209 protein-coding genes, 5 tRNA genes, 3 pseudogenes and 2 riboswitches (1 of these 219 running past the window's edge) are annotated in these 225,830 nt (G+C 69.0%); of the genes and pseudogenes, 81 read left to right on the top strand and 136 right to left on the bottom strand.

Features of this window, described 5'->3' with window-relative positions; translation table 11 throughout:
- The 3 genes in view from EDC36_RS01095 to ppsA are tightly spaced (at most 36 nt apart) and all read right to left on the bottom strand, a layout consistent with a single transcriptional unit that may run on beyond the window.
- A protein-coding gene (locus tag EDC36_RS01095; protein ID WP_132961401.1) for an ATP-binding protein crosses the window boundary here: on the bottom strand, nt 1-514 show its 5' end (the start). 2,216 nt of this gene lie to the left of the window's left edge; the window shows 514 of its 2,730 coding nt (coding positions 1-514); the start codon lies at nt 512-514; its stop codon lies beyond the left edge, outside the window.
- A gap of 36 nt (nt 515-550) precedes the next feature.
- Nucleotides 551-772, bottom strand: coding sequence for a hypothetical protein (locus EDC36_RS01090; RefSeq protein ID WP_132961400.1), 222 nt, complete (start codon nt 770-772; stop codon nt 551-553).
- Nucleotides 773-791: 19 nt separating this feature from the next.
- Nucleotides 792-3,182, bottom strand: a complete 2,391-nt coding sequence (gene ppsA, locus EDC36_RS01085) for a phosphoenolpyruvate synthase (RefSeq protein WP_132961399.1) — start codon at nt 3,180-3,182, stop codon at nt 792-794.
- Between the two features lie 197 nt (nt 3,183-3,379).
- On the opposite strand from ppsA, the gene ppsR reads away from it, so the two are divergent.
- Entirely contained in the window at nt 3,380-4,210 is an 831-nt protein-coding gene (ppsR, locus tag EDC36_RS01080; protein ID WP_132961398.1) for a posphoenolpyruvate synthetase regulatory kinase/phosphorylase PpsR, read from the top strand.
- 7 nt (nt 4,211-4,217) lie between these two features.
- Here ppsR and EDC36_RS01075 read toward each other — a convergent pair whose 3' ends face one another.
- The 19 genes from EDC36_RS01075 to EDC36_RS00985 all read right to left on the bottom strand — a co-directional run bounded on the left by EDC36_RS01075 (nt 4,218) and on the right by EDC36_RS00985 (nt 22,953).
- Nucleotides 4,218-5,093: a lytic transglycosylase domain-containing protein gene (locus tag EDC36_RS01075; protein WP_165902778.1), complete on the bottom strand. Its 876-nt coding sequence runs from the start codon at nt 5,091-5,093 to the stop codon at nt 4,218-4,220.
- 8 nt (nt 5,094-5,101) lie between these two features.
- Nucleotides 5,102-5,470 (bottom strand): hypothetical protein, encoded by a 369-nt coding sequence (locus EDC36_RS01070; RefSeq protein ID WP_132961396.1) that lies wholly within the window; start codon nt 5,468-5,470, stop codon nt 5,102-5,104.
- 135 nt (nt 5,471-5,605) lie between these two features.
- The gene (locus EDC36_RS01065) at nt 5,606-7,459 is read right to left on the bottom strand and encodes a sodium:solute symporter family protein (protein WP_132961395.1); all 1,854 of its coding nucleotides are present in this window, start codon (nt 7,457-7,459) and stop codon (nt 5,606-5,608) included.
- Nucleotides 7,460-7,475: 16 nt separating this feature from the next.
- Entirely contained in the window at nt 7,476-7,736 is a 261-nt protein-coding gene (locus EDC36_RS01060) for a DUF4212 domain-containing protein (protein ID WP_185969571.1), read from the bottom strand.
- Between the two features lie 135 nt (nt 7,737-7,871).
- Nucleotides 7,872-8,444 (bottom strand): histidine phosphatase family protein, encoded by a 573-nt coding sequence (locus tag EDC36_RS01055; protein ID WP_132961394.1) that lies wholly within the window; start codon nt 8,442-8,444, stop codon nt 7,872-7,874.
- A gap of 3 nt (nt 8,445-8,447) precedes the next feature.
- Nucleotides 8,448-9,278, bottom strand: a complete 831-nt coding sequence (gene cobS, locus EDC36_RS01050) for an adenosylcobinamide-GDP ribazoletransferase (protein WP_243646409.1) — start codon at nt 9,276-9,278, stop codon at nt 8,448-8,450.
- A gap of 12 nt (nt 9,279-9,290) precedes the next feature.
- Complete coding sequence (cobT, locus tag EDC36_RS01045; RefSeq protein WP_132961393.1) at nt 9,291-10,364, bottom strand: nicotinate-nucleotide--dimethylbenzimidazole phosphoribosyltransferase; 1,074 nt, start codon at nt 10,362-10,364, stop codon at nt 9,291-9,293.
- 27 nt (nt 10,365-10,391) lie between these two features.
- Nucleotides 10,392-11,855 carry a cobyric acid synthase gene (locus tag EDC36_RS01040; RefSeq protein WP_132961392.1) on the bottom strand — a complete coding sequence of 488 codons (1,464 nt, stop codon included), beginning with the start codon at nt 11,853-11,855 and terminating at the stop codon, nt 10,392-10,394.
- Nucleotides 11,852-12,916, bottom strand: coding sequence for an aminotransferase class I/II-fold pyridoxal phosphate-dependent enzyme (locus EDC36_RS01035; protein WP_132961391.1), 1,065 nt, complete (start codon nt 12,914-12,916; stop codon nt 11,852-11,854). Before EDC36_RS01035 ends, EDC36_RS01040 begins: the two co-directional genes overlap by 4 nt.
- Nucleotides 12,913-13,884, bottom strand: a complete 972-nt coding sequence (gene cbiB, locus EDC36_RS01030; protein WP_132961390.1) for an adenosylcobinamide-phosphate synthase CbiB — start codon at nt 13,882-13,884, stop codon at nt 12,913-12,915. Before cbiB ends, EDC36_RS01035 begins: the two co-directional genes overlap by 4 nt.
- A gap of 18 nt (nt 13,885-13,902) precedes the next feature.
- Nucleotides 13,903-14,916, bottom strand: coding sequence for a biotin synthase BioB (gene bioB / locus EDC36_RS01025; protein ID WP_132961389.1), 1,014 nt, complete (start codon nt 14,914-14,916; stop codon nt 13,903-13,905).
- A gap of 24 nt (nt 14,917-14,940) precedes the next feature.
- Nucleotides 14,941-15,510: a cob(I)yrinic acid a,c-diamide adenosyltransferase gene (cobO, locus tag EDC36_RS01020; RefSeq protein ID WP_132961388.1), complete on the bottom strand. Its 570-nt coding sequence runs from the start codon at nt 15,508-15,510 to the stop codon at nt 14,941-14,943.
- Between the two features lie 19 nt (nt 15,511-15,529).
- A complete protein-coding gene (locus tag EDC36_RS01015) occupies nt 15,530-16,360 on the bottom strand; it encodes an ABC transporter ATP-binding protein (protein WP_132961387.1) in 831 nt (276 codons plus the stop codon).
- The gene (locus tag EDC36_RS01010) at nt 16,357-17,424 is read right to left on the bottom strand and encodes a FecCD family ABC transporter permease (RefSeq protein WP_132961386.1); all 1,068 of its coding nucleotides are present in this window, start codon (nt 17,422-17,424) and stop codon (nt 16,357-16,359) included. Before EDC36_RS01010 ends, EDC36_RS01015 begins: the two co-directional genes overlap by 4 nt.
- Nucleotides 17,421-18,326 carry an ABC transporter substrate-binding protein gene (locus tag EDC36_RS01005; protein ID WP_132961385.1) on the bottom strand — a complete coding sequence of 302 codons (906 nt, stop codon included), beginning with the start codon at nt 18,324-18,326 and terminating at the stop codon, nt 17,421-17,423. Before EDC36_RS01005 ends, EDC36_RS01010 begins: the two co-directional genes overlap by 4 nt.
- Nucleotides 18,323-18,901: a bifunctional adenosylcobinamide kinase/adenosylcobinamide-phosphate guanylyltransferase gene (locus EDC36_RS01000; RefSeq protein WP_132961384.1), complete on the bottom strand. Its 579-nt coding sequence runs from the start codon at nt 18,899-18,901 to the stop codon at nt 18,323-18,325. Before EDC36_RS01000 ends, EDC36_RS01005 begins: the two co-directional genes overlap by 4 nt.
- Complete coding sequence (locus EDC36_RS00995) at nt 18,894-19,766, bottom strand: ABC transporter substrate-binding protein (protein WP_132961383.1); 873 nt, start codon at nt 19,764-19,766, stop codon at nt 18,894-18,896. Before EDC36_RS00995 ends, EDC36_RS01000 begins: the two co-directional genes overlap by 8 nt.
- Nucleotides 19,763-21,085, bottom strand: coding sequence for a cobyrinic acid a,c-diamide synthase CobB (locus EDC36_RS00990; RefSeq protein WP_132961382.1), 1,323 nt, complete (start codon nt 21,083-21,085; stop codon nt 19,763-19,765). Before EDC36_RS00990 ends, EDC36_RS00995 begins: the two co-directional genes overlap by 4 nt.
- Nucleotides 21,086-21,105: 20 nt before the next feature.
- Complete coding sequence (locus EDC36_RS00985; protein WP_132961381.1) at nt 21,106-22,953, bottom strand: TonB-dependent receptor domain-containing protein; 1,848 nt, start codon at nt 22,951-22,953, stop codon at nt 21,106-21,108.
- Nucleotides 22,954-23,027: 74 nt separating this feature from the next.
- Nucleotides 23,028-23,272, bottom strand: a riboswitch (cobalamin riboswitch).
- A 36-nt stretch (nt 23,273-23,308) separates the two neighbouring features.
- On the opposite strand from EDC36_RS00985, the gene EDC36_RS00980 reads away from it, so the two are divergent.
- The 4 genes from EDC36_RS00980 to EDC36_RS00965 all read left to right on the top strand — a co-directional run bounded on the left by EDC36_RS00980 (nt 23,309) and on the right by EDC36_RS00965 (nt 25,531).
- The gene (locus EDC36_RS00980; protein WP_390616660.1) at nt 23,309-23,518 is read left to right on the top strand and encodes a DUF904 domain-containing protein; all 210 of its coding nucleotides are present in this window, start codon (nt 23,309-23,311) and stop codon (nt 23,516-23,518) included.
- Nucleotides 23,519-23,532: 14 nt separating this feature from the next.
- Entirely contained in the window at nt 23,533-23,880 is a 348-nt protein-coding gene (locus EDC36_RS00975; protein WP_132961474.1) for a cell division protein ZapA, read from the top strand.
- A 266-nt stretch (nt 23,881-24,146) separates the two neighbouring features.
- Entirely contained in the window at nt 24,147-24,968 is an 822-nt protein-coding gene (locus tag EDC36_RS00970; protein ID WP_132961379.1) for a sulfite exporter TauE/SafE family protein, read from the top strand.
- A gap of 203 nt (nt 24,969-25,171) precedes the next feature.
- The gene (locus tag EDC36_RS00965) at nt 25,172-25,531 is read left to right on the top strand and encodes an SWIB/MDM2 domain-containing protein (RefSeq protein ID WP_132961378.1); all 360 of its coding nucleotides are present in this window, start codon (nt 25,172-25,174) and stop codon (nt 25,529-25,531) included.
- 189 nt (nt 25,532-25,720) lie between these two features.
- On the opposite strand, the gene EDC36_RS00960 is transcribed toward EDC36_RS00965, so the two are convergent.
- The 4 genes from EDC36_RS00960 to EDC36_RS00945 all read right to left on the bottom strand — a co-directional run bounded on the left by EDC36_RS00960 (nt 25,721) and on the right by EDC36_RS00945 (nt 29,344).
- Entirely contained in the window at nt 25,721-26,902 is a 1,182-nt protein-coding gene (locus EDC36_RS00960) for a branched-chain amino acid ABC transporter substrate-binding protein (RefSeq protein ID WP_132961377.1), read from the bottom strand.
- A 113-nt stretch (nt 26,903-27,015) separates the two neighbouring features.
- Nucleotides 27,016-27,381 carry a hypothetical protein gene (locus tag EDC36_RS00955; RefSeq protein ID WP_132961376.1) on the bottom strand — a complete coding sequence of 122 codons (366 nt, stop codon included), beginning with the start codon at nt 27,379-27,381 and terminating at the stop codon, nt 27,016-27,018.
- Nucleotides 27,381-27,851, bottom strand: coding sequence for a DNA polymerase III subunit chi (locus EDC36_RS00950; protein ID WP_132961375.1), 471 nt, complete (start codon nt 27,849-27,851; stop codon nt 27,381-27,383). Before EDC36_RS00950 ends, EDC36_RS00955 begins: the two co-directional genes overlap by 1 nt.
- A complete protein-coding gene (locus tag EDC36_RS00945; RefSeq protein ID WP_132961374.1) occupies nt 27,848-29,344 on the bottom strand; it encodes a leucyl aminopeptidase in 1,497 nt (498 codons plus the stop codon). The genes EDC36_RS00950 and EDC36_RS00945 overlap by 4 nt, the downstream gene beginning before the upstream one ends.
- Nucleotides 29,345-29,381: 37 nt before the next feature.
- On the opposite strand from EDC36_RS00945, the gene lptF reads away from it, so the two are divergent.
- Genes lptF through EDC36_RS00925 form a run of 4 tightly spaced genes read left to right on the top strand, consistent with a single transcriptional unit; the run spans nt 29,382 to nt 33,735 of the window.
- The gene (lptF, locus tag EDC36_RS00940; protein WP_132961373.1) at nt 29,382-30,479 is read left to right on the top strand and encodes an LPS export ABC transporter permease LptF; all 1,098 of its coding nucleotides are present in this window, start codon (nt 29,382-29,384) and stop codon (nt 30,477-30,479) included.
- Nucleotides 30,476-31,588, top strand: a complete 1,113-nt coding sequence (gene lptG, locus EDC36_RS00935; protein WP_132961372.1) for an LPS export ABC transporter permease LptG — start codon at nt 30,476-30,478, stop codon at nt 31,586-31,588. The genes lptF and lptG overlap by 4 nt, the downstream gene beginning before the upstream one ends.
- A 31-nt stretch (nt 31,589-31,619) precedes the next feature.
- Complete coding sequence (locus EDC36_RS00930) at nt 31,620-32,564, top strand: CysB family HTH-type transcriptional regulator (RefSeq protein ID WP_132961371.1); 945 nt, start codon at nt 31,620-31,622, stop codon at nt 32,562-32,564.
- Entirely contained in the window at nt 32,548-33,735 is a 1,188-nt protein-coding gene (locus EDC36_RS00925) for a pyridoxal phosphate-dependent aminotransferase (RefSeq protein WP_132961370.1), read from the top strand. Before EDC36_RS00930 ends, EDC36_RS00925 begins: the two co-directional genes overlap by 17 nt.
- Here the strand turns inward: EDC36_RS00925 and hrpA are convergent.
- Nucleotides 33,730-37,713, bottom strand: coding sequence for an ATP-dependent RNA helicase HrpA (gene hrpA / locus EDC36_RS00920; RefSeq protein WP_132961369.1), 3,984 nt, complete (start codon nt 37,711-37,713; stop codon nt 33,730-33,732). The genes EDC36_RS00925 and hrpA overlap by 6 nt on opposite strands.
- 28 nt (nt 37,714-37,741) lie before the next feature.
- On the opposite strand from hrpA, the gene argA reads away from it, so the two are divergent.
- Nucleotides 37,742-39,091 (top strand): amino-acid N-acetyltransferase, encoded by a 1,350-nt coding sequence (gene argA, locus EDC36_RS00915; RefSeq protein ID WP_132961368.1) that lies wholly within the window; start codon nt 37,742-37,744, stop codon nt 39,089-39,091.
- A 15-nt stretch (nt 39,092-39,106) separates the two neighbouring features.
- On the opposite strand, the gene EDC36_RS00910 is transcribed toward argA, so the two are convergent.
- A complete protein-coding gene (locus EDC36_RS00910) occupies nt 39,107-40,111 on the bottom strand; it encodes a TerC family protein (protein WP_132961367.1) in 1,005 nt (334 codons plus the stop codon).
- Between the two features lie 102 nt (nt 40,112-40,213).
- Between EDC36_RS00910 and EDC36_RS00905 the strand changes: the two are divergent.
- Nucleotides 40,214-41,086 (top strand): annotated as a pseudogene (locus EDC36_RS00905) (LysR family transcriptional regulator); the annotation flags it as partial.
- 545 nt (nt 41,087-41,631) lie between these two features.
- On the opposite strand, the gene EDC36_RS00895 reads toward EDC36_RS00905, so the two are convergent.
- Complete coding sequence (locus tag EDC36_RS00895; RefSeq protein ID WP_132961366.1) at nt 41,632-42,879, bottom strand: JmjC domain-containing protein; 1,248 nt, start codon at nt 42,877-42,879, stop codon at nt 41,632-41,634.
- A 14-nt stretch (nt 42,880-42,893) separates the two neighbouring features.
- Here EDC36_RS00895 and EDC36_RS00890 point away from each other — a divergent pair, with 14 nt between their 5' ends.
- Nucleotides 42,894-43,391, top strand: coding sequence for an FKBP-type peptidyl-prolyl cis-trans isomerase (locus tag EDC36_RS00890; protein WP_132961365.1), 498 nt, complete (start codon nt 42,894-42,896; stop codon nt 43,389-43,391).
- A 31-nt stretch (nt 43,392-43,422) separates the two neighbouring features.
- On the opposite strand, the gene dut is transcribed toward EDC36_RS00890, so the two are convergent.
- The 7 genes from dut to xseB form a co-directional block, all read right to left on the bottom strand.
- On the bottom strand, nt 43,423-43,872 hold the full coding sequence (dut, locus tag EDC36_RS00885; RefSeq protein ID WP_132961472.1) for a dUTP diphosphatase: 450 nt from the start codon (nt 43,870-43,872) through the stop codon (nt 43,423-43,425).
- Between the two features lie 29 nt (nt 43,873-43,901).
- Complete coding sequence (locus EDC36_RS00880) at nt 43,902-45,716, bottom strand: TRAP transporter large permease (protein WP_132961364.1); 1,815 nt, start codon at nt 45,714-45,716, stop codon at nt 43,902-43,904.
- Nucleotides 45,717-45,750: 34 nt separating this feature from the next.
- The gene (locus EDC36_RS00875; protein WP_132961363.1) at nt 45,751-46,362 is read right to left on the bottom strand and encodes a TRAP transporter small permease subunit; all 612 of its coding nucleotides are present in this window, start codon (nt 46,360-46,362) and stop codon (nt 45,751-45,753) included.
- Nucleotides 46,363-46,519: 157 nt separating this feature from the next.
- Nucleotides 46,520-47,599: a TRAP transporter substrate-binding protein gene (locus tag EDC36_RS00870; protein ID WP_132961362.1), complete on the bottom strand. Its 1,080-nt coding sequence runs from the start codon at nt 47,597-47,599 to the stop codon at nt 46,520-46,522.
- Nucleotides 47,600-47,805: 206 nt separating this feature from the next.
- Nucleotides 47,806-49,713, bottom strand: coding sequence for a 1-deoxy-D-xylulose-5-phosphate synthase (gene dxs, locus EDC36_RS00865; RefSeq protein WP_132961361.1), 1,908 nt, complete (start codon nt 49,711-49,713; stop codon nt 47,806-47,808).
- Nucleotides 49,714-49,752: 39 nt separating this feature from the next.
- Entirely contained in the window at nt 49,753-50,673 is a 921-nt protein-coding gene (locus EDC36_RS00860; protein WP_132961360.1) for a polyprenyl synthetase family protein, read from the bottom strand.
- Nucleotides 50,670-50,933, bottom strand: a complete 264-nt coding sequence (gene xseB / locus EDC36_RS00855) for an exodeoxyribonuclease VII small subunit (protein ID WP_132961359.1) — start codon at nt 50,931-50,933, stop codon at nt 50,670-50,672. The genes EDC36_RS00860 and xseB overlap by 4 nt, the downstream gene beginning before the upstream one ends.
- A 289-nt stretch (nt 50,934-51,222) precedes the next feature.
- Here xseB and EDC36_RS00850 point away from each other — a divergent pair, with 289 nt between their 5' ends.
- The 3 genes from EDC36_RS00850 (at nt 51,223) to EDC36_RS00840 (ending at nt 54,248) form a co-directional block, all read left to right on the top strand.
- A complete protein-coding gene (locus EDC36_RS00850) occupies nt 51,223-52,389 on the top strand; it encodes an aromatic ring-hydroxylating oxygenase subunit alpha (RefSeq protein WP_132961358.1) in 1,167 nt (388 codons plus the stop codon).
- Between the two features lie 102 nt (nt 52,390-52,491).
- Nucleotides 52,492-53,370, top strand: coding sequence for a DMT family transporter (locus EDC36_RS00845; RefSeq protein ID WP_132961357.1), 879 nt, complete (start codon nt 52,492-52,494; stop codon nt 53,368-53,370).
- On the top strand, nt 53,367-54,248 hold the full coding sequence (locus EDC36_RS00840; RefSeq protein ID WP_132961356.1) for a sulfurtransferase: 882 nt from the start codon (nt 53,367-53,369) through the stop codon (nt 54,246-54,248). The genes EDC36_RS00845 and EDC36_RS00840 overlap by 4 nt, the downstream gene beginning before the upstream one ends.
- Before the next feature lie 10 nt (nt 54,249-54,258).
- Here EDC36_RS00840 and EDC36_RS00835 read toward each other — a convergent pair whose 3' ends face one another.
- Nucleotides 54,259-55,056 (bottom strand): EAL domain-containing protein, encoded by a 798-nt coding sequence (locus EDC36_RS00835; RefSeq protein ID WP_207895017.1) that lies wholly within the window; start codon nt 55,054-55,056, stop codon nt 54,259-54,261.
- A gap of 61 nt (nt 55,057-55,117) precedes the next feature.
- Nucleotides 55,118-56,026, bottom strand: coding sequence for a dienelactone hydrolase family protein (locus tag EDC36_RS00830; RefSeq protein WP_132961355.1), 909 nt, complete (start codon nt 56,024-56,026; stop codon nt 55,118-55,120).
- Between the two features lie 225 nt (nt 56,027-56,251).
- Between EDC36_RS00830 and EDC36_RS13440 the strand changes: the two genes are divergently transcribed.
- Nucleotides 56,252-57,823, top strand: a complete 1,572-nt coding sequence (locus tag EDC36_RS13440) for a methyl-accepting chemotaxis protein (protein ID WP_132961354.1) — start codon at nt 56,252-56,254, stop codon at nt 57,821-57,823.
- A gap of 32 nt (nt 57,824-57,855) precedes the next feature.
- A complete protein-coding gene (locus tag EDC36_RS00820) occupies nt 57,856-58,542 on the top strand; it encodes a hypothetical protein (protein WP_132961353.1) in 687 nt (228 codons plus the stop codon).
- 30 nt (nt 58,543-58,572) lie between these two features.
- On the opposite strand, the gene polA is transcribed toward EDC36_RS00820, so the two are convergent.
- On the bottom strand, nt 58,573-61,347 hold the full coding sequence (gene polA, locus EDC36_RS00815) for a DNA polymerase I (RefSeq protein ID WP_132961352.1): 2,775 nt from the start codon (nt 61,345-61,347) through the stop codon (nt 58,573-58,575).
- Between the two features lie 51 nt (nt 61,348-61,398).
- On the opposite strand from polA, the gene EDC36_RS00810 reads away from it, so the two are divergent.
- From EDC36_RS00810 to EDC36_RS00800, 3 genes are read left to right on the top strand one after another with little or no spacing between them, the layout of a single operon-like run.
- Nucleotides 61,399-61,722, top strand: coding sequence for a hypothetical protein (locus EDC36_RS00810; RefSeq protein ID WP_132961351.1), 324 nt, complete (start codon nt 61,399-61,401; stop codon nt 61,720-61,722).
- A gap of 4 nt (nt 61,723-61,726) precedes the next feature.
- Nucleotides 61,727-62,686 carry a homoserine kinase gene (locus EDC36_RS00805; RefSeq protein ID WP_132961350.1) on the top strand — a complete coding sequence of 320 codons (960 nt, stop codon included), beginning with the start codon at nt 61,727-61,729 and terminating at the stop codon, nt 62,684-62,686.
- The gene (locus tag EDC36_RS00800; protein ID WP_132961349.1) at nt 62,683-63,453 is read left to right on the top strand and encodes a BPSS1780 family membrane protein; all 771 of its coding nucleotides are present in this window, start codon (nt 62,683-62,685) and stop codon (nt 63,451-63,453) included. Before EDC36_RS00805 ends, EDC36_RS00800 begins: the two co-directional genes overlap by 4 nt.
- Nucleotides 63,454-63,481: 28 nt before the next feature.
- Here EDC36_RS00800 and EDC36_RS00795 read toward each other — a convergent pair whose 3' ends face one another.
- Genes EDC36_RS00795 through EDC36_RS00785 form a run of 3 tightly spaced genes read right to left on the bottom strand, consistent with a single transcriptional unit; the run spans nt 63,482 to nt 67,689 of the window.
- Nucleotides 63,482-65,830, bottom strand: a complete 2,349-nt coding sequence (locus EDC36_RS00795; RefSeq protein ID WP_132961348.1) for a UvrD-helicase domain-containing protein — start codon at nt 65,828-65,830, stop codon at nt 63,482-63,484.
- Nucleotides 65,831-65,886: 56 nt separating this feature from the next.
- Nucleotides 65,887-66,768: an OmpA family protein gene (locus EDC36_RS00790; RefSeq protein WP_207895015.1), complete on the bottom strand. Its 882-nt coding sequence runs from the start codon at nt 66,766-66,768 to the stop codon at nt 65,887-65,889.
- Nucleotides 66,769-66,774: 6 nt separating this feature from the next.
- Entirely contained in the window at nt 66,775-67,689 is a 915-nt protein-coding gene (locus tag EDC36_RS00785; protein WP_132961347.1) for a motility protein A, read from the bottom strand.
- A gap of 106 nt (nt 67,690-67,795) precedes the next feature.
- Between EDC36_RS00785 and EDC36_RS00780 the strand changes: the two genes are divergently transcribed.
- On the top strand, nt 67,796-68,773 hold the full coding sequence (locus EDC36_RS00780) for a GMP reductase (RefSeq protein ID WP_132961346.1): 978 nt from the start codon (nt 67,796-67,798) through the stop codon (nt 68,771-68,773).
- Here EDC36_RS00780 and EDC36_RS00775 read toward each other — a convergent pair.
- From EDC36_RS00775 to orn, 4 genes are all read right to left on the bottom strand, one after another.
- A complete protein-coding gene (locus EDC36_RS00775) occupies nt 68,742-69,668 on the bottom strand; it encodes an alpha/beta hydrolase (RefSeq protein ID WP_132961345.1) in 927 nt (308 codons plus the stop codon). The two genes, EDC36_RS00780 and EDC36_RS00775, sit on opposite strands and share 32 nt — an antisense overlap.
- A 138-nt stretch (nt 69,669-69,806) precedes the next feature.
- On the bottom strand, nt 69,807-71,261 hold the full coding sequence (locus EDC36_RS00770; RefSeq protein ID WP_132961344.1) for a DEAD/DEAH box helicase: 1,455 nt from the start codon (nt 71,259-71,261) through the stop codon (nt 69,807-69,809).
- Between the two features lie 146 nt (nt 71,262-71,407).
- Nucleotides 71,408-73,015: an inorganic phosphate transporter gene (locus EDC36_RS00765; RefSeq protein ID WP_132961343.1), complete on the bottom strand. Its 1,608-nt coding sequence runs from the start codon at nt 73,013-73,015 to the stop codon at nt 71,408-71,410.
- A 65-nt stretch (nt 73,016-73,080) separates the two neighbouring features.
- Nucleotides 73,081-73,683 (bottom strand): oligoribonuclease, encoded by a 603-nt coding sequence (orn, locus tag EDC36_RS00760; RefSeq protein ID WP_132961342.1) that lies wholly within the window; start codon nt 73,681-73,683, stop codon nt 73,081-73,083.
- A 56-nt stretch (nt 73,684-73,739) separates the two neighbouring features.
- Here orn and EDC36_RS00755 point away from each other — a divergent pair, with 56 nt between their 5' ends.
- Nucleotides 73,740-75,017 carry a M48 family metallopeptidase gene (locus EDC36_RS00755; RefSeq protein WP_132961341.1) on the top strand — a complete coding sequence of 426 codons (1,278 nt, stop codon included), beginning with the start codon at nt 73,740-73,742 and terminating at the stop codon, nt 75,015-75,017.
- On the top strand, nt 75,014-75,955 hold the full coding sequence (gene rsgA, locus EDC36_RS00750; RefSeq protein WP_132961340.1) for a ribosome small subunit-dependent GTPase A: 942 nt from the start codon (nt 75,014-75,016) through the stop codon (nt 75,953-75,955). The genes EDC36_RS00755 and rsgA overlap by 4 nt, the downstream gene beginning before the upstream one ends.
- 18 nt (nt 75,956-75,973) lie before the next feature.
- On the opposite strand, the gene EDC36_RS00745 is transcribed toward rsgA, so the two are convergent.
- Together EDC36_RS00745 and EDC36_RS00740 are read right to left on the bottom strand one after the other, a co-directional pair.
- Nucleotides 75,974-76,903, bottom strand: coding sequence for a CobD/CbiB family protein (locus tag EDC36_RS00745; RefSeq protein ID WP_132961339.1), 930 nt, complete (start codon nt 76,901-76,903; stop codon nt 75,974-75,976).
- The gene (locus EDC36_RS00740; RefSeq protein ID WP_132961338.1) at nt 76,900-77,598 is read right to left on the bottom strand and encodes a CoA pyrophosphatase; all 699 of its coding nucleotides are present in this window, start codon (nt 77,596-77,598) and stop codon (nt 76,900-76,902) included. Before EDC36_RS00740 ends, EDC36_RS00745 begins: the two co-directional genes overlap by 4 nt.
- A gap of 147 nt (nt 77,599-77,745) precedes the next feature.
- Between EDC36_RS00740 and EDC36_RS00735 the strand changes: the two genes are divergently transcribed.
- On the top strand, nt 77,746-79,050 hold the full coding sequence (locus EDC36_RS00735) for a Glu/Leu/Phe/Val family dehydrogenase (protein WP_132961337.1): 1,305 nt from the start codon (nt 77,746-77,748) through the stop codon (nt 79,048-79,050).
- 3 nt (nt 79,051-79,053) lie between these two features.
- Here EDC36_RS00735 and EDC36_RS00730 read toward each other — a convergent pair whose 3' ends face one another.
- The 25 genes from EDC36_RS00730 to tsaD form a co-directional block, all read right to left on the bottom strand.
- The gene (locus tag EDC36_RS00730; RefSeq protein WP_132961336.1) at nt 79,054-79,515 is read right to left on the bottom strand and encodes a DUF1178 family protein; all 462 of its coding nucleotides are present in this window, start codon (nt 79,513-79,515) and stop codon (nt 79,054-79,056) included.
- The gene (locus EDC36_RS00725) at nt 79,512-80,117 is read right to left on the bottom strand and encodes an NUDIX domain-containing protein (RefSeq protein ID WP_132961335.1); all 606 of its coding nucleotides are present in this window, start codon (nt 80,115-80,117) and stop codon (nt 79,512-79,514) included. Before EDC36_RS00725 ends, EDC36_RS00730 begins: the two co-directional genes overlap by 4 nt.
- A gap of 20 nt (nt 80,118-80,137) precedes the next feature.
- Nucleotides 80,138-80,437 carry a DUF2818 family protein gene (locus EDC36_RS00720; protein ID WP_132961334.1) on the bottom strand — a complete coding sequence of 100 codons (300 nt, stop codon included), beginning with the start codon at nt 80,435-80,437 and terminating at the stop codon, nt 80,138-80,140.
- 19 nt (nt 80,438-80,456) lie between these two features.
- Nucleotides 80,457-81,938, bottom strand: coding sequence for an NADH-quinone oxidoreductase subunit NuoN (nuoN, locus tag EDC36_RS00715; protein WP_132961333.1), 1,482 nt, complete (start codon nt 81,936-81,938; stop codon nt 80,457-80,459).
- A 36-nt stretch (nt 81,939-81,974) separates the two neighbouring features.
- Nucleotides 81,975-83,450, bottom strand: coding sequence for an NADH-quinone oxidoreductase subunit M (locus EDC36_RS00710; protein WP_132961332.1), 1,476 nt, complete (start codon nt 83,448-83,450; stop codon nt 81,975-81,977).
- Between the two features lie 13 nt (nt 83,451-83,463).
- Nucleotides 83,464-85,494, bottom strand: coding sequence for an NADH-quinone oxidoreductase subunit L (gene nuoL, locus EDC36_RS00705; protein ID WP_132961331.1), 2,031 nt, complete (start codon nt 85,492-85,494; stop codon nt 83,464-83,466).
- 28 nt (nt 85,495-85,522) lie between these two features.
- Nucleotides 85,523-85,843 (bottom strand): NADH-quinone oxidoreductase subunit NuoK, encoded by a 321-nt coding sequence (nuoK, locus tag EDC36_RS00700; RefSeq protein ID WP_132961330.1) that lies wholly within the window; start codon nt 85,841-85,843, stop codon nt 85,523-85,525.
- Nucleotides 85,840-86,487 carry an NADH-quinone oxidoreductase subunit J gene (locus tag EDC36_RS00695; protein WP_132961329.1) on the bottom strand — a complete coding sequence of 216 codons (648 nt, stop codon included), beginning with the start codon at nt 86,485-86,487 and terminating at the stop codon, nt 85,840-85,842. The genes nuoK and EDC36_RS00695 overlap by 4 nt, the downstream gene beginning before the upstream one ends.
- A gap of 30 nt (nt 86,488-86,517) precedes the next feature.
- On the bottom strand, nt 86,518-87,027 hold the full coding sequence (gene nuoI, locus EDC36_RS00690; RefSeq protein ID WP_132961328.1) for an NADH-quinone oxidoreductase subunit NuoI: 510 nt from the start codon (nt 87,025-87,027) through the stop codon (nt 86,518-86,520).
- 14 nt (nt 87,028-87,041) lie between these two features.
- Nucleotides 87,042-88,124, bottom strand: coding sequence for an NADH-quinone oxidoreductase subunit NuoH (gene nuoH / locus EDC36_RS00685; RefSeq protein WP_132961327.1), 1,083 nt, complete (start codon nt 88,122-88,124; stop codon nt 87,042-87,044).
- Nucleotides 88,121-90,271 carry an NADH-quinone oxidoreductase subunit NuoG gene (gene nuoG / locus EDC36_RS00680; RefSeq protein WP_132961469.1) on the bottom strand — a complete coding sequence of 717 codons (2,151 nt, stop codon included), beginning with the start codon at nt 90,269-90,271 and terminating at the stop codon, nt 88,121-88,123. The genes nuoH and nuoG overlap by 4 nt, the downstream gene beginning before the upstream one ends.
- Nucleotides 90,272-90,284: 13 nt before the next feature.
- Entirely contained in the window at nt 90,285-91,637 is a 1,353-nt protein-coding gene (gene nuoF / locus EDC36_RS00675) for an NADH-quinone oxidoreductase subunit NuoF (protein ID WP_132961326.1), read from the bottom strand.
- Complete coding sequence (gene nuoE / locus EDC36_RS00670) at nt 91,634-92,164, bottom strand: NADH-quinone oxidoreductase subunit NuoE (RefSeq protein WP_185969535.1); 531 nt, start codon at nt 92,162-92,164, stop codon at nt 91,634-91,636. Before nuoE ends, nuoF begins: the two co-directional genes overlap by 4 nt.
- A complete protein-coding gene (locus EDC36_RS00665) occupies nt 92,161-93,414 on the bottom strand; it encodes an NADH-quinone oxidoreductase subunit D (RefSeq protein WP_132961325.1) in 1,254 nt (417 codons plus the stop codon). Before EDC36_RS00665 ends, nuoE begins: the two co-directional genes overlap by 4 nt.
- Nucleotides 93,415-93,444: 30 nt before the next feature.
- On the bottom strand, nt 93,445-94,095 hold the full coding sequence (locus EDC36_RS00660) for an NADH-quinone oxidoreductase subunit C (RefSeq protein WP_132961324.1): 651 nt from the start codon (nt 94,093-94,095) through the stop codon (nt 93,445-93,447).
- Between the two features lie 31 nt (nt 94,096-94,126).
- Nucleotides 94,127-94,606, bottom strand: coding sequence for a NuoB/complex I 20 kDa subunit family protein (locus EDC36_RS00655; RefSeq protein WP_132961323.1), 480 nt, complete (start codon nt 94,604-94,606; stop codon nt 94,127-94,129).
- Nucleotides 94,607-94,665: 59 nt separating this feature from the next.
- On the bottom strand, nt 94,666-95,025 hold the full coding sequence (locus tag EDC36_RS00650) for an NADH-quinone oxidoreductase subunit A (protein WP_132961322.1): 360 nt from the start codon (nt 95,023-95,025) through the stop codon (nt 94,666-94,668).
- Nucleotides 95,026-95,078: 53 nt separating this feature from the next.
- A tRNA-Leu gene (locus EDC36_RS00645) sits at nt 95,079-95,163 on the bottom strand.
- A gap of 151 nt (nt 95,164-95,314) precedes the next feature.
- On the bottom strand, nt 95,315-95,674 hold the full coding sequence (secG, locus tag EDC36_RS00640) for a preprotein translocase subunit SecG (protein WP_132961321.1): 360 nt from the start codon (nt 95,672-95,674) through the stop codon (nt 95,315-95,317).
- 71 nt (nt 95,675-95,745) lie between these two features.
- Nucleotides 95,746-96,492, bottom strand: a complete 747-nt coding sequence (gene tpiA, locus EDC36_RS00635; protein WP_132961320.1) for a triose-phosphate isomerase — start codon at nt 96,490-96,492, stop codon at nt 95,746-95,748.
- Between the two features lie 25 nt (nt 96,493-96,517).
- The gene (locus EDC36_RS00630; protein WP_132961319.1) at nt 96,518-97,516 is read right to left on the bottom strand and encodes an NAD(P)H-quinone oxidoreductase; all 999 of its coding nucleotides are present in this window, start codon (nt 97,514-97,516) and stop codon (nt 96,518-96,520) included.
- A 48-nt stretch (nt 97,517-97,564) separates the two neighbouring features.
- Nucleotides 97,565-99,688, bottom strand: a complete 2,124-nt coding sequence (gene pnp, locus EDC36_RS00625) for a polyribonucleotide nucleotidyltransferase (protein WP_132961318.1) — start codon at nt 99,686-99,688, stop codon at nt 97,565-97,567.
- A 225-nt stretch (nt 99,689-99,913) separates the two neighbouring features.
- Nucleotides 99,914-100,180 (bottom strand): 30S ribosomal protein S15, encoded by a 267-nt coding sequence (gene rpsO, locus EDC36_RS00620; protein ID WP_132961317.1) that lies wholly within the window; start codon nt 100,178-100,180, stop codon nt 99,914-99,916.
- 123 nt (nt 100,181-100,303) lie between these two features.
- A complete protein-coding gene (locus tag EDC36_RS00615) occupies nt 100,304-101,632 on the bottom strand; it encodes a branched-chain amino acid ABC transporter substrate-binding protein (RefSeq protein WP_132961316.1) in 1,329 nt (442 codons plus the stop codon).
- A 138-nt stretch (nt 101,633-101,770) separates the two neighbouring features.
- Nucleotides 101,771-102,817, bottom strand: a complete 1,047-nt coding sequence (tsaD, locus tag EDC36_RS00610) for a tRNA (adenosine(37)-N6)-threonylcarbamoyltransferase complex transferase subunit TsaD (RefSeq protein ID WP_132961315.1) — start codon at nt 102,815-102,817, stop codon at nt 101,771-101,773.
- A gap of 106 nt (nt 102,818-102,923) precedes the next feature.
- Here tsaD and EDC36_RS00605 point away from each other — a divergent pair, with 106 nt between their 5' ends.
- From EDC36_RS00605 to EDC36_RS00560, 10 genes are all read left to right on the top strand, one after another.
- Nucleotides 102,924-104,240 (top strand): nitrate regulatory protein, encoded by a 1,317-nt coding sequence (locus tag EDC36_RS00605; protein WP_132961314.1) that lies wholly within the window; start codon nt 102,924-102,926, stop codon nt 104,238-104,240.
- Nucleotides 104,241-104,470: 230 nt separating this feature from the next.
- Nucleotides 104,471-105,763 carry a CmpA/NrtA family ABC transporter substrate-binding protein gene (locus tag EDC36_RS00600; protein WP_132961313.1) on the top strand — a complete coding sequence of 431 codons (1,293 nt, stop codon included), beginning with the start codon at nt 104,471-104,473 and terminating at the stop codon, nt 105,761-105,763.
- Between the two features lie 18 nt (nt 105,764-105,781).
- Entirely contained in the window at nt 105,782-106,705 is a 924-nt protein-coding gene (gene ntrB / locus EDC36_RS00595) for a nitrate ABC transporter permease (protein WP_132961312.1), read from the top strand.
- On the top strand, nt 106,702-107,505 hold the full coding sequence (locus EDC36_RS00590) for an ABC transporter ATP-binding protein (protein ID WP_132961311.1): 804 nt from the start codon (nt 106,702-106,704) through the stop codon (nt 107,503-107,505). Before ntrB ends, EDC36_RS00590 begins: the two co-directional genes overlap by 4 nt.
- 14 nt (nt 107,506-107,519) lie before the next feature.
- Complete coding sequence (nirB, locus tag EDC36_RS00585; RefSeq protein ID WP_279388320.1) at nt 107,520-109,988, top strand: nitrite reductase large subunit NirB; 2,469 nt, start codon at nt 107,520-107,522, stop codon at nt 109,986-109,988.
- 14 nt (nt 109,989-110,002) lie between these two features.
- Entirely contained in the window at nt 110,003-110,359 is a 357-nt protein-coding gene (gene nirD, locus EDC36_RS00580; protein ID WP_132961310.1) for a nitrite reductase small subunit NirD, read from the top strand.
- Between the two features lie 11 nt (nt 110,360-110,370).
- Nucleotides 110,371-113,163, top strand: a complete 2,793-nt coding sequence (locus tag EDC36_RS00575; RefSeq protein ID WP_132961466.1) for a nitrate reductase — start codon at nt 110,371-110,373, stop codon at nt 113,161-113,163.
- 44 nt (nt 113,164-113,207) lie between these two features.
- The gene (gene ybiB, locus EDC36_RS00570) at nt 113,208-114,155 is read left to right on the top strand and encodes a DNA-binding protein YbiB (RefSeq protein ID WP_132961309.1); all 948 of its coding nucleotides are present in this window, start codon (nt 113,208-113,210) and stop codon (nt 114,153-114,155) included.
- A 2-nt stretch (nt 114,156-114,157) separates the two neighbouring features.
- A complete protein-coding gene (gene cobA, locus EDC36_RS00565) occupies nt 114,158-114,973 on the top strand; it encodes a uroporphyrinogen-III C-methyltransferase (RefSeq protein ID WP_132961308.1) in 816 nt (271 codons plus the stop codon).
- A gap of 72 nt (nt 114,974-115,045) precedes the next feature.
- A complete protein-coding gene (locus tag EDC36_RS00560) occupies nt 115,046-119,593 on the top strand; it encodes an EAL domain-containing protein (protein ID WP_132961307.1) in 4,548 nt (1,515 codons plus the stop codon).
- A gap of 84 nt (nt 119,594-119,677) precedes the next feature.
- Here EDC36_RS00560 and EDC36_RS00555 read toward each other — a convergent pair.
- The 9 genes from EDC36_RS00555 to folC form a co-directional block, all read right to left on the bottom strand.
- Nucleotides 119,678-119,754, bottom strand: a tRNA-Asp gene (locus tag EDC36_RS00555).
- Nucleotides 119,755-119,761: 7 nt separating this feature from the next.
- A tRNA-Glu gene (locus EDC36_RS00550) sits at nt 119,762-119,837 on the bottom strand.
- Nucleotides 119,838-119,847: 10 nt separating this feature from the next.
- Nucleotides 119,848-119,923, bottom strand: a tRNA-Ala gene (locus tag EDC36_RS00545).
- Nucleotides 119,924-120,052: 129 nt separating this feature from the next.
- Nucleotides 120,053-121,456, bottom strand: coding sequence for a glutamate--tRNA ligase (gltX, locus tag EDC36_RS00540; protein WP_132961306.1), 1,404 nt, complete (start codon nt 121,454-121,456; stop codon nt 120,053-120,055).
- Between the two features lie 31 nt (nt 121,457-121,487).
- Nucleotides 121,488-122,729 (bottom strand): O-succinylhomoserine sulfhydrylase, encoded by a 1,242-nt coding sequence (locus EDC36_RS00535; RefSeq protein WP_132961305.1) that lies wholly within the window; start codon nt 122,727-122,729, stop codon nt 121,488-121,490.
- The gene (purF, locus tag EDC36_RS00530; RefSeq protein WP_132961304.1) at nt 122,730-124,241 is read right to left on the bottom strand and encodes an amidophosphoribosyltransferase; all 1,512 of its coding nucleotides are present in this window, start codon (nt 124,239-124,241) and stop codon (nt 122,730-122,732) included.
- Between the two features lie 23 nt (nt 124,242-124,264).
- On the bottom strand, nt 124,265-124,750 hold the full coding sequence (locus tag EDC36_RS00525) for a CvpA family protein (RefSeq protein ID WP_132961303.1): 486 nt from the start codon (nt 124,748-124,750) through the stop codon (nt 124,265-124,267).
- 2 nt (nt 124,751-124,752) lie between these two features.
- Nucleotides 124,753-125,493, bottom strand: coding sequence for an SPOR domain-containing protein (locus EDC36_RS00520; RefSeq protein ID WP_132961302.1), 741 nt, complete (start codon nt 125,491-125,493; stop codon nt 124,753-124,755).
- Nucleotides 125,494-125,497: 4 nt separating this feature from the next.
- Nucleotides 125,498-126,832, bottom strand: a complete 1,335-nt coding sequence (gene folC / locus EDC36_RS00515) for a bifunctional tetrahydrofolate synthase/dihydrofolate synthase (RefSeq protein WP_132961465.1) — start codon at nt 126,830-126,832, stop codon at nt 125,498-125,500.
- A 96-nt stretch (nt 126,833-126,928) separates the two neighbouring features.
- Between folC and EDC36_RS00510 the strand changes: the two genes are divergently transcribed.
- From EDC36_RS00510 to argG, 3 genes are all read left to right on the top strand, one after another.
- Entirely contained in the window at nt 126,929-127,276 is a 348-nt protein-coding gene (locus EDC36_RS00510; RefSeq protein ID WP_132961301.1) for an ArsC family reductase, read from the top strand.
- 46 nt (nt 127,277-127,322) lie between these two features.
- On the top strand, nt 127,323-127,649 hold the full coding sequence (gene ppnP, locus EDC36_RS00505) for a pyrimidine/purine nucleoside phosphorylase (protein ID WP_132961300.1): 327 nt from the start codon (nt 127,323-127,325) through the stop codon (nt 127,647-127,649).
- A gap of 61 nt (nt 127,650-127,710) precedes the next feature.
- The gene (gene argG, locus EDC36_RS00500) at nt 127,711-129,036 is read left to right on the top strand and encodes an argininosuccinate synthase (RefSeq protein ID WP_132961299.1); all 1,326 of its coding nucleotides are present in this window, start codon (nt 127,711-127,713) and stop codon (nt 129,034-129,036) included.
- Between the two features lie 59 nt (nt 129,037-129,095).
- Here argG and EDC36_RS00495 read toward each other — a convergent pair whose 3' ends face one another.
- On the bottom strand, nt 129,096-130,127 hold the full coding sequence (locus tag EDC36_RS00495; RefSeq protein ID WP_165902784.1) for an alpha/beta hydrolase: 1,032 nt from the start codon (nt 130,125-130,127) through the stop codon (nt 129,096-129,098).
- Between the two features lie 85 nt (nt 130,128-130,212).
- Here EDC36_RS00495 and EDC36_RS00490 point away from each other — a divergent pair, with 85 nt between their 5' ends.
- Nucleotides 130,213-130,635: a hypothetical protein gene (locus tag EDC36_RS00490; protein ID WP_132961297.1), complete on the top strand. Its 423-nt coding sequence runs from the start codon at nt 130,213-130,215 to the stop codon at nt 130,633-130,635.
- A gap of 50 nt (nt 130,636-130,685) precedes the next feature.
- On the opposite strand, the gene murB is transcribed toward EDC36_RS00490, so the two are convergent.
- A complete protein-coding gene (gene murB, locus EDC36_RS00485; protein ID WP_132961296.1) occupies nt 130,686-131,741 on the bottom strand; it encodes a UDP-N-acetylmuramate dehydrogenase in 1,056 nt (351 codons plus the stop codon).
- Between the two features lie 32 nt (nt 131,742-131,773).
- Here murB and EDC36_RS00480 point away from each other — a divergent pair, with 32 nt between their 5' ends.
- The gene (locus EDC36_RS00480) at nt 131,774-132,685 is read left to right on the top strand and encodes an HD-GYP domain-containing protein (RefSeq protein WP_132961295.1); all 912 of its coding nucleotides are present in this window, start codon (nt 131,774-131,776) and stop codon (nt 132,683-132,685) included.
- Here EDC36_RS00480 and plsY read toward each other — a convergent pair.
- The 3 genes from plsY to EDC36_RS00465 form a co-directional block, all read right to left on the bottom strand.
- Nucleotides 132,662-133,318 (bottom strand): glycerol-3-phosphate 1-O-acyltransferase PlsY, encoded by a 657-nt coding sequence (plsY, locus tag EDC36_RS00475; protein WP_132961464.1) that lies wholly within the window; start codon nt 133,316-133,318, stop codon nt 132,662-132,664. The genes EDC36_RS00480 and plsY overlap by 24 nt on opposite strands.
- A gap of 62 nt (nt 133,319-133,380) precedes the next feature.
- The gene (locus EDC36_RS00470; protein ID WP_132961463.1) at nt 133,381-134,439 is read right to left on the bottom strand and encodes an aldo/keto reductase; all 1,059 of its coding nucleotides are present in this window, start codon (nt 134,437-134,439) and stop codon (nt 133,381-133,383) included.
- Between the two features lie 32 nt (nt 134,440-134,471).
- Entirely contained in the window at nt 134,472-136,262 is a 1,791-nt protein-coding gene (locus EDC36_RS00465) for an acetate--CoA ligase (protein ID WP_132961294.1), read from the bottom strand.
- Nucleotides 136,263-136,300: 38 nt separating this feature from the next.
- Between EDC36_RS00465 and EDC36_RS00460 the strand changes: the two genes are divergently transcribed.
- The 9 genes from EDC36_RS00460 (at nt 136,301) to EDC36_RS00420 (ending at nt 147,140) form a co-directional block, all read left to right on the top strand.
- Nucleotides 136,301-137,272: an alpha/beta fold hydrolase gene (locus EDC36_RS00460; RefSeq protein ID WP_132961293.1), complete on the top strand. Its 972-nt coding sequence runs from the start codon at nt 136,301-136,303 to the stop codon at nt 137,270-137,272.
- 76 nt (nt 137,273-137,348) lie between these two features.
- Nucleotides 137,349-138,230, top strand: coding sequence for a DMT family transporter (locus tag EDC36_RS00455; protein ID WP_243646408.1), 882 nt, complete (start codon nt 137,349-137,351; stop codon nt 138,228-138,230).
- A 129-nt stretch (nt 138,231-138,359) separates the two neighbouring features.
- Nucleotides 138,360-139,464, top strand: a protein-coding gene (gene prfB, locus EDC36_RS00450; RefSeq protein ID WP_132961292.1) for a peptide chain release factor 2 whose coding sequence is annotated in 2 segments (ribosomal slippage) — nt 138,360-138,440 and nt 138,442-139,464 — 1,104 coding nt in all. Because the reading frame shifts where the segments join, the coding sequence is not laid out codon by codon here.
- A 29-nt stretch (nt 139,465-139,493) separates the two neighbouring features.
- Nucleotides 139,494-142,157, top strand: coding sequence for an aminopeptidase N (gene pepN / locus EDC36_RS00445; RefSeq protein ID WP_390616628.1), 2,664 nt, complete (start codon nt 139,494-139,496; stop codon nt 142,155-142,157).
- A gap of 18 nt (nt 142,158-142,175) precedes the next feature.
- Entirely contained in the window at nt 142,176-143,225 is a 1,050-nt protein-coding gene (locus EDC36_RS00440) for a class 1 fructose-bisphosphatase (RefSeq protein WP_132961291.1), read from the top strand.
- Between the two features lie 48 nt (nt 143,226-143,273).
- Nucleotides 143,274-143,349, top strand: a tRNA-Thr gene (locus EDC36_RS00435).
- A 155-nt stretch (nt 143,350-143,504) separates the two neighbouring features.
- On the top strand, nt 143,505-146,393 hold the full coding sequence (locus EDC36_RS00430; RefSeq protein WP_132961290.1) for a class I SAM-dependent DNA methyltransferase: 2,889 nt from the start codon (nt 143,505-143,507) through the stop codon (nt 146,391-146,393).
- 53 nt (nt 146,394-146,446) lie between these two features.
- Complete coding sequence (locus EDC36_RS00425; protein WP_132961289.1) at nt 146,447-146,749, top strand: type II toxin-antitoxin system HigB family toxin; 303 nt, start codon at nt 146,447-146,449, stop codon at nt 146,747-146,749.
- Nucleotides 146,750-146,768: 19 nt separating this feature from the next.
- A complete protein-coding gene (locus EDC36_RS00420) occupies nt 146,769-147,140 on the top strand; it encodes a helix-turn-helix domain-containing protein (protein ID WP_165902783.1) in 372 nt (123 codons plus the stop codon).
- A 193-nt stretch (nt 147,141-147,333) separates the two neighbouring features.
- Here EDC36_RS00420 and EDC36_RS00415 read toward each other — a convergent pair whose 3' ends face one another.
- The 18 genes from EDC36_RS00415 to EDC36_RS00330 all read right to left on the bottom strand — a co-directional run bounded on the left by EDC36_RS00415 (nt 147,334) and on the right by EDC36_RS00330 (nt 161,802).
- Nucleotides 147,334-147,618 carry a P-II family nitrogen regulator gene (locus EDC36_RS00415; RefSeq protein WP_132961287.1) on the bottom strand — a complete coding sequence of 95 codons (285 nt, stop codon included), beginning with the start codon at nt 147,616-147,618 and terminating at the stop codon, nt 147,334-147,336.
- A 6-nt stretch (nt 147,619-147,624) separates the two neighbouring features.
- Complete coding sequence (locus tag EDC36_RS00410) at nt 147,625-148,599, bottom strand: sodium-dependent bicarbonate transport family permease (protein WP_132961286.1); 975 nt, start codon at nt 148,597-148,599, stop codon at nt 147,625-147,627.
- Between the two features lie 54 nt (nt 148,600-148,653).
- Entirely contained in the window at nt 148,654-149,484 is an 831-nt protein-coding gene (locus EDC36_RS00405; protein WP_132961285.1) for a S1 family peptidase, read from the bottom strand.
- A 3-nt stretch (nt 149,485-149,487) separates the two neighbouring features.
- Nucleotides 149,488-150,147 (bottom strand): BMC domain-containing protein, encoded by a 660-nt coding sequence (locus tag EDC36_RS00400; RefSeq protein ID WP_132961284.1) that lies wholly within the window; start codon nt 150,145-150,147, stop codon nt 149,488-149,490.
- Nucleotides 150,144-152,507, bottom strand: a complete 2,364-nt coding sequence (locus EDC36_RS13435) for a nitric oxide reductase activation protein NorD (RefSeq protein WP_132961283.1) — start codon at nt 152,505-152,507, stop codon at nt 150,144-150,146. The genes EDC36_RS00400 and EDC36_RS13435 overlap by 4 nt, the downstream gene beginning before the upstream one ends.
- Nucleotides 152,508-152,523: 16 nt before the next feature.
- Nucleotides 152,524-153,465, bottom strand: a complete 942-nt coding sequence (locus tag EDC36_RS00390; protein ID WP_132961282.1) for a CbbQ/NirQ/NorQ/GpvN family protein — start codon at nt 153,463-153,465, stop codon at nt 152,524-152,526.
- A 25-nt stretch (nt 153,466-153,490) separates the two neighbouring features.
- Complete coding sequence (locus EDC36_RS00385; protein ID WP_132961281.1) at nt 153,491-153,742, bottom strand: hypothetical protein; 252 nt, start codon at nt 153,740-153,742, stop codon at nt 153,491-153,493.
- Nucleotides 153,739-154,350 (bottom strand): ParA family protein, encoded by a 612-nt coding sequence (locus EDC36_RS00380; protein ID WP_132961280.1) that lies wholly within the window; start codon nt 154,348-154,350, stop codon nt 153,739-153,741. The genes EDC36_RS00385 and EDC36_RS00380 overlap by 4 nt, the downstream gene beginning before the upstream one ends.
- The gene (locus EDC36_RS00375; protein WP_185971199.1) at nt 154,347-154,616 is read right to left on the bottom strand and encodes a 4a-hydroxytetrahydrobiopterin dehydratase; all 270 of its coding nucleotides are present in this window, start codon (nt 154,614-154,616) and stop codon (nt 154,347-154,349) included. Before EDC36_RS00375 ends, EDC36_RS00380 begins: the two co-directional genes overlap by 4 nt.
- A gap of 21 nt (nt 154,617-154,637) precedes the next feature.
- Nucleotides 154,638-155,069, bottom strand: coding sequence for a ferritin-like domain-containing protein (locus tag EDC36_RS00370; protein WP_132961278.1), 432 nt, complete (start codon nt 155,067-155,069; stop codon nt 154,638-154,640).
- A 26-nt stretch (nt 155,070-155,095) separates the two neighbouring features.
- Nucleotides 155,096-155,434 (bottom strand): alpha-carboxysome major shell protein CsoS1, encoded by a 339-nt coding sequence (gene csoS1, locus EDC36_RS00365; RefSeq protein ID WP_132961277.1) that lies wholly within the window; start codon nt 155,432-155,434, stop codon nt 155,096-155,098.
- Between the two features lie 69 nt (nt 155,435-155,503).
- Nucleotides 155,504-155,800 (bottom strand): alpha-carboxysome major shell protein CsoS1, encoded by a 297-nt coding sequence (gene csoS1, locus EDC36_RS00360; protein WP_132961276.1) that lies wholly within the window; start codon nt 155,798-155,800, stop codon nt 155,504-155,506.
- Nucleotides 155,801-155,851: 51 nt separating this feature from the next.
- The gene (locus tag EDC36_RS00355; RefSeq protein ID WP_132961275.1) at nt 155,852-156,169 is read right to left on the bottom strand and encodes a carboxysome peptide B; all 318 of its coding nucleotides are present in this window, start codon (nt 156,167-156,169) and stop codon (nt 155,852-155,854) included.
- Nucleotides 156,170-156,173: 4 nt separating this feature from the next.
- Nucleotides 156,174-156,428 carry an alpha-carboxysome shell vertex protein CsoS4 gene (csoS4, locus tag EDC36_RS00350; RefSeq protein ID WP_132961274.1) on the bottom strand — a complete coding sequence of 85 codons (255 nt, stop codon included), beginning with the start codon at nt 156,426-156,428 and terminating at the stop codon, nt 156,174-156,176.
- Nucleotides 156,429-156,451: 23 nt separating this feature from the next.
- The gene (locus tag EDC36_RS00345) at nt 156,452-158,005 is read right to left on the bottom strand and encodes a carboxysome shell carbonic anhydrase (RefSeq protein WP_132961273.1); all 1,554 of its coding nucleotides are present in this window, start codon (nt 158,003-158,005) and stop codon (nt 156,452-156,454) included.
- 33 nt (nt 158,006-158,038) lie between these two features.
- Nucleotides 158,039-159,946, bottom strand: coding sequence for an alpha-carboxysome scaffolding protein CsoS2 (locus EDC36_RS00340; RefSeq protein WP_165902782.1), 1,908 nt, complete (start codon nt 159,944-159,946; stop codon nt 158,039-158,041).
- Nucleotides 159,947-160,017: 71 nt separating this feature from the next.
- A complete protein-coding gene (locus EDC36_RS00335; RefSeq protein WP_043701481.1) occupies nt 160,018-160,338 on the bottom strand; it encodes a ribulose bisphosphate carboxylase small subunit in 321 nt (106 codons plus the stop codon).
- A gap of 42 nt (nt 160,339-160,380) precedes the next feature.
- Entirely contained in the window at nt 160,381-161,802 is a 1,422-nt protein-coding gene (locus EDC36_RS00330; protein ID WP_132961271.1) for a form I ribulose bisphosphate carboxylase large subunit, read from the bottom strand.
- A 130-nt stretch (nt 161,803-161,932) separates the two neighbouring features.
- On the opposite strand from EDC36_RS00330, the gene EDC36_RS00325 reads away from it, so the two are divergent.
- Nucleotides 161,933-162,913 carry a LysR family transcriptional regulator gene (locus EDC36_RS00325; protein WP_132961270.1) on the top strand — a complete coding sequence of 327 codons (981 nt, stop codon included), beginning with the start codon at nt 161,933-161,935 and terminating at the stop codon, nt 162,911-162,913.
- Here the strand turns inward: EDC36_RS00325 and EDC36_RS00320 are convergent.
- Nucleotides 162,798-164,135: a hemolysin family protein gene (locus tag EDC36_RS00320; RefSeq protein WP_132961269.1), complete on the bottom strand. Its 1,338-nt coding sequence runs from the start codon at nt 164,133-164,135 to the stop codon at nt 162,798-162,800. The two genes, EDC36_RS00325 and EDC36_RS00320, sit on opposite strands and share 116 nt — an antisense overlap.
- Before the next feature lie 11 nt (nt 164,136-164,146).
- Here EDC36_RS00320 and EDC36_RS00315 point away from each other — a divergent pair, with 11 nt between their 5' ends.
- Entirely contained in the window at nt 164,147-164,995 is an 849-nt protein-coding gene (locus tag EDC36_RS00315) for a symmetrical bis(5'-nucleosyl)-tetraphosphatase (protein ID WP_132961268.1), read from the top strand.
- A 16-nt stretch (nt 164,996-165,011) separates the two neighbouring features.
- Here EDC36_RS00315 and EDC36_RS00310 read toward each other — a convergent pair whose 3' ends face one another.
- The 3 genes from EDC36_RS00310 to EDC36_RS00295 form a co-directional block, all read right to left on the bottom strand.
- A complete protein-coding gene (locus tag EDC36_RS00310) occupies nt 165,012-165,230 on the bottom strand; it encodes a DUF2283 domain-containing protein (RefSeq protein WP_132961267.1) in 219 nt (72 codons plus the stop codon).
- A 262-nt stretch (nt 165,231-165,492) separates the two neighbouring features.
- The gene (locus tag EDC36_RS00300) at nt 165,493-166,974 is read right to left on the bottom strand and encodes a DEAD/DEAH box helicase (RefSeq protein ID WP_132961266.1); all 1,482 of its coding nucleotides are present in this window, start codon (nt 166,972-166,974) and stop codon (nt 165,493-165,495) included.
- Between the two features lie 97 nt (nt 166,975-167,071).
- A complete protein-coding gene (locus tag EDC36_RS00295; RefSeq protein ID WP_132961265.1) occupies nt 167,072-168,178 on the bottom strand; it encodes a fatty acid desaturase in 1,107 nt (368 codons plus the stop codon).
- Nucleotides 168,179-168,423: 245 nt separating this feature from the next.
- On the opposite strand from EDC36_RS00295, the gene rpsT reads away from it, so the two are divergent.
- Nucleotides 168,424-168,726, top strand: coding sequence for a 30S ribosomal protein S20 (rpsT, locus tag EDC36_RS00290; RefSeq protein ID WP_132961264.1), 303 nt, complete (start codon nt 168,424-168,426; stop codon nt 168,724-168,726).
- 169 nt (nt 168,727-168,895) lie between these two features.
- Here the strand turns inward: rpsT and EDC36_RS00285 are convergent, their stop codons facing one another.
- A complete protein-coding gene (locus EDC36_RS00285; RefSeq protein ID WP_132961263.1) occupies nt 168,896-169,225 on the bottom strand; it encodes a DUF3579 domain-containing protein in 330 nt (109 codons plus the stop codon).
- Nucleotides 169,226-169,383: 158 nt separating this feature from the next.
- On the opposite strand from EDC36_RS00285, the gene EDC36_RS00280 reads away from it, so the two are divergent.
- From EDC36_RS00280 to EDC36_RS00270, 3 genes are all read left to right on the top strand, one after another.
- The gene (locus tag EDC36_RS00280; protein ID WP_132961262.1) at nt 169,384-170,589 is read left to right on the top strand and encodes an aspartate aminotransferase family protein; all 1,206 of its coding nucleotides are present in this window, start codon (nt 169,384-169,386) and stop codon (nt 170,587-170,589) included.
- Nucleotides 170,586-171,536, top strand: coding sequence for an ornithine carbamoyltransferase (gene argF / locus EDC36_RS00275; RefSeq protein ID WP_132961261.1), 951 nt, complete (start codon nt 170,586-170,588; stop codon nt 171,534-171,536). The genes EDC36_RS00280 and argF overlap by 4 nt, the downstream gene beginning before the upstream one ends.
- A 117-nt stretch (nt 171,537-171,653) precedes the next feature.
- Nucleotides 171,654-171,962, top strand: a complete 309-nt coding sequence (locus EDC36_RS00270; protein ID WP_132961260.1) for a YkgJ family cysteine cluster protein — start codon at nt 171,654-171,656, stop codon at nt 171,960-171,962.
- 14 nt (nt 171,963-171,976) lie between these two features.
- Here the strand turns inward: EDC36_RS00270 and pap are convergent, their stop codons facing one another.
- Nucleotides 171,977-173,464, bottom strand: coding sequence for a polyphosphate:AMP phosphotransferase (gene pap / locus EDC36_RS00265; RefSeq protein ID WP_132961259.1), 1,488 nt, complete (start codon nt 173,462-173,464; stop codon nt 171,977-171,979).
- A gap of 811 nt (nt 173,465-174,275) precedes the next feature.
- A complete protein-coding gene (locus tag EDC36_RS00260) occupies nt 174,276-175,349 on the bottom strand; it encodes an AraC-like ligand-binding domain-containing protein (RefSeq protein ID WP_132961258.1) in 1,074 nt (357 codons plus the stop codon).
- Nucleotides 175,350-175,546: 197 nt separating this feature from the next.
- Here EDC36_RS00260 and EDC36_RS00255 point away from each other — a divergent pair, with 197 nt between their 5' ends.
- The 9 genes from EDC36_RS00255 to murI all read left to right on the top strand — a co-directional run bounded on the left by EDC36_RS00255 (nt 175,547) and on the right by murI (nt 184,467).
- Nucleotides 175,547-176,737 (top strand): amino acid ABC transporter substrate-binding protein, encoded by a 1,191-nt coding sequence (locus EDC36_RS00255; RefSeq protein ID WP_132961257.1) that lies wholly within the window; start codon nt 175,547-175,549, stop codon nt 176,735-176,737.
- Between the two features lie 93 nt (nt 176,738-176,830).
- Entirely contained in the window at nt 176,831-177,721 is an 891-nt protein-coding gene (locus tag EDC36_RS00250) for a branched-chain amino acid ABC transporter permease (protein ID WP_132961460.1), read from the top strand.
- Nucleotides 177,718-178,746: a branched-chain amino acid ABC transporter permease gene (locus EDC36_RS00245; RefSeq protein WP_132961256.1), complete on the top strand. Its 1,029-nt coding sequence runs from the start codon at nt 177,718-177,720 to the stop codon at nt 178,744-178,746. Before EDC36_RS00250 ends, EDC36_RS00245 begins: the two co-directional genes overlap by 4 nt.
- Complete coding sequence (locus EDC36_RS00240; RefSeq protein ID WP_243646407.1) at nt 178,739-179,560, top strand: ABC transporter ATP-binding protein; 822 nt, start codon at nt 178,739-178,741, stop codon at nt 179,558-179,560. Before EDC36_RS00245 ends, EDC36_RS00240 begins: the two co-directional genes overlap by 8 nt.
- Nucleotides 179,557-180,363, top strand: a complete 807-nt coding sequence (locus EDC36_RS00235) for an ABC transporter ATP-binding protein (RefSeq protein ID WP_132961255.1) — start codon at nt 179,557-179,559, stop codon at nt 180,361-180,363. The genes EDC36_RS00240 and EDC36_RS00235 overlap by 4 nt, the downstream gene beginning before the upstream one ends.
- Nucleotides 180,364-180,416: 53 nt before the next feature.
- The gene (locus EDC36_RS00230) at nt 180,417-181,871 is read left to right on the top strand and encodes an aldehyde dehydrogenase (protein WP_132961254.1); all 1,455 of its coding nucleotides are present in this window, start codon (nt 180,417-180,419) and stop codon (nt 181,869-181,871) included.
- Between the two features lie 930 nt (nt 181,872-182,801).
- Nucleotides 182,802-183,014, top strand: a complete 213-nt coding sequence (gene rpsU, locus EDC36_RS00225; RefSeq protein ID WP_132961253.1) for a 30S ribosomal protein S21 — start codon at nt 182,802-182,804, stop codon at nt 183,012-183,014.
- Between the two features lie 153 nt (nt 183,015-183,167).
- Nucleotides 183,168-183,632 (top strand): GatB/YqeY domain-containing protein, encoded by a 465-nt coding sequence (locus EDC36_RS00220; protein ID WP_132961458.1) that lies wholly within the window; start codon nt 183,168-183,170, stop codon nt 183,630-183,632.
- A gap of 16 nt (nt 183,633-183,648) precedes the next feature.
- A complete protein-coding gene (gene murI / locus EDC36_RS00215; protein WP_243646406.1) occupies nt 183,649-184,467 on the top strand; it encodes a glutamate racemase in 819 nt (272 codons plus the stop codon).
- Between the two features lie 13 nt (nt 184,468-184,480).
- Here murI and pmbA read toward each other — a convergent pair whose 3' ends face one another.
- Nucleotides 184,481-185,890 (bottom strand): metalloprotease PmbA, encoded by a 1,410-nt coding sequence (gene pmbA, locus EDC36_RS00210; protein ID WP_132961252.1) that lies wholly within the window; start codon nt 185,888-185,890, stop codon nt 184,481-184,483.
- A 22-nt stretch (nt 185,891-185,912) separates the two neighbouring features.
- On the opposite strand from pmbA, the gene yjgA reads away from it, so the two are divergent.
- The gene (yjgA, locus tag EDC36_RS00205; protein ID WP_132961251.1) at nt 185,913-186,545 is read left to right on the top strand and encodes a ribosome biogenesis factor YjgA; all 633 of its coding nucleotides are present in this window, start codon (nt 185,913-185,915) and stop codon (nt 186,543-186,545) included.
- Between the two features lie 22 nt (nt 186,546-186,567).
- The gene (gene mog / locus EDC36_RS00200; RefSeq protein ID WP_132961250.1) at nt 186,568-187,161 is read left to right on the top strand and encodes a molybdopterin adenylyltransferase; all 594 of its coding nucleotides are present in this window, start codon (nt 186,568-186,570) and stop codon (nt 187,159-187,161) included.
- A gap of 27 nt (nt 187,162-187,188) precedes the next feature.
- Here the strand turns inward: mog and cysE are convergent, their stop codons facing one another.
- Together cysE and EDC36_RS00190 are read right to left on the bottom strand one after the other, a co-directional pair.
- Nucleotides 187,189-187,971 carry a serine O-acetyltransferase gene (gene cysE / locus EDC36_RS00195; protein WP_390616613.1) on the bottom strand — a complete coding sequence of 261 codons (783 nt, stop codon included), beginning with the start codon at nt 187,969-187,971 and terminating at the stop codon, nt 187,189-187,191.
- Nucleotides 187,972-187,981: 10 nt separating this feature from the next.
- Nucleotides 187,982-188,758 carry an RNA methyltransferase gene (locus EDC36_RS00190; RefSeq protein ID WP_132961249.1) on the bottom strand — a complete coding sequence of 259 codons (777 nt, stop codon included), beginning with the start codon at nt 188,756-188,758 and terminating at the stop codon, nt 187,982-187,984.
- A gap of 76 nt (nt 188,759-188,834) precedes the next feature.
- On the opposite strand from EDC36_RS00190, the gene EDC36_RS00185 reads away from it, so the two are divergent.
- The 5 genes from EDC36_RS00185 (at nt 188,835) to EDC36_RS00165 (ending at nt 194,987) form a co-directional block, all read left to right on the top strand.
- Nucleotides 188,835-189,728, top strand: coding sequence for an inositol monophosphatase family protein (locus EDC36_RS00185; RefSeq protein WP_132961248.1), 894 nt, complete (start codon nt 188,835-188,837; stop codon nt 189,726-189,728).
- Nucleotides 189,729-189,747: 19 nt separating this feature from the next.
- Complete coding sequence (gene mutS / locus EDC36_RS00180; RefSeq protein ID WP_165902781.1) at nt 189,748-192,447, top strand: DNA mismatch repair protein MutS; 2,700 nt, start codon at nt 189,748-189,750, stop codon at nt 192,445-192,447.
- A gap of 43 nt (nt 192,448-192,490) precedes the next feature.
- On the top strand, nt 192,491-193,183 hold the full coding sequence (locus EDC36_RS00175) for a protein-L-isoaspartate O-methyltransferase family protein (RefSeq protein ID WP_132961247.1): 693 nt from the start codon (nt 192,491-192,493) through the stop codon (nt 193,181-193,183).
- A gap of 8 nt (nt 193,184-193,191) precedes the next feature.
- On the top strand, nt 193,192-193,542 hold the full coding sequence (locus EDC36_RS00170; RefSeq protein WP_132961246.1) for a rhodanese-like domain-containing protein: 351 nt from the start codon (nt 193,192-193,194) through the stop codon (nt 193,540-193,542).
- An 86-nt stretch (nt 193,543-193,628) separates the two neighbouring features.
- Complete coding sequence (locus EDC36_RS00165; RefSeq protein ID WP_132961245.1) at nt 193,629-194,987, top strand: TolC family outer membrane protein; 1,359 nt, start codon at nt 193,629-193,631, stop codon at nt 194,985-194,987.
- A 6-nt stretch (nt 194,988-194,993) separates the two neighbouring features.
- On the opposite strand, the gene EDC36_RS00160 is transcribed toward EDC36_RS00165, so the two are convergent.
- From EDC36_RS00160 to EDC36_RS00150, 3 genes are all read right to left on the bottom strand, one after another.
- The gene (locus tag EDC36_RS00160) at nt 194,994-196,343 is read right to left on the bottom strand and encodes a 3-deoxy-D-manno-octulosonic acid transferase (RefSeq protein WP_390616609.1); all 1,350 of its coding nucleotides are present in this window, start codon (nt 196,341-196,343) and stop codon (nt 194,994-194,996) included.
- Between the two features lie 13 nt (nt 196,344-196,356).
- Nucleotides 196,357-197,418, bottom strand: coding sequence for a glycosyltransferase family 4 protein (locus tag EDC36_RS00155; protein ID WP_132961243.1), 1,062 nt, complete (start codon nt 197,416-197,418; stop codon nt 196,357-196,359).
- A gap of 85 nt (nt 197,419-197,503) precedes the next feature.
- Complete coding sequence (locus EDC36_RS00150) at nt 197,504-198,895, bottom strand: phosphomannomutase/phosphoglucomutase (protein WP_132961242.1); 1,392 nt, start codon at nt 198,893-198,895, stop codon at nt 197,504-197,506.
- Between the two features lie 114 nt (nt 198,896-199,009).
- Between EDC36_RS00150 and EDC36_RS00145 the strand changes: the two genes are divergently transcribed.
- Nucleotides 199,010-199,918, top strand: coding sequence for a DMT family transporter (locus EDC36_RS00145; RefSeq protein ID WP_132961241.1), 909 nt, complete (start codon nt 199,010-199,012; stop codon nt 199,916-199,918).
- Here the strand turns inward: EDC36_RS00145 and EDC36_RS00140 are convergent.
- The 7 genes from EDC36_RS00140 to thrS form a co-directional block, all read right to left on the bottom strand.
- The gene (locus tag EDC36_RS00140; RefSeq protein ID WP_185971197.1) at nt 199,884-200,234 is read right to left on the bottom strand and encodes an integration host factor subunit alpha; all 351 of its coding nucleotides are present in this window, start codon (nt 200,232-200,234) and stop codon (nt 199,884-199,886) included. The two genes, EDC36_RS00145 and EDC36_RS00140, sit on opposite strands and share 35 nt — an antisense overlap.
- Before the next feature lie 32 nt (nt 200,235-200,266).
- The gene (gene pheT, locus EDC36_RS00135) at nt 200,267-202,687 is read right to left on the bottom strand and encodes a phenylalanine--tRNA ligase subunit beta (RefSeq protein ID WP_132961240.1); all 2,421 of its coding nucleotides are present in this window, start codon (nt 202,685-202,687) and stop codon (nt 200,267-200,269) included.
- 44 nt (nt 202,688-202,731) lie between these two features.
- Complete coding sequence (gene pheS / locus EDC36_RS00130; RefSeq protein WP_132961239.1) at nt 202,732-203,802, bottom strand: phenylalanine--tRNA ligase subunit alpha; 1,071 nt, start codon at nt 203,800-203,802, stop codon at nt 202,732-202,734.
- Between the two features lie 132 nt (nt 203,803-203,934).
- Nucleotides 203,935-204,306, bottom strand: coding sequence for a 50S ribosomal protein L20 (rplT, locus tag EDC36_RS00125; protein WP_132961238.1), 372 nt, complete (start codon nt 204,304-204,306; stop codon nt 203,935-203,937).
- 36 nt (nt 204,307-204,342) lie between these two features.
- On the bottom strand, nt 204,343-204,546 hold the full coding sequence (rpmI, locus tag EDC36_RS00120) for a 50S ribosomal protein L35 (RefSeq protein WP_132961237.1): 204 nt from the start codon (nt 204,544-204,546) through the stop codon (nt 204,343-204,345).
- Nucleotides 204,547-204,721: 175 nt separating this feature from the next.
- Complete coding sequence (gene infC / locus EDC36_RS00115; RefSeq protein ID WP_132961236.1) at nt 204,722-205,327, bottom strand: translation initiation factor IF-3; 606 nt, start codon at nt 205,325-205,327, stop codon at nt 204,722-204,724.
- Between the two features lie 27 nt (nt 205,328-205,354).
- Nucleotides 205,355-207,280, bottom strand: a complete 1,926-nt coding sequence (gene thrS / locus EDC36_RS00110) for a threonine--tRNA ligase (RefSeq protein ID WP_132961235.1) — start codon at nt 207,278-207,280, stop codon at nt 205,355-205,357.
- 116 nt (nt 207,281-207,396) lie between these two features.
- Between thrS and EDC36_RS00105 the strand changes: the two genes are divergently transcribed.
- Nucleotides 207,397-207,975, top strand: a complete 579-nt coding sequence (locus tag EDC36_RS00105) for a malonic semialdehyde reductase (protein ID WP_132961234.1) — start codon at nt 207,397-207,399, stop codon at nt 207,973-207,975.
- Nucleotides 207,976-208,078: 103 nt separating this feature from the next.
- Here the strand turns inward: EDC36_RS00105 and aceA are convergent, their stop codons facing one another.
- Nucleotides 208,079-209,398: an isocitrate lyase gene (aceA, locus tag EDC36_RS00100; protein ID WP_132961233.1), complete on the bottom strand. Its 1,320-nt coding sequence runs from the start codon at nt 209,396-209,398 to the stop codon at nt 208,079-208,081.
- A gap of 373 nt (nt 209,399-209,771) precedes the next feature.
- Nucleotides 209,772-209,883, top strand: a riboswitch (TPP riboswitch).
- 147 nt (nt 209,884-210,030) lie between these two features.
- On the opposite strand from aceA, the pseudogene thiC reads away from it, so the two are divergent.
- The 3 genes and pseudogenes from thiC to EDC36_RS00085 form a co-directional block, all read left to right on the top strand.
- Nucleotides 210,031-211,782 (top strand): annotated as a pseudogene (gene thiC / locus EDC36_RS00095) (phosphomethylpyrimidine synthase ThiC); the annotation flags it as partial.
- 86 nt (nt 211,783-211,868) lie between these two features.
- Nucleotides 211,869-212,122: pseudogene (locus tag EDC36_RS00090) on the top strand (DUF4160 domain-containing protein).
- A gap of 31 nt (nt 212,123-212,153) precedes the next feature.
- Nucleotides 212,154-212,435, top strand: a complete 282-nt coding sequence (locus EDC36_RS00085) for a DUF2442 domain-containing protein (RefSeq protein WP_132961231.1) — start codon at nt 212,154-212,156, stop codon at nt 212,433-212,435.
- 12 nt (nt 212,436-212,447) lie between these two features.
- On the opposite strand, the gene EDC36_RS00080 is transcribed toward EDC36_RS00085, so the two are convergent.
- From EDC36_RS00080 to nadC, 3 genes are all read right to left on the bottom strand, one after another.
- Nucleotides 212,448-213,029: a hypothetical protein gene (locus tag EDC36_RS00080; protein WP_132961230.1), complete on the bottom strand. Its 582-nt coding sequence runs from the start codon at nt 213,027-213,029 to the stop codon at nt 212,448-212,450.
- A gap of 160 nt (nt 213,030-213,189) precedes the next feature.
- Nucleotides 213,190-214,287 carry a quinolinate synthase NadA gene (gene nadA, locus EDC36_RS00075; RefSeq protein WP_132961229.1) on the bottom strand — a complete coding sequence of 366 codons (1,098 nt, stop codon included), beginning with the start codon at nt 214,285-214,287 and terminating at the stop codon, nt 213,190-213,192.
- Between the two features lie 27 nt (nt 214,288-214,314).
- Nucleotides 214,315-215,208 carry a carboxylating nicotinate-nucleotide diphosphorylase gene (gene nadC, locus EDC36_RS00070; protein WP_132961228.1) on the bottom strand — a complete coding sequence of 298 codons (894 nt, stop codon included), beginning with the start codon at nt 215,206-215,208 and terminating at the stop codon, nt 214,315-214,317.
- Nucleotides 215,209-215,374: 166 nt separating this feature from the next.
- Here nadC and panB point away from each other — a divergent pair, with 166 nt between their 5' ends.
- The gene (panB, locus tag EDC36_RS00065; RefSeq protein WP_132961227.1) at nt 215,375-216,250 is read left to right on the top strand and encodes a 3-methyl-2-oxobutanoate hydroxymethyltransferase; all 876 of its coding nucleotides are present in this window, start codon (nt 215,375-215,377) and stop codon (nt 216,248-216,250) included.
- 19 nt (nt 216,251-216,269) lie between these two features.
- Nucleotides 216,270-217,121: a pantoate--beta-alanine ligase gene (gene panC / locus EDC36_RS00060; RefSeq protein WP_132961226.1), complete on the top strand. Its 852-nt coding sequence runs from the start codon at nt 216,270-216,272 to the stop codon at nt 217,119-217,121.
- 34 nt (nt 217,122-217,155) lie between these two features.
- On the opposite strand, the gene EDC36_RS00055 is transcribed toward panC, so the two are convergent.
- From EDC36_RS00055 to EDC36_RS00040, 4 genes are all read right to left on the bottom strand, one after another.
- A complete protein-coding gene (locus tag EDC36_RS00055; protein WP_132961225.1) occupies nt 217,156-218,181 on the bottom strand; it encodes an NAD(P)H-dependent glycerol-3-phosphate dehydrogenase in 1,026 nt (341 codons plus the stop codon).
- Nucleotides 218,182-218,196: 15 nt separating this feature from the next.
- Nucleotides 218,197-218,667, bottom strand: coding sequence for a protein-export chaperone SecB (secB, locus tag EDC36_RS00050; protein WP_132961224.1), 471 nt, complete (start codon nt 218,665-218,667; stop codon nt 218,197-218,199).
- A 145-nt stretch (nt 218,668-218,812) separates the two neighbouring features.
- Entirely contained in the window at nt 218,813-219,076 is a 264-nt protein-coding gene (gene grxC, locus EDC36_RS00045; protein WP_132961223.1) for a glutaredoxin 3, read from the bottom strand.
- Nucleotides 219,077-219,104: 28 nt separating this feature from the next.
- Nucleotides 219,105-219,512, bottom strand: a complete 408-nt coding sequence (locus tag EDC36_RS00040; protein WP_132961453.1) for a rhodanese-like domain-containing protein — start codon at nt 219,510-219,512, stop codon at nt 219,105-219,107.
- 130 nt (nt 219,513-219,642) lie between these two features.
- Between EDC36_RS00040 and gpmA the strand changes: the two genes are divergently transcribed.
- The 3 genes from gpmA (at nt 219,643) to EDC36_RS00025 (ending at nt 222,733) form a co-directional block, all read left to right on the top strand.
- A complete protein-coding gene (gpmA, locus tag EDC36_RS00035) occupies nt 219,643-220,386 on the top strand; it encodes a 2,3-diphosphoglycerate-dependent phosphoglycerate mutase (RefSeq protein ID WP_132961222.1) in 744 nt (247 codons plus the stop codon).
- A 110-nt stretch (nt 220,387-220,496) separates the two neighbouring features.
- Entirely contained in the window at nt 220,497-221,960 is a 1,464-nt protein-coding gene (locus EDC36_RS00030; RefSeq protein WP_132961221.1) for a S41 family peptidase, read from the top strand.
- Nucleotides 221,961-221,971: 11 nt separating this feature from the next.
- Nucleotides 221,972-222,733 carry a HesA/MoeB/ThiF family protein gene (locus tag EDC36_RS00025; RefSeq protein WP_132961220.1) on the top strand — a complete coding sequence of 254 codons (762 nt, stop codon included), beginning with the start codon at nt 221,972-221,974 and terminating at the stop codon, nt 222,731-222,733.
- On the opposite strand, the gene EDC36_RS00020 is transcribed toward EDC36_RS00025, so the two are convergent.
- From EDC36_RS00020 to clsB, 3 genes are all read right to left on the bottom strand, one after another.
- The gene (locus tag EDC36_RS00020) at nt 222,717-223,142 is read right to left on the bottom strand and encodes a BLUF domain-containing protein (protein ID WP_132961219.1); all 426 of its coding nucleotides are present in this window, start codon (nt 223,140-223,142) and stop codon (nt 222,717-222,719) included. The two genes, EDC36_RS00025 and EDC36_RS00020, sit on opposite strands and share 17 nt — an antisense overlap.
- Nucleotides 223,143-223,154: 12 nt before the next feature.
- Entirely contained in the window at nt 223,155-223,883 is a 729-nt protein-coding gene (gene folE, locus EDC36_RS00015; protein WP_132961452.1) for a GTP cyclohydrolase I, read from the bottom strand.
- Between the two features lie 65 nt (nt 223,884-223,948).
- Nucleotides 223,949-225,187: a cardiolipin synthase ClsB gene (clsB, locus tag EDC36_RS00010; RefSeq protein ID WP_132961218.1), complete on the bottom strand. Its 1,239-nt coding sequence runs from the start codon at nt 225,185-225,187 to the stop codon at nt 223,949-223,951.
- Nucleotides 225,188-225,366: 179 nt separating this feature from the next.
- Here clsB and EDC36_RS00005 point away from each other — a divergent pair.
- Nucleotides 225,367-225,830, top strand: a 464-nt coding sequence (locus EDC36_RS00005) for an AAA family ATPase (protein ID WP_165902779.1), incomplete at its 3' end; no start/stop codon positions are given.

The raw sequence follows: 225,830 nt of genomic DNA, 5'->3' as shown, positions 1-225,830 counted from the left end.
CCGCCAGCCCCAGCGCCAGGTACAGCGTGCTGTCGCGCCACCACGCCTGCGCCTGCGCCACGTGCAGGGGCTGCCCGGTGACCACCGCGGTGGCCACCGCGATACCTTTGATCTGCAGCGCGATGTAGGGCACGATGCCCACCACGGTGATCAGGGTGACGGCGCCGGCCAGCAGCGGGCTTTTGCCGTAGCGGTTGGCGATGAAATCGGCGATGGTGGTGATGCGCTGCTGGCGCGCGATGCGCACGATGCGGCGCAGCACCACCCAGCCCAGCACCATGGCCAGCGTGGGGCCGAGGTAAATCGGCAAAAACCACAGCCCACCGCTGGCGGCCCGCCCGACGCTGCCGAAATAGGTCCACGCGGTGCAGTACACCGCCAACGACAGCGCGTACACCCACGCGCTGCGCGTGGGCGAGCGCCCGCTGCGTGCGCGCGCGTCGGCCCAGTGCGCCACCGCAAACAACAACCCCAGGTACGCGAAGGCGGCGCTGGCGACGATGGCGGTGGACATGGCCGACAAGCCCTTGCGTCGTGCGCGCCGGCCGCATCAGTCGGGCGCGCGCTCCATCCACCACCCCAGCACGGCGATCAGCACCGCCCAGACGCCAAACGTCGCCACCGCCCACGGGGCGGGCAGCCCGGCTTCGTCGGCCAGCGTTGCCCACACCCCGAGCAGCGGAAAATTGAACGCCATCACCCCAGCCGCCCACAGCGCCCACAAGCGCGCCGTCACAGGGGCGCGGGAGGTGGCGTCGCGGGGGCGGTCCATGGGCCAGGCGCCTTGGCGATCAACCCTTGGCCAAGCGGTGCCAGGTGTCCACCACGGTGTCAGGGTTGAGCGAGATCGAGCTGATGCCCTTGTCCATCAGCCAGCGGGCGAAGTCGGGGTGGTCGCTGGGGCCTTGCCCGCAGATGCCGATGTACTTGCCCTGCGCCCGGCAGGCCTCGATGGCGCGCTCGATCAAGGCCAACACGGCCGGATCACGCTCGTCGAAGTCGTGCGCCAGCAGCTCCAGGCCCGAGTCGCGATCCAGACCCAGCGTGAGCTGCGTGAGGTCGTTGGAGCCGATCGAGAAGCCGTCGAAATGCTGCAAAAACTGCTCGGCCAGGATGGCGTTGCTCGGGATTTCGCACATCATGATGAGCTTGAGATCGTGCTCGCCGCGCTTGAGCCCCATCGAGGCCAGCAGCTCGGTGACGCGCTGGGCCTGCGCCAGCGTGCGCACGAACGGCACCATCACCTGCACGTTGGTCAGCCCCATGTCCAACCGCACGCGCTTGAGGGCCTCGACCTCCATCGCAAACGCCTCGGCGAAGTCGTCGCTGATGTAGCGCGCCGCACCGCGGAAACCCAGCATCGGGTTTTCTTCGTCGGGCTCGTAGCGGCTGCCGCCGATCAGTTTGCGGTACTCGTTGCTCTTGAAGTCGCTCAGCCGCACGATGACGGGCTTGGGCCAGAACGCGGCGGCGATGGTGGCCACGCCTTCGGCCACCTTGTCGACGTAAAAGGCGCGCGGGCTGGCGTGGCCGCGCGCGGCCGACTCCACCGCGCGCTTGAGGTCGGCGTCGACGTTGGGGTAGTCCAGGATCGCCTTGGGGTGCACGCCGATGTTGTTGTTGATGATGAACTCCAGCCGCGCCAGCCCCACGCCGCCGTTGGGGATCTGGGCAAAGTCGAACGCCAGTTGCGGGTTGCCCACGTTCATCATGATCTTGACCGGCAGCTCGGGCATGGCGCCGCGCTGCACCTCGGTCACCTCGGTCTCGAGCAGCCCTTCGTAAATGTGGCCGGTGTCGCCCTCGGCGCAGCTGACGGTGACCAACTGCCCGTCCTTGAGCGTCTCGGTGGCGTTGCCGCAGCCCACCACGGCCGGGATGCCCAGCTCGCGCGCGATGATGGCCGCGTGGCACGTGCGCCCGCCACGGTTGGTGACGATGGCGCTGGCGCGCTTCATGATCGGCTCCCAGTTGGGGTCGGTCATGTCGGTGACCAGCACGTCGCCCGGCTGCACCTTGTCCATCTCGGCGATCGAGTGCACGATGCGCACCTTGCCGGTGCCGATTTTTTGGCCGATGGCGCGGCCCTGCGCCAGCAACGGCCCCTTGGCCTTGAGCTTGTAGCGCAGCTCCACCTGGCCGCTGGCCTGGCTTTTGACCGTCTCGGGGCGGGCCTGCAGGATGTAGATCTGGCCGTCCACGCCGTCCTTGCCCCACTCGATGTCCATCGGACGCCCGTAGTGTTGCTCGATGACCAGCGCGTAGCGGGCCAGCTCCAGCACCTCGGCGTCGGACAAGCAGTAGCGGTTGCGCTGCTCGGGCGGCACGTCCACCGTTTTGACCAGCTTGCCGCCGGCGGCCTTGTCCTCGTCGCTGGCAAACACCATCTGGATCAGCTTGCTGCCCAGCGTGCGCCGGATGATGGCCTGTTTGCCCGCCTTGAGCATGGGCTTGTGCACGTAGAACTCGTCGGGGTTGACGGCGCCTTGCACGACGGTTTCGCCCAAGCCGTAGCTGGCGGTGATGAACACCACGTCCTCAAAGCCGCTTTCGGTGTCGATCGTGAACATCACCCCCGAGGCGCCCAGGTCCGAGCGCACCATGCGCTGCACACCGGCCGACAACGCCACCTCGCTGTGCGCAAAGCCCTTGTGCACGCGGTAGCTGATCGCACGGTCGTTGTACAGGCTGGCGAACACCTCCTTGATCTTGTGCAGGATGTGCTCGATGCCCACGACGTTGAGGAAGGTCTCCTGCTGACCCGCGAACGACGCGTCGGGCAGGTCTTCGGCCGTCGCAGACGAGCGCACCGCGTAGCTGGCGTTGAGGCCGCCGTCGAGCTTGGCGTAGGCCTCGCGGATGGCGGCTTCGAGCGCGGGCGGGAACGGCTGCGCCTCGACCATGGCGCGGATCTCGGCGCCGGTGGCCGCCAGCGCCTTGACGTCGTCGGCATCCAGCGCCGCCAGCTTGGCGTGGATGCGCTCGTCCAAGCCGCCGTGCTTGAGGAACTCACGAAACGCGTGCGCCGTCGTGGCAAAGCCCGTGGGCACGCGCACCCCTTGCGGCAGCTGCGAAATCATTTCGCCCAGGCTGGCGTTTTTGCCACCGACGATTTCGACGTCGGCCATGCGCAGTTGCTCGAACGGCACCACCAGCGCGTCAGCGGGGAAACGGTTGGACATGATGAACACTCCTCGATGGTTGGAAAACCGGGGTCGCGGTGCGGCGTGGTCGGGGTTGTCGTTGTTGTCGTGTCGGCCGCCGCGGGGGCGCCGGGCACGCCATGGGCGTGCGCCAAGCTCGCGCCCGCTGCCGCGATAATGGCGTGATTGTAGTCGGCCACCCCGCCGCGCCCAGCCCTCGCAAGCCCTTTGCCACCATGACCAGCCACGCCAACCGCAGTGTTTTTTTCGTGTCCGACGGCACCGGCATCACCGCCGAGACGTTCGCCGACGCGCTGCTGCGGCAGTTCGAAATCCGCCCCAAGCGGGTGCGTCTGCCGTTCGTCGACAACGCCGACAAGGCCCACCAGGCGGTGCGCCAGATCAACCACGCCGCCGCCGTCGATGGCACGCGGCCGCTGGTGTTCACCACCGTGGTCAACATGGAGGTGCTGCAGGTGCTGCAACAGCACTGCCAGGGCATGCTGATCGACATGTTCGGCACCTTCATCGCGCCGCTGGAGCACGAGCTGGGCATGAAGTCCAACCACCGCGTCGGGCGCTTTTCCGACGTCACCAAAAGCCGTGAGTACCACGACCGCATCGAGGCGATCAATTTCACGCTGGAGCACGACGACGGCCAGACCAACGACAACCTGGAAAAGTCCGACGTCATCCTGATCGGCGTCAGCCGCAGCGGCAAAACGCCCACCTCGCTGTACCTGGCGCTGCAGTTTGGCCTCAAAGCGGCCAACTACCCGCTGATCCCGGAAGACTTCGAGCGCCGCCAACTGCCGCCGGCGCTGCTGCCGCACAAGAAAAAGCTGTTCGGGCTGACGATCGACCCGCAGCGGCTGAGCGAAATCCGCCACGAGCGCCGCCCTCACTCGCGCTACGCCAGCTTGGAAAACTGCCGCTACGAGGTGCGCGAGGCCGAAGCGCTGATGCGCCGCGCCGGCGTTCGTGTGCTGTCCACCACGCACAAATCGATCGAAGAAATCGCCACCATCATCCGGCAGGATCTGGAGCAGATCCACGGCGGGCGCTGAGACGCCGCTAAGGGGTGGCAGGCGCGACGTGGCGGGGCGCGCGGTAAAACTGCAACACCCGCTGCACATAGGTGCGGGTCTCGGCGTACGGGGGGACGTGGCCGTAGCGCTCCACCGCGCCTTCGCCAGCGTTGTAGGCGGCGCTGACCAGGGCGACGTCATCGTCGAAGCGCTGCAGCAACCAGCGCAGGTAGCTCAGGCCGCCGCGCACGTTTTGCTCCGGGTGCAAGGCATCGCGCACCCCGAAACGCTCGGCCGTGCCTGGCACCAGTTGCATCAGCCCGCGGGCGTTGCGCGGCGACACCGCGCTCGGGTCGAAATCGGACTCCGCGCGGGCGATCGCCAACGCCAGCCGCGGGTCCACCGCGTAACTCGGTGCCAAGCGTTGAATCAGGCGCGCGTGGCGCCGTTTGTGCATGGGCAGTTCGGCCACGTAGCGCTCGACCTCCTCATGGGGCACAGGTCTGGGGGTGGCGTCCGGCGCCGCGGTCACGTGCTCCAACACCGGCGCCGCCCCGCCGGTCAGGCACGCCGGCTGCTGCGCCTGCAGCACCTGGGTGCCCTGCAGGGCCAGCAGATCCTGCGCCGCCCGGTGGTGCCCCAGGGCAGCCGCTTGGGCCAGCAGCGCGATGCCCTCCTGCCGGTGCTGCGTTTGCCCATGCTCCAACAACAAGCGACCCAGGCGGTGTTGGGCTTCCAGGCTGCCGTGACGCGCGGCCAAGCAATACCACGCCGCCGCCTGGGTACGGTCATGCCGCTGCTCGGCCTGCCAGGCATCGTGCAGCCAGCGCGCCCTTTGCGGCGGCTCATCGTGCCAGACGGGCGCCGGCAACGGCGACTCCACGGTCTGCCCGGCCACGGTGGCGCTGACGCACAGCGCCACCCCGGCGATCAAACCGCGGGCTTGCCGCGCCCCACGCGCCGCCCCAGACCGATGCCGTGCGCGTGGCGGCCCAGCGCGAACGACAGAAAAATCTTCACCCACAGCGTGGACCCCGCGATGGCCACCCATTCCTCGTAGGCCAGCCACCCCATCAACACCGACACGATCACGCCCACCAGCACCCCGCCGGCGACGAGGTTGAGCGCGAGCTCGTACGGTGCCCAGCGCGCTGCATTCGCCGGCGGTTCACCCTTGCGCAGCGCAACCTCGGAAAAATCACGCCGCACGGCGATGCGCCAGGCGCGGCGCAGCCAAAAAAAGGCCACCGGAAACAACACCAGAAAAAACAGAATCTTGATCGGGTAAACGCTGATCATCACGGTCCATCCTACAAGCGAAAGGCCCCGCCGGCAAGGGACGGGGCCGTTGAAAGCTGCGGCGGCGCTCGTGGCACCGCGCCGCGCGGTCACGCAAGGAGCGGGGCCAGCCATGCCCCGCCCCTTGCCCAGGGGTCAGTGGCCGACCGCCGCGCCCGCGCCCTTGGGCACGCGCACCGATTCGACCAGGTCCTGGATGTGGGCCGGCACCGGCTTGGACACCGCGCTGACCGCGAACGCCACGATGAAGTTGACGATCGCGCCCACGGTGCCAAAGGCTTCAGGCGTGATGCCAAAGAAGCTGTTGGCGCCACCGATCAGGTCCAGGTACTCCGTACCCTTGACGAAGAAGATGCCCTTGTGCGCGAACACGTAGAACAGCGTCACGAACAGGCCGGCCAGCATACCCGCCACCGCACCGGAGCCGGTCACCTTCTTGCTGAAGATGCCCATCATCAGCGCCGGGAAGATCGTCGAGGCGGCGATCCCGAAGGCCAGCGCCACCGTACCGGCGGCGAAGCCCGGCGGGTTCAGACCCAGGTAGCCCGACACGATGATGGCGAACACCATCGCGATCTTGCCGGCCAGCAGTTCGTTTTTCTCACTGATGTTCGGGTTGATAGCCCCCTTGATGAGGTCGTGCGAGATGGCCGACGAGATGGCCATCAGCAAGCCCGCCGCGGTGGACAACGCCGCCGCCAGGCCGCCCGCCGCCACCAGCGCGATCACCCAGTTGGGCAGCAGCGCGATTTCAGGGTTGGCCAGCACGATGATGTCAGCGTTGACGGTGAGCTCGTTGCCCTTGAGGCCCGCGGCTTCCGCCTTGGCCTTGATCGCTTCGTTTTTGGTCTTGTCGTTGTAGAACTGAATGCGGCCGTCGCCGTTCTTGTCTTCGAACTTGAGCAGGCCGGTCTTTTCCCAACGCTTGAACCACTCGGGGCGCTGTTCGTACGGCAAGGCCGCCTCGGGCGCCAGCAGATCGGCGTTGGCCTTGACTTTATCGGCGTTGACGCGCACGCCGCCGGCCGGGTCAGGCTCCACGCCCACCGCGGTGTTAACGGTGCCGATCAGGTTCAGGCGCGCCATCGCCCCCACCGCCGGCGCGGTGGTGTACAGCAGCGCGATGAACACCAGCGCCCAGCCAGCCGACGCGCGTGCATCAGCCACCTTGGGCACGGTGAAGAAGCGCACGATCACGTGCGGCAAGCCCGCGGTGCCGATCATCAGCGACACGGTGTAGAAGAACATGTTGAGCTTGCTGCCCGCCACCGACGTGGTGTAGGCACCAAAGCCCAGGTCGTTGAGCACCTGGTCGAGCTTGGCCAGCAACGCCACGTCGGTGCCCGCCAAATTCGAGCCCAGACCCAGCTGCGGCAGCACGTTGCCGGTGAGCGCCAGCGAGATGAACAGCGCCGGCACCAGGTAGGCCAGGATCAGCACGATGTACTGCGCCACCTGGGTGTAGGTGATGCCCTTCATGCCGCCGAACACCGCGTAAGCAAACACGATCGCTTGGCCGATGTAAATGCCGGTCTCGCTGGACACGCCCAAGAAGCGCGAGAACGTCACGCCCACCCCGGTCATCTGCCCGATGATGTAGGTGATCGAGGCCACCAGCAGGCAGATCACACCGACGTTGCGCGCGGTCTGGGAGTAATAACGGTCACCGATGAACTCGGGCACCGTGAACTTGCCAAACTTGCGCAGGTACGGCGCCAGCAAGCACGCCAGCAGCACGTAGCCGCCGGTCCAGCCCATCAGGAACACGGCGCCGCCGTAGCCCATGTTGGAGATGAGGCCGGCCATCGAGATGAACGACGCCGCGCTCATCCAGTCGGCGGCGGTGGCCATGCCGTTGGTCACGGGGTGCACGCCCCCGCCAGCGACGTAAAAGTCGGAGGTGCTGCCCGCGCGCGCCCACACGGCGATGCCGATGTACAGCGCGAACGTGGCCCCGACGACGAGGTAGGTCCAAAGTTGCAGGCTCATGTCGTGGTGCTCCGCGTCAGTCTTCGGCCATGCCGAACTTGGCGTCGATCTTGCGCATCTGCGCCGCGTACCAGAAGATCAACGCGATGAACACGTAAATGGAACCCTGCTGGGCAAACCAAAAGCCCAGCGGGTAGCCCCCCAGTTTGATGCTGTTGAGCGCGTCGGCAAAGATGATGCCGGCGCCATACGACACCAGGAACCAGATGACCAGCACTTTGGTCAGCAGCCCCAGCGTCGCGGACCAATAGGCCCGGGCGTTGTCGTTCAGGGACATGGATGCTCCTCGGATGGTTGTTGCGAACCGGCGGCCGCGGCCGCCCCGATCGCATCACCGGTGGCGATGCGTCAGGTCGCACTGTTGCGGTGCAAACTTACAGCCTGCTGAACGAAACTGGGTTTCACCCCTTTTCTAAGGGAAAACACCGAGAGCCGGCAGCGCCACGACACGCCACTGCCCCCACCCCGGCGCATGCGCCGGCCATTGGTCGGCGCGCGCCAGCGCGGCGGGCCCATGCTCCAGCAGCCACTGCACGGCCCGTATCACGCCCGCGTGGGTGATCCAGACGACGTCGCCGCCGAGATGCCGGGTGTGCAGCTCGCCCAGCGCGGCGTGCACACGCCGCAGCAGGTCGGTCACCGACTCCCCGGCGCCGGGGCGATGGTGGGCAAAGTTCGCCACCCAGGCGTCCAACGCGGCCGCACCGATGTCGTCCCAGCGCTGGCCTTCCCACGCGCCAAAGTCGAGCTCATCCAGCCGTTCATCGCAACGCCACGCCCCGTGTGGCGGCGCACCCAGCGCCTGGGCCAGCGCACGCGCACGTTGCAGGCGCGAGTGCCAACCCGTCCACCGGGGCGGCAAAGCGCGGCGCAGCGCCTCGGCCGCTGCCGCGGTGGCTCCCCGCTCGGCGGGCACATCCCAGCGGCCGTAGCACACCCCTGGGGCCACCTCGGGCGCTGCGTGGCGCACCAACCACAGGCGCATGCCTCACCCCACCTGGGTCGCCAACCCCATGCACGCGCCAAGCAAAAACGCCGCTTCCACCACCTGCTGCGTGGCCCCTAGGGTGTCGCCGGTGAAGCCCTGCAAGCGCCGCGCCAGCCACGCCCGCAGGCGCCAGCCCGCCAGCAGCGCCAACAACAGCGCCCCGCACCACGCCGCCGGCGCCAGCGGCCGCCATGCCAGCAACGCCAGCACCAACGCCGCCGTCCAGGCGCTGGCCAGCGCCAGCGAGCGCCCATCGATGGCGTCGGCCAGCGGTTTGGCCTTGCAGCCGTCGGTGTCGCCGACGTAGGGCAGCGTGCGCATCACCCACAGCGGGGCGTAGCGCGACACCCCATGCGCCGCCCACGCCAGCGCCGGGGCCAGCGTCGCGTGGGTTTGCAGCAACAGCGCCAGCAGCCCGACCTTGAGCATCAGCAGCAACGCCACCCCGACGGCGGCGTAGCTGCCGATGCGCGAATCCTTCATGATGGCCAGCGCCCGCTCGCGCGGCACCACGCCACCCAGCGCGTCGCAGGTGTCGGCCCAGCCGTCTTCGTGAAACGCGCCGGTCAGCCACACGGTGGCGGCGCAGGCCAACACGGCCACCACCCAGGCCCGCGCGGGCTGGTCCGGCAGCCACGCCGGCGCCCAGGCCAGCACCGCCGCGGCCAGCGCCCCCACCACCGCCCCCACCAGCGGAAAGTAGGCCGCGCTGGCGCGCAGCATCGCTGGCGAGTACCCCACCCAGGCCGCCAGGCGCCCCGTCACCGGCACGCGGGTGAAAAATTGCAGCGCCAGCAACGCGTGGCGTACACCGCGCAGCAAGGTCTCCATGCCGTGGCGCTCTCAGCCTGTGACTGGGGCCGTGGCGCTGCGCCGGGCCACGCCAGCGTCGTCGAAGCTGGCCATCTCGCGCACGATGGCGCAGGCCGACACGAGCAACGGCCACGCCAGCGCCGCCCCCGAGCCTTCGCCCAGCCGCAGCCCCAGGGCCAGCAAGGGTTCGGCCTGCAGGTGGGCCAGCAGCAACGCATGCCCACGCTCCGCGCCCCGGTGGGCAAAAACGCAGCGCTGCAGCACGTGCGGGCGCAGCTTGGCCGCCACCAACACCGCCGCGGTGGTGATGAAGCCGTCGACGACGATGACCCGCCGCTCGGCGCCGGCTTGCAGCACCGCCCCGACCATCGTGGCGATCTCCAACCCGCCCAGCGCGGCCAGCGCCTGCAGCGGCGTCTGGGCGCCGCTGTGGCGCTGCAGCACCGCGCGCAGCACCTCGATCTTGCGCTGCACGCCGGCGGCATCCAGCCCGGTGCCCGCTCCCACGCAGTCGGCGATGTCCAGGCCCGTGAGCCGGCTCATCAGCAGCGAGGCAGCCGATGTGTTGCCGATGCCCATCTCGCCCAGCAGCAGCGCGTTGCCCGGCAAGCGCTGCACCAGGGCGGCGCCGTTGGCCAACGCCTGGGCGCATTGGGCTTCGGTCATCGCGGGTCCCTGCAGCGCGTCGGCGCTGCCCCAGGCGACCTTGGCGTCGATCAGGCCAGTGCGGTGACCAAAGCTGTGGCGCACGCCGCAGTCCACCACCGTCAAGGCCAGGCCGTGCTGGCGCGCCAGCACGCTGACCGCGGCGCCGCCGGCGAGGAAGTTTTCCACCATCTGCCACGTCACGTCGCTGGGGTAGGCCGAGACGCCGTGCGCCGCCAGCCCGTGGTCGGCGGCAAACACCACGAGTTGTGGCTCGCGCAGCAGTGGCGCCTCGGTGCCCAGGATCAGCCCCAAGCGCAGTGCCAACGTCTCCAGGGCGCCAAGCGAACCCTGCGGCTTGGTTTTGTTGTCCAGCAACGCTTGCAGCCGTGCGGCCAAGGCGGCGTCGTGCAGGTCGGGCATCGCCGGCAGCGTGTCGGGGTTGAGGGTGGTGCTCATCGGGGTTGGCCTCCTTCGGTGTTGGGTTCAGGGGTTCAGCAGCGCGTCCAGCGCCCCGGGGGTTAGATGGGCTTGCACGTGGTTGGCCAGGGTGTCGAACACCTCGTCCCAGGGGCGCGCACGGGCGCCAAACAGCGCTCGCAATGCCCCGGGGTCTTCCAGCAGGCCGTGCAGGTACACGCCTAGCACGTTGCCGGCGGGGTTGGCCCACGCCACGCCGGGGCTGAGCTCACGCGCGAGTTCGCCGCGCGCCGCCAACGCCGGGTGTTGCACGGTGTGGCCGTGGTGGATTTCGTAGCCCTGCACGGTGAGCCCCCCCAGCGCCGCCCAGGGGCCGGGGCACGGCGCCAGCGTGACGCGGCGGCGGCGCACGGTTTTGCGCGGCTCGAAGCAGGTGACCAACGGCAACAGGCCCAGCCCCGCCGCGTTGCCATCGACGCCGTGCGGATCGACGAGCGCCTCGCCCAGCATTTGCAGGCCGCCGCAGATGCCCAGCACGCGGCCGCCGTGCGCCGCGTGCGCGGCAATGGCCGCATCCAACCCCTGGGCGCGCAGCCAGGCCAGGTCAGCCGCGGTGGCTTTGGAGCCGGGCAGGATGATCCAGTCGGCCCCCACGCACTGCGCCGGGGTGCGCGCCCACACCAGCCGCAGGCCCGCCACGTTGCACAGCGGTTGAAACTCGTCCAGGTTGCTGATGCGTGGGTAGGCCACCACCGCCACCGTGGTGTGCACGGCACCGGCGGCGTGGGTGCGGTCGTCGAACACACCGTCCTCTTCGGGCAAACCGTGGCCCCGCAGCAGGGGCAGCGTGCCCACCGTTGGCACGCCGGTGAGCGCGTGCAGCCGCTCGGGGCCTGGGCTCAGCAGCGCGGCGTCGCCGCGGAACTTGTTCAGCACAAACCCGCGCAGTTGGCCGCGCACGTCTTCGGGCAGCAGCGCCCAGGTGCCGTACAGGTGCGCCAGCGCGCCGCCGCGGTCGATGTCCGCCACCAGCCAGCAGCGCGCCGCGCTGTGCCGTGCGGTGCCCAGGTTGACGTAGTCGCTGTCGTGTAGGTTGATTTCCGCTGGCGAGCCAGCGCCTTCGATGACGATGACGTCGTGCTCGGCGCGCAGCGCATCCAGCGCTTGCGCGGCCAGCGGCCACAGCCGTGCGCTGCGCTGGCGCCACGGCTGGGCGGACAACGCGGCATCGACACGCCCCAGACACACCACCTGGCTGCGGGTGTCGGCTTCGGGCTTGAGCAGCACCGGGTTCATGCGCACGTCGGGCTCCACCCCTGCGGCCAGCGCCTGAAAATACTGCGCGCTGCCGATTTCGCCTTCGCCACCGTCGGGGTGGGCCACCACGCGGGCGTTGTTGCTCATGTTTTGCGCCTTGAACGGCGCCACGCGCAGGCCGCGGCGGGCGTACAAACGGCACAAGGCCGTGACCAGCCAGCTCTTGCCAGCGCCACTGCTGGTGCCCAGCACCATCACGCAGCGCGCCTTCATCGGCTGACCTCCGCAGCGGGCACGTCACCCACTCGGCGGGGGCGATGCAGCGCCACGTGTGGCCGGCCGTCTTCGTCCAGCGCCTGCCACAACGCCTCCAGCGCCTGCGGCGGTTGCGCGCTCAACCGCCACCAGCCGGGCAGCCCAAACGACGTGGCGTCACGCAGCTTGATACCGGCCGCGCGCAGCCGGCCGACCTCAGGTGGGCGAGACGGCCGCGCGCACACGAACGGCGCGACACTGTCCAGCACCTGCCAGCCGCGGTGACGCAAGCCATCCACCAGCGCTTGGCGCCACTGCGCCAGCGTCGGCAGCGTGGCCTGCAGCCAGCGCTGCACGTCAGGTTGCACCCAGGCGTGCAGCAGCGCCACCCCATCGGCGCCCAACGGCCACGACGGCGCCAGCGCCTGCAGCGCCGCCAGCGCGTCTTGCGCCACATGCGCCGGGGCGACCAGGTACGCGGCTCGCACGCCGGTCAGACCCAACGCTTTGTTGGGCGACCACAACTGCCAGAGATGCCGGCGCACCCCGTCGTCCAGCACGGCGCGTCCTTGCAGCCGCAGCGGGGCGTACGCCAGGTCTGCCACCACCACCGGGCACGGCCGCGCCAGCACACGCATCACCGTCTCTGGGGACTCGTCCTGCCCCAGCGGGCTGTTGGGCTCGCATAACCATGCCAGGTGCGCCTGCACCGGATCGTCCACCGTGCACAAGCCCCAGACATGGGCCGCGTGCCGGTACTCGCCATAACCGTGGCGGGGCAGCCAAACCCGCCGCCAGCCCTGCCGCGCGCACCACGCGCTCAGCCGCATGATGGCCTCGCTGGCGCTGGCGGCCACCACGATGCGTTCGGGCTCGACCCCGTGCCAGCGGGCCAGGGCCGCGCGCAGCTCGGTGTAGACGGGATCAGGGTAGCGGCCGTGCGCCGCAGCGCGCACACGCGCAAGCGCCTGGGGGGCCGGCCCGCACGCGTTGGCGTTGGTGGAAAAATCCCACACCACGGGCGGCCCGGCGTCGGTGCCGCCGTGTTCGCGCTCGTTCCCCCCGGGGGCCGTGCTCATCGTACCTCCCTCATCAGCGCCAAGGCCAGCAGCGCCGCAGCGGCCACACCCCACCACGCCACGGCCCGCTCGGCCCAGCGCAACGCTTGCGGCACGTCCTCCGCCGCAGGCGCGCGCGCAGCCGGGTTCAGCGCGTACACGCCTGGCTTGTCCAGCCGCACGCCCAACAGCAGCGCCAACGCGCCCATGGGCCAGCCGCCGTTGGGCGACGGGGTGCGGGCTGCTTCGCGCCGCAACGCCGACCACCCCGGCCAGCGCCGGGCCGACAGCGCCAGCAACACCGCGCTCAGGCGCGCCGGCCACCACGACAACACGTCGTCGGCACGCGCCGCCCAGCGACCGGCGTAGGTCCAGTCCCGACCGCCGTGCGCGCCGCGGTAGCCCCACATCGCGTCGGCGGTGTTGGCCCAGCGGTACAACGCCGCGCCGGGCAGCCCCGCCACCCACCACCACAGCAGCGGCGCCACCACCGAATCGTTGACATTTTCCGCCAGCGTCGACAGCGCCGCTTGGCGCACCTGGGCCGCGTCGAGCGCGCGCGTCTCTCGGCTGACCAGCCGCGACAAGCGATCCCGCGCCGCCTCGAGGCCCCGCGCCAGGGCCGCCTCCACCGCAGCCACTTCGTCGCGCAGCATGCGCCACGCCAACATCGGCTTGAGCGCCACACCCAGCACGATGGCTTGCACCCAGGCGGGCGCTTGCTGCGCCCAGCGCTGCCCCCACCACGCCAGCGCCACGACGACGGCCGCCCCCGCCAGCCACGCCAACGCCCCGGCCGCCACGGTCAGCGCCGGGCGCCGCGCCGCTTGGCCGGCCGGGGGCGCGATGCGTCGACCCAGCGCCTCCAGCAGCCGGCCCATCCAGACCACCGGGTGCACGCGCGCCGGGGGCTCACCCAGCCCGCGGTCCAGCGCCAACGCCACCAGCGTCGCTGCGGCCAGCACCGTGGTGTCAAGCTCCAACCACACCCGTGAGCTCCCGTGGCGTCAGGCGTGCGCCGCGTGGGTGCGCATGCCCAGGCGCTGCAGCAGCGCGCGGTCCGCTTCCACGTCGGCGTTGCCCGTCACCAGCAGCTTGTCGCCGTAGAAGATGGAATTGGCGCCGGCCACAAAGCACAGCACCTGGGTGGACTCGTCCATGGAGCGGCGCCCCGCCGACAGGCGCACCTTGGCCTTGGGCATCGTGATGCGGGCCACCGCCACCGTGCGCACAAACTCCAGCGGGTCCAAATCAGGCTGGTCCGCCAAGGGGGTGCCTGCCACTTTGACCAGTTGGTTGATCGGCACCGACTCCGGGTAGGGCTCCAGGTTGGCCAGTTGCGCGATCAAGGCCGCGCGCCCGGCACGCGATTCACCCATGCCGACGATGCCGCCGCAGCACACCCGGATGCCCGCCTCGCGCACATGGCGCAGTGTTTGCAGCCGGTCTTCGTAGTCGCGCGTGGTGATGATGTGCCCGTACAGTTCCGGCGCCGTGTCCAGGTTGTGGTTGTAGTAGTCCAGCCCCACCTGCGCCAGCCGCTGCGCCTGCTGCGCCGTCAGCATGCCCAACGTGCAGCACGCTTGCAGCCCCTCCTCTTTGACGACCCGCACCAGCTCGACCACCTTGTCCAGATCGCGGTCGTTCGGCGCACGCCACGCGGCCCCCATGCAAAAGCGGTGCGCGCCGGCCTCCCGCGCCTGACGCACGGCGGCACGCACATCCTCGGGCGTCATCAACTTGGTCGCCTTGACCCCCGTGTCGTGGTGCACCGACTGTGGGCAGTAGGCGCAGTCTTCCGGGCACCCGCCGGTCTTGATCGACAGCAGGGTCGCCAACTCCATCGCGGTGGGGTCGTGGTGTTGGCGGTGCACGGTTTGGGCCTGGTACAACAACTCGGGCAAGGGCAAGTCCAGCAAAGCCTGCACCTCGCGAACGCTCCACCGGGCGGGTTGGGCGGAGGCTGGCCCGCGGTCGTGCGAGGGTGGAAGGGGCTTGGACACGGTCGCTTCACTGATCATGGTGGTGGTTGGCTACAGCAGGGGTCAATCTTCGATGCCGCGCTGCGCGGGCACGCCGGCATCGTAATGGTGTTTGCGTTTGACCATCTCGGTGACCGTGTCGGCCACGGCGATCAACGCGTCCGGCGCGTCGCGTCCCGTCAGCACCACGGTGACATGGCTGGGTCGCTGGCGCAGGCACGCCAGCACGTGCTCCAGTTCAATCCAACCGTAGCGCAGGGGGTACATGATCTCGTCCAGCACCACCATGAAGTGGTGACCGGCCCGGATCATCGCCTCGGCGCGCGCCCAACCTTGCCGGGCCAGCGCCGCCGAGCGCTCCAGGTCGCGGCTTTTCCAACTGAAGCCGTCCCCCAGGCCCTCGATCGGGATGCCCAGGCGCTCGAACACCCGGTGCTCGCCGAAGCGGGCGCTGGGCACTTTCATGAACTGGAAAATGTGTACCGCTTTGCCGCGGCCGTGGGCACGCAGGGCGAGACCAAAGGCGGCGGTGCTTTTGCCCTTGCCGTGGCCGGTGTGCACGATGATGAGGCCACGCCGGGGCCCGCTGGGCTTGGCGGCCCGACGCTGGCGGGGTGGTTGCACGATGTCCATGCCGCTGCCAGCCTCCGATTCAGGTACAAGCCAAGGGCCCCTCGGGTTGCCCGGCGACACGCGGCACCACCACCCAACCGGCGCCGTCGCCGGGCAGCGCGCGGACCGCGATGCGGTGTTCGAACACCGCCTCCAGCGCACGGTGGGTGGCCGGTTCGCCACTGGGGCCTTGGTGCACGACACGCCCCGCGTCCAGCATCAGCAGCGCGTCGGCGCGCAGCGCGAGGTTGAGCTCGTGCAGCACGCTGACCACCGTGTGGCCTTGCGCGGTCAGGCGACGCACCAAGGCCAGCCAATCCGCCTGGTGCGGCGGGTCCAGGTGCGCGAGCGGCTCGTCCATCAGCAGCACAGGCGCCTGCACCGCCAGCAAGCGCGCCAGCAGCGCACGCTGGCGCTGCCCCCCCGACAGCTCGCCCAGGGGGCGGTGGCGCCACGCCCAGGCCTGGGTGGCCTGCAGGGCTTGCCGCACGGCAGCCCGATCCGCCGCACTGGGGGTCCCCAGCCAAGGTTGATGGGGCACACGGCCCAACATCGCCACGTCCCACACCGTCAGGTCGTCGGCCCCCGGCTCGGCTTGGCCCAACCAGGCCAGGGTGCGCGCACGCTCCCGCCGCGACCAGGCCTGCAGCGGGCGATCCAGCAGCAGCACCTGGCCGCGGTACGCCAGCAGGCCCGCCAGCGCCTTGAGCAGCGTGGACTTGCCTGCACCGTTGGGGCCCACGATGCAGGTCCACCGCCCAGCGGGCAGGCTCAGCGACACGTGGTCCAGCACCACCGTGCCGCCCAGGCGCACGCTGAGATCCTGCGCCTGCAGCGCCGCAGCCACGTGGGTGTCGGTGCGCACCGTCATACCCCCTGCCCCCGCAGGCGGCCACGGTGCATCAACCACAGTAGGTAGCCACCGCCCAGCACGGCCGTCAGCACGCCCACCGGCAGCTCTTGCGGCGCCAGCCAGCCGCGCGCCAGGGTATCGGCCGCCAGCAGCAGCGCCCCGCCCATCGCCGCGGCCAACACCATCAGCCAGCCGTGGGTGGCGTGCACCCGGGTGCGCACCAGGTGCGGCGCGGCAAGCCCCACAAAGGCGATCAGGCCCGTCTGCGCCACGGCGCTGGCGGTGGCCAGCGCCAGCACCGCCACCAGCGCCGCGCGCATCGCAGCCAAGGGCAGACCCAGGCTGGCCGCCGTGGCTTCGCCCAGGGCCAGCGCGTCCAGCGCCCGCGCCAGCCCCACCGCGGCCAGCGTGCACAGCCCCACGGCCGCCAGCATCAAACCAGCCGCGGACCAGCCCACGAACGCGGTCGAGCCCAACAAAAACGCCTGCATGGCCTGCAAGGCATCGGGTGCCAGCAGCAGCACGAACTGGGTCGCGGCGCCCAGCACCACGCCCACCACCACCCCGGCCAACAGCAAGCGCAAGGTGTGCTGCACGCCGCGCGCCAGCGTCAGCGTCAGCAGCACCGCCGCCAACGCCCCCACGAAGGCCGCCCCGGTGAGCCCCAAGCGCACGCCCAGGTGGGGCGACAGCACGCTCCAGGTTGGCCCGACAGCCCCGCCCAGCATGCCGGCCCCTCCCCCCAGCGCCACCAGGGTGAGCGCCACCGCAAGCGACGCGCCCGCCGCGCTGCCGAGCAAAAACGGATCGGCCAGCGGGTTGCGAAACAGACCCTGCGCCACCGCACCCGCCAAACCCAGCAAGGCGCCTGCGGCCCACGCCCCCAGCGCGCGAGGCAAGCGAATATCCCACACGATTTGCGCCAGCAACGGATCGCGCTGGCCGTCTTGGCCGCCGACCCACGGCCACAGCGCCGCCAACGGTTCCCAGCCGACGCTGCCCACCCCCATGGCCAGCACCACCAGCAACGCCGCCGCCACCCCCAACGCCGCCAGCAGGCCCCACGCACGCGCGGCGTTCATCGCCCAGCCTCCGTGGCGGCCACGGTGGGCACCGCCGCGCGCGCCAAGCACGCCGCCATGAGGCGCGCTGCCTCCGCCATGCGTGGACCGGGCCGCACGAGGACGTCGGACTCGCGGGCGTCGAACGCGCACACCCGCCCTTGCTGCACCGCGCGCAGGCGATGCCAACCCGGACGCTGCGCCAGCCCTTCGGCCGCGCGGCTGCTCACCATGATCACATCCGGGTCGGCGCGCACGATGAACTCCGGGTTCAGCTTGGGAAACGGCCCCAGCGCCGCGGGGACGATGTTGCGCGCCCCCAAGCGCTGCAGCGTCTGGCCGATGAACGAGGCCTCACCCGCCGCGTAGGGCCCGGGGCTGACCTCGATGTACACGCGCACCCCCCGCGCCGTGGCGGGCAGCGACTGCGCGGCGGCCGACACGCCGGCGTCGATGGCACGCCAGACCCGCAGCGCGTCGGGCACCTGCAGCAACTGGCCCAGGCGCAGCAGCACGCGCTGCACGTCGGCGTGCGTCTTGGGCTCCAGCGCCACCACCGGCAGCCCCAGCGCCCGCAACCGTTCGATGGCGCGCGACGACGTGGCCAGCAACACCACATCAGGCCGCAATGCGACGATGGCTTCGATGTTCGGGTCCAGCCCCCCGCCGACACGCGGCACATGGGCCAGCGCCTCGGGCCAGTTGGTGTAGCGGTCCACGCCCACCAGGCGCGCGCACTGGCCCAGCTCGCACACGGCTTCCGACAGCGACGGCAGCAGGCTGACGATGCGCTGCGGCGGCTGCGGCAGGCGCACCTCGACACCCTGGTCGTCGACGATGCGCACCTCGGCGCGGGCCGCCACGCCGAACAGGCACGCCAGCACCAGCCACAGCGCCCACCACGCACCCCGCCCCAGCGTCATACGTCCCCCTTGACCACGCATGGGCACCCCGCCACCATCAGCGTGACGCGCTCGCACACCGCCGCCACGCGCTGGTTCAACGCCCCAAGTGCGTCGACGAACGCGCGCACCTGCACCCCCATCGGGATGACGCCCAGCCCGATTTCGTTGCTGACCAGCACCACCGGGCCACCGACCTGCTGCAGCGCGTGCAGCAGCGCATCCACCCGGGCCTGCACGTCGGTCAAGCTGGGGGTGGGCTGGGCCGTCGCGTGACGTGCCTCGGCCGGCCACCACAGCTGCGTCAACCACAGCGTCAGGCAATCGACCACCACCAGCGCCTGCGGGGAGCTTTGGCGCAGCAGCATCGAGGGCACATCGTCCTCGCCCAGCTCCAACGTCTCCAGGCCGGGCACGCGTTCGGCCCGCTCGCGCCGGTGGCGCTCGATGCGGGCGCGCATTTCGGCGTCGCGCGCCTGCGCCGTGGCCAGCAACACCGCACGGTGCCGCGGCTCCGCCTGCAACCAGCGCGCCGCGCGGGCCTCGGCCCAGCGCGACTTGCCGCTTTTTTGTCCGCCCAGCACCAGCTCACGCATGACACCCACCCGCTTGCGCAACGCCCCCCTGCCCCAGCACGGCCGCTACTTGGCCGTCCATCCACGCCAGCACGATGCGGTGCAGTTGCGCCACCCCGTCGGTCAGGGCCGCCGGCCCGGGCTGCAGGATGTCAGCCGACTTGACCTCGAACAAGTGCCCCTGGCGCACCGCCGGGATGTCCTGCCAGCCCGGCCGTGCCGCGACGCGCTCGGGCCGGAACTTTTTGCCGCACCACGACCCGACGATGATGTCCGGCGCGCGCCGCACCACCTCCAGGGGATCGGCCAGCACGCGGTCCTTGGCCAAGGGCTGGCATGCGCGCTCAGGGAAGATATCCTCACCACCGGCGATGTCGATCAACTCCGACACCCAACGGATGGCGGTGATGGGCGGGTCGTCCCACTCCTCGAAGTACACGCGGGGCCGACGCGCGCCGCGCTGCACGCGCTGCTGCACCGCTTGGCGCATCGCCGCGTGCTGGGCATGCACGGCTTCGATCCAGCGCTGGGCCGCCTGCGTGCAGCCCACCAGCGCCGCCACCTGCCACAGCACCGCCACGATGTCGTCGACGCTGCGCTGGTTGAACACCGTCACCGCCACCCCGGCGCGCACCAGCGCGGCGGCGATGTCGGCCTGCAGGTCCGAAAAGCCAAACACATGGTCGGGCTGCAACGCCAGGATCTTGTCGATCTTGGCCGACAAAAACGCGCTGACCTTGGGCTTTTCGTGGCGCGCCTGCGGCGGACGCACCGTGTAGCCGCTGATGCCCACGATGCGGTGTTGCTGACCCAACAGGTACAACCACTCGGTGGTCTCCTCGGTCAAGCAGACGATGCGCTGGGGGCCAAGGTCGGTGCGGTTCATGCCAGCGCCCCCCGAAACAGCTGCGCAACTGCCGCCGGGGCAGAAGCAAACCACGCGTGAAAATAACTGGCCACCATGGGGCCATGCCGCCAGACCGCCTCGGGGCGCCCGTGCGGGCGCGCGGGCGCGGTGCGCGCCACCGGGGTCAACGGCGTGTCCACGGTGGAATAGTGGAACGTGTGCCCACGCAGCTCGCCCCAGGGCGTGCGCCAGGCCTGCGGCCCCAACGCCGCCAGGCGCGGCTGCATGCGCACCTCGCCGGGCAGCAGCCCCCACATCGGCACGCGCTGCCCATCGGCCAGCGTGAGCCCGTCGAACAACACCATCATCCCGCCGCATTCGGCCCACACCGGCCGCCCGAGCTGCACATGGCGCGCCAGGCTGGCCCGGGTGCGCTGCGCCGCGGCCAGCCGCGCGGCATGCAGTTCGGGGTAGCCGCCGGGCAGCCACACGGCGTCGGCCTCGGGCACCGGCTCGTCGGCCAGCGGCGAAAACACCACCACGTCGGCCCCCAGTTCGCGCAGTGTCTCGAGGTTGGCGGGGTACACAAAGCCCAGCGCCGCGTCTTGCGCCAGCGCGACGCGCCGCCCCGCCAGCCCACGCGCCAAGGCGGGCGCCGGCGCCGGGGGCTCGAATGTCACCGCCCAGCGCTGCCATTCGGGCCACGCCAGTTGCCCCAGCGGGGTGGCCGCCAGCGCATCGGCCAGCGTGTCCAGCCGCGCCCTCGCGTCGGGCAGTTCCCCCGCCTGGGTCAAGCCCAGGTGACGCTCCGGCAAGGCCATGCGTTCGTCGCGCACCAGCGCCCCCCACCACGGACCGTCGCCCGCGCGCAGCGCGTCGCGCAGCATTTGGGCGTGGCCGTCACCGGCCACGCGGTTGGCCAGCACCCCGGCCCACGGCAAGCCGGGCTGGTAGTGGCGCAACCCATGCACCAGCGCCCCGAAGGTGCCCACCATCGCGCCGGCGTCCACCACGGCCAGCACCGGCACCCCCAGGCGCCGCGCCAGCTCGGCGGCGCTGGGCTCGCCGTCGAACAGCCCCATCACACCTTCGATCAGGATGAGGTCGTTGTGCTCGGCCGCGCGCGCCAGCCGCAGCCGCACGTCGGCCTCGCCGTTCATCCACAGGTCCAGGTTGTCCACCGGCTGGCCGCTGGCCAGCGCCAGCCACTGCGGGTCCAGAAAGTCTGGCCCACACTTGAACACCCGCACGCGCCGCCCCCGCCGCGCGTGCAGCCGCGCCAGCGCCGCGGTGACGCTGGTCTTGCCCTGGCCCGAGGCCGGGGCGGCGATCAGCAGGGCGACACAAGCCTTGGACATGGGACACCCGGCACGGCCGGTCAGTTCGACGGTGCGGGCGTCCACTGCACACCGACAAACACGCTGCGCCCGCCGGTCGCGTAGCCGCGTGCCGTCTCGTACGCTTGGCCGCCGAGGTTGTCCACACGCGCCAGCCACTGCCAATCGCGCGCCAACGCACCACGCAGCGAGACGTTGACGAGCCCGTAGCCACCCAAACGCTTGGTGTTGGCCGCGTCGTCCCAGCGCTGCCCCACCAGCCGCCACTCCACGCCCCAACGCACCGGCGCCGCGGTCGTCTCGGCCCGCAGCGTGGCGTGCCGCGCGGCACGCCGGGCCAACCGCTTGCCGGTCAGGTCGTTGCGCGGATCGGCCAGGTCCAGCGAGCCCGTCAGGCGCACACCCGCCATTTGGGTGCCGCCCTCCAGCGTCCAGCCCCGCAGCGTGGCCCAGCCCACGTTGTCGTAGCAACCAGCCCACGTTCCGCTGCCGTTGACGCACGGGCCCGGCCCGGGCACGTATTGGATCAGGTCGCGCACGCGGTTACGGTACCACGTCGCACCCACGTGGTGCACGCCGGTGCGCCACTGCGCCCCCAACTCGATGTTGCGCGACGTCTCCGGCTGCAGGGAGGGTACACCGTAAATGCTGAAACGCTGAAACAACGTGGGGGCACGAAACGCGGTGCCTGCGTTGGCACGCAACCGCCAGCCGGGTCCCGGGCTCCAGGCTGCGCCAACCGACGCCGTGGTTTGCCCGCCGAACTCGCTGTCGTCATCGTGGCGCACGTTGACTTGCAACGCATGCCCGCGCTCGGCCCAGCCGTACCCGAGTGCCACCGCGTCTTGCGAGCGCTGGGTGCGGTTGGGCGTCGTCGAAGCGTTGAGCAAACGGTCTTCGCGGCGCTCCAAGCCGAGCTGGACACGGTGCGGCCCTTGCAACCATTGGTGCTGCCAAAGGTAAGTGCTGACCTCGGTGTTGGTCTGGTAAGGGCTGGGCCGTGTCGAGTAGCGGTCGGTGCCCCGACCCAGCGCGACGCGCGAGGTGTACACGTCGGACCAACGCGCATCCCACGTCACGCCGACGGTGCGCACGTCCTGCGTGGCCCAGTCGTCGGCGGTGGACATATAGCCGTCGTACTGGGCCTCCATGCGGCTGTCGAGGGCCGACAAGCTCAGCGTGTGGCCCGCCGCGGGCGTCCAGCCCAGCCGCATGTGGGCCGAGCGCGCCCGGTGGCCATCGCGGTCGGGGTTGGCGGCTGGCTGCACATTGAAGCCGTCGCTCAGCTCCCGCTGCACCCCCAGGGCCAGCGACCACGGCCCCTGCGCCCCGCGCACGCTGGCGCCGAGACGCCGCGTGCCGTGGCTGCCCGCGCCGACGTCGATGCTGGGCTGCCAACCTTGTTCACCCGCGCGGGTGAAGATCTGCACCACACCACCCAGAGCATCCGAGCCATAGACCGATGCCAACGGCCCGCGCACGACTTCGATGCGATCGATGTGCGCCAGTGGAAGCGCGTTCCAGGCGGCGCCACCGGTGGACTGCGAGTCCACCCGCACGCCATCGATGAACACGGCGACGAACCGTGTCTCCGCCCCGCGGATGAACACGCTGGTCGTGCCCCCCACGCCACCGTTGCGCGCGATTTCGATGCCCGGCAATTGGGCCAGCACGTCGGCCAAGCCGGCGGCGCCGCTGGCCTCGATGCGCTCACGGTCGATGATGCTGACGTCGGCCACCACATCGGTCAGCGGCTGCTCGGTGCGGGTGGCCACCACCACGGTTTCGGCCAAGGACTGCGTTTGGGCTGCGGCGGGCAGGCACGCGGCCGCGGCGGCCAACGCCACAGGAAGCACGCCCCAGCGGGCGCGTTGAATCGTGCTTTTCATGACATGAACGTCGAACAATACCCTCACCGCCATCCCCGACGGTGTTTGGGCGACACGGCGCGCCGCCTGCAAAGCGACACGCCACCGCGTTGGCCGGTATCCGGGCTGGTGGATGCGACCTGCAGCGCCTTCCCGGGCGCAGGCGCGCCCAGTGGCGGTTGGCTGCAAGCGGCCGGCCCGCTGCGCGGGCCGACGTCCACTTACCGTTGCGGGGGCAGCGCTGGTTAGGCGGGGCGCGGCAGCGCCCCGCCCCCCAGCTTCCCGTTTAACTGCGCCACCACGAGCGGGCGGCGCGAGCACCAACGTGCCGGCATTGTAGCGTCGGGGCCAGCGTGGGGTCTACAATGGTGCGCTGATGGACGCCACCGTGATCGACCAACTCGCCCAGCGGGTGGACCGCCTGCTGCTGCGCCACGAGGAGCTGCTGCGCACCCAGAGTCTGCTGCAGGCGGAGGTGCAGCGCCTGACGCAGGAGCGCGACCGGCTGCGCATGCAGTGTCGCCAGGCGCAAGCCCGGCTGGAGGCGTTGCTGCAGCGTCTCGACCCGCAGGAGGCCGCGCCATGACGCAACGCCCGCCGATCAAGCAGGTCGAGGTGCAGATCATGGGCCAGCTGTACACGCTGGCCTGCCCCGCCGGCGGCGAAGACGCCTTGCGCGAGGCGGTGACCCAGGTCGACGCCGCGATGTGCCGCATCCGCGACGCCGGCAAGGTCAAGGCGCGCGACCGCATCGCCGTGTTGGCCGCGCTCAACATCGCGTACGACGCCGCGCACCGCGACCCGGCGCTGGCGTTTCGCAATTCGTCGTTCGGTGCCGCCGAGGGCGAGCACGCCCACGCTGAAAGCCTGGCGCCGGACACCGAACGGCGCTTGCGTGAGCTGGTCAACCGTATCGACGCCGCGCTGGCCGACGACCGGCTGCTGTGACGCCGCGCAGGTGCGCTGCAAGCGCCTGGGTGGCGGTACAATGGGGCTGTCTGCCATCCGCCGGGCTTTATATTCCTTGAACCAATGCTCATTGAGCGCGGGCTTGGTACATCGCGCAGTGGGCGTGAGCGTCTCGCGTCAGACGAACCCGAAGCTGCGCTGCCCTCGCCCACCTGAACCCAGTGTTCAGGATGCCGGCCTGGCGGTTTGGCAGACACCCTCCCCCCTACCGACGACCAGCCCGTCCCGCGCGGCGGCGGCAGCGCATGCTCGAACCCCTGTTGATCGTGGAATTGGCCGCCTTGGGCCTGGGCACCGGCTTTCTGGCCGGCTTGCTCGGCATCGGGGGCGGCATGTTGATGGTCCCCTTCATCACGCTGATCTTGTCGCACCGCGGGGTTGGCGCCGACCTGGCGGTCAAGATGGCCATCGCCACCTCGATGGCCACGATCGTCTTCACCTCGCTGTCCAGCGTGCGGGCGCACCACCGCCGCGGCGCGGTGCGCTGGGACCTCGTGCGCAACCTCGCACCGGGCATCGTGCTGGGGGCGCTGGGCGCCGGCGCGGGCGTCTTTCGCGTGCTGTCGGGGCGGTGGCTGGCGCTGCTGTTTGCCGTGTTCGTGGCGTTTTCGGCCACCCAGATGCTGCGCTCGGCCAAGCGCCCCGCCCCAGCCCAGCCGCGTGGCCTGCCGACGGCGGCCGGCCAATGGGGCGCCGGGGGGTTGATCGGTTTTGTCTCGGGCCTTGTCGGCGCGGGCGGGGGCTTCATCAGTGTGCCGATCATGACCTGGTGGGGGGTGGCCATGCACCAGGCGGTGGCCACCAGCGCGGCGTTGGGCTTTCCGATCGCGCTGGCCAACGTGCTGGGCTACCTGTGGTCCGGCGCGGGTGTGCCCGGCCGGCCTGCGGCGGCGGTGGGCTACGTGTTCGTGCCGGCGCTGGCCGTCATCGCCAGCGCCAGCGTGCTGATGGCGCCGGTCGGCGTGCGCGTGGCGCATGCGTTGCCGGTGGCCACGCTCAAGCGTGTGTTTGCCGTGCTGCTGTACGGGCTGGCCGTCACGATGGCCTACAAAGCCTGGCACGGATAACCCGCGTCGGCGCGGCAGCGTCGGTTGCGCGCAACGCTGCACGCCCTCACCCCCCGGGAAAACCCCCGTCTGCGCGCAAATCCCTGCCGCTGCTCTGGAAAATCGGCTGCAATCGGATTACGATGCGCTTATCCATGCACGCGCCTCAGCAGCGCTGCGGGCGCGGCGTGGCGAGCTTGCAACCAACCCAAGGAAACACACCCATGGCCACTGCGAAGAAAGCTGCCTCGCCCAAGTCCTCTGCCGCCAAGGCTACCGCCAAGCCGGCCGCTGCGCCCAAGGCCAGCGCCAAAGCCGCGCCCGCTGCGGCTAAGCGCACGCCCAACGCGGCTTTCATGAAGCCGATGACGCCCAGCGCCGAGCTGGCCGCCATCGTCGGTGCCAAGCCGCTGCCGCGCACCGAAGTGACCAAGAAGGTGTGGGACTACATCAAGAAAAACAAACTGCAGGACGCCACCAACAAGCGCATGATCAACGCCGACGCCAAGCTCAAGGCGGTGCTCAAAAAGCCGCAGGTGTCGATGTTCGAGATGACCAAGATCATCAGCACCCACCTGTCCTGATCCAGCCGCACGGCGGCTTGAGGCGCAGGCCCGTCGCGGACCGGCCGTGCCGCCGGGCTGCTCCACAAAAAACCCCGCCCCGTCGAGGCGGGGTTTTTGTTGGCGCCCCAGCCACCAACGCCGCGCCCCCACCGCACAACAAAAAACCCCGCCGTGGCGGGGTTGGGGTTGCTGCGTCGGGATGCTGAATCAGCGCACGACCGCAATTTCGGAGCGCTGGCCGCCCTTGTAGGTGTACAGGGTCAGCGCACCGTTCTTGATGTCGCCCTTCTCGTCGAACTCGATCGGGCCGGTCACGCCCTTGTAGCTGATTTGCTTGAGGGCCGGCAGGTACTTGGCGGGGTCGGCCGAGTTGGCGTTTTGCATCGCCTTGACCATCACGTGCACCGCGTCGTACACGTACGGCGCGTACACCTGCACGTCCGCACCGAATTTGGCCTTGTAGTCGGCGCGGAACTTCTCCATCGCCGCCTTGCCTTCACCCTCGACACCGCCGGCTTCGGCGCAGTAGACCTGCTCGTCGGCCATGCCGTCGCCGGCCAGCTTGGGCAGTTCGCTGGTGCAGATGCCGTCGCCGCCCATGAACTTGGCGTTGATGCCCAATTGCTTCATTTGCTTGAGCATCGGGCCGGCCACGGCGTCCATGCCACCGAAGAAGATCACATCCGGCTTCTTGGCCTTGATCTTGGTCAGGATGGCGTTGAAGTCGGTGGCCTTGTCGTTGGTGAACTCACGGTCCACCACTTCGCCACCCGCGGCCTTGACGCCTTTTTCGAACTCATCAGCCACGCCCTGACCGTAGGCGGTGCGGTCGTCGATCACCGCCACTTTCTTGGCGCCGAGTTTTTCGATCGCGTATTTGCCCAGCGTGCCGCCCAGGTGGGTGTCATCCGCCACCACGCGGAACACGTTGTTGAAGCCCTGACGGGTGTATTTCGGGTTGGTCGCCGACGGCGAAATTTGCGGAATGCCCGCCGCGTTGTAAATTTGCGACGCGGGGATGGTGGTGCCCGAGTTCAGGTGGCCAATAACGCCGTTGACCTTGGCGTCCACCAGCTTTTGCGCCGCGGCGGTGCCTTGCTTGGGATCGGCTGCGTCGTCTTCGGCCAGCAGCTCGAACTTGACCGGCTTGCCTTCGAGCTGGATGCCGGCGGCGTTGAGCTCGTCGATGGCCATGCGGGCGCCGTTTTCGTTGTCCTTGCCCAGGTGCGCGATCGGGCCGCTGGTGGGGCCGACGTGGCCAATCTTGACCACCATCGCTTCCACGGCCGGGCCTTGCGCCGCGGCGGGTTTGGATTCTTCTTTCTTGCCACAAGCGGCCAGGGCCAGCGCGGCCACGGCGGCAATCGTCAGTTTGCTGTACAGATGCATGGTTACCCTTGTCGAACGAAACGAGGTTGAAACGGTTTGCGCAACCACTTGTTTTTGTGCGCGCAAGCCCAAAAGATACACCAAAAACCACACACCCACGCCAAAGCCCGCCGTCATCTACGGGTTGTCCCTAGGTGGCGCTGCACCTCATCGCGCACGATGTCGGCCAAGTCGTTCGTCAACGACGGCGGCACGGGCGGGGGCTGGTGCTGCAGTTGCTGCAACCACTGCACCCACGCGGTGTGCAGGCGTTGCTGCAACACGGGCATCAGGCGCGCCACCGTGCGGTCCACCAGCGCATCGATCAGCGCTTCGTCCGCGGCCGGCAGCGACGCTGCCGCTGTGGGGGTCACGGGCAACGGTGGGTCGGACGGCGCTGGGGGGCTGGGCGCCGGCGCTGCGCGCTCTGGCAACACCCCGGGCGCCACCACGTCGGTCAACGTGGGCACCAGCGCGGGTGGGGTGCGCCGGCCGTCCATCACGCCCCTGCGGGCGCGCCCGCCCGGGCGGCCCGGTCGTACGCCTGGGGATCCCAGCCCAACTGCTGGTAACGGCGCCAGCGCTGCCGCGCGGCAGCCTTGGCCTCATCGTCGGTGCTGACGATTTCGATGACACGCGTGGGCGGTGCGCCCTGATCCAGCCAGTCCAACCACTGCGGCTGGACGTTCACCACCACCCCCCGCGGCCCTGGCGGCGACACCGTGGGCGGCGCCAGCACGATGGGCGAGCGCTGCACCAACAGCGCCGCGGCATCCCAGCGCACGTGCGGCACGAAGTCATCGGCCGGCAACGTCCACAGCGCCTCATCCAGCGCCGCCAGATCGGCGTCGGCCACGGCCACCCACACCCGCGCGCGCGCGGCGTGCGCTTTGGCCAGCAGCCGGCACACGTAGGCCCGCCAACCCTGCGGCGTGGCGGGCACGTTCAGGTGGAACGCCACCTGGGTCACGCCGCCGCCCCCTTGCGGCGCCCGCCTCGAGGCTTGGCGCTGCCTTGGCGGCCAAGCTCGGCCAGGTAGCGCAGCAACAGCGGCACCGGGCGGCCGGTGGCGCCTTTGTCCTTGCCGCCCTTCCAGGCGGTGCCAGCGATGTCCAGGTGCGCCCACGGCGTGCCGTCACCCACGAAGCGTTGCAAAAACTTAGCTGCCGTCACCGAGCCGGCCGGGCGCCCGCCGACGTTGGCCACGTCGGCGAAGTTGCTCTTGAGCGCCTCGGCGTAATCGTCATCAAGCGGCATGCGCCAGCACGGGTCCAGCGCCGCTTCGCCCGCCTGCAACAGCGCTTGCGCCAGCGCGTCGTCGTTGGCGTACAGGCCGCTGCGCACCGCCCCGAGCGCGATGACGCACGCGCCGGTCAACGTGGCCACGTCCACAATGGCGCGCGGCTTGAAGCGCTGCGCGTAGGTCAGCGCGTCGCACAAAATCAGCCGCCCTTCGGCGTCGGTGTTGAGGATTTCGATGGTCTGTCCGCTCATGCTGCGCACGACGTCACCGGGTTTGGTGGCGCCGCCCCCGGGCATGTTCTCGCAGGCCGGAATCAAGCCCACCACGTTGAGCGCAGGCCGCAGCCGCGGCAGGGCCGCAAACACCCCCAACACGCTGGCCGCACCGCTCATATCGAATTTCATTTCGTCCATGTCGGCCGCGGGCTTGAGGGAGATGCCCCCGGTGTCGAACGTGATGCCTTTGCCCACCAGCACCACCGGCGCTTCGCGCTTGGCCGCGCCCTGGTAGCGCAACACGATAAAACGCAGCGGCTCGTGGCTGCCGCGCGCCACCGCCAACAGGGCCCCCATGCCAAGCTTTTCGACCTCCTTCGGCCCCAGGACCTCGACCTCCACATCGGGCCCCGCCAGCGCCTGCGCCGCGCGCGCCAGGTCCACCGGGCGGGCGTGGTTGGCCGGGCGGTTGGCCCACTCTTTGGCCAGCTCCTGCCCGTGCACGGTGGCCACGGCCCACTCGAACGCCCCGTGCAGGGCCGGCGCATCGGCCACGCCCACCACCACCCGCTGCAGCGCGCGCGGCTGGGGTTTGGACAGCGTGGTCGTGTAGCGGTAGCTGGCCTCGGCGATGCCCAGCACCGCGGCGGCCAGCGCTGCTTCGTCCGTGGCGCCCATCTGGATGAGCAAGGTGCGCGGCGGCGCCGCTTTGAGCGCGCCCCACGCGGACGCCACGGCCTGGCGTACCTTGCGCGCCGAACCGTCCCCACAGCGCACCGCCACCACGCGCCGCGCGCGCACCCCCGCAACGCGGTGCCCGGCCAGCCACTGACCCGCGTCGCGCCCCAGGTCGCCATCGCGCACGGCGTGCTGCACCCAGCGCCCCAACGCATCCTCGGCGGATGGGGTGTCGTGGTCGTCGGCGTCACGCCACAGCACGATCAGCGCTTCGGCGTCGGCCGCCGCGGCCTCGGCTCGGCTCAAGGGTCGCAGTTCAAAGTCCATAATTCCAACCTGTCGTACCTCGAATCAAGAGTTGGTGATGTTATTCGAATCGTCGCTGCGCCGCGAGTTGGCACGCTCCTTTGGCGCGGCGCTGGTGGTGATGCTGACCGTGGTGCTGACCATGCTGTTGGTGCGCACCCTGGGTCAAGCCAGCCGCGGCGAGGTCGACCCCCAAGCGCTGCTGTTGTTTTTGACACTGGCCGTGACGGGTCAGTTGCCCATCGTGCTGACGGTGGCGCTGATGGCCGCGGTGGTGGGCACGTTGTCGCGCCTGTACCGTGACAGCGAGATGGTGATTTGGCACACCGCGGGGCTGGGGCTGACGCGTTTTGTGGCGCCGGTGCTGCGTTTGGCCTGGCCGGTCTGGCTGGCCGTGGCGGTGCTGGCGTTGCTGGTGGGTCCGTGGGCGCGGCAACAAAGCGACGAGCTGCGCCAGCGTTACGAGCAGCGCAACGACCTGCAGCGCATCGCGCCGGGACAGTTCCAGGAATCGGCCAACGGCCGCCGGGTGCTGTTTGTCGACCGCGACACCCAGGCCGGCCACAGCGGGCGACAGATTTTTATCGCCGACCACGAGCCCGACGGGGCCTACAGCATCGTGACGGCGCGTGCGGGCGAGCTGCATGCCGACGACCGTGGCACCCACTTGACGCTGCACGATGGCCAGCGTTGGCGGCGCAGCGCCGACGCCCAGGTGTGGGAGGGCGCTGCGTTCGAGCGCTACACCGTACGCGTGGCCGACGCACCTGCGGCCACGGTGGAACTGCGTCGCCGCAGCGCGATGCCGACGTGGATGCTGTGGTCGAGCCGCGACGCGGCCCTGCAGTCCGAGCTGGCCTGGCGCATGGGGTTGGTGGTGTGCGCGGTCAACCTGGTGTTGCTGGCGCTGGCCGCCACCAGCGCGCAGCCGCGCCTGGGCCGCAGCGGCAACCTGCTGTTCATGCTGCTGGCGTTTGTCGTGTACTACAACCTGCTTGGTGCCGGGCAAGACTGGGCCACGCGCGGGCGCGTCTCGGTCTGGGGTTATTTTGCGGCGCTGCACGGGGGGGTGGCCCTGCTGACGCTGGCGTGGCTGGCGTGGCGCGAGCTGCCGCATCCGCGCTGGCGCCGCGCCGCGGTGGAGGCGCAGGCATGAACACCGTGCGCCGGCTCATCCACGGTGAAGCCTTGGGCGCCATCACCTGGGTGCTGGTGGGTTTTTTGGCGCTGTTTGCGTTTTTCGACTTCGTCGATGAGCTGGGGGCGCTTGGGGCGCCGTCGCTGACGCAGCCTGGGGCGGTGTACGGCGTGCCGCAGGCGCTGCTCGTGGTGCTGCTGTGGTTGCCTGCGCGGCTGTACGAACTGATGCCCATCGGTGTGCTGATCGGCACCGTGTACGCGCTGACGCGGCTGGCGCGCGACTCCGAGTTCACCATCCTGCGCACCAGCGGCCTGGGGCCGGGGTTGGCGCTGCGGCAGGTGCTGGTGCTGGGGCTGGGCTGCGCCGCGGTGACCTTTGCCATCGGTGACTACGTGGCGCCGAGCGCGGCGCGCCAGGCGCAACTGCTCAAGGCGCAGTACCGCGGCAACCTCAGCGTCGGCAGCACCGGGGCGTGGCTGCGCGAGCGCACCGACGGCGCCGAGGTGCACGTGGTCAACGTGCGCGCCCTCACGCCCGAGGGCGAACTGCGCGGCGTGCGTGTGCTGACGCTGGACGCCAACGGCGGTGTGCGGACCCTGATCGAAGCGGCCCGCGGCACGGTGGACAGCGCGGCCGGCGTGTGGCGGCTGGCCGAGGTGCGGCGCGACCACTGGGACGCCGACGGCACGCTGCGCACCGCGACACTGCCAACGTTCGACTGGCGCACGGGCCTGAGCGCCGACATGCTCAACGTCGCGCTGCTCAAGCCCGAGCGCATGCGCACGCTGGACCTCTGGCAGTACATGCGGCATCTGGAGCGCAACGACCAAAACGCGCAGCGCTACGCGATCGAGTTCTGGCGCAAACTGCTGTACCCGCTGGGGTGCGTGGTGATGGTGGTGCTGGCGCTGCCCTTCGCTTACCTGCACTTTCGCCAGCAGGGGCTGGCCGGCTACGTGTTTGCCGGCATCATGATCGGCATCAGCTTCGTGCTGGTCAACGGTATCTTCAGCCACATGGGCAACCTGCTGGGCTGGGCGCCGTGGCTGGCCGCCGGCGCCACACCGGTGCTGTACCTGGCCCTGTCGCTGGCCGCGCTGGGCTGGATGGTGCTGCGCCGATGAACCCAGACCCAACCCGACCCCCGAGTGCGCCATGAACCTGCACCAATTCCGTTTTGTGCTGGAGGCCGTGCGCCGCAACCTCAACCTGACCGAGGCGGCCAAGGCGCTGCACACTTCGCAGCCGGGCGTGTCCAAAGCCATCCTGGAGCTGGAAGACGAGCTCGGGGTTGACATCTTCGCGCGCCACGGCAAACGCATCAAGCGGCTCACCGAACCCGGGCAGCACGTGCTGCGCAGCATCGAAATCATCATGCGTGAGGTGGCCAACCTCAAGCGCATCGGCGAGCAGTACGCCGCGCAGGACAGCGGCACGCTCTCGATCGCCACCACCCACACGCAGGCACGCTACGTGCTGCCGGCGCCGGTGGCACGGCTGAGGCAGCTCTACCCCAAAGTGGGCATCAGCCTGCACCAGGGCGCGCCCGACCAGGTGGCGCGCTGGGTGCTGGAGGAGGTGGCCGACATCGGCATCGCCACCGAGTCGCTGACCCAATACCCGGAGCTCGTCACCCTGCCCTGCTACGAATGGCAGCATGCGCTGGTGCTGCCGCCCGGCCACCCGCTGCTGCAACGCGAGCGCATCGGGCTGGAGGATTTGGCGCAGGCGCCGCTGATCACCTACCACCCTACCTTCACTGGACGCACCCGCATCGACCAGGCCTTCGCCCAGCGGGGCCTGGCCCCGAACATCGTGCTGGAGGCGATCGACTCCGACGTCATCAAGACCTACGTCAAGCTCGGCATGGGGGTCGGCATCGTGGCGGAGATGGCCGTCAGCGGCGACGAGCGCACCCCCGAGCTGGCCGTGCGCCCGGCGGGTCACCTGTTCGGCACCAACGTGGCGCGCGTGGCGTTCAAGCGCGGGGTCTACCTGCGCCAATTTGTGCTGCGGTTTGCCGAGCTGCTCAGCGAGCGGCTGTCGCGCGACCTGATCTACAAAGCCCTGGAGGGCCAAGGCCATGACGACCAGCTCTGACCCCACCGTGCGCACCCCGGTGCCCCCCAGCCGCCTGCCCCAGGTCGGCACGACCATCTTCACCGTGATGTCCGCGTTGGCGCAGCAGGTGGGTGCGGTCAACCTGGGGCAAGGGTTTCCGGACTTCGACCCGGACCCGGCGCTGGCGCAGGCGGTGTGCGCGGCGATGGCCGCAGGCCACCACCAGTACCCGCCGATGGCGGGCGTGCCGGCGCTGCGCGAGGCGATCGCGCGCAAGGTCGCCACGCTGTATGGGCGCGCGTACGACCCGGTCAACGAAATCACCGTCACCGCGGGCGCCACGCAAGCCATCCTGACAGCGCTGCTGGCGCTGGTGCAGCCGGGCGACGAGGTCATCGTGCTGGAGCCCTGCTACGACAGCTACGTGCCCGGCATCGAGCTGGCCGGTGGCACCGTCGTGCGGGTGCCGCTGACCGACGGCAGCTTGCGGCCGGACTTCGACCGGCTGGCCGCGGCGCTGACGGCGCGCACGCGCGCCATCATCGTCAACACCCCGCACAACCCCAGCGGCACCGTGTGGCGCGCCGGTGACCTGCAGCGCTTGTGGGACGTGGTGGCCGACACCGACGTGCTGCTGATCGGCGACGAGGTGTACGAGCACATGGTCTACGACGGCCAGCCGCACGCCAGCCTGGCCACCCACCCCGGGCTGGCGGCGCGCAGCCTCATCGTCAGCAGTTTTGGCAAAACCTACCACGTCACCGGCTGGAAAGTGGGCTACTGCCTGGCGCCAGCACCGCTGATGGCCGAGTTCCGCAAGGTGCACCAATTCAACGTGTTCACGGTCAACACGCCGATGCAGCACGCGTTGGCGGCGTACATGGCCGACCCGGCCCCGTACCTGGGGCTGGCGGCCTTTTATCAGGCCAAGCGCGACCGCTTCCGTGCGGGGCTGGCCGGCACGCGGCTGCGCCTGCTGCCGTGCGAGGGCACCTACTTCCAGTGCGTGGATTACGGGGCGCTGGCGGTGCCGGAACGCCACCTGCCCGAGGCTGAGTTCTGCCAGTGGCTCACGCGCGAGGTGGGCGTGGCGGCGATCCCCCTGTCGGCGTTTTATGGCGACGGGCGCAACCAACAGCTGGTGCGGCTGTGCTTTGCCAAGCGCGACGCCACGCTGGACGAGGCCCTGCAGCGGCTGGCACGCCTATGACCCCTGCAGCGCCGCCAGCGCCTTGTCCAGGCGCTTGACGCTGACCGGGTACGGGGTGCGCAGCTCCTGGGCGAACAGGCTCACGCGCAGCTCTTCCAGCATCCAGCGCAACGCCGTCAGGCGCTCGTCCGGCGCGCCGCGGCGCTCGGCCAGCAGGCGCCACACGCGCTGCTGCAGCGGCTGCAACTCGGCCAGCCGTTGCTGGTCGCGCGCCGGGTCTTGACGGCATTTGTCCAGGCGCATCTGCACGGCCTTGAGGTAGCGCGGCAGGTGCACGAGCTGCGCCCACGGCGTGTCCAGCACGAAGCGCGGCCCCACCAGGCGCTGCAGTTGCTGCTGCACGTCCGCCACGGTGGCGGCTGGCAGGCCGCGCGCTTCTTTCAGCTTGCGCTGCGCGGCGCTCCACTCGGTCAGAATCTGCAGCGTCAGGCGTGCCACCTCGTGCGCCACCAGCGCCAGGCGCGTGCGCCCTTGCTGCACGCAAGCCTCGAACGAAGCCTCGTCATGGGGGGGCGACTGCAAAAACGCGCGCTCAACAGCCAGCGCCAGGATCTGCTCGCGCAGCTCGTCGGCGGTGCCCAGCGGCATGTACAGCACGCCCAGCGTGGCCTGCTCGGGCAGCTGGCGCTGCAGCAGCTTGAGCGTGTCGCGCACCTGCAACGCGACCAGGCGACGCAGCCCGATGCGGTGCTCGCGCGCGGCCACCTCAGGCTCGTCGAACACCGCCACGCGCACGGCGTCCCCGGCGTCTTGCAGCGCAGGGTAGCCGATCAGGGTCTGGCGTCCGTGACGGATTTCCACCAGTTCGGGCCAAGTCCCAAACACCCAGCGGGTGTGGCGCGCTTCGGTGTCCCACACCCCGGCGGACGGCGCGCTGGCGGGCTGCCCCGCCGCAGCAGCCGGCGGCGTGGGCGACGGCCCCCCCGCCGCACCGCCCGGGGCGGTGGCCGGCGACGCGGACGGTGGCGGGGCGGCGGCGGCCAGTGCCCCGGGAGCTGCCTGCGCGGCACGCTTGAGCGTGGCCAACGCGGCAAACGCCCCGCGCGCCTGCTCGCCCCACTGGGCTTTGAGGGCGGCCACGTCACGCCCCATGGCCAGTTGGCGCCCGTGCTCGTCGAGCACACGCACGTTCATGCGCAGGTGCGCCGGCAGCGTCTCCAGCTTGAAGTCGCTGGCCTGCACGGGCAGCCCCGTGCGCGCGCGCACCTCGTCCAGCACCGCTTGCAGCAGGCTGCCCTGGCCAAAGCGCTCGGGCGCGCTTAGGCACTGCGCGATCGCTTCGGCGGTGGCTGGCAGCGGCACCAAGCGGGCGCGGGGCTTTTGCGGCAGGCTCTTGAGCAGCGCCGCCACCTTTTCCTTGAGCATGCCGGGCACCAGCCACTCCAGCCGCTGGGGATCGACCTGGTTGAGCGCGAACAGCGGCACGTCCACCGTGACGCCGTCGCGGGCGTGCCCCGGCTCGTGCAGGTAGTGCGCCCGGCAGTCCACCCCGCCCAGGCGCACCAGCGCGGGGTAGGCGTCGGTGGTGATGCCGGCGGCCTCGTGGCGCATCAACTCGTCGCGGCTGAGCTTGAGCAGCTCGGGCTGCTGGCGGCTGGCGCTGCGCCACCAACGCTCCAACGCCCGGCCGCTGCAGACGTCGGCCGGCAACTGGCGGTCGTAGAAGGCGTAAATCAGCGCCTCGTCCACCAGCACGTCCTGGCGGCGCGCCTTGTGCTCCAGTTGCTGCACCTCGCGCAGCACGCGGCGGTTGTGCTGCCAAAAGGGCAGCCGCGTCTCCCACGTGTCCTCGGTCAGTCCGGCCACCAGCGCTTCGCGGATGAACACCTCGCGCGCGCCGGCGGGGTCGATGCGCTCGTAGGCCACGCGCCGCCCGCTGTACACCGGCAGGCCCCACAGCGTGCCGCGCTCGTGCGCGATCACCTCGGCGCTGCGGGGGTCCCAGTGCGGTTCGCCCAGCTCGCGCCGGATCAGGTGCGGCGCCACCTGCTCGATCCACGACGGCTCGATGGCCGCAAGGCCCCGTCCGTACAGGCGCGTGGTCTCGACCAGTTCGGCGCACACGATCCAGCGCGCCGGCTTTTTGCGCAGGCGCACACCAGGGTGCGGCCAAAATTTGATGCCGCGCGCGCCCTGCCAGTGGTCCTCGGTGTCGTGCTTGAGGCCGACGTGCCCGATCAAGCCGGCCAACAGGCTGCAGTGCAGCTGTTCGTAGCTGGCGGGTGTGCCGTTGGGGCGCCATCCGTGCTCGGCGGCGATTTGGTGCAGCTGCTGGTGCACGTCACGCCATTCGCGCACACGCTTGACGTTGATGAAATGCTCGCGCAGCAGCGCCTCGTACTGGCGGTGCGACAACTTGTGCGTCGGCGTCCCATCCGGCCCCGGGTGACCACCGCGCGCCTGATCCAGCCACGTCCACAGCTTGAGCAGGCCGACAAACTCGCTGCGCTCGTCGTCGAAGCGTGCGTGCGCGGCGTCGGCCTTGGCGGCGTGTTCCAGCGGCCGCTCGCGCACGTCCTGCAGGGACAGCGCGCTGGCCACCACCAGCACCTCGGCCAGCGCGCCGCGGCGCTGCCCCTCCACCAGCATGCGGCCGATGCGCGGATCCAGCGGCAACCGTGCCAGCTCGCGCCCCAGCGCCGTCAGCATGCCCTGCTCGTCCAGCGCGCCGAGCTCGGTCAGCGTTTGCAGCCCGTCGGCCACCGCGCGCCGCGACGGCGCCTCCAAAAACGGAAACGCCTCGATGTCGCCCAGCCCCAGCGCCTTCATGCGCAGGATCACCCCCGCCAGCGACGAGCGCAGGATTTCCGGGTCGGTGTAGCGCGGGCGGCGCGCGAAGTCCTGTTCGTCGTACAGGCGGATGCAGATGCCCTCGGCCACGCGGCCGCAGCGCCCCGCGCGCTGGTTGGCCGCGGCCTGGCTGATGGGTTCGATCTGCAACTGCTCGACCTTGCTGCGCAGGCTGTAGCGCTTGACGCGCGCCAGGCCCGAATCGATGACGTAGCGGATGCCGGGCACGGTCAGCGACGTTTCGGCCACGTTGGTGGCCAGCACCACGCGGCGCGCGCCGCTGGGGTGAAAGATGCGGTTTTGCTCCGCGGCGCCCAGGCGCGCGTACAGGGGCAGCACCTCGGTGCCGCGCAGCGCCGGCTGGTGGCTGAGGTGGCGGCGCAGGTGGTCGGCGGCGTCGCGGATTTCCCGCTCGCCCGGCAAAAACACGAGGATGTCGCCATCGTGCGCGCCGCCGCGCCACAGCTCATCCACCGCCTCGGCGATGGCGTCGTTGAGCCCGTGGTCGCGCGACTCCTCGAACGGCCGCCAGCGGATTTCCACCGGGTAGGTGCGCCCGCTGACGTGGATGACCGGCGCCGGCCCGCGCGGCCCGGCAAAGTGCTGCGCAAAGCGCTCGGCGTCGATGGTGGCCGAGGTGACGATGACCTTCAGGTCTGGCCGCCGCGGCAGCAACTGCTTAAGGTAGCCCAGCAAAAAATCGATGTTGAGGCTGCGCTCGTGCGCTTCGTCGATGATCAGCGTGTCGTAAGCGCGCAGCAGCGGATCGCGCTGCGTTTCGGCCAGCACAATGCCGTCGGTCATCAGCTTGATCGCCGCGCCGGGCTGCAGCCGGTCGTGGAAGCGGATCTGGTAGCCGACCAGCCGTCCCAGCTCGGTTTGTGTCTCCTCGGCGATGCGCGCCGCCACCGACATGGCCGCGATGCGCCGCGGCTGCGTGTGGCCAATCAGCGGCCGGCGCCCCGCGCCTGGCTGCCACGCCAGGCCACCGCCACGCCCCAGCCCCAAGGCGATCTTGGGCAGTTGCGTCGTTTTGCCCGACCCCGTCTCGCCGCACACCACGATGACCTGGTGCTCGCGCAGCGCGGCCTCGATGTCGGCGCGCCGCGCCGACACCGGCAGGTGGTCGGGAAAGGTCAGCACCGGCGCGCCCGCCGGCTGATGGCACACTATCGCTTCGTCGCGCATGGGTGCGCGATTATCCCCAACCTGCGCCATGTCCACCGTTTTCAACTTCACCTTCGTGCCTTGGTTTCGTGCGGTGGCGCCGTACATCCACAAATTTCGCCACCAAACGTTTGTGGTGGGCGTGCCCGGGGAGGCCATCGCGGCGGGCAAGCTGCCCAATCTGGTGCAGGACTTGGCGCTGATCCAAAGCATGGGCGTGCGCGTGGTGCTGGTGCACGGCTTTCGCCCGCAGGTGGACGAGCAACTGCGCGCCAAAGGACACGCCGCGCGCTTTCATAGCGGTATCCGCATCACCGACCCGGTGGCGCTGGACTGCGCGCAGGAGGCCGCCGGCCAACTGCGCTTCGAAATCGAGGCGGCCTTCAGCATGGGGCTGCCCAACACCCCGATGGCCGGCGCAAAGGTGCGCGTGATTTCGGGCAACTTCATCACCGCCCGGCCTGTCGGCATTGTCGATGGCGTGGATTTTCAGCACTCGGGCCTGGTGCGCAAGGTGGACGTGGCCGGCATCAAGGGCGCGCTGGACATGGGCGCGCTGGTGCTGCTGTCGCCGTTTGGCTTTTCGCTGACCGGCGAAGCGTTCAACCTGACGATGGAAGAGGTGGCCACGAGCGTGGCCGTGGCGCTGCAGGCCGACAAGCTGATCTTCGTCACCGAGATCCCCGGCATCCGCGTGCGGCCGTTCGATCCGCCGGGCGAGGACAACCCCATCGACACCGAACTGTCGCTGGCCGACGCGCAGGCCATTTTGGCGCAGGCCCCCACACCGACCCAGCCCACCGAGCCGGCCTTTTACCTGCAGCACTGCGTGCGCGCCTGCCTGGGCGGGGTGGAACGCAGCCACATCATCCCGTTCGCAGTGGACGGGTCGTTGCTGCTGGAGGTGTACGTGCACGACGGCATCGGCACGATGGTGGTGGACGAAAAACTCGAAAACCTGCGCGAGGCCACGCCCGACGACGTCGGGGGCATCCTGCAGTTGATCGAGCCGTTCGAACGCGACGGCACGCTGGTCAAACGCAGCCGCACCGAAATCGAGCGCGACATCGCCAACTACACCATCATCGAGCACGACGGCGTCATCTTCGGCTGCGCGGCGCTGTACCCTTACCCCGAAGCCAAGACCGGCGAGATGGCGGCGTTGACCGTGGCGCCGCAGGCCCAGGGCCAGGGTGACGGCGAGCGTTTGCTCAAGCGCATCGAGCAGCGCGCGCGCTTGATGGGGTTGCAAAGCATCTTCGTGCTCACCACGCGCACGATGCACTGGTTCCTCAAGCGCGGCTTTCAACCGGTGTCGCCTGACTGGCTGCCCGAGGCGCGCAAGCGCAAATACAACTGGGACCGGCGCAGCCAGGTGCTGGTCAAGCGCCTGAGCTGAACTCAAGCCGGTCCATCACATGACACGGTGCGGGCCGCCGCGGGCAGCTTCGTCCTGGCGCGTCTTCCACAGGGAGTACAACACGCCCCCCGCGATCAAGCCCAAGGTCACCGACAGCGAAACCACCGCCGGGATCTTGCCCACGATGCCGACCAGGAAAATCTTCGCCCCGATGAACACCAGCACCAGCGCCAGCGCGTACTTGAGGTAGTAGAAGCGGTGGATCATGGCCGCCAGCGCAAAGTACAGCGCCCGCAGGCCCAGGATCGCAAAGATGTTGCTGGTGTAGACGATGAACGGGTCGGTGGTGATGGCAAAGATGGCCGGCACCGAGTCGACGGCGAAAATCAGGTCGGCCGTCTCCACCAGCACCAGCGCCAGCAACAGCGGCGTCGCCCACAGCACGGGCTGCCCCGTCGCGGGGTGCGGCTCGCGCACCACGAAGGCGTTGCCGCGCAGGCCATCCGTCACGCGCATGCGCCGGCGCAGAAACTTCAGCAACGGGTTGTTGGCGATGTCGGGCTCCTCATCCGCCGCAAACCACATCTTCACACCCGTGATGACCAAAAAGCCGCCGAACACGTACAGGATCCACGCGAACTCCTGGACCAGCGCCGCGCCCAGACCGATCATCAGCGCACGCAGAACGATCACGCCCAAAATACCCCAGAACAGCACCCGGTGCTGGTACGGGCGCGGAATGCCCAGAAAGCCAAAGATCAGCGCGATCACGAAGACGTTGTCCATGGACAGCGACTTCTCGATCAAAAAGCCGGTGTAGTACGCCATGCCGCTGTCGGCACCCAGGTACCACCACACCCAGGTGCCGAACAGCAGGCCCGCGGTGATGTAACCCGCCGACAGCAGCAGGCTTTCGCGCACGCCAATCTCGCGCTGCTCGCGATGCAGCACGCCCAGGTCAAAGACCAGCAAGGCGATGACGATGCCGATGAACACCGCCCAGATCCAGGCGGGTTTGCCCATGAAATCGGCGGCCCCCAAAGCAAGCAAAGCGTCCATGCGGTGCTCGGATAAGTGTCGGAAGCCGCGATGATACCAACGGCACGGTCCGAAAAAATACCGACGATACGGATAATCGGTTCGAAAAAACCGAAACGTCAGATGCTCAACTACCGCCACCTGTACTACTTTTGGATGGTCGCGCGCGAAGGCGGCTTTGCCCGTGCGGCCGAGCGCCTGGACATGGCGGTGCAGACGGTCAGCGTCCAGGTGCGCGAGTTGGAACGGGCGCTGGGCCACCAGCTCCTGCGCCCGGCCGGCCGCACCGTGGCCCTGACCAACGCCGGCCGGGCCGCCTTTGCGCGGGCGGACGAGATTTTTCGCATCGGCAGCAGCCTGCCCCAGGCCGTGCGCGAAGCAGCCAGCCGCCCGGCGCTGCGCCTGGCCGTGGGGCTGTCGGACGGCCTGTCCAAACTGGCGGCGCACGCGCTGTTGCAGCCGCTGCTGGATGCGCCCGATCTGCACCTCGTCTGCCACGAAGGCGAGCCTGCGGCCTTGCTCGCGGAACTGGCGCTGCACCGCCTGGACCTGGTGCTGACCGGCCAGCCAGCGACGCCGTTGCCCACCTTTGCCGTGGACAGCGAGCGCCTGGCCAGCTCACCCGTGGACTGGTACGGCCCGGCGACGCTGGTCACGCCCGACGCCCGGCGCGGCTTTCCCCACACGCTGCAGGGGCTGCCCGTGCTGCTGCCGACCGCGCATTCGCCGCTGCGCCCGCTGCTGGATCGCTGGCTGGACGAGCACGACCTCAGCCCCCGGGTGGCCGGGGAGTTCGAGGACAGCGCCCTGATGGCCGTGTTTGCCGCGCGCGGGCTGGGGGTCTTTCCCGCCAGCCGCCTGGGCCTGGACAGCGACGGGCCGCTGCCGGGACTGCTGCCGCTGGGGGCATGCGAGGGCGTGCGGGAAGACATCCACGCCATCCTGAGCCGGCGCATGCGCCAACACCCGCTGGTGCAACGGCTGCTGCAGCATGCCGCCAGCCCCCGTAACGGCATCCCGAAAAAACGAAACCGCCTCCGTGGGAGGCGGCTCGGTGGCAGCCGGGTTACGGCCCGGCGTGCCCGATCACTCAGGCGCCGGCATGCTTGCCGACGCGCGCCGACATCACTGCTTCTGCTCGGCCGGCTTTTCCTCGCCAGCGGGCTGCTGCGCGGGTTGCTGCGCTTGGTCGGCCGCAGGCGTGGCGGGCTGTTGGGCGGGTTGCACGGCCTGGTCAGCCGGCGCAGCGGCCGGAGCGGGGGCCGGCGCAGCGGCGGGCGCGGGCTCTTCCTTCTTGCCACAAGCGGTCAGAGCAGCGGCGGCCAGCAAAGCGGCCAGCAGGGTGGTCTTGTTCATCTTCGTATCGTTCGGGTTAGGGTTACCGGATGCATCGCGTTCCCAGGCACCGCCGGCTCGGCCCTGGGATGATCCCGTGCCCTTTCGCTCGTTCAGGAGCCAAAGGGCTGACAACCCAGATTATCGCCCAACCTAGGGTTTACCATTGTAAGCAATCGTAACGAATGCTACGTTGGTTAGCATTTTCAGTCAGCGTCGTCGGTGACGTGCAGCCAGCCCGCCTCGTGCCACTGTTGCAACGCGTGCTGCACCGACGCGCTGGCCCGGCGCACCGCCGCCGCCGGCAGCGCGCGCTCGTCGGCCAGACGCTGCAACAACGCAGCGTCGCGCCCCCGCGCACGGTAGGACTCGCCGTTGATGAACACGTGCTCGTCATCGTAGGCCATGCGCGTGCGCCGGTCCAGCACCACCGCGCTTGGGCGCCACGCCTGCGCCGGTGGGTCGAACCACACACGTGGCTTGGGCTCGGTCATCACCTCGCCCAGCGCGCACGCCAGCGCGCGCTGATCCGCCAGCAGGCGGTGCACGCCCTCCAGGGCAAAGGCCAACAACGCCGTTGGCACGCGCGCTGGCTGCGCGGTGGCGGGCTGGCCGGCATCGCGGTACAGCACGTCGTCGTCCCATTCATCGGCCAGGCGTTGCACCAGCTCGGCCGCCAGCCCCCCGCGTTGCGGCACGCGAAAGCCGATCGAGTACGTCATGCACTCGCCGCCTTCGGCCACGCCATCGTGCGCCCAGCGCGGCGGCAGGTACAGCATGTCGCCAGGCTCCAGCACCCACTCCTGCTGCGGCTCGAAGTGCTGCAGGATCTTGCACGGCAACTCCGGGCGCAGGCGCAGATCCTTCTGGCGTCCGATACGCCAACGCCGCCGCCCCTGCGCTTGCAGGAGAAAAACGTCGTAGCTGTCGTAGTGCGGACCGACGCCGCCGCCGTCGCTGGCCCACGAAATCATCACATCGTCCAGCCGCACGTCCGGCACGAAGCGAAAGCGCTGCATCAAGGCATGCACCCGGTCGTCATGCAGGTCCACCCCTTGCACCAGCAACGTCCAGCCCGGACGTGTGCGCGCAGGCAGCGCCCGCGCGCCACGCCGAGCTGCCGGGTCGAACGGACCATGCCGCAGCCGCCAAGCCTGTGCCGGGTCGGTGGCTGCCGGATCCTGCTCGACCACGCGCGACTCGACATCGTCCCGTGCCGCCAAGGCCACCAATGCGGCGCGATCCAGCGGTGCCACGAAACCCGGCAGTGCCTGCCGAATCAGCAGCGGACGGCGTTGCCAATGCCGCCGCATGAACTGGCGCGGGCTCAAGCCGCCCAGCAGCGGGGTGGGGACATCGGGCGCGATGGCTTGCGCCGACGCATCGGCGGTATGGGGTTGCCCAGCCGCACTGGTGGCTGCGGCTGGCGGTGTGACACGGGTTGCGTCGTTCATGGGACAATTGTCCAATGAAAGTGACCCCTTCCTGCGTCGTCAGCCTGAGCTGGACCCTGAAAGACACCACGGGCGAGGTACTCGACCAGTGTGACGAGCCGGTGGAGTGCTTGGTCGGCGGGCGTGACTTGCTCGCCAGCATCGAACAGGCGCTGCAAGGTCGCCAAGCGGGTGACCGCCTCGAGCTGCACCTGGAGCCGGAGCAGGCCTTCGGTGACTTCGACGATCAACTGATTTTTTTGGAGCCGCGCTCGGCGTTTCCGCCGAGCCTGGAAGTCGGCATGATCTTCGAAGGCCTGCCGTCGGGCTGCTCCTCGAATGCCCCACGCGATCGGCTCTACTTCGTCAGCGACATCTACCCGGAGCACGTGGTGCTGGATGGCAATCATCCGTTGGCGGGGATGGCGCTGCGGCTGTCGCTGCGCATTCACGACGTGCGCGAGGCCACGGCCGAAGAGGTCGGCCGGGGCAGCGCCGGCGCCGGTTTTTTTCAGCTGCGCACCGCACCCTGACGGCGCATTCCCCGGCGGTACCGGCGCGCGCTCAGCCCCGGCCGGTGGAGCCGTAGCCGCCCTCGCCGCGCAGCGTGGCCTGCGCAAAGCTGTCGACGATGCGAAATTGCGCCTGCACTACCGGGACGATGACCAGCTGGGCGATGCGCTCCAGTGGCTCGATCGTAAACGGCACCGGGCTGCGGTTCCAGGCACTGACCATCAATTGCCCCTGGTAGTCGCTGTCGATCAGACCCACCAGATTGCCCAGTACCAGCCCGTGCTTGTGTCCAAGCCCGGAGCGTGGCAGGATCAGCGCCGCGTAGCCGGGGTCGGCCAAATGGATGGCCAACCCCGTGGGCACCAACTCCCATGCGTTGGGCGCCAGCGTCAGCGGGCCGTCGAGGCAGGCGCGCAAATCGATGCCGGCACTGCCCGGAGTGGCGTAGCTGGGCAGCCGCTCGCGCAAGCGTTCGTCCAGGATGCGCACATCGACCTGCAGCCGCGCTGCCGTGCTTTCGGCGGCACCGTTCACGGCTTGCGCTCCTGCATCTCGCGCTTGAGCGCCTCCATCGGATCGTCTTCCTGCGGCGCAGCGTCTTCGGCCGCCGGGGCTGGGTCGGCGCCATCACCCTCGGCTTGCGGTTCGGTGGCTTCCTCTCCCCACGGGTTGGCCCCGTCCTCTTCGTTGCCGACCGGTATCTCCAACAGTTGCTGGCGCACCGCGTCCATGTCGCCTTCGACGGCCTTCTGGATATTGCCGGTGACGAGCTGTGGCTGCCACATCAACACCGCCACCATGATCAGCTGCAGCACGATGAAGGCGATCGAGCCCTGGTAGATCTGCGTGGTTTTGACGGCTGGGATGCGGCGGCCGGTCACGGCGTCGGTGTAGTCCTCGCGGGCGGCGACGCTGCGCAGATAAAACAGCGCAAAACCAAACGGCGGCGTCAGAAACGATGTCTGCAGGTTCATCGCCAGGATCGCGCCGAACCAGATCAGGTCGATACCCATCTTGTCGGCCACCGGCGCCAGCAGCGGCACCACGATGAACGCGATCTCAAAGAAGTCGATGAAGAACCCCAGCACGAACACCAGCAGGTTGACCACCACCAGGAAGCCGATCACACCGCCCGGAATGGCATCGAACAGATGCTCGACCCAAATGTGGCCGTCGGCCGCATTGAAAGTAAAGCTGAAGACGGTGGAGCCAATCAGGATGAACAGCACGAAAATCGAGAGCTTGGTGCTGTTCTCCAGCGCCTGACGCACGATCGTCCAGCTCAGCCGGCGCTTCAGCGCCGCCATGATGAGCGCGCCGACCGCCCCCATGGCGCCCCCTTCGGTGGGCGTGGCCACGCCCAAGAAAATCGTTCCCAGCACCAGGAAGATCAAGACCAATGGCGGAATCAACACGAAGGTAAATTGCTCCGCCAGCCGCGACAGCAAGCCCAGACGCAACAGGCGGTTCAGACCCGCCAACAGCAGCGCCAACAGGGCCGCCACGGTGGTGGACAACACCACCACCTCATCGGTGGGCGCGGCGACGTCGGCGGCCCGCCCCAGCAGCGGGTTGAGCACTTGGCCATGCACCTGTGCCCACCCCCAGCCGGCCAGTGTCACCAGCACCAACAGCACCAGCAGCGAACGGTGGCCGCTGGCACCGTTGTCTTCCCGGTAGATGCGCGCCTCGGGTGGTAAGGCGGGCACCCACGATGGCCGCAGCAGCGCCACCGCGGCGATGAAGATCAGATACAGCCCGATTAGCAGCAGCGACGGCACCAACGCGCCGGCGTACATATCGCCCACCGAACGGCCAAGCTGGTCGGCCAGCACGATCAACACCAGCGATGGCGGCACCACCTGCGCCAGTGTCCCCGAGGCGGTGATGACCCCGGTGGCGATGGCGCGGTTGTAGCCGTAGCGCAGCATGATGGGCAGTGAGATCAACCCCATCGAGATCACCGCTGCCGCCACCACCCCGGTGGTGGCCGCCAGCAGCGCGCCCACCAGCACCACGGCAAACGCGAGGCCGCCGCGCACAGGACCGAATACCTGCCCGACGGTGTCCAGCAGATCTTCGGCCATGCGGCTGCGCTCCAGCACGATGCCCATCAGGGTGAAAAACGGGATCGCCAGCAGCGTGTCGTTTTGCATGATGCCAAACACACGCAGCGGCAGGGCCTGGAACAGGTTGTCGGGGAACAACCCGATCTCCATGCCGATGAAACCGAAAAACAGCCCCGTGGCGGCCAAGGCAAAGGCCACGGGAAAGCCGGTGAGCAAAAAAAACAGCAGCCCGGCAAACATCACCGGGACGAAGTTGTCGTGCAGAAATGCGGTCATGACGAGCCGTCCTCAAACGGGTGCGGGTGCCCTCTCAGCGGGCGGCGGAGGTGGTGTGCTGCGCCCGCTGCGCTTCGGCCGCCGCGATTTCTTTGGCCAGCATCTCGGCCTCGCTCGGGCCGGTGTGGTCGAGCGGATCGCGCTCGCGACCGAGCAAAAACGCCACGCGCTTGATCAACTCCGAGAGGCTTTGCAAGGCCAGCAAGGCAAAACCGACCGGGATCAGCAGGTACACCGGCCAGCGAACCAGTCCCCCGGCGTTGGATGACATTTCTCCGCTGACCCAGGCGCGCTCGAACAGCGGCCAACCCAGCTTGATCATCATCGCGCACAGCGGCAGCACAAACACCACGATGCCGATGACGTCGATCCAGTTGCGCCCCCGCGCACTGAGCTTGGCCGAGACGAAATCGATACGCACGTGGGCATTGCGCAAAAAGGCGTAACCGCCACCGAGCATGAAAACGGCGGCGAACAGGTACCACTGCACCTCCAGCCAGGCGTTGGAACTGACGTTGAACACACGCCGCACCACCGCGTTGCCGGCACTGATCAGCGTCGCCGCCAAAATCAACCACATCACGCTCCAGCCGACGGCCCGGTTCAGGCCGTCGATGCCGCGCGCCACACGCAACAACAGGTTCATGTCGTCTTCTCCACGGTCGCCGCCCGGGTTGGGCGGGCCCGAAGTCTAGCCGAAGCGGCGCCGGTCGGCGCCGCTGGGCGACACAAAAAACCCCGCCGCGGCGGGGTCCAGCGCCGTGGGTATGCCGCAGCGTCGCCGCGGCACACGCCCGCAGGCGTCACAGTTTGACCGACTGCATGTAGCTGTCGAAACGCGCCTCGGTGAAGCGGAACCAGAGGTTGGCGTCGCGCTGGAAGTTGCGATAGTCGGTGTAGACCTTCTTCCAGTTCGGGTTGCTCGCGCTGAGCTCCTCGTACAGCCCCATGGCCTGCTTGAAAGCCTCGTCCATCACCGACTTCGGGAACGCCTGCACCTTGACGCCGTTGGCCACCAGACGCTTGAGAGCGGCCGGGTTGCGCGCGTCGTACATGGCCTGCATGGTCGTGTGGGCGTGCGATGCCGCCGCCTCCACCATCGCCTTGTAGTCGTTGGGCAGGTCGTTATAGGCCTTTTTGTTGATGTAGAAGTCGAGTTGGGCACCGCCTTCCCACCAGCCGGGGTAGTAGTAGTTCTTGGCCACTTTGTAGAAGCCGAGCTTCTCGTCATCGTACGGCCCCACCCATTCGGTGGCGTCGATGGTGCCCTTTTCCAGCGCTTGGTAGATTTCGCCACCCGGGATGTTTTGCGGTACCCCGCCCATGCGGCTGACCACCTTGCCGGCAAAGCCGCCGACGCGGAACTTCAGACCCTTGATGTCGGCCGGGCTCTTGATTTCCTTGCGGTACCAGCCGCCCATCTGGGCGCCGGTGTTGCCGCCGGGAAAGTTCACGATGTTGTACTGATCGTAGAACTCGCGCATCAGCTTCATGCCGTTGCCGTCGTAGAACCATGCCGTCAACTGCCGGCTGTTCATGCCGAACGGAATGGCGGTGCCGATGGCAAAGGTGTCGTCCTTGCCGAAGTAGTAGTACGGGGCCGTATGACCCGCTTCGACCGTGCCTTGCTGCACCGCGTCCACCACCCCGAACGCCGGCACCAGTTCACCGGGCACGTGCACCGACACCTGGAACTTGCCACCGGACATTTGGTTGATGGTCTTGGCAAACACTTCCGCCGCGCCGTGGATGGTGTCGAGCGACTTGGGGAAGCTGGAGGTCAGGCGCCAGCGCACTGTGGGCTGCGCATGCACGGCCGGGGCGGCACCGGCGGCCAAAACACCGGCGATACCGGCATGTTTGATGACGGAACGACGATCCATAAAGACAATCTCCTCAGGCTGACGGCCGGCGGGCATCAAAGCACCCTGCCAGCCATGACAAGAACGACGCCGCGCTAGTGTAGTGCAACGCGGTACCGCCCTTGGGGGCGTGTTTACCCTTAGGGCGACACGCTGGCGGAGGCGCGTTGAAATGTTTTCACGCCACCCGCAACCTCGTTCAACAGCGGCGCGGCGCGCGACCGGCATCAGGTCGCGACTGACCGCACCACTTGCAGCGCAGGGCGCTGGGCCACCCAGGCACCGAAGCGCTCGCGCACGCTGCGCTCGATGCCCGCGGCGTCCAGCCCCAGCCGCGCCAGCAGCACCGCCGGGTCACCGTGCTCGATGAAGCGGTCCGGCAGCCCCAGCTGCAGCACCGGTTTGACCAGCCCCTCGGCGGCCAGCAGCTCCAGCACCGCCGAGCCCGCGCCGCCGGCGATGCTGCCTTCTTCCAACGTCACCAGCGCGTCATGGTCGGCGGCCAGTTGCAGCACCAGCGCACGGTCCAACGGCTTGGCCCAGCGCATGTTGGCCACCGTCGCGCCCAGCGCCTCGGCTGCCTGCAGCGCCGGGTGCAACAGGGTTCCGAAGGCCAGGATCGCCACCCCCCGGCCCCGTCGGCGCACCTCGCCCCGGCCGTAGGGCAGAGCCTGCGGCTCGCGCGGCAGGGCCGCGCCCACGCCCGCGCCGCGCGGGTAGCGCACCGCCACCGGGTGGTTTTGCTGGTAAGCGGTGGTCAGCAGCTGGTAGCACTCGGCCTCGTCCGCCGGGCAGGCGATGGCGACGTTGGGCACGCAGCGCAGGTAGGCGATGTCGTACGCACCGCAGTGCGTGGGCCCGTCGGCACCGACGATGCCGGCTCGGTCCAGCGCGAACACGACCGGCAGGTTTTGCAACGCCACGTCGTGAATCGCCTGGTCGTAGGCGCGCTGCAAGAAGGTGGAGTAGATCGCCACCACCGGCTTGAGCCCTTCGCACGCCAGCCCCGCGGCAAACGTCACCGCGTGTTGCTCGGCGATGCCGACGTCATGGTAACGATCCGGGAAGCGCTGGTGGAACTCCACCATGCCAGAGCCTTCGCGCATCGCCGGGGTGATGCCCACCAGGCGTTTGTCGCGCTCGGCCATGTCGCACAACCAGCGCCCGAACACCTGCGAAAACGTCGGCTTGGGCGGCTGCGCCGGCGGCACGATCCCCACCTTGGGGTCGAACTTGCCGGGGCCGTGGTAGGTGATGGGGTCGGCCTCGGCAAGCTTGTAGCCCTGCCCTTTTTTGGTGACGACGTGCAAAAACTGCGGCCCAGCGCCGTCGTCCAGCAAGCGGCGAATGTTGTCCAGCGTGGGCACGAGCGCGTCGAGGTCGTGGCCGTCGATGGGGCCGATGTAGTTGAAGCCGAACGTTTCGAACAGCGTGGCCGGCACCACCATGCCTTTGGCGTGCTCTTCGAACCGGCGCGCCAGCTCCAGCAGCGGCGGCGCCACGCTGAGCACCTGCTTGCCCACCTGCTTGGCCGCGGCGTAAAAGCGCCCGCTCATCAGTTGCGCCAGGTAGCGGTTGAGCGCGCCCACCGGCGGGCTGATCGACATGTCGTTGTCGTTGAGGATGACCAACAGCGGCGCCTTGGTCACACCGGCGTTGTTGAGGGCCTCGAAGGCCATGCCCGCCGTCATCGCGCCGTCGCCGATGATGGCGATGGCGCGCCGGCGCTCACCTTTGGCCTGCGCCGCCAGCGCCATGCCCAGCGCCGCCGAAATGCTGGTGGAGGAATGCGCCGTGCCAAAGGCATCGTATTCGCTCTCCGAGCGCACCGGAAAGCCGCTCAGCCCCCCGAGCTGGCGCAGCGTGGCCATGCGCTCACGCCGGCCGGTCAGCACCTTGTGCGCGTAGGTTTGGTGCCCCACGTCCCATACCAAGCGGTCGTGCGGGGTGTCAAACACGTAGTGCACCGCGATCGTCAGCTCCACCGTGCCCAGGTTGGAGCTGAAGTGCCCCCCGGTGCGCGCCACGCTTTGCACGAGGAACTCGCGCAGCTCGTCGGCCAGCGGGCGCAGCTGCGCGCGCGGCAGGCGGCGCAGGTCGGCCGGGCTGTCGATGGAGGTCAGCAATCCCGTCATGGTGACCATCTCCTTGGGGTCATGGTGGGGCCACGCTGTTCAGTGGCGCCGCTGCACCACCCAGCGCGCCAGGTCGGCCAGACGCGTCGTGTCGATGGGCAAGGCTTGCAGCGCGTCCAGCGCCTGCGCCAGCAGGCCGTCGGCGTAGCCGCGCGCCCCCGACACCCCCAGCAGCGAGACGAAGGTCGGCTTGCCCGCCGCGGCGTCTTTGCCGGCGGTCTTGCCCAGCGTGGCGGTGTCGGCGGTGCTGTCCAGCACGTCGTCCATCACCTGAAACGCCAGGCCCAGCGCACGGCCGTACGCGTCCAGCGCCTGCAGCGTGCCCGCGTCGGCGCCGGCCGCCAGCGCGCCCATGCGCACGCTGGCCAGCAGCAGCGCGCCGGTTTTGCGCCGGTGCATCTCTTCCAACGCCGCCTGATCCAGCCGCCGCCCCACCGCCGCCAGGTCGATCGCCTGCCCCCCTGCCATGCCATGGCAGCCGGCGGCCAACGCCAGCTCGCGCGCCAGCGCCACCGCCTGCCGCGGGGCGCGTTGGGCCCAGGCCGGCGCCACCAACCATTCGAAGGCCAGGGCCTGCAGCGCGTCACCGGCCAGCAACGCCGGCGCCTGCCCGAAGCGCACATGCACGGTGGGCTTGCCGCGGCGCAGCACGTCGTTGTCCATGCACGGCAGGTCGTCGTGCACCAGCGAATACGCGTGAATCAACTCGACCGCACCGGCCACCCACCACAGCGGCGCGTCGTCGTCGGGCCAGGGCTGGCCACCAGCCGCCTCCCACGCCGCCAGCGCCAACAGCGGGCGCAGCCGTTTGCCACCGTCCAGCACCGCGTAACGCATCACCTCGCCCAGACCGGCCGGCGCGTCGGCATCGGGCAGGTGGACGTCCAAAAACGCCTCCAGACGCTGCTGCGCACGCCCCATCCAGGCCGACGTGTCCAGCGCAAGCTCCGCCTGCGTCATGCGCCGCCCCCGTTCCAGGGCTTTTCCTGGCCGTTGTCGATGACGCGGATCTGTTGCTCCACGGCCTCCAGCCGCTGGCGGCAAAAGTCCAGCAAGGCGCTGGCGCGCTGGTACGCGGTCAGCAGCTCGTCCAGCGGCAACTGGCCCGATTCCAGCCGCCCCAGCAGGGCTTCGAGCTCCTGCACGGCGGCTTCGTAGGTGGCGGGCATGGGCTCGCCCGCAGGGGGCGCCGCTGACATGGTCGGGGTGGGGCGCGGCATGGCGTGCAGTCTGGTCGTGTCCCTTGGGTGCGCCGCGCGCGCACCGCCGCACACGCGATCGATGTTTGACGCAGCGCAAAAATGGCATTGTAGTGAACCTTGCCCGCCCGCACCCCCGCGGGTACAATTCGAGCCGCCCCCGCGGCCTTGGTACCTCACCCCAGGGCCGGCGGGGGCAATGCTTTGCAACCCAGGAGGTGCTGCGTCACCGTTGTTTGATCGTCCCCGCGTGCCGCCACGGCGGCGCGCCCAGCCCCGCTGCGGCGGGATCGTCGAGGTCAGGTCCATCATGTCCGATTTGAGCCTTTCCATGCAGCAGGCCAAGAGCCAGTTGCCGGTGTCCGTGTACTTTGACGAGGCGCTGTTCAAGCGCGAGCTGGAGACCATCTTTCAGTCCGGCCCCCGCTACGTTGGGCACGCCAACGCCGTGCCCAACGTGGGCGACTACTTCGCCCTGCCGCAGGAGGGCGAGGGCCGCGCCCTGGTGCGCACCGAGCGCGGCGTGGAGCTGGTCAGCAACGTGTGCCGTCACCGGCAGGCCGTCATGCTCAAAGGGCGTGGCAACCTGATGAGCGACGGCAAGGCGCACGCCGGCGGTCACATCGTCTGTCCGCTGCACCGCTGGACGTACAGCGGCGGCCAGCGCGGCATGGCCGACATCGGCACGCTGGTGGGGGCGCCCCACTTTGCCCAGGACCCGTGCCTGAACCTGCAGCGCTGGAAGCTGCGCGAGTGGAACGGCCTGCTGTTCGAAGACAACGGGCGTGACATCGCCGCCGACCTGGCGGGGATGGCGGTGGGCGACGCGTTCAACTTCGACGGCATGGTGCTGGGCCATGTCGAGCTGCACGAGTGCAACTACAACTGGAAGACCTTCATCGAGGTCTACCTGGAGGACTACCACGTCGTGCCGTTCCACCCGGGCCTGGGCAACTTCGTCACCTGCGACGACCTGCGCTGGCAGTTCGCCAAGGAGTACTCGGTGCAGACGGTGGGGGTGCAAAACCTGGCCGCCAAAGCCGGCAGCCCCGTGTACCAACGCTGGCACGAGGTGCTGCTGCGCCACCGCGAAGGCAAACTGCCCGAGCACGGCGCGGTGTGGCTGACGTACTACCCGCACATCATGGTCGAGTGGTACCCGCACGTGCTGACCATTTCGACACTGCACCCGATCGCGGTGGACAAAACGCTCAACCTGGTCGAGTTCTACTACCCCGAAGAAATCGCCGCGTTCGAGCCGGATTTCATGGAAGCGCAGCGCGCCGCGTACATGGAAACGGCGGTCGAAGACGACGAGATCGCCGAGCGCATGGACGCCGGGCGCAAGGCGTTGCTGCAGCGCGGCACAAGCGAAGTGGGGCCGTACCAAAGCCCGATGGAAGACGGCATGCAGCACTTCCACGAGTGGTACCGCGCCAAGATGGGCTGGCCGCTGCAAGGCGCGATCGGGGGTTGACGCCTGGGCCGACCCTCGCGCATTCCGGCACGGCGCACGGCGCCGGCCCGTGCGCCGGCCCCTGACGGGCCGGCGCAACGCCACCCTGCCCAAGCCCTGTGGATGGTGCTGGGCGCAGCCTTGTTCGCCACGATGGGGGTGTGCATCAAGAAGGCCGCGCCGCACTTCCACAGCTTTGAAATTGTAGGCTACCGTGGCCTGATCGGGGCCGTGCTGTTGGCGCTGCTGGCGCGCCAGCAGGGTGTCGCGCTGGCCACCCGCGTGCCGGCGATGCACCTGTGGCGCAGCGCCGTGGGCACGGTGTCGCTGCTGGCGTGGTTTTACGCCATCGCCACGCTGCCACTGCCCACCGCGATGACGCTCAACTACATGAGCAGCGTGTGGGTGGCGGCGTTTTTGGTGGGCGGCAGCCTGCTGCTGCAACGCCCGGCGCAGCCGCTGCGGCAACAAGGCCCGTTGCTCGCGACGGTGTTGGTGGGCTTTGCGGGCGTGGCGTTGGTGCTGCGTCCCTCGTTCGAAGGCGCGGCGGCGCTGGGGGGCTTGAGTGGCCTGCTGTCCGGGTTGACCTCGGCGCTGGCGTACCTGCAGGTGGCGGCGCTGGCGCGCGCGGGCGAACCCGAAACCCGCACGGTGTTTTGGTTTTCGGTGGCAGCGGCCGTGGTGGGGTTCATGGGCACGGCGGTGCTGGGCGCCAGCGCCTGGGTGTGGCCACAGGTCGTGTGGCTGCTGCCCATCGGCGTGCTGGCCATGCTGGGGCAGTTGTGCATGACGCGCGCCTACGCCAGCGGCGCCACGCTGGTGGTGGCCAATCTGCAATACTTTGGCATCGCGTTTGCGGCGCTGTACGGCCTGCTGCTGTTCGACGATCGGCTGCCGTGGCAAGGTTGGCTGGGCATGCTGCTGATCGTGGCCAGCGGCGTGGCCGCCACGCTGCTGCGCGAACGCGCCGTGCCGCGCCTGCCTGCCGAGGAACACGCATGACCCCCGCCCTGCCCCACCCGTTGATCGACGCCCCCGCGCTGCGCCGTGCGCTGGGCGGGCCGCAGCCGCCGCTGGTCTTCGACGCCAGCTTCGAACTCAGCGACCCGGCGGCGGGCGCCCGCCAGTACGCGCAGGGACACATCCCCGGTGCGCGGTATGTGCACCTGGACCTCGACCTCAGCGCGCAGCCCAGCGAACCACACGCCAGCGGTGGGCGGCACCCCCTGCCCTCGCGCGAAGCGTTCGCCCAGCGGTTGCGCGCCTGGGGCGTGCGCGACGACGACACGGTGGTGGTGTACGATCGACAAGGCGGGATGGTGTGCGGCCGGCTGTGGTGGATGCTGCGCTGGTGCGGCCACGCGCGCGTGCACGTGCTCGATGGCGGCTGGGCCGCGTGGCGGGCCGCTGGCGGCGAGGTGGCCGTGGGCGAGCCGGACGCGGCGCGGACCGGCGCGGTGGGCGACTTCTCGCTGCGGCAGCCACTGGTGCACCTGTGCAGCGTGCAGGAGGTGGCCGCGCGCCTGGGCGACCCTACCCGGACCGTCGTGGACGCGCGTGCCGCCGCGCGCTACCGTGGCGAGCTGGAACCCCTGGATCCCGTGGCCGGCCACATCCCCGGCGCGCTCAACCGCCCCTACACCGACAACTTCGACGCCGATGGGCGCTACAAGGCCCCCGCGCAGCTGCGCACCGAATGGCACGCGCTGCTGGCCGGACGTGACCCGCACGGTGTCGTCGTGCACTGCGGCAGTGGCGTCAGCGCCGTGCCGCACGTCATCGCCATGACGTTGGCAGGGCTGCCGGCGCCGACGCTGATGGCCGGCAGTTGGAGCGAATGGTGCGCCACGCCCGGCCTGCCGTGCGCGCGGTCGGTCTGAGCGCCAACGCTCACGCCAAGGCGGCCCAGTCGGGCTCCGGCAACGCCTCCAGAGCCGGGCGGGCCACCAGGTAGCCCTGGAACAGCGTCAACCCCATCGTGCGCAGCTGCTCGTACTCCGCCCGGGTCTCCACCCCCTCGGCCACCACCTGCACGCCCAGCGCCGCGCAGGTGCCCATGACCCCCGCCACGATGGCTTGGCGCGCCGGGTGCCGGTCGATGTCGCGCACCAGCGCCATGTCCAGTTTGACCAACTGGGGCTGAAAATCGGCCAACAGGTTCAACCCCGAGTAACCCGCGCCAAAATCGTCGATCGCAGTCAAAAAACCTCGGCTTTGGTAGTCCCGCACGATCGACAGGGCATGGTTGGGGTCACGGATTTTTTCCGTCTCGGTCATTTCAAACACGAGCCGGTACGGATCGAAGCCGACCTTGTGTGCCGCTGCCAGCGTGAGGCGTATGCACGTCTGGGGCTCGTAGACCGCATTGGGCAAAAAGTTGATCGACAAGCGGCTGCGCAGCCCAAGCCGCTGCGCCGTGTCGATGGCCAGCACCCGGCAGGTTTGGTCGAACCCGTACAGTTGGTCGTCCGTCACCTTGGCCAACACGGCGCCGGCCGGCTCGCCGGCGGGGCCACGGACCAACGCCTCGAAGGCGAACACCTCCTGCTGCGCCATATCGACGATCGGCTGGAACGCCATGCGCAGCTCGCCGTGCCAAGCCTGGGCGTTGCGGCAACGCACACAACCCCCAACGTCAGCCAGCGTGCCTTCGAAAAAACGCTCGAGGTAGGTGCGTGGATCAGTCATGGATCCATCTTACCGTACCGTCCTGGGACGGGCAGCCGCCGCGCGGGGCAGGCGCCACGCGTCACGCCGCGCCAACCCCGTGGCGCGCGAACCACGCCAGGCAGCGCTGCCAGCCATCCTTGGCCGGCCCCTCGCGGTAGCTGGGACGGTAGTCGGCGTGGAACGCGTGCGGGGCGTCGGGGTACACGACGAATTCGCTGGCACGCGCCGCCGGGCTGCCACTGGCCAGCGCCGCCTTCATCCGCTCGACCGACGCCAGCGGGATACCGGTGTCGGCCCCACCGTACAACCCCAGCACGGGCGCCTTGAGCTCGCCAACGACGTCAAGCGGGTGGCGCGGCTGCAGCGGGTTGCGCTCACCCTCCAGGCGGCCGTACCAGGCCACCGCCGCCTTCACACGCGGGCTGTGGGCCGCGTACAGCCAGGTCTGCCGGCCGCCCCAGCAAAATCCCGTCACGGCCACCCGGGCCGTGTCGCCTCCGTGGGCTGCGGCCCAGTCCACGCACGCGTCCAGGTCGCGCATCACCTGCGCGTCGGGCACCTTGGCAATCAACTCGCTCAGCAGCCGGGCCAGCTCGCCGTAGCTTTGCGGATCGCCCTGGCGCACGAACAAGTCCGGCGCCAACGCCAGGTAACCGGCCCGCGCGAAGCGCCGCGCCGTGTCGGCGATGTAGTCGTGCACGCCGAAAATCTCGGAAATCACCAACACCACCGGCAGGCCTTGGCGCCCCGCCGGGGCCGCACGGTACACGGGGATCGTGTCGGCCCCGGCGTTGACCATCACCTCACCCACCACCAAACCGTCGCTGGGTGTCTTGATGGCGGTCTGCGCCACCACCGGCAGCGCCGCCAGCGCGTACCCGGCCCCGAGCGCGCCGCGCAGCAGGCTGCGCCTTGGCAGGCCCGCGGCCTCGGAACGTGCGTCCAACAGCGCACGGGCATCGTCCAGACAAGGGGCGATGGGGGTCATGGTGGTCTCCTAAGCCAAGATGGGTGGTGGACAATCGGTGCGCACCGCGCCGTCCGGGGCGCGGCTTACGTTTATGATGCCGTTGCGCGCGCGGACGCGCCAGCCCCGCTATGATGCTCATAGCGTGCGACTATGCGCTGCCGCTGCCTCACCGCCCCCACGGTACCCCAACGTGGGCCCGATGAGGTTTTTCGATCACGAAGTGCTTGTCTGGATGGGAGCCCCATGTTGCAGCGTTTGCGTTTGACCCAACGTGTGCTCACCGTCATCGTGGGCTACCTGGCGGTGCTGTTGGCGGTGGCCGGTGTCGGTCTGTGGGGGCTGCACCAGGCCCGGCAAGCGTTGGTCGATGTACACGGCCACCGCATGGCCGTGGCCGAGTCACTGGCCACGATGTTGCGCAATTACTACGACAACCGGCTGCACGTGCTGCTGGCGTTTCAACACGCCCCGGACAGCCCCACCCGCACGCTGCACGACCACCCCACGCAGATGCACCTGGACGCCATCGCCAAGCAGCGCGAAAGCAACGACCAGGCCCTCAAAGCCATTGAAGCGCAAAAGCCGCGCATGGACCCCGAAGAGTTGCGCATGTACGAGGCGGTGCTGGCGGGGCGGCAGGCGTGGCAGGCCAAGCGCGACACCGCGCTGCAGGCGATCCGCGCGGATGATTTTTCGGTTGAGGTGATGCAGGCCTTTTTGGTCGCCGGCCGCACCGAAGGGCTGGCGTTCGAAAACGCCATGCGCGAGCTGCGGCAGTACCAACTGCAACGGGCCGAGGACGAAGCGCACGCGGCCGAGCGGCGCTACCTGCTCGCCCTGGCGATCGTCGTGGCAGCGCTGGTGCTGGGCGCGCTGCCGCTGACGCTGCTGATGTGGTCCACGCAGCGGCGCGTGTCGCACGGCTTTGCGCGTGCCGACGCCAGCGCCACGGCCATCGCGGGCGGTGATCTGTCGCAGCCGCTGCGCGACGACGGTGGCGACGAAATCGCGCATCTGTTGCAACAGATGGAGCGCATGCGTGTCAACCTGCGTGACCTCATCGGCAGCGTGGTGCAAGCCTCGGACAGCATCGCCAGCGCGGCCAGCCAGGTGGCCAGTGGCGTGCTGGACCTGTCGCAGCGCACCGAACAGCAGGCCAGCTCCCTGCAAGAGACGGCCTCGGCCACCGAGGAGCTCAACAGCGCCGTGCGCCTCAACGCCGACCACGCGCGCGCCGCCGACGACATGGCCGAAAAGGCCTCGCAGGTGGCCGAGCGCGGCGGCAGCGTCGTGGCGCAGGTGGTGCAGACGATGAACGACATCAACGCGTCGTCGCAGCGCATCGCCAACATCATCCGCGTGATCGACGGCATTGCCTTTCAGACCAACATCCTGGCGCTCAACGCCGCGGTGGAGGCGGCGCGTGCCGGCGAGGCGGGGCGCGGCTTTGCCGTCGTCGCCGGTGAGGTGCGCCAGTTGGCCCAGCGCAGCGCCGAAGCGGCGCGCGAAATCAAAGCCTTGATCGAAGAATCGGTCAACAAAGTGGGCAGCGGCACGCAGCAGGTGGACGCCGCCGGCGCCACGATGGGCGAAATCGTGCAAAGCATCGAGCGCGTGACCGAGCTGATGCGGCAGATCGCCACCTCCACCGCCGAGCAGGCCGAGGGTCTGGCCCAAATCAACCAGGCCGTGGCGACGATGGACGGCGTCACGCAGCAAAACGCGGCGCTGGTGGAGCAGGCGTCGGCCGCGGCGGCCGCGCTGCGTGACCAAGCGCAGCAACTGCGGCAGCGCGTGGCGCGGTTCCGGCTGTGAGCGGTACAGCGGCCGTGGGACGGCGACGTGGCGTGGCGACCGCCGCCCCGTCGTCGGTGGTGAGGGACGCGCAACGGCGGGCGCTGGCCGTGGCCGCGCTGGCCGTTGGCCTGGCCGGTTGTGGGACACCCCCCAGGCCCGTGCCGTCGGCACCGGTGCCGCCCCCCACGGTGTTGGAGCTGCCCTACGACGGCGGGCGTGTGACGCTGACGCGCGACGGCGCGCTGTGCGCGCTGCGCTGGCAAGGCGCCCTGCACGCGGGTGCGCTGCAGCGTCTGCGGCAAGCGCTGGACAGCGATGCCGCCCGCGCTTGCCACCAACGGCGCGCCTGGCTGCACGGACTGGACGGCGCGCTCAACGACGCCGTCACCGCCGGGGCCATGCTGCGCAACCGCGGCTGGGGCACCGCCGTGCCCGCCGCCACCGTCTGCACGACGCCGTGCTGGCTGGTGCTGGCGGGTGGGCAGCCGCGGCGCGTGGAGGCCGGCGCGACGGTGGTGCTCACCCCCCTGCCGCCGGACCCGGATTTCGCCCGCGGTCCGTGTGGCGGGGAACCGAGCCGCGCCCAGCAACTGACCCTGGCCCGCTACCTCGGGGCGATGCTGCCCGACCCCACCGCGGTGGCGCTGCACCGGCGCGTCGTGGAGGCCGACTGCCGCGCGCCGCCGCGGCTGGACGCCACCCAGGCCCTCGCCCTGGGGTTGGCCACCGAACGTTGAGCGGCGGGTGACCCCTCGGCGGCGCCGCGCTCAGTGCGCCTGCTCCCAGTTGGGGCCGACCCCCACCTCGGCCACCAGTGGCACGCGCAGCGTGGCCACGGCGGCCATCAGGCGCGGCACCTCGGTGCGCACCCAATCCACCTCGTCGGCCGGGCATTCGAACACCAGCTCGTCGTGCACCTGCAGGATCATGCGCGTGCGCACGCCGGCCGCATCCAGCGCGCGCTGCACCGCCACCATGCTCATCTTGATGAGGTCGGCGGCCGTGCCCTGCATCGGCGCGTTGATGGCGGCGCGCTCCGCCGCGCTGCGTCGTGGGCCGTTGGGCGAGTTGATTTCGGGCAGGTACAGGCGCCGCCCGAACACCGTTTCCACGTACCCTTGCGCTTTGGCCTGCTGGCGCGTGCGCTCCATGTAGGCGCGCACGCCGGCAAAGCGTTCGAAGTAGCGCTCGATGTAGTTCTTGGCCGCCGTGGGGTCGATGCCCAGCGCTTTGGCCAGCCCGTAGGCGCTCATGCCGTAGATGAGGCCGAAGTTGATCGTCTTGGCGTAGCGGCGCTGCTCGGGCGTGACGAGCTCGGGCGCCACGCCGAACACTTCGGCCGCGGTGGCGCGGTGCACGTCGAGCCCCTGCGCGAACGCACGCAGCAGCGCCTCGTCCTCGCTCAGGTGCGCCATGATGCGCAGCTCGATCTGCGAGTAGTCGGCGCTGGCGATCCACCACCCCGGCGGCGCGACGAACGCGGCGCGGATGCGCCGTCCCTCGGGCGTGCGGATGGGGATGTTTTGCAGGTTGGGGTCGTTGCTGGCCAGCCGTCCGGTCACCGCCACCGCCTGCGCGTAGTGGGTGTGCACGCGCCCGGTGGCGGGGTTGACCATCGAGGGCAGCTTGTCGGTGTAGGTGCTTTTGAGCTTGGACAGGCTGCGGTGCTGCAACACGATGGCCGGCAAGGGGTAGTCTTCCGCCAGCTTTTCCAGCACCTCCTCGTCGGTGCTGGGCGCGCCGGTGGCGGTTTTTTTGACCACCGGCAGCCCCAGCTTGCCAAAAAAAATGTCGCCGATTTGCTTGGGCGAGCCGAGGTTGAACGGCTGCCCCGCCAGGCGGTGGGCCTCGGCTTCGAGCTGGGCGATGCGCTCGCCCAGCGCCTGGCTTTGGCGGCGCAGCTCGTCGGCGTCGATCAACACCCCGTGGCGCTCCATGCGTTGCAGCACGTGGGTGACGTCGATTTCCAGCTCGTAAATGCGCTGCAGGGCCGGCTGCGCCTGCAGCCGCGGCCACAGCACCTGGTGCACAGCCAGGCACATCTCGGCGTCTTCGCAGGCGTACTGCGCGGCGCGCGCCAGCGGCACCTGGGCAAACGGGATCTGGTGCGCGCCCTTGCCGCACACGTCCTCGTAGCTCAAGCCCTTGCGCCCCAGGTGGCGTTCGGCCAGGCTGTCGAGGTTGTGCGGCTTGTGCACCTCCAGCACGTAGCTTTGCAGCAGCGTGTCGTGCACGTAGCCGCGCACCTGCACGCCGTGGTTGGCCAGCACGTGCAAGTCGTACTTGACATGCTGGCCGAGCTTGGGCGCGGCCGCGTCCTCCAGCCAGGGGCGCAGCGTGTCCAGCACCTCGTCCAGCGGCAGTTGGACAGGCGCCTCGGGGCCTTCGTGCGCCAGTGGGATGTACGCCGCCTCGCCCGTCGCCACCGCGAGCGAGAGGCCCACCAGCCGCGCACGCTGTTCGTCCAACGACGTGGTCTCGGTGTCCAGCGCCACCAGCGGCGCGGCGCGCACGCGCTGCAGCCACGCCTGCAGCGTGGCGCGGTCGGTGATCGTCGTGCAGCGCAGCGGCGGGTTCGACGGCGCCGGCAGCAGCTCCCCTTGCGCCGCCCCGGCGTCACCGCGCGGCGGCACGTCCCCGCTGGCGGCGCCGGGCTGCAGCGCGCGCGCCAGGCTGCGAAAACCGTAGCGCTCGTAAAACGCACGCAGCGCCTCCAGGTCCACCGGGCGGCGGCGCAGCGCCTCCAGGCTGGGCAGCCCTGGCACGTGGCCGTTGAGGTCGCAGTCGGTGCGGATGCGCAGCAGCTCGCGTCCGGTGGGCAGCCACGCCAGCGCGCGGCGCAGGTTGGCGCCGGCCGCGCCGGTGATGTCGTCCGCGTGCTGCACGATGCCCTGCAGCGACCCGTAGGTTTGCAGCCACTTGGCCGCCGTCTTGGGGCCGACCTTGTCCACGCCGGGCACGTTGTCCACTGCGTCGCCCACCAGGGTCTGGTAGTCCAGCATCTGCTGCGGGCTGACGCCAAACTCGGCCTGCACGCCGGCCACGTCGCGCACCTTGCCGCTCATCGTATCGACGATCGTGATGCGCTCGTCCACCAACTGCGCCAGGTCCTTGTCGCCGCTGGAGATGATGACGCGCCAGCCCTGCTCGGCCGCCGTGCGCGCCAGCGTGCCGATGACGTCGTCGGCCTCGATGCCAGGTACGCGCAGCACCGGCCAGCCCTGCAGCGCCACCAGCTCCAGGATCGGTTCGATCTGCGCCCGCAGCGCGTCGGGCATCGGGGCTCGATGGGCCTTGTACTCGGGGTAAAGCTGCTCGCGAAACGTCGGCCCGGGGGCGTCGAACACCACCGCCAGGTGTTCGGTGGGGTAGCTTTTGTGCAACGCCTGCAGCATGTTGAGCATGCCGCGGATGGCGCCGGTGGGTGCGCTGTTGGGGTCGCCCGGCACCGCACGCAAATCGGGCATGGCGTGGAACGCGCGGTACAGGTAACTGGAGCCGTCCACCAGCACCAGCAGCGGGGCATTGTCGACGTGGGTCATCGCGCAATGGTAACCGGGCGCGCGCTTGGCTTTGCCTACAATCGGGGGGTCATGTCCAGCCCTGCCCGCCCCTTTTTGTTGGTGCGCCTCGCTGCCATCGGCGCAGCGGCGCTGGTGGCCCATGCGGCCCATGCCCAAAGCGCGCCCGAGGGCCACACGCCCCGCCCCGCCGCGCCCGAGCCCAAGGTCGAGCGCATCGTGCACCACGACGGTCTGAGCCACATCGAGGAGCTGCGCGTCGGTGGGCGCACGCGCAGCATCGAGGTCCAGACCCGCTCCGCGCTGCCGGGCTACGAGGTGCGCCCGATCGACCCCGCCCAGGACGACCGCCGCTCCGGCGCAGGGCAGCGGCAGTGGCGCGTGCTGGCCTTCTGACGCCATGGCGGTGTTCACCGAAGTCAGCCGCGACGAAGCAGCGGCGTTGATGCAGCGGCTGGGGCTGGGGCAACTGGTCGCCATGGCGGGCTGCGCCGGCGGCATCGAAAACACCAATTACTTCGTCAGCACGGTGCGCGATGGCGTCCGCCACGAGTGGGTGCTGACGCTGTTTGAGCGGCTGACGCACGCGCAACTGCCGTTTTACCTGTACCTGATGCAGCACCTGGCGGCCAAGGGCATCCCGGTGCCCGACCCGCAAGCCGACGGCGACGGCGCCATCCTGCACACGGTGCGCGGCAAACCGGCGGCGGTGGTCAACCGGCTGCGCGGCGCCAGCGTGCTGAACCCCGGCCCGCAGCATTGCGCGCAGGTGGGCGCGATGCTGGCGCGCATGCACCTGGCCGCGCGCGACTACCCGCGCCAGCAGCCCAACCTGCGTGGCTTGGCGTGGTGGAACGAAACCGTGCCGGTGGTGCTGCCTTATCTGCAACCCGAACAGGCCGAGCTGCTGCGCGACGAGCTGGCGTACCAAAACGCGCTGGCGGGCACCGACGCCTACCGCCGCCTGCCCGCCGGGCCGGTGCACGCTGACCTGTTTCGCGACAACGTGATGTTCGAAGACGGCCGCTTGAGCGGCGTGTTCGACTTTTATTTCGCCGGCTGCGACACCTGGCTGTTTGACCTGGGCGTGGCGCTCAACGACTGGTGCATCGACCTGGGCAACGGGCACGACGACCCCGAACGGGTGGCCGCCCTGCTGCAGGCGTACGAAGGGGTGCGGCCGCTGCAGCCTGACGAGACCGCGCTGCTGCCGGCGCTGCGGCGGGCGGCGGCGCTGCGGTTTTGGATTTCACGCCTGTGGGACTGGTACCTGCCGCGTCAGGCCAGCGTGCTCAAGCCGCACGACCCGACGCACTTCGAGCGCGTGCTGCGCGCGCGCCGGCAGGAGGTCGCGGCATGAGGCTGCAACGGGTGCCGGCGCGCGTCGGTTGGCAATGGGTGCGCCTGGGGCTGCGCACCTTCATGCGCCAGCCGCTGGCCATGGGCGGGCTGTTTTTCATGTTCATTTTGCTGGTCAGCGTGCTGGCGCTGGTGCCGCTGCTGGGCGCGCCGCTGGCGCTGGCGTTGCTGCCGGCGGCCACGCTGGGCATCATGGCCGCCACCCAACAGGCCGAGCACGGCCGCTTCCCCATGCCCACGGTGCTGGCCAGCGCGTTCGCCGCCGGGCGGGAACGCGCCCGCGCCATGCTGCTGCTGGGGGCGTTGTACGCGCTGGGCTCGCTGGCGGTCATCGCACTGTCTTCGGTGCTGGCCGGTGGCAGCGGCAGCGCGGCCGGCACGGACGGCGCCACGGCCTTGGACGACCCGGTGCTGCTGCGCAACCTGGCCTGGCAGGCGGTGCTGTACCTGCCGCTGGGCCTGCTGTTTTGGCATGCCCCGGCGCTGGTGCACTGGCATGGGGTGCACCCCATCAAGGCGCTGTTTTTCAGCCTGGTGGCGTGCTGGACCAACAAGGGGGCGCTGACCGTGTTCATGCTGGGCTGGACCGCAATCTTCTTTGCTGTGGCGCTGCTGCTGGTGCTGATGGGCAGCCTGCTGGGCGGCACGGCCGTGATCCAGGCCCTGCTGTTCCCGGTGGCGGCGCTGCTGAGCGCGGCGTTTTTCACCTCGCTGTACTACACGTTCCGCGACAGCTTCGTCAACGACGACGGCACACCGCCCGCATGAGGCGCGCCCGGGGTGGCCGTCGGGCGCGTCACTCCACCGGCGTGAGCTTGGCCACCGCCAGCGCCAGCCACTTGGGGCCGTGGCGGCGGAACTGGACGTGCGCCCGCGCGTCGCTGCCCTGGCCTTCGATGGCCAGCACTTCCCCCTCGCCGAACTTGGTGTGAAACACCGTCATGCCGACCCGGATCGGGGCGCCGCTGGCGCTGACCACGGACGCCTCGCGGCGTGGCGCGGCCGCGGGCAACCCGGCCATGCCAGCGGGGCGCGTCTCCTCCCCCAGGGCGCTGCGCCCCCACGCCGGCTGCGCTCCGCCCCACCCTGAGCCCGCGCCGCGGGCGCGCGGCGGGCTGAGCCAGTGCAGGCTCGCGGGCGGCAATTCGTCCAAAAAGCGGCTCGGGATGTGGTAGCGCGTGCTGCCGTGCAGCATGCGGGTTTGCGCCCACGTCAGGTACAGGCGCTGGCGCGCGCGCGTGATCGCCACGTACATCAGGCGGCGCTCTTCCTCCAGCCCATCGTGGGTGGCCAGGCTGTTCTCGTGCGGGAACAAGCCCTCTTCCAACCCGGTGATGAAGACGGCGTCGAACTCCAGGCCCTTGGCCGCGTGCACCGTCATCAGCTGCACCGCGTCCTGCCCGGCGTTGGCCTGGTGGTCGCCCGCCTCCAGCGCCGCATGGGTCAGAAACGCCGCCAGCGGGCTGAGGGTCTCGCCGTCCGCATCGGTGGCGGCGTCTTGCGTGGCATGTCCAAACCCCTCCTGCTGCACAAAGGTGTGCGCCGCAGCCACCAGCTCTTCCAGGTTTTCCACCCGCTCAGCGCCCTCGCGCTCGGCACGGTAGTGGTCCAGCAAGCCGCTGTCGTGCAGCACGGCGCGCACGATGTCGCCCAGCGGCAAGCCGGCGCAGCGCTCCCGCATCACCTCCAACCGCGCCACGAAGGCGCCCAGCGCCGCCCCGCCACGCCCCCCCACCAGCGTCACCGCGTCGCTGAGCGCACAGCCCGCCTCGCGCGCGGCCTGCTGCAACTGCTCCACCGTGCGCGCCCCGATGCCGCGCGGCGGCACGTTGACCACGCGCAAAAAACTGGTGTCGTCGCGCGGGTTGTCCAGCAGCCGCAGGTACGCCAGCGCGTGCTTGATTTCGGCGCGCTCGAAAAAGCGCAGCCCGCCCCAGACGCGGTACGGCACCCCGGCCTGGAACAAGGCACCCTCCAGCGCACGGCTTTGCGCGTTGCTGCGGTACAGCACGGCGATTTCGCGCGCCGGCACACCGTCGCGCCGCAACTGGCGGATTTCATCCACCACCCACTGCGCTTCGTCAAAGTCGCTGGGCAGCTCCACCACGCGCAACGGCTCGCCGTCGCCACGTTCGGTGCGCAGGTTTTTGCCCAGGCGCTGACGGTTGTGGTCGATCAGGTGGTTGGCCGCGTGCAGGATGTGGCCGACGCTGCGGTAGTTCAGCTCCAGGCGGATCGGGTCCTTGATGCCGAACTCGCGCACGAAGTCGGCCATGTTGCCCACGCGCGCGCCCCGAAAGGCGTAAATGCTCTGGTCGTCGTCGCCCACCGCCATCACGGCGTTGTCCCCGGGCACGAAGCGGCCGGCGTCGTCCTCCCGCCCCGCCAGCAGCTTGAGCCAGGCGTACTGCAGGCGGTTGGTGTCCTGGAACTCGTCCACCAGGATGTGCCGGAAACGGCGCTGGTAGTGCTGGCGCAGCTCGACGTGGTCGCGCAGCAGCTCGTGGCTGCGCAGCATCAGCTCGCCAAAGTCGACCACACCCTCGCGCTGGCACTGCTCCTCGTAGCGCTGGTACAGCTCGATCTTGAGCCGCGTGTCGGGATCGCGCGCCACCAGGTGCTGCGGGCGCTGGCCTTCCTCTTTGGCGTTGTTGATGAACCACTGCAAGGCCTTGGGCGCGACGCGCTCCTCGTCGATGCCCAGGCCTTTGAGCAGGCGTTTGATGGCGCTGAGCTGGTCTTGCACGTCCAGGATTTGGAACGTGGGCGGCAGGCCGGCGCGCTGGGCGTGCGCCCGCAGCAGCCGGTGGCACAGCCCGTGGAACGTGCCGATCCACAGGCCGCGCGGATTCAGCGGCAGCAGCGCGCCCAGGCGCGCCAGCATTTCCCGCGCCGCCTTGTTGGTGAATGTCACCGCCAGCACGCCGCCCGGGCTGACCTGGCCGGTGGCCAGCAACCAGGCGATGCGGTGGGTCAGCACGCGTGTTTTGCCCGACCCGGCGCCGGCCAGCACCAGGGCATGCACCGCAGGCAGCGTGACCGCGCGGCGCTGCTCGGGGTTGAGCCCGGCCAGCAAGGGGTGGGTGACGTCCAGTTCAGGGGTGGGTGGGCGGCCGTCGCCGGCCCCGACCAAAGCATCGTGCATGGGCGGCATTGTAGGCGTGGCCTCTCCGGCACCGAGCCCGGCGCCGGCGCGGCGGCTCACCGGGCCGGTGCGGCGGGGCGCAGCGGTGGCTCCAACGTGATTTCGACCCGTCGGTTCAACGCGCGGTTGGCCGGCGTGTCGTTGGGCGCGATCGGGCGCGTGTCGGCGTAGCCGGTGGCGCGCAGCCGCGTCGGGTTGATGCCGCGCGCCTCCAGGTGGCGCACGACGCTGCCGGCGCGCGCCGCCGACAGCTCCCAGTTGGAGGGGAAGCGAACCGTCTGGATCGGCACGTTGTCGGTGTGGCCCTCGACGACGATGGTGTAGTCGGGCAAGCGGTTGATCGTGGGCAGCAGGCGGTCGATGACGGCGCGCCCGGCGGGGGTCAGCTCGGCCTCACCGGCGGAGAACAGCACCTCCGAGGGGATGCGAAAGATCAGCCCGTCCTCGCGGCGCAGCAGCTGCACCTCCTCGTCCGCGGGCAGCGCCAGGGGCTCCGGCGGGGCCGAGGGCGCCGAAGCGGCCCCCGGCACGGGCGGCGCCTGCTCGGCGCGGCGCTCGACGGGGTGCTCGCCGGGCCCCGGCGAGGGCGACGGCAGGCCCACCGGCGGCACGATGCTGCCGCCGCCCCCCGGCAACGGCTGGCCCACGGCGGGCGCGGCCTGCCCCTGCGCCTGCGGGCGGCCCAGCGGGGGCTTGCGTGCGATGGGCTCGGAAAACGCCAGCATCACCACCAGCATCACCAGCAGCAGCGTCATTGTGTCCAGGTAGGTGATGAGCCAGGTTTCCTCCTCTTGCGGAGGGTCGGGCTCGGCGTGCCAGCGCTGGTAGCGCCCGCGCTGCATCGGGCTGGCGCGCACCGGCACGCCGCCCGCCGCACCCGCGGCCGTGCTGGTGCGACCGGGCTGCGCACCGTTGCTGGGGTTGGAGGCGAGCGCCATGGGTCATCACCCCTGCGGCGGTGGAGGGGGCGCGGCGCCCGCGGCCGCGCCCTTGGCGCTGGCGGCGGTGCCGCCCGGGACGGCGGCGCGCGCCCGCGGCGCCCCCGCGCGCTTGGCGCTCGCGGCCCCGCCGCCCCCCTGGCCACCGCCCGAATCGTAGATTTCGTCGTCCACGTGGGCGACGAACGAGTTGAGCGTTTCGCGCATCAGCGAGGGGCTGCGCTTGGCGCACATCATCGAGATGCCCTGCAGCACCATGTTCATCAGCACGATGCGCTGCTCGGTGCGCCGCTCCAGCTTGACCGCCACGGGCTTGAACACCAGGTTGGCGAGCAAAATGCCGTAAAACGTCGTCATCAGCGCCACGGCCAGGTGGCGCCCGATCACCACCAGGTCGCCGCTGGCCACCACGTCCATCAGGTTGATCAGCCCGACCAGGGTGCCGATCATGCCGAACGCGGGGGCGTAGCTGGCCATGACGCGAAACAACTGCGCTTCGGCCGCCTCCTTGGCCTTCATGCGCGAAATGCGCCACTGCAGCAGGTCCAGAATATCCTCCTCGGGGATGCGGTCGATGACCAACTGCACGCCGGTGCGCAAAAAGGGGTTGGTCACCCGCGGCAGCGCCCGCTCCACCGCCACCGGGTCGTCGCGCATCCACAAGCGCGAGATGTCCACCAGCTCCTCGATGTCCTTTTGCGTGTACAGCCGCTCGTTGCGCATGACGATGCGGATCAGCCCGAACACGCGCAACACCTCCTTCATCGGGTACGACAGGAACGTGGCCGCCATCGTGCCCACGAGCACGATGCCGATGCTGGGCAGGTCGATGAACAGCCACGGGTCGTCGGCGGCGAACAAAATCAGCACCGCCAGCAACACGACGCTGGCGATCATGCCGATGAGGGTGGACGGGTTCATGGGTAAGCGATCGACGGCAGCCACGGACAGCCCCCATCCTAGCACCGCTGGACTAGAATCAAGCACCGGGCCTGCGTTGGGCAGCGCCCGGTTTTTTGTGCCTGTCATGGAAATCTTCGACTACGACAACATCCTGTTGCTGCCGCGCAAGTGCCGCGTGGAAAGCCGCTCCCAGTGCGACACCAGCGTGCAGTTCGGGCCGCGCCGCTTCGTACTGCCGGTGGTGCCGGCCAACATGAAAACCGTCATCAACGAGCCGATCGCCGAGTGGCTGGCCGCCAACGGGTACTTTTACGTGATGCACCGCTTCGACGTCGACAACGTGGCGTTCGTGCGGCGCATGCACGCGCAGGGGCTGTACGCCTCGATCTCGCTGGGCGTCAAGGCGGGCGACTACGACACCGTGGCCCGGCTCGTGGCCGAAGGGCTGGTGCCGGAGTACATCACGATCGACATCGCCCACGGCCATGCCGACAGCGTGCAGCGCATGATCGCGCACCTGAAAGACAAGCTGCCGGGCAGCTTCGTCATCGCGGGCAACGTCGGCACGCCTGAAGCCGTCATCGACCTGGAACATTGGGGCGCCGACGCCACCAAGGTTGGCATTGGCCCCGGCAAGGTCTGCATCACGCGCCTGAAGACGGGTTTTGGCACCGGCGGCTGGCAGTTGAGCGCGCTCAAGTGGTGCGCGCGCGTGGCCACCAAGCCCATCATCGCCGACGGCGGCATCCGCGAGCACGGCGATATCGCCAAAAGCATCCGTTTCGGCGCCACGATGGTGATGATCGGCTCGCTGCTGGCCGGGCACGAAGAGTCCCCGGGGCAGACCGTCGAGGTGGACGGGCGGCTGTACAAAGAGTACTACGGCTCGGCCAGCGACTTCAACAAGGGCGAGTACCGTCACGTCGAAGGCAAGCGTATCCTGGAGCCGATCAAAGGCAAGCTGGCCGACACGCTGCGCGAAATGCGCGAAGACCTGCAAAGCTCGATCAGCTACGCCGGCGGCACGCAGCTGATGGACATCCGCCGCGTCAACTACGTGATCTTGGGCGTCAACAACGCCGGCGAGCACCTGTTGATGTGACCCGCGGGGCGCCGACGGCCGGCTGGCCGCGCGGCACCCGTGCCCCGAAGGTCAGCGCCAACGCCAGCTGGTGCAACCGCGTGCCGGGCAGGCTGAGCTGCTCCAGCACGCTGAAGTGGTTGCAGTCCGGCAAGGTCTCGCACACCGGCACGCGGCGCTCGCCCCACACCCGCCGCAGCGTGGTGGTCTGGCGCTGGAACTCCGCGCTTTCCTCCGCGCCCACCACCGCCAGCATGCGCCCGTGGCGTGGCGGCGGCAACCACGCCGGACTGGCGCGCGCCACGTCGTCGGGGGTCAGCCGCAGCGTGTCGCGGATAAACGGCGCGTGCATCAGCGGCTCCAAATCGTACAGCCCCGAAATGCCCAGCGCCCCCCGCACCAGTTGGGCCGGCAGCGTCGCGTCCCACGCCGTCCAGCGGCACGCCAGCATCATGGCCGCCAAGTGCGCTCCCGCCGAATGGCCGATGACGACCAACCGCTGGGCGTCCGCGCCCCAGCGCGCGCCATGGCGGTGCACCCAGGCCAACGCGCGCACCATTTGCAGCACGATGTCCGGGATCGTCACCGCGGGGCACAGCGCGTAGTTCGGTACGAACACACAGGCCCCCGCGTTGCGCAGCGGCACCGCGAGGAACGAGTGGTCGGCTTTGTCCAGGGCACGCCAGTAGCCACCGTGGATGAACACGACCGCTGGCCCACCCGGCCGGTCGGCCGGGAACACGTCCAGACGCTCGCTGGCGTCGTCGCCGTAGGCGACGTCGAGCTCGCACGGGTGGGCTTCACGCGCGTCCTGCGACGCCAACGCCCAACGCCCCAGATGCCATGGGTGCTGCGGCACCGCCGCACGGGCGTTGTACATGCGGTCGAGCCAGTCCCCGTTCCAACGCGGTTGCATGCTGTCTCCTCGGAAGCGCCCTTCGCGGGCGACAGGGAGGCATCATCGCACACCGGCGCGCGCCGGGTCTGTCACCCGGCCAACACCGGGCGGGCGCGGGCACCGCCGCAGGAGTGCTTGCCGGGCCGCAGGGTCCGGTCAGCGCACGCCGCCGCGCAGCGTGCCCACGCCGCGGCCACCCACGGTGGCGCCACGCGCCGCCGCAGGGCTGCGCCACCCTGCGCCGGGGCGACCGGCGCCACGGGCGCTGCCGCCACCTTCGGGGCGTCGGGCGCCCTCGCCGCGCCAACCGCCGGCGCCGCTGCGCCCGCGGCCCGGACCGGCGCCACGGTGCGCCTGCGGCCGCAGGCGCGGCTCCAGGCCTGCAATCGTGTGCTCAGGGATCGGCTCGCGGCGCAGCGCTTCGATCGCCGCGATGCGGCGCCGATCGCGCGGCTCGGCCATCGTCACGGCCAAGCCGCTGCGCCCGGCGCGACCGGTGCGGCCGATGCGGTGCACGTAGTCCTCGGCCTTCATCGGCAAGCCGTAGTTGAAGACGTGCGTGATGGTGGGCACGTCGATGCCGCGCGCGGCCACGTCGGTGGCCACCAGGATCTGCACACGCCCCTCACGCAGCGCTTGCAGGCGGCGTTGACGCACCCCCTGCGGCATCGCGCCATGCAGGGCCACGGCGGCAAAACCCGCTTGTTGCAGTTCTTCGGCCAGCGCGTCGCACTCCACCTGCGTGCTGGCAAACACGATGGCCTGCTGCAGCTCGCCGTCGCGCAACCAGTGCTCCAGCAAGCGGCGCTTGTGGCCGGCGTCGTCGCACCAGTGCAGGCGCTGCTCGATGTGCTGATGGCGCTGCTGCGGCGTGGCCAGTGTGAGCTGGCGCGGCTGGCGCATGATGCCCGCGGCCAGTTGCTGCACGCGCGGCGCGAAGGTGGCCGAAAACATCAGCGTCTGCGCGCGCGATTGGGTCAAGGCGTGGATCGCCGCCAGGTCGTCGGCAAAACCCAGGTCGAGCATGCGGTCGGCCTCGTCCAGCACCAGGTGCTGCACAGCGTCGAGCTCCACGTGCCCACCGCGTTGCAGGTCGAGCAAACGGCCCGGCGTGGCCACCAGCACGTCCGCGCCCTGCAGGCGCTGCAACTGCTGCTGGTACGGCAAGCCGCCCACCACCGTGGCCACGCGCAAGGCACGGGCGTGGCGCAGCAGGTCAATGGCGTCGGCGCTGACCTGTTGCGCCAGTTCACGCGTCGGGCACAGCACCAGCACCCGCGGGCGGGCCGGCTGCCAACGGCCACCGCGGCGGGGCACGCCGCGCGCGGGGGTCTCGGCGCTGGCCTGCAGCAACGTGTGCAGCAGCGGCAGCAGGTAGGCGGCGGTCTTGCCGCTGCCGGTCTGGCTCGACACCATCAGGTCGGCCGCGGCGCCGGTCGCGTCGGGCAGCGCCGCAGGGATGGCGGCCTGCTGCACGGCGGTCGGGGTGCTAAAGCCCAGGTCGGCCACCGCGCGCAGCAGCGCCGGGTGCAGCCCGAGTTGATCGAACGAGGAAGGGGAAACATCGGCAGGCGCGCGCACGGCGGCCGCCTGGAGGGCAAGGCTGGTCATCCTGAAGACTCCGTTGGGAGGGTGGGCAACATCACATCGACCACCCCACGCAAACCCAACTCAACCAGGCACGCCAGCAGCAGATGCAACGAAAAAGCCGACCACACCAACGTGGTCGGCTGCGCACATTATGCCACGAAACCGCTTCAGGCGGTCAGCAGCCACTCCACCACGCGGAAACACACCGCCGCCAGCACGGCCGTGGCCGGCACCGTGACGATCCAGGCCGCGATGATGCGCATCACCACCGAGCGCTTGACGATTTCCTTCTTGTACGCCTTTTTGAACGCCTTGCGCTCTTTCTTGCTGAACCAGCCCGGCGCCAGCTCGCCGCGGCGTTCCATCTCCTTGGCGCGCTTTTTCATCTCGGCCAGCATGCGCTTTTTCTCCTGCACCGGCGCCGCTTCAAAGCGCTGCAGGTAGGCCTCGACGATCTCGCGGTCTTCGCCCTGGTGGGCGGCGCGCACCACCGCTTCCATCTTGGCGTAGTTGACCTTGAGCAGCTCGCGCAAGAACCCGACGCCGAACACCGCACCGATCGACACGTGCGTCGTCGACACGGGCATGCCCAGCTGCGACGCGATGATGACCGTGACCGTGGCCGCCATCGCGATGGCGTAGGCGCGCATGCGGTCGAGCTCGGTGATTTCTTTGCCCACCGTGATGATCAGCTTGCCGCCGTACAGCGCCAACCCGATCGACAGGCCCAACGCCCCCAGCACCATGATCCAGGTCGGCGTGGCGGCCTTGGCCACCACCACCCCGTTGAGCACGGCCTCGTAAATGGCCGCCAGCGGGCCAATGGCGTTGGCCACGTCATTGGCGCCATGCGCAAAGCTCAGCAGCGCCGCGGCGAACACCAGCGGCCAGGTGAACAGTTGGTTGACCCCGTCTTTGCTGCTGGGCAGTTGCGCCGCCTGCCGCGCCACCGGGCCGCGCAGCGCGACAAACACCACCACCGCCACCGCCAGGCCCGCCAAGAGCGCCTGCCCAAACGAGATTTTCATCACGTTGTTGAGGCCCTTGAGCAGCAGGTACGTCGCGCTGGCCCACGCCATCGCGGCGATCAGCAGCGGCACACGCCGTGCGGCCGCCGCGCCCATGTCGGCCTGGTAGGTGATGAGCCGCTTGCTCAGGTACAGCACCGCGGCGGCCACCGCCCCGCCAAACAGCGGCGACACGACCCAGCTCAGCACGATGGAGCCGATCGTGGTCCAGTTGACCACGCCCCACCCACCGGCTGCGATCCCGGCGCCGGCCACCGCGCCGATGATCGAGTGCGTGGTGGACACCGGCGCGCCCAGCACCGTGGCCAGGTTCAACCACAGCGCGCCGGCCAGCAGCGCCGCCAGCATCAACCACGTGAAGCGCTCGGCCTGGGCAAAGGCCTTCATATCGATGATGCCGCCCTTGATGGTGCCCACCACCTCAGCGCCGGCGATGATGGCGCCCAGCGCCTCGAACAACGCCGCCAGCGCGATCGCACCGCCCAGGCTGATGGCGCCAGCCCCGACGGGCGCCCCCATGTTGTTGGCCACATCGTTGGCCCCTATGTTCATGGCCATGTAGCCGCCCACGGCGGCGGCAATGACCAAAAACCACAGCGCCTGGGGGCTGAGGCCAGGTGTGCCGCGCACCATCAGGGCGGCCGCGAGCCCGGCGGCCACCAGCGCCGCCACCGCCGCCGCCAAGCGCAGCGATTGTTCCAAATGCGCCCGCCCGGAGCGGGTCACGGGGGTCAAAATGGGTGTCATGACACGTCACGCGTTTGTCAAAAAACGCGCAAGCTTACCCTGAAACCCGGCCGTGGCGCAGCGCCTCACCCCGGCAAACGCAAAAAATGGTCGCGGTAGTGCTGCAGCTCGTCGATCGACTCGTGCACGTCGGCCAGCGCCGTGTGGCGCTGCTGCTTCTGAAACGCCTTGTACACCTCGGGCCGCCAACGCTTGGCCAGCTCTTTGAGCGTGCTGACGTCCAGGTTGCGGTAGTGGAAAAACGCCTCCAGCCGCGGCATGTACTTGACCAGAAAACGGCGGTCCTGGCCGATGCTGTTGCCGCACATCGGCGAGCCGCCCTTCGGGACGTAGCGGGCGATGAAGTCCAGCAGCACGGTCTCGGCCTCGGCTTCGGTCATCGTGCTGGCGCGCACCTTGTCGATCAGGCCGCTTTTGCCGTGCGTGCCTTTGTTCCAACTGTCCATGGCGTCCAACACGGCGTCGTCTTGGTGGATCACCAGCACCGGCCCCTCAATGCGGGGCGTGAGGTTGGGGCCGGTGACCACCACGGCCACCTCCAGCAGACGGTCGCGCTCCGGATCCAGCCCGGTCATCTCACAATCGATCCACACCAGGTTTTGGTCGCTGCGCGGCAACGCCAGCGCTTCGGTGTCCAGGGTTTCAGGCAGGTGTTGCGGGTTGTCCATGGGGCGATTGTCGCCGATGGCGCTCCCGCCCTGGGCTTGCACTAGACTTCTTGCCCATGGACATCGGTATGCCTGCAGCGTTGCTGTGGAGCGCGGTCTTTGCCGTGCTGTTGCTGGCGCAATGGCTGGCGCGCGCGTGGCTGTTGACACGCCAGATGCGCCACGTGGCCCGCCACCGCGAGCGTGTGCCAGCGGCGCTGGCGGATCACCTCGACCTCAGCACGCACCGCCGCGCGGCGGATTACACGGTGGCGCGCAGCCAGCTTGCGCTGTGGGAAGCGAGCGCGCAAACCGCCATCGTCACCGGCTGGACGCTGCTGGGCGGGCTGGAGGCGCTGGACAAGGCCTTGCTGAACTGGCTCGGGCCCGGGTTGACGCAACAGGTGGCGCTGGTGGCCGCGTTCGCGCTGATCGGGGCGCTGCTGGAGCTGCCACTGGCCTGGTGGCGCACGTTTCGGCTGGAAGCGCGCTTTGGCTTCAACCGCACGACGCTGGGGTTGTGGCTGGCCGACGGCCTCAAAGCCACCCTGGTGGCGGCGCTGCTGGGGTTGCCGCTGGTGCTGGCCCTGCTGGCGCTGATGGAGCATGCCGGCCCGTGGTGGTGGGTGTGGGCGTGGGGGCTTTGGATGGGCTTCAACCTGCTGCTGATGGTGGTGTGGCCGCTGTGGATCGCGCCGCTGTTCAACCGTTTCGACCCCCTGCCGCCCGAGGGCGAGCTGCACCAGCGCCTGAGCGCGCTGCTGCAGCGCTGCGGGCTGCGGGCGCAAGGGGTGTACGTGGTCGATGGCAGCCGCCGCAGCGCCCACGCCAACGCCTACTTCACCGGCCTGGGGCGCGCCAAACGCGTCGTGCTGTTCGACACGCTGCTGCAGCAGCTTGCCCCCGCGCAGATCGAGGCGGTGCTGGCGCACGAACTGGGCCACGCCCAATTGCGCCACATCCCACGTCGGTTGACGCTGCTCGGGGTTGGCAGTGCCGTGGCGTTGGCGCTGCTGGCGTGGCTTGGGCAGCAGCCGTGGTTCTACTTCGGGCTGGGTGTCACGCCCGACCTGGCTGGGGGCAATGCGGCACGCGCGCTGCTGCTGTTTTTGCTGGTGCTGCCGCAGGCGGGCTTTTGGGCCGCGCCGTTGATGGCCGCCTGGTCACGCCGCGACGAGTTCGCCGCCGACGCCTACGCCGCCCGCCACGCCGACGCTCGGGCGCTGCGCGACGCGCTGCTGCGGTTGCACCGCGACAACGCCGCCACCGCCACGCCCGACCCGTGGTACGTGCGCTTTTTCTACAGCCACCCCCCGTTGCTGCAGCGCCTGCAACGGCTGCCCGCCGCCGCATGAGCGCACACGCCCACACCACCACCCTCCCCGCCAGCGCCTGCGGGCGCGTGGTCGCCAGCTACGGGCGGCACCTGCTGGTCGAGGCCGACGACGGCCGGCGCGTGCGCTGCCACCCGCGCGGCAAACGCACCGAAGCCGTGGTGGGGGACTGGGTGGACTGGCAGCCCTCCGGGGATGAGGGCGTCATCACCGCCATCCACCCGCGCCGCAGCCTGCTGCGACGCCAGGACGAGCTGCGCACCAAAACCTTGGCCGCCAACGTCGACCAGGTGCTGATCATGCTGGCGGCCGAACCGGTGTTTTCCGACGAGCACCTGAGCCGGGCGCTGATCGCGGCGCGCGACGCCGACGTCGCGCCGCTGATCGTGCTCAACAAGCGCGACGTGCAGCCCGCGTTCGACGAGGCCTGGCAGCGTCTGGAGCCGTACCGCGCGATGGGCGAAACGGTGCTGCCGCTGTGCGTGGGCGGCGCGGTGCCCGACGACGGCATGGAGGCCCTGTGGCCCCATCTGCAGGGGCGTGCCACGCTGGTGATGGGCGCGTCCGGTGTGGGCAAGAGCACGCTCATCAACCGACTCGTGCCCGGCGCGCAGGCCCAGACCCAGGCCATTTCACGCGCCCTGGGCACGGGTCGGCACACCACGACGCACACCACCTGGTACTGGCTGGATGAGGCGCGCCGCAGCGCCATCGTCGACTCACCCGGGTTTCACGCCTTTGGGCTGCACCACATTGAGCCGCGCCGCCTGGCCAGCCTGATGCCGGACATCGCCGCGCACCTTGGTGGATGCCGCTTCGCCAACTGCACCCACCGCCAGGAGCCGGGCTGCGCCGTGCGCGCGGCGCTGGCGCCGCAGGGGCCGCTGTCGCCGCGCCGCTGGCAGCTGTACCAGGCGTTGTACGACGAACTGGCGCGCGCCCAGCAACCGTACGGCTGACGCGGTGGCGGGGCGCGGTCAAAACAGGCGCACCAGCACCGTAAGGGCCAGCAGCAGCATCCACAGCACCACGCTGCGCCACACCAGCCCCACCAACGCCGCCAGGTGCGTCAGTTGCGGTGCCGGCCAGGTCTGCGCGTCGGGTTCGGCCGGCGCGCGCGGCAGCAAGCGCACGTGGATTGCGCCTTCGGTGGCGGCCAGCAGCAGCTCATCGCTGGGCGTGTTCCAGGGGGTGGCGTGCGCGCGCCAGCGCTCCAGCACGTCCTCGAAATGCCCCACCACGGCAAACGCCAACGCCGTGGCCCGCGCCGGCAACGCATCCACCCAGCACCAGCCGCGCTGCGCCGCCGACGCCACCGCCGGGCTGACCGGTTCCACGGCCGACGAGGATGCCTCGTCGGCCCATGCGCGGGCCAGCCGCTCGGCCTGCCGGTACAGCACGGCCCCCGCCGGCCCCAGACCCAACGCCGCCAGCACCACGTACGCCACCGCCACCCCCAACACGTGCCGGTGCGCGTCCAGCACACCGTGCGCGATCACCCGGCGCAGCAACTCCTCGCGCGGCCAATCCACCGCGGGCGCGCCGCGCCATTGGGCGTACAGCGTGCGGGCACGCGCCTCGTCGCCGCTTTCCAGGGCGAAGCGAATCTCGGTGAACGGGTGGCTGAAATGCCGAAACCCCAGCGTGCTGACCAGCACCACCACGCTCCACGCCAGCGCCAGCAGGCCGTGCAACTGCCACAGCAGCGCATGCACCAGCGCCACCAGCAACGCCGGCGCCACCGCCGCCGCGGCCCACGCCATCCACCCTTGGGCGCTGTGCCCGGCGTCGAGCTGGCGGCGCACCGTCTCCGCCCAGCCCGCCAGCGGGGCCGAGGCCGACAGCGGCGCCGCGGGCCGCCAGGCCTGGTCGATCAGCAGCGCCAACAACAAAGCAAACAGGGTCATGGCGGCATCATAGCGGCGCTGGCCGCCAGCAAAAACCGGTACAGGTTGCGCAGCATGCCGGCGGTGGCGCCCCAGATGAAGCGCTCGGTACCGCCGTCGTCGTACGGCATCGACAGCCAGCGCCGCCGCACATCGCCCAGCATGAGCTCGTGGTGTCGGTGGTGGCGCGGATCCATCAGGTGCGCCAGCGGCACCTCGAACACTTCGTCCACCTCGCGCGGGTCGGGCCGCCAGGTCCCCTCGGGACGCACCAGCGCGACGACCGGCGTGATGTCAAAGCCCGAGCCGGTGCTGTACGTCGGCAGCGCCCCCAGCGGCTCAACCCACGCCGGCGGCATGCCCACCTCCTCGGCCGCTTCGCGCAGCGCGCAGCGCACCGGGTCGCCGCCGTCGGCCGGGTCGAGCTTGCCGCCCGGAAACGCCACCTGCCCGCCGTGGGTGGGCAGGTGCAGCGGGCGCTGGGTCAGCAGCACTTGCGGCCCTTCGCGCCACACCAGCGGCACCAGCACGGCCGCCGGGCGCGCCGGTCCGTCCACCCAGCGCGGCTCGGCACGCAGCTCCGGGGTCCACGGCGGGGGCGCCTGAAACACCTGCCGCAACCACGCGGGCGTGAGGCGCTCCACCGCCACACGCGGCAAATGCGTGTCCACCGCCACCACGGGCACTTGGCGCGGGTCGAAACTGGGCCTGCTCATCGCTTGCTCCTGGGGCCCCCATTGTGCCCTGCCCACCGCAGGGCACACCCATGCATGCCGTGCATAACGCCATCCCCCAACGGCGTTGGACAGCGCCCCACCGCGCGGCTATGCTGCGCGCCGTGTTCAACCCTGTGGACGTCTGCCATGAGCGACAACCCGATCCGCGTGGCCACCAGCCACGCCCTGCCCTCCTACCTCGACCCGCACCACCTGGGTCCGTGGGGGATTTTTCTGCAACAGGTCGACCGCGTCACCCCTTACCTGGGCAACCTGGCGCGCTGGGTCGAAACCCTCAAGCGCCCCAAACGCATCCTGGTCGTCGATGTCCCGATCCAGATGGACGACGGCACGGTGGCGCACTTCGAAGGCTACCGCGTGCAGCACAACACCTCGCGCGGCCCGGGCAAAGGCGGCGTGCGCTACCACCAGGATGTGACCCTGTCCGAAGTGATGGCGCTGGCGGCGTGGATGTCGATCAAAAACGCCGCTGTCAACGTGCCTTTCGGGGGTGCCAAAGGAGGCATCCGCGTTGACCCGCGCAAGCTGTCGCTGCCCGAACTGGAGCGGCTGACACGCCGCTACACGAGCGAAATCGGCATCATCATCGGCCCCACCAAAGACATCCCGGCCCCGGACGTCAACACCAACGAGCGCGTCATGGCCTGGATGATGGACACCTACTCGATGAACGTCGGCGAAACCGCCACCGGCGTGGTCACCGGCAAACCCATCAGCCTCGGCGGCTCGCTGGGCCGCCACGAAGCCACCGGGCGCGGCGTGTATACGGTGGGTGTGCAAGCGGCGCGGCGCATGGGGCTCGACATCGCCGGCGCGCGCGTGGCGGTGCAAGGTTTTGGCAACGTGGGCGGCATCGCCGCCAGGCTGTTTGCCGAGGCGGGCGCGCGCGTCGTCGCCGTGCAAGACCACGCCGGCTGCGTTTACGCCGAGGCGGGTCTGGACGTGCCCGCGCTGCTGCGCCATGCCAAAGCCACCGGGTCGGTGGCGGGCTTCGAGGGGGCGCAGGCGCTGCCACGCGAGCAGTTCTGGGACACCCCGTGCGACATCCTGATCCCCGCCGCGTTGGAGCAGCAAATCACCGAAGCCAACGCCCACCGCATCCAGGCGCGCCTGATCATCGAGGGCGCCAACGGCCCCACCACCCCCGCGGCAGACGACATCCTGACCGAGCGCGGCGTGCTGATCGTGCCCGACGTCATCGCCAACGCCGGTGGCGTCACGGTGAGCTACTTTGAGTGGGTGCAGGATTTTTCCAGCTTTTTCTGGACCGAGGAGGAGATCAACCAGCGCCTGGTGGCGGTGATGAACAACGCGCTGGACGCCGTATGGCACGTCGCCGACGACAAGGGCGTCACCTTGCGCACCGCCACCTTCATCGTGGCCTGCGAGCGCATCCTGCGCGCGCGCGACCTGCGCGGGTTGTACCCCTGAGCCTCAATGCAGCGCGCCGTCGTCCAGCAAGGGGGTGTCGGGCAGCGGCAGCGCCGCGATGCCCTCCTCCCACAGCTCGGCGGCCTGGGCCAGCGTGGCGCGGCCGCGGATGCGGCGCTCGGGCGCCTGGCCGGCGTGCATCGCCCGCGCTTCGTCGGCGAAGCGCTCGCCCACGTCCTCCGCGCTGCGCACCCAGGCCCGCAGGCGCCGCAGCAGCTCGGCCTGCGCCTGGCGGCTCATCGGTGCGGCAGGCTCGGCGGGCGCCTCGGCCGGCGGCGCAGGCGCGCGCTCAGCGCCCCGCCGGGTTTGGACGTACGGGGCGCTCACCCCCTTGTGCACGGCGCGGCTGCCGCACACCGGGCACGCCAACAGGCCGGTTTCGCGTTGGTGCGTGTAATCGTCTTCCGAGCCAAACCAGCCTTCGAAAATGTGCCCGTGCTCGCAGACCAAGTCCAGCACCTTCATGGACGCGTCTCCTGCATCCAGGCCGACGTCGGCCGCCAGGACAGCGCCCAGCGGCCCGCCACAACCTGTTGCCACCACAGCAGGCCGGCCAGTGTTTTGCCATCGGTCAGTTCGCCGCGCGCCACCGCGGCCAGCAGCTCGTCGCCCGACACCGTCAACACGTCCAAAAATTCGCCCTCATCAAGCGTGCGCGTTCCGGCCCGCAAACCACGGGCAAACCAGATTTCGATCACCTCGTTGGAGTAGCCGATGCACGGGTGCAGCACGCCGGCGCGCGCCCACTCGTCGGCCTCGTAACCGGTTTCCTCGCGCAGCTCGCGCGCGGCGCACGCCCAGCCCGTCTCACCGGGGTCCCGCTTGCCGGCGGGCAGCTCGATGAACACCTGCCCCACGGGGTAACGGAACTGCCGCTCCAGCACCAGCCGCGTCGCATCCAGCATGGGCACGACCATCACCGCGCCCGGGTGGCGCACATAGACGCGCCGGGCTTGCCCGCCGTTTGGCAGACGCACGTCATCCTGGTGCAACGACAGAAAACTGCCCTGCCACAACGTGCGTTGCAGCAGCGGCGCCTCGGTCAAGTCGTCGGGTTGCGGGTGCACGCGGGTGGCTCCACGGCACGTCAGTGGCGCACCAGGTAGCGCCACACGAAGCCGGGAAAGGCCAGCGTGGCAAACATGGCCGCGGTCACGGCGTAAAACTCCCAACGCTGCGGGTAGATCTGGCCCACCTGCGCCTCCAACGCCAGCGACACGCCCCCCACGGCGAAATACAGCAGCACCAGCTCCAGCAAGCGCCCCCACAACGGCTTGACGCCGCCGCGGGCCGGCAGCAGCGCCAACCAACGTTGGTTGATAAACGGCAGGTTGGCCCCCACGATGGCCAACCCAATCACGGTCCAGACGGCGGTTTGTAGCCCCATGCCCGTAGTCTAGCCGGGCTTACAAGACCGCGCGCAGCGCCTGGACACACAGGGTCATGAGGCCGCCCGGCAACACCCCCAGCACCAGCACCAGCGCGCCGTTGACGGTGAGCACCGCGCGGGTGGCCAGCGGCGCTTCGATGGGCGCGGTCTGCACCGGCGCATCAAAGTACATCACCTTGATCAGGCGCAGGTAGTAGAACGCCCCCACCAGCGAGGCCAGCACGGCAAACACCGCCAAGCCCACGGCCGCTTCGGCACCCGAAGCCAGCAGCGCCTGCAGCACGGCCAGCTTGGCGTAAAAGCCCACCAGCGGCGGCACACCGGCCAGCGAGAACAGGCACGCCGCCAACACGCCCGCGTACAGGGGGCTGCGCTGGTTGAGCCCGGCGAAGTCCTCGATGTCCTCGGACTCGAAGCCGGCGCGGGTGAGCAGCAACAGCACGCCGAAGGTCGCCAGCGTCGTCAGCACGTAGGTGACGACGTAAAACATCGCCGCCCCCCAGGCGTCGGCCATGCCGCCACGGCCGCCTTCGGCCACACCGCCCACCAGCGCCAACAGCATGAAGCCCATCTGCGCAATCGTCGAAAACGCCAGCATGCGCTTGACGTTGCGCTGCGCGATCGCGGCCAGGTTGCCCACCAGCAACGACGCCACCGCCAGCGTGGCCAACATCGGCTGCCACTGCGCCGCGGCCAGCGGCAGGCTCTCGGCCAGCAGCCGCACGACGATGGCGAACGCCGCCAGCTTGGGCGCGCCGGCGATCAGCAAGGTCACCGCCGTGGGCGCACCGTGGTAGATGTCCGGCACCCACATGTGGAACGGGACCACGCCCAGCTTGAACGCCAGCCCGGCGACGACAAACACGATGCCCAGCGTCAACACCAGCGGCTCGCGCACGCCGCCGGCCACCGCCTGCGCCACCGCGGCCACGTGCAGGCTGCCGGTGGCGCCGTACACGAGCGACAACCCGTACAGCAGGAAGCCGCTGGCCAGCGCCCCCAGCACAAAGTACTTCATCGCCGCCTCGGTGGCGCGCACCTCGTCGCGGCGCAACGCCACCAGCGCGTAGCTGGACAGCGTCAACAGCTCCAGCCCCAGGTACAGCACCAGGTAGTGGTGGCCGCTGATCATGATGAACATGCCCAGCAGCGCAAACATCGACAACGTGAACAGCTCGCCGCCACGCAGCATGTCGCGCGCGCCGGCGTACGGCCGCGCGTACACCAGCGTCACCATCAGCGCCACGGTGGCGAAGCATTTGAGCCACGCGGCCAGCGGGTCACTGACGATCATGCCGCCAAAGCCCACCAGCGTCTGGCCACTGCTGGCCAGGTAGCCTTCCAACACCGCCACCACCGCCAGCGTCAACTGGGTCAAGCGGTAGGTGGCATCGCGCAGCGGCGTGTCGACGAACAGGTCGTACAGGGCGATCACGCACGCCATGCCGAGCAACAGCAGCTCCGGCGTGGCGGTGGCCCAACTGACGGCATCGATCATCGTGAGGTCGCTTTCTTGCAAAAGGTTAGGCAACGGTCAGCCCAGCTTGGACACGGCCACATGCTTGAGCAGTTGCTGCACCGCCGGGTCCATTGCGTCGGTGAAAGGCTTGGGGTGGATGCCCAGGTACAGCACCATCACCGCCAGCAGCGCCAGGATCAGGTATTCGCGCGCGTTGATGTCCTTGAGCGCCTTGACGTGCTCATGCACCGGTGCGCCCAGGTACACGCGCTTGAACATCCACAGCGAGTACGCGGCGCCCAGGATCAGCGACGTTGCAGCCAGCATCGCGATCCAGAAGTTTTCACGCACGGCGGCCAGGATCACCATCCACTCACCGACAAAGCCGGCCGTGCCCGGCAGCCCCGCGTTGGCCATCACGAACAGCGCGGCAAAGGCGGCAAACGCCGGCATCGTGTTGACCACACCGCCGTAGTCCTTGATTTCGCGCGAATGCACACGGTCGTACAGCACGCCAATGCACAGGAACATCGCCGCCGACACAAACCCGTGCGCGATCATCTGCACCAGCGCACCACTGACGCCCAGGTCGTTGAACAGGAACAACCCCAGCGTGACGAAGCCCATGTGCGCCACCGACGAGTAGGCCACGAGCTTTTTCATATCCTGCTGCACCATCGCCACCAGGCCGACGTAAATCACCGCCACCAGCGACAGGCCGATGATCAGCGGCGCCCACTGATGCGCGGCGTCCGGCGTGATCGGCAGCGAAAAGCGCAAAAACCCGTACGCGCCCAGCTTGAGCATGATGGCCGCCAGCACCGCTGAGCCACCTGTGGGCGCCTCGACGTGCACGTCCGGCAACCAGGTGTGCACCGGCCACATCGGCACCTTGACGGCAAACGCCGCCAGGAAGGCGAAGAACAGCGCCGACTGCACGTCCGCGCCCAGCGGCAGCTTCCACCAGGTGGCCAGGTCAAAGCTGCCACCCGACACGTTGTACAGGTACAGCAGCGCCACCAGCATCAGCAGCGAGCCCAGCAGCGTGTACAGGAAGAACTTGAACGCCGCGTAAATCTTGTTCGGGCCACCCCAGATACCGATGATGATGTACATCGGGATCAGCGTGGCTTCGAAGAAGATGTAAAACAGCATCGCGTCCAGCGCCGCGAACACGCCGATCATCAACCCCGACAGGATCAAAAACGCCCCCATGTACTGGTTGACGCGCTCGGTGATGACCTCCCAGCCGGCGATGACAACGATCACCGTGATGAAGGCGGTCAGCGGGATCAGCCACAGCGAAATGCCGTCCACGCCCAGGTGGTAGTGCACGTTGAAGCGCTCGATCCACGGCGCCTTTTCGACGAATTGCATCGCCGCCGTGCTCGTGTCAAAGCCGGTGATCAGCGGCACCGTCACGGCCAGCCCGAGCAGCGCCCCGATGAGCGCGGTCCAGCGCACGGCGCCGGCATGCTCGTCACGCCCCAGCGCCAGCAGCACCGCGCCAAACAGGATCGGCGTCCAAATCGCCAGACTCAACAAACCCATGCTGTCGTTCTCCTTATCGGGCGAGCCAGACGAAGTACATCATGAACGCCAACACGCCCAGGATCATCACGAAGGCGTAGTGGTACAAAAAGCCCGTTTGCAGCCGCCGCACCACGCTGGCCAGCGCGCCCACGAGCTTCCAGCTGGCGTTGACGACGCCGGTCTCGATGACCCCGCGGTCGCCGCCCTTCCACAGTCCCACGCCCAGCGCGCGCGCCGCGCGGGCGATGATGTGCTCGTTGATCCAGTCCATGTAGTACTTGTTTTCCAGCACCACAACGATGGGACGCAGCGCCTGCGCGATGCGGCCTGGCAAGTCCGGGCGCACCAGGTACAGGTACCAGGCGCTGACGGCGCCGGCCAGCGCCAGGTACAGCGGCGGCGTGCTGAAGGCGTGCAGCGCCATCGCCAGCGGGCCGTGGAACGCTTCGGCAAACGCCGCCATCGCCGGGTGCCTGTCGGCATGGACCTCGATCGACGCGGCGAGGAACTCGCCGAACAGCATCGGCTCGATGGTCAAGTAGCCGATGACCACCGACGGCACCGCCAGCAACAGCAGCGGCGCGGTCACGACCCACGGCGACTCGTGCGGCTTGCCGTCGCCGTGGTCGTCGTGGTGGTCGTCATGGCCGTGGTGCGCGTCGGGGTTTTGGTCGTAGCGCTCAGGCCCGTGGAAGACCAGGAAGTACACCCGGAACGAGTAAAACGACGTCACGAACACACCCGCCAGCACCGCGGCGTAGGCCAGGCCCGAGGCCGGCAGGTTGCTGGCGTGCACCGCCTCGATGATCGCGTCCTTGGAATAAAAGCCCGAAAACAGCGGCGTGCCGATCAGCGCCAGCGTGCCCAGCAGGAAGGTGATCCACGTGATCGGCATGTACTTGCGCAGCCCACCCATGTAGCGGATGTCCTGGTTGTGGTGCATGCCGATGATGACCGAGCCGGCCGCCAGGAACAGCAGCGCCTTGAAAAACGCGTGCGTCATCAGGTGAAACACCGCCACCGAGTACGCCGACGCCCCCAGCGCCACCGTCATGTAGCCCAGCTGCGACAGCGTCGAGTAGGCCACCACGCGCTTGATGTCGTTTTGGATGATGCCCAGCAGCCCCATGAAAAACGCCGTGATCGCCCCGATGACCAGGATGAAGTTCAGCGCCGCATCGGACAGCTCGTAAATGGGCGACATGCGCGCGACCATAAAAATGCCCGCCGTCACCATCGTCGCCGCGTGGATCAGCGCCGAGATCGGCGTGGGGCCTTCCATCGAGTCGGGCAGCCACACGTGCAGCGGGAACTGGGCGCTTTTGCCCATCGCGCCGATGAACAGGCAGATGCCGATGACGGTCACCAGCATCACGTCCTGCCCCAGCACGTACCACGGAAACTCGATACCGGCCAGCTGCGGCGCCTTGTCGAAGATTTCGTTGTAGTTCAGCGTGCCGGTGTACGCCGCCAGCAGGCCAATGCCCAAGATGAAGCCGAAGTCACCCACGCGGTTGACCAAAAACGCCTTCATGTTGGCAAAGATGGCCGTGGGCTTGTTGAACCAGAACCCGATCAGCAGGTACGACACCAGGCCCACCGCCTCCCAGCCGAAAAAGAGCTGCAGCAGGTTGTTGCTCATGACCAGCATGAGCATCGAGAACGTGAACAGCGAGATGTAGGCAAAGAAGCGGTTGTAGCCCGGGTCGTCTTCCATGTAGCCGATGGTGTAGATGTGCACCATCAGCGACACGAAGGTCACCACGCACATCATCATCGCGGTCAGGCCATCGACCAGGAAGCCGATTTCCATCTTGAGGCCGCCGATGACCATCCATTCGTAGATCGTTTGGTCGAAATACGCGCCGTCCAGCGCCACGCGCTTGAGCGTGATGGCCGACAGGATGAACGCGACCAGCACCCCCAGGATGGTGAGGCTGTGCGCCCAGCGCCGCCCGATCCAGTTGCCCCCCAGGCGGGTCCCGAAGATGCCGGCCGCGGCCGCCCCGGCGAGCGGGGCCAGCGGCACGGCCAGCAGCATGCTTGCGGAAAGTGTCGTCATGGTCTGTACAGAGGCTCGGGTGGTGGGCTCAACCCTTGAGGGTGTTGAGCGTTTCGACGTCGATCGACGACTTGTTGCGGAACAACAGCACCAGGATCGCCAAGCCGATCGCCGACTCGGCCGCCGCCACGGTCAGGATGAAAAACACGAACACCTGCCCGTGCAAGTCACCCAGGTAGTGGGCAAACGCGACGAAATTGAGGTTGACCGCCAGCAGCATCAGCTCGATGGCCATCAACAGCACGATGAGGTTTTTGCGGTTGAGAAAAATCCCCACCACCGACAGCGCGAACAGGATCGCGCCCACCGACAGAAAGTGCCCGATACCCAGGCTGCCCAAAGTGTTCATGCCCCCTCCTCCTGGCCGGCGGCGGGTGCGCTCGCCACGCGCGCCGGCGGCACCGACAGCACGCGCAGCCGCTGCGTCGCTTTGACGCGCACCTGCAGCGACGGATCGACGGTCTTGGTGTCTTTGCGGCCGCGCAGCGTCAGCGCGATGGCCGCGATCATGGCCACCAACAGGATCACCGCGGCGACCTGGATCGGGTACAGGTAGTCACGGTACAACAGCCGACCCAGCTCCAGCGTGTTGTTGTGGTCCGGCGCGTGCATCGCGCGGCTGGCCACCGCGGGGTCGGCCGTGGCGGTGGGAAAGCCCGCCCACACCACCGCGATCAGCTCGGCGCTGACCACCGCGCCCAGCAGCAGCGCCAGGGGCAGGTGTTTCCAAAAGCCCGCGCGCATCGCGTCGACGTTGATGTCGAGCATCATCACGACGAACAGGAACAACACCATCACCGCGCCCAGGTACACCAGCACCAGCGCGATGCCGAGGAACTCCGCCTTCAGCAGCAGCCACAGCGCCGCGGCTTGCGAAAACGCCAGCATCAGGTACAGCACCGCGTGCACGGGGTTGCGCGCTGTGACGACGCGCAGCGCCGCCAGCAGCAGCACCGCTGAAAACAGGTAGAAAAATCCAGCGACGAAATCCATGGTCTGTTCGCCCGCAGGCCCCTTGTCGTATTAGCGGTACTTGGCGTCGGCCGCCTTGGCCGCCGCGATCTCTTTTTCGTAGCGGTCACCCACGGCCAGCAGCATCTCTTTGGTGAAGTACAGGTCGCCGCGCTTTTCGCCGTGGTACTCGAAGATGTGCGTCTCGACGATGGCGTCAACCGGGCACGCTTCTTCGCAAAAGCCGCAAAAGATGCACTTGGTCAGGTCGATGTCGTAGCGCGTCGTGCGGCGGGTGCCGTCGTCACGCTGCGCCGACTCGATCGTGATGGCCATCGCCGGGCACACCGCTTCGCACAGCTTGCACGCGATGCAGCGCTCCTCGCCGTTGGGGTAACGGCGCTGGGCATGCAACCCACGGAAGCGCGGCGACAGCGGCGTCTTTTCTTCCGGGTACTGCAGCGTCACCTTGGGCCGCAACGCATAGCGCCCGGTCAGGGCCATGCCCTTGAACAGCTCCAGCAGCAAAAAGCTCTTGAAAAAATCTTTCAGCGAAAACGGGGCAACGGCGGTGGGGGACATGCGACAGCCCTCCTTCACTTCCACGGGTTCCAGGCGGTCTGCATCACGGCGCCGACCACCAGCAGCCAAATCAGCGTCACCGGGATGAACACCTTCCAGCCCAGGCGCATGATCTGGTCGTAGCGGAACCGCGGGAACGTGGCGCGGATCCAGATGAACATCGAAACCACGATGGCGGTCTTGAGCCCGAGCCACACCCAGCCGGGGATGGCGTTGAACAGCTCGCTGTCGATGGGGGGCAGCCAGCCGCCCAGGAACATCAGCACCGCCAGGATCGACACCAGCCACATGCTGGCGTATTCGGCCAGGAAGAAGATTGCAAAGCCCATGCCGGAGTACTCGACCATATGACCGGCCACGATCTCGGCTTCACCTTCGACGACGTCGAACGGGTGGCGGTTGGTTTCGGCCACGGCCGAAATCAGGTACACCATAAAAATCGGCAACAGCGGCAGCCAGTTCCACGACAGGAAGTTGAGCCCCATGTCGGCCGCCACCCCGCGCGACTGCGACGCGACGATATCGGCCAGGTTCAGGCTGCCCGCGGTCATCACCACCACCAGGAAACAAAAACCGATGGCGATTTCGTAGCTGACCATTTGCGCCGACGCGCGCAACGCGCCGAGGAACGCGTATTTGGAGTTGGACGCCCAGCCGGCGATGATGACGCCGTACACCTCGATCGAGGTGATGGCCAAAATCACCAACAAGCCCGCGTTGATGTTGGCCAGCACGACGTCCGGACCGAACGGCACCGCCACCCAGGCCGCCAGCGCCGGCATGATGGCCAGCACCGGCCCCAACCGGAACAGCCCGCCGTTGGCGGCGGTGGGCCGGATCAGCTCTTTGGTCAGCAGCTTGAGCGCGTCGGCGATTGGCTGCAACAGGCCAAACGGCCCGACGCGGTTGGGCCCCAGCCGCACCTGCATCCAACCCAGCAGCCGCCGCTCCCACCACGTCAGGTAGGCCACCAGCAGCATCAGCGGCACCAGCAGCACCACGATTTTCAGCAGGATCCACACCACCGGCCAGCCCGCCTGCGTCCACCACGCGGCGTTGCTCAGGCCTAGGCCACCTTGGTAAATCGCGTCGATCATGCGCACACTCCTGTAGCGGCCGCCGCGCGCGCGGCGCGGGCGTCGGCGGTGGCTTGCAGCGCCGGAGCACGGCGCACCAGGGCGTCGAGCTGGTAGATCGACGCCACGCACGGCGCGCGACGCGCCGGCGCCAGGTTCAGCGCCGCGGTGGTGGTGTTGTCCAGCCGCTCGGCGGGCACAAACGCACCGTCGGCCACGCCGGGCAGCGCCGCAGCGAGCACCTCCTGCGACGACGTCTGCTCAAAGCCCGGCAGTTGCAGCATGTTGCCCAGCACGCGCAGCACCTTCCAGGCCGGCCGCGTTTCGCCCAGCGGCTTGACCACAGCGGCGAAGCTCTGCAACCGACCCTCGGCGTTGACGAACGACCCCGACGTTTCGGTGAACGGCGCCACCGGCAGCAGCACGTCACTGACGTCGAGGTTGGTCTTGAACGGGCTCAGCGTCACCACCAGATCGGCTTGCGCCAGCGCTTGGCCGGCGCTGGCGGTGTCGGCGCCCAGCTCCACCCCCAGCAGCAGCGCCGCCTTCAGCGTGCCACCGTCCAGCATGTGGGCGACATCCAAGCCGCCAGCGCCCGGCACGGCGCCGACGAGCTGTGCGCCCACGGTGTTGGCCGCTTCGGTCAGGTAGCCCCACGCCGCGCCGGTGTGCTGCGCGATCCACTGGGCCAACGCCAGCAGCGTGGCGGCCCGTTCGTGGTGCGCCGCCGCGTTGCCCAGCAGCACCGCCTTGCGCTGCCCGCCCATCAAGCTGGCGGCGATGCGCTGCGCCGCGTCGTCGGCTTGGACACCCTCGGTGCCCGCCGGCGCGGCGACCCCGCTCGCCTGGGCCACCGCCACCGCCACGCGCGCCAGCGCCGCCGCCCAGTCGGTGGCGGGCGCGGTCAACACCGCGTGCAGCGGCATGGCCCAGTCGGGTTGCGCCTCCACCAGCGCCGACACCTGCGCGCCATGGCGCACCGCCTGGCGGATGCGCTGCGCGAACAGCGGATGGTCTTTGCGCAGGTTGGAGCCGACGACCAGCGCGCGCTCCAGCGTCGACAGCTGCGCAATCGGCAGGCCCAGCCAGCGCGCCTTGCCGGCCGGGGCCGCGTTGTCGAACGCGTGCGCGCGCAACCGATGGTCGATGTTGGGGCTGCCCAACCCCCCCATCAACGCGCGCGCCAACGCCAGCTCCTCCACCGTGGCGTGGGGGCTGGCCAGCAGCCCGATGGCGGCGGCGCCGTGCTGCTCGCGCACACCCCGCAGGCCGTTGGCGACAAACTCCAGCGCCGTCTTCCAGTCCACCGTATGCCACTGGCCGCCTTGCTTGACCATGGGCTGCGTCAGGCGATCGGGGCTGTTGAGCGCTTCGTAGCTGAAGCGGTCACGGTCGGCGATCCAGCACTCGTTGACCTCTTCGTTTTCCAGCGGCACCACGCGCAGCACGCGGTCGCCCTTGACCTGCACCACCAGGTTGGCGCCAGTGCCGTCGTGCGGGCTGATGCTCTTGCGCCGCGCCAGCTCCCAGGTGCGCGCGGCGTAGCGAAACGGCTTGCTGGTCAGCGCGCCCACCGGGCACAGGTCGATCATGTTGCCCGAAAGCTCCGAATCGACCGTGGCGCCGACGAAGGTTTCGATCTCGGAGTGCTCGCCGCGGTGGCTCATGCCGAGCTCCATCACCCCCGCGATCTCCTGACCGAAGCGCACGCAGCGCGTGCAGTGGATGCAGCGGCTCATCTCCTCCATCGAGATGAGCGGGCCGACGTTTTTGTGGAAAACGACGCGCTTTTCTTCCTCGTAGCGCGACTGGGTGCCGCCGTAACCCACCGCCAGGTCCTGCAGTTGGCACTCGCCGCCCTGGTCGCAGATCGGGCAGTCCAGCGGGTGGTTGATGAGCAAAAACTCCATCACGGCCTTTTGCGCCTTGATGGCCTTGTCGCTCTTGGTGCGCACCACCATGCCCATCGTCACCGGGGTGGCGCACGCCGGCATGGGCTTGGGCGCCTTTTCGACGTCCACCAGGCACATGCGGCAGTTGGCCGCGATGGACAGCTTCTTGTGGTAGCAAAAGTGCGGGATGTACACGCCCGCCTTTTCGGCCGCATGCATGACCATGCTGCCGGGCGGCACCTCCACCTTTTTGCCGTCGAGTTCGATTTCCACCATGGTGGGGCTTCCCTCAGACATACGCCGGGACCATGCAGGTCTTGTGTTCGACGTGGTATTCGAATTCGTGGCGGAAGTGCTTGATCATGCCGCGCACCGGCATCGCCGCCGCGTCGCCCAGCGCGCAGATGGTGCGGCCCATGATGTTTTCGGCCACGTTGTCGAGCAGTTCCAAATCCTGCGGACGACCCAAACCGCGCTCGATGCGGTCCACCACCCGCCACAGCCAGCCGGTGCCCTCGCGGCACGGGGTGCACTGGCCGCAGGATTCGTGCATGTAAAAGTAGCTCAGCCGCTGCAGCGACTTGACCATGCAGCGCGTCTCGTCCATCACGATGACGGCCCCCGAGCCCAGCATCGAACCTGCCTTGGCGATGGCATCGTAGTCCATCGTCAAGTCCATCATGATGTCGGCCGGCAGCACCGGCGCCGACGACCCGCCCGGAATCACCGCCTTGAGCTTGCGCCCACCGCGCACGCCGCCGGCCAGCTCCAGCAGCTTGGCAAACGGGGTGCCCATCGGGATTTCGTAGTTGCCGGGGCGCTCGACGTCGCCGCTGACGGAAAAGATTTTCGTACCGCCGTTGTTGGGCTTGCCGACCTCCAGGTAGGCCTGCCCGCCGTGGCGGATGATCCACGGCACCGCGGCAAACGTCTCGGTGTTGTTGATCGTGGTGGGCTTGCCGTACAGGCCGTAGCTGGCCGGAAACGGCGGCTTGAAGCGGGGTTGGCCTTTTTTGCCCTCCAGCGACTCCAGCAACGCGGTTTCCTCGCCGCAGATGTAGGCGCCCCAACCGTGGTGGGCGTGCAGTTGGAAGCTGAACGTGCTGCCCAGGATGTTGTCGCCCAGGTAGCCGGCGGCGCGGGCTTCTTCCAGCGCCTCCTGGAAGCGCTCGTAGACCTGGAAGATTTCGCCGTGGATGTAGTTGTAGCCGACGCTGGCCCCGATGGCGTACGCCGCGATCGCCATGCCCTCGATGACGATGTGCGGGTTGTGCATCAGGATGTCACGGTCCTTGCAGGTGCCGGGCTCGCCCTCGTCGGAGTTGCACACCAGGTACTTTTGGCCCGGGAACTGGCGCGGCATGAAGCTCCATTTGAGGCCGGTGGGGAACCCGGCGCCGCCGCGACCGCGCAGCGCGCTGGTCTTGACCTCGGCAATCACTTCGTCCGGCGTCATGCCGGGCCCGCCGTCCTTGCCCAGGATTTTGCGCAGCGCCTGGTAGCCGCCGCGCGCCTCGTAATCCTTCAGGCGCCAGTTGGTGCCGTCCAGCCCGGCGTAAATTTGGGGCTGCATGTGGCGGCCGTGGAAGCACGTCTGCACCCCCGTGGCCTGAAACTGCTGCAGCAGTCGCTCGACGTTCATGCCTTGTCCTCCGCAGCGGCCGCGCGCAGGCCGTCGATGAGCTGATCGAGGCGCTCGGGCGTCATGAAGCTGCACATATGGCGGTCGTTGACGAGCATCACCGGCGCGTCGGCGCACGCCCCCAGGCACTCGGACTGCTGCAGCGTGAAGCAGCCATCGGCCGTGGTGCCGCCGGGCTCGACGCCCAGCTTGTCCGCCAGGTAGCGCAACGTCTTGGCGCCATCGCGCAGCGCGCACGGCAGGTTGGTGCAGACGTTGAGCTTGAAGCGGCCCACCGGCTGCTGGTTGTACATGTTGTAAAAGGTCGTGACCTCGTGCACGGCCATCGGCGCCATGCCCAGGTACTGCGCCACCGCCAGCTCCGCGGCGGGGCTGACCCAGCCCTGCTCTTGCTGGACGATGGCCAGGCACGCCATCACGGCCGACTGCTTTTGGTCAGGCGGGTATTTGGCCACCTCGCGCGCGAAGCGCGCCAGCGTGGCCTCGGACAGCACCATCGGCTCCACGGTGCGGGTGTCGGTGCTCATCGGTCGATCTCTCCAAACACGATGTCCAGCGTGCCGATGATGGCCACCGCATCGGCCAGCATGTGCCCGCGTGCCATTTCGTCCAGGCACGACAGGTGCACAAAGCCGGGCGCGCGAATCTTGAGGCGGTACGGCTTGTTGGCGCCGTCGCTGACGATGTAAATGCCGAACTCGCCCTTGGGGTGCTCCACCGCCGCATACGCCTCGCCCGGCGGCACGTGCATGCCTTCGGTGAACAGCTTGAAGTGGTGGATCAAGGCCTCCATGTCGGCCTTCATGCGCTCGCGCGGCGGCGGCGCCACCTTGGCGTTGTCGGTGATCACCGGACCGGGGTTGGCGCGCAACCAGTCCACGCACTGCTTGATGATGCGGTTGGACTGGCGCATTTCCTCCATGCGCACCAGGTAGCGGTCGTAGGTGTCGCCATTGGTGCCCACCGGAATGTCGAACTCGAGGCGGTCGTACACCTCGTAGGGCTGCTTTTTGCGCAGATCCCACGGGATGCCCGAGCCGCGCAGCATCGGCCCGGTCATGCCCATGGCCAGCGCCTTTTCCGGCGGCACGACGCCGATGCCCACCGTGCGCTGCTTCCAGATGCGGTTGTCGGTCAGCAGCGTGTGGTACTCGTCCAGGTACTTCGGAAAGCGTTGCGTGAAGTCGTCGATGAAGTCCAGCAGCGAACCCTGGCGGTTGCGGTTGAGCGCCTCGGTGGCGCGCGCGCTGCGCACGCGGCTGGGCTTGTGCTGCGGCATCGTGTCGGGCAAGTCGCGGTACACCCCGCCGGGGCGGAAGTACGCAGCGTGCATGCGCGCGCCCGACACCGCTTCGTACATGTCAAAGAGGTCTTCGCGCTCGCGGAAGCAGTACAGCAAAATCGTGGAGCTGCCGCAGTCGTTGCCGTGCGAGCCCAACCACATCAGGTGGTTGAGCAGCCGGGTGATTTCGGCAAACATCACGCGGATGTACTGGGCGCGGATCGGCACTTCGATGCCCAGCAGCTTTTCGATCGCCAGGCAGTACGCGTGCTCGTTGCACATCATCGACACGTAGTCCAGGCGGTCCATGTAGGGCAGCGCCTGGATGTAGGTCTTGTGCTCGGCGAGCTTTTCGGTGGCGCGGTGCAGCAGCCCGATGTGCGGGTCGGCGCGCTGCACCACCTCGCCGTCGAGCTCCAGCACCAGGCGCAACACACCGTGCGCGGCGGGGTGCTGCGGACCGAAGTTGAGGGTGTAGTTTTTGATCTCTGCCATGTGCGATCCGACTGCGGCGCGGCGAGCGCGTCAGTGCAGGCCTCCGTAGGCGTCTTCGCGGATGATGCGTGGGGTGATTTCGCGCGGCTCGATCGTCACCGGCTCGTACACCACGCGCCGGCGCTCGGGGTCGTAGCGCATTTCGACGTGCCCTGACAGCGGGAAGTCTTTGCGGAACGGGTGGCCGATGAAGCCGTAGTCCGTCAGGATGCGGCGCAGGTCGGGGTGGCCCTCGAACACGATGCCGAACAGGTCGAACGCCTCGCGCTCGAACCAGTTGGCCGACGGCCACACGTCGATGACCGAGGCCACCACGGGAAAGTCGTCATCCGGACAAAAGGTGCGCACGCGCACGCGCTGGTTCAGCGTCACCGACAGCAGGTGCACCACCACGGCAAAGCGCGGGCCTTCCCACGCCCCTTGCCCGTAGGCGGAGTAGTCCACACCGCACAGGTCGATGAGCTGCTCGAAGCGGCAGCCTGGCGCGTCGCGCAGCGTCTGCATCGCATCGTGGTAGCGCGCTGCGGGCACGACGACGGTGACCTCGCCGCGCTGCAGCTCGACGCGCTCGGCCACGCCCTGCAAGGCCGCCGCGACGGCGTCGCGCACAGCCTCGGGCGCCGGCCGCTCGGTTTGCTGCGCCAGCGCCGACCAGCGTGCGGCGTCGAAGCTCGTGGTCATCGGATTTCCCTCCTCAGTGGGTGCGCGGCGCTCACACCCGCGCGATGGTGTGGGTACGACGGATCTTGTGCTGCAGCTGGATGATGCCGTACAGCAGCGCTTCGGCCGTCGGCGGGCAACCCGGCACGTACACATCCACCGGCACGATGCGGTCACAGCCACGCACGACGCTGTAGCTGTAGTGGTAGTAGCCACCGCCGTTGGCGCACGAGCCCATGCTCAACACCCAGCGCGGCTCGGCCATCTGGTCGTACACCTTGCGCAGCGCCGGCGCCATCTTGTTGCACAGCGTGCCGGCCACGATCATCAGGTCGGACTGACGCGGGCTGGCGCGAAACACCTCGGCGCCAAAGCGCGCGATGTCGTAGCGCGCGGTGGCCGCGTGCATCATTTCCACGGCACAGCAAGCCAGCCCGAACGTCATGGGCCACAGCGAGCCGGTTTTGGCCCAGTTCATCACCGCGTCGTAGCTGGTGGTGACGAAGCCTTGCTTGAACACACCTTCGATCATGGGCTGCTCCTGGTCAGTGTGCGGGCGCCGAAAGGGGCCTCACGCGGCGGCGTGGGTGGTCACTCCCAGTCCAGCGCGCCCTTTTTCCATTCGTAAACGAAACCGACCACCAGAATCATCAGGAACATGACCCCGGCCCAGAACCCCGTGGCGCCGATGTCGCCGAACGCCACCGCCCACGGGATCAGGAAGGCGATTTCCAGGTCGAACAGAATGAACAGGATGGCCACGAGGTAGTAGCGCACGTCGAACTTCATGCGCGCGTCCTCGAAGGCCTCGAAGCCGCATTCGTAGGGGGAGTTTTTTTCCGGATCGGGGCGGTTGGGCCCCAGCAGGTAGCCAAATACCTGGGGGAGTACTCCGACCGCCAAGCCCACGAGGAGAAACAGGAGGACGGGCAGGTACTGGCCGAGGCTCACGGTCGCGTCTCCGGAAAAAGGCGCCCTGGAGGCGCCTGTGGTGATGATCGTTTTGGTGCCGACGGCGAGACTCGAACTCGCACAGCTTTCGCCACTACCCCCTCAAGATAGCGTGTCTACCAATTCCACCACGTCGGCTGGGGGAGCATCGCCGAGCGCCGGATCTGGCTGCACCTCACCGGCTTGGGTCACTGTGTTCTCGACGACGATGCGCGCATTGTACCCGCAAAACGCCCCGGCTTCGTGCACCGTGTGGCGTGGGCTGCACCACGCCGGGGCGTGCTGGACGTCATTTGCCGGGGATCTGACCGGCCGCGCCCGACGCCCCCTCGGCCGCCGGCGTGGCCGGGGCAGCAGGAACGGCGGGCACGCTTTCCAGCACGCTGCCCGACGACGCCGGCGCGCTGGGGCGCTGGTAACCGATGAACGCCAGCGCCAGCGTCGAGGCCAGAAAGACGGTGGCCAGCACCGCGGTGCTGCGCGACAGGAAGTTGGCGCCGCCGCTGGCGCCAAACAGGCTGGCCGACGCGCCGCCGCCGAACGCCGCGCCGGCGTCGGCGCCTTTGCCGTGCTGCATCAGCACCAAACCGATCATGGCCAGCGCCGCCAGCACCTGCACGATGACAAGCAAGGTATGCAAAACATTCATCTTCAAAACTCCTGGATGATCTCCCAACGGCGGGGCGGCAGCGCGCCCACCGCGCCAGCGCCGGCCACGTCTCAAGCGGCGGCGGCAACGATACGCAAAAAGTCCTCAGCCTTCAGCGACGCGCCCCCGATGAGCCCGCCGTCGATGTCGGGCTGCGCCAGCAGCGCCGCGGCGTTGGCCGCGTTCATGCTGCCGCCGTAGAGGATGCGCACACGGCGCTCGGATGGCGTGGCCGCGCGCAACTGCGCACGCAGCACCGCGTGCACGGCCTGGGCCTGTTCGGGCGTCGCGGTGCGGCCGGTGCCGATGGCCCACACCGGCTCGTAGGCCACGACGATTTCGCTGACGCAGTGCCCCACCGTGTGGATCACGGCGGCCAGTTGGCGCTTGACCACCGCTTCGGTCTGCCCGGCGTCGCGCTGGGCTTCGGTTTCGCCGACGCACACGATCGGCGTGATGCCTGCCGCCAGCGCGCGCTGCGCCTTGGCCGCCACCGCCTCGTCGCTCTCACCGTGGTACTGCCGCCGCTCCGAGTGGCCAACGATGACGTAACGGCAACCAAAGTCGCGCAACATCGCGGCACTGACTTCGCCGGTGTAGGCGCCGCGCTCGTGCGCCGAGACGTCCTGCGCGCCCCACGCCAGCGCCGTACCTTGGCACAACGCCTGCACCTGCGCCAGGTACGGCGCCGGCACGCACACGGCCACGTCGGCCGCCGGGGCTGCGGGCAGGCCGGCCAGCACCGCGCGCAGCAGGGCTTCGTTGTCGGCCAGCGAGCCGTTCATCTTCCAGTTGCCGGCGATCAGCTTGCGGGTCACGGATCGGTCTCCTTGGGTGTGGCGCTCAGCGCGCCTGGGTCCAGTCGAGAATGATTTTGCCCACGTGGGTGTCGGCCTCCATCAGCGCATGCGCTTGGGCCGCCTGCGCGGCGGGCAGCACCCGGTGCACCACCGGACGGATGGCGCCGCGCTCGATCAGCGGCCACACGTGGCGGCGCAGCTCGCGCGCGATGGCGGCCTTGAACGCCACCGGGCGCGGCCGCAGCGTCGAGCCGGTGATGGTCAGCCGCCGCCGCAGCACCTGCCCCGCATCGAAGCGCGCGTCGGTGCCGCCCTGCACGGCGATGATGACCAGCCGGCCGTCGTCGGCCAGGCATTCGATGTCGCGCGCCACGTACGGGCCGGCCACCATGTCCAGAATCACGTCGGCGCCACGCCCCTGGGTGTGGCGCTTGACCTCGGCGACAAAGTCCTGCTCGCGGTACAGGATGGCGTGCGCCGCCCCCAGTCGCAGGCAGGCCGAGGCCTTGTCCCGGCTGCCGACGGTGACGATGACCTGCGCGCCCATCGCGCGCGCCATTTGAATCGCCGTCACGCCGATGCCGCTGGCGCCGCCGTGCACGAGCAGCGTTTCGCCCGCCTGCAGCCGCCCGCGGTCGAACACGTTGCTCCAGACGGTGAAAAACGTCTCCGGCAAACCGGCGGCCTCGACGTCGCTCCAGCCGTGCGGCACGGGCAACACCTGGCCCACCGGGGCCACGCAGTATTCGGCGTAGCCGCCACCGGCCAGCAGCGCGCACACGCGCTGGCCGATGCGCAGCCCGGCGGCTTCCATCGCCTCCACGTCACCGCTTTCGATGACGCCGGCCACCTCCAGCCCGGGCAGGTCCGACGCCCCCGGCGGCGGCGCGTAGTGGCCGCGGCGCTGCAGCACATCGGGGCGGTTGATGCCACTGGCGCTGACGCGGATCAGCACCTCGCCCTCACCGGGCTGGGGGCGCGGCCGCTGCACCAGGCGCAACACCTCGGGGCCGCCGTAGGCGCTGATCTCGATTGCGTTCATCATGGCCATCGTGTGGGCCCCCTGTGTGGGCGGAGGCCGTTCGGGTGCTTACTGCCCGTTCGGTGCCGCGGGCTGCGCCCCCGGCTCCAGCAGCGCGCGCATCGACAGCTTGATGCGCCCTTTGTCGTCGGTCTCGATCACCTTGACCTTGACGATTTGCCCTTCCTTGAGGAAGTCGGTGACCTTTTCGACGCGCTGGTTGGCGATCTGGCTGATGTGCAGCAAGCCATCTTTGCCCGGCAGGATGTTGACCAGCGCCCCGAAGTCCAGGATCTTGGTCACCGGCCCCTCGTACACCTGCCCCACCTCGACTTCGGCGGTCAGCTCCTCGATGCGCTTGCGCGCCTGGGCGGCACGGTCGGCGTCGGTGGAGGCGATCGTGATGGTGCCGTCTTCGGCGATGTCGATCGTGGTGCCGGTCTCTTCGGTGATGGCGCGGATGGTGGCGCCGCCCTTGCCGATGACGTCGCGGATGCGCTCCGGGTTGATCTTCATCGTGTACAGGCGCGGCGCGTACACCGAGATGTCCTCGCGCGCACCAGCAATGGCCTGCTGCATCTTGTCCAGGATGTGCAGGCGCGCCTCCTTGGCCTGCGCCAGCGCCACCTGCATGATTTCTTTGGTGATCCCCTGGATCTTGATGTCCATTTGCAGCGCCGTGACGCCCTGCGTGGTACCGGCGACCTTGAAGTCCATGTCGCCCAGGTGGTCCTCGTCGCCGAGGATGTCGGTCAGCACGGCAAACTTGTTGCCTTCCTTGATCAAGCCCATCGCGATGCCGGCCACGTGCGCTTTCATCGGCACCCCGGCGTCCATCAGCGCCAGACAACCGCCGCAGACGGTGGCCATCGACGACGAGCCGTTGGATTCGGTGACTTCCGACACCACGCGGATGGTGTACGGGAACTCATCTTTGCTCGGCAGGCAGGCCACCAGCGCGCGCTTGGCCAGGCGGCCGTGGCCGATTTCGCGCCGCTTGGGCGCCCCGACGCGCCCCGTCTCGCCGGTGGCAAACGGCGGCATGTTGTAGTGCAGCATGAAGCGGTCTTGGTACTCGCCCGACAGCGCATCGATGATTTGCGCGTCGCGCTCGGTGCCCAGCGTCGCGATGACCAGCGCCTGCGTTTCGCCGCGCGTGAACAGCGCCGAGCCGTGCGTGCGCGGCAGCACGCCCGTGCGGATCTCGATCGGACGCACGGTGCGCGTGTCGCGCCCGTCGATGCGCGGCTCGCCATTGAGGATCTGCTGGCGCACGATGCGCGCCTCGATCTCGAACAGCAGCCCATCGACCTTGACCTCGTCGAACGCGATGCCCTGCTCGGTCAGGCCCGCCTTGACCGCCGCGTAGGCTTCGCGGCAGGCCTGCGTGCGCGCCTGTTTGTTGCGGATCTGGTAGGCGGCGCGCAGGCGCGCCTCGCCCAGCTCGGTGACCTTGGCGATCAGCGCGTCGTCGCGCGGCGGGGGCTGCCAATCCCAGGCGGGCTTGCCGGCCACACGCACCAGGTCGTGGATGGCGTCGATGACCACCTTGCCCTGCTCGTGGCCGAACACCACCGCGCCCAGCATCACCTCTTCGGTGAGCTGGTCGGCTTCGGACTCGACCATCAGCACCGCCGCTTCGGTGCCCGCCACCACCAGGTCCAGGCGCGAGTTGGTGCGCTCGCTAGGGCTGGGGTTGAGCACGTACTCGCCGTTGATGTAGCCCACGCGCGCCGCGCCAATCGGGCCGTTGAACGGGATGCCGCTGATGGCCAGCGCCGCGCTGGAGGCGATCATCGCCGGGATGTCGGCGTCCACGTCGGGGTTGAGCGACAGCGTATGGACGACGATTTGCACCTCGTTGAAAAAGCCGTCCGGAAACAGCGGGCGAATCGGGCGGTCGATCAGGCGGCTGGTCAGCGTCTCGTACTCGCTGGGGCGCCCCTCACGCTTGAAAAAGCTGCCCGGGATCTTGCCGGCGGCGTAGGCCTTCTCGACGTAATCGACGGTCAGCGGGAAAAAGTCCTGACCGGGCTTGGCCTCGGGCCGGGCCACGACGGTGGCCAGCACCACGGTGCCGTCCATGTCCAGCAGCACGGCGCCGGTGGCCTGGCGGGCGATTTCGCCGGTTTCCATCGTGACCGTGTGGCGGCCCCACTGGAAGGTCTTGGTGTGTTTTTGAAAGAGGCTCATGTTCAAACTCCGGTTGGTGGGTATGGCCGCCGGCTCAGAACACGATGCCATTCCAGCGCGCGCCCGGCGCGTGGCGGGCGTTGGAATGACACAGCTTCGCTCTGGGCGGCGACGACAAAAAACGATGACGCCGGCTGCACATGGCAAACGGCGCCCGGGGCCTGCTGCGACCCAGGGCGCCGGCGGTGGTGACGCGGGCACACACCCGTGCAGACCGGTCAGACGTTACTTGCGCAGGCCGAGCTTGTTGATCAGCGCGACGTAGCGGTCGGTGTCCTTGGCCTTGAGGTAGTCCAGCAGCTTGCGACGGCGGCTGACCAGCTTGAGCAGGCCACGGCGACCGTGATGGTCCTTGGCGTGGGTTTTGAAGTGGGGGGTGAGCTCGTTGATGCGGGCGGTCAACAGCGCCACCTGCACCTCGGGGCTGCCGGTGTCGCGCTCGCCACGCGCGTGTTCGGCGATCACCTTGGCTTTGGCTTCGGACGAAATCATCAAAAAACTCCTTATGGACTTGCGTCAGGCAGCAGCCCATCACGGGCCGCCACCAGCGTGAGCCCTGCTCGCAGGGCAGCCGCCGATTATAGCCGCTGAGCCGGCCCGAGCGCGGGCCGTGCTTCACGGCCGCGCCATGCGGCAGGTGTGCGGCTGCTCGGCCGCTGTAGCTTCCAGCCGCTGGATGACGCGAAAGCCGTAGCCCGAGCCCTCGACGTCGAACGGCACGCCGGGCGCGCCTTGGCGCTCCATCACCGCGACCATCAGGGGCTGCTGGGCCTGGTGGTCGTCGGCCCGCATGCGCAGCCGCTGCCCCGCCAGCGTCACGTCGGCCCGCTCCAGCGCCCGCGCCACGGCCAGCGCCGGCGGCACGCCATCGGGGCCGCCGGTGCCGCCGTTGCGCGCGGCCTGCTGCAGGGCTTGCGCCAGCGCCTCGATCATCAACTGCATGCGCAGGTGAATATAGTCGTCGGCCGGATTTGGGAAGCGGCGCCGAAACGCCTCCACCAACTGGCGCGACGCTTCGCCGGGGGCGTTGGGGAACCAGTCGGCCACAGCCAGCACCTTGCCCACGCCGGCCTCGCCAATGGCGGCGGGCGCGCCGAGCGCGTTGCCGTAAAAGGTGTAGAACTTGCCCTCGTACTGCAGCTCGCGCGCGGCGCGCACCAGCAGGGTCAGGTCGTTGCCCCAGTTGCCGGTGATGACGGCCTGCGCTCCGCTGGCTTTGATCTTGGTCACGTAGGGGATGAAATCCTTGATGCGCGCCATCGGGTGCAGCTCCTCGCCGACGATGCGCACGTCCGGCCGTTGCACGGCGAGTTGGCGCTTGGCCTCGCGCAGCACCGCCTGCCCAAAGCTGTAGTCCTGCCCGATCAGGTACACGCTTTTGACCTCGGCATCCCCTTTGAGCACGCTCATCAGCGCGGCCATGCGCATGTCCGCGTGCGCGTCGAAGCGGAAGTGCCAAAAGCTGCAGCGCTCGTTGGTCAGCACCGGATCGACGGCGGCGTAGTTGAGGAACACCACCTGGCGCTGCGGCTCGCGCTCGTTGTGGCGGTTGATCGCCTCGATCAGCGCGGCGGCCACCGCCGACGAGTTGCCCTGCGCCACCAGGCTGATGCCGTCGTCCAGCGCCGACTGCAACGCCGAGAGGGCCTCTTGCGGCTGGCTTTTGCTGTCGTAGCGCACGATCTGCAACGGCCGGCGCACACCGCCGCCCAGGTCGACGCCACCGCGGGCGTTGACGCGCTCGCACGCCCACACCAGGTTGCGAAACACCGCCTCACCGGTGTTGCCAAACGGCCCCGACAGACCCTCGATGAGGGCGACACGGATCGGCGCGCCACCGCGGCCCTGCGCCCCCAGCGGCGAGGTGGCGGCCGCAGCCGCTAGGCTCACAAGGGCCGCCATGGCACGGCGGCGATCCCACACGTCGCAAGTGAATGTCTTCATGATCGACACAGCCAGTGGAAAAACGTGGGGCCGCATTGTAGCGGGAAACCGGCCTTGATAATTCATAATTACCAAGTCCACGCCGGGCCGACCGTCGCCACCGGGCGCCCGCCCGCGCCGATGCGCCGCGGCGCGCTGTCAGGTCACCGCGTGACCCAGCTCCTGCAGCGGCCAGCGCGGTCGCACATCGAAGCGGTAGCTGCGCCCATCGTCCGGCCACAGCCCGGCTTGCCAGCGCAGCGCCGCGGCCAAGGCGATCATGGCCCCGTTGTCGGTGCACAGGTGTGGCTCCGGGTAGTGCACACGCGCCCCAATGCGCCGCACCGCCGCCCCCAGTTGCGCACGCAGCCGCTGGTTGGCGCCCACGCCGCCGGCCACCACCAGCCGCTGCAACCCGGTGCGGCGCAGCGCCGCCAACGCTTTGTGCACCAACACATCCACGATCGCCGCCTGGGTGGCCGCGGCCAGGTCGGCCCGCCGCTCGGGCAGCGCGTCACCCAGCTTGCGCACCTGGGTCAAGACCGCGGTTTTGAGGCCGGCGAACGAAAAATCCAGGTCCCCGCTGTGCAGCAGCGGCCTGGGCAGGGCAAACGCCTCGGGGTCGCCCTGCTCGGCCAGCCGCGCCAACGCGGGCCCCCCGGGGTAGCCCAGCCCCAGCAGCTTGGCCGACTTGTCAAACGCCTCGCCGGCGGCGTCGTCGATGGTTTCCCCCAGCAGCGTGTAGCGCCCCACGCCGTCCACCCGCATCAACTGCGTGTGCCCGCCGGACACCAGCAGCGCCACGAACGGAAAGTGCGGCGGGTCGGCACTCAGAAACGGCGACAGCAAGTGCCCTTCCAGGTGATGCACCCCCACCGCCGGCACCTCCAAGGCCGCCGCCAGCGCGCACGCCACGCCCGCGCCCACCAGCAGCGCGCCGGCAAGCCCGGGGCCGCGCGTGTAGGCCACCGCCTCCACATCGTGCAAGGCCACCCCGGCCTCGGTCAGCGCACGCTCGGCCAGCGGCAGGACGCGGCGGATGTGGTCACGGCTGGCCAGCTCGGGCACCACGCCACCGTACTGTTCGTGCATGGCCACTTGGCTGTGCAACGCCGCCCCACGCAGCCGCGGCACGCCTTGCGCCGCCGCGTCCACCACCGCCACGCCGGTTTCGTCACAGGAGGATTCGATGCCCAAGATCAACATGGGGCCCGAGTGTAGTCGCGTCCTCCGATGACGTGCCACAACCCTGCGATGCGGCTGGCATGGATTTTGCGCGCACCCGTGCCGGACCACCAGGAGACCGACCACCATGACCACCCCCGATGCGTTGCAGTTGTTGATCGCGGCGCGGCAGTGTGAAATGGCCGAACTGGAGCAGCTCGAACGCACCAGCCAATGGGTCGATGTCATCGCTCAGGTCATCCACGCCCTGCAACGCGAGCGGGGCCTCAGCAACCTGTACCTCGGCTCCGGCGGACGACGCGGCCAGACCGAATTGCAGCAGCAACGTCAGGTCAGCGACCGCGCCATCCAACACCTGTACACGCACGTCGAGGCGCTGCGTGGCCAGCGGCTGCGCGCCCTGCAAGGCGCGCGCCTGTACAGCCAGGCCGCGCGTGCGCTGCAAGGGCTGGGGGCGCTGGCGGCGTTGCGGCGGCGCATTGATCAGCGGCTGTGGGACAGCGCCCACAGCACCAGCGCCTACACCCAACTGGTGGCGGTGTTGTTGGATTGGGTGTTCGAGGCGGCCGACACCGCCACCGATCCCGACATCACCCGCTGGCTGGTTGCGCTGTTCAACCTAATGCAAGGCAAGGAATACCTGGGGCAAGAGCGCGCGATTGGCACGGCCATGCTGGCAGCCCAGCGCCTCGACGCCGCCTTGCAGCGGCGGTTGCTGCACCTGATGGACGCGCAGCAATGCTGTTTCGATTTGGTCGAAACGCACGCTGCGGACGACTTGCACCGCTGCGGCGCGTGGCCGCTGAACGCTCTGGACAGCGCTGAACACGAACGTCTGCGCCGCATCCTGTGCACGTCCACACCTGGCCAAACGACCCCCAGCGAACTCGGTCCCGTATGGTTCGACGTGTGCAGTCGGCGCATCGACCAACTGCGCAACGTCGAGCAAGCGCTGTGCGAAGCGCTGCAGCGCCTGTGCCGCGACAAGCGTGCCCTGGCCGAGGCGGCGCTGCGCCAGCTCGAGGCCCTGCCGCCATCAGGCCTGGACAACGACCCCGACGAGGACTTGGCCTGCCTGACCTCACAACCCCCGGATGCCGACTGGCCCGGCACCGACACCGTGGCGCGCTACCCGCGCCGCTCGCTGCCCGGCTTGCTGCACGAGCAACAACAACGCCTGCAGCGCCTCAGCACCGAGCTCGACGCCGTGCGCGCCAGCTTGCAAGACCGCAAAGTGATCGAGCGCGCCAAAGGGTTGCTGATGGCTCACCGACGCCTCAGCGAAGAGCAAGCGCACCGCACACTGCGTCAGCTGGCCATGAACCAAGGCAAGCGCATGGTCGACGTCGCCCAGTCCATCCTCGCCACCGCCGTGGCGCTGCCGGATGTGCTCGACGGTGCACTGCTGCAGTGCACCCCAGCGCCACGCAGCCACCACCGTTGAGCGCGGCGCACCAACGCGGAGCAAGGCAAGAGGCGACGACGCCCGCGCGCCTAGGCTGCAAGGCTGGCACGCCATTTGCTTGAGCTTGAGCAAGCACAGGTCAACGGCGACCTCGCTGCGCCCCGACGAGGGGGCATTCTGGACAACGGCGTCCTTGCACCGGCAGCGCCTCGGCGCGCACGGGCAATGACGCCGTTTTTTGTTGCGACACCCTTCCTGGAGCCTACGCCATGACCCACATTGATGATGCCAACGTCACCAACAACGGCGCCGCCCCGGCGGCAGCGCCGCAGGCTGCGGGCCCCAACCGCCGCCAATGGCTCGGGCAAACGGGGGCTGCCTTGTTTGCATGCCTGGGCCACCACGGCGTGTGGGCCGCAGGCTCCGACGCGCCAGAAAAAACCGAAGTCAAGATCGGCTTCATCCCCCTGACCGACTGCGCCAGTGTCGTGATGGCCAACGTGCTCGGTTTCGACAAAAAGTACGGCGTCACGATCATTCCCACCAAAGAAGCGAGTTGGGCCGGCGTGCGCGACAAACTCGTCAATGGCGAGTTGGACATGGCCCACGTGCTGTACGGCCTGGTGTACGGCGTGCACATGGGCACCGCTGGCCCCAAAAAAGACATGGCCGTCCTGATGGGACTCAACCACAACGGCCAGGCCATCACGTTGAGCAAGGCCCTGGCCAACCAAGGCGTGACCGATGGCCCATCGCTGGCCAAACACATGCGCGCCAACAAGCGCGAGTACACGTTTGCCGGCACCTTCCCCACCGGTACCCATGCCATGTGGATACATTACTGGTTGGCTTCGTTTGGCATCAACCCGCTCACCGATGCCAAGCTGATCACCGTACCGCCGCCGCAAATGGTGGCCAACATGCGGGTGGGCAACATGGATGGCTTTTGTGTGGGTGAACCGTGGAACCACCGCGCCATCATGGACGGCATCGGCATCACCGCCAACACCACCCAGGACATTTGGCGGGACCACCCTGAAAAGGTCTTGGGCACGACCGCCGAGTTCGTCAAAAAATACCCCAACACCACCCGCGCGGTGATGATGGCGGTGCTGGAAGCCAGCCGCTGGATCGATGCCGGGCTGCAAAACAAGCTCAAAATGGCCGAAGTGGTGGCACAAAAGTCCTATATCAACACCAGCGTCGACGCGATCAACCAGCGCATCTTGGGGCGCTACCAAAACGGCTTGGGCAAAACCTGGGACGACCCCAACCACATGAAATTCTTCAACGATGGCAAGGTCAATTTCCCGTACCTGTCCGACGGCATGTGGTTCCTGACCCAGCATAAACGTTGGGGTTTGATCAAAGATCACCCCGACTACCTGGGCATTGCCAAACAAATCAACCAGATCGAGCTGTACAAAAGCGTAGCCGGCGCGCTGGGCATCAGTGTCCCCAAAGACCCGATGCGCAGCAGCAAATTGATCGACGGTGTGGTCTGGGATGGCAAAAACCCTGCCCAGTACGCCGACAGCTTTGCCATCCGAGCCAAAGCCTGAGCCCACAGGAGAATCCGCATGGTCAGCGCCGTTTTTCACGGTCCGTGGCACGACACGGCCTCATCCGAGCACAGCCGCTCGACCCCCAACCCAGCGGCACCCGACCCAAGCGTGCCGGTGCCCCGCGCGGCGCCCCGCAGCGCGCCACCGCCGCGGCGTCCGAACCCGAACGGTGCGCTGGCGCGCATTGTCGCGTCGTGCGCGGGCATCGCCTTGCTGGTGGGCGTTTGGGCGCTGCTGACGCAGCCTGGTGGCTCCTTTCCCACGCCGGCAGCCACCTTCGATGCCGCCGTCGAGCTCTTTTCTGATCCGTTTTACCGCAACGGGCCCAACGACCAGGGCATCGGCTGGAACGTGTTGATGTCGTTGCAGCGGGTCGCGCTGGGGTTTGGTCTGGCGGCCTTGGTGGGCATTCCGCTGGGCTTTTTGATCGGGCGTTTCCGATTCCTGGGCAGCATGTTCAGCCCCATCATCAGCTTGCTGCGCCCGGTGTCGCCACTGGCCTGGCTTCCGTTGGGGTTGCTCGCTTTCAAGGCAGCCAACCCCGCCGCCATCTGGACGATTTTTATTTGCTCCATTTGGCCGATGATCATCAACACCGCAGTCGGCGTGCAACGTGTGCCCCAGGACTATCTCAACGTGGCACGGGTGCTCGACCTGAGCGAATGGAAAATCATCACCCGCATTTTGATGCCGGCCGTACTGCCCTACATGCTGACCGGTGTGCGCTTGGCCGTCGGTACCGCCTGGTTGGTGATCGTGGCAGCCGAAATGTTGACCGGTGGCGTGGGTATTGGCTTTTGGGTGTGGGACGAATGGAACAACCTGAACGTCAACCACATCATCGTGGCCATCGTTGTCATCGGTACCGTTGGGTTGCTGCTGGAGCTGGCGCTGATCAAAATCGCCACCGCCTTCACCTACGACGAGGTCAAACCATGAACGACAGCAAATACATACAAATCGAAGGTGTGGGGCAGACGTTCAGCACCCCCAAAGGCGCGTTCGTGGCGCTGCGCGACATCCACCTGACGATTGCCAAAGGCGAATTTGTGGCGCTCATCGGGCATTCGGGTTGCGGCAAGTCCACACTGCTCAACTTGATCGCCGGGTTGACCCGCCCCAGGGCGGGGGTGCTGCTGTGCGCCGGGCGGGAAATCACCGGCCCGGGCCCGGAGCGCGCCGTGGTGTTTCAAAACCACTCGCTGCTGCCCTGGCTGACGTGCTTTGACAACGTGTACCTGGCGGTGGAGCGCGTCTTTGGCGCCAACGAGCCCAAGGCCCGCTTACGCGAACGCACCAGCGCCGCGCTGGAGCTGGTGGGCCTGGCGCACGCCGCCCACAAGCGCCCGGGGGAAATTTCGGGTGGCATGAAGCAGCGGGTGGGCATTGCCCGCGCCCTGGCGATGGAGCCCAAAGTGCTGCTGATGGACGAGCCGTTTGGCGCCTTGGACGCGCTGACCCGCGCCAAGCTGCAAGACGAGTTGCTCGACATCGTGGCACGCACGCACAGCACGGTGGTGATGGTCACGCACGACGTGGACGAAGCCGTGTTGTTGGCCGACCGCATCGTCATGATGACCAACGGCCCAGCGGCCACCGTCGGTGAGGTGCTTGAGGTGCCGCTGCCCCGGCCGCGCGATCGGCTACGCCTGGCGGAGGACAACACGTACGTGCGCTGCCGCAAAGCCGTCATCGATTTTCTCTACACCCGCCAACGTCACGTGGAAAAAGTGGCCTAAAGGAGCATCGCCCCATGGACATGCGCGCGCACTGCCCCTCCCGCAAGCGTCTTGTGCTGGTCGGCAACGGCATGGCCGGTGTCCGCACCTTGGAGGAGTTGCTCAGAATCGCTCCCGATCTGTACGACATCACGGTCTTTGGTGCCGAACCGTACCCGAACTACAACCGCATCGCCCTGTCGCCCGTGCTGGCCGGCGAGCAGACGTTGGAGGAGATCATCCTCAACCCCGTGTCGTGGTACGAAGACCACGGCATCACCTTGCACCTGGGCAAGAAAGTGGTGGAGGTCGACCGCAGCCGCCGCATCGTGCGCGCGGCCGATGGCACCGAAGCCACCTACGACCGCTTGCTGCTGGCCACCGGCTCCAACCCCTTCATCGTGCCGGTGCCGGGCCGCGAGCTGGACGGCGTGATCACCTACCGTGACATCGCTGACACCAACGCCATGATCGAGGCGGCGGCCAAGTACAAGCACGCCGTCGTCATTGGTGGGGGCTTGCTGGGGTTGGAGGCGGCCAACGGCTTGATGTTGCGTGGCATGCAGGTCACCGTGGTGCACATCGCGCCGTGGCTGATGGAGCGCCAGCTCGACGAGGTGGCCGGCAAGATGCTGCAAAAGTCGCTGCAGGAGCGGGGACTGAAGTTCCTGATCGGTGCGCAAACCCAGGCGTTGATCGGCGGCCCAGACGGTCGCGTCATGGCCGTGCAGTTCAAAGACGGCACGGAAATCCCGGCCGACCTCGTGGTCATGGCCGCTGGCATACGCCCCAACATCGAGCTGGCATGCAGCATGGGGTTGTATTGCCAACGTGGCGTCGTCGTGACCGACACGATGCAAACCGTCACCGACCCGCGCATTTACGCCGTCGGCGAATGCGCCGAGCACCGCGGCGTGACTTACGGTTTGGTGGCCCCGTTGTTCGAGCAAGCCAGGGTGCTGGCCACGCACCTGGCCGAATTCGGCATCGGCCGCTACCTGGGCTCGCAAGTGTCCACCAAGCTCAAGGTCACCGGCATCGACCTGTTTTCGGCGGGTGACTTCATGGGCGGCGAAGGCACCGAGGACATTGTGCTGAGCGCCCCCTACGCCGGGGTGTACAAAAAACTGGTGATCAAAGACGACAAGCTCGTGGGCGCGTGCCTGTACGGCGACACGGTCGATGGGGCCTGGTACTTCAAGCTGATGCGCGAAGGACGCCCGATCCGCGACATCCGCGACCGGCTGATGTTTGGCGAATCCAACATCGGCGACACCGGCCACGAGGGCCACAACAAAGCCGCCGCCATGGCCGATGACGACGAGGTCTGCGGCTGCAATGGGGTGACCAAAGGCACGATCTGCAAAGCCATCCAAGAAAAAGGCTTGTTCACGCTGGAAGAAGTGCGCAAGCACACCAAGGCCAGTGCCTCGTGCGGCTCATGCACCGGCTTGGTGGAGCAACTGCTGATGTTCACCGCCGGGGGAGATTACTCAGCCACGCCGAAGAAAAAGGCCCTGTGCGGCTGCACGGATCTCAGCCACGACGAGGTGCGCCAAGCCATCCGCACACCGCTGCCGGACGGCAGCAAGCTGCTGACCATCGCTGCCGTGATGCGCCACCTGAATTGGCGCACGCCCAACGGCTGCGCCACCTGCCGGCCCGCCCTCAACTACTACCTGATCTCGACCTGGCCCAAAGAAGCGCAAGACGACCCGCAGTCGCGCTTCATCAACGAGCGCAGCCACGCCAACATCCAAAAAGACGGCACGTATTCGGTGGTGCCGCGCATGTGGGGCGGCGAGACCAGCGCCGCAGAGCTGCGCCGCATCGCCGATGTGGTGGACAAGTACAAGATCCCCACCGTCAAGGTGACCGGCGGCCAGCGCATCGACCTGCTGGGCGTGAAAAAGGAAGACCTGCCCAAGGTGTGGCGCGACCTGGGCATGCCCTCGGGACACGCTTACGCCAAGGCGCTGCGCACCGTCAAAACCTGCGTTGGCAGCGAATGGTGCCGCTTTGGCACGCAAGACAGCACCCAAATGGGCAAAGACTTGGAGCGTGCACTGTGGCGCATGTACGCCCCGCACAAGGTCAAGCTCGCCGTCAGCGGCTGCCCGCGCAACTGCGCCGAGGCGGGCATCAAGGACGTGGGCGTCATCGGCGTGGACTCCGGCTGGGAGATCTATGTGGCCGGCAACGGCGGCATCAAAACCGAAGTCGCCCAGTTCCTGGTCAAGGTGCGCACTGCGCAAGAGGTGCTGGAGTACGCCGGGGCGTTTTTGCAGCTGTACCGCGAAGAAGGCTGGTACCTGGAGCGCACCTGCCACTACGTGGCCCGGGTCGGCTTGGACTACGTCAAAAAGCGGGTGCTGGACGACCCGCAAGGCCGCCGCGCCCTGTGGGAGCGGCTGCAGTTCGCCCTCGACGGCGAACCCGACCCTTGGTTCGAGTTCGACAAAGCCCGCGTCGACACCCGTCAATTCGAAGTGCTGAGCGTCTGAGTCCAGGAGCCCCCATGAACCAGTGGAAACCCATCTGCCGCGTCGAGGACATCCCCGTGCTGGGCGCGCGCCGCGTGCTGCGCCGCCACGGTGAGGCCGTGGCCGTCTTCCGCAACGCCGACGACCAGGTCTTCGCCCTGCTGGACCGCTGTCCCCACAAGGGCGGTCCGCTCAGCCAGGGCATCGTGTTTGGCACCAGCGTGGCCTGCCCGCTGCACAACTGGACCATTGGCTTGGACGACGGCTGCGCCAAGGCGCCCGACGAGGGCTGCACGCCGCGCTTTGCGGTCAAGGTCGACGCCGGTCAGGTCTTCCTCGACCAACACGAGCTCGACACCGTGGCCGTGGACCACGCCAAGGCAACGGCATGACCACCGCACCCGTGCAGCTGACGCGCTCGACCTGCCCTTACTGCGGCGTGGGTTGCGGCGTGATCATCGAGTCCCGCGGGGCGCAGATCATCGGCGTGCGCGGCGACCCCGACCACCCAGCCAACTTCGGCCGGCTATGCACCAAGGGCAGCACCTTGCACCTGACCGCCACCGAAACGCTGGCGCGGCAGACCCGGCTGCTGCAGCCGATGCGCAGGCCGCAGCGCGGGCACCCTCCGCAGCCGATAGAATGGGACAGCGCCTTGGACGAGGTCGCCCAACGGCTGGGCGAGATCGTCGACCGCCACGGCCCCGATGCGGTGGGCTTTTACATCTCCGGCCAGTTGCTCACCGAGGACTATTACGTCTTCAACAAACTGGCCAAGGGGCTCATCGGCACCAACAACATCGACACCAACTCGCGCCTGTGCATGAGCAGCGCCGTGGCCGGCTACAAGCTCACCTTGGGCGCCGACGCGCCGCCGGCGTGCTACGAGGACATCGACCATGCCGAGGTGATCTTCATCGTGGGCGCCAACCCTGCCTGGGCCCACCCGATCCTGTTTCGGCGCCTGGAAGACGCCAAACGCGCCAACCCCCGGCTGCGCCTCATCGTGGCCGACCCGCGGCGCACCGAAACCGCCGAGCTGGCCGATCTGTACCTGCCGCTCCAGCCCGGCACCGACGTCGCCCTCTTTCACGGCATGCTGCACGTGCTGATTTGGGAGCAGCTGATCGACCCGGCCTACATCGCCGCGCACACCGAGGGCTTTGACGCGCTGCGCCAGCGCGTGCTGGACTTTCCTCCCGCCCACGCCGCGCAACTGTGTGGCATCGACGCCGCCGCGCTGGTCCAGGCGGCGCGCTGGTTCGGGCAATCGCGCGCCACGCTGTCGCTGTACTGCCAAGGCCTCAACCAAAGCCGCAACGGCACCGCGAAAAACGCCGCCCTCATCAACCTGCACCTGGCCACGGGCCAGATCGGCCGCCCAGGCGCGGGGCCATTTTCGCTGACCGGGCAGCCCAACGCCATGGGCGGACGCGAGGTCGGCGGCATGGCCAACCTGCTGTCGGCGCACCGCGACCTGGCCAACCCCGAACACCGTGCCGAAGTGGCGCGCCTGTGGGGCGTGGCCGAAGTTTCCGCCACGCCGGGCAAGACGGCCGTCGAGATGTTCGAAGCCGCCGCCCGCGGCGAGATCAAGGCGCTGTGGATCGCCTGCACCAACCCGGCGCAATCGATGCCCGACCAAGCCCGCGTGCGCCGCGCGCTGCAACGCTGCGAATTCGTCGTGGTGCAAGAAGCCTTTGCCACCACGGCCACCTGCGCCTACGCCGACATGCTGCTGCCGGCCAGCACCTGGGGCGAAAAGGAAGGCACCGTCACCAACAGCGAGCGGCGCATCAGCCGCGTGCGCGCGGCCGTCCCCGCCCCCGGTCAGGCCCGCCCGGACTGGCGCATCGTCGTCGACGTGGCGCGCCGGCTCGAAGCGCGCTGGCCGCAGCGCCTCAACGGTCGTGCAACGCTCTTCGCCTACGACAGCCCCGAGGCCATTTGGAACGAGCACCGCGAATCCACCCGCGGGCGCGACCTGGACATCACCGGCCTGAGCTACGCGCGGCTGGAAGAGGCGCCACACCAGTGGCCCTGTCCGGAGGGCCAAAGCCCGCGCGCGCGCCTGTACTCGGACGGCCGCTTTGCCACCGCCAGCGGACGCGCCCGTTTTGCCGACGTGGACTTCGTCCCGGTGGCCGAGCCGCGCGACGCCCGCTACCCCTTCAGCCTGATCACCGGCCGCTTGCGCGACCACTGGCATGGCATGAGCCGCACCGGCCTGCTGGGGCGGCTGTTTGGCCATGTCAGCGAGCCAGCGGTGCAACTGCATCCGCAGGACATGGCCCGGCTGGGGCTGCACGATGGCGACCTCGTGCACCTCACCTCGCGGCGCGGCTCCATCGTGTTGCCGGCGCAAGGCAGCGAGCAAGTCGGCCCCTGCCAAGCCTTCATGGCCATGCATTGGGGGGAGGAGTACCTCAGCGGCGCCAGCAGCAGCGGCGAGCGGCTGGCTGGCGTCAATGCGCTGACGCTGCCGACCTTTTGCCCCACCTCCAAACAGCCCGAGCTCAAGCACACCGCGGTCAAGGTGCTCAAAGCCGAGCTGCCATGGACCTTGCTGGCCGCTGCCTGGCTGCCGGTCGATCAGGCCCATCGGGCCCTGGCCGCACTGCGGGCGTTGATGCCGCAGTTCGCCTACGCCGCGTGCGTGCCGTTTGGCCGCGAACCGCACGAGCGCGGTGTGCTGGGCGTGCAGCTGCGTGCCGCGGCCTACGAGCCCGCGGCCGACGAGCTGCTGGCACGCATCGAAGCGATCATGGGCCTGGACGCGAGCGACGTGCTGCGCTACGCCGACCGCCGCCGCGGCCAGCGTCGCGCGATGCGCCTGGTTCCGCGCGCCGAGGGGCAGCCCGACCTGCTTTTGGAGGCTTTTTTGCTCGCCGGCGACACCCGCGCCGAGCGCTGGGTGCGCGCCTTGCTGCAGGACGAGCTGCCCGCGCAGGCCTATGGGCGCGCTTTGCTGGTGCCCAGCGCCAAGCCGCCCACGGCGTTGGCCCCGCGCAGCCGTCAGGTCTGCACCTGCCTCAACGTCACCGAATCCGACATCGCGGCCACGCTGGCGCAGTGCCACGGCAGCGCTGAGGAGCGTCTGGCCCAGCTGCAGGCGCAGCGCCGCTGCGGCACCCAGTGCGGCTCTTGCCTGCCCGAGCTGCGCCGTCTGGTGCGAGCCAGTTTGCAGGTCGCCTGACGCATGAAACTCGTTTGCATGGCCCGCCTTGGACACACCAGCCCATGAGCATCGCTGCATACCTCAAGGAGATCGGCCGCGGCCACAAAGGCGCTCGCGCGCTCAGCCGTGAGCAAGCCCACGATCTGCTGAGCCGGGTGCTGGATGGCCGTGTTAGCGACGTCGAACTCGGCGCCTTTGCCATCGCCATGCGCATCAAGGGCGAAACGCGCGACGAGATGCTGGGTTTTCTGGACGCCGTGCAGACTCGTCTGGCGCGGCTGCCCGACCTCGGCGTCACCACCGTGGTGCTGCCCAGCCACAACGGCGCGCGCCGTCTGCCCCTGGCCACGCCACTGTTGGCGCTGCTGTTGGCACGCGCGGGGGTGCCGGTGGTGGTGCATGGCAGCCAAAACGTCGATGGCCGCGTGAGCAGTGCCCAGGTTTTCGAGGCGCTGGGTATCACGCCAGCCCGGGCCATGCAAGCGCCCGGGCCAGGCCAGTGTGTGTACATCCCGACCCACGTGCTGTGCCCTGCGCTGCAGCGCTTGTTGGATCTGCGGCGTGCCTTGGGCGTGCGCAACCCCGCCCACAGCCTGGTCAAGCTCATCAACCCCTGTGCGGGCCGCGCCTTGCTGGTGGTCAGCTACACCCACCCCGACTACGCCACCGTCTACGCGGACACCCTGATGGCGGCGGGCGCACACGCCATGCTGCTGCGGGGCAGTGAGGGGGAACCGGTGGCCGACCCACGCCGTGTCCCCCAGATCGACATCATCGAGCACGGCACGCGGCGTGTCGTGCAGGTTGGCGAAGAAGGCCCGGTGGTCGCGGTGCCGCCGCTGCCGCTCAAGCTCACGCCCGAGGCCAACGCGGATTACATTCGCGCCATCCTCGACGGACAACGCCCCCTCCCCCGCCCCCTGTCCCTTCAGGTGGAGCACATTCTGCAGCAATGGCATGCCCGTGCGCCCGCGGCGGCGACACACCCTCAACCCCGCTACGGATCCTGACCATGACCCAGCCAACGCACCACCTCGACCCCGGCGATCCACCCGCCCCGGGCACCGTAACCCTCGTGGGCGCCGGCCCGGGCGATCCCGATTTGTTGACCCTCAAAGCAGCACGTGTCATCGCGGCCGCCACGTTGCTGCTGGTCGACGATTTGGTCAACGACGCCGTGCTCGCTTACGCTAACCCCCAAGCACGCGTCGTGCGTGTCGGCAAGCGCGGTGGCTGCAAGAGCACGCCCCAGTCGTTCATCCACCGGCTCATGGTCAGGGCGGCGCGCCGCGGCGAGACGGTGGTTCGACTCAAAGGAGGCGATCCGTTCGTGTTCGGCCGCGGTGGCGAGGAGTGCGAGGTTCTGCGTGCCGCTGGGATCCCCGTACGCTGCGTCAATGGCATCACGTCGGGTTTGGCGGCGGCCACCGAGTTGGGCATCGCCGCCACGCATCGTCAACTCGCCCACGGTGTGATGCTGCTGACAGGGCACCGCCAAGCGGGTGAGCCGCCGCTGGACTGGGCGGCGCTCGGCGCCTGCGCGCGCCAAGCGGGTCTGACCATGATCATTTACATGGGGGTGGCGCAAGCGGCGCACATCCAGCACGAGCTGCTGCGGGCGATGCCGGGGTCAACACCGGTGGCGATTGCGCAGCACGCCACGCTGCCGCAGCGGCGGCACGCCGTCACCACCCTGGAGCGCTTGGTGTCGACGCTGCAAAACTCGCGCCTGGGCAGCCCGGCCGTCATCATCGTCGGCGATGTCGTGCGTGCCGCGGCCGTGCTGGCGATGGACGACCCGTCCACCGTGCTACCTCGGCGCGCGTGACACCGCCGCGAGGCGCTCCGTGCGCCGCGGCGCGGGGGACAGGTCTACAATGGCCGCAACAGGACGGCCATTGTGAACCGCACCCATGCTCCCCGCTTCGTGGCCCTGCTCGGCGCATCGGCCGGTGGGTTGGAGCCGCTGCGTGAATTGGTGGCGGCGATGCCGCACGACCCCCAGTTGAGCTGCGTCGTCGCGCAGCATATCGCCGCCACCGAGCCCAGCGCCTTGGCGCGGTTGTTGCAATCGGTCACCAGCACACCGGTCGAGACGGTGCGTGACGGCGTGGAGCTGCGAGGTGGCGTGATCTACGTCACCCCGTCCGGCCACCATGTGGAACTCGATGGCCGGCGGCTGCGGCTGCAAGCGTCGGTGCCTGGGCAAGGCCCGGCACCGTCGTTGGACCGGCTGTTTGCCAGCGCTGCGCGCTCGCTCGGCGCCCGCGCGTTGGCCATTGTGTTGTCGGGCACGGGTCAGGACGGCGCCGTCGGTGCACGGGTGCTGCGCGATGCGGGAGGGGCCGTATGGGCCGAATCCCCTGCCGAAGCACCGTTTGCCTCGATGCCCCAAACCATCATCGAACGCGGCCTGGCCGACCACGTGGACACCGCGGTCGCGCTGGGTCGGCGGCTGCGCACGTTGTTGCAAGCGGCGGACCAACCCGCCACGCCCCAAGCGCCCAGCGACAGCGCCATGGCCGACGAACGCCAGGCCATGGCGGCCCTGGTGCATCGCGTCGCCACGAGCACCGGGCTGGAGTTGGGCCAGTACCAGGAGGCCACGCTGCGGCGCCAGTTCGAGCGCGTGATGCGCCAGCATGGCGCCACCAGCCTGGTGCAACTGGCCGCCGAAGCCGAACGCAACCCGGAGCTGCTGCGGGCGCTGCAGCAGTCGGTCACGATCGGCGTCACCGAGTGGTTGCGCAACCCCAGCGCCTTTGCGGCGCTGCGGGTGGCGTGGCGTGAACACATCCGTGCCCGCGCCGCGGCCGGCGCCGCAACGCTGCGCCTTTGGTCGGTGGGCTGCTCCAGTGGCGAAGAGGCCTACACGCTGGCCATGCTCACCGACGAGTTGCTGGGTGAGCTGGGCGTATCGCTGGACTGGATGGTGCTGGGCACCGACGTCAACGCGGCGGCGCTGGAGCAGGCGCGCAGCGGGCTGTTCGACGAAGACAGCGCCAGCGCCCTGCCCGCCGCGTGGCGCGAACGCTACTTCAGCCGCATCGGGCACACCTTGCGCTTGCAGCAAGAGCTGCGCCGACGCTGCATCTTCACACGCCACGACGTGCTGCAGGACTTGCCGTTTTTGCGCATGGACCTGGTGGCGTGCCGCAACGTGCTCATCTACCTCAAGGGCAGCGCCAAGGACGAAGTGCTGCGCCGCCTGCACCACGCCCTGCTGCCCGACGGGCTGCTGATGCTGGGCCGCTCGGAGGCGCTGAGTGCGCGCACACGCACGCTGTTCACGGCCGTCTCGACCCAGGAGCACCTGTGGCGCAAACGCCCCGACGCGCACGCCCCGCCGCTGGCGATGCGCGCGCGGCTTCCCGCCGCCAAGGCGACCCCGGTGCCCCCGGCGCCGCCCCAGTTGCGCCCGGTGGACCACCTGGAAGCCGACCTGCGTGAGCGGCTGCTGCAACACCTGCTGCAGCGCCACGCGCCGCCCACCGTGTTGCTCGACCGCGATGGCCACCCGCTGCACGTGGTCGGGTCGATGGACGGGCTGATGCGTTGGCCGGCCGGGGCCACCGTCGCGCTGACGATGCCCAACCTGGTCGATGCCGCCTGGCGACGCGATGTGCAGTTGGCCATGCATCGGCTGCTGGATGGCAGCGAAGCCTCGCTGCGCGTGCCGCTGCCGGTCGCGCCTGGCCAGCCTGCGCGGGTGCTGGAAGCGGCGCGCTTCGACCTCGGCCACGACCCCTACGTGGTCATGAGCTTCGTGGCCAAAGCGGTCGAGGCACTGCCCTCGGCAGCCGGCGCCAGCGCGCCCAACCCCGAACAAACGCTGCAGCAGGAACGGCTGGAAAGCCTGGTCGACGCGCTGGAGCGCAGCCAGCGGCAATTGCAGCAGCTCAACGAGGAGCTCAGCGTCACCTCCGAGGAATTGGAGGCCGCCAACGAGGAGCTCGAAGCGTCCAACGAGGAGCTGGAAGCCTCCAACGAAGAGCTGCGCACGCTCAACGAGGAGCTCGACCGTTCGCTGCGCGAACAGCAGCAACTCAACGAGCTGCTGCACGCGGTGCAGGAAAGCGCGGGCACCGCGCTGTTGGTGCTGGACCACGAGCGCCGGCTGCTGCGCTTCAACCAATTGGCCGCCGACTTGCTGGGCCTGCGCGACACCCACCTCGGCACCGCGTGGACGTTCGACGCTCGGCGTTTTGCCTGGCCGGCCGAGTTGGTCGAGCACGTGGCGCGCGGTCTGCCCGGCCCCTGGAGCGGCGGTATCGAGCAAGGCGCGACACGCCACTGGTTGCAACTGGTGCCGTGGCGCACGCATGACGAGCGTGACGGCTACGTGCTGGCACTGACCGACTTGACCGCGCTGCGTCAGGCCGAGCAGGCCCGCTTGGAGATGCAGCGGCGCCTGGCGGCGCTGACCGATGCCTTGCACGAAGCCGTGGTGCTGATGGACGCGCTGCACGGCCGCATCGAATACGCCTCGCGGCGGTTGGGCGAATGGTTGCCGCCGCCGCAGCCGCCGGCCGACGCCAGCACCCTGGCCTGGCTGCTGGAATCGATCCACCCCGAGGAGCAAGGACGCGTGCAGGCGCGCTGGCACGACGAGCGCAGCGACCACTGGACCCAGCGCTACCGGCTGCGCACCCCGGACGGGGGCTGGCGCTGCGTGCAGGAACGCGCGGCCCGCCTGCCCGCGGACGAAGGCGCGGCACGGCCGATCGCCGTGTCGCTGCTGGACGTGACCGAGCTGATGGCGCTGGAGCGCCGCGAACAGGTGGCGCACAGCCGCCTGCAAGCGGTGTGGGACAACCCCAGCGTCGGCATGGTGGTGTGCTCGCCCGACGGGGCGGTGCTGGAATGCAACCCCGCGCTGGCGCAACGGCTCGGTTGCCCCGCGGAAGACATGCGTGGCACGCCGTGGCAGCAGTGGATCCACCCCGACGACCGCGACACGCTGCAACAACAGTGGCGCGCCATGCTGAGCGGCCGTCAACCGGCGGCGCAGGAACAGCGCCTGCTGGCGCGCGACGGCACGCTGCGCTGGGCACGCCAACACGTGTCGCTGGCGCGCCACCCCGCGCCACTGGACGACGTCGTGGTGGTGCTGCTGGAAAACATCGACGAAGCCAAGGCGCGCGAGCAGACCATCTTCCGCCAGGCCAACTACGACGCGCTCACCGGGCTGCCCAACCGCGCCCTGTACCGCGACCGGCTGGAGCAGGCGCTGCTGCGTGCCCAGCGCGAACTGCGCGCGGTGTACGTCATGTTCATCGACCTTGATGGCTTCAAGGAGGTCAACGACATCCACGGCCACGAGCTGGGCGACGAAGTGTTGGTGGAGACGGCGGGGCGCATTCGCCGCGCCCTGCGAGCCAACGACACCGTGGCGCGCTTTGGCGGTGACGAATTCGTCGTGATGCTGGACGCGGCCGACTCGCCGCTGGTGGTCGAACGGGTGGCCGACAACATCCTGCAGGCGCTGCGCCAGCCCTACACCCTGCACGGCAACGTGCTGCGGCTGAGCGCCAGCATCGGCGTGGCGGCCTATCCCTCGGACGGCGAAACCTCCGAAGAGCTGCTGCGCATGGCCGACACCGCGATGTACGCCGCCAAAAACGGCGGGCGCGACCGCATGCGCTTTTACTCGCCGCAGATGGAAAGCCGGGCGCGCCACCTGGCCGAAATCAAGACCGGCCTGGAGCAAGCGCTGGCCGACAGCGCCTTCGAGCTGCTGTTTCAGCCGGTGGTCTCGTTGCCCGAGCAGCGTGTGCGTGGTGCCGAGGTGCTGTTGCGCTGGCGCCACCCGACCCGGGGCTTGGTGTCACCGGTGGAGTTCATCGCGGTGGCCGAAGCCAGCGGCCAGATCCGTCGCATCGGCGCGTGGGTGCTGCGCGAGAGCGCGCGGCTGGCCCTGCAGGCCGCGCAGCGCTGGGGGCCGGGTTTCCGGCTGGCGGTCAATGTCTCGGGGGCGCAGTTTGGCGACAGCACGCTGCGCGACTGGCTGGAGGAGCACCGCGCAGCGCTGCCGCACCTGACGATCGAAGTCACCGAATCCGTGTGGATGGCCGACAGCCCCTCGACGCTGGCGTGGTTGCAGCGCGTGCGCGAAGGCGGTGGCCACGTGGCGCTCGATGACTTCGGCACCGGGTACTCGAGCCTGGCGTACCTGCTGCGCACGCCGGTGGATGTGCTCAAGGTCGACAAACGCTTCACCGACCACGTGGGCACGGGCGGCCCCAGCGAACGCATCGTGACCGCGGTGCTGGAGCTGGCGGCCGCGCTGCAGGCCCGCGTCGTCGTCGAGGGGGTGGAGACCGCGGCGCAGCTCGAATTTCTGACGCCGCGCGCGCCGCTGGACGTGCAAGGCTTTCACTTCGCCCGCCCGTTGCCCTGGGACGGCTTGGTTGACTACGTCGGACGCACCGGCGTGGTCGCCGCGTAACCCAACGACGCCCCCAACACAAAACACAAAGCCGCCCGGCGAGGCGGCTTGCGATCACCGTGGGCCTGTGGAGACCCAAGACGTTGGCGGAGCGGACGGGGCTCGAACCCGCGACCCCCGGCGTGACAGGCCGGTATTCTGACCAACTGAACTACCGCTCCAGTTGTGTGGCGACCCTACGGGGATTCGAACCCCGGTACTCACCGTGAAAGGGTGATGTCCTAGGCCTCTAGACGATAGGGTCATGTATCCTGTGGTGGAGGTAAGCGGGATCGAACCGCTGACCTCTTGCATGCCATGCAAGCGCTCTCCCAGCTGAGCTATACCCCCACGGGCCTCGATGGCGTGCACGCGACTGCCGCTTGTTGCGCTGCAGCGTTGTGCGCTGTCGAGACCTGCATTATAGCCACAAATCGACGCGTTTTTCGTGCGGGCGGCACAAATTCGGTCGAGGCGCCCTCACGCCGCGGCCAGGCGCGCCAGCACGTCGTCGCGCCGGTGCAGCGCCAACACCGCGTCCACCGAGGGCGTTTGCGCCACGCCCATCACCAGCACCCGCACCGGCATGGCCAACTGCGGCATCTTGAGGCCGTGCGCACCCAGCGTGGCCTTGATGGCCGCGGCGATGCCCGCGGGCGTCCACTCGGCGTCGGCCAGGCGCTGGCGCAGCTCGGCCAGCGCCGGGCGCACCGCGTCGGTCACGTGCTGCGCCAGGTCCTCGGCGCGCGGCGTGGGTGCGGCGTAGTACGGCTGCGCCCAGTCGGCCAGCGCCACCGTGGTGTCGCAGCGGTCCTTGAACAGGCCGCAGATGGCGACCAGCCGCCCGTCCGCCTGCAGCCCGCGGCGCGCCAGCTGCTCGGCCACCAGCGGGGCGAGCCGCTCGTCCGGCGTCATCTTGATGTGCTGCGCGTTGACCCAACGCAGCTTGGCTTCGTCGAACTGCGCCGCGCTCTTGCCCAGGTGGTCGAGGTCGAACCACTGCAGGAACTGCTCGCGCGTGAAGATTTCGTCGTCGCCGTGGCTCCAGCCCAGCCGCGCCAGGTAGTTGATCATGGCGTCGGGCAAAAAGCCCGCGTCACGGTACCAGGTGACCGGCTTGGCGCCGTGGCGCTTGCTCATCTTTTCGCCCTGCTCGTTGAGCACCGTGGGCAGGTGCGCGTACACCGGCGGCTCGTGCCCCAGCGCGCGAAAGATGTTGATCTGGCGCGGGGTGTTGTTGACGTGGTCGTCGCCACGGATGACGTGCGTGATGCGCATGTCGATGTCGTCGACGACGACGCAGAAGTTGTAGGTGGGCGTGCCAATGTCACCCAGCGGCGCTTGGCGCGCGATCACCAGGTCGTCCAGCTCGTCGTTGCGGATTTCGATGCGACCCTTGACCTTGTCGTCCCACACGACGCTGCCGCCCAAGGGGTTTTTGAAGCGGATCACGGGCAGCACGCCGGCGGGCGGCGTGGGCAGCACCTTGCCCGGCTCCGGACGCCAGGTGCCGTCGTAGCGCGGTTTGAGCTTGGCGGCCATCTGGCGCTCGCGCAACGCGTCGAGCTCCTCGGGCGTCATGTAGCAGTGGTACGCCAGCCCGGCTTGCAGCATCTCGGCGATGACCTGCTTGTAGCGCGCCATGCGCTGCATCTGGTAGTACGGTCCCTCGTCGGGCGTCAGGCCCAGCCACTGCATGGCCTGCAGGATGACGTCCACCGCCTCTTGCGTGGAGCGCTCCTGGTCGGTGTCTTCGATGCGCAGGATGAAGTCGCCACCGTGGCGGCGCGCGAACGCCCACGGGTACAGCGCCGAGCGGATGTTGCCCAGGTGGATGAAGCCGGTGGGTGACGGGGCAAATCGGGTGCGGATACGTGTGGTCATGATGGCTACGCTTGGGGCATGGAGGGGAGCGTCAGGCCAGCGCGTCGAGGCCGCGTGACAGATCGGCCACGATGTCGTCCAGGTGCTCCAGGCCGACCGAGATGCGGATGAGCGCCTGCGAGATGCCCGCGGCCTGGCGCTGCGCTTCGCTGAGGCGCCCGTGCGAGGTGCTGGCCGGGTGCGAGCACAGGGTTTTGGTGTCGCCCAGGTTGGTCGACAGCGACAGGGTGCGCAGCGCATCCAGCACCGCAAAGGCCCGCGCGCGCCCCTGCTCGGGCGTGTCGGCGCGCACCTCAAAGGCCACGATGGCGCCGCCGCAGCCGGACTGCTGGCGCATGGCCAGCGCATGCTGCGGGTGCTCCGGCAGGCCCGGGTGGTGCACCCGCGCCACCACCGGGTGCGCCTGCAGCCACCGCGCCAACGCCAGCGCCGTGGCGCTTTGCGCCTGCATGCGGATGTGCAGCGTCTCCAGCCCCTTGAGCACAACCCAGGCGTTGAACGGCGCCAGCGTCATGCCCGCGCTGCGCAGCACGGGCAAGAAGGTCTCGTCCACCAGCGCGCGCGACGCGCACAGGGCGCCGGCCATCACCCGCCCCTGCCCGTCCAGAAATTTGGTGCCGGAGTGCACGACGATGTCGGCGCCCCACTGCACGGGCCGCTGCAGCGCCGGCGTGGCAAAGCAGTTGTCCACCGCCAGCAGCGCGCCGGCCGCGTGCGCGATGTCGGCCAGCGCGGCGATGTCGCACACCTCGGTCAGCGGGTTGGTGGGCGTTTCGGCCAGCAGCAAGCGGGTCTCGGGCCGCACGGCGGCGCGCCAGGCGTCGAGGTCGGTCTGCGGCACAAAGGTGGACTGCACACCGAACTTGGCCAGGTCGGTGCCGATCAGTTTGATCGTGGCGCCGAACATCGACTGCGAGCACACCACGTGGTCGCCGGTCTTGAGCAGGCCCAGGCACAGCATCAGGATCGCCGCCATGCCCGACGAGGTGGCGATGGCCGCCTCGGTGCCCTCCAGCGCCGCCAGGCGTTGCTCGAAGCTGGTGGTGGTGGGGTTGCCGTAGCGCGCGTAGGTGTAACCTTCCTCGTCGCCGGCAAAGCGCGCGGCGGCGGCCTCGGCGCTGGGCTGCACGTAGCCGCTGGTGAGGTACAGCGCCTCGGCGTTTTCGCCGTACGGCGAGCGCGGCACCGCCACCCGCACCGCGGCGGTTTGCGGGTGCCAGGCGCAGGGGGCGTTCGCCGGCGCGGGCGCCGCGGGGCGTTGGCTCGGCTCCACTCACACCTCCTGCGCGTTGGGCAGCGTCAGCCGCGTGCCGCCGGGGCCGTCGTCATCCTCTCCCCCTGCGGTGCGCGGGGCGTTGAGCGCGGCCACCGTCTCCAGCGTCACATCGCCGGTGATGTACACGCCGTCGAAGCACGACGCCTCAAAGCCGGCCAGCGTGGGGTTGAGCGCGCCCACCGCACGCTTCATCGCCTCGACGTCCTGGTAGATCAACGCGTCGCAACCGATCAGCTGGCGCACCTCCTCGACGCTGCGGCCATGCGCCACGAGCTCTTCTTGCGTCGGCATGTCGATGCCGTACACGTTGGGGTAGCGCACCGGCGGCGCGGCGCTGGCCAGGTACACCTTGCGCGCGCCGGCTTCGCGTGCCATCTGCACGATTTCGCGGCTGGTGGTGCCGCGCACGATGGAGTCGTCCACCAGCAGCACGTTGCGGCCGGCGAACTCGCTGGCGATGACGTTGAGCTTTTGCCGCACGGACTTTTTGCGCACCGCTTGACCTGGCATGATGAAGGTACGGCCGACGTAGCGGTTTTTGACGAAGCCTTCGCGGTAGGGGCGGCCGATCAGGCGCGCCACCTCCATCGCCGCCGGACGGCTGGACTCCGGGATCGGGATGACGGCATCGATGTCGGGCGGCGGCACCGTCGAAATCACCCGCGTGGCCAGCGTCTCGCCCATGTTGAGGCGCGCCTGGTACACCGAAATGCCGTCGATGACCGAATCGGGCCGCGCCAGGTACACGAACTCAAAGATGCATGGGTGGTGACGCGGGTTGTCCGCGCACTGACGGGCGTGGATCTGGCCGTCCAGCGTGACAAAAATCGCCTCCCCCGGGGCCACGTCGCGCTCGAAGCGGTGGCCGGTGCCTTCCAGCGCCACCGATTCACTGGCCGCCATCACGGTGCCGTCGGGGCCACGCCCGATGCACAGCGGCCGGATGCCGAACGGGTCGCGCACCACCAGCATGCCGTGCCCGGCGATCAGCGCCACCAGCGCGTAGCTGCCGCGCACGCGGCGATGCAGCGCGCGCACGGCCTCAAAAATCTCCTCCACCTGCAGCACCGCCCCACGCGACGCGCGCCCCAGCTCGTGCGCCAGAACGTTGAGCAGCACCTCAGAGTCGCTTTCGGTGTTGATGTGGCGATGGTCGGTCTGCACCAGCTCACGCCGCAGCGCATGGGCGTTGGTCAGGTTGCCGTTGTGCGCCAACACCACGCCAAAGGGGGCGTTGACATAGAAGGGTTGGGCTTCTTCTTCGCTGGCGGCGTTGCCCGCGGTGGGGTAGCGCACCTGCCCCAAGCCGCAGTGCCCGGGCAGCGCGCGCATGTTGCGCGTGCGAAAGACGTCGCGCACCATGCCTTTGGCTTTGTGCATGAAAAATTTGTGGCCGAGCTGCGTCACGATGCCGGCGGCGTCCTGGCCGCGGTGCTGCAACAGCAGCAACGCATCGTAGATGAGCTGGTTGACCGGTTGGGTGCTGACCACCCCGACGATGCCACACATGGCCTGGTCCCTTCACAAAACGTTCACGGAAAATACACCGCCACGTCGGCGGGCACCAAGGTGCGCAGCGCCCCCAGTCCCGCCTGCAGCCACCGCGTCCCCACCGCAGCCTGCCAGGCGTCGCTGTGCACCAACGGCGTCTGGTGCGCCAGCAGCGCCACCGCCAGCAGCAACACCGCGGCGCGCAACGCGCCAAACGCCGCCCCGAGCAGCCGATCCACCGGCCGCAGGCCCAGCGCCGCCGCGCCGCGCTGGGCCAGCCACGCCAGCAACCCCGCAGCCAACACCACGCCCACGAACACCAGCGCAAAGCCGGCCGCATAACGCAACGGCTCGCCCCACCCTTGCAGCGGCAGTAGCTGCGCGGCCTGCAGGCCCCAGTGCTGCGCCCCCACGAACGCGGCGACCCAGCCCAACAGCGCGATGGCTTCGTACAGCAAGCCGCGCCACGCCCCCATCAGCACCGAGGCAGCCACCACCACCAGCAGCACGACGTCGACGGGGGCCATGCTCACAGCGTCAACACCGCCGCCGGCAGCCCCAAGCTCTTGACCTTGGCGGCCACCTTGTCGGCTTCGGCGCGGCTCTCAAACGGCCCGACGCGCACGCGGATGCGTTTGCCTTGTGGGGTGTCGGCCACGTGGGTGTAGGTCTTGAGCCCCGCGCTTTCCAGACGCTTGCGCACCTCTTGGGCGCGCGCTGGGTCGGCGTAAGCGCCCACCTGGACAACGATGCGAACCTTGGCCGCTTCGGTGGCCGCGTCGGAGGGCCGCTCAGGCGCCGGTGCGGCGGGCGCCGGCGCGGGGGTGGCTGGCGCCTGCTTGGGTGGGGCGGCCACCGCCGGCGGCGGTGAGGCAGCGGACGACGGCTCCGCCGCTGGGGGTTGGACGACGGGTGGGGCGTTGACCACGGTCTGGGCGCCCGCCGGCGTGGGGCTGGTCGCAGGCTGCTCAGACTCCTGGTTGGAGGCCGCCGTGGCGCCCGCCGAGGAGGCCGCCGGCAACACCGGCGCGGGCAGCGGCGTGGCGGGTTCGCGCGCAGGGATGTCGATCGTCACGTCGACGGGCACCGGGCGCGGCTGCGCCTCCAGCAGCCACGGCAGCAGCACCAGCGCCGCCACCACCAGCACCGTGGCGCCGATGAGGCGCTGGCGCGCCTGCCGACGCAGCGCGTCCACGCTGGGGGCTTGACCGCCCGCTTCGGGGGCGGTGGCCGCGGTGTTGCGCGACGCGCGCGAGCCGAATGGAAACATGCCTTTAGGCCTGCAGGTGCTTGGCGCCCAGGCGCGGCAACCCATGTTGCAACACGCCACCCACCGTGTAAAACGATCCGAAAACCACGATTCTACCAGCGGGGTCGGCGCGGGCCAGCGCCGCCTGCAGCGCCGCCGGGGGGTCGGCGTGCACCTCAGCCAAACCGTCGCCCCGTTGCGTCAACCCCAGCCATTGCGCGCGCAGCGTCTCGGCGCGCGCGGCGCGTGGGGTGGGCAGGTCGCAAAAAAACCAGCCGTCCACCAGCGCATCCATGCGCGCCAGCATCGGCGCGACGTCCTTGTCGGCCATGGCGCCAAACACCGCCAGCGTTTGCGGGTAGTAGCCCTGGTCGTCCAGGTTGTGCGCCAGCGCCGCCACCGCGTGGGGGTTGTGCGCCACGTCCAGCACCAACAGCGGCTCGCCGGGCACCACCTGGAAGCGACCGGGCCACTGCACACTGGCCAGACCCTGGCGCACCGCTTGCGCCGGCACCGGCAGACGCGGGTGCAGCGCCTCCAGGGCGGCCAACACGCCCGACGCGTTGAGCAGCTGGTTGGCGCCGCGCAACGCCGGGTAGGCCAAACCGGCGTAACGGCGTGTTCGCCCCTGCCAGTGCCACTGCTGACGATCGCCACTGTGACGAAAGTCGCGCCCCACCAGCCACAGGTCGGCGTCGATCTCGGTGGCGCGCGCCACCACGCTGCGCGGTGGCAGCGGGTCGGACACGATGGCGGGCCGCCCGGTGCGCAAAATGCCCGCTTTCTCGTAGCCGATCGCTTCGCGGTCGGGACCCAGGTACTCCATGTGGTCCAGGTCGATGCTGGTGATGATGGCGCAGTCGGCGTCCCACACGTTGACCGCGTCCAGCCGCCCGCCCATGCCCACCTCCATAATCAGCACGTCGGGCTGGCACGCCAGCAGCGCATGCACACAAGCCAACGTCGTGAACTCGAAGTAGCTCAGCGGCACGTCGCCGGCTTGGCGCCGGGCCGCTTCGACCGCGGCAAACGACGGCGTCAGGCGTTCGCTGGCCAGCGGCTCGCCTTGCCAGCGCGCGCGCTCTTCAAAGTGCACCAGGTGCGGCGAGGTGTACAGCGCCGTGCGGTAGCCGGCCGCACGCGCGATGGCTTCCAACATCGCGCAGGTGGAGCCCTTGCCGTTGGTGCCGGCCACCGTCACCACGGGGCAGCGCGGGCGCACCGCGGCGCCCAGCGCCTGCGCCACCGCCTGCACGCGCTCCAGGCCCAGCGTGATGCGCTGGCCATGCAGCCGTTCCAGGTGCGCCAGCCAGTCGGCCAGCGACGTGTCGGCGGTGGGCGGGTCGATCGGTGCGGTCATGGTGGGCGGGATCATCGGCTTGGTCATGCGGGCAGCGCGCATTGTGCCCGACGCCACGCGGTGCACGTCCACCGCGAGGTCGGGTACCATCGGCGCATGGTGCGCGTGTACGGTATCCCCAACTGCGAAACGGTCAAACGGGCGCGGGCCTGGCTGCAGGCGCAAGGCGTGGCCCACACCTTTCACGACTTCAAAAAACAAGGACTGCCGCCCGAGCGGCTCGACGCCTGGTTGGCCGCCCTGGGCTGGGAAGCGCTGCTGAACCGCCGTGGCACCACGTGGCGCCAGCTCGACGAAGCCGCGCGCGCCGTGGTCACCGACGCGGCCAGCGCCCGCGCGCTGATGCTGGCCAAGCCCAGCGTCGTGCGCCGCCCGGTGGTGGAGTGGTCCGATGGCACGGTCAGCGCCGGCTTCGACCCCGAAGACTGGGTGCGCCGGGTCTGACCCCGGCGTCGGCGGCGGCGGTGGGTAAGCCTACAATCGGCGCACCATGAACGCCATCACCGAAACCCTGTCCGGCGTCGCCGTCAGCGCGCGCGCCAATGTGTATTTCGACGGCCGATGCGTCAGCCACACCGTCACCCTGCCCGACGGCACACGCAAATCGGTCGGTGTCATCCTGCCCGCCACGCTGACCTTCAACACCGGCGCGCCGGAAATCATGGAAGGTGTGGCCGGCCACTGCGAAGTGCTGCTGCCCGGCGCTGACCATTGGCAACGCTTTGGCCCGGGTGAGCGCTTCGCCGTGCCGGGGCAGTCCAGCTTCCAGATACGCGTCGAAGGCGAACCGTACCACTACATCTGCCACTTCGGCTGACACCGCCCGTGGCCGCTGCGCCCCCGCGGCGTGCGTGGCCTGTTTCGTGGAGCACTGACCCATGTCCACCATCCTGCCATCCCTGCCCGTCGGCCACAAGGTCGGCATCGCCTTCTCCGGCGGCCTGGACACCAGCGCCGCGTTGCTGTGGATGCGCCAAAAGGGCGCCATCCCCTACGCCTACACGGCCAACCTGGGCCAGCCCGACGAACCGGACTACGACGCCATCCCCCAGCGCGCGCTGGCCTACGGCGCCGAGCAGGCGCGCCTGATCGACTGCCGCCCGCAGCTCGCCGCCGAAGGGCTGGCGGCGCTGCAGTGCGGGGCGTTTCACATCAGCACCGCGGGCGTGACGTACTTCAACACCACCCCGATCGGGCGCGCGGTCACCGGCACGATGCTGGTGGCGGCGATGAAGGAAGACGACGTCCACATCTGGGGCGACGGCAGCACCTACAAGGGCAACGACATCGAGCGCTTTTACCGCTACGGGCTGCTGACCAACCCAGCGTTACAAATTTACAAGCCGTGGCTGGACCAGGCGTTCATCGACGAGCTGGGTGGCCGCAAGGAGATGAGCGAGTTTCTGATCCGCAACGGCTTCGACTACAAAATGTCGGTCGAAAAGGCCTACAGCACCGACAGCAACATGCTGGGCGCCACCCACGAGGCCAAGGATCTGGAGCACCTCAACGCCAGCATCCGCATCGTCAACCCCATCATGGGCGTGCCGTTTTGGCGCGAGGACTGCGCCATCCAACCCGAAGAGGTGACGGTGCGCTTCGAGGAAGGCCGCCCGGTGGCCCTCAACGGCCGCGAATACCCGGACTTGGTTGAGCTCTTCCTGGAAGCCAACCGCATCGGCGGCCGCCACGGCTTGGGCATGAGCGACCAGATCGAAAACCGCATCATCGAAGCCAAGAGCCGCGGCATCTACGAGGCCCCGGGCATGGCGTTGCTGTTCATCGCCTACGAGCGGCTGGTCACCGGCATCCACAACGAAGACACCATCGAGCAGTACCGCGACAACGGCCGCAAGCTGGGCCGCCTGCTGTACCAAGGCCGCTGGTTCGACCCGCAAGCCATCATGCTGCGCGAGGCCGCCCAGCGCTGGGTGGCGCGCGCCATCACCGGCGAAGTGACGCTGGAGCTGCGCCGCGGCAACGACTACTCGATCCTCAACACCGAAAGCCCCAACCTCACCTACCACCCCGAGCGGCTGACGATGGAAAAAGGCGCGTCGGCGTTCACCCCGCGCGACCGCATCGGCCAGTTGACGATGCGCAACCTCGACATCAGCGACACGCGCGACAAGCTCACCATCTACACCCAGGCCGGGCTGCTGGCCATCGGCCAGGACGGCGACTTGCTCAAGTTGGGGGGCTGAGGCCCATCACGGGTGGCGTGGCGACTGGCGCGACCCGCGCCACCACGGTGTCGCCGCCGTCACGTCCCCTGCTGCACCCACCGCACGATGCGCTGGGCCAGGCGCTCGGTGGTGCCAGGCGAGCGCAGCGCGCCGGCCAACACGTGTTGGTCACGGTCGGTGCTGTCGTGCACCTCCTCCAACACCTTGGTCGGGCTGCCCAAGCGGTCGAACACGGCGCGCGTCAGCGCCGGATCCACGGTGCGGTCGGCGGGGCTGTACAGCACCAGCACCGGGGTGCGCACGCGGCCCAGGTCGGCGTCGCGCACCCGCTGCACCAGCGCCATCATCGGCAACAATGCGTCCACCGGGTACACCCGCGTCCAGCCGGCGTCGATGCGTGCGTCGCCGCTGGGCGCCCCCACCGTGCCGCCGGTGATGGCGTGCGCGATCTGACGCCCCCATGGCCCGAGCAGCCACTCGGTGCGTTTGTCGGCAGGGCCGAAGTTGGGCGAAATCCACACCTGCCGATCGACGGCAGCCCCGCCCTGCTCGGGGTGCAGCGCCAGCCACGCACCCAGCGTCGCCCCGGTGGAGGTGCCGATGACAAGCACGCGCTCACCGAGCACGTGCCCGATGCGCACGGCCTCCACCGCATCGGCCAGCCAGTCCTGCAGCGTGGCGCGGGCCAACGCCTGGGCCGGCAAACCGTGGCCGCTGAGGCGGGTGTACAACAGGTTGGCGCCCAGCGCCTGCGCCACCCGCTCGGCCAACGGGGCTGTTTCCACCCGGCTGGCGGTGAAGCCGTGCAAATACACCACCGCCCACGGCGTGCGCTGCCCGGCCGCGCCGTGCCACACGACGCCCTTGGCCAGCTCGGGGCGCAGCCCGGCGTGCTGCGCCTCTTGGGCGGCCAGCCACGCGTCCAACTCGCGGGCGCTGGCGGGCACGTCGGCGCGCGCGGCGGGCACCTCGGGGCCCGCCTCGTACCTCGGCCCCAACCACCACAGCGCCGCCAGCGCCAGCGGCACGCCCCACAGCCAACGCACCCACCGCAGGGCCCCACGCTGGGCGCCTTGGCCTGGTAACCGGGTGTAACAAGCCTTTCGCATTGCAAGCCTCCTCTTGGCAACGGCGCGCCGGCCGCCAACAATCATTGTGAAGGCAAAACGCGCCCCGTTTCAGGAGATTGCATCCATGTGGCTCACCGCCCCGTTTGACCCCGCCACCGTCGACCGCATCAACCGCGCCCAGGCAGGCGTGGTGGCCGATCCGGTCCACCCCCTGACCTGCCCCCACGCGCGCGATGGCCGCCACGCCCTGGCCGGTGGTTACGTGGGCACGCTGGTGGCGCACCGGCAAGGGCTGGTATGCCCGACGTGCGGCCATGTGCAAAGCTGGCTGCCAGCCGCGGTGCTGCGGCAGGCTGAGCGTGCCGGCGATGTATCCGCCGCCGCCCAGGCCATGCGCATCGAGCGCACGCGGCAAAGCGCGCTGGACGACTTCCGTCGCCTCGTGCGGGGCGGTCAGCTCAGCGCGCAACCCATGGTGGACACCCTGGAAGCCATGGCGCCGCGCGTGAGCACCGGCGCCGACGCCGAACTGGCATTGGCCGCCTGACGGACACGGCCGCCCGCGGCCGCTGCGCCATGGTGTGCCCGGGCCCGCGTTCAACCGACCACGACGGGCTCAGGCTCCAGACGAATACCGAAACGCTCATAGACGCTGGTCTGGATCAGCCGTGCCAGCGTCATCACTTCCCCCCCGGTGCAGGGGTTGGTGGGGCCACCCAGGTTGACCAGCACCAGCGCCTGTTTTTCGTAGACCCCGGCTCGGCCCACGGTTTTGCCCTTCCAGCCGCAGGCATCGATCAACCAACCGGCGGCCAGTTTGACGCTGCCGTCGGGCATCGGGTAGTGCACGACGTGCGGGTCGCGCCCGATGATGTCGGCGCACTGCTCCGGCGTGACCGTTGGGTTTTTGAAAAAACTGCCCGCGTTGCCCAGCACCGCCGGGTCGGGCAGCTTGGCGCGCCGGATCTGGCACACCCAGTCGAACACCTGTTGCGGTGAGGGGTCGGTGATGCCCGTCTCGGCCACCTTGCGTTGCAGGTCGTGGTAGCCCAGCTCGGCCCGCCAACGCTTGGGCAACCAAAAACGCACGCGTGTGATCAGCGCCCGGCCCTTGAGCCCCATGCCGCCGGCGTGGGGGCGCTCGTGCTTGAACACCGAATCACGGTAGCCAAAGGCACAGTGCTCATGGCGCAGTGTCAACGGCGCCCCTGTTTCCAGGTCGATGGCGTCCAACGAATGGAAGCGATCCTGCAATTCCACCCCGTAGGCGCCGATGTTTTGCACCGGGGCCGCGCCTACCGTGCCGGGAATCAGGGCCAGGTTCTCCAGGCCGGGCCAACCCTGTTGCAGGGTCCACGCGACGAAGTCGTGCCAACGCTCGCCAGCCCCCGCCTCGACCAACCAGCCGCGCGCGTCCTCGTGCACCAGCCGCCGCCCGGTTATTTCGACCTTGAGCACCAGCGCGCGCACGTCGCCCGTCAGCACGATGTTGCTGCCGCCGCCCAGAATGAACGTATCCTGCCAGCGCCAGTCGGGGTGGCGCACCAGCGCCAGCACATCGGCGTCGCTGCGTACGCGCGCCAACCGCATGGCGCGCGCGGCAATGCCGAACGTGTTGAGCCGCTGCAGCGGCACGTGATTCTCGACTACCATGCACGGCATTGTCGCAAACCCACCGCTGACCGATGGACGACCCGACCGACCGCTGGCTGACGCTGGAGCTGCGCCTGGCCGCTTTGCTGCACAACCCGCAACGCGGCGCCGATTGGAGCACGGCGTTGGACGCCGTGCTGCAGCAGGCCCGCGCCCTGCTGGGCGAGGACGAAGATGCGGGGCTGTATTGGCTGCTGCACGTCAGCGCCACCACACCGGTGGGCTACAGCACCGCCCATGCCTTGACGTGCTGGGCGCTGGCGCGGCTGCTGGCGGCGCCGTTGGGTCTGACGGAGCAGCAGGCCGACGCGCTGGAGCGTGCGGCCCTGACGATGAACATTGGCATGACGGCGCTGCAGGACGCCTTGGCGGCGCAACCCTACCCGCCCGACGCGCAACAGCGTGCGCTGATCGACACCCACGCGGCACGCGGGGCGCAGTGCCTGCGCGAGTGCGGCGTGCGCGACGCGGCCTGGCTGCACATCGTCGAGCACCACCATGAGCCCGACGTCACGGACCTGCCCACGCAGGTGCTGCAGCGCATCGACCGCTACGCCGCCCTGCTGAGCCCGCGCGTGTCGCGCAGTGGGCACGACGCGGTGCAGGGGGCACGGCAATTGCAGCCCCATGGCCCCGCCGACGACCCGATCCACCGCGCCTTGGTGACCACGTTGGGGGTGTGCCCGCCGGGGGCGTTCGTGCGGCTGCACGACGGCACGCTGGCGGTGGTGCTGCGCCGCAGCGGCCGGCCTGCCGAACCGTGGGTGGCGCGGGTGCAGGACGCCGAGGGTCGACCGCTGCCCGAGCCGCAGTGGCTCGACACGTCCGACCCCGCGCACGCCATCGCCGAGGCGCTGCCTGCCGCCGAGGTACGGCTGCGGCTGCCGCACGCCAGCCTGCTGCGGCTGGCGCGCCGTGCCTCAACGGCGCGGGCCGGGGGGTGACGCCGCGCCGTTGCGCTGGCCGATGCGGCTTTCCTGCCCGGCCAGCAGGCGCTGGATATTGCCCGCGTGGCGCCACAGCAGCAGCACCGCCATCGCCGCCACGGTGAACCCCTGCGGACCGCGCGCATCCCACAGCGTGCCGTCCAGCAACCCGTACAGCAACGGGGCAGCCACCGCCGCCACGATGGCCGCCAGCGACGAGTAGCGCGTGGTCAGCGCCACCGCGATCCAGGTGCCGACGACCAACACGCCCAGCCAGGGCTGCAGCGCCAGCAGCACACCAGCCGCGGTGGCCACGCCCTTGCCACCGCGGAAGCGGAAAAACACCGGAAACAAGTGCCCCGCGAACGCCGCCAACCCCACTGCGGCGACGACGCCATCGCCCAGGCCCCACGCCGCGCCCCAGCGCGCCACCAGCCACACCGGCAGCCAGCCTTTGGCAGCGTCCAGCAGCAAGGTCAGCGCCGCGGCGGCCTTGCTGCCCGAGCGCAGCACGTTGGTCGCGCCGGGGTTGCCGCTGCCGTAGGTGCGCGGGTCGGCCAACCCCATCAGGCGGCTGACCAACACGGCAAACGACAACGAACCGATCGCGTAGGCGAGCACGACCGCCAGCACGGCGGTCCACGAGGTCAGGTCGGGCACGAACGATACTCCTGCGGTTGCCCAAGCGATGGCGCGATTGTGCCAGCGTGCGCTCACTGCGCGGGGTCGCGCAGCTCCCAGCGGATGGCGTCGATGGCCCCCAGCAACTCCGGCGACAACGCAACCGGCCAGGCCGCAACACAGTCGTGCAACTGCTGCAGCGACGTCACACCGATGATGGTGCTGGCCACGCGCCAGTTGCGGTAGCAAAACGCCAGCGCCATCTGCGTGGGCGTCAGCCCGTGCTGGCGCGCCAGCGCGTTGTAGCGGCGCGCCGCGGCCAGCGCCTCGGGACGGCCCCAGCGCTGCTTGCGCATGCTCTCAAACAGCGCCAGCCGACCCTGTGGCGGACCGGCGTGCGCCAACCCCGTGTCGTCGTACTTGCCGGTCAGCAACCCAAAACCCAGCGGCGAGTACGCCAGCAACCCCACGCCCAACCGGTGGCAGGTCTCGTCCAGCGCGTTTTCGTAGCTGCGGTTGATCAGGCAATACGGGTTTTGCACGCTGACCACCCGCGGCAGCCCGTGCTGCTCGGCCAACCGCACGAACTCGTGCACGCCGTAGGGCGTCTCGTTGGACAGGCCGACGTAGCGCACCTTGCCCGCGCGCACCAGCGTGTCCATCGCTTCCAGTTGCTCCAGGATGCTGGCGCAGGGTTTGTCTTTGCTGGGGTCGAACGCCAGCGCGCCAAACATCGGCACGTTGCGCGCCGGCCAATGGATCTGGTACAGGTCGATGACGTCGGTGCGCAGCCGGCGCAGGCTGCCCTCGCAGGCGGCGATGATCTCGGCCTTGGTCAGGCCAGCCTGTTCGCCGCGAATCCAGGGCATGCCGCGCGAGGGGCCAGCGACTTTGGTGGCCAGCACGATGCGTTGCCGCACGCCAGGCCGCTGGGCCAGCCAGCGACCGATGATGGTTTCGGTGGCACCGTAGGTTTCGGCGCGTGCCGGCACCGAATACATCTCGGCGGTATCGATGAAGTCGATCCCCAACGCCAGCGCCTGGTCCAGGATGGCATGGGCGTCGGCCTCGCCGACTTGTTCGCCAAACGTCATCGTGCCCAGGCAAATGGGCGATACGCGCAGGTCGGGCGCCAGCGTCACAGGGGTCATGGCCATCGTCACGGAGTCCTCGGTGGGTTGCGTCATGTTCGGTCAGGGTTTGGTTGGGGGGTGGCGCGCTCGCGGGCGCGCGCCTCTTCCTGCAGGCGCAGTACGCGGCGCTGCACTTTGCCGGTGGCGGTCATCGGCAGCGCGTCGATGAATTCGATTTCTTTCGGGTACTCGTACGGCGCCAGCCGACCTTTAACGTGCTGTTGCAGCTCGGCCTCCAGCGGCGCGTCAAACGTCTCGGCGGGGTTGGCGCAGCGCGCCCGGCGCTCGGCCCACGCTGGGGCCAGCACCACGTAAGCCTTGACCACCGCGCCACGCTCGGGGTCGGGCTTGGGCACGACGGCGGCGTTGGCCACCGCCGGGTGCTTGAGCAGGCAGTTTTCGATTTCGCTGGGGCCGATGCGGTAGCCGGCCGACTTGAACACGTCGTCGGCGCGGCCCTGGTACCACAGGTAACCGTCGGCGTCCTGGATGGCCAAGTCGCCGGTGCGGCACCAGCTGTCGGCCGGATCGCCGGTGAACTTGGCCCGGGTGGCGGCGTCGTTGCCCCAGTAACCGAGGAAAAACACCGGATCGGGCTCACCGTGCACGTCGCGGCGGTGCACCGCCACCTCGCCCACCGTGCCGGGCGGCACGGGCTGGCCCGCTTCATCCAGCACCGCCACCCGGTGGCCAGGGTAAGCCCGGCCCATGCTGCCGGGGCGCGCCGGCCAGATGCGCGCGCAGTTGCCCACGACGTAGTTGATTTCGGTCTGACCGAACATCTCGTTGACGGTGACACCCAGCGCCTCCTGGCACCAGGTGAACACGGCGTCACCGACGGCCTCGCCGGCGCTCATGATGGCTTGCAGGTGCAAGCGGTGGTGGCGGCGCGGCTCAGGCACCGCCTTCATCATCGCTTTGAGCGCCGTCGGGAACAAAAAGGTGTGGGTGACGCGGTGACGCTGCAACAACGCAAACGCCTGCACCGGGTCGAACCGCCCCCGCCACGCGACGATTGGCCGCCCAAAATACAGCGTCGGCAGCAAGGCGTCCATCAGACCACCGGTCCAGGCCCAATCGGCTGGGCTCCAAAACACCGCCTCGCTCTTGACACGCGGGTCCCAGGGGTCGAAGCCAAACCAGTTCTGGCTGCACACGAAGCCGCTCAGGTTGCCGATCAACGCGCGGTGAGGGATCAGCGCGCCCTTGGGGTTGCCGGTGGTGCCACTGGTGTAGATCAGCACCGCGGGGTCGTCGGCCGCGGTGTCCTCGACTGCGGCCCGCTTGCGCAGGCCGACGCGGGCGCGTGGCCAGTCGATGACGTCGGGCTCGAACGCGCCGGTCAGCCCCACCACGTGGCGCAGCGCCGGGCAGCGGGCGCGCACCGCCTGCACGCCGGGGCCGGTGGCGTCGTCGACCAGCGCCACCACCGCGGCGCTGTCTTGCAAGCGAAACGCCAGCGCTTCAGGGCCAAACAGCTGCGACAGCGGCACCGCCACCGCGCCCAGTTGCAGCACGGCGGTGTAAGCCACCGCCGTCTCGAAGCGCTGCGGCAACACGATGGCCACGCGCTCGCCGCGTTGCACGCCCAGCAACCGCAACGCGTTGGCCAGCCGGTTGGCCTCGGCGGCCAGCTCGGCGTAGGTGTGTCGCTGCGGGCGCTGGTCGGGGCCGTCTTCGATGATGGCCACCGCCCCAGCGTGGCGGCGCCGCTGCGCCCAGCGGTGCACGCACGCTTGCGCGACGTTGAAGCGCGCTGGCACGTGCCAGCGGAAGTTGGCGTGCAACGCCGCGTACAGGTCCGGCGCCGCAGCAGGGGTGTCGTGCAGTTGACGTGGCATGGCAGCACGCGCTCCATGGTGTGGGGATAATGGTGCCAATGTACCAAGTCCTGCGACCTTCGCACAGCACCTTCGAGACGCTGCGCGGCGTGCGGCTGCACCTGCGCCACTGGGGCCAGCCACAGGCGCAGCAGCCCCCCGTGCTGCTGCTGCACGGCTGGATGGACGTGTCGGCGTCGTGGCAGTTCGTCGTCGATGCGCTGCGCACACCCCGGCTGTGCATCGCGCCCGACTGGCGCGGCTTTGGCCTCAGCACCGCCGCCCACCTGGACGTCGCGCACGCACCCCCGCCCTACGGCTTGGGCGACCACTACCTGTTCGCCGACTACTTGGGTGACCTGGACGCGCTGATCGAGCGGGTCAACCAACGCTTGGGGCGTGCGCTGGACGCGCCGGTAGACCTGGTGGGCCACAGCATGGGCGGCAACGTGGCCATGCTGTACGCCGGGGTGCGTCCGCAGCGGGTGCGCCGGCTGGTCAACCTGGAGGGCTTTGGGCTGCCCGCCACCGATCCGGCCCAGGCGCCGCGCCACCTGGCCCGCTGGCTGGACGAGCTGGCGGCCCTGCGGCGTGGCGACATCGTGCTGAAAACCTACCGCGGACGGCACGGCGTGGCGCAACGCCTGATGAAGACCAACCGCCGCCTGCCGCCGGAGCGCGCGCTGTGGCTGGCGCAGCACTGGGCGCGCCCGACCGACCCCACGCAGCCCGACGGCGAATGGGTCATCCTGGGCGACGTGGCGCACAAGGTGCGCGGCAGCCAGCCGTACCGGCTGGACGAGGTGCTGGCCATCTGGGCCGCCATCGAAGCGCCGGTGCTGGCGGTACAGGCCAGCGACGACAGCCTGGCGCAGTGGTTTCCACGCGGCGAGCACTCGCTGGCCGAGTACCATCGGCGCCTGCAGGTGGTGCGGCACTGCCGCATCGCCCACGTGAACGACGCCGGCCACATGCTGCACCACGACCAGCCGCAGCGCGTGGCCGAGTTGATCGAACAACACCTGGCGTGACGCCGCGCAGCGCGCACCGCGGGACGGCATCCCATCTGCCGCGCGCCGTGGCCGCGCGCCGACCGAGGACCGCACCTTGCCCAACACACACCATTGGCGCACCGACGTCCTGATGCTGCTGACCGCCGCGATCTGGGGCTCCACCTTCGTGGCCCAGCAACTGGGCATGGCCAGCGTTGGGCCGTTTGCCTACACCGCCGCGCGCATGACACTGGGGCTGGCGCTGATCGCGCCGCTGTGGTCGTGGCGCGGCGGCCCGTTTGCAGCCGTGCCGCGCGTGGACAGCACCGGGCTGTGGCGCGACGGCACGCTGCTGGGGTTGGTGCTGTTTGCCGCCATCAACCTGCAGCAGGTGGGGCTGCTGGGCACCAGCGTGTCCAACGCCGGCTTCATCACCGGCCTGTACGTGGTGTTGGTGCCGCTGCTGCTGGCGCTGGGCGGGCGACGCGTGGCGGCGCCGGTGTGGCTGGCGGTGGCGCTGGCCACGGCGGGGCTGTACCTGCTCAGTGTGCAGCCCGACGCCTCGATCGCCCCGGGGGACTGGTTGCAGCTCGGCGGCGCGCTGCTGTGGGCGGTGCATGTACTGCTGGTGGGCCGCTACGCACGGCGCCACGACGCCCTGCGCCTGGCCGTCGTGCAGTACGCGGTGGCGGCGGCGTTGTCGTGGGGGGTGGCTGCGCTGCGCGCCGAGCCGATGGGACCGCAGGCGCTGTGGGCGGCCGCGGGCGCCATCGCCTGGGGTGGTGTGCTGTCGATCGGGGTGGCCTACACCCTGCAGGTGGTCGCGCAGCGCCACGCCCACCCCACCCACGCGGCCATCATCTACAGCAGCGAGGGGGTGTTTTCCGCGCTGGGTGGCTGGTGGGTGCTGGGTGAGGCCATCGGCCTGCGCGGTTGGACGGGCGCGGCGCTGATCGTGGCAGGCATGGTGGTGGCGCAGCTCGGACAGCGCGACTGACCCGCGCCGCTTCACCGTGGTGCGCCGGCACGCCCTGCACGGGGCGTGCAAGGCTGCGGACGCCGTGCGAAAATTGCACGTTTGTCAAGCCACTGAACACAGACTCAGTTTGCGACGGGAACACGCACGATGGAAGCCGAACGCCTCAACGCCCTTGCCAACCGATTGCAAGACCTGACGCAGCGCGTCGCCGACTTGCGGAGGTTTCTTTGACTACGATGCCAAGGCGCTGAAGCTGTCCGAGGTCAACGCCGCGCTGGAAGACCCGGGCGTGTGGAACGACCCCAAGCGCGCGCAGGAACTGGCCAAAGAAAAGAAGTCGCTCGAAGACGTGGTGCTGGTGCTGGACCGGCTGGCGCAGGAGCTGGCCGACAACACCGAACTGTTCGAGATGTCGCGCGCCGAGGGTGACGACGCCGGGCTGGAAACCATCGAGGCCGACGTGGCGCGCATCGCGCCGGAGGTCGAAAAGCTCGAATTCCGGCGCATGTTCAACAACCCCGCCGACCCCAACAACTGCTTCATCGACATCCAGGCCGGTGCGGGCGGGACCGAAGCGTGCGACTGGGCGCAGATGCTGCTGCGCCAGTACCTGCGCTACGCCGAGCGCAAGGGCTTCAAGGCCACGGTCGAAGACGAGCAGCCCGGCGACACCGCCGGCATCAAAAGCGCCACCATCAAGGTCGAGGGCGACTACGCCTTCGGGTTGCTGCGCACCGAAACCGGCGTGCACCGCCTGGTGCGCAAGTCCCCGTTCGATTCTTCCGGCGGGCGCCACACCTCGTTCGCCTCGGTGTTCGTCTACCCGGAGATCGACGACTCGATCGAGGTCGAGATCAACCCCGCCGACGTGCGCGTCGACACCTACCGCGCCAGCGGCGCCGGCGGTCAGCACATCAACAAAACCGACTCGGCGGTGCGCCTGACGCACATCCCCACCGGCATCGTCGTCACCGCGCAGGACAGCCGCAGCCAGCACTCCAACCGCGACTTGGCGTGGCAGCGTCTGCGCTCCAAGCTGTACGAGCTGGAGATGCGCAAGCGCATGGAAACGCAGCAGCAGCTCGAAGCCACCAAGACCGACGTCGGCTGGGGCCACCAGATCCGCAGCTACGTGCTGGACCAAAGCCGCATCAAGGACCTGCGCACCAACGTCGAAGTCTCCAATACGCAAAAAGTGCTGGACGGTGACCTCGACGTGTTCATCGAAGCCTCGCTCAAGCAAGGCGTGTGACCCCCAACCGCCCCCACTGGAACCACCCCATGACCGCTTTGCGTGAAGGCAGCCCCCGCATCGTGCGCCGCGAAGACTACGCGCCGCCGGCGTACTGGATCGACAGCGTCGATCTCACCTTCGACCTCGACCCGGCCAAAACCCGCGTGCTCAACCGCATGCGCGTGCGCCGCAACCCCGACGTGCCGGCGCAACCGCTGCGCCTGGATGGCGAAGAGCTCAACCTGGCCCGGGTGCTGGTCAACGGCCAGGGCACCAGCTTCAAGATGGACGGCGGCCAGCTCGTGCTGGAGGCGCTGCCCGAAGGCACCGAGCCGTTCGAGCTGGAGATCTTCACCACCTGCTGCCCGGAAAAAAACACCCAGCTGATGGGCCTGTACGTCAGCCAGGGCACGTTTTTTACGCAATGCGAGGCCGAGGGCTTTCGGCGCATCACCTACTTCCTGGACCGGCCCGACGTCATGGCCACTTACACCGTGACGCTGCGCGCCGACAAAGCCAAGTACCCCGTGCTGCTGTCCAACGGCAACCTGGTGGACAGCGGCGACCTGGACGGCGGGCGCCACTACGCCCGCTGGGAAGACCCGCACCGCAAACCGTGCTACCTGTTTGCGTTGGTGGCGGGCAAGCTCGTGTGCCGCAGCCAGCCCATCATCAGCCGCAGCGGCACCGAGCACCTGCTGCAAATTTACGTGCGCCAGGCGGACCTGGACAAAACCGAACACGCGATGCAGTCGCTGATGGCCGCCATCGCGTGGGACGAGACCCGCTTCGGCCTGCCGCTGGACCTGCAGCGCTTCATGATCGTCGCCACCAGCGACTTCAACATGGGCGCGATGGAAAACAAGGGCCTCAACATCTTCAACACCAAGTTCGTGCTGGCCAACCCGGCCACCGCCACCGACGTCGACTACGCCAACATCGAGTCCGTGGTGGCGCACGAGTACTTCCACAACTGGACCGGCAACCGCGTCACCTGCCGCGACTGGTTCCAGCTCAGCCTCAAGGAAGGCCTGACCGTTTTTCGGGACCAGGAGTTCAGCCAGGACATGGCGGGCAGCCCCTCGGCGCGCGCGGTCAAGCGCATCGAGGACGTGCGCGTGCTGCGCACCGCCCAGTTCCCCGAGGACGCCGGCCCGATGGCGCACCCGGTGCGCCCGGACCAGTACGCCGAGATCAACAACTTCTACACCGTCACGGTGTACGAGAAGGGCGCTGAGGTGGTGCGCATGATGCAAACCCTGGTGGGCCGCGAGGGGTTTGCGCGCGGACTCAAGCTGTACTTCGAGCGCCACGATGGCCAGGCCGTCACCTGCGACGACTTCGCCCAGGCCATGGCCGACGCCAACCCCGACAGCCCCTTGGCGCAACACCTGGAGGCGTTCAAGCGCTGGTACGCGCAGGCCGGCACACCGCGCGTGCGCGCCCAGGGCCAGTTCGACCCCGAGCGGGGCACCTACACACTGACACTGCGCCAAAGCTGCCCACCGACGCCGGGGCAGCCGACCAAAGCGCCGTTCGTCATTCCCGTGGCGATGGGCCTGTTGGACCATCAAGGCCACGCCCTGCCCGGCACCGAACGGCTGGTGGTGCTGCACGAGCCCGAAACGACCGTCGTCTTTGACGGCTTGCAGGCCGCGCCGATCGCTTCGCTGCTGCGCGGCTTCAGCGCCCCGGTGATCCTGGAGCATGACCTCAGCGACGATGAGCTGCTGGTGCTGCTGGCGCACGACACCGACCCGTTCAACCGCTGGGAAGCCGGCCAGCAACTCGCGCTGCGCCGCGCCTTGGCCGCGGTGCGCGCCGCGGGCCCCGTGCACGAGCCGCTCGACGGCGCTTTCCTCGAGGCGATGCGCGCCGTGCTGCGTCACCCCGCGCTGGATGCGGCCTTCAAGGAGCTGGTGCTGACGCTGCCGGCCGAGACCTACATCGCCGAGCAGCTCGACGAGGTGGACCCGCAGCGCATCCACGCCGTGCGCGAAGCGATGCGGCGTCAACTGGCACACGCCCTGCACGACGACTGGGTGTGGGCCTACGAGCAGCACAAGGACAACGGCGCCTACCGCCCGGACGCCGTCAGCGCTGGCCGACGCGCGCTGACGGGCCTGGCGCTGCACATGCTGTGCCTGGCCGCGCGTGACAACGGCAACCCGGTGTGGCCGGGCAAGACCTACCAGCGCTTCAAGGACGCGACCAACATGACCGACCGCTACCAGGCGTTGAGCGCGCTGGTAACGGCCGGCCACGAGCTGGGACAGCGCGCGCTGGCGCAGTTCCACGACCGCTTCCACGCCGAAGAGCTGGTGCTGGACAAGTGGTTTGCGCTGCAAGCCGGCGCCCCCGACCGCGACGGCGACGCGCTGCCACGCGTGCAGGCGCTGCTGCAGCACCCGGACTTCAACCTACGCAACCCCAACCGCGCGCGCAGCCTCATCAGCACCTTCTGCCACGCCAACCCGGCGGGCTTGCACCGCGCCGACGGTGCGGGCTACGCGTTTTGGCGCGACCGGGTGCTGGAGATCGACGCGTTCAACCCGCAGGTCGCCGCGCGCTTGGCGCGTGCGTTGGACCGCTGGCGCAAACTGGCCGAGCCGTACCGCAGCGCGGCGCGCGCCGCCATCGAAGCCGTGGCCGCGCACGAGGGCCTCAGCACCGACGTGCGCGAAGTTGTCAGCCGCGCCTTGGCCGATTGACACCCCAGGAGCCTCACGATGACCCCCAGCTCTGTGTCCCTGACCCGCTACCTGATCGAACAGCAGCGCGTGCACGGCGCCATCACGCCGCAGCTGCGCCTGCTGCTGGAGGTGGTGGCGCGCGCCTGCAAACGCATCGCCAACGCCGTCGGCAAAGGCGCGCTGGGAGGGGTGTTGGGCAGCGCGGGCACCGAAAACGTTCAGGGCGAGGTGCAAAAAAAGCTCGACGTCATCGCCAACGAGGTGCTGATCGACGCCAACGAATGGGGCGGGCACCTGGCGGCGATGGCCTCCGAAGAGCTCGACGGCATCCACCCCATCCCGAACCGCTACCCCCAGGGCGAGTACCTGCTGCTGTTCGACCCGTTGGACGGCTCCAGCAACATCGATTGCAACGTCAGCATCGGCACCATTTTTTCGGTGCTCAAGCGCCCCAACGACGACCCCAACGTGATCGAGCCGGTCTGTGAAGCTGACTTTTTGCAGCCCGGACGTCAGCAGGTTGCCGCGGGCTACTGCATCTACGGCCCGCAAACGACACTGGTGCTGACGGTGGGCAATGGGGTGGCCATGTTCACGCTGGACCGCGAGCAAGGCGCGTGGGTGCTGACGCAGGACAACGTGCGCATCCCCGAAGACACCAAAGAATTCGCCATCAACATGAGCAACTGGCGCCACTGGGCCGCGCCGGTGCGCCGCTACATCGAAGAATGCCTGGCGGGCAAGGACGGCCCGCGCGGCAAAGACTTCAACATGCGCTGGATCGCCAGCATGGTGGCCGATGTGCACCGCATCCTGACGCGCGGCGGCATCTTCATGTACCCGTGGGACAAACGCGAGCCCCACAAGCCCGGCAAGCTGCGCCTGATGTACGAAGCCAACCCGATGGGCTGGATCGTCGAGCAGGCGGGGGGCGCCGCCACCGACGGGCGCCGGCGCATCCTGGACATCGAACCGCGCGGCCTGCACGACCGCGTGGCGGTGATCCTGGGCTCCAAAAACGAGGTCGAGCGTGTCACGCGCTACCACCACGAAGCGGACGCGCAGCAGGCCACCACCACGGTATAATGTGAGCTTTGCAGCGATACGGCCCGCCCCGGGTTGGCAAGTCGCCTGGCCGCAATAGCTCAGCTGGTAGAGCAACTGATTCGTAATCAGTAGGTCGGAGGTTCGAATCCTCTTTGCGGCACCACACGCTACGCACGGCCCAGCCCCCAAGCGCGTTATGCGCCAGGGCTGTTGCCATCATCAAGCCGCCATGTCGCCCTGTGTGCGCATGGCGGTTTGTTGTTGTTTGAGGCGCTGTGTCGTCATGCCTCGCGCCATCCTTGGGCCACAATGCCGCCCATGACGCCAGAAGACTTCATCGCCAAATGGCGCGGCAACACGCTCACCGAGCGCGCCGGATCGCAGGCCTACTTTCTCGACCTGTGCGCCATGCTGGGCGTGCCGCCGCCCAACGACCCGGACAACTACTGCTTCGAGCGCGGCGCGGCGCGCACCGGCGCCGGGCGCGGCTGGGCCGACGTGTGGAAGCGCGGCTGCTTCGCCTGGGAAAACAAAGCCCCCGGCGGCAACCTGGCCGACGCGCTGCGCCAGCTCATGACCTACGCGCTGGCGCTGGACAACCCGCCGCTGCTGGTGACGTGCGACCGCGAAACCATCCAGATTCACACCCACTTCACCGGCACGCCGTCCGAAACCCACACCATCGCCCTGCCCGACATCGGCCAGCCGGCCAACCTGCAAAAGCTGCGCTGGCTCTTCACCGACCCCGAGCGATTCCGCCCGCGCCGCACCACGCAAGACGTCACCGCCGAAGCCGCCGAGCGCTTTGCCGCCATCGCGCAAGCGCTCGCCGCGCGCGGCGCCGACCCGCAGCAGGTCGCGCACTTCCTCATCCAGTGCCTGTTTTGCCTCTTTGCCGAAGACGCCGGGCTGCTGCCCGCGCGGCTGTTTGAGCGCATCGTCGAAAAAAGCGCCGCCGCGCCTGAAAGACTTGGCCAGCGCCTGGGCGAGCTGTTTGCCTCCATGCGTCAGGGCGGCGAGTTCCTGCTGGAAGACATCGCCTGGTTCAACGGCGGCCTGTTCGAGGTCGTGCAGCCCCCGCCGCTGCAACCCGCCGACGCGCAAGCCCTGCTGCAGGCGGCGCGCATGGACTGGTCCAACATCGAGCCCGCCATCTTTGGCACGCTCTTTGAGCGCGGGCTTGATCCGGCCAAGCGCAGCCAGCTAGGCGCGCACTACACCGACCCCGGCACCATCGCCAAGCTCATCGAACCCGTCATCACCCGCCCGCTGGCCGCCGAATGGGAGGCGGCCAGGGCCACCATTGCCGCAGCCATGGCCCAATACCATGCGGGCGGCAAAGGCGCGCAAGCCGCCCTCAAGACCGCGCAGGCCACCTTTGCAGGCTACCTGGAGCGGCTGCGCAACGTGCGCGTGCTCGACCCCGCCTGCGGCTCGGGCAACTTCCTGTACCTGGCGCTGCGCGCGCTCAAAGACCTGGAACACCGCGCCAACCTGGACGCCGAAGCGCTGGGCCTGCACCGGCAACTGAGCATCGAGACCGGCCCGGCCAACGTGCTGGGGCTGGAGGTCAACCCCTACGCGGCGGAGCTGGCCCGCGTGACCGTGTGGATTGGCGAAATCCAGTGGATGCTGGGCCACGGCTACGACATCCGGCGCAACCCCATCCTGGCGCCGCTGGATCACATCCAGTGCCGCGACGCGCTGCTGGCCCCGGACGGCAGCGAAGCCCCCTGGCCCCAGGCCGACGTCATCGTCGGCAACCCGCCGTTTTTGGGCGACAAGAAAATGCGCGGCGAGCTGGGCGACGCCTACGTCGAGCGGCTGCGGGCACTGTACGCGGGCCGCGTGCCCGGCGGGGCCGATCTGGTCACTTACTGGTTCGAAAAAGCCCGCGCGCAGATCGAAGCAGGCCAGTGCCAGCGTGCCGGGTTGGTCTCGACACAGGCCATTCGCAAGGGCGCCAACCGCAGGGTGCTGGACCGCATCGTCGCCACCACCCGCATCTTCGAAGCCTGGAGCGACGAGCCGTGGGTCAACGACGGCGCGGCGGTGCGCGTCTCGCTCGTGTGCTTTGGCCACAGTGGGCAGGCGGCGCGGCTGGATGGGCAGGAGGTCGGCGAGATTCATGCCGATTTGACGCACGCAACTGAGCTTGATCTCACGCGGGCCAGGTCACTGTCACAAAACGCAGACACGGCGTTTCAGGGAACCATCAAAGTCGGAAACTTCGATATTCCAGGCCATACAGCCCGTGAATGGATTACGCTCCCCAACCCGAACGGTCGACCGAATGCCGACGTGCTGCGGCCATGGGCCAACGGCCAAGACTTGGCCGGTAGGCCATCCGATACTTGGATCATCGATTTTGGGGTTGACATGAGCGAGACTGATGCTGCCTTGTACGAAACGCCTTTTGCGCACGTACTTGAACATGTCAAACCCGTGCGCGAGCTTGTCAACCGTGCGGGGCACCGGCGTTATTGGTGGCGCCATGGAGAACCACGTGTAGCCATGCGCCGCGCAATGGCCGGGTTGTCGCGCTACATCGCCACACCACGTGTCGCCAAACATCGCTTCTTCGTCTGGCTGCCAGCAGCGGTGTTGCCTGACTCCCGCCTATACGCCATCTGCCGGGCGGACGATTGCACCTTTGGCGTGCTCTCCTCGCGCCTGCACACCGCGTGGGCACTGGCCAATGCGTCGCGCCATGGTGTTGGCAATGACCCGACCTACAACGCCCACGACTGCTTCGAAACCTTCCCCTTCCCCGCTGGCCTCACGCCTGCCGACAACGCGCATCAGGCAACGGAGGCCACCGCCAGCGGCGCGCTGATCCCCGCGCGCATTGCGGACGCGGCCTGCCGCGCGGCGGCCTGCCGCATCGCCGAGGCCGCCAAGCGCCTGAGCGACCTGCGCGAAGCGTGGCTGAACCCGCCCGAGTGGGTCGAATGGGTCATCACCCCCGAGGAGGAGCAAGCAGGCTTCCCGCGCCGCCCCGTGCCCCGGCCAGGCTTTGAGGCCGAACTCAAAAAGCGCACCCTGACCAACCTGTACAACGCCCGCCCGGCGTGGCTGGCCCACGCCCACCGGGAACTCGACGCAGCCGTGGCCGCCGCCTACGGCTGGACGGACTACACGCCCGCCATGCCCGACGAAGAAATCCTGCGTCGGCTGCTCGCCCTCAACCACGCGCGGGCGGGGTAATGGACACCCACCCAGGGTTGCCATAGTCCCACAATGGGACTACACTGCCGTCCGTGCGAGTGATTGCCGTATCCACGCTGCGGGCCTTCTGGGAGCGCCATCCCGACGCTGAACAGCCGCTGAAGGCCTGGTATGAGGAGGCAAAGAGTGCGACCTGGACCCAACCCGCTGACATCAAGGCGCAGTACCGCAACGCCAGCGTGATGAAGAACCGTCGCGTGGTCTTCAACATCAAAGGCAATGACTACCGGCTGGTTGTGGCGATTGCCTACAAGTTGCAGATCGTTTACGTGAAGTTCGTCGGCACCCACAAAGAGTACGACGCCATCGATGCAGAAACCGTTGAAACGACCTGAACGGCCACCGAGGAAACACATGGACATCCGCGCTATCCACACCGAAGCCGACTACAGGGCCGCACTCCAGGAAATTTCGGCCTTGATGGAATCCGACCCTGATTTGGGCACGCCGGAGGGTGATCGCCTGGACATCCTGGTCACGCTGGTGCAAGCCTACGAAGCCAAACACATGCCCATCGCCGCGCCCGATCCGGTAGAAGCCATCAAATTCCGCATGGAGCAGAGCGGTCTGTCCGTCAAAGACCTGGAGCCGATCATCGGCAAGCGAAACCGCGTCTACGAAGTCCTGAACCGCAAGCGTCCGCTAACGCTTGCCATGATCCGACGCCTGCACAAGAGCTTGGGGATCCCCGCCAATGTGCTGATTGCCGAGACGACCGCAGGGTGATCGTCGAACACGCACCTTTGCTTGTGCATTGCAGCGGTAGCCGCCAGCCTACGGCTGGACGGACGATACGCCCGCACTGCCCGACGAGGACATTGTGCGCCGGCTGCTGGCCCGCAACCCCACGGGGGCGGACCAATCGACGCCTACACCGTCTAGCGCCGCGAGGCCATCGCGCGTATTGCGCCGCTGGCGCTCAGTTGAGCACTTCGACGTCGCTGCGCACCACCAGCAACCCGTAATCGCGGTCAAAGGGTTGCAGCGCGTCCATTAAGCGGTCGCTCAAGGCCAGGTCGCACATCACCTCGATGCGCACGTTGGCGCTCATGCGCCAGTTGCCGCTGCGCACGCCGTGGGTGCCACGGCCGCGGCAGTCGCTGACCGTGTAGCCGACGATGCCGAGTTTGTCGAACTCGCGGATCACCAGCGGCTCCAGCACCGCCTCGCAAAAAATCGTGACCAGTTTGTAGGCCTTGGCCATGGGGGATCAGCCCGGTAAGAAGGTGCGGGCCATCCACAGGTAGATGGGGATGCCCACGAACAGATTGAATGGGAATGTTACCCCAAGCGAGGCGCCGATGGACAAGGCCGGGTTGGCCTGCGGCACCGCGATGCGCATGGCCGCCGGCGCGGCGATGTACGAGGCGCTGGCGTAGAGCGTGGCCAGCAACGCGCCGTTGCCCGCCGAAAAGCCCAGGTAGCGCGCGGTGACGATGCCGATGCAGGCCGACACCAGGGGCATCACCATCGCAAAGCCGACCAAAAACGCCCCGTACGAGCGAAACGCGGCGATGCGCGACGCGGCCACCAGCCCCATCTCGAGCAGGAACAACGCCAACAGGCCCTTGAAGGCGTCCTTGAACACCGGTGCGATGGGTTCGTAGCCCTTTTCGCCGGCGACAAAACCGATGACCAGGCCACCGATCAGCAGCAAAATGCTCTTGCCGAAAAAGACCTCGTGCGCGAGCCGCCCCCAGTGGATGCGCGCCAGCGCCGCCAGCCCCCCGCCCTGCCCTTCGCGCTGGTCACCCAGCCGCGCCAGCACCACGCCCAAGATGAGCGCCGGCATTTCCAGCAGGGCCAGGTACACGACCATGTAGCCGTCGTGCTGCCACTGCCGCTCCATCAGCGTGGCCACCGCCACCGAATACGTCACCACACTGACCGAGCCGTAGTGCGCCGCGATGGAGGCGGCGTCGTAGTGGCTGAGCCGTCCGACGAAGCGCAGCACCGGAAACGCGATGACCGGGATCAGCATGCCGGCGGCCAACACGATGGCGCTGCTGCCCACGAGCTGCCCCAGCGGGTACTTGGACAGCTCCACGCCACCTTTGAGCCCAATGGCCAGCAGCAGGTAGATGGACAACGCCTCGTAGATCGCAGCCGGGATCTTGAGGTCGGACTTGCTCAGGCCTGCCAACAAACCCAGCAGGAAAAACAGCACAATCGGGTCGAACACCATGGTCGTCAAGCACCTCGTCGGGGCAGGTTAGGGGCCTGGCAGCGGCGAGCTCAATCATCCTTGCCAGTGGCGCAGGTAGTCGTGCAGCAGCTCACGCACGGCCTGCGCCTTGATGACCAGACCCAAGTCGATCATTTCGCTGCCGGTGGCCTGCAACGACGTGCTGGCCGGCACCGGCGCGGGCGACAAACGCAGCGATTCTTCCCGAAAAAACACCGCCGCGACGACGCCGGCCAGCCACAGACCGCTGCCGTCGGCGGCGCGCACGAACACCGGCGAGCCGCTGGAGCCCGGGTACACCGCCGCGTCGATGAGAAATTCCGCGCGGCCCTCGAAGTCCACCCCCGGCGGGGTGGCCGTGGTGCCGCGGCGCAGGATCGGCAGCGCGTTGACCTGGTCCCACACGCCACTGGGGTAGCCGACAAACCACACCTCCTCCAGCGCGTCGAGGCGCTGCAAGCGCTCGGCATCGGCCAAGGCGGCGCTGTCGATCGGCTCCACGTACAGCGGCGCGCCCTGTGCGGCGGCGGCGTCCAGCAGGGGCTGCAGCGGAAGCACCGCCAAATCCACCGCCGGGTCGGGATGGCGGTGCCACGCCTCGCTGAACTCGTCGATGCGCACTTCGAAGCGGCTGCCCAGCAACGGTTGCCCCTGGTGCGCCAGCGCGAACACCAGCGAGCCGCGCACGACGTCGTCGACCAGGTGCCGGTTGGTGACGACGAAGGCGGTGCGCCCGCGCGCGTGCACGTGCGACACGACGAACGCGGTGCCGGTGCCGCTGCCGCCGTCGGCCATTTCGGTCTCGACGCGCACGGTGTGGAACAGCAGCCGCTTGGCCGGGGTGTCGACGGCCCAGGGGTTGCGCGGGAGGGCTTCAGAAACCATGGTTCACCCCAGCGTCACGGTGCGCGCTTGTCGGTTGATCTGCGCCACGGCCCGCTCGGCCGCCGCCAGCGCCTCGGCCGCCTCGGCCTCGCTGCCCATCATCATCAGGCGACCAAAATTGCCAAAGGGCTTGACGTCCACCAGCGTGACGTTGGCCGCCTTTTCGGCTTCGTTGGCGGCGTAGACGACGTAGCCCGCCGGCTCGCACTCGAAGATGAACAGCGTTTTGCCCGGCAGCAGCATCGAGCCGCGGCGCAACTGGCGGTTGATCAGCGTGGCGTGGTCGGGCGTGACGGCACGGATGTTTTCGGCCCAGGCCACGCGGCACGGCAGGCGGTCTTCCAGCCGGGCGCCGAGCTGCTGCAGGATGATGTCGCCCGCAGCCAGCACTTCGCTTTGGTTGCGGTAGTGGATCTCCATCGAGCCAAAGGCGCGCTCGACCACCTGCTCGCCCATGCGCACGTTGGTGGCCTTGAGCGCGATGTCGCTGAGGCGGTGCACCGCCATGCCGGGGGCGACCTCGATCCACATGCAGGCATCGCCCGGCACCGGCAAAAAGCCCTGCGACGAGGTGCCCAGGTACGACGCCAGCTGCGGCTGCAGCGCATCGATGAAGACAAACGTGCGCAACTGCACGCGGGCACGGTCGGCCGACGGGCTCATCGCGTCAACCCCAGGTACAGGGTGGGCAGCACCTCGGGCAGCCGCTGCACCCGCTCCACCACCGTGTAGTGCCGCGGCCCAAAAATGCGCTGCACGTAGGCGTCGGCATGTGGATCCAGCGTCAGGCAGTAGCTGACGATGCCGTCGCGCTTGAGCTCCTGCACGGCACGCTGCGCGTCCAGCCGCAGGTACTGCGGGTCGCGCACGTCGACGTCGGCAGGTTCGCCGTCGGTGAGCACGAAGACGATCTTTTTGCGCTGCGGCTGGCGCTTGAGCTGTTGGCCGGCGTGGCGCAGCGCCGCGCCCAGCCGGGTCGAGTACGCGCCTTCCAGCCCCGCCAGGCGCGCCTTGGCCGCGTCGCCCCAGGGCTCGCGAAAGTCCTTGACGCGCAGGTAATGCACGTCGTGCCGCCCGTCGGAGCGAAAGCCGTGGATGGCGAAGCGGTCGCCGATGCGCTGCAGCGCCTCGGCCAGCAGCGCCGCCGCACTGCGCGTGAGGTCCAGCACCGTATGTTCGCTGCCGCGCACGGGATCGTTGGCCGAGGCCGACAGGTCCAGCAGCAGCAGCACCGCCACGTCACGCGTGTGCAGCCGGTGCTGCATCATGATGCGCGGGTCGGGCTGCTGACCCATGCGCAGGTCCACCCAGGCGCGCACGGCCGCTTCGACGTCGAGCTCGTCGCCGTCTTCGACCTTGCGGATGCGCTGCAGGCCCTGCGGCGCCATGGCTTCGATGAGGTGGCGCAGCCGCTGCACGATCGGTCGGTGCTCGGCCAGCAACGCCTCGATACGCTCGACCTCGCCCGGCTGGGCGTGGCGCTCCAGCACCGTGACCCAGTCGGGGCGCTCGAGCTGGATTTGGTAATCCCACTCGGGGTAATGCACGGGGTCGGCCACCGGCGGGCGGCCCAGCAGCGAGTTGATGGTGACGCCTTCTTGGTCGAGCCAGAACTCGGTGGGCAGGATCCACACTTCCTGCGCGTCGTCGCCGGCGAATTCGACGTCGACCTCGTTGACCATTTCCATGATGTTGACCTTGCGGCGCACCTGCTGCTGGCGCGCCCAGGTTGCGGCCAGCGCCACCGATTCGTCGTAGGCGCCGCTGGCCCAGATGGCGCGGTTGTCGTCACGGTACAGGGCGCGCTGGCCATCGAGCCGCGCCGAAAACGCCGGCCAGCCCTCGGCCGCGATGCGCGCGCGCAGGGCCTGGGCCAGCTCAAGGCCGGTGGCTAGGCTGCGGGTGGGGTCGTCCAGGTCGGGCCAGGCCGCCAGCGCGGCCACGCCCTGTTGCACCCAGGGGTCGGTGTCGGCCTGGGCGGCGTCGGGGTCGAGCCACGCCAGCGCCAGGCGGTTGATCAGGTCGCCCGCGCGGGTCGGCGGGTGCACCGGCGCGGGGTGCAGCGCGCGCCACTGCTGGCGCAGCTTCGGGAAGCGCCGCAACGCCGCGGCCTCCACGCGCGCGTCTTCGACCAGCTCCACCACGGCCTTGGTCAGCGCATCCAGCCCCTCGTCCGGCAGCGGCGCGCGCGCAAACACCAGGTGCGCCGCCGCGTGGTTGGCGGCGGCACGGTACACGTCCAGCGCCGCCACGCCAGGGCCGCCCTCGCCCTGCGGGTGCACGTCGTCGTAGGCGTCGGCGATGTGGATGACGAAGTGCTCGATGTAGGGCCGCAGCCCCTCGCGCGACTCGAAGTCGCCGGCGGTGGGGCGCAGAAAAAAGTCGCGCCCCCACAACGCGCGCAGGTACAGGTTGAGGCGGCGTTGGATGTCGACGAACAGCGTGCCGCGCCGCTCCTGCTGCAGCACGGCCAGCGCGTCGGCGCTTTGCAGGCTGAAGTAGCGCCGCTGACCCTCGACGTCGCTGCGGTAGGCCTGCGCGCCCCACTGCACCCAGCGCCGCAGGCCACCCAACGTGAGCTGCTCCAGCAGCCGGGGCAGGTTTTCCAGCATCGGGCGCAGGCCTTGGGGCGCTTGCGCCAGCATGATGCCCAGCACGCTCAAAAACTGGCGAAACAGCTCCTGGTCGCCCAGGCGCAGCGCGGCGGTGGGCGCGGTCTGCACGATCAGCGTCAGCACCTGGCCGGAGGTCTTGGACGCCATCGACAGCAGGAAGTTGACCAGGTCGGGCAGCACATCCTCGCCAATGGCGCGCGCCAGCGCCGGCATGTGCTGGATGAAGCTGACCACCAGCTCCTCACCACGGCCCAGGTGGTGCAGCGCCAGCGCCCCTTTGAGGTAGTTGTCCAGTCCACGCGACGACAGCGCCCGCGCGGCCTCCTGCCACGCGCCGCGCAGCACGTCCTGCGCGCCGTGGGGCAGCTCGGCCAACAGTTCGGCGTGGTCGTCGAGGTGGATGGTCATGGCCGTCGGCGTCGGCTCAGAAGTACGTCGTCACGGCGGCGTCGAGCGCGTCGCGCATGTCGGCGTCGTCGGTGATCGGGCGCACCAGCGCCATGCGGCACGCCGACAGCGCCGGCACCCCCTGCGCGATGAGGCTGCCGGCATGGATCAGCATGCGCGTCGAAATGCCCTCATCCAGCCCGTGCCCTTTGAGGTTGCGGGCGCGCTCGGCGATGTGCACGAGCTTGCCAGCGGTGTCGCGGTCCACCCCGGACTCGTGGGCGACGATCTCGGCCTCCACCTCGTGCTCTGGGTAGTCGAAGTCAAGCGCGCCAAAGCGCTGCTTGGTGGACTGCTTGAGGTCCTTCATCAGGCTTTGGTAGCCGGGGTTGAACGAAATGACGAGCTGAAAGTCGGGATGCGCTTCGATCACCTCGCCTTTTTTCTCCAGCGGCAGCATGCGCCGCTTGTCGGTCAGCGGGTGGATGACGACGGTGGTGTCCTGGCGCGCCTCGACCACCTCGTCCAGGTAGCAAATGGCGCCATAGCGCGCGGCCAGCGCCAGCGGCCCATCCTGCCAGCGCGTGCCGCTGGCGTCGAGCAAAAAGCGCCCCACCAGGTCGGAGGCGGTCATGTCCTCGTGGCACGCCACGGTGATGAGGGGCTTGCCCAGCTTCCACGCCATGTATTCGACGAAGCGGGTCTTGCCACAGCCGGTGGGGCCTTTGAGCATCATCGGCATGCGCACAGCGTAGGCCGCTTCGTACAGCGCCACCTCATCGCCGACCACGCGCCAGTAAGGCTCGCGGGTGATGCGGTAGGCGGCCAGCGGGTCGGTGTCGCCGGACGGTGGCACGACGGCGGCCGTGGGGCGCAGCGCGGCCGCAGGCGGGTCGTCGGCCACGCCGGGGGCCAACGCCGCGGCGCTGGCACGCTGCTGCGTGCGCGCTGCGTACAGGCGGCGGGTCAGGGTGTTCATGGTGCTGCGGTAGGGGTTCAAAGCGTCAATCGGGCCAGACACGCCGTGGAAACAGCTCGTGCGCGCTGGGGGCGGGGGTGGTGGGGTCCGTCGCCGTGGTCGCAGGGCTGGGCGCCGCCGCAGGCTGCGGCGCGGGGGCCGCGGTGCGGGCGCGCCGCGGCTTGGACGCCACCGGGGCGGGCGTCTCGGTCGCGGGGGGCGCAGCAGGCTCGGTCTGGTTGCGCCGCGCCCCACGCACACTGGCCACCAAACGTTGGGCGGTGGGTCGGGTGGTCATGTTTGCATCTCCTCGATCACGGCTTCGATATCGGCCACCGCCGCAGCGGCGCGCGGCCCCAGTTCGTACACACTGACCCCCTGCAACGCCGCGGTACGGTACACGGCGCGGCGGCGCACCACCGCCCGCAGCGCGGGCAGGCCGAATTCGCGCAAGGCGTCGTGCATCGCGGTGGACAGGGCGCTGCCCGGTTCGAGCTGGTTGATGACGAGCCACGCGCGCAGCGTCGGCCGACGGCGGCGCTCGGCCTGGATCACGTCGACCAACTGCCAACTGGCCCACAGGTCCAGCGGCGAGGGCAACACCGGCACCAACACGGCGTCGGCCTGTTGCAGAGCGCGCCCTGCGGCGGCGTGTTCCACGCTGGGGGGGCAGTCCCACACCAGGTGCGCCACGTCGTCGTCCTGCCAAGCGCGCTCACCCTGCGCGACGTCCCAGCCGCTGACGGTGGCGCACCATTGGGCAGCGGAGCCTTGAGGATCCAGGTCGCCCAGCCGCGTGCGGCCACGCCGCGCCAGCCCGGCGGCCAACTGCACCGCCAGCGTGGTTTTGCCCGTGCCACCCTTGGTGTTGAGCACGGCCAGCCGCCGCGGCAAGGACGCCGTCATGCCACGGTGCCCTCGGCCGCCGCCGCAATGCGCTGGGCCAGCGTACGTTCGGCGTCCCCCAACGCGCCGTCGGCGGCCGCGATGGTGACGTTGACGTACGTGGTCCCAAAACTGATGTTCTGGGGTGCCAGACCCAACGCTTCCTGCACCGCAGCGATCCGGTCGAGAAACGCTCGCGTGTCGGCGTAGCAGCTGAACACGAAGCGCCGAAACAGCGCCGGGGGGCGTCCTTGTTCGGTCCAGCCTTCGGGTGTGGTGTCGCTCATCGGCATCCCCTTGCGATGGGTTCACGCCCCGGCGGGGCCGGGGTGTTGGCTCCAGGTGCGGTAGTGCTGGGCCTCGTCGTGCGCCAGCTCGCGCAGCAGCGCCTCGCTGGCGGTGTCCCGCACCCGCCGCGCATGGTCAGCGGCGTCCTGGTACAGCACCACCGCGGTTTGCTCCAGTTGCCGGTTCAGGGTGGCAAAGTCACCGACGCCACGCCCCAAGCGCGCGGGCGTCAACACACCCGCCGAGGGGGCCACCCCGAGCTCGATCAGCCGCTGCATCAGGCGCTGGGCATGGTCGAGCTCGTGCATGGCTTCTTCGTGGAGCTGGTCGGCCAGCTCGGGCTGGCCGCTCAGACGCGCCAGCACCGACTGCGCCAGGTACTGCTGCACGGCACTGAACTCGTGCTGCAGCGCCCGCGTCAACCACCCCAGCACACGCGCGTCGGCCGCCATGGCAGTGTCTCCGTCGTGCGCGTGGCTCAACTGCGGGTGGAGGTGATCTCGGCGTCGCGGCCGCCGCCGCTGGCATCCGGCTTGGTGGGCAGGATGCCTTCGACTTCGCTGTGCACGCGCGCGATGATGTGGGCCGCCACCAGGCCATCACCCACACGCTCGCAGGCATCAGCGCCCGCGCGCACCGCCGCGTTGACCGCGCCCGTCTCGCCGCGCACCATCACCGTCACGTAACCGCCCCCGACGAACTGGCGGCCGATCAGCCGCACCTCCGCCGCCTTGGTCATCGCGTCGGCCGCTTCGATCGCCGGCACCAGCCCGCGCGTCTCGATCATGCCCAGGGCTATGCCCGTCGTATTTGCCATGGTCACACTCCTTGTGTTGGGCCGACCAGCGCCGCCTTGGGCAGGCGGCGGCTGGGCAAGCCAGCGCCATCAGACGGTGGGCGCGGTGGGCAGGATGCCTTCGACTTCGCTGTGCACGCGCGCGATGATGTGGGCCGCCACCAGGCCATCACCCACACGCTCGCAGGCATCAGCGCCCGCGCGCACCGCCGCGTTGACCGCGCCCGTCTCGCCGCGCACCATCACCGTCACGTAACCGCCCCCGACGAACTGGCGGCCGATCAGCCGCACCTCCGCCGCCTTGGTCATCGCGTCGGCCGCTTCGATCGCCGGCACCAGCCCGCGCGTCTCGATCATGCCCAGGGCAATACCCGTCGTGTTTGCCATTGCTTTACTCCTCGTGGTCACTTTGCTGCTGAAACACCTGAGCCGATCGGCTCACCCCTTGCTCGCTCCGGGCGCCGTGCCCGGGGCTCGATGCTCGTGTACCGCCACCGCGTTGGCGCCGTCGCCCTCGTCCCAGTGGTCGATGATTCCGCAAATCGTCAAATCCGTCATGCACGTTGTGTCGGGCATGGCCAAGCGCGCCGCACTGCCGGTGGTGGCGAACACCCAGCGCCCCACCGGCACGCCCACCGGGTCGGTGGCCACCGACAGCGCCCCCTGGGCGCTGCGCACGACGCGCAGGCTGGCCTGCCCCAAGCCCGGCACACGCCGGGTGCACACCAACTCGTCGACCACGCGCACGATGTCCATCGGCTCACCCCTCGGGATTCCAGTGGTCGATGATGCCGACGATGGTCAGGTCGGACGGAAAGTCCTTGGAGCCGGCCGCTTCGCGCGCCGCCGACGAGCCCACACAAATCACCCAGTCCCCCGGCACACAGCCCACGGCATCGACCGCAACGCTGCGCGCACCACCGGCTTTTTCTTGCACCACCAGCAGCGGCCGGTGACCAAACGCCTCGATGCGGTTGGTCGACACCAGGGTTTTTTCCACGCGCATGATCTTCATCGTCGTCCTCGCCCATGCCCGCTTCAATGCCCGGCCAACACCACGTCGTCGTCGATCAGCGCCACGGTTTCGGAGCCATGACGGTCGCTGACGGCGACGCGGCAATGCAGTTGCCCACGCCCATCCCAAGACGGGTAGCGCGCCCGTATCGCGGCCACCACACGCTGCCCGCGCTCGATCGCGCGCTGGCGCGCCCCCGGCACCCGCCCGCTGTAGCTGAAGTGCACCAGCACCGGCAACGCCAGGCCACGGCGCAGGTTGAGGCCCGTGAAGATCTTGACGCCGACGTCCAGGTCGGCCGCCCCCTCTTCCACGGTGTCCAGGTGCGCGTGGTAGTACTGGTTGCGCAACTGCAACGGCGGCAGGGCGTCGCCCACGCAGACGAACGCTTCATCGTGGCCCACGACGGCGTAGCGCCCCGCGTGGTAGGTGATCACGTATTCGATCTGCGACAGGTTGGCCTGCAGCCACAGCGCCGCCAGCCGCGCCAGCCCGTCGTCACCCGGGGCGCGCATCAACACGCCCCCAAGGTCACGCACATGCGCCGCCACGGCATCGTGCACGCGCTGACGCGCCTGAGCCGCGTCCAAGCCCAGCGTCTCGCGGTACAGCGTGGCGGCATCCAAAAAGCGCTCGGCATGCAACTGCCCGCGTGCATCGGGCAGGTGGATGCGGATCGCGTCCAGGTCGGTGTCCACGCCGACCAACATCACCAGCGGAGCGGCGCCTGCACCGAAGGTGTTGTCGACCGCCGCGCGCAGGGCATGCAGCCGCTCGATGGCGGCCGCCACCGCGCGCGCGTCGTGGCTGCCATGGGCCGCGCAGCCTTCTTGCTGGGGATGCGACGAGCTGAAGTGGTACACCGCCACCTTCAGGTAGTCCAGCGCCTCGCCGCCGGGCAGCAGCCCCGTCACGCGCTCGAGCTCGCGCTGGGTCCAGTCCTGCACGTCCAACTCGACGTCGAACAGCGCGCCGGCGTACGCTTTGACCACCACGCCCTCGCTGGGGGCCGTGCGCAGCACGAACGGCAGCACCCCCTGCAGGCGCCCATCGGCGCACGGGCTGACGTCGAGCGTGTGCACGCCGCACGCACGCAGCGTGTCGGCCTGGATGGGCAAACGGGCCCGCCAGGGAGCGCTGTCTTGGTCGCTGAGGCGCACGCAGCGCCGGATCGTTTCGAACATCGCATGCGCGTGCAACGCCGCCATGTCCACGCCCGCCACCCAGGCGCTTTCCAGCGCCGCCAGCGGCCACTGCAGGTCCAGGCGCTGTTGCGCCAGCGCCTGCGCGCGCTCGACAAAGTCACGTTCGTGTTGCCAGGCCGACATCGTGCGCAGGGTGTCTTCGATCGCCTCGAAGCGCCCGCGCAGGGTCTGCTCGTACGCATGCAGGCGGGCGTTGAGCTCGACGTCCACCAGCGCGTGGCGGCACGGCTGCCCCGCCCCCGGCACGCAGGCCGGGTTGGGCAGCACCCCGTGCGCGGTCGGCAGCACCTGCGCCGCCGCCGTCAAGCCTTGACGGGGCAGCGCGGCCGCGTGGCGGCGCTGCAGGGCCAGTTGACGTTTGCGCGTGTCCATGGTCGAGCTCGGCTGTGCTGGATGGGTCTGACCTCAGCCGCGCGCCCCGCCGGAGACGGTCACCACCGCGCCGCGCGGCGTGTTGCCGCTGGAGCCTGTGATCGGGCTCATCGGCACCTCGTCGCGTTCGATGGCGCGCAGGTGGCGCGCCTGCGCCCCCAGCGGCCGGGGCATGCCGCGCTGGGTCGGGTTGCGCACCATCGCCGACGCACCTTCGGTGCCGGTGACGCGCCGCTCGCTGCCCCACGCGTCGCCGGTGATGCGCACGCCCTGCGGCGCCGCCCCCTCACCCGTGACACGCTGCGCAGCCGGCGCCGCCTGCGTGGACGGCACCGACCACGTTGCCTGGGTGGCCGCACCGTGACGGAATTCGGGGGTGCCCGTGATCAAGCCTTGCGCTTTCATCCCAGGCCCCGTGACACGCAGACCCGCGTCGTCCCCACCGGCGCTGCCGGTGATGCGCTGGCGCCGCTGCCACGCCTGCTGCGCCGGCGTTTGCACGCTGAAGCCCTGCGGAGGCGGCGGCGCATCGGTCTGGGCCAGTTCGGGGTAGCGCGTCAGCCAACGACCGCTCAACGTGCACCCCCCGCTCAAGTTGTCCGGGCCCACGTAAGGCGTGCCGGTCACCGGCTCACACGCCCCACGCTCGTCACCCGTGATGCGGCCACCGCCCGTGCCCGGACTGTCACCGCTGACGGTGGCCAACGCAAAACCCGCGTCCTGCCGCCCCACCGTTTCGGCGCTGGCGGCCGCCGGGCGCGGCTGCGCCTGCTGCGTCGACTCCGCTGCGTGCGAAGACGCTTGCAGCGCGCCCGCCGGCAGGGGCGAGCCGCGGCGCGACGCCGTGCCCGCGCGCACCCCTGCCTGCCCCTGCAGCGCGAACGCGTACTGGGTGCCCGAGATGGGACGCTGCGCGCCCGCTTCGTTGCCCGTGACCTTGGGGCTGCGGCCCACCGGTGTGCCGGTCACCTCGTTGTCACCGCGCGACGACATCACGCTGACCTTGTGTGGCGCGCGCGCCTGCACCTGCTCACACACGGCTTGGTCCTCGGCGGCGAGGTAACGCGTACCGGTGATGCCACGGCACGCCCCCGTCTCGTTGCCGGTGACCTTGGGGTTGAGCCCCGGATGGCTGCCCGTGACCGCGCGCCCACGCTCGGTGTGGGTTTCGACCACCTTGGGCGGGGCCGGCTGGGGACGGGTGGCGCACCAAGCCTCAAACTGCTCCTGCCCGATGTATTCGGTGCCGGTGACGTGGCGGCAGGTGCCCGCTTCCATGCCGGTCACCTTGGCGCTGCGCTCCACCTGGGTGCCGCTGACGCGCTGCCCGGACAGCGTATGCCCCTCTTCGGTGTGCGCGGCGTCGCGCACGGCCGCGGTGTTGCGCACGCGCCCGCTGGGCCGCACGGCGGCCGCCGGTTGGGTGGACGCGGCCAGACCGGCCCGCCCGGTCAACGCCAGCAGCGTGCGGCGCTGCATGGCCAGTTGCCGCCCCGTGGCGCCTTTTTGCAGCGCCTCGCGCCAATCGCGGTCGGGCATCGTGGTGGCCAGGCGGGTGGCTTGCGCCACACGCGTCAAGCCTGCTTTGCCCTCCCGCGCCAGCGCCGCGCGGCGGGCCTGCGCCAGCGCGCGGCCCGTGGGCGGCAACACGCGCGGCTTGTCATCCGTGGTGGGTCGCGCCTGGGCCGCCTGCGGCGTGACGGCCGCGGCCAACATGCGCGCCACCCCGTCTTCGGCAGCCGCCGTGGCGCACGCGCCGCTGCCTCCGCACCCACAGCCACATCCTTGGGACGCAGCCGCCTGTTGCGGCGCCGCGGCACGCCGTGCCATCGCGCTGCGCAGCGTCGGCAGCGCCGCGCGCCCTTGCTGCGCCAAGGCCTGCCGCCGCTGGCGCGCCAGCTCACGCCCGCTAAGGGCAGCCTTCACCACCGTCCCGTCCATGGGGGACTCCTTTTCCACGATTGGTCAGACCCTGCATACGGCCAGGCGCACCCGTGCGCCAGCCGTGCCCATCAGCGGTAGACGACGAACGTCAAGCCCTGGCTTTGCGCGTAGTTGTCGTAGGCGACGAAACGCACCATGTGGTTGGGGAATTCACGGTGGCAGGCCTCAATCTCGGCCAGCACCGCGTCCACCGACTGCTCGCCGAACATCGGCAGCTTCCACATGTACCAGTAGCTCTCTTTGGCGGGGGTGCCGCGCTCGGTGTGCTCCACCGCGGGGTTCCAGCCTTGGGCCAGCGCGTAGGCGATTTGCCGGCGCACCTGCTCGGGCGTCATCTGCGGCAGGTACGAGAAGGTTTCGTGCTTGAGGGACTGCTTGTAAGCTTGCATGATGGGTCTCCTGACAAGGGGTTCGGTTCCGTGCGAGGGCGATCACTTGTGTTGCACGTCGAGCTTGTCGACGACATCGAACTCGAACTTGATCTCCTTCCAGGTCTCCATCGCGATCTTGAGCTCGGGCGAGTGCTGCGCCGCCGCGGTCAGGATCTCCTTGCCTTCTTTTTCGAGGTTGCGGCCCTCGTTGCGCGCCTGCACGCAGGCTTCCAGCGCGACGCGGTTGGCGTGCGCGCCTGCGGCGTTGCCCCACGGGTGGCCGAGCGTGCCGCCGCCAAACTGGAACACCGCGTCGTCACCGAAGATGCTCAGCAGCGCCGGCATGTGCCACACGTGGATGCCACCCGACGCCACCGCAAACGCGCCCGGCATCGAGCCCCAGTCTTGGTCGAAGAAGATGCCGCGGCTGCGGTCTTCGGGCACGAACGACTCGCGCAGCAGGTCCACCCAACCCAACGTCGCCTGACGATCACCTTCGAGCTTGCCCACCACGGTGCCGGTGTGCAGGTGGTCGCCGCCCATCAGGCGCAGCACCTTGGTCAGCACACGGAAGTGGATGCCGTGGTAGGGGTTGCGGTCGATCACGGCGTGCATGGCACGGTGCACGTGCAGCAGCACGCCGTTTTCGCGGCACCAGTTGGCCAGACCCGTGTGGGCGCAGAACCCCCCCGTGAGGTAGTCGTGCATGATGATGGGCGCGCCGATCGACTTGGCGTACTCGGCCCGCTTGTACATCTCCTCAGGCGTCGGCGCGGTGACGTTGAGGTAGTGCCCCTTGCGCTCACCCGTTTCACGCTCCGCCTTCTCGATGGCCTCCATCACGAAGTCGAAGCGCTGCTTCCAGCGCATGAACGGCTGGCTGTTGACGTTTTCGTCGTCCTTGGTGAAGTCCAGACCGCCGCGCAGGGCTTCGTACACGGCGCGGCCGTAATTCTTGGCCGACAGGCCGAGCTTGGGCTTGATCGTGCAGCCCAGCAGCGGGCGGCCGTACTTGTTCATCAGATCGCGCTCGACCTGGATGCCGTGCGGCGGGCCACCGCAGGTCTTGACGTACGCGATCGGGAAGCGCACGTCTTCCAGGCGCAGCGAGCGCACCGCCTTGAAGCCGAACACGTTGCCCACGAGCGACGTGAACACGTTGACCACCGAGCCCTCCTCGAACAGATCGATCGGGTAGGCGATGAACGCATAAAACGCCGTGTCGTCGCCCGGCACATCCTCGATGCGGTAGGCACGGCCCTTGTAGTAGTCCAGATCGGTCAGCAGGTCGGTCCACACCGTGGTCCAGGTGCCGGTGGAGGACTCGGCGGCCACCGCCGCGGCGGCCTCCTCGCGGTCCACGCCGGGCTGCGGCACGATCTTGAACACCGCCAGCAGGTCGGTGTCCAGCGGGGTGTAATCGGGCATCCAGTACGTCTGGCGGTATTCCTTGACGCCGGCGTTGTAGGTCTTGACGGCCATGCTCACTCCTCGGGTATCGTCGGTGGCGGTTGCGTTGTCCCGTCGTGACGGGGCTGAGGCGAATCGTAGGCACGACATCCATTTTTGAAAAGTAAAATATTCAAACCGTTTTGTTTTATCTTCATAAACGATGAACCCGCGCCACCTCACCCTGCACCAACTGCGCATCTTCCGCGCGGTCGCCGAACAAGGCAGCTTCGCCCGCGCCGCCGAAGCCCTGCACCTGGCCTCCCCGACCCTGTCGCTACAGGTCAAGCAGTTGGCCGAGGTGGTGGGGCAGCCGCTGTTCGAGCAGATCGGCCGGCGCATCTACCTGACGGCGGCGGGGCGCGCGTTGGCCGAAGCGGCGGTCGACGTTGACGATCGGCTGCGCCGCTTGGCCGAGGACATGGCCGCGCTGCAGGGCGTCGAAAAGGGCAGCGTGCGGCTGGCGATCCTGACCACCGTGAAGTACGTCGTGCCGAAGTTGTTGGGCAGCTTTGCCGCGGCGCATCCGGGCATTGAGGTGGCCATGGTGGTGGGCAACCGCGACACGCTGCTGCAGCGCTTGGGCGCCAACCGGGACGACCTCTACATCCTGGGCCAGCCGCCGCAGGACTGGAACGTGGTGTGTGAACCGTTCGCCGACAACCCGCTGGTGGTGGTGGCGCCCCCGTCGCACCCGCTGGCGCGCGAGCGCGCCATCGACCCGCGACGCTTGGCGGGCGAGCCCTTCATCCTGCGCGAACCCGGCAGCGGCACGCGCGCCACCATGCAGCGCTTTTTCGACGCACTTGGGGTGCCCCTGCGCGCCCGCCTGGAGGTGGGCAGCAACGAGGCCATCAAGCAAACCGTGGCCGGGGGGCTAGGGTTGGCGGTGCTGTCGGCCCACACGGTGGTGGCCGAACTGGCGCTGGGCGAGCTCGTGCAATTGGACGTCCAGGGCTTTCCGCTGCTGCGCCAGTGGCACGTGGTGTACCCACGGGGCAAGCGCCTGTCACCCGCAGCCGCCGCGTTCAAGGATTGGCTGTATGCCCATCGGGATCAGGCGGTGGCGACGGCGCTGCGGCGCTCGGCGCCCGCTCGGCGTGCACGCGGTCGATCCGCCGCCCCTGCATCGAACGCACCGTGAGGCGCCAGCCCGCCACCTCCACCGTGTCACCCACCTGCAGCAAATCCCCCGCCACCGTCTGCATCAGCCCCGCCAACGTGGCGTAGCGGTCGTGTTCCTCGTCAGGCAGCGCCGCGATGTCCAGGCGCGACTTGAACTCGTGCGCTGGCATGGCGCCGTCGAACAACCACGACCCATCCGGCTGCGGCGTCGCCCACGCGTCGTGCGGCTCGGCGCTGAACAGCTCGCCCGTGATCGCCTCCAGCAAGTCCAGCGGGGTGAGCAAGCCCTGCACCTCACCGTACTCGTCCACCACGAACACCATGCGCATGGCGCGGGCACGGAACTGCTCCAGCAGGTCAAGCGCCGTCAGGGTCTCCGGCACAAACACCGCAGCTTCAGCGTCGCGGTGCCAGTCGTCCTCGCGGCCACCCGCTTCGTCCAACGCCATCAGGTGCGACAGGTGAATGACCCCCAGCACATCGTCCAAGCCGCCCCGGCACACCGGGTACCACGAGTGTCCCCCGTGGCGCGCCTGCACCAACACCTGCGCCAGGGGCAGACCGGCGTCGAGCCACTCGACTTCGGCGCGCGGCACCATCAGGCTGCTCAGCGGCCGGTCGTCCAGCGCCAGCACGTTGTGCACCATGCGGTGCTCCTGCCGCTCGATCACGCCGGCAGCCAAGCCTTCGTGCAGGCTGGCGTGGATCTCCTCCTCCGTCACCGTGCGGGCCGCGTCGGTGTCGATGCGCAGCAGGCGCAGCACCGCATGGGTGGTGGCCGACAGCAGCAGCACGAAGGGCTTGGCCACACGGGCCACACCGGCCATGGGCCGCGCCACCCAGCGCGCGACGGCTTCCGGGTAGAGCTGGCCAATGCGCTTGGGCACCAACTCGCCAAAGACGATCGTCAAGAACGTGATGGCCGCCACGACGATGGCCGTCGCGGACACCGAGGCGGTTACGTCGGACCACCCCCAACCGCGAAACCAGTCTGCCAGCCCGTCGCTGAACGCCGCCTCGCCCACGATGCCGTTGAGCATGCCGATGGATGTGATCCCCACCTGCACGGACGACAAAAACTGCGTCGGGTTGTCCAGCAGTTGCAGCGCGGTGCGGGCCCCCTTATCCCCCGCGTCGGCCAGGGCCGACAGGCGCGCCCGGCGGCTGGCCGCCAACGCCAACTCGGACATGGCAAACACCCCATTGAGCAGGGTCAAAAAGACGATCAGCAAGATATCCATAATGCGCGCCCATGGCACTATACTTGATTGGCGACGTCCAGGGCTGCGACGCCATGCTGCAACGCCTGCTGGACGAGGTGGGCTTCTCGCCCAGCCGCGACCGCTTCATCGTGTTGGGCGACTTGGTCAACCGCGGACCGCAATCGCTGGCCGCGTTGCGGCGCGTGATGCGCCTGGACGGCGCCGCCGACACGTTGTTGGGCAACCACGACCTGCACCTGCTGGCCGTGGCCGCGGGGGTGCGCCCGCCCCACCGCGGTGACACGCTGGACGACATTTTGGCGGCCCCCGACCGCGCCGCGCTGTTGGACTGGCTGGCCACGCGCCCCCTGGCGCTGCTCGAGCGCGGGTGGTTGCTCGTGCACGCCGGGGTGCTGCCGGGCTGGAGCGTCGAGCAAACATTGGCCCTGGCCGACGAGGTGCACGCCGTGCTGCGCGACCCCACCCAGCGCCACGCCTGGCTGGCGCAGATGTACGGCAACGAGCCGAGCCGCTGGGACGACGCCCTGGTTGGCCCGCCGCGCTGGCGCGTCATCGTCAACGCGCTGACCCGGCTGCGCTTTTGCACCCCTGCGGGCGAGATGGAGTTCGCCACCAAGGACGGCCGCGATGGCGCACCCGCGGGTTACCTGCCGTGGTTCGACGTGCCCGGGCGCGCCAGCGCGGGCACCCCGATCGCTTTCGGCCATTGGTCGACGCTGGGGTCGCTGGCGCGCGCCGACGTCCTGCCCCTGGACAGCGGCTGTGTCTGGGGCGGCGCCCTCAGCGCCGCCTGCCTGCCGGACGAACACTCGCCCCGGGACGCGCGCGCGGTCGAAATCATCCGCCTGCCGTGCCCCCAGGCGCGCCGGCCGGGGTAGCTGTCGGGGGCGGTCGTCAGGCTGCCAAGGCCACGGAGGTCAGCGGCAAATGAGACACCGACAAAGCACGCAAATCGACTTGTCGGCTGGCATGTTGGATGTCGATGCCGACGACTTGGCCTTGCGCGCCCACGTCAACCACGACACCCTCCCCCACCTCCAACGAATCGCGCGCTGGAGCATCGCTGAGGTGGATGTACAGCGAATCCGTCTGCGGGTCATAGTCCAGTCTCATGGCCGAAACCTCCTGTCCGGGAATGCGTTGTGCAAGGTCACGCCGTCGGCCAGTGTCACCACGCGCAAATAGTGCCCCAGCTCAGGCACCCACACCCAGTGACGTATTCGCCCATCGTCAGGCTGCACTTCACGCTTGATGGGCTGACGCACGCCGCTTCACACCACTCCAGTTTGAGGTACGCCCGTTTGAGCAGTACGTTGTGTCTGAAATAGTCGGTTTGCGGCAGCAAACCATCCACCGAGGACGAACGCCACCGAGCTCATGCCGAGGCTTTCGGTGAACCCTCGGCACTGGGCGGGTCTGCAAAGCGCAGCAGCGCGGCGACCTTGCGCTTGGGCCGGATGTAGGCCGACAGGCCTTTGGGCGCCGCGGGCTTGGCAGCCGCCTCCCAATCGGGTTTGACATCGGGCGGCAGCGACGGTTGGTACGGCCGGTCCAGCAGCGGATCCGCGGCCACCGCGGGCGCGCGTGCGGGCCGTGCCCGAGGCGCGCGCGCCGCCGCCGATGGCGCGTCGTGCGCTGGGTCGACCGCCGCCGCCTCGCCGCTGCGCCACAGGCGTTGCCCGTCGTTGCCGCGCGCGGGACGTGCGCGCCGCTCGTCCGGCAGCTCCAGAGGCTCAACCTCGACTTTGCGGCCGATAAGTTTTTCGATCTCGGCCACCTGACGCGCATCCCGTCCGGTCACGAACGAAAACGCCAGCCCCGACGCCCCCGCCCGCCCGGTGCGGCCGATGCGGTGCACATAGTCTTCGGCGTTGAACGGGATGTCCACGTTGAACACCGCCGGCACGTCCTTGATGTCCAGCCCGCGCGCGGCCACGTCGGTGCACACCAGCAGTTGCACCTGGCCTTGCTTGAACGCCTCCAGCGCCTTGAGGCGCTCGTCCTGGCTCTTGTCGCCATGCAGCGCCGTCACCGCCAGGCCGTCGCGCTCCAGCGCACGCGCCAGCCGGGCGCAGCCCAGCTTGCTGTTGACGAACACAAACGCCTGCTGAACGCCGTGCTCGCGCAGCAGCGCCTTGAGCGCGGTGCGCTTGTCCTCGTCTTCGACGCGGAAAAAGCGCTGCTCGACGGTGGAGGCGGTCGTGTTGGGCCGCGCCACCTCGATGACCACCGGGTCTTGCAGGTAACTGGCCGCCAAGCGCTTGATTTCGGGCGAAAACGTCGCCGAAAACAACAGCGTCGTGCGCTGCTTGGGCAGGTACGACAAGATGCGCTGCAGGTCCGGCAAAAACCCGATGTCGAGCATGCGGTCGGCCTCGTCCAGCACCACGTACTCGACTTGGTTGAGCACCACCGTCTTGGCCTCGATGTGGTCCAGCAGCCGCCCCGGCGTGGCCACCAGGATCTCGACGCCCTTGCGCAACTCCTCGACCTGAGGCTTCATGTCCATGCCGCCAAACACCACCGCGCTGCGCAGCGGCGTGTGTTTGGCGTACAGCTTGATCTGCTGCGCCACCTGATCGGCCAGCTCGCGCGTGGGCAGCAGCACCAGCGCACGCACCGGATGGCGCGCCGGCGACGTCGAGGTGTTGGCGTGGCGCAACAGCCGCTGCAGCAGCGGCAGCGAAAACGCCGCCGTCTTGCCGGTGCCGGTCTGGGCCGCGCCCATCACGTCGCGCCCCTGCAGCACCACGGGAATGGCTTGGGCCTGGATGGGGGTCAGGGCCGTGTAGCCCATCTCGGCCACCGCGCGTTGCAGCGGTTCGGCCAGGTTCAGTTCGGAAAACGCTTGTGTCATTGGGCTGTATTGTCGCACCGCAGCACGGCGCTGGCCAGCGCAACAAGGCCAAGGGACCGCCATGCGGTCCCTCGCTCACGTCCGTGGTACGGGGCGCTCAGGCGTACGATGGCGCCGGGTCGCTGGTCGGACGCCCCTGGAAATCGGTCCAGCAGCGGCGCGTGAAATCGTACAGCTTGCAGCGCCGCGCGGTGTCGAAGTACCAGCGCCAACTGAAGCGCTGGATGATGATGCGGCCCGGCAGCATCTCCTCCAGCTTCTTTTGCGCCTGTTTGAGACGGTACAGCGGCACGCTCATGTCGACGTGGTGCGCGGTGTGCTCCATGATGTGGTGCATCAGCGCCCCGATCTTGAACGGGAACTCCAGGTGCACCGTGGTGGACACAAACGGCGCCGCCTTGGCCCACGCCACCTTGTCGTCGTGCCACTGCACCGCCGGGTGGGTGTGGTGCACGTACACGACGAAGCCGATCATCGCGTTCCAGAAGATGAACGGCACAACAAACCCCATCAGCACCTGCAGCGCCACCGACTGGTCGGTGGCCAGCGCTGCGGCCACCATGGCGGCGATCCAAGCCACGCCAACGGCCAGCACGAACACGCCGTCCCAGATGAACTCCGGCCGGCGCGCGCCCATGTAGGCCTTGCGCGGGAAAAACATGCGCAGCCACCACATCTCGATCAGGTAGTACAACGCCGGCCCCCAGCCGCTGCGGTACACACGCTCGAGCCACTGGCGCCAGCGCGGCAGGGCTTCAAACTCTTCCTTGGTCAGTGGCGCCCAGACGAAGTCCACGCCCTTGAGGTTGGTGTAGCCGTGGTGCACCACGTTGTGGCCGACCTCCCACAGGCTGTAGGGCGTCAGCGACGGGATCATCGCGATGCGCCCCAGCAGCTTGTTGAGGCCGCGATGCGGCGTGTAGCTTTGGTGGCACGCGTCGTGCCCGATGATGAACAGGCGCCCGATCATGAAGCCCGCCGCCACGCCGCACAGCAGCTTGGCCCACCAACTGGTGAACACGACGGTGCCCGCGATGAAGGTGGCGAAGATCACCCAGTCCAACACCAGCAGCGCCACCGCAATGGCGGTGCGCCGCTCGGCCAGCGGCGTGATCCAGCTGCGGATGATTTTGCGGTGCGGCAGGGCCGCGCCCGGAGGGATGGGTTGGGCCGCTTGGGTGGCGGACAGGTTTTCCTGGGTCATGGTGTCTTCGAAACCAAACATCGTCACCGAAAAAAGCTCGGCAGCCGAGCGCGCCCGTGCAGGCTAGCCACGCGCGGTCAGCGCGCGCAAGTATGCCCGAGTCCCCTTGCATCCGGTTGACAAAGGTCAACCGAACACCGCCGTGCGCGCGCCGGTGTTGTTTCTTTGCCAACCGCGGCTGCCCTGTCTATAATTGCGGGTTTTGCTGGCATCATCCTCCCAAACTTCTTGTCAGGAACCCATCCATGGCCACCAAGTCCAACAAGTCCCCGCGCCTGAAGTCGGGCCGCAAGCGCGCCCGCCAGGACGCCAAGCTCAACGCCCACAACAGCTCGCTGCGTTCGAAGTACCGCACCGCGATCAAGAAGGTCGAAAAAGCCGTCGCCGCCGGCGACAAGGCCAAGGCGACCGAGCTGTTTGCCCAAATGCAGTCGATCGTCGATTCGATCGCCGACAAGGGCATCTTCCACAAAAACAAGGCGGCGCGTGACAAGAGCCGCCTGTCGGCCAAGGTCAAGGCGCTGGGCGCCGCCACCGCAGCCGCCTAAACGCGCGAAAACACCCGCACGGGCGGCCGCGTGCCGCCTGCCTTTGGAACGGGTGCGCTGCCAGCAACGCCCGACGCGCCGGGCAAACCTCAACGCCTCCCAGCCGGGAGGCGTTGGCGTTTCAAGGGGACCTCACGGCCAAACGGAAGCGCGGCAAGGATCGGCGCGCTCAGGGGCGCGATGCGGGGACGTCGGGCACCAGGCACGCTTCGGTGACGACCAGATCGTTGTCGCGCGCAAACCCCATGATGAAATCCCATGCGCGCTCATCGTAGTCGCGCAGCGCCCGGTCCACCACCACGCACTTGACGCCGCCCACCACGGTGGGCACCACCCAGGGGGAATAGCCCAGGTGGCCCGCCGGGCCGCTGGCGCGGGCCTGCGGATGGAAAGGGCGCATCACGCCGGCCAGACGCTCCGCCCAGTCGCTCGGACGGAAGGTGCGCCCGCTGCGGGTCACCCCCTGAATAAAAACTTGCTGGGCGTGGGGCGTGTCCATCACGGGCGGTATTCTATCTTATATAAGACTTGGTGCCGTTTCCGTTACGTACCCGCGGCTGGCTATTCACCCCCGCGCGGCTTCGGCCCCTGCGCCCGACGCCGCCACCGATAGAATCGGCGGCTGGCCGAACCACGTTTGCAGGAGCGCCCGACGCGATGTACGACCTCAAGCCAATCCCCGAGCCGCATGTCATGTCCACCTATGGGCGTGTGCCCGTGATGCTCACCCACGGCAAGGGGTGCCGCGTGTGGGACGACCAGGGGCGCGAGTACCTGGACGCTTTGGCGGGCATCGCCGTCAACACGCTGGGCCACGCCCACCCGCGCCTCGTGCGGGCGCTGCAGGACCAAGTCGGCCAGCTCATCCACACGAGCAACTACCATCACCACCCCTACACCGAGCCGTTGGCCGCGGCGCTGTGCGAGCGCAGCGGGCTGGACAAGGTCTTCTTTTGCTCCAGCGGGCTGGAGGCCAACGAAGCCGCGCTGAAGCTGGCGCGCAAGTTCGGTCACGACAAGGGCATCGCGCGCCCCGAAATCGTGGTGTACGAGCGGGCGTTCCACGGCCGCTCGATCGCCACGCTGTCGGCCACCGGCAACCCCAAGGTGCAAGCGGGCTTCGAGCCCCTGGTCGAAGGCTTCATCCGCGTGCCGATCAACGACCTGGACGCGCTGCGCCGCGCCACCGAAGGCAACCCCAACGTCGTGGCGGTGTTTTTTGAAGCCATTCAGGGCGAAGGTGGCGTGCACCCGCTGCAGCCTGACTACATCGCCGGCGTGCGCGCGTTGTGCGACGAGCGCGACTGGCTGCTGATGATCGACGAGGTGCAGTGCGGCATGGGCCGCACCGGCCGGTGGTTCGCGCACCAGTGGGCGGGCGTTCGCCCCGACGTGATGCCGCTGGCCAAGGGGCTGGGCTCGGGCGTGCCGGTCGGCGCGGTGGTGGCCGGGCCGCGCGCGGCGCAGATCTTTCAGCCGGGCAACCACGGCACCACGTTTGGCGGCAACCCGCTGGCCATGCGCGCCGGCCTCGAGACCATCCGCATCATGGAAGACGAGGGCCTGCTGGACAACGCCGCGCGGCAAGGCCAGCACCTGCTGACCCAACTGTGGGCCGAGCTGCACGCCGTGCCAGGGGTGCGCGAAGTGCGCGGCAAAGGCTTGATGATCGGCATCGAGCTCGACCGCCCGTGCGGCGACCTGGTGCTGCGCTGTGCGCGCGCCGGGCTGCTGATTTCGGTGACCGCCGACCGCGTGGTGCGCTTGGTGCCCCCCCTGATTCTGTCGCGCGCCGAAGCCGACGAAATCATCGCCAAACTGGTGCCGCAGGTGCGCACCTTCCTCGACGAGACCTCCGCATGACCCCGCCGCTACGCCACTACCTGCAGTTCAAGGATTTCACGGCCGACGAGTACGCCTACTTGTTCGAGCGCGCGGCCCTGATCAAACACAAGTTCAAGACCTACGAGCGCTACCAGCCGCTGGTGGATCGCACGCTGGCCATGATCTTCGAGAAAGCCAGCACGCGCACGCGGGTCAGCTTTGAGGCGGGGATGTACCAAATGGGCGGCTCGGTGGTGCACCTGACCACGGGCGACAGCCAGCTTGGGCGCAGCGAACCGATCGAGGACACTGCGCGCGTCATCAGCCGCATGGTGGACCTGGTGATGATCCGCACCTTCGAGCAAAGCAAGATCGAGCGCTTTGCCGCGCATTCGCGCGTGCCGGTCATCAACGGCCTGACCAACGAGTTCCACCCCTGCCAAATCCTGGCCGATTTGTTCACCTGGCTCGAGCACCGTGGCCGCCGCAGCGACGGCTCGATCGATGCCGGCGCGCTGCGCGGGATCACGGTGGCGTGGATCGGCGACGGCAACAACATGGCCAACACCTGGCTGCAGGCGGCGCAGATCCTGGGCTTTCGCGTGCACCTCAGCACCCCGCGCGGCTACGAGGTCGACCCGGCCGTGGCCGGTGTGCCGCGCGGCGACTTTTGGCAGGTCTTCGACGACCCCATGCAGGCTTGCCGCGGCGCCGACTTGGTCACCACCGACGTGTGGACCAGCATGGGCTACGAAGCCGAAAACGAAGCACGGCAAAAAGCGTTCGCCGCTTGGCGCGTGACCGCTGCCATGATGGCGCAAGCCAAGCCCGAGGCGCTGTTCATGCACTGCCTGCCCGCCCACCGTGGCGAAGAGGTCGACGCCGAGGTCATCGACGGCCCCCAATCCGTCGTCTGGGACGAAGCCGAAAACCGCATGCATGTGCAAAAGGCGTTGATGGAGTACCTGTTGCTCGGCCGGCAGTAGCCCATGCGGTTTCGAGCGCAGCGGCCAAACCGCATGCATGTGCAAAAGGCGTTGATGGAATACCTGTTGCTCGGCCGGCGGTGAGCCATACCGTGTTGAGAATCGGTTGGGAGTGCAATGAGCGAGTGCTTGCGCTGCGGCGCATGCTGCGCCTGGTTTCGGGTTGATTTTTCGGTGTACGAAACGCAAAGCTGCGGCGGCCGGGTGCCGGACGGGTTGGCGGTCGAGGTCAGCGGCGCCACCGTGCGGATGCGCGGCACCGACCACTGGCCCCCGCGGTGCGCCGCGCTGACCGGCACCGTGGGCCAGCAGGTGGCCTGCGGTATTTACGAATGGCGGCCCTCACCGTGCCGGGAGTTCGAGGCCGGCAGCGACGCGTGCACCAAGGCGCGTGCCCGCCACGGCCTGCCTCCGTTGGGCGCCTGACCAGCGCGCCGGTCTCAAGCTTCGTCGTCCAGCGCCACCCGTAGCCGGCGCGTCAGCGTGCGCAGCACCTCGACGCGCGCCCAACGCTTGTCGTCGCTGGCCACGATGTGCCATGGCGCCACGCGGGTCGACGTGCGGTCCACCATCTGCTCCACGGCGCGTTCGTACTGAGGCCACTTTTCGCGGTTGCGCCAATCCTCGGGCGTGATCTTGTGGCGCTTGTACGGGGTGTTCTCGCGCTCGCGAAAGCGCCGCAGCTGCTCCTCGGGCGTGATGGCCAGCCAAAACTTGACGATGATCGCCCCAGCCTCGGCCAACTCCTCCTCGTAGGCGTTGATCTCGCCGTACGCGCGCATCCAGTCGGCCTCGCCGCACAGCCCCTCGACGCGCTCGACCAACACCCGACCGTACCAGGACCGGTCGAAGATGACCGCCTTGCCGTGGGGAGGGATGTAGCGCCAAAAGCGCCACAGGTACGGTTGCGCACGCTCGTTTTCGTTCGGCGCCGCCACCGGCACCACGCGGTAAAACCGCGCGTCCCACGCCGCCGTCAAACGCCGTATCGTGCTGCCCTTGCCCGCCGCGTCCATGCCCTCGAACACCACGACGAGCGAGCGTTTGCGCAGCCCCGGGTGGCGGCTGAGCTGATTGAGCTCGCCTTGCCAGCGGGCCAACTGGCGTTCGTAGCGCTGCTGCGTCAGGCTGCGGCCGTAGTCGAACGCGTGCAACAGGCTGGCTGGACGCGCCGGCAGCTCCAGCACCGCCGGGGGCACGGGCACGGGGGCCGGCGCCGGAGGCGGCCGGTGCTGCAGCACCGTCAGCAGGTGCTGCCCCGCGGTCACCTCTCGGTAGGCGTCGTCGCTGCCATCAATGACGATCCAGGGCGCCTCGCCCAGGCTGGTGCTGCGCAGCGCTTCGTCGGCCGCGTCGATGAAGGCATCGTAGCGTTTGAGGTGCGCCTTTTCGCGCGGTCCGATGCGCCATGCCGTGCGCGGATCCGCCGCCAACGCCTTGTAGCGGGCTTTGACCGCCTTTTTCGACAGATGGAACCAGAACTTGACCAGCACCACCCCCTCGGCGACCAGCATGCGCTCGAAGCGCCGGATGCGCTCCAGCCGCAACGCAAAGCGTTGCCGGTCGTCGCGCCCCTGCACCCGGCAATGGATGGGATCGGTGTACCACGACCCAAACAAGATGCCAATGTGGCCCTTGGGCGGCAACACCTGCCAAAAGCGCCACATCTCGGGCCAGCGGCGCTCCTCGTCCCGCAACGGGTCGAACGCCTCGGTGCGGATATGGCGTGGGTCCATCCAGGCGTTGAGGGTGTTGACCGTTTCGCTGCGGCCTGCCCCGTCGACCCCGTTGATCAGGATGCACACCGCACGGTCGGCACGCTGCAGCAGCTCGTACTGGGCCTGCAACAACGCCGCGCGCAACGCGGGCACCTGGGCCTTGTACGTGGCGCGGTCCAGACGATGGCCAATCTCAGCAGATTCGAACATGGACTTGAAACGCCTCGGCGGTTGAGGAGGCTGCTGTCTTGTTTACGTTGAGACCTTCGCCTTGGGTCCTCTGGACCAATCGATGCAGGAAGCTTGCCCCAGCGCTTTCCGCACAATATACCCCATGGGCTTCAACCGCCGTAAGGGTGGCCCCCCAGACACCTGCTCAAACCGCTCCAGCCTCAGCGATCACGGCGTTACCCCGTCTGGCGCCTCGGTTCGTGCGGTCTTGCCCCGTAAGCGCCCTCGAAGACCTGGGCGACCCCATCAACCAACCGAACGTGCGGCGCGCCCCTCCGATGCCCTCCCGGTTCATCGACACCCCCGCCCTGTTGGCCCTTCGTTGACCAGTTCGTAGGCGAACCACACCCGTTGAACAAAGGCGGTTCAGCCCGACCTCCCGTTGGACGCATGCACTGCCCCACTCGGGGGTGCGCCGACGCTGGGCAATCGCTGCCACGCGCACAGCAGGGCCAGGGTTCGGCACGTGCCAAATGGCCTTAGCCCCGTACGGGGAGTGGTACGGGTTCCTGGGCGCATGACGGCTCCTCGAACGGCGGTTGATCTGACCTGCGCGAAAGCACGCTACCCATGCTGGTGAAAAAACGCGCAAGCCAGCTTGCAGAGCCCGGTGACGGGGCGCAGCCATTTGACGTCGAGCTCGAAGGCCCTCATGTGGAGCCGCTGCCCTGTGCCCACTTCCATGAACCACGACGATCCTTTGCTGATTGGCCGTGTCGTGGAGGACCTTGGGCACGCGGCCGATTGTGGCGGCCATGGAGCCCACCGGGGGCCGCAGCACGCCGGGGGCTCAACCCGGAGCTCTTGCACCGTCCGAACGACACGTTGGCGCCGTGCGGGACAACGGTTGAACCTCTTGCTGATCACGGTTCCAATTTCTGTGTGTAAGAAGCGTACCCGCTTCTCGCAGCGGTTCAGCCAGCGACTCGGCGCGGAATTCGCTGGGGCTTTTACCCATGTGCTCCCGAAACACCCGACTGAAGTGCGAGGCGTTGTTGAAGCCCCAGGACAAGGCGATGTCAGTGATGGTCCGTGTGGACGGGCTGGCCTGCAGCTCGCGGATGCAGGCCTGCAGGCGCTGGCGCTGGATGTACTGCGCCAAAGTTTCGTCCTCGTCCGCAAAAGCGTTGTAGAGGTGGCGGCAGCTGCAGTTGAGCGCGCGCGCAATTTGCTCCACTGACAGCGCTGGGTTACGCAAATGCAGGGCCACATAGGCACGGATGCGGTCTTTCAGCGCCTCGCGCTGGGTCAGCTGAGTCTGTTGCCCGGCCAGTTCCAGCAGCGACAAATGCACCAGCTGTATGATCAGCTCGCCGGCACCGCGCGCGGCATCCGCACTCATGTTGGGCAGTTCCTGAAAGGTGCTGCGCATGGTCGTCAGCGCCACACGTGCAATACCGCTGCTGGCGCCTACGGGCCGCGCCATCAGTGGCTCCAGCCGAAGGCCGCGCGCCAGCATTTGCGCCTTGGGCAGCATGACAATGAGATGCTGGACCCGCTCAGGGTTGCCCACCGCGTAACTGCCGGTGGTGTCGTAGATGGTCCAGCTCCCTGGACCAACCCAGGCCTGGCGCCCCATCTGCTCAACGCCTGCGCGCCCCCTGACGGGGGCGACGATTTTGAGGTAGCCCTCGGCGCTCTTGCGCACCATGTCGGGCGTGCGTACCACGCGATGGCGATTGGCCTCAAGCTGCGTGAGGATGACGTCGCCCGCACGCACGCTGCTCATGCAGCCGTCGAAATCGGTGTCGCCGTAAAAGTCCGACTCCAACCCACCAAAGTGCTTCCAGATCCACTCTCGCCACAGCGGCGCGCGCTCGCTCGGGGCGAGGGCATCGGTGCTGAGCGTTTCGACAAGGTTCATGTGGAAGGGTGCGGCACTGTTGATTGGCCCATTATGGGACGGCCGCGGGCCAAATCCAAGCCGGATCCCGGGTAAACCCTAATGCTCATGCAGATTTCGTCAACTACTTTGTGCACGTTGAGTAAAGCCGCGCCGCTTGAGGTTTTCTAGCATTGTTGCGCCATCACCCAAACCAACCACAGCCTACTGGAGACACCATGGTTCAACAATCCAAACGCACCCTGATCAAGGGAACGGCCGCCGCCGTGGGGGCAGCGGCCTTTGCGCCGCACCTGCTGGCGAATCAGGCGCCGGTGCGTGTCGGTTATGCGATTGCCCGAACCGGCCCCTGGACCGGTGGGGCGCAGGTCAGCCAGGAGCCGAACTACCTGCTGTGGGCCGAGCAGCAAAACGCCGCCGGCGGGCTGGATGTGAAGGGCGTGCGCCGCCCGATCGAGCTGATCAGCTCGGACGACCGCAGCGACATCGAGACCTGTGTGCGCTCCTACGAAAAGCTGATGGGCAGCGACAAGGTGGATCTGATCCTGCCGCCCTGGGGCTCGAACGCCAACTTTGCCGTGGCTCCGCTGGCCAACCGCTACCAATATCCGTTCCTGGCGCCCACGGCCCTGTCCAAGCGGCTGATCGAGATGAAGCTGCCCTATTTTTTCCTGATGCTGCAGCAGCCCAAGCCCATGACCGAGGCGCTGGTGGAGTTGCTCAAGGCCAACGGCTGCAGGACCCTGGCCTGCATCTATGTGGATGACCTGTTCGGGCTGGAGAACTATGCGGCGCTGAAGGTGGCGCTGCAGGGCTCGGGCATCCAGATGATCGAGGACAAGAGCTACCCCGGCGGCGTCAAGGACCTCTCGCCGGTGCTGCGCTCGATCAAGGACAAGAACCCGGATGCCTTCGTGGGCTTCACCTATCCGCCGGACACCATCCTGGCCAGCCGCCAGGCCAAGGAGATCGGCTTCAACCCGAAGTTCTTCTACGCCTCGGTGGGCACGGCTTTCCAGCTTTACCGCAACGTCATGGGCGCCAGCGCCGAGGGGGTGCTCGGCATGGGCTCGTGGAACAGCAAGTCCAGCCCGGGCGCGAAGGCCTATTTCGAGGCCCACACCAAGAAGTTCGGCGGCAAGGAGCCGGACCGCTGGGCCAGCGGCGCGTGCTGGGCGGCGCTGGAAATCCTGACCAACGCCGTCAAGGCCCACGGTCTGGACCGCAAGGCCATTCGCGACTACGTGGCCAACAACACCCACAAGACCATCCTGGGCGACATCCGCTTCGAAGGCAGCGAGAACGTGGGCACGCCGGGCACCGTGGGTCAGTGGCAAAAGGGCGAGTTCGAGGTGGTCTGGCCGCCCAAACTCGCCACGGCCACGCTGATCAGCAAGCCGGCCTGGTAAGCCACCACGGCCGCCGCCGCAGGCCAAGGGCCCGTGGCTGCCCTTGCGCGGCGGCAGATGTCCTGTCGATTGGACTTCGATACATCCATAACCATGTCCTTCACAGCCTGGCTCGAACTGATTGCCTCCGGCCTGATCACTGGCGGCGTTTATGCGCTGGTGGCCCTGGGCCTGAACTTGCAGTACGGGCTGATGCGCATCCTCAACATCGCCCATGGGGAGTTCCTCATGGTTGGCGCTTACCTGACCTGGCTGGTGCATACGCAGTTCGGCCTGTCGCCGCTGCTGATGCTGCCAGTGGCTTTTGTGGCGCTGATGGTGCTGGGCGTGGTGGTGCACTTCCTGTGCTTTCGCCGGCTTGCTGCCACCTCGCCCAACCTGGATGTGTTCGAGGCGCGCGGGCTGATGGTGGCGTTTGGCCTGATGTTCCTGGTGCAGAACTTCGTGTCCTGGATGTGGGGCGGCGACCTGCGCGGCTATGACTACCTGACCGAGCCGGTGAAGATCGGCCCCATGCAGTTCGCGGCCAACAAGCTGCTGGTGTTCGTGCTGGCGCTGCTCTTTAGCGTCGCACTGATCGTGCTGCTGCGCTTGACGCTGCTGGGCAAGGGCGTACGCGCGTTGATGCAGTCGACCGTGGGCGCGCAGCTCATGGGCATCGACACCAAAAAGCTGCATCCGCTGATGTTCGGCATCGGCATGGGCCTCTCTGGCATTGCCGGCGCGCTGCTGTCCATGGCCTACACGATCACGCCCTACATGGGCCAGCCGTACACGGTGACGGCGCTCATCGTAATCACGCTGGGCGGCTTTGGCAGCATGGGCGGCGCGCTCGTCGGCGGCTTGCTGTTGGGGGTGATCGAGGCACTGGGCATGCACTTCACCAACCCCTCACTCAAGGCGCTGTTGTCGTACGCGGTGTTCATCACCGTGCTGCTGCTGCGGCCCGAAGGGCTGTTTACCCGCAAGACACGCAAAGCATGAGTTCCCGCCAGATCCTGATCCGTGACCTGCTGGTGCTGCTGGCCTTTGCCGGCTGGGCGCTGGCGCTGCCGCATTACGCCAGCGAGTTCGTCACCTCGATGGCGCTGACCTGCCTGATGTATGTGGCGTTGTCTTCCAGTTGGGGGCTGTTCTGCGGCAGCACACGCTACCTCTCGCTGGCCACCTCGGCTTTCTTCGGCATCGGTGCCTACACCACGGCCATCCTGCTGGGGTCATTCGGCTGGGTCGAGACCATCGCCATCGGCGCGGGCATCGCGGTGCTGGTGGCCATTGTCATGGGCGCGGCGGTGCTGCACCTGCGTGGCACCTATTTCGCGGTGCTGACGTTTGGCATGACCGAGCTCATCCTGCACGCGGTGACCTATTTCGAGAAATCGGTCACGGGCACCGTGGGGCGGGTGCTGACGGTGATTCCGGACAACCAGGTGATCTATCTGACGGTGCTGGTGCTGGCGGTGCTGGCGGTGGCGGTGTCGATCGTGGCGCGGCGCACCCGCTTTGGTCTGGCGCTGTTGGGCATCGGCGCCGACGAGCAGCGCGCCCAGACCCTGGGTGTGAATGCGCGCCTGATCAAGACCGCCGGCTTTGCGCTGACGGCGGCCTTTGCCGGCGCGGTGGGCGCGGCCATGGCGGTGCGCTGGACCTACATCGATCCGCACACCGTGTTCAACCCCTTCATCGGTTTTCAGACCGTGCTGATCACGCTGATCGGCGGCGTCACCACGCTGTGGGGCCCGTTGATTGCGGCCATCATCTTCAGCGTGCTGGCCGAGTCGCTGCGGCTGCAGTTTCCGCAGATCTACCTGATGGCGCTGGGCTTGCTGCTGATTCTGTGCGTGCTGTACCTACCGGGCGGCCTGGCCTCGCTGCGCTGGGCCACCGTCAAGAGCTGGTGGCACGACACACGTGACTGGGCCAAGGAATGGCGGCGCGAGTACAGCGGCGAGAAAGAGCGCGAAAAACAGCGTGCGCGCCGCCGCGAAAAGGAGAGCTACCTTGTCTGAGCCGCATCGTAACGCCTTGTTGGAAGCGCACAACATCACGGTGCGCTTCGGCGGCCTGACGGCGGTCGATGGCGTCAGTGCCCACTTTGCTCCGGGGGAGCTGGTGGGCATCATCGGCCCCAATGGCGCCGGCAAGACCACGTTCTTCAACGCCATCTCGGGCGTGCAGGTGCCCACCGCGGGCCGGCTGCTGTGCCAGGGCCATGACCTGACCGGCCGCGCGCCGCACCGCTTTGCCGCCCATGGCGTGGCGCGCACGTTTCAGACGCCGCGCGTGTTCGGTGACATGCCGGTCATCGCCAATATTGAGTTCGGCCTGAGGTTTGCCGGGCGGCGCCGCCGCAAATACCTGCTCTGGGGCGAGGAACTCGGCGTGCCCTGGGCGCTGCGCGATGCGCGCAGCATCCTGCAGCTGATCGGCCTAGCCTCGCAGGCCGAGCTGCCGGCGTCGGCCATCACGCCGTCGCAGCAGCGTCTGCTGGAAATCGGCATGGCGCTGGCGACGCGGCCGCGGCTGCTGCTGCTCGATGAGGTGGCCGCCGGCCTGACCGAGGCCGAGGTGGAGGAGATGGCGCGGCTGATCGGCCGATTGCGCGACGAGCTGGATCTGACGGTGATCTGGATCGAGCACGCCGTGACCACGCTGCTGCGCCACGTCGAGCGCGTGATCGTGCTGCACCAGGGGCGCAAGATCGCCGACGACACGCCGCACAACGTGGTGCGCAACCCCGAGGTCATCGAAGCCTACCTGGGCGATGAGATGGTGCCCCCGGGCGAGCAGCCGCTGCACGAGCACGAGGAGGCGGCCGCATGATGTGGTACCGCGAGACGCCCTTCGTGCTGGGCGGGCCGCAGCAGGCCCATCTGAAGGTGCGCAACCTCAGCGCCGGCTACGGCGCCTTTCTGGTGCTGCGCAATCTGCATTTCGAGGTCAAGCCCGGCCTGACCGTGATCCTGGGCCCCAACGGCGCGGGCAAGACCACGCTGCTGAAGGCGCTCATGGGCCTGATCCCGCGCCAGGGCATCGTGCTGCTCGACGGCGACGACCTGCCGGAGAAGACGCACGAAATCGTCAAGGCCGGGGTCACGTTGGTGGCCGAGGGCCGGCAGCTTTTCCCGCAGATGACGGTGCTGGAAAACCTGGAGCTCGGCGGCTGGCTGTGCGACAAGCACGAGCGCGCGCGCCGCATCGAGCAGGTGCTGGCCGACTTTCCCAAGCTGCGCGAGCGCGCGCACCAGCTGGCCGGCACCATGAGCGGTGGCGAGCAACAGATGGTGGCGGTGGCGCGCGCGATGATGAGCGCGCCACGCCTGCTGATGCTGGACGAACCTTCGCTGGGCCTGGCACCCAAGATGGTCGATGAGCTGCTGGCCATCGCCCGCCGCATCGCCGACAACGGCACCACCGTGCTGATGGTGGAGCAGAACGTCAAGAAGGCGCTGGCCGTGGCCGACCGCGGCTATGTGCTGGAGCGCGGCGCACTGGTGGCCAGTGGCCCGGCGCGGCTGCTGGAGCGCTCCAGCGTTGTGCGTGAGGCCTACCTCGGCGCCGACGATGTGGACAAGACCACCGCCGCCGATGCCGTTGCGCGCCGCCGCAAAAGCGCCACCGTCTAACGATCTGACCCACTTTTTTGCTAGCGCGACACGACACCGTCAAGGAGAACCCCATGTCCGACATGTCCATGCTGATCAACGGCCTCAAGGTCACGGCCGAGCGCGGTGCCACCTTCGAGCGGCGCAACCCCCTGGATGGCACGGTGGCCACGCGCGCGCCGGCGGCTTCGCCGGCCGATGCGGTGATGGCGTGCGATGCCGCGGCTGAAGCCTTCAAGACCTGGAGCCAGACCGGCCCGACCGAGCGGCGCATGCTGCTGCTCAAGGCCGCCGACGCGCTGGAGGCCAAGACGCCCAAGTTCGTCGAGGCCGTGGGCGCGGAGACCGGCGGCACCGCGATGTGGGCCGGCTTCAACGTGATGCTGGCCGCCGGCATGCTGCGCGAGGCCGCCGCGCTGACCACCCAGGTGGCCGGCGAGGTGATTCCGTCCGACGTGCCGGGCTCGCTGGCCATGGCGGTGCGCCAGCCCGCGGGCGTGGTGCTGGGCATCGCGCCGTGGAACGCGCCCATCATCCTGGGCGTGCGGGCCATCGCCACCCCGCTGGCCTGCGGCAACACGGTGATCCTCAAGGGCTCGGAGAACTGCCCGCGCACGCATGCGCTCATCATCGAGGCCATGCAGGACGCGGGCTTCCCACCCGGCGTGGTGAACTACATCACCAACGCCCCGGCCGATGCAGGCGCGGTGGTCGAGGCCATGGTGGCGCACCCGGCGGTGCGGCGCGTGAACTTCACCGGCTCGACGCGCGTGGGCAGGATCATCGCGATGACCTGCGCCAAGTACCTCAAGCCCGTGGTGCTGGAGCTCGGCGGCAAGGCGCCGCTCATCATCCTGGATGACGCCGACATCGACGACGCGGTCAATGCCGCGGCCTTTGGCTGCTTTGCCAACAGCGGACAGATCTGCATGTCCACCGAGCGCATCATCGTGGACCAGAAGATCGCCGACGCTTTCGTCAAGAAGTTTGTGGACAAGGCCAAGAGCCTGCCGCTGGGCGACCCGCGCAAGCCCGAGCCGGTGGTGCTGGGCTCGGTGATCGGCATGAACACGGTGGAGCACTGCAACGCACTGATCGACGACGCGCTGGCCAAAGGCGCCAAGCTGCTATGCGGCGGCAAGGCCGACAGCACGCTGATGCCGGCCACGCTGCTGGACCATGTGACGCCGGCGATGAAGATCTACCACGAGGAAACCTTCGGCCCGGTCAAGGCCATCGTGCGTGTCAACGGGGTTGAAGAAGCCATCGCCTGCGCCAACGACAACGAGTACGGCCTGAGCGCGGCCGTCTTTGGCGGCGACATCGCCCGTGCCTTCAACGTGGCGCGACGCATCGACTCGGGCATCTGCCATGTCAACGGTCCGACGGTGCACGATGAGGCGCAGATGCCCTTTGGCGGCGTCAAGGGCTCGGGGCTGGGCCGCTTCGGCGGCAAGGCCGGCATCCACGAGTTCACCGAGCTGCGTTGGATCACGATCCAGACCACGCCGCGCCACTACCCGTTCTGAGGAACGGCTTGTCTCTCCAACCTTCGCGGGGGTCTGCTGCTCTCCGCTGCGGTCCCTGCGGAGGATGTCGGCTCGGGGTGCAAAACAGGGCAGCTGGGCGGGTACTGCAGGCGGCCAAAGATCGGCCAGCGAGCGTTGCTATCCAACTGCACGCACAGCACACCCGCTGGGTCGCCCTTCGCTTCGGTGTATCCCGCACCAGAAGAGAAAGAGGATCGGGGGAACGCTACGCAACGGAGGCCGCACAACCGCGGCCCTCGGATCTCTTTTGTGCAGATGCTTCTGATCACGTCGTGTTCACATACCCGCCCGGCCAGCCGCTTGGGGCGTCGGGTCTTGTCCGCTCCTCGCGTTCTGGCGGCACTTCTCCTCAGGCAAGCTCATGCCGCCGGACGTGACGCGCGCGGTACGAGGCTTGGCTCCAACCGTAGCGACGGCACAAGCCCTTCGGTCGACCGGCCGGCTTTCGCCTCACGCCAGGAGCCGATGATCTACCTTGCGGTCAAATAGCCTGTTGCGTGTCATGGCCCTGTCGGCGAAGACCTTGCACTCCAGACCACGATGGCCACGCTCAACGCGACAACCGCACCCCGCGAGAGCCTGTTTTCGACCGCCCCGAAGGACCCCTGCGTAGCTTCCTCTCCCTCATTCTTCCATCGGAAAAGCGGCCGACGGACACGTCTTCGACGCCAACCGGTGCCTCCATCGCGTCACGAACACTACCCACCACCCCCTACCGCCCCGGAGTGCCCATGACCCGGGGCGCATGCATGCCATCCACGATGAAAGTTGCTATAATGAAAGTCTTTGCTGGCAAAGCCCTGCCTGCCGTGATGCTGAAGGCAGGGGTCCGGCCTGAAGCACCGCGTGCGGGGGACGTCACGGTTCAGCCCACGGGGTGTCAGGGCCTTCATCGGAAACCATTGGCCAATGACCACCATCCGCGTCAAAGAAAACGAACCGTTCGACGTTGCCCTGCGCCGCTTCAAGCGCACGATCGAAAAGCTCGGCCTGCTCAATGAGCTGCGCGCGCGCGAGTTCTACGAAAAGCCCACCGCCGAGCGCAAGCGCAAGCGCGCCGCCGCCATCAAGCGTCACCTGAAGCGGGTGCGCTCGATGCAACTGCCGCAGCGCCTGTACTGACCGACGCCACCGTGGCGGCAGCGCGGCGCGCGCACCCGGGATCCCGCGCGCAGCCTGCGTCCACCGCGCCACAGACGGTGCTCAACCCCAGCAGCCCGCCAAAGGACGCTTTGGCGGGCTGTTTCCATGGTTCCCGAGCCCCCGGAGGTCGGCATGACCCTCAAGGAACGTATCCAGGACGACATGAAGGCCGCCATGCGTGCCAAGGACAGCGCGCGTCTGGGCGCGATCCGTCTGCTGTTGGCGGCCATCAAGCAGCGTGAAGTCGACGACCGCGTCACGCTGGACGACACCGGCGTCATCGCCGTGGTGGACAAGCTGCTCAAACAGCGGCGGGACTCGATCGCGGCCTACGAACAGGCCGGGCGGCAGGATCTGGCCGAGCGCGAGCGCGCCGAAGCCGAGGTGCTGCAGGCCTACCTGCCGGCGCGCTTGGACGCGCAGGCGGTGGCGGAGACGGTGGCGCGCATCGTCACGCACCTGGGTGCGGAGCTGGGTCGCCCCCTGACACCGGCCGACATGGGCAAGGTCATGGCGGTGGCCAAGGCCGAACTGGCCGGCCAGGCCGACATGGCGCAGGTGTCGGCCGCGGTCAAGGCGGCGCTGCAACCCCGCTGAGCGCAGCGGCCAGCCCATGGCGCAAGCCACTATCGACGCCGACGCCCCGATCGGCGTGTTCGACTCGGGCGTGGGCGGGCTGTCGGTCTTGCGCGCCCTCCACGCCTTGTTGCCGGTCGAGCGGCTGCTGTACGTGGCCGACTCCGGTCACGCCCCCTACGGCGACAAGCCGGTAGCCTACGTGCAAGCCCGTGCCGAGCATTGCCTGGACACGCTGCGGCGCGCCGGCTGCAAAGCCGCTGTGGTGGCGTGCAACACCGTCACGGGGCTGTCGATCGGTGCGCTGCGCGCGCGGCACCCGGATTGGCCCATTGTGGCCATTGAGCCGGCCGTCAAGCCCGCCGTGGCTGCCACGCGCAGCGGCACCGTGGCGGTGCTGGCCACCCGCAACACCGTGCGCAGCGCGGGGCTGGCGCGCTTGATCGAGCAGCACGGCGGCGGGGTGCGCGTGCTGGCCCAGGCCTGCCCGGGCTGGGTGGAGCGCGTCGAGCAGGGGCGGCTCGACGGACCCGAGACCGAGCGGATGGTGGCCGAGGTCGTCGGCCCGCTGGTGCAAGCCGGTGCCGACGTCCTCGCGCTGGGCTGCACCCACTATCCGTTTTTGCGCCCTGTGATTGAGCGCGTGGCCGGCCCCGGCGTGCAGGTGCTCGATCCGGCGCCGGCCGTGGCGCGCGAGCTGCAGCGGCGCCTACAGGCGGCGGGCGCCTTGCGCCGCGCCGATGGGCGCACCGCGACGCTGCCACTGCTGACGAGTGGCGATCCCACCACGGTCGCCACCGTGGCGCAGCGTCTGCTTGGCGACAGCCTGATGGTGCACGCCGCCCCCCTGCCCTGACGGATCCGGCGCTTCAGTTGCCCGCGACCTTCATGCGCTCGATCAGCACCGAGCCCACGTATTTGCTGCCCAGGTTGTACACGTCCGCCCCCACCGCGACGATGCCGCGCAGCATCTCGGCGAGGTTGCCGGCGATGGTGATGCCCTGCACCGGGTAGGCGATGACGCCGTCTTCGACCCAAAAACCCGCCGCCCCGCGCGAATAGTCACCGGTGACCAGGTTGACCCCCTGCCCCATCAGCTCGGTGACGAACAGACCACGGCCCAGCTTGCGCAGCATGGCCGGCAGGTCGTCCTCGGGCCGGGTCAGGCGGCTGGTCAGCCGCAGGTTGTGCGAGCCACCCGCGTGCCCGGTGGTGCGCAGCCCCAGCTTGCGCGCCGAGTACGTGTTGAGGAAGTAGCCCTTGACGCAGCCGCCAGACACCACGGTGCGCGCCACGGTGCGCACACCCTCGTCGTCGAACGGCGCGCTGCCCTTGGCGCCGATGATGTGCGGGTCCTCGTCGATGTCGATGTGCGCGGCGAACACCTGCCGGCCCAGGCTGTCGAGCAAAAAACTGGCGCGGCGGTACAGCGCACCGCCGCTGGTGGCCTGCACATAGGCCCCAAGCAGCCCCGCCGCCAGCGGCGCGTCGAACAGCACCGGGCACTCGGTGGTGGCGATCTTGCGTGGCCGCAGGCGCGCCAGCGCCCGTTCGGCGGCGTAGCGCCCCACCGCTTCGGGGCTGGCGAGCTGCGCCGGGTTGCGCTGCGAGGTGTACCAATGGTCACGCTGCATGGCGTCGCCCTTGCCGGCGATCGGCGCCACCGACAGGCTGTGGCGCGAACTGGCGTATCCGCCGTAAAAAATGCCCTGCCGGCGCCGCTGCCCGCCGCGCATGTGTTCGGCCCAGAAGTGCGATTGCTGCGCCGACACCGATGCACCCTCGCTGTTGGTGATCAGGGGGCTGACGGCGAAGGCGGCCGCCTCGCAGCGCAGCGCAAGCTCCGCGGCCTGTTCGGCGTCGATCGGCCAAGGGTGAAACAGCTCCAGCTCGGGGTGGTCGTTGGCCACGTCAATCTCGTCAGGCAAGCCGGCGCATGGGTCCTCGGCCGTGAAGCGGGCGATGTCGTACGCCGCCTGCACGGTGGCACGGATGGCCTCGGCCGAAAAGTCGGACGTCGAGGCGTGACCACGCCGCTGGCCCAAGTACACGGTGACCGCCAGCGCCTTGTCGCGGTTGCGCTCCACGTTTTCCAGCGCGCCGCAGCGCACGCTGACGCTCAAGCCCGCGCCTTCCGAAACCTCGACGGCGGCGTCGGCCACACCGAGCCGCCGCGCGTGCTGCAGCGCCACGTCGGCCAGTGCCTCGAACTCGGCCTGGGTGAACTGAAAACCTTGCGCCCCGCGGCGCGCTCGTGGAGAGGGTTTGGATGCTTTCATGCCGACGGCTATGATACCGGCCATGCCACGCAAGCCGCCCAAAGGGTATTTTGTCCGCGGACGCTTCGTCGCCTACGGCAGCGAAGAGGACGCCGAGCTCAAGCGCGCCGCCAAGTGGGACGCCGAGCACAGCAAAACCGACCTCAAGCGCCTCAGCGCCGAGCGCCAGGCGCTGGGCGAGCGGTTGCTGGGGCTGGGCGCAGCGGCGTTGCAACGCCTGGGCCTGCCCGAAGATTTGCTGCAGGCCCTGGCCGAGGCACGGCGCATCGACGCGTTCGAAGCGCGCCGCCGCCAGCTGCAGTACATTGGCAAGCTGATGCGCCGTCTGGACGACGAGCAGGTGGCGGCGGTGCAAGCGGCGCTGGACGAGCAGCACCGCGGCAGCGCCGTCCAGACCGCGCGGCTGCACGAAGCCGAGCAGTGGCGCGAGCGCTTGGTGGCCAGCGACGAGGCGCTGCACGCGTGGCGTGCCATCGAACCCGAGGCCGACTGGCAACGCTTGCGGGCGCTGATCCGTCAGGCGCGCAAGGATCTCGCGGACACCCCCTCCGACCCCGATCGTCCGGGACAGCCCACCCGCCACGGCCGCGCCTGGCGCGAGCTGTTCCAACATGTGCGCGCTGCGCTGGACGCTCACCACGCCGCCGCCGTCTGACCTGAGCCCTCATCAGCCACCCATGTTCGACCCCGTCACCATCGGTATCGTTTCCATCAGCGACCGCGCCAGCCAGGGCGTGTACCAGGACCAAGGTCTGCCCGCGCTGCGCGACTGGCTCACGCGCGCGCTGCACAACCCCATCACGTTTGTCGAGCGGCTCATCCCCGACGAGCGCGACACCATCAGCGCCACACTGGTGGAGCTGGCCGATCGGCATGGCTGCAGCTTGATCCTGACCACCGGTGGCACCGGCCCCGCGCCACGTGACGTCACGCCCGAAGCCACGCTGGCCGTGGCCGACAAAGAAATGCCGGGGTTTGGCGAGCAGATGCGCCAGATCAGCCTGCGCTTCGTACCGACAGCCATTTTGTCGCGCCAGGTGGCGGTCATTCGGGGCCGCAGCTTGATCATCAACCTGCCGGGCCAGCCCAAGTCGATCGCCGAGACGTTAGAAGGTCTCAAAGACGGCGACGGCCGCCCCGTGGTGCACGGCATTTTCGCGGCCGTGCCCTACTGCATCGACCTCATCGGCGGGCCTTACCTCGAAACCCGGCCCGAGGTGTGCGTCGCGTTTCGGCCCAAGTCGGCGCAGCGGCGCACGCCCAACGAGTAGACTTGCCGCCAGCCGTTCGTGCTGCGGTCACTTACCCAGCAACTGGCTGAGTTTGTCGGCCTCGAAGTGCTCGGTGCGTGCAGCATCGGGCGGCAGGCACGCGCCGCGCTGCGCGCACGCCAGCTTTTCGATCGCCTGCCACAGCAGCGCGATCTGGTGTTCGTGGCCGGCGGCGTTGTCGATGAGGCCGCGCAGCGCCTGGCTGAGCGGGTCGTCGCTTTGCGTCACCCCGTACGCGGAAAACCCCATGCGGGCGGCGGCCTCCTCGCGCCGCGCATCGGCGTCGGCCAGGATGATGCGCGCCGGGTTGCCCACCGCGGTGGCCCCGGCCGGCACGGGCTTGGTCACGACCGCGTTGCTGCCGACCTTGGCCCCATCCCCCACCTCGAAGCCGCCCAGGATCTTGGCGCCCGCGCCGACGATGACCCCCCGCCCCAGCGTCGGGTGACGCTTGGTGCCTTTGTACAGCGAGGTGCCGCCCAGCGTGACCCCGTGGTAGATGGTGCAGTCGTCGCCCACTTCGGCGGTCTCGCCGATGACCACCCCCATGCCGTGGTCGATGAACACGCGCCGCCCGATGCGCGCGCCGGGGTGGATTTCGATGCCGGTCAACCAGCGGTTCCAGTGCGAGATCCAGCGCGCCAGCCAGCGCCAGCCGCGCCGCCACAGCGCGTGCGCCAGCCGATGCAGCCACAACGCGTGCAGCCCCGGGTAACAGGTCAGCACCTCCCAGCGCGAACGGGCCGCGGGGTCACGCTCCAAAATGGCGTCGATGTCGTCGCGCACGTGGCGCAGCAGCTGCACAGGCATGGGGCGCAGTTTAGCCGTTGCGCTGTTGCAGCGCGCGCAGCACGGCGCGCGCCACCCCGCGCAGGATGTGGACTTCGCTGGGCGTGGGGGCGGCGCGCTGCACCAGCAGGCGCAGCCGCGCCATCAATTTTTTGGGGCTGGCCGGGTCCAAATAACCCACGGCCAGCAACGCTTCGCGCCAGTGCTCCAACAGCCCGCTGACCGCGGCCGCGTCGGCCACCGGTTCGCGCGGCGGTCCGACGGGCGCGGGCGCCGGCTCAAAACCGCCCAACGCCAGGCGCCATTCGTAGGCGATCAACTGCACCGCCGCGGCCAGGTTCAGCGAACCGTAGTCCGGCGCGGTGGGGATGCGCAGGCACACGTGGCTGCGCCACACATCGGCGTTGGCCAGCCCGTAGCGCTCCGGCCCAAAAACGAACGCCACCCCCTGCTCGGCCCCGCCACGCAGCCGTGGTGCCAACGCCTCCAGGTGGGGGCGCGGCGCGGCCACCGGCGGGCCGAAGTCACGCGGCGTCATCGCCGTGGCGCACACGTGGCTGATGCCCTGCAGCGCTTCGTCCAACGTGGTCACGATGCGTGCCTGGGCCAGCAGGTCGGTGGCGCCGCTGGCGCGCTCCACCGCCTCGGGCCGCTGCAGCACGTCGCGCCAGCGCGGCCGCACCAACACCCAGTCGTCAAAGCCCATCACCTTCAGCGCGCGCGCCACGGCGCCCACGTTGCCGGCGTGGCTGGGCTCGACGAGCACGAAGCGGGTCAGGGGCTGGGACGGGCGAGCAGCGTCGTTCATGGGCGGCGGGTACAATCAGGTGCCTTATTGTCGCTGCCATCGCGCAGCCCCATGGCCGTTCTTGCCCACCGCTTCGATGACCGCCCACCTCCACCCCATGCTGAACGTGGCCGTCAAGGCCGCCCGCGCCGCCGGCGCGCTGATCAACCGTGCCTCCCTCGACCTCGAAGGGTTGCGCGTCGGCGCCAAGCAAACCAACGACTTCGTCACCGAGGTGGATCACGCGGCGGAGGCGGCCATCATCGATACGCTGCTGGGGGCGTACCCCGAGCACGGCATCTGGGCCGAGGAATCGGGCCGCCGCCCGGGCAAGGGGCGCGGCAAAGCCTACACCTGGATCATCGATCCGCTGGACGGCACCACCAACTTCATCCACGGCTTTCCGGTGTACTGCGTCAGCATCGCGTTGATGGTCGACGGGCGGCTGGAGCAGGCGGTGGTCTACGACCCCACACGCAACGACCTGTTCACCGCCAGCAAGGGGCGCGGCGCGTTCCTCAACGACCGCCGCATCCGCGTGGCCAAGCGCACGCAGTTGCGCGACTGCCTGCTCAGCACCGGCTTTCCGTTCCGCCCCGGCGATGCCTTTCAGACCTACCTGAAGATGTTCGGTGACATGCTGCCGCGTGTAGCTGGGGTGCGCCGCCCCGGCTCGGCGGCGCTGGACCTGGCCTACGTGGCGGCGGGCTACACCGACGGCTTTTTTGAAATGGGGCTGAGCCCATGGGATGTCGCCGCGGGGGCGCTGCTGGTCACCGAAGCGGGTGGTCTGGTCGGCAACTTCACCGGCGAGCCGGACTTCCTGGAAACGCGCGAATGCATGGCCGCCAACCCGCGCATCTACGGCCAGATGGTGGGGGTGCTCAGTGGCTACAGCCAGTGCGCGCCGCAACGCGCCGACAGCGCCACCCCCGAACCTGCCGCGCCCGACGCCGCTGCCCCCTCGCGTGCGGGCGATGCCCCGTGGTGAACCGCGTGCGCCACTGACCATGGTCACCCCCGCGGGGCAGCCGGTTGCTGGCGTGGGCGGCGCGCCCGACGCGCCGCTGGAGGCGCACACGCCGATGATGCAGCAGTGGCTGCGCGTCAAAGCCCAGCACCCCAACACGCTGGTCTTTTTCCGCATGGGGGATTTTTACGAGCTGTTCTACGACGACGCCCACAAGGCGGCACGGCTGCTCGACATCACGCTGACGCACCGTGGCCAATCGGCCGCGGCCCCGGTGGTCATGGCCGGTGTGCCGGTGCATTCGGTCGAGGCCTACCTGGCCCGGTTGATCCGCGCGGGCGAATCGGTGGCCATTTGCGAACAGGTGGGCGACGTCGCCAGCGCCAAAGGCCCGGTCGAGCGGCAGGTGGTGCGCATCGTCACGCCGGGCACGCTGACCGACACCGAACTGCTGGCCGACAAAGACGACGCGTTGCTGCTGGCGCTGCACCGCGGCGCGCGCGGGTTGTGTGGTCTGGCCTGGCTGGCCGTCACCGAAGGCACGTTGCACCTGGCCGAATGCGGCTGGGACGACCTGCGCGGCTGGTTGGCCCGTCTGGCGCCCAAGGAGTTGCTGGTCAGTGCCGACTTGCCCGAAGGGCCGCACGCGCAACTGCAGGGCTGGTGCCAAGGCCTGGGGCCGATGGCGCTGACGGCGCGGCCTGAGTGGCACTTCGACCCTGCGCTGGGGCAGCGTCGCCTGTGCGAGCAGTTGCAGGTGGCCAGCCTGGCCGGCTGGGACGCGCAGGGGATGACCCAAGCCCACGCAGCCGCAGCGGCCTTGCTGGCCTACGCGGAGCACACCCAGGGTCGGCAACTGGCGCACGTGCGCGCGCTGCGCGTGGTGCGGCCGCACACCTGGATCGACCTGCCCCCGACGACCCAACGCAACCTGGAGCTGACGCGCACGCTGCGTGGCGAGGCCGCACCGACGCTGCTGTCGCTGCTGGACACCTGCGCCACCGGCATGGGCAGCCGACTGCTGCGCCGTTGGCTGCTGGAGCCGCCGCGCGACCGCGCGCCCGCCCAGGCCCGGCTGCACGCCATCGGCCTGCTGCGCGAGCACGGCCCAGACCACGTGCGCAGCGCCCTGCGCGGCGTGGCCGACGTCGAGCGGCTGGCGGCCCGCATTGCGCTGCTGCAGGTGCGCCCGCGCGAGCTGACCGGCCTGCGCGACACCTTGCCGCGCTGCGCGGCGCTGGCGGCACAGCTGCAGGCGCTGCCGGCGGTGGATGACTGCGCGCTGCTGCGCGACGTGCACCGTCATCTGCATCCGCCGGCGGAGGTGGTGGCGCTGCTGCAGCGTGCGCTGCACCCCGAGCCGGCGGCGCTGCTGCGCGACGGCGGGGTGATCGCCGACGGCTACGACCCCGAGTTGGACGAGCTGCGCGCCATCCAACAAGGCGCCGACCGCTACCTGGTCGACCTCGAAGCGCGCGAGCGCGCCCGCACCGGCATCGCCAACCTGCGCGTGCAGTACAACAAGGTGCACGGTTTTTACATCGAGGTCACCCAGGGTCAGCTCGACAAGGTACCCGCGGACTACCAGCGCCGCCAGACGCTGAAAAACGCCGAGCGCTTCATCACGCCCGAGCTCAAGGCCTTCGAGGACAAGGCGCTCAGCGCCCAGGAGCGTGCCCTGGCGCGCGAAAAGTGGCTCTACGACCAACTGCTGCAGGCCCTGCAGCCGCACATCGCGGCCCTGACCGAACTGGCGCGCGCGCTGGCCACGCTGGACGTGCTGGCCGCGTTGGCCGAGCGCTCGCTCACGCTCGGGTGGTGCGCCCCCGAGTTCGTGGCCGAGCCGCGCATCGAAATCCGCGCTGGGCGCCACCCCGTGGTGGAGGCGCGTTTGCAGCAAACCGGCGCCGGCCCCTTCATCCCCAACGACACGGTGCTGGATGCCCGCACGCGCATGCAAATCATCACCGGCCCCAACATGGGCGGCAAATCGACCTACATGCGCCAGGTGGCCCTGATCGTGCTGCTGGCCAGCATCGGCAGCTTTGTGCCGGCCGACGCCTGCCGGCTCGGCCCCATCGACGCCATCCACACCCGCATCGGCGCGGCGGACGACCTGGCCAACGCGCAGTCCACCTTCATGGTCGAAATGACCGAGGCCGCCCAGATCCTGCACCACGCCAGCGCGCAAAGCCTGGTGTTGATGGACGAAATCGGCCGCGGCACGTCCACCTACGACGGGCTGGCGCTGGCCAGCGCCATCGCCGCGCACCTGCACGACCGCGTGCAGGCGTTCACGCTGTTTGCCACCCACTACTTCGAGCTGACCGAGCTGCCCAGGCGCTGTCCGGGCGCCGTCAACATGCACGTCAGCGCCGTCGAGGGCCACGGGCGCGACATCGTCTTTCTGCACCGCCTGGAGCCGGGCCCTGCCAGCCGCAGCTACGGCGTGCAGGTGGCGCGGCTGGCCGGCATCCCACCGGCCGTCGTGCAGCACGCGCGCCAGGTGCTGGCGCAACTGGAGCAAAGCGCCACGGCCGCGCAGGCACAGCTGGACTTGTTCAGCGCCCCGCCGGCCGCGCCGCCCGAGACGGCGCCCGAGCCGCACCCCGCGCTGCTGGCGCTGGCCGAGCTGGACCCCGACGCCCTCAGCCCCCGCCAGGCGCTGGAGGCGTTGTACCGCCTGCATGCCCTGGTGCAAAACCCGGCGGGCAACGAAGCAGCAACACGCGTTGGGTAGAATGACCGTATCCGACCCTCCAAAATACCTAGAGGAGTATCACATGAGCGCGACGGCGTTCGATTTCGAGAAGGCCCGCTTCAACATGATCGAGCAGCAGATCCGCCCGTGGGAGGTGCTCGACGCCCGCGTGCTGGCCCTGCTGGGACAGCTCAAGCGCGAGCACTTCGTGCCTGAAGCGTACCGGGCGCTGGCGCTGGCCGACCTGGAAATACCGCTGTCGCAGCCGGCCGTCGAGGGCGAGTGCATGCTGGCCCCCAAGGTCGAAGCGCGCACGCTGCAAGAGCTCGACCTGCAACCCCAGCACAACGTGCTGGAAATCGGCGCCGGCTCCGGCTACATGGCCGCGCTGATGGGCCGGCTGGCCCAACAGGTGCTGACGCTGGAGATCAACCCACGGCTGGCGGACATGGCGCGCCACAACCTGGCGCGTGCGGGCCTGGACAACGTGCGTGTGAAGACCGCTGACGCCGCGGCGCACCGCTTTGCCGCCTGCGTCGACGCGGCGCCGTACGACGTCATCGTGCTGTCGGGCGGCGTGGCCGAGGTGCCCACCGACCTGCTGGAGCTGCTGCGCGTGGGCGGGCGGCTGTTCGCCTTCGTGGGGGACGAGGTGGTGATGCGCGCCACCGTCGTCACGCGCGCCAGCGAAGCCGGCTACCACAGCGCTCAGCCGTGGGACATCGTCGTGCCGCGGCTGCGCAACTTCCCCGAGCCGACGCGCTTCCAATTCTGAGCCTGCCCATGGTGCCCCACATCCGCCCCGCCCAACTCAACCAGTGGCTGCAGCAGTGCGCGCAGCAAGCGCCTGGCGTCACCCCCATCGTGCTGGACGTGCGCGAACCGTGGGAGGTGCAAACCGCCAGCGTGCGCCCCGAAGGCTTTGAGCTGCGTCATATGCCGATGGCCTCGATCCCGGCGCGGCTCGACGAGCTGCCGCGCGACCGTCCCATCGCCTGCCTGTGCCACCATGGCGGGCGCAGTGCGCAGGTGGCGTACTTTTTGCACCGGCAAGGCTTTGACGACGTGGTCAACATCGCCGGCGGCATCCACGCCTGGTCCAGTGAAGTGGACCCGAGCGTGCCGCAGTACTGAGGGGGGTCCGCGCGGGACTTCGCGTGCACGGTCGCTCAACCCGTCATATACTCCCGACTGTATCCAATCGCAGGGACACCAACGCCATGCAACCGATCGTCCGCACGCCCTCTGTCAACCCCCGCGCCAAGCTGGGGCGGCGCCTGAGCGCCGCGGCCCTGCTGGTGTTGGGTGTGGCCACCACGGCGCAGGCGCAAAGCCTGCAAGCGCTGCTGGAAGCGGCGCGCGCCTACGACGCCGCCTACCTGGCCGCCAAGGCCCAGCTCGACGCCAACCGCGCCAAAGCCGAACAGGCCAAGTCGCGCGTGCTGCCCACCGTGGGCCTGTCGGCTGAAGCCTTCGTCAACCGGCGCGACAGCTCGCTCAACACGCTGGACGACAGCTTCAACAACCAGACCGTCAAGCTCGGCGCCAGCCATCCCCTGTACCGTCCGGGCAACCACATCGAAGTCGAGCAGGCCCAGCGCGCGCTGCAAGCCGCCGAAGCGCAACTGCAAGCCGCCGAACAAGACTTAATCGTGCGCGTGGCCCAAGCCTACTTCGACGTGCTGGCCGCTGAGGACACGCTGACCTTCGTGCGTGCCCAGAAAGCCGCCGTCGAGCAACAACTGGCCGCCGCCAAGCGCAACTTCGAAGTGGGCACCGCCACCATCACCGACACGCGCGAGGCACAGGCCCGCTACGACCTGGTGCTGGCGCAGGAAATCGCCGCCGACAACGACCTGCGCGTCAAGAAGCTGGCGCTGGACCAGCTCGTCGGCCAAAGCAACACCCAACCCTGGCGGCTGCGCGACGACACCCTACCCACCCCCACCCCGGACGACGTGCAGGCCTGGGTGCAGCGCGCGGTGGCTGAGCACCCCGCCGTGCGCGCCGCGCAGGCGCAGCTCGACATCGCCAAGCTGGACGTGCGCAAGGCCCAAGCGGCCAAGGGCCCCACCCTGGACGCGGTGGCGCAGTGGCAATGGAACCGCGCCCCCAGCAACAACCCGCCGTTTCCGTACCTGCGCAACCAGGTCGCCAGCATCGGCGTGCAGTTCAACCTGCCGCTGTACACCGGCGGAGCGCTGGACAACCGCATCGCGGAGACGGTGGCCCTGGAAGACAAGGCCCGCAACGACCTCGAAGCCGCCACGCGCAACGTCAGCCAGGCCACACGGGCGGCGTTTTTTGGGGTGCAGTCGGGCCTGGGCCAGGTGCGCGCGCTGCAAGCCGCCGAGGCTTCGAGCCAGCTCGCGCTGGAAGCCAACCAGGTCGGCTACCAAGTGGGCGTGCGCATCAACATCGACGTGCTCAACGCCCAAAGCCAGCTCTACCAGACCAAGGCGCAACTGGCCAAGGCGCGCTACGATGTGCTGGTGGGCCAGCTCAAGCTGCGTCAAGCGGCCGGAGTGCTTGGGGCCGACGACGTCAAGCCGATCAACGAGCGCCTGCAGCCGCGCTGAACGCCGTCAGGCGCGCTCAGGCGCCGCCGGCGCGGCCGCCGCGTCGTCCCACGCCTGCAACACGGCGCTGACGGTGCGGTCGGCCGCGCCGCCGTGCTGCTGCAACAGCCGCTCGGCGCCCGCCCGGGCGGCGCGCAACGCTGCGTCGTCCTGGCACCACGCCTGGGCCAGTCGCAGCGCGTCGTCCAGGTCGGCGGCGCGGCGCGCCGCCCCGGCTTCCAGCGCCGCTGCGGCCGCCTGGGCGAAGTTGAAGGTGTGTGGCCCGAGCACGATCGGGCAGCCGCTGGCCGCCGCTTCGATCAGGTTTTGTCCGCCCAACGGGGCAAAACTGCCTCCCAGCAGCGCCACGTCGGCCAACGCGTAGTACGCCGACATCTCGCCCAGGCTGTCGCCCAGCAGCACGTCCGCGTGCCACGCTTCAGGCGGCCAGGCGGGCCCTTCGCTCCACGCCGGCAACGCGCTGCGCCGCAGCACGCGCAGGCCCGCGGCGCACAGCAGCGCGTGCACCTCGTCAAACCGTTGCGGGTGGCGTGGCACCACCAGCCACAGCGGTGCCGGGTGCGGCCAGGTGGCCCGCTGCCGCCGCCAGGCGGCGATCCAGGCCGCCTCTTCCCCTTCGCGGCTGCTGGCCAGCAGCAGCACGGGGCGATCACTGGCGGCGCGCCACGCCAGCCGCCAGCGCTGCGCCGCCGCCCATGGGTCGGGGTGCCATGGCACGTCGAACTTGACGTTGCCCACCACCTGCGGCGCGGGCGTGCCCAGCGCGTGCAGTCGCCGCGCGTCGTCCGGTGTTTGGGCCAGCACCCCAGCCAACGCGCCGTAGGCCGGGCGGCTGAGGCAGCGCAGGCGCATCGCGCGCTGCCACGAGCGCTCGTTGAGGCGTGCGTTGACCAACCACAGCGGCACGCCCGCCGCGCGGCAGTGCTGGGCCAGGGTCGGCCACACCTCGGTTTCCATCAGCACGCCCAGGCGCGGGCGCCAGTGGCGCACAAAACGCCGCACCGCCCCCGGCGCGTCCCACGGCAGCCAGGCCTGCGCGTCCTGCTGACGCACCAGCGGCTGCGCCGCCGCGCGGCCGGTGGCCGTGCCGTGGGTCCACAGCACGCGGATGTCGGGCCGCGCGGCCTGCAGCCGCGGCACCCACAGGGCGGCCGCGCGCACCTCGCCCAACGAAACCGCGTGCACCCACAGCCAGCCGTCGGCCGGGGCCGGTTCGCTGTACCGGCCAAAACGCTGCGCCACCGCGTGCAGGTAGCCGGGCTCGGCGCGGCCCCGCCGCGCCAGTTTGAGGCGCAGCAGCGGCTGCAGCGCCGTCATGGCCGCTCCATAGCCCGCCAGGCACAGGCGTTCGGCCACGCCGAGACCCGGCTCAGCCGCGCTCGAACAACCGCGCATACACGGCCCCGATGCCAGCGGCCTCTTGCGCCAGCGAAAACTGCGCCAGCACCCGCTGGCGCGCGGCCTGCCCCATGCGCAGCGCCGCCTGCGGGTCGGCCAGCACCCGGCGCACCGCCGCCGCCAGGCCGGCGGCATCGCCCGTGTCCACCAGCTCGCCGTGGACGCCGGGCTGCACCAGTTGCTCGAACGCCCCGGTGCGCGAGCACACCAGCGCGCAACCGCACGCGCCGGCCTCAAACGGCGTCAGGCCAAACGGTTCGTACCGCGGGCAAGCCACACACACCAGGCAGCGCTGGTACCAGCGGTGCACCTCGGCCGCCGGGATCTCGCCCAAAAACCGGATGCGCTCACGCAGCCCGGCGGCGTCGATGCGCGCTTGCAGCGCGCGCTGGTACGCCTCGTGCTGGGGCATGGCGCGGCCGGCGATGACGGCGGTCACGTCGGGCAGGTGGGGCAGCGCCTCGATCATCGCGTCGACGAAGACATCGGTGCCCTTGTCCGGGCGCACGCGGCCAAAGACGCCGATGCCCCAGCGCCCAGGCAGGCCGCTGTCGGCCCAAGCTGCCATCTTGTCGGGCGGCGGCGCAAAGCGCTCCACATCAATACCGTGCGGCACCACGGCGGTGGTGTTGGGCACGAAGCTGGCCGCCTTCGGCGTGGTGGCGATCACGGCGTCCATGCGGCTGATCAGCCAGCGCGGAAACCAACCATGACGGTGCTGCGCCGCCGAGGTAAACACAAGCCGAATCGGCAGGCGCAACACGTCACGGGCCCACAGGCCGGCGGCCATTTCGTGGTCGCGCCGCACGTGCCAGATGCGAAACGGCCGCCCCGCCGGCGGCCGACGCGACAAATCCATGGCCTGGCGCAGCGTCATGCCCGGCATGCCGTGCGGCAGCGGCGTGCCGCAGTAGGCCAGCCGCCACTGCCGCGCCTGCAACGGCACCAGCGCGTTGACGGTGGCCGACACGCCGGTGTAGCGGCGCTTGAGGTTGAAGACGATGATCTCGGGATCGGGGTCGGGCGCCAGCATGGCATTCCATGGAAAGGGCGCACAGTCCGCGGCGCCCACAGTGCCGATGGTAATCGAGCGGTTCAGGGAACGCGGATGCGCCGCGTCAGTGCGCGGCCTCCCCGACCTGCGCGTCGGGCTTGACGCGGCGCAGCAGCGTCAGCATCGTCTCTTGGATGCGCTGCAGCGCTTGCGGCGTGTGGCCCTCGAAGCGCAACACCAACACCGGCGTCGTGTTGGAGGCCCGAATCAAGCCAAAGCCATCCGGCCAATCGATGCGCAGGCCATCGACGGTGCTGACCTGCGCCGGTGGCGCCACCTCCGCCACGCGCTGCAACTCGGCCACCACGCGGTGCGGCTCGCCCTCGGCGCAAGGCACGTTGAGCTCCGGCGTGCTGTGGCTGCTGGGCAGGCCCTCCAGCACCGCGCCCGGGTAATCGTGGCGGCTCAAGATCTCCAGCAGGCGCGCCGCGGCGTAGGTGCCGTCGTCAAAGCCGTACCAGCGTTCCTGGAAAAACAGGTGCCCGCTCATCTCGCCGCCCAGCGGGGCGCCCACCTCGCGCATCTTGGCCTTGATGAGGCTGTGGCCGGTTTTGTGCATCAGCGGCACGCCCCCCGCAGCCCGGATGGCCGGCGCCAGCCGCTGGCTGCACTTGACGTCGTAGACGATGGTGCCGCCGGGCACGCGCTGCAGCACGTCCTGCGCCAGCAGCATCAGTTGCCGGTCGGGGAAGATGTTGGCCCCGCTTGGGGTGATGACGCCCAGGCGATCGCCATCGCCGTCGAACGCCAGGCCCAGCTCGGCGCCGGTGCGCTGCACGGTGTCGATGAGGTCGCGCAGGTTGTCCGGCTTGGACGGGTCGGGGTGGTGGTTGGGAAACTCGCCGTCCACCTCGCCGTACAGCACGGTGACGTCGCAGCCCAACGCCCGCAACAGCGCGGGGGCGCTGGCGCCCGTGACGCCGTTGCCACAATCGACGACGATGCGCATCGGCCGCGCCAGACGCACGTCCTGCACGATGCGGGCCTGGTACGTCGGTCCGATGTCCAGCGCCCGGCGCGTCCCGCGCCGTGCCGCCGGCGGCACGCCCGCGGCCATGGCCTCGCGCAAGGCCTGAATCTCGTCGCCGTAGATGGCGCGCCCGCCCAACACCATCTTGAAGCCGTTGTGGTGCTTGGGGTTGTGGCTGCCGGTGACCTGGATGCCGCTGCGGCACACGGTGGCGGTGGCAAAGTACAGCATCGGCGTCGTCACCAGCCCCAAGTCGATGGCGTCGACACCCGCCTCGCACAGCCCTTCGATCAACGCCTCGGCCAGCATGGGGCTGGACAGGCGCCCATCGCGCCCCACGGCCACGCTGTCCTCACCCAGCGCCCGCGCACGCGCGCCAAACGCGCGCCCCAGCAAGCGGGCCAGCGGCGCGTCGATCGCGTCAGGCACGACGCCACGGATGTCGTAGGCTTTGAACACATGGACGGGAAGGGCAGCGGTCGTCATCGGGATAAGGTGCAGCAGGTGTGTGACACCGCGCCATTGTAGAAGGGCGTATCATGCGTGCTTTTCGTCGTTGCGGCGCCGCAGCATCCACGTGCCCCGGCGCCGGGCCTGACCATGACGCCCAAACTCGCGCTGGAATTTGTGCTGTTGGCAGCCCTGTGGGGCTCGTCGTTTTTGTTCATGCGCCACGCGGCGCTGGCCTTTGGGCCGGTGGCCACGGCGGGGTTGCGCGTGGCGGTGGCCAGCGTGGTGCTGGCCCCGATCCTGGTGGCCAGCGGCCACTGGCCGACGTTGCGACGCCATGGGGCGCGCATCCTGTTCGTCGGGCTGCTCAACGCCGGCATTCCCTTTGGGCTGTTCGCCTACGCGCTGCTGTCGATCAGCACGGGGCTCACCGCCATCCTCAACGCCACGGTGCCGCTGTTTGGCGCGGTGGTGGCGTGGCTGTGGCTGGGCGATCGCCCCGGACGTTGGCGCGCCCTCGGGCTGGCCCTGGGCTTTGCCGGCGTGGCCCTGCTGTCGTGGGACAAAGCCAGCTTCAAGCCCGGCGGCACCGGCTGGGCGGTGCTGGCCTGCCTGGGCGCCACGGTGCTGTACGCGATCGCGGCCAGCTACACCAAAAAGTACCTGATGGGCATCCCGCCGCTGGCCACCGCCACCGGCAGCCAGTTCGGCGCCACCCTGGGGCTGCTGTTGCCCACGCTGTGGACCTGGCCGGCGCAACCCGTCTCGGCGGACGCCTGGTGGGCCGTGGTGGCCGCGGGCGTGCTGTGCACCGCGCTGGCGTACCTGCTGTACTTCCGCCTGATCGAAGCCGCCGGCCCGGCGCGCACGCTCACCGTCACCTTTTTGATCCCGGTGTTCGCGCTGGGCTACGGCGCGCTGCTGCTGGGCGAAGCCATCACCCCCTGGATGGTGGGCTGTGGCGTGGTCATCATGGTGGGCGTGGCCCTGGCCAGCGGGCTGCTGGATCCCGCGCGGCTGGCGCTCAGCCGTCAACGTCACCCTGCAACGCGGCCTTGAGCTTGGGGCTGGCGTGGAACGTCACCACGCGCCGCGCCTCGATCGGCACCGGCTCGCCGGTGCGCGGGTTGCGCCCCGGCCGGGGTGATTTGTCACGCACGCCGAACTGCCCGAAACCGGCGATGCGCACCTCTTCGCCCGCGATCAGGCGCTCGGCGATGATGGCGAAAAACGTGTCCACGATGTCCTTGGACTCGCGCTTGTTGAAGCCGATGCGCGCGTGCAGCGCCTCGGCCAGCTCGGCCTTGGTCAGCGTGGGCGTGTCAGGATCGGCGCTGGCCGGGATGGCGGCCGCGGATGTGCTTCGGGTGGCCATGGGCGCAATCGTAGCAGCCGCGGCGCGCCGCATCACGCCCGCAGCCGCGCACCGATGCGCTGCTGCAACGCCTGCACCACCTGCGCCACGACGGCGTCGATCTCGGCGTCGGTGAGGTTGGCGTCGTCGCGCTCCAGCGTCAGACGCACGGCCAGGCTCTTTTCGTCGGCACCGATGCCGGCCAGCGGCTGCCCGCCCTGCGGCCGGAACACGTCGAACAGCACCGCCGAGCGCAGCCACGGATGCCGCACCGCTTCGATGGCCGCCATCACGTGCGCGTGCGTCACCGATTCGTGCACCACCACGGCCACGTCGCGCTGCACCGGCTGGTGACGCCCGATCGGGGCCGCCTGCGGCAGCGGACGCTGCAACAGCGGCGCCAGCGCCAGCTCGAACAACACCGGCGCGCTGCCCCAGCCCTCGGCCTGACGCCAGCGCGGGTGCAGCTCCCCGATCACCCCGATCGGCTGCCCTTGCAGCAGCACGCGGGCGCAGCGTCCCGGGTGCAGCGCCGGGTGTTGGCACGGCTCAAACGTGGCCACGTGCGGCGCCAACAGCGCTTCGACGTCGCCCTTGACGTCGAAGAAGTCCACCGGCCGCGCCCGTTCGCCCCACTGCAGCGGCAGCGCGTCGCCCCAGGCCAGCCCCGCGACGTGCAGCGGCTGATCGACGCCGCGCACCGTGGTGTCGCTGTCGGGCACGCGCTCGTCGCGCCGGAAGACGCGGCCGATTTCGAACACCCGCACACGCGCGGCCTTGCGGTCCACGTTGTGGCGCAGCACCGCCAGCAGGCTGCCCAGCAGGCTGGAGCGCATCACGCTGAGGTGGCTGGCGATGGGGTTGAGCAGCCGGATCGGCGCCGTGTTGCCAGCGTAATCGCGCTCCCAGCGCTCTTCGACGAAGCTGAAGTTGATCGTTTCCTGGTAGCCCAGCGCCGCCAGTTGCTGGCGCACCGCCATCGGGCTGCGTTCGGTCTGCGGGCGCACGCGCGGCACCACCGGCGCCCGCGGCGGCGTGGCCGGCAGGCGGTCGTAGCCGATGACACGCGCCACCTCCTCGATCAAGTCTTCCTCGATCTGCAGGTCGAAGCGGTACGGCGGCGGCGTCACCGTCAACGTGCCTTCGCCCTCGGCGACCGTCAGGCCGAGGCGGCGCAGCGGCTCGGCGCACGCGGCCTGCGTCAGCGGCATGCCGATGACCTTGGCGGCGCGCGCCACGCGCAGCGTCACCGGCTTGGGCTGCGGCACGTTGACCACGTGGTCATCCACCGGTCCGGCCTCGCCGCCGCAAATCTCCAGGATCAGCTGCGTGATGCGCTCCAGGTGCTCGCGCGTGGTGCTGGGGTCAACCCCGCGCTCGAAGCGGTGCGCCGCGTCGGTGCTGAAGTTGAAGCGCCGCGCCCGCCCCGCGATCGCGCGCGGCCACCAAAACGCCGCCTCCACGTACACGTTGCGTGTGCTGTCGGACACCGCGGTGCTGTCACCACCCATGATGCCAGCCAGCGACTCGACGCCCTGGTCGTCGGCGATCACGCCCACGGTTTGGTCCAACGTGACGGTCTGGCCGTTGAGCAGCTTGAGCGTCTCGCCCGCGCGCGCCCAGCGCACCTGCAAGCCGCCGTGGATCTTGTCCAGGTCGAAGATGTGCGACGGCCGCCCGAGTTCGAACATCACGTAGTTGGAGATGTCCACCAGCGCCGAAATGCTGCGCTGCCCGCAGCGCGCCAGGCGTTGCACCATCCACGCCGGCGTGCGCGCCTGCGGGTTGACGCCACGGATGATGCGTCCGCTGAAGCGGCCGCACAGGTCGGCGGCCTCGACGCGCACCGGCAGCACCGCGTCGTGGCGCGGCGCCACCGGCGCGATGGCCGGCGCTTTCAGCGGCGCGCCGGTCAAGGCCGCCACTTCGCGCGCCACGCCGTACACGCTCAGGCAATGCGCCAGGTTGGGCGTGAGCTTGAGCGTGAACAGCCGGTCGTCCAGCGCCAGCACCTCGCGCAGGTCGCGCCCCACGGGGGCGTCGGCTGGCAGCTCCAACAGGCCACCATGGTCCTCCGACAGGCCCAGCTCGCGCGCCGAGCACAACATGCCGTGGCTGTCCACCCCGCGCAACTTGCCCACCCGGATTTCGAACGGCTTGCCGTCCGCGCCCGGCGGCAGCACCGCGCCCACCAACGCGCACGGCACCCGGATGCCGGCGCGCGCGTTGGGGGCCCCGCAAACGATCGACAACGGCTCGCCCTGCCCCACGTCCACCCGGCACACGCGCAGGCGGTCGGCGTTGGGATGCGGCTCGGCGCTGAGAATGTGCCCGACCACCACGCGCGTGAAGGGCGGTGCCACCGGCCGTACCTCCTCCACCTCCAGTCCGGCCATCGTCAACAGGTCGGCCAGCGCATCGCTGTCCAGCGCCGGATCGCAAAAGCTGCGCAACCAGGATTCGGGAAACTGCATCGTCGTCTCGCTTGTCGTCGCGGAGGTCGGGAACCGTGGACCCATCAGCGGAACTGCGCCAAAAAGCGCAGGTCACCTTCGAAAAACAGGCGCAGGTCGCCCACGCCGTAGCGCAGCATCGTCAGCCGGTCCGGCCCCATGCCAAACGCAAAGCCAATGAAGTGCTCCGGGTCCAGCCCCATGTTGCGCACCACGTTGGGGTGCACCTGACCGGAGCCCGCCACCTCCAGCCAGCGCCCGGCCAGCGGCCCGCGCGTGAACCGGATATCGATCTCGGCGCTGGGTTCGGTGAACGGAAAGAAGCTCGGCCGAAATCGCAGCTCCAGCTCGTCGTCCTCGAAAAACGCGCGGCAAAAGGCTGTGAAGACGACCTTGAGGTCCTTGAAGCTGACGTCGCGCCCAATCCACAGCCCCTCGCACTGATGGAACATCGGCGAGTGGGTGGCGTCGCTGTCCACGCGGTAGGTGCGCCCGGGCGCGATGACGCGGATTTCCGGCATCTCACCGGCCCACAGGCCCTCGCCCGCGTCGCCGGCGGCCGCGCGCGCGCGCTTGACGTGCTGCACGGCGTGGCGGATCTGCATCGGGCTGGTGTGGGTGCGCAGCAGCAGCGGCGCCTCGGGCGTGCCGCCCTCGACGTAGAACGTGTCGTGCATCGAGCGCGCCGGGTGGTCGGCCGGGGTGTTGAGCGCGGTGAAGTTGAACCAGTCGGTCTCGATCTCGGGGCCATCGGCCACCTCGAACCCCATCGAGCCAAAAATCGCCTCGATGCGCTGCAACGTCAGGCTGACCGGGTGCAGGCCGCCCTGCCCGCGCTGCCGGCCCGGCAGCGTCACGTCCAGCGCCTCGGCCTGCAGCTGGCGCTGCAGCTCGGCCTCGGCCAGCTCGGCGCGGCGCGCCTGCAACGCCGCCTCGATGGCCGCTTTGGCCTCGTTGATGGCCGCGCCCTGGGCCTTGCGCTCGTCGGGCGCCAACGTGGCCAGCGCCTTCATGCGCTCGGTCAACGCCCCTTGCTTGCCCAAAAAACGAGCCTTGGCGTTTTCCAACGCTTGCGGGGTGGCGGCCTGCGCGAACTGCGCGCGCGCCGTCTGCACCAGGTTGTCGAGGTCGTTCATGCCGGCATCCGTGTCGCAAAAAGGCGGCGAAAGACTGCACGCCACAGGTTCAAACAAAACGGGCCAGCGCGCTGAGGCGACTGGCCCGTCGGGGTCGCAGCGCCGCCCACGGCAGCGCGCGGTGCGGCAACGTTACGCCGCGGCGCCCTGCGCCAGACCGGCCTTGACGCGCTCGACGATGGCGGCGAAGGCCGCCTTGTCGTGCACGGCCAGGTCGGCCAGCACCTTGCGGTCGATCTCGATGGCGGCTTGGCGCAGGCCGTTGGCGAACTGGCTGTAGGTCAGGCCCAGCTCACGCGCGGCGGCGTTGATGCGCGCAATCCACAGCTGGCGGAAGACGCGCTTGCGGGCTCGACGGTCGCGGTACGCGTACTGCTGCGCCTTCATCACCGCCTGCTTGGCGACGCGGAAGACGTTTTTGCGGCGACCACGGAAACCCTTGGCCAGGGCCAGGACTTTCTTGTGACGGGCGCGGGCGGTGACACCACGTTTGACGCGAGGCATGGCTTGCTCCTTGTTACGTTACGGGTCAGCCGCCGATCACAGGCCGGCGTAGGGCATCATCTGTGCGATGTGACCCATGTTGGTCTCATGCACGTTGACCATTCCGCGCAGTTGGCGCTTGTTCTTGGTCGTCTTCTTGGTCAGGATGTGGCGCTTGTAGGCCTGCGCACGCTTGACCGTGCCGCCGGGGCGCACGCGAAAACGCTTTTTCGCGCTGCTTTTGGTTTTCATCTTGGGCATGATGGCTCGTCCTTGGTTTCGGGTTTGGACTTGACACACCCGCAAGGCGCCGCCGCGGCTGCCCACCGACGACGGTCTTTGCTTGAACGCCTGGCCTTCGGGTGCTTGTCGCTTGGAAAGCGCGCCATTATAGCAGCCGCCCGGGCGGCGCACCGACCCCGACCGGGGACGAGCTTCAGGCGGCTGGCTGCTCGGCCTTGGCGCTGTCGGCCTTGGCGGCACCCTTTTTGCGCGCCGGCGCGATCATCATGATCATCTGCTTGCCTTCGAGCTTGGGGAACTGCTCGACAACGATGCTGTCGCCCAGCTCGTTGCGGATGCGCTCCAGCAACGCCAACCCCAGCTCCTGGTGGGTGATCTCGCGCCCGCGAAAGCGCAGCGTCACCTTGCACTTGTCGCCTTCGTCCAGGAAGCGCCGGATGTTGCGCATCTTGACCTGGTAGTCGCCCTCGTCGGTGGCGGGGCGGAACTTCACTTCCTTGACCTCAATGACCTTTTGCTTGGCCTTGGCCTCGGCGGCCTTCTTTTGCTCGGCGTACTTGAACTTGCCGTAGTCGATCAGCCGACACACCGGCGGGTTGGCCATCGGGGCGATCTCGACCAGGTCGACGTCAAGCTCGCCGGCCATGCGCAGCGCCTCTTGGAGAGGCACCACACCGATTTGCTGACCGTCAGGGCCGGTCAGGCGCACTTCGGGCGCGGTGATTTCGCGGTTGAGGCGGTGCTGCCGCTCCTCACGCTGGCGGCGGTCACGGAAGTTGCTGGGACGCGGGGTAGCGATGGTTCGGTTCCTTTGCTCGAAAAAACACTAACGTTTGGCAGCGACGTCGTCGCGCAGGCGCTGGATGAAGTCGTGCACCGGCATCACGCCCAGGTCTTGGTTGCCGCGCGCGCGCACCGACACGGTGCCGCTGGCGCGCTCCTTGTCCCCGACGACGAGGATGTAAGGCACTTTTTGCAACGCCTGCTGGCGGATTTTATAGGTGATCTTTTCGTTGCCAAGATCCAGCGCGACGCGAACGCCGTGTTGGCGCAAGGTGTTGGCAATTTCGCCACAGGCGTCGGCCTGCGCGTCGGTGATGTTGAGCACCGCCACCTGCACCGGCGCCAGCCACACCGGCAGCGCGCCGGCGTGCTGCTCGATCAGGATGCCGATGAAGCGCTCCAGGCTGCCGACGATGGCGCGGTGCAGGATCACGGGGCGCTTGCGGCTGCCGTCTTCGGCCACGTACTCGGCGTCCAGCCGCTCGGCCAGGTTGAAGTCCACCTGGATCGTGCCGCACTGCCATTCGCGGCCGATGGCATCCTTGAGCGTGTACTCGATCTTGGGCCCGTAAAACGCCCCTTCGCCCGGCGACAGCGTGAACGCGCAGCCCGACTGCTGCAAGCTTTGCATCAAGGCGGCTTCGGCCTTGTCCCACAGCTCGTCCGAGCCGATGCGCGCCGCCGGCCGTGTCGAGACCTTGTACAGGATCTCGGTGAAGCCAAAGTCGGCATAGACCTTTTTGAGCAAGCGTGTGAACGCGTCGCACTCGGCCAGGATCTGGTCTTCGGTGCAGAAGATGTGGCCGTCGTCCTGCGTAAAGCCACGCACGCGCATGATGCCGTGCAGGCCGCCCGACGGTTCGTTGCGGTGGCACTGGCCAAACTCCCCGTAGCGCAGCGGCAGGTCCCGGTAGCTCTTGATGCCCTGCTTGAAGATCAGGATATGCCCCGGGCAGTTCATCGGCTTGATCGCGTAGTCGCGCTTTTCGCTTTCGGTGATGAACATGTTGTCCCGGTACTTGTCCCAGTGGCCGGTCTTTTCCCACAGGGCTTTGTCCAGGATTTGCGGCCCCTTGACCTCCAGGTACCCGTTGTCGCGGTAGACCTGGCGCATGTACTGCTCGACCTGCTGCCACAGCGCCCAACCCTTGGGGTGCCAAAACACCAGCCCCGGCGCGTGGTCGTCGATGTGAAACAGATCGAGCTCCTTGCCCAGCTTGCGGTGGTCGCGCCGCTCGGCTTCCTCCAGCCGGTGCAGGTAGGCCTGCAGCTCCTCTTTGCTGGCCCACGCGGTGCCGTAGATGCGCTGCAACTGCTCGTTGCGGTGGTCGCCCCGCCAGTACGCCCCGGCCACCTTCATCAGCTTGAAGTGCTTGAGCTTGCCGGTGCTGGGCACGTGCGGCCCGCGACACAGGTCCTCGAAGCCGCCCTCGCGGTACAGGCTGATCGTCTCGCCCTCGGGGATGCTGGCGATGATCTCGGCCTTGTAGTGCTCGCCCAGCCCCTTGAAGTACGCCACCGCCTCGTCGCGCGGCAGCACCCGGCGCACCACCGGCTCGTCGCGCGCGGCCAGCTCAGTCATTTTGGCTTCGATGGCGGCCAGGTCCTCGGGCGTGAAGGGGCGCTTGTACGCAAAGTCGTAATAGAAGCCGTCCTCCACCACCGGGCCGATGGTCACCTGCGCGTCCGGGTACAGCTCCTTGACCGCCCAGGCCAGCAGGTGCGCGGTCGAGTGGCGGATGATTTCCACCCCCTCGGGGTCTTTGGGTGTGAGGATCCACACCCGCGCGTCGCGCTCCACGGGGTACGACAGGTCCACCGCCCGAGGCGCGGCCTCGTCGCTGTACTGCACCTTGCCCGCCAGGGCCGCCTTGGCCAAGCCGGGGCCGATGGCGGCGGCGATTTGCCCCACCGTCACGGGGGCGTCAAAGCTACGTTGCGAACCGTCGGGCAGCGTGATCTGGATCATCGATGAAGCTCGGCAAGGCGGGCAAACCAACAAGAGATCGATTTTCGCACACCGGGCGCGGGCCCTGGCGCCTTGGCACAATGCCGGCTCTCGTCCATCGCATGGAGCCACACCCGATGCAGATCACGACCGAACAACTGTTCGACCACGCCCGCACCCACAACGCCTGGCAGCCCAAACCGGTGCCCGACGAGCTGTTGGTGCGCCTGTACGACCTGATGAAATGGGGGCCGACGTCGGCCAACTGCAGCCCCACGCGCATCGTGTTCGTGCGCTCGCCCGAAGCCAAGGCGCGCCTGCTGCCGTGTCTGATGGAGGGCAACCGCGCCAAAACGGCGGCAGCCCCTGTCACGGCCATCCTGGGCATGGACATGGCGTTTTACGAGCAACTGCCGCGGCTGTTCCCACACAACCCGGACGCGCGCAACTGGTTCGCCGGCAACGAGGCGCTGATCCAGGCGACGGCGCTGCGCAACGGCAGCCTGCAAGGCGGCTACTTCATCCTGGCCGCGCGTGCGCTGGGCTTGGACTGCGGGCCGATGAGCGGCTTTGACGCCGCCGCGGTGGACGCGGCGTTTTGGGCCGGCACCACCGTGCGCACCAACTTCATCTGCAACCTGGGCTACGGCGATCCGGCCGGGCTGTTCCCGCGCAGCCCGCGGCTGCCGTTCGACGAGGCCTGCCGCCTGGTCTGAACCGCCTCATCAAACAAACAACCGGCGGGGCCATGGCGACCACGCCGGTTGCGCGACGTTCGGCGCCGGGGCAACCCAGCGGGGCCCCGGCAACCGACCCTGATCAGTGGAACTGCTCTTCCTCGGTCGAGCCGGCCAGCGCCTTGACGCTGGAGCTGCCACCTTGGATAACGGTGGTGACGTCGTCGAAGTAGCCCGCACCGACCTCTTGCTGGTGCGACACGAACGTGTAGCCCAGTTCGCGCGCCTTGAACTCGGGCTCTTGCACCATGTCGACGTAGTGCTTCATGCCCTGGCCGCGCGCGTAGTGGTAGGCGAACATGAACGTGTTGTACCAGTTGATGTGGATGCCGGCCAGCGTGATGAACTGGTACTTGTAGCCCAGCTCGGACAGCTTGTCCTGGAACTCGGCGATCGTCTTGTCGTCGAGGTTTTTCTTCCAGTTGAAGCTGGGCGAGCAGTTGTAAGCCAGCAGCTTGCCGGGGTACTTTTCGTGGATGGCCTGGGCGAACTCACGCGCAAAGCCCAGGTCCGGCGTGCCGGTTTCGCACCACACCAGGTCGGCGTAGGGCGCGTAGGCCACGCCGCGGCTGATGGCCTGCTCCAGACCGTTCTTGACGCGGAAAAAGCCCTCCTGCGTGCGCTCGCCGGTCAGGAACGGACGGTCGTTGGCGTCGTGGTCGCTGGTCAGCAGGTTGGCCGCTTCGGCGTCGGTACGCGCCAGCACGATGGTGGGCACGCCCATCACGTCGGCGGCAAAGCGCGCCGCGATCAGCTTTTCCACCGCTTCCTGCGTCGGCACCAGCACCTTGCCCCCCATGTGACCGCACTTCTTGACGGCGGCGAGCTGGTCTTCGAAGTGCACGCCCGCCGCGCCCGCGGCGATCATGTTCTTCATCAGCTCGAAGGCGTTGAGCACGCCGCCGAAGCCCGCCTCGGCATCCGCCACGATCGGCAGGAAGTAGTCGATGTAGCCCGCGTCACCGGGGCCGATGCCGCGGCTCCACTGGATCTCGTCGGCGCGCTTGAAGGTGTTGTTGATGCGCCGCACCATCGTCGGCACCGAGTCGTAGGCGTACAGCGACTGGTCGGGGTACATGGTTTCGGAGGTGTTGGCGTCGGCCGCCACCTGCCAGCCCGACAGGTACACCGCTTCCAGGCCCGCCTTGGCCTGCTGCATGGCCTGACCCGCCGTCACCGCGCCAAAGGCGTTGACGTAGCCCTTCTTGGCCTCGCCGTTGATCAGGCGCCACAGCTTTTCGGCGCCGCGCTTGGCCAGCGTGTACTCGATTTGCAGCGAGCCGCGCAGGCGCACCACGTCGGCGGCGCTGTAGCCGCGCTTGATGCCTTTCCAGCGCGGGTTTTCGGCCCAGTCTTTTTCCAGCGCAGCGATCTGCTGCTCACGGCTCACGGGTTGCGTCATGGTCAGACTCCTTGTCGACAAAAAGGTGGTGAACAAACCGGGTGGCGGAGACGGGCAACCAGGGGCGCGCCGCCTTGACTTCAGTATAAGTCTTCTATAAGACACAACACCAGTCTTGTGTCTTATAGAAGACTATTTTTACGACTTAAAAAACAGGTAGTTAGAAACTACTTTCCGCATAATGACATGACGTTCCATGCCCACAGGGGCAACCGCACGTCCTCGGCAGGCCTGGCTTTCAGAATGACGAACCGCCTTTTCATATCATGAAATAGAGCCTTGCGCGCCGATACCCGGAGGTTCGGCGACCGCACGCGCAGCGCTGGCCGTGGTCGCTGGACCGACGGTCGTCGCGCCCCCGGCGTACAATGCGTCCACGCTCCGGGGTGTCCACGACCAGTGGGCTGAGACGGCGCTGCACGCGCGCCGAACCCGTCGAACTTGATCCGGTTCACACCGGCGTAAGGACGAGCCTGTGCCGCCAGCCCTGGCTGGCGCGCCCGCCCCGCAGGGCGCGGCCCCCGGAGCCTCCCCCGACCCACCCCGAGGAGCGCTCCATGACCACCACCGTCACCGTCCCCATCGCCGTCGCCCCCCCGGCCCACAACGATGCGGCGTCCACCGGCGTCACCGTGGGCCCGATCTGCGGCTCGCGCAAGGTGTACGTCACCGGCAGCCAGCCCGACGTGCGCGTGCCGATGCGCGCCATCGCGCAAAGCCCCACGCCCCAGGCGCTGGGCGGCGAGGCCAACCCGCCGGTGTTCGTCTACGACACCTCCGGCCCCTACACCGCGCACGACGCCGACATCGACATCCGTCGCGGCCTGCCGCCGCTGCGGCTGGCGTGGATCGAGGCGCGGGGCGACACCGAAGCGCTTGGCGGCCCCAGCAGCGCCTGGGGGCGCCAGCGCGAAGCCGACCCCGCCACCGCGGCGCTGCGTCACCCGGGTCGCGCCCACCCGATCCGGCGCGCCCGCGCCGGCGCCAACGTGACGCAAATGCACTACGCGCGCCGCGGCATCGTCACGCCCGAGATGGAGTTTGTCGCCATCCGCGAAAACCTCAACCGCCAGGCGTACCTGGAGGCGCTGCGCGCCAGCGGCCCGCGCGGCCAGCGCATGGCCGAGGTGCTGCTGCACCAGCACCCGGGGCAAGCGTGGGGCGCGCGCATCCCGACCGAGATCACGCCGGAGTTCGTGCGCCAGGAGGTGGCCGCCGGGCGCGCCATCATCCCGGCCAACATCAACCACCCCGAGAGCGAGCCGATGATCATCGGCCGCCACTTTCTGGTCAAAGTCAACGCCAACATCGGCAACTCGGCGCTGGCGTCCGACATCGCCGCCGAGGTGGACAAAATGGTGTGGGCCACCCGCTGGGGGGCCGACACCGTGATGGACCTGTCCACCGGCGCGCACATCCACGAAACGCGCGAGTGGATCATCCGCAACAGCCCCGTGCCGATCGGCACCGTGCCGATTTACCAGGCGCTGGAAAAGGTGGGCGGCGACCCCGAGGCGCTGAGCTGGGAGGTGTTTCGCGACACCCTCATCGAGCAGGCCGAGCAAGGGGTGGATTACTTCACGATCCACGCCGGGGTGCGGCGCGACTTCATCCCGCTGACCGAGCGGCGCCTGACCGGCATCGTGTCGCGCGGCGGCTCGATCATGGCGCGCTGGTGCCAGGCGCATGGGCAGGAAAACTTCCTCTACGCCCACTTCGAGGAGATTTGCGCCATCATGAAGGCCTACGACGTCGCCTTCAGCCTGGGCGATGGCCTGCGCCCCGGCAGCATCCACGACGCCAACGACGAGGCGCAAATGGCCGAGCTGCGCACGCTGGGCGAACTGACCCAGATCGCCTGGCGGCACGACGTGCAGGTGATGATCGAGGGGCCGGGCCACGTGCCGATGCAGTTGATCCAGGCCAACATGGACGAGCAACTGCATGCATGCTTTGAGGCGCCGTTTTACACCCTGGGGCCGCTGGTGACTGACATCGCGCCGGGCTACGACCATCTGGCCAGCGCCATCGGGGCGGCGCAGATCGGCTGGTACGGCACCGCGATGCTGTGCTACGTCACGCCCAAGGAGCACCTGGGGCTGCCCAACCGCGACGACGTCAAGCAAGGGCTGATCGCGTACAAGATCGCTGCGCACGCGGCGGACCTCGCCAAGGGCCACCCGGGTGCGCAGATCCGCGACAACGCGATGTCCAAGGCCCGCTTCGAGTTCCGCTGGCAGGACCAGTTCAACCTGGCGCTGGACCCGGACACGGCGCGCGCCTACCACGACGAAACGCTGCCCAAGGACGCCGCCAAGCGCGCGCCGTTTTGCTCGATGTGCGGGCCCAAGTTCTGCTCTATGCGCATCACGCAGGAGCTGCGCGCGCAGGCGTAGCCGCCGCGGCGCGGCCCGTGGTGCTACACTGCCCCGAGCCTTCATCGAAGGGTCGTGCCACGCCTGTCATCAGCATGTTTTATGGCATCGTGGTGGCGCTCTTTTACGAAGATCGGGGCCAGCACCACCGTCCGCATATCCACGTGCGCTACCAGGGCGCCAAAGCGGCCGTGGCCATTGACACGGGCGAGGTGCTGGCAGGCGACTTCCCCTGCGCCAGCTCAAACTCGTGCAGGCTTGGATTGAACTGCACCGTGAGGAGCTGATGGCCGATTGGGCACTGACCCAGGAAGGCGTGGAGCCGTTTCGTATTGCGCCGTTGCAATAAGCCGGCGTTGCCGGTCAAGGAGCCATGCACGATGAAGCCTCTGTGGGATGTCGTCGAAGTCCGGCCGCTGCCGGCATGGCGTTTGTGGTTGCGTTTCGACAACGGTGAGACGCGCTTGTTCGACATGACCCCGCTGCTGGACCGGGCACCTTTTCAGCGCCTGCGGTCCCCCGGCGTTTTCGAAGCGGCCCACGTCGCATGGGGAACCGTGGCGTGGCCAGGCAACCTCGACATCGCACCCGAAACGCTGTACGAACTCAGCGTACCCGCGCCAAGCGACGCGGCGGTTACCGACAACACGCCAGCGAGCTGATGCCCTCTTTCGTCAGTGCGGCTGGGTTGGGCGTTGCAACCCCCACGTGGCCGACAGCCGCCCCGCGAAGATGATGTGCAGCGTGCCGCCGTCGGGGCGCACGCTGAGCTCGACGCCGGGCTGAGGGGCGGGTGAGGTGCCCGTCACTTGCAACAGACCTGGCGGCCAGCGCACGTGCAACGTGGCCTCCATCGGCAGGTAGCCGTCCAGGTAACGCCGCATCAGTGGCCCCGCGTGTAGCCGCCAGCGGTCGGGGCCATCCGGCTCCAACGCCTGGCTGACCAGGTCGATGCACACCTGCGCCCCCCGTTGCACGTCGGCCAGCTCGACACGCCGCCCCTCGACCCACGCGCGCCCCACCCCCTCGACGCTGGCGATGTCGATGCGCCGCACGCGCTGGGGGTTGAAAGCGACGACGATGCGGTGCGTGGGGTCGAGCTGGCGGTGGCAGGTGCGCATCGTCACCAGACCCTGCTCCAGGCTCGCGGCGTCGATGTGCACGTCGGCCTCGTAGCGGTACGCGCCGGGGTCGGGCCGTTCGGCCAACAGGCGCAGCTCGCCTTCACGGGCCACGTCGTCCAGCGTCAGGGCCATGGCAGGGGCCGCGACCCACGTCGCCCACAACGCCCACCGCCGACCCATCGCTCGCATGACCCCACCTTCATCAATGCTCGGGCGACCATGCTACGGCGACTGCCGCCGCCAGCCCGGACGGTGGTGGATGATCGCCCCACCGCCCATGGGGGATTGGGGCTCAGGCCGCCCCCAGATGCGGCACCAAGGCCCCCAGCGGCTCGCCGCGCTTGCGCGCGGCCGTGAACGCCAGCATGCGCTCGATCGGCCGCCGTGCCCGTGGGATCAGCGCCGGGTCCACGTGCACCTCGTTGAGGCCCGTCTCCAGCACCTGCAGCACCCCGCGCAGGCCGTTCATCGCCATCCACGGGCAGTGCGCGCAGCTCTTGCAGGTGGCGCTGGAGCCGGCTGTGGGCGCTTCCAAAAACAGCTTGTCCGGGTGGCGCTGGCGCAACTTGTGCATCATGCCGTTGTCGGTGGCGACGATGAACACCTTGGCGTCCAGCGTGGCGGCCGCCTGCAGAATCTGCGAAGTCGACCCCACCACATCGGCCTGCGCCACCACCGCAGCCGGACTTTCCGGGTGCACCAGCACCTTGGCCTCGGGGTATTCGCGCCGCAGCGCCTCCAGCTCGAAGGCTTTGAACTCGTCGTGCACCACGCACGAGCCCTTCCACAGCACCATGTCGGCGCCGGTCTCGCGCTGGATGTAGCCGCCCAGGTGCTTGTCCGGCGCCCACAGGATCTTGTGGCCGGCGTCCTTGAGCGCGCGCACAATGTCCAACGCGCAGCTCGACGTCACCACCCAGTCGGCCTGCGCTTTGACGGCGGCGCTGGTGTTGGCGTACACCACCACCGTGCGGTCCGGGTGCTGGGCCCGAAAGGCCGCAAAATCGTCCGGGGGGCAGCCCACGTCCAACGAGCAGGTCGCGTCCAGGTCCGGCATCAGCACGGTCTTGTCCGGCGACAGGATTTTGGCCGTCTCGCCCATGAAGCGCACGCCTGACACCACCAACGTGCGCGCCGGGTGGTCGCGGCCAAAACGCGCCATCTCCAGGCTGTCGCTGACGATGCCGCCGGTTTCCTCCGCCAAGTCTTGCAAATCGGGGTGCACGTAGTAATGCGACACCATGACGGCGTCGCGCTCACGCAGCAGCGTGCGGATGCGGGCCTTGAGGGCCTCGCGCTCGGCGGGGGAAGGCTCCTCGGGCACGCGCGCCCAGGCGTGGCGCGTTGTGCACGCGGGCTGCTCCACTTCGACTTCGATCACATGTTCCATCTTCGCCTTCCTATGCCCACGGCGCGCTCACGCGCAGGGCAGCAGCCGCATCGACAGGTCCACCGCCTGCACGTCCTTGGTCAGCGCCCCCACCGAGATGCGGTCCACGCCCGTCTCCGCCAACGCACGCACGTTGGCCAGCGTCACGCCGCCCGAAATCTCCAACACCGCCCCGCCGCCGGGGTGAGCGTCGTTGCGCCGCACCGCCTCGCGCAGCGTCGCCAGGTCCATATTGTCCAGCAGGATCAACCGCGCGCCGGCGTCCAGGGCTTCGTCCAACTGGGCCAGCGTCTCGACCTCGATCTGCACGAACAGCGCCTGCGGCGCCAGCGCCTGCGCGCGCTGCAGCGCGGCGGCCACGCCCCCGGCCGCGGCGATGTGGTTTTCCTTGATCAGGATGGCGTCGTGCAGCCCCAGCCGATGGTTGAGCCCGCCGCCCACGCGCACCGCGTACTTTTGCGCCACACGCAACCCCGGCAGGGTTTTGCGCGTGTCGCAGATGCGCGCGCGCGTGCCCGCCACCGCATCCACGTAGCGGCGCGTGTGGGTGGCCACCGCCGACAGGGTTTGCAAAAAGTTCAGCATCGTGCGCTCGGCGCTCAGCAGGGCGCGGGCGTGGGCCTGCACCTCGAACACCGTGCCACCGGCCGCCACACGTTGCCCTTCGGCCACGTGCCAGCTCCAGCGCGCCGACGGGTCAAGCGCATGCAGCGCGGCCTCCACCCACGGCCGGCCGCACACCACGGCGTCCTGGCGTGCCAGCACGCGCGCGCGCATCGTGAGCTGCTCGTCCACCAGCGCCGCGGTCAGGTCGCCGGGGCCCACGTCCTCGGCCAGCGCGCGCGCCGCGTCGGCGGCGGCTTGGGTTTGCACGTCGGGCAGCGGCGGCTGCAGGCTGAGCGGGTCGGGTCGAGCGGTCATCGGTGAAGCCATGGTCATCATCGCAAAGCAGCGCGGGCATGCGCACAGGGCGCCAAGCATACACACCCCGTCGGGGCCGCGACACGGGCCGCGGCGTCGCGCTGTTGCGGTGCAACGAATGCACTAGACTAGCACCCCGCCTCGACACTGCGACCGGGATCCCCGCATGAGCGACACCACCGCCCGCACCCCTTACGGCACCTTGCCCGCGGCAGCGCCGCTGCCGCCGCGCAAACCGATCAGCCTGCCGCGCCTGCAAGAGATGCGCGAGCGCGGCGAAAAAATCGCCATGCTCACCGCCTACGACGCCACCTTTGCCGCGGTGGCCGACCATGCCGGCGTGGACTGCCTGTTGGTGGGCGATTCGCTCGGCATGGTCTGCCAAGGCCGCCCCAGCACCGTGGGCGTGACCCTGGAAGAGATGTGCTACCACACCGAATGCGTGGTGCGCGGCGTGCGCCGCGTGCAAGGCACGGTGTGGGTCATTGGCGACCTGCCGTTTGGGACCTACCAGGAGTCGCGCGAGCAGGCGCTGCGCAGCGCCGCGGCGCTGATGCAGGCCGGCGCGCACATGGTCAAGCTCGAAGGCGGCGGCTGGACGGTCGAGACGGTGCGTTTCCTGGTCGAGCGCGGCATCCCCGTGTGCGCGCACCTGGGCCTGACACCGCAAACCGTGCACGCCCTGGGGGGCTACCGTGTGCAGGGCCGCTCGAACGCCGAGGCCGAGCGCCTGCGCCGCGACGCGCTGGCGCTGCAAGACGCCGGCGCCACGATGCTGGTGCTGGAGATGGTGCCCGCCGCGCTGGCCGCCGAGATCACCCAGCAATTGCCGCGCTGCCACACCATCGGCATAGGCAGCGGGCGCGGCACCGCCGGGCAGGTGCTGGTGATGCACGACATGCTCGGCATCCATCTGGGCAAAACGCCCAAATTCGTGCGCAACTTCATGGAAGGCGCCGCCAGCGTGCGCGACGCCATGGCCGCCTACGTGGCCGCCGTCAAAGACGGCACCTTCCCCGACGACGCGCTGCACGCCTGGTAACTTCCTTCCGTTTGACACCATGCAGGTCATCCACACCATCGCCGAGCTGCGCCAAGCGCTGGCGCGCCACGACCACCCCGCTTTCGTGCCCACGATGGGCAACCTGCACGACGGCCACCTGGCCCTGGTGCGGCACGCGCGCACGCTGGGTGACGTCACGGTGGCCAGCATCTTCGTCAACCGCCTGCAGTTTTTGCCCCACGAGGACTTCGACACCTACCCGCGCACGTTGCAGGCGGACTGTGACAAGCTCGCGGCGCTGGGCTGTGACATCGTCTTTGCCCCGGCCGAAGAGGAGCTGTACCCCCAGCCCCAGACCTTCAAGGTGCAGCCGCCCCCGGCCCTGGCCGACATGCTGGAAGGGCATTTTCGGCCCGGCTTTTTCACCGGCGTGTGCACGGTGGTCATGAAGCTGTTCCAGTGCGTGTTTGCCAACGCCCGCGGCGAGCGCCACGCCGTCTTTGGCAAAAAAGACTACCAGCAGCTGATGGTGATCCGCCACATGGTGCAGCAGTTTGCGCTGCCCATCACGATCCATGGCCTGGACACGGCGCGTGCGCCCGACGGTCTGGCGCTCAGCTCCCGCAACGGCTACCTGTCGGCGGCCGAGCGCGCCCAGGCCCCGCAACTGGTGCAGACGCTGCGCACCGTGGCGGCCGACGTGCTGGGCGGCGAGCACAACCTGGCGGCGCTGGAGCAGCGCGCCATGCAAACGCTGGCGGCGCAAGGCTGGCAGCCCGACTACATCACGGTGCGCCGCCGCCACGACCTGCTGCCGCCCGAGCCGCACGACCTCCGCCCTGGCGCGCTGGTGGTGCTGGGCGCCGCACGCCTGGGACGCACGCGCCTCATCGACAACTGGGAGTTTTGACAGGGCGGGACGGCCGCGCACCAGGCAGGCGGGCTCACTCCGCCCGCGGGTCGCGGCCCATCAGGCGCTCGACGGCGCGGCGGGCGTCGAGCTGGCCGTCCAGCACCGCCACCACCGCCTGGGTGATCGGCACATCCACCCCCAGCTGCGCGGCGCGCAGCGCCACCGTGCGGGCGCTGTAAACCCCTTCCGCCACATGCCCCAGCGAGGCCACCGCAGCGCTCAGGTTCATGCCCTGCGCCAGCCGCAGACCCACCTGCCGGTTGCGGCTGAGGTCACCGGTGGCCGTCAGCACCAGGTCGCCCAAGCCCGTCAGGCCCATGAAGGTGTCGGCGCGTGCGCCCAGCGCAAGCCCCAAGCGCGTCATCTCGGCCAAGCCGCGCGTGATCAGCGCCGCGCGCGCGTTGTGGCCCAGTTGCAGCCCATCGCTCAAGCCGGTGGCGATGGCCAGCACGTTCTTGACCGCCCCGCCCACCTCCACGCCGACCACGTCGTCGTTGGCGTACACCCGCAGCACCTGGCCGTGGAACGCCGCCACCAGGGCGTCGCGCACATGGGCGTGGGCGCTGGCGGCCACCAGCGCGGTGGGCAGCCCCTGCGCCACCTCGCGCGCAAAACTGGGGCCGCTGAACACCCCCACCGCCAGCGCAGGCGCCACCTGCTGCGCGATTTCGTGCCCCAGCAAGCCCGGCGCATCGGCGGCTTGCGGGCGCTCGAAACCCTTGCACAGCCACACCACCGGCGGCGCGGCGGGGCCACCCGCCGGCCACACCTCGGCCAGCCGGGCCAGCCACGGCCGCAACGCCGCCATCGGCACGCCCAGCACCACCAACTCGGTGTCGGTCAGCCATGGGCGCAGCGCCGTGTCGTCGCCCCCGGCGCATTGCAGCGCGGCCGGCAACGGCACCCCCGGCAGGTAGCGGGCGTTGACGCGCTCGCGCGCCATGGCCGCCGCCTGGTCGGCGTCGCGCGCCCACAGGCGCACCTCGTGCCCCGCTTGCGCTGCGACGACCGCCAGCGCGGTGCCCCAGGCCCCCGCGCCGATGAACGTGATGCGCATAGCCCGCCGCGGACGTCAAGCCTGGCCGTTGGCGGCCGCCTGTTGTTGCTGCTGCTGCGCCAGCTGCTGCTCGTACATGGCCTGGAAGTTGATTTCGGCCAGGTGCACCGGGGGGAAGCCTGCGCGCTGGATCAGGTCCGCCACGTTGGCGCGCAGGTAGGGGTAGACGATCCGCGGGCACTGGATGCCGATGATTTGCTGCATCAGCTCCTGCGGGATGTGGCGGATTTCAAAAATCCCCGCCTGCTTGCATTCGACCAGAAACACCGTGCGCTCGCCGATCTTGGTGTGCACGGTGGCCGCCACGGCGATTTCGAACACCCCTTCGGCCAGCGACTGCGCCTCGACGCCGAGCTGGATGTCGACGCTGGGCTGCTGTTGCTCCAGGAAAATGGCCGGGGAGTTGGGCTGCTCCAGCGAGGCCTCCTTCAGGTACACGCGCTGGATTTGGAATACGGGGGTCGGGGCTTGCTGTTCGTCCGCCATGGTTGGGTGCTCAGGTAGGTTGCCACAGCCAGCGCCGCGGGCGCCCATCGCCCACCGGTTCGCGGCTGGTTCAGCCCACGATTATGGCAGCGGCGTCCGCCCCTTCCGCGCACGACGCCGCCCCGTGCCCAGCCGCAGCGCTCTGTCAACCCTGGCCGCGCAGCAGCGGCTCCAAGCCGCCGCGCGCATCCAGCGCGTGCAGATCGTCGCAGCCCCCTATGTGCTGCCCATCGATAAAAATCTGCGGCACGCTGGTGCGCCCCACCAGCCGCGCCATGGCCTGCCGCACATCCGGGCGGCCATCGACGTTGATTTCCTCCCACTCGGTCACGCCACGCGCGCGCAGCAACGCCTTGGCGCGGTGGCAGTACGGGCAGTAGTCGCTGCTGTAGATCTTGACGTGGGCCACGGTGCGATCTCCAAGGTTGGGGGTGGGCTCATCCCCGCTGCACCGGCAGGCTGGCCGCGCGCCACGCGGCCATGCCCCCGGCCAGCGACACGGCGCGCTCGTAGCCCAGTTTTTTGGCCAGCGCCGCCGCCCGACGCGAGCGCACCCCCGAGGCGCACACCAGCACCACCGGCACGCTCTTGTCCTTGACCACCTGCGGCAGCCGCTCGGCCAGCTGGTCCAGCGGCACGTTGCGCGCGCCCGCGACGTGGCCGGCCGCGAACTCCGCCGGCGTGCACACGTCGATCACCACCGCCTTGTCACGGTTGATCAACTGCACCGCCTGCGTGGGGTCCACCCCCGCCGCCACGCCGCCCGAAATGACCGGCCACAGCAACATCAAGCCCGAGCCGGCGGCCACCGCCACCAGCACCCAGTTGTCGAGCAAAAAATCCACGGTTGAGCGTTCCTCGTTGGGTTCATGACGCAGCGCCGCACGCGCGGCCTGCCCCGCCCGGTATTCTAGAATGTTGGGGTTTTCCCCACAGGCCACCCAACCTCGTGCGCCTGCCGCGCACGCCTGCACCATGCACAAGCTCGTCCTCATCCGCCACGGCGAATCGACCTGGAACCTGGAAAACCGCTTCACCGGCTGGACCGACGTCGACCTCACGCCCACCGGGGTATCGCAGGCCATCGCCGCCGGCCGCCTGCTGCGCGACGAGGGCTGGGACTTCGACCTGTGCTTCACCAGCGTGCTCAAGCGCGCCATCCACACGCTGTGGTACGTGCTGGACGAAATGGACCGCACCTGGCTGCCGGTGGTCAAGGACTGGCGGCTCAACGAGCGCCACTACGGCGCGCTGCAAGGGCTCAACAAGGCCGACATGGCGCGCCAGTACGGCGAGCAGCAGGTGTTGCTGTGGCGCCGCAGCTACGACGTGCCGCCGCCGGCGCTCACGCCCGACGACCCGCGCGGCCAGCGCCACGACCGCCGCTACGCCCACCTGGCGCCCGAGCAAATCCCCCTGACCGAGTGCCTCAAGGACACGGTGGCGCGCGTGGTGCCGTACTGGAACGAAGCCATCGCCCCGGCCATCCGCAGCGGCCAGCGCGTGCTGATCTCGGCGCACGGCAACTCGATCCGCGCCTTGATCAAGCACCTGGACGGCATTTCGGACACCGACATCGTCAACCTCAACATCCCCAACGGCGTGCCGCTGGTGTACGAATTCGACGCCGAGCTGCGCCCGCTGCGCCGCTACTACCTGGGCGACGCGGCGGCGGCCGAAGCTGCGGCCGCGGCGGTGGCGCGCCAGGGCCGCGCCTGAAGGCACGGGCACACCCCAACCCGCCCCGCGGCCAGGGCTGCCGAGAACTCGGGCGTCACGCCGCGCCTCCAAGGTGTATAGTGCCGCGCAACGAGCACGCAGGTTACACCATGGGGCACAAAGCAAGCATCGCAGGTTGGCTGGCGCTGGGCGCGCTGGCCGGAGCGCTGACCACCGTCGGGCTGCAAGCCACGGCGCGCGCCACGTTTGCGCCGCTGCCGCTGCAGGAGCTGCAGCAGTTCGCCGCCGTCTACGGCATCATCAAGAGCGACTACGTCGAGCCGGTGGACGACAAAAAGCTCATCACCGACGCCATCAGCGGCATGGTGGCGGCGCTGGATCCCCACTCGCAGTATTTCGACGCCAAGAGCTTCAAGGAATTCCGCGAGGGCACCTCGGGCCGCTTCGTCGGCGTGGGCATCGAAATCACGATGGAAGATGGGCTGGTCAAGGTCGTGTCGCCGATCGAAGACTCACCCGCGTTCAAAGCCGGGCTCAAGGCCGGCGACCTCATCACCAAGATCGACGACACCGCCGTCAAAGGCCTGACCATCAACGAAGCGGTCAAGCGCATGCGCGGCGAGCCCAACACCAAGGTCGACCTGACGGTGTTTCGGCGTGACGAAAACCGCACCTTCCGCGTCACCATCACGCGGCAGGAAATCAAAACCGTCAGCGTGCGCGCCAAGGTGGTCGAACCCGGCTACGCGTGGGTGCGCGTGTCGCAGTTCCAGGAGCGCACGCTGGAGGACTTCGCGCGCAAGCTGGAAGAGATCGTGCGCGCCGAGCCCAAGCTCAAGGGGCTGGTGCTGGACCTGCGCAACGACCCCGGCGGCCTGCTGGACGCCGCCGTCGGGCTGGCCGCAGCCTTTTTGCCCGACGATGCGGTGGTGGTCACCACCAACGGGCAACTGGAAGAAAGCAAAGCCACCTACCGCGCCACACCGCGTGACTACCTGCGCCGTGCCGGCACCGACCCCATCGCGCGGCTGACCGTCAACACGCAAGGGGCGCTCAAGCGGCTGCCGGTGGTCGTGCTGGTCAACGAAGGCTCGGCCTCCGCCAGCGAAATCGTGGCCGGCGCGCTGCAAGACCACAAGCGCGCCACCATCATGGGCAGCCAGACCTTTGGCAAGGGCTCGGTGCAAACGGTGCGCCCGCTGGGGCCGGACACCGCCATCAAGCTGACCACGGCGCGCTACTACACGCCCAGCGGCCGCTCGATCCAGGCCAAGGGCATCGTGCCCGACATCTGGGTGGACGAAACGCCCGAGGGCAACCTGTTTGCCGCGCTGCGCACGCGGGAAGCCGACCTGGAAAAACACCTGGCCGGCCCCGACGAAAAAGCCCTGACCGACGCCGAGCGCGAGGCCGCCCGCCAGCGCGAGCGCGAACGCGAAGCGGCCCGCCAGCGCCTGGAAGAAGAACAGCGCAAAAACCCCGGCACGCGGCTGTTGCCCGAATTCGGCTCCGACAAAGACTTCCAGCTGCAGCAGGCGCTCAACCACCTCAAAGGCCTGCCGGTGGTGGCCAGCAAAACCGCCACCGAGCGGCCGGCCAAAGCCGACAACTGACCCGTCGCGCCATGACCGACGAGCAGTTGCTGCGCTACTCGCGCCACATCCTGCTGGACGACATCGGCATCGAGGGGCAGGAGCGGCTGCTGGCCGCCCATGCCGTGGTCGTCGGCGCGGGGGGGCTGGGCTCGCCCGTGGCGCTGTACCTGGCCAGCGCCGGCGTGGGCCGCATCACGCTGGTGGACGCCGACACGGTGGACACCACCAACCTGCAGCGCCAGATCGCGCACACGCTGCAGCGCGTCGGCCAGCCCAAGGTGGTTTCGGCCCGGCAGGCCATGCTGGCCATCAACCCCGACGTGCAGGTGCACACCATCCAGCAGCGCGCTGACGCAGCGTTGCTCGACACCCTGGTGCCCGATGCACAGGTGGTGCTGGACTGCACCGACAACTTCGCCACCCGCCACGCCATCAACCGTGCCTGCGTGCGCCACCGCGTGCCGCTGGTGTCGGGGGCGGCCATCCGCCTGGACGGCCAGGTGGCGGTGTACGACCCGCGCCAGCCGACCAGCCCCTGCTACGCCTGCCTGTTCCCGCCTGAGCACGCGCCTGAGGAGGTGCGCTGCGCCACGATGGGGGTGTTTGCGCCGCTGGTGGGCATCATCGGCACGCTGCAGGCCGCCGAAGCCATCAAGCTGCTGGCCGGCATGGGCGCAGCGCTGACCGGCCGCCTGCTGATGTTCGACGGCCGCGCCAGCCAATTCACCGACGTGCAACTGGCGCGCCGTCCGGATTGCCCGGTGTGCGGCGACGCTACGCGCGCCCGATGATGCTGGCCGTGGCCATCAACTCCTCCAGCAACGCCAGCGACACCTTGCCCGACACGCTGTAGGGGTCGAACTCGGGCCGCTCGGAGTACTTCAGCACGATCGACGTGTTGAGCTTGGACAGGTTGACCTGCCCCATCGTCCAGCCGCCAAAACGCCGCTCGGCAATTTCCTCGTACAGCAGCAGCTCCACGTCGTGGTGACGCGGGTCCTCGATGATCTGCTTGTACAGCCGGTTGACCGCCCCGCGCCCGCCCTCGATGGCCTGCAGGTAAATGCCGCCACCGTAGCACAAAATGCCCGTGATGCCGTTGTGCAGGTTGTGGTGCCGCGCCGAGTGCAGGATGTCTTCGATGTCCTGCTGCGTGTGGCCTTCGCGCGCCCGGCTGACGTAGAGCAATCGCACCAGCATCGCCCGCCCCTTTCACTGCTGCACTTGGCGCGGCAGCAGCGACAAAAACTCCCGCCGCAGGTTGGCGTCCTTCAAAAACACCCCGCGCATGACCGAGTTGATCATGCGGCTGTCCAAGTCCTTGACGCCGCGCCAGGCCATGCAGTAGTGCGTCGCCTCCATCACGATGGCCAAGCCGTCGGGCTGGGTTTTTTCTTGGATCAGGTCGGCCAGCTGCACCACCGCCTCTTCCTGGATCTGCGGCCGGCCCATGATCCACTCGGCCAGCCGGGCGTATTTGCTCAGCCCGATGACGTTGGTGTGCTCGTTGGGCATCACGCCGATCCACAGTTTGCCAATCACCGGGCAAAAGTGGTGGCTGCACGCGCTGCGCACGGTGATCGGGCCCACGATCATCAGCTCGTTCAAGTGCTCGGCGTTGGGGAACTCGGTGATCGTCGGCGCCTTGGTGTAGCGCCCCGCGAACACCTCCTTCAGGTACATCTTGGCCACCCGCCGCGCGGTGTCTTCGGTGTTGTGGTCGTTGGTGGTGTCGATGACCAGGCTGTCCAGCACCGCCTGCATCTTGTCGGTCACCTCGTCCAGCAACTGCTCCAACTCGCCGGGCTGGATAAAGTCGGCGATGTTGTCGTTGGCGTGAAAACGCTTGCGCGCCGCGCGCAGGCGCTCGCGGATGCGCACCGAAACCGGTACGCCGTCGTCGTGCGGCTGGGTGTCCGTCATGGCGTCAGGGTTGGGCATGAGCATGCGTCCATCCTAACACCTCGCGCAAGCCCCCGCGTGCGTTGCGCCCACGGCGCATGGCGTCAATAGCGGTGGCCGGTCAAAAACAGCACCGCCCGCATCACGGCAAACGCCAGCGCGTCGCGCGCCTTTTCGTGCCAGGGGCGGCGGCGCAGCGTGGCCAGGTCCAGCGCCTGGCCGCGGGTGCGCAGCAGGTGCTCCAGCCGCCGGCGCAAGGCGGTGGCAAAACCGCGGTCGGTGGTCACCACGTTGGCCTCGCGCGCCAGCAGCAGGCTGATCGGGTCTAGGTTGCTGGAGCCCACCGTGGCCCAGCGGTCGTCCACCACCGCCACCTTGGCGTGCAGGGCGCTGGGGGCGTACTCGTGAATCTCCACCCCCGCGGCCAGCAGCGCCTGGTGCACCGGGCGCGGGGCGTGGTACTGCAAAAAGCGCTCGTACTTGCCCTGGATCAGCAACTGCACGCGCACCCCGCGGCGCACCGCCTGGATCAGCGCACGGCGCAACCGCCGCCCGGGAATGAAGTACGCATTGGCGATGATCACCTGTTGGCGCGCGCTGCCAATGGCTTTCAGGTACGCCCGCTCGATCGCGTGACGGTGGCGCAGGTTGTCGCGCCACAGCAGCGCGGCCGCGGCGCCGCGCGCCTCGGGCCAGCGCATCCCCTCCGGCGGCGCGGGTGGCGCCGCGCGCAGCACCTCGTCCAGCCACGGCACCCCCTCGCGCAACGCCTCCCAGGCGCGGCGCAGGTCGCGCTCGGCCACCGAGCGCACGGCCTGCATGCGCCACCAAAGCTGCTCCATTTGTTCCAGCATCTCGGCCACCACCGGGCCACTGACCTGCAACGCGAAGTCCAACCGTGGCTGCGGCAGCCGCCCCAGCACCACGTCGTCGCAGTCATCGATCAGGTTGATGCCCCCGCAAAAACCCAGCACCCCGTCCACCACACACAGTTTGCGGTGCAGCCGTCGCCAGCGGCTGGGGATGGCCAGCCCCAGCCAGCCCAACGGCCGGTACATGCGCCACTGCACCCCGGCGGCGTCGAAGCGCTGCGCCCACCCGGGCGGCAGGCGCGGCGTGCCCACCGCGTCCACCACCAACCGCACCGTCACCCCCCGCTGCGCGGCACGCTCCAGGGCTTGGGCCACGGCCAGCGCCGCGTTGGCGAAATGAAAGATGTACGTCTCCACATGCACCAAGCGCTGCGCACGGTCGATCGCCCGCACCATGGCCGGCACCAACTGCGCCGCCCCCTCCAGCAAGCGCAGGTGGTGCCCCGGCAGCAGCCGCGCGTTCAGCCCCATGCTCGCCCCACCCCAGCGCCGTGCGCACACCCGCACGTGCACGGCCCCAGCACGCCCCAGCCCTGCCCGGCGGGCACCGCACCACCACGGCCTGCCGGCCGCACCCTCGGGTTGACGCTTGGCATCGCCTCCATACGGGGTCATTGTCCACCAACATGGCAGCCAGCTATCATGGCTGTATGACCACGCGCCGCAAGCTGCCCATCGGCATCCAAACCCTGCGCGACATCCGCGATGGGGGCTACTACTACGTCGACAAAACGCCCCTGGTGGCGCAACTGGCCGACAGCGGCAAGTACTACTTCCTGTCGCGCCCGCGCCGCTTTGGCAAGTCGCTGCTGATCGACACCATCGCCCAGGCCTTTGCCGGCCAGCGTGCGCTCTTTGAAGGCGGTGAGGCCGCCGTGGCGCTGGGGGTGGACCCGGCGGTGGCCAACCGCCCGCGGCTGTTTCTCGCCGACCATTGGGACTGGGGGCGACGCTACCCGGTCATTCGCCTGAGCTTTGCCGAAGGGCGGCTGCAGCAGCCCGACAAGCTGGAAGCTCACATCCACCATCAGCTCAGCGCCAATGCCAAGGCGCTGGGCGTGGAGCTGCCGGACACGGGCCACGACCCGCACATCCGCTTCCATGAACTCATCAC

Origin of the sequence: Tepidimonas ignava (assembly GCF_004342625.1) — a bacterium.
Lineage (GTDB): Bacteria > Pseudomonadota > Gammaproteobacteria > Burkholderiales > Burkholderiaceae_C > Tepidimonas > Tepidimonas ignava.
The sequence above is the reverse complement of the archived record's forward strand: the minus strand, read 5'-3'. Positions and strand labels throughout refer to the sequence as shown.

Coding starts and splice junctions, on each gene's coding strand:
- EDC36_RS01090 (WP_132961400.1), bottom strand. CDS start 772: ATGGACCGCCCCCGCGACGCCACCTCCCGCGCCCCTGTGACGGCGCGC.
- ppsA (WP_132961399.1), bottom strand. CDS start 3,182: ATGTCCAACCGTTTCCCCGCTGACGCGCTGGTGGTGCCGTTCGAGCAA.
- ppsR (WP_132961398.1), top strand. CDS start 3,380: ATGACCAGCCACGCCAACCGCAGTGTTTTTTTCGTGTCCGACGGCACC.
- EDC36_RS01070 (WP_132961396.1), bottom strand. CDS start 5,470: ATGATCAGCGTTTACCCGATCAAGATTCTGTTTTTTCTGGTGTTGTTT.
- EDC36_RS01065 (WP_132961395.1), bottom strand. CDS start 7,459: ATGAGCCTGCAACTTTGGACCTACCTCGTCGTCGGGGCCACGTTCGCG.
- EDC36_RS01060 (WP_185969571.1), bottom strand. CDS start 7,736: ATGTCCCTGAACGACAACGCCCGGGCCTATTGGTCCGCGACGCTGGGG.
- EDC36_RS01055 (WP_132961394.1), bottom strand. CDS start 8,444: ATGCGCCTGTGGTTGGTGCGCCACGCAGCGCCCGAGGTGGCCCCAGGG.
- cobS (WP_243646409.1), bottom strand. CDS start 9,278: ATGGAGACCTTGCTGCGCGGTGTACGCCACGCGTTGCTGGCGCTGCAA.
- cobT (WP_132961393.1), bottom strand. CDS start 10,364: ATGAGCACCACCCTCAACCCCGACACGCTGCCGGCGATGCCCGACCTG.
- EDC36_RS01040 (WP_132961392.1), bottom strand. CDS start 11,855: ATGAAGGCGCGCTGCGTGATGGTGCTGGGCACCAGCAGTGGCGCTGGC.
- EDC36_RS01035 (WP_132961391.1), bottom strand. CDS start 12,916: ATGAGCACGGCCCCCGGGGGGAACGAGCGCGAACACGGCGGCACCGAC.
- bioB (WP_132961389.1), bottom strand. CDS start 14,916: ATGATCAGTGAAGCGACCGTGTCCAAGCCCCTTCCACCCTCGCACGAC.
- cobO (WP_132961388.1), bottom strand. CDS start 15,510: ATGGACATCGTGCAACCACCCCGCCAGCGTCGGGCCGCCAAGCCCAGC.
- EDC36_RS01015 (WP_132961387.1), bottom strand. CDS start 16,360: ATGACGGTGCGCACCGACACCCACGTGGCTGCGGCGCTGCAGGCGCAG.
- EDC36_RS01010 (WP_132961386.1), bottom strand. CDS start 17,424: ATGAACGCCGCGCGTGCGTGGGGCCTGCTGGCGGCGTTGGGGGTGGCG.
- EDC36_RS01005 (WP_132961385.1), bottom strand. CDS start 18,326: ATGACGCTGGGGCGGGGTGCGTGGTGGGCGCTGTGGCTGGTGCTGGCG.
- EDC36_RS01000 (WP_132961384.1), bottom strand. CDS start 18,901: ATGCGTGAGCTGGTGCTGGGCGGACAAAAAAGCGGCAAGTCGCGCTGG.
- EDC36_RS00995 (WP_132961383.1), bottom strand. CDS start 19,766: ATGAACCGCACCGACCTTGGCCCCCAGCGCATCGTCTGCTTGACCGAG.
- EDC36_RS00990 (WP_132961382.1), bottom strand. CDS start 21,085: ATGTCCAAGGCTTGTGTCGCCCTGCTGATCGCCGCCCCGGCCTCGGGC.
- EDC36_RS00985 (WP_132961381.1), bottom strand. CDS start 22,953: ATGAAAAGCACGATTCAACGCGCCCGCTGGGGCGTGCTTCCTGTGGCG.
- EDC36_RS00980 (WP_390616660.1), top strand. CDS start 23,309: ATGGACGCCACCGTGATCGACCAACTCGCCCAGCGGGTGGACCGCCTG.
- EDC36_RS00970 (WP_132961379.1), top strand. CDS start 24,147: ATGCTCGAACCCCTGTTGATCGTGGAATTGGCCGCCTTGGGCCTGGGC.
- EDC36_RS00965 (WP_132961378.1), top strand. CDS start 25,172: ATGGCCACTGCGAAGAAAGCTGCCTCGCCCAAGTCCTCTGCCGCCAAG.
- EDC36_RS00960 (WP_132961377.1), bottom strand. CDS start 26,902: ATGCATCTGTACAGCAAACTGACGATTGCCGCCGTGGCCGCGCTGGCC.
- EDC36_RS00955 (WP_132961376.1), bottom strand. CDS start 27,381: ATGGACGGCCGGCGCACCCCACCCGCGCTGGTGCCCACGTTGACCGAC.
- EDC36_RS00945 (WP_132961374.1), bottom strand. CDS start 29,344: ATGGACTTTGAACTGCGACCCTTGAGCCGAGCCGAGGCCGCGGCGGCC.
- lptF (WP_132961373.1), top strand. CDS start 29,382: ATGTTATTCGAATCGTCGCTGCGCCGCGAGTTGGCACGCTCCTTTGGC.
- lptG (WP_132961372.1), top strand. CDS start 30,476: ATGAACACCGTGCGCCGGCTCATCCACGGTGAAGCCTTGGGCGCCATC.
- EDC36_RS00930 (WP_132961371.1), top strand. CDS start 31,620: ATGAACCTGCACCAATTCCGTTTTGTGCTGGAGGCCGTGCGCCGCAAC.
- EDC36_RS00925 (WP_132961370.1), top strand. CDS start 32,548: ATGACGACCAGCTCTGACCCCACCGTGCGCACCCCGGTGCCCCCCAGC.
- hrpA (WP_132961369.1), bottom strand. CDS start 37,713: ATGCGCGACGAAGCGATAGTGTGCCATCAGCCGGCGGGCGCGCCGGTG.
- argA (WP_132961368.1), top strand. CDS start 37,742: ATGTCCACCGTTTTCAACTTCACCTTCGTGCCTTGGTTTCGTGCGGTG.
- EDC36_RS00910 (WP_132961367.1), bottom strand. CDS start 40,111: ATGGACGCTTTGCTTGCTTTGGGGGCCGCCGATTTCATGGGCAAACCC.
- EDC36_RS00895 (WP_132961366.1), bottom strand. CDS start 42,879: ATGAACGACGCAACCCGTGTCACACCGCCAGCCGCAGCCACCAGTGCG.
- EDC36_RS00890 (WP_132961365.1), top strand. CDS start 42,894: ATGAAAGTGACCCCTTCCTGCGTCGTCAGCCTGAGCTGGACCCTGAAA.
- EDC36_RS00880 (WP_132961364.1), bottom strand. CDS start 45,716: ATGACCGCATTTCTGCACGACAACTTCGTCCCGGTGATGTTTGCCGGG.
- EDC36_RS00875 (WP_132961363.1), bottom strand. CDS start 46,362: ATGAACCTGTTGTTGCGTGTGGCGCGCGGCATCGACGGCCTGAACCGG.
- EDC36_RS00870 (WP_132961362.1), bottom strand. CDS start 47,599: ATGGATCGTCGTTCCGTCATCAAACATGCCGGTATCGCCGGTGTTTTG.
- dxs (WP_132961361.1), bottom strand. CDS start 49,713: ATGACGGGATTGCTGACCTCCATCGACAGCCCGGCCGACCTGCGCCGC.
- EDC36_RS00860 (WP_132961360.1), bottom strand. CDS start 50,673: ATGACGCAGGCGGAGCTTGCGCTGGACACGTCGGCCTGGATGGGGCGT.
- xseB (WP_132961359.1), bottom strand. CDS start 50,933: ATGCCGCGCCCCACCCCGACCATGTCAGCGGCGCCCCCTGCGGGCGAG.
- EDC36_RS00850 (WP_132961358.1), top strand. CDS start 51,223: ATGTCCGATTTGAGCCTTTCCATGCAGCAGGCCAAGAGCCAGTTGCCG.
- EDC36_RS00845 (WP_132961357.1), top strand. CDS start 52,492: ATGGTGCTGGGCGCAGCCTTGTTCGCCACGATGGGGGTGTGCATCAAG.
- EDC36_RS00840 (WP_132961356.1), top strand. CDS start 53,367: ATGACCCCCGCCCTGCCCCACCCGTTGATCGACGCCCCCGCGCTGCGC.
- EDC36_RS00835 (WP_207895017.1), bottom strand. CDS start 55,056: ATGACTGATCCACGCACCTACCTCGAGCGTTTTTTCGAAGGCACGCTG.
- EDC36_RS00830 (WP_132961355.1), bottom strand. CDS start 56,026: ATGACCCCCATCGCCCCTTGTCTGGACGATGCCCGTGCGCTGTTGGAC.
- EDC36_RS13440 (WP_132961354.1), top strand. CDS start 56,252: ATGTTGCAGCGTTTGCGTTTGACCCAACGTGTGCTCACCGTCATCGTG.
- polA (WP_132961352.1), bottom strand. CDS start 61,347: ATGACCCACGTCGACAATGCCCCGCTGCTGGTGCTGGTGGACGGCTCC.
- EDC36_RS00810 (WP_132961351.1), top strand. CDS start 61,399: ATGTCCAGCCCTGCCCGCCCCTTTTTGTTGGTGCGCCTCGCTGCCATC.
- EDC36_RS00805 (WP_132961350.1), top strand. CDS start 61,727: ATGGCGGTGTTCACCGAAGTCAGCCGCGACGAAGCAGCGGCGTTGATG.
- EDC36_RS00800 (WP_132961349.1), top strand. CDS start 62,683: ATGAGGCTGCAACGGGTGCCGGCGCGCGTCGGTTGGCAATGGGTGCGC.
- EDC36_RS00795 (WP_132961348.1), bottom strand. CDS start 65,830: ATGCACGATGCTTTGGTCGGGGCCGGCGACGGCCGCCCACCCACCCCT.
- EDC36_RS00790 (WP_207895015.1), bottom strand. CDS start 66,768: ATGGCGCTCGCCTCCAACCCCAGCAACGGTGCGCAGCCCGGTCGCACC.
- EDC36_RS00785 (WP_132961347.1), bottom strand. CDS start 67,689: ATGAACCCGTCCACCCTCATCGGCATGATCGCCAGCGTCGTGTTGCTG.
- EDC36_RS00780 (WP_132961346.1), top strand. CDS start 67,796: ATGGAAATCTTCGACTACGACAACATCCTGTTGCTGCCGCGCAAGTGC.
- EDC36_RS00775 (WP_132961345.1), bottom strand. CDS start 69,668: ATGCAACCGCGTTGGAACGGGGACTGGCTCGACCGCATGTACAACGCC.
- EDC36_RS00770 (WP_132961344.1), bottom strand. CDS start 71,261: ATGACCAGCCTTGCCCTCCAGGCGGCCGCCGTGCGCGCGCCTGCCGAT.
- EDC36_RS00765 (WP_132961343.1), bottom strand. CDS start 73,015: ATGACACCCATTTTGACCCCCGTGACCCGCTCCGGGCGGGCGCATTTG.
- orn (WP_132961342.1), bottom strand. CDS start 73,683: ATGGACAACCCGCAACACCTGCCTGAAACCCTGGACACCGAAGCGCTG.
- EDC36_RS00755 (WP_132961341.1), top strand. CDS start 73,740: ATGGACATCGGTATGCCTGCAGCGTTGCTGTGGAGCGCGGTCTTTGCC.
- rsgA (WP_132961340.1), top strand. CDS start 75,014: ATGAGCGCACACGCCCACACCACCACCCTCCCCGCCAGCGCCTGCGGG.
- EDC36_RS00745 (WP_132961339.1), bottom strand. CDS start 76,903: ATGACCCTGTTTGCTTTGTTGTTGGCGCTGCTGATCGACCAGGCCTGG.
- EDC36_RS00740 (WP_132961338.1), bottom strand. CDS start 77,598: ATGAGCAGGCCCAGTTTCGACCCGCGCCAAGTGCCCGTGGTGGCGGTG.
- EDC36_RS00735 (WP_132961337.1), top strand. CDS start 77,746: ATGAGCGACAACCCGATCCGCGTGGCCACCAGCCACGCCCTGCCCTCC.
- EDC36_RS00730 (WP_132961336.1), bottom strand. CDS start 79,515: ATGAAGGTGCTGGACTTGGTCTGCGAGCACGGGCACATTTTCGAAGGC.
- EDC36_RS00720 (WP_132961334.1), bottom strand. CDS start 80,437: ATGGGGCTACAAACCGCCGTCTGGACCGTGATTGGGTTGGCCATCGTG.
- nuoN (WP_132961333.1), bottom strand. CDS start 81,938: ATGATCGATGCCGTCAGTTGGGCCACCGCCACGCCGGAGCTGCTGTTG.
- EDC36_RS00710 (WP_132961332.1), bottom strand. CDS start 83,450: ATGGGTTTGTTGAGTCTGGCGATTTGGACGCCGATCCTGTTTGGCGCG.
- nuoL (WP_132961331.1), bottom strand. CDS start 85,494: ATGACGACACTTTCCGCAAGCATGCTGCTGGCCGTGCCGCTGGCCCCG.
- nuoK (WP_132961330.1), bottom strand. CDS start 85,843: ATGAACACTTTGGGCAGCCTGGGTATCGGGCACTTTCTGTCGGTGGGC.
- EDC36_RS00695 (WP_132961329.1), bottom strand. CDS start 86,487: ATGGATTTCGTCGCTGGATTTTTCTACCTGTTTTCAGCGGTGCTGCTG.
- nuoI (WP_132961328.1), bottom strand. CDS start 87,027: ATGTCCCCCACCGCCGTTGCCCCGTTTTCGCTGAAAGATTTTTTCAAG.
- nuoH (WP_132961327.1), bottom strand. CDS start 88,124: ATGATCGACGCGATTTACCAAGGTGGCCTAGGCCTGAGCAACGCCGCG.
- nuoG (WP_132961469.1), bottom strand. CDS start 90,271: ATGGTGGAAATCGAACTCGACGGCAAAAAGGTGGAGGTGCCGCCCGGC.
- nuoF (WP_132961326.1), bottom strand. CDS start 91,637: ATGAACGTCGAGCGACTGCTGCAGCAGTTTCAGGCCACGGGGGTGCAG.
- nuoE (WP_185969535.1), bottom strand. CDS start 92,164: ATGAGCACCGACACCCGCACCGTGGAGCCGATGGTGCTGTCCGAGGCC.
- EDC36_RS00665 (WP_132961325.1), bottom strand. CDS start 93,414: ATGGCAGAGATCAAAAACTACACCCTCAACTTCGGTCCGCAGCACCCC.
- EDC36_RS00660 (WP_132961324.1), bottom strand. CDS start 94,095: ATGACCACGAGCTTCGACGCCGCACGCTGGTCGGCGCTGGCGCAGCAA.
- EDC36_RS00655 (WP_132961323.1), bottom strand. CDS start 94,606: ATGATCGAAGGTGTGTTCAAGCAAGGCTTCGTCACCACCAGCTACGAC.
- secG (WP_132961321.1), bottom strand. CDS start 95,674: ATGAATGTTTTGCATACCTTGCTTGTCATCGTGCAGGTGCTGGCGGCG.
- EDC36_RS00630 (WP_132961319.1), bottom strand. CDS start 97,516: ATGAACGCAATCGAGATCAGCGCCTACGGCGGCCCCGAGGTGTTGCGC.
- pnp (WP_132961318.1), bottom strand. CDS start 99,688: ATGAGCCTCTTTCAAAAACACACCAAGACCTTCCAGTGGGGCCGCCAC.
- rpsO (WP_132961317.1), bottom strand. CDS start 100,180: ATGATTTCGTCCGAAGCCAAAGCCAAGGTGATCGCCGAACACGCGCGT.
- EDC36_RS00615 (WP_132961316.1), bottom strand. CDS start 101,632: ATGAAGACATTCACTTGCGACGTGTGGGATCGCCGCCGTGCCATGGCG.
- tsaD (WP_132961315.1), bottom strand. CDS start 102,817: ATGTTGATCTTGGGCATCGAATCCTCCTGTGACGAAACCGGCGTGGCG.
- EDC36_RS00605 (WP_132961314.1), top strand. CDS start 102,924: ATGACCACCCCCGATGCGTTGCAGTTGTTGATCGCGGCGCGGCAGTGT.
- EDC36_RS00600 (WP_132961313.1), top strand. CDS start 104,471: ATGACCCACATTGATGATGCCAACGTCACCAACAACGGCGCCGCCCCG.
- ntrB (WP_132961312.1), top strand. CDS start 105,782: ATGGTCAGCGCCGTTTTTCACGGTCCGTGGCACGACACGGCCTCATCC.
- EDC36_RS00590 (WP_132961311.1), top strand. CDS start 106,702: ATGAACGACAGCAAATACATACAAATCGAAGGTGTGGGGCAGACGTTC.
- nirB (WP_279388320.1), top strand. CDS start 107,520: ATGGACATGCGCGCGCACTGCCCCTCCCGCAAGCGTCTTGTGCTGGTC.
- nirD (WP_132961310.1), top strand. CDS start 110,003: ATGAACCAGTGGAAACCCATCTGCCGCGTCGAGGACATCCCCGTGCTG.
- ybiB (WP_132961309.1), top strand. CDS start 113,208: ATGAGCATCGCTGCATACCTCAAGGAGATCGGCCGCGGCCACAAAGGC.
- cobA (WP_132961308.1), top strand. CDS start 114,158: ATGACCCAGCCAACGCACCACCTCGACCCCGGCGATCCACCCGCCCCG.
- gltX (WP_132961306.1), bottom strand. CDS start 121,456: ATGACCACACGTATCCGCACCCGATTTGCCCCGTCACCCACCGGCTTC.
- purF (WP_132961304.1), bottom strand. CDS start 124,241: ATGTGTGGCATCGTCGGGGTGGTCAGCACCCAACCGGTCAACCAGCTC.
- EDC36_RS00525 (WP_132961303.1), bottom strand. CDS start 124,750: ATGGCCCCCGTCGACGTCGTGCTGCTGGTGGTGGTGGCTGCCTCGGTG.
- EDC36_RS00520 (WP_132961302.1), bottom strand. CDS start 125,493: ATGTTTCCATTCGGCTCGCGCGCGTCGCGCAACACCGCGGCCACCGCC.
- folC (WP_132961465.1), bottom strand. CDS start 126,832: ATGACCGCACCGATCGACCCGCCCACCGCCGACACGTCGCTGGCCGAC.
- EDC36_RS00510 (WP_132961301.1), top strand. CDS start 126,929: ATGGTGCGCGTGTACGGTATCCCCAACTGCGAAACGGTCAAACGGGCG.
- ppnP (WP_132961300.1), top strand. CDS start 127,323: ATGAACGCCATCACCGAAACCCTGTCCGGCGTCGCCGTCAGCGCGCGC.
- argG (WP_132961299.1), top strand. CDS start 127,711: ATGTCCACCATCCTGCCATCCCTGCCCGTCGGCCACAAGGTCGGCATC.
- EDC36_RS00495 (WP_165902784.1), bottom strand. CDS start 130,127: ATGCGAAAGGCTTGTTACACCCGGTTACCAGGCCAAGGCGCCCAGCGT.
- EDC36_RS00490 (WP_132961297.1), top strand. CDS start 130,213: ATGTGGCTCACCGCCCCGTTTGACCCCGCCACCGTCGACCGCATCAAC.
- murB (WP_132961296.1), bottom strand. CDS start 131,741: ATGGTAGTCGAGAATCACGTGCCGCTGCAGCGGCTCAACACGTTCGGC.
- EDC36_RS00480 (WP_132961295.1), top strand. CDS start 131,774: ATGGACGACCCGACCGACCGCTGGCTGACGCTGGAGCTGCGCCTGGCC.
- EDC36_RS00470 (WP_132961463.1), bottom strand. CDS start 134,439: ATGACCCCTGTGACGCTGGCGCCCGACCTGCGCGTATCGCCCATTTGC.
- EDC36_RS00465 (WP_132961294.1), bottom strand. CDS start 136,262: ATGCCACGTCAACTGCACGACACCCCTGCTGCGGCGCCGGACCTGTAC.
- EDC36_RS00460 (WP_132961293.1), top strand. CDS start 136,301: ATGTACCAAGTCCTGCGACCTTCGCACAGCACCTTCGAGACGCTGCGC.
- pepN (WP_390616628.1), top strand. CDS start 139,494: ATGACCGCTTTGCGTGAAGGCAGCCCCCGCATCGTGCGCCGCGAAGAC.
- EDC36_RS00440 (WP_132961291.1), top strand. CDS start 142,176: ATGACCCCCAGCTCTGTGTCCCTGACCCGCTACCTGATCGAACAGCAG.
- EDC36_RS00430 (WP_132961290.1), top strand. CDS start 143,505: ATGACGCCAGAAGACTTCATCGCCAAATGGCGCGGCAACACGCTCACC.
- EDC36_RS00420 (WP_165902783.1), top strand. CDS start 146,769: ATGGACATCCGCGCTATCCACACCGAAGCCGACTACAGGGCCGCACTC.
- EDC36_RS00415 (WP_132961287.1), bottom strand. CDS start 147,618: ATGGCCAAGGCCTACAAACTGGTCACGATTTTTTGCGAGGCGGTGCTG.
- EDC36_RS00410 (WP_132961286.1), bottom strand. CDS start 148,599: ATGGTGTTCGACCCGATTGTGCTGTTTTTCCTGCTGGGTTTGTTGGCA.
- EDC36_RS00405 (WP_132961285.1), bottom strand. CDS start 149,484: ATGGTTTCTGAAGCCCTCCCGCGCAACCCCTGGGCCGTCGACACCCCG.
- EDC36_RS00400 (WP_132961284.1), bottom strand. CDS start 150,147: ATGAGCCCGTCGGCCGACCGTGCCCGCGTGCAGTTGCGCACGTTTGTC.
- EDC36_RS13435 (WP_132961283.1), bottom strand. CDS start 152,507: ATGACCATCCACCTCGACGACCACGCCGAACTGTTGGCCGAGCTGCCC.
- EDC36_RS00390 (WP_132961282.1), bottom strand. CDS start 153,465: ATGAACACCCTGACCCGCCGCCTGTACGCAGCGCGCACGCAGCAGCGT.
- EDC36_RS00385 (WP_132961281.1), bottom strand. CDS start 153,742: ATGACCACCCGACCCACCGCCCAACGTTTGGTGGCCAGTGTGCGTGGG.
- EDC36_RS00380 (WP_132961280.1), bottom strand. CDS start 154,350: ATGACGGCGTCCTTGCCGCGGCGGCTGGCCGTGCTCAACACCAAGGGT.
- EDC36_RS00375 (WP_185971199.1), bottom strand. CDS start 154,616: ATGAGCGACACCACACCCGAAGGCTGGACCGAACAAGGACGCCCCCCG.
- EDC36_RS00370 (WP_132961278.1), bottom strand. CDS start 155,069: ATGGCGGCCGACGCGCGTGTGCTGGGGTGGTTGACGCGGGCGCTGCAG.
- csoS1 (WP_132961277.1), bottom strand. CDS start 155,434: ATGGCAAATACGACGGGCATAGCCCTGGGCATGATCGAGACGCGCGGG.
- csoS1 (WP_132961276.1), bottom strand. CDS start 155,800: ATGGCAAACACGACGGGTATTGCCCTGGGCATGATCGAGACGCGCGGG.
- EDC36_RS00355 (WP_132961275.1), bottom strand. CDS start 156,169: ATGGACATCGTGCGCGTGGTCGACGAGTTGGTGTGCACCCGGCGTGTG.
- csoS4 (WP_132961274.1), bottom strand. CDS start 156,428: ATGAAGATCATGCGCGTGGAAAAAACCCTGGTGTCGACCAACCGCATC.
- EDC36_RS00345 (WP_132961273.1), bottom strand. CDS start 158,005: ATGGACACGCGCAAACGTCAACTGGCCCTGCAGCGCCGCCACGCGGCC.
- EDC36_RS00340 (WP_165902782.1), bottom strand. CDS start 159,946: ATGGACGGGACGGTGGTGAAGGCTGCCCTTAGCGGGCGTGAGCTGGCG.
- EDC36_RS00335 (WP_043701481.1), bottom strand. CDS start 160,338: ATGCAAGCTTACAAGCAGTCCCTCAAGCACGAAACCTTCTCGTACCTG.
- EDC36_RS00330 (WP_132961271.1), bottom strand. CDS start 161,802: ATGGCCGTCAAGACCTACAACGCCGGCGTCAAGGAATACCGCCAGACG.
- EDC36_RS00325 (WP_132961270.1), top strand. CDS start 161,933: ATGAACCCGCGCCACCTCACCCTGCACCAACTGCGCATCTTCCGCGCG.
- EDC36_RS00320 (WP_132961269.1), bottom strand. CDS start 164,135: ATGGATATCTTGCTGATCGTCTTTTTGACCCTGCTCAATGGGGTGTTT.
- EDC36_RS00315 (WP_132961268.1), top strand. CDS start 164,147: ATGGCACTATACTTGATTGGCGACGTCCAGGGCTGCGACGCCATGCTG.
- EDC36_RS00310 (WP_132961267.1), bottom strand. CDS start 165,230: ATGAGACTGGACTATGACCCGCAGACGGATTCGCTGTACATCCACCTC.
- EDC36_RS00300 (WP_132961266.1), bottom strand. CDS start 166,974: ATGACACAAGCGTTTTCCGAACTGAACCTGGCCGAACCGCTGCAACGC.
- EDC36_RS00295 (WP_132961265.1), bottom strand. CDS start 168,178: ATGACCCAGGAAAACCTGTCCGCCACCCAAGCGGCCCAACCCATCCCT.
- rpsT (WP_132961264.1), top strand. CDS start 168,424: ATGGCCACCAAGTCCAACAAGTCCCCGCGCCTGAAGTCGGGCCGCAAG.
- EDC36_RS00285 (WP_132961263.1), bottom strand. CDS start 169,225: ATGGACACGCCCCACGCCCAGCAAGTTTTTATTCAGGGGGTGACCCGC.
- EDC36_RS00280 (WP_132961262.1), top strand. CDS start 169,384: ATGTACGACCTCAAGCCAATCCCCGAGCCGCATGTCATGTCCACCTAT.
- argF (WP_132961261.1), top strand. CDS start 170,586: ATGACCCCGCCGCTACGCCACTACCTGCAGTTCAAGGATTTCACGGCC.
- EDC36_RS00270 (WP_132961260.1), top strand. CDS start 171,654: ATGAGCGAGTGCTTGCGCTGCGGCGCATGCTGCGCCTGGTTTCGGGTT.
- pap (WP_132961259.1), bottom strand. CDS start 173,464: ATGTTCGAATCTGCTGAGATTGGCCATCGTCTGGACCGCGCCACGTAC.
- EDC36_RS00260 (WP_132961258.1), bottom strand. CDS start 175,349: ATGAACCTTGTCGAAACGCTCAGCACCGATGCCCTCGCCCCGAGCGAG.
- EDC36_RS00255 (WP_132961257.1), top strand. CDS start 175,547: ATGGTTCAACAATCCAAACGCACCCTGATCAAGGGAACGGCCGCCGCC.
- EDC36_RS00250 (WP_132961460.1), top strand. CDS start 176,831: ATGTCCTTCACAGCCTGGCTCGAACTGATTGCCTCCGGCCTGATCACT.
- EDC36_RS00245 (WP_132961256.1), top strand. CDS start 177,718: ATGAGTTCCCGCCAGATCCTGATCCGTGACCTGCTGGTGCTGCTGGCC.
- EDC36_RS00235 (WP_132961255.1), top strand. CDS start 179,557: ATGATGTGGTACCGCGAGACGCCCTTCGTGCTGGGCGGGCCGCAGCAG.
- EDC36_RS00230 (WP_132961254.1), top strand. CDS start 180,417: ATGTCCGACATGTCCATGCTGATCAACGGCCTCAAGGTCACGGCCGAG.
- rpsU (WP_132961253.1), top strand. CDS start 182,802: ATGACCACCATCCGCGTCAAAGAAAACGAACCGTTCGACGTTGCCCTG.
- EDC36_RS00220 (WP_132961458.1), top strand. CDS start 183,168: ATGACCCTCAAGGAACGTATCCAGGACGACATGAAGGCCGCCATGCGT.
- murI (WP_243646406.1), top strand. CDS start 183,649: ATGGCGCAAGCCACTATCGACGCCGACGCCCCGATCGGCGTGTTCGAC.
- pmbA (WP_132961252.1), bottom strand. CDS start 185,890: ATGAAAGCATCCAAACCCTCTCCACGAGCGCGCCGCGGGGCGCAAGGT.
- yjgA (WP_132961251.1), top strand. CDS start 185,913: ATGCCACGCAAGCCGCCCAAAGGGTATTTTGTCCGCGGACGCTTCGTC.
- mog (WP_132961250.1), top strand. CDS start 186,568: ATGTTCGACCCCGTCACCATCGGTATCGTTTCCATCAGCGACCGCGCC.
- cysE (WP_390616613.1), bottom strand. CDS start 187,971: ATGCCTGTGCAGCTGCTGCGCCACGTGCGCGACGACATCGACGCCATT.
- EDC36_RS00190 (WP_132961249.1), bottom strand. CDS start 188,758: ATGAACGACGCTGCTCGCCCGTCCCAGCCCCTGACCCGCTTCGTGCTC.
- EDC36_RS00185 (WP_132961248.1), top strand. CDS start 188,835: ATGACCGCCCACCTCCACCCCATGCTGAACGTGGCCGTCAAGGCCGCC.
- mutS (WP_165902781.1), top strand. CDS start 189,748: ATGGTCACCCCCGCGGGGCAGCCGGTTGCTGGCGTGGGCGGCGCGCCC.
- EDC36_RS00175 (WP_132961247.1), top strand. CDS start 192,491: ATGAGCGCGACGGCGTTCGATTTCGAGAAGGCCCGCTTCAACATGATC.
- EDC36_RS00170 (WP_132961246.1), top strand. CDS start 193,192: ATGGTGCCCCACATCCGCCCCGCCCAACTCAACCAGTGGCTGCAGCAG.
- EDC36_RS00165 (WP_132961245.1), top strand. CDS start 193,629: ATGCAACCGATCGTCCGCACGCCCTCTGTCAACCCCCGCGCCAAGCTG.
- EDC36_RS00155 (WP_132961243.1), bottom strand. CDS start 197,418: ATGCTGGCGCCCGACCCCGATCCCGAGATCATCGTCTTCAACCTCAAG.
- EDC36_RS00150 (WP_132961242.1), bottom strand. CDS start 198,895: ATGACGACCGCTGCCCTTCCCGTCCATGTGTTCAAAGCCTACGACATC.
- EDC36_RS00145 (WP_132961241.1), top strand. CDS start 199,010: ATGACGCCCAAACTCGCGCTGGAATTTGTGCTGTTGGCAGCCCTGTGG.
- EDC36_RS00140 (WP_185971197.1), bottom strand. CDS start 200,234: ATGGCCACCCGAAGCACATCCGCGGCCGCCATCCCGGCCAGCGCCGAT.
- pheT (WP_132961240.1), bottom strand. CDS start 202,687: ATGCAGTTTCCCGAATCCTGGTTGCGCAGCTTTTGCGATCCGGCGCTG.
- pheS (WP_132961239.1), bottom strand. CDS start 203,802: ATGAACGACCTCGACAACCTGGTGCAGACGGCGCGCGCGCAGTTCGCG.
- rplT (WP_132961238.1), bottom strand. CDS start 204,306: ATGCCTCGCGTCAAACGTGGTGTCACCGCCCGCGCCCGTCACAAGAAA.
- rpmI (WP_132961237.1), bottom strand. CDS start 204,546: ATGCCCAAGATGAAAACCAAAAGCAGCGCGAAAAAGCGTTTTCGCGTG.
- thrS (WP_132961235.1), bottom strand. CDS start 207,280: ATGATCCAGATCACGCTGCCCGACGGTTCGCAACGTAGCTTTGACGCC.
- EDC36_RS00105 (WP_132961234.1), top strand. CDS start 207,397: ATGCAGATCACGACCGAACAACTGTTCGACCACGCCCGCACCCACAAC.
- aceA (WP_132961233.1), bottom strand. CDS start 209,398: ATGACGCAACCCGTGAGCCGTGAGCAGCAGATCGCTGCGCTGGAAAAA.
- EDC36_RS00085 (WP_132961231.1), top strand. CDS start 212,154: ATGAAGCCTCTGTGGGATGTCGTCGAAGTCCGGCCGCTGCCGGCATGG.
- EDC36_RS00080 (WP_132961230.1), bottom strand. CDS start 213,029: ATGGCCCTGACGCTGGACGACGTGGCCCGTGAAGGCGAGCTGCGCCTG.
- nadA (WP_132961229.1), bottom strand. CDS start 214,287: ATGGAACATGTGATCGAAGTCGAAGTGGAGCAGCCCGCGTGCACAACG.
- nadC (WP_132961228.1), bottom strand. CDS start 215,208: ATGACCGCTCGACCCGACCCGCTCAGCCTGCAGCCGCCGCTGCCCGAC.
- panB (WP_132961227.1), top strand. CDS start 215,375: ATGAGCGACACCACCGCCCGCACCCCTTACGGCACCTTGCCCGCGGCA.
- panC (WP_132961226.1), top strand. CDS start 216,270: ATGCAGGTCATCCACACCATCGCCGAGCTGCGCCAAGCGCTGGCGCGC.
- EDC36_RS00055 (WP_132961225.1), bottom strand. CDS start 218,181: ATGCGCATCACGTTCATCGGCGCGGGGGCCTGGGGCACCGCGCTGGCG.
- secB (WP_132961224.1), bottom strand. CDS start 218,667: ATGGCGGACGAACAGCAAGCCCCGACCCCCGTATTCCAAATCCAGCGC.
- gpmA (WP_132961222.1), top strand. CDS start 219,643: ATGCACAAGCTCGTCCTCATCCGCCACGGCGAATCGACCTGGAACCTG.
- EDC36_RS00030 (WP_132961221.1), top strand. CDS start 220,497: ATGGGGCACAAAGCAAGCATCGCAGGTTGGCTGGCGCTGGGCGCGCTG.
- EDC36_RS00025 (WP_132961220.1), top strand. CDS start 221,972: ATGACCGACGAGCAGTTGCTGCGCTACTCGCGCCACATCCTGCTGGAC.
- EDC36_RS00020 (WP_132961219.1), bottom strand. CDS start 223,142: ATGCTGGTGCGATTGCTCTACGTCAGCCGGGCGCGCGAAGGCCACACG.
- folE (WP_132961452.1), bottom strand. CDS start 223,883: ATGCCCAACCCTGACGCCATGACGGACACCCAGCCGCACGACGACGGC.
- clsB (WP_132961218.1), bottom strand. CDS start 225,187: ATGGGGCTGAACGCGCGGCTGCTGCCGGGGCACCACCTGCGCTTGCTG.